General features: G+C 59.4%; 215 protein-coding genes, 2 tRNA genes, 1 other RNA gene, 1 pseudogene and 1 riboswitch (1 of these 220 running past the window's edge). Of the genes and pseudogenes, 122 read left to right on the top strand and 97 right to left on the bottom strand.

All coding sequences use genetic code 11. The features are described from left to right. From QF010_RS16820 to QF010_RS16805, 4 genes are all read right to left on the bottom strand, one after another. Positions 1–435 carry the 5' portion of an SET domain-containing protein-lysine N-methyltransferase gene (locus tag QF010_RS16820; protein ID WP_429511901.1) on the bottom strand. The gene continues 90 nt to the left of window position 1, outside the view, so 435 of the gene's 525 nt are visible here — the first part of the coding sequence; the start codon lies at positions 433–435; its stop codon lies off the left edge, out of view. 144 nt (positions 436–579) lie between these two features. Next, positions 580–1,752 (bottom strand): hypothetical protein, encoded by a 1,173-nt coding sequence (locus tag QF010_RS16815; RefSeq protein ID WP_429533547.1) that lies wholly within the window; start codon positions 1,750–1,752, stop codon positions 580–582. Between the two features lie 185 nt (positions 1,753–1,937). Then, on the bottom strand, positions 1,938–2,258 hold the full coding sequence (locus QF010_RS16810; RefSeq protein WP_033061217.1) for a hypothetical protein: 321 nt from the start codon (positions 2,256–2,258) through the stop codon (positions 1,938–1,940). Between the two features lie 214 nt (positions 2,259–2,472). Beyond that, positions 2,473–3,891, bottom strand: a complete 1,419-nt coding sequence (locus QF010_RS16805) for a short-chain fatty acid transporter (protein ID WP_429533546.1) — start codon at positions 3,889–3,891, stop codon at positions 2,473–2,475. Between the two features lie 201 nt (positions 3,892–4,092). On the opposite strand from QF010_RS16805, the gene QF010_RS16800 reads away from it, so the two are divergent. Then, the gene (locus tag QF010_RS16800) at positions 4,093–5,436 is read left to right on the top strand and encodes an MFS transporter (RefSeq protein WP_429533545.1); all 1,344 of its coding nucleotides are present in this window, start codon (positions 4,093–4,095) and stop codon (positions 5,434–5,436) included. 89 nt (positions 5,437–5,525) lie between these two features. Here QF010_RS16800 and QF010_RS16795 read toward each other — a convergent pair whose 3' ends face one another. After that, positions 5,526–5,921, bottom strand: coding sequence for a DUF6124 family protein (locus tag QF010_RS16795; RefSeq protein ID WP_429533544.1), 396 nt, complete (start codon positions 5,919–5,921; stop codon positions 5,526–5,528). A 509-nt stretch (positions 5,922–6,430) separates the two neighbouring features. Between QF010_RS16795 and QF010_RS16790 the strand changes: the two are divergent. The 3 genes and pseudogenes from QF010_RS16790 to QF010_RS16780 form a co-directional block, all read left to right on the top strand. Then, a pseudogene (locus QF010_RS16790) lies at positions 6,431–7,195 on the top strand (PAS domain-containing protein); the annotation flags it as partial. Next, positions 7,175–7,783, top strand: a complete 609-nt coding sequence (locus tag QF010_RS16785) for a methyl-accepting chemotaxis protein (protein WP_429533551.1) — start codon at positions 7,175–7,177, stop codon at positions 7,781–7,783. The pseudogene QF010_RS16790 and the gene QF010_RS16785, both read left to right, overlap by 21 nt. Before the next feature lie 57 nt (positions 7,784–7,840). Continuing rightward, positions 7,841–8,440, top strand: coding sequence for a flavin reductase family protein (locus QF010_RS16780; RefSeq protein WP_429533543.1), 600 nt, complete (start codon positions 7,841–7,843; stop codon positions 8,438–8,440). Between the two features lie 12 nt (positions 8,441–8,452). Here QF010_RS16780 and QF010_RS16775 read toward each other — a convergent pair whose 3' ends face one another. Together QF010_RS16775 and QF010_RS16770 are read right to left on the bottom strand one after the other, a co-directional pair. After that, entirely contained in the window at positions 8,453–8,821 is a 369-nt protein-coding gene (locus QF010_RS16775; protein WP_033061227.1) for a cupin domain-containing protein, read from the bottom strand. Positions 8,822–8,897: 76 nt separating this feature from the next. Continuing rightward, positions 8,898–9,707: an AraC family transcriptional regulator gene (locus tag QF010_RS16770; protein ID WP_033061229.1), complete on the bottom strand. Its 810-nt coding sequence runs from the start codon at positions 9,705–9,707 to the stop codon at positions 8,898–8,900. 150 nt (positions 9,708–9,857) lie between these two features. On the opposite strand from QF010_RS16770, the gene QF010_RS16765 reads away from it, so the two are divergent. From QF010_RS16765 to QF010_RS16755, 3 genes are read left to right on the top strand one after another with little or no spacing between them, the layout of a single operon-like run. Continuing rightward, on the top strand, positions 9,858–10,499 hold the full coding sequence (locus QF010_RS16765; RefSeq protein WP_429533542.1) for a LysE family translocator: 642 nt from the start codon (positions 9,858–9,860) through the stop codon (positions 10,497–10,499). A 10-nt stretch (positions 10,500–10,509) separates the two neighbouring features. Beyond that, the gene (gene ddlA / locus QF010_RS16760) at positions 10,510–11,604 is read left to right on the top strand and encodes a D-alanine--D-alanine ligase (protein ID WP_033061232.1); all 1,095 of its coding nucleotides are present in this window, start codon (positions 10,510–10,512) and stop codon (positions 11,602–11,604) included. A 36-nt stretch (positions 11,605–11,640) separates the two neighbouring features. Beyond that, complete coding sequence (locus tag QF010_RS16755) at positions 11,641–12,069, top strand: TOBE domain-containing protein (protein WP_033061233.1); 429 nt, start codon at positions 11,641–11,643, stop codon at positions 12,067–12,069. 24 nt (positions 12,070–12,093) lie between these two features. On the opposite strand, the gene QF010_RS16750 is transcribed toward QF010_RS16755, so the two are convergent. The 3 genes from QF010_RS16750 to ggt all read right to left on the bottom strand — a co-directional run bounded on the left by QF010_RS16750 (position 12,094) and on the right by ggt (position 14,880). After that, a complete protein-coding gene (locus QF010_RS16750; protein WP_429533541.1) occupies positions 12,094–12,465 on the bottom strand; it encodes a helix-turn-helix domain-containing protein in 372 nt (123 codons plus the stop codon). Between the two features lie 3 nt (positions 12,466–12,468). Continuing rightward, on the bottom strand, positions 12,469–12,771 hold the full coding sequence (locus QF010_RS16745) for a type II toxin-antitoxin system HigB family toxin (RefSeq protein ID WP_033061237.1): 303 nt from the start codon (positions 12,769–12,771) through the stop codon (positions 12,469–12,471). Positions 12,772–13,047: 276 nt separating this feature from the next. Beyond that, positions 13,048–14,880: a gamma-glutamyltransferase gene (ggt, locus tag QF010_RS16740; protein WP_429533540.1), complete on the bottom strand. Its 1,833-nt coding sequence runs from the start codon at positions 14,878–14,880 to the stop codon at positions 13,048–13,050. Between the two features lie 165 nt (positions 14,881–15,045). On the opposite strand from ggt, the gene QF010_RS16735 reads away from it, so the two are divergent. Beyond that, positions 15,046–16,155 (top strand): DUF2817 domain-containing protein, encoded by a 1,110-nt coding sequence (locus tag QF010_RS16735; RefSeq protein WP_429533539.1) that lies wholly within the window; start codon positions 15,046–15,048, stop codon positions 16,153–16,155. Here the strand turns inward: QF010_RS16735 and QF010_RS16730 are convergent. The 3 genes from QF010_RS16730 to QF010_RS16720 all read right to left on the bottom strand — a co-directional run bounded on the left by QF010_RS16730 (position 16,059) and on the right by QF010_RS16720 (position 19,362). After that, positions 16,059–16,967 carry a bestrophin-like domain gene (locus tag QF010_RS16730; RefSeq protein ID WP_429533538.1) on the bottom strand — a complete coding sequence of 303 codons (909 nt, stop codon included), beginning with the start codon at positions 16,965–16,967 and terminating at the stop codon, positions 16,059–16,061. The two genes, QF010_RS16735 and QF010_RS16730, sit on opposite strands and share 97 nt — an antisense overlap. A 144-nt stretch (positions 16,968–17,111) precedes the next feature. Further along, a tRNA-Met gene (locus QF010_RS16725) sits at positions 17,112–17,188 on the bottom strand. A gap of 116 nt (positions 17,189–17,304) precedes the next feature. Next, on the bottom strand, positions 17,305–19,362 hold the full coding sequence (locus QF010_RS16720; RefSeq protein WP_429533537.1) for a methyl-accepting chemotaxis protein: 2,058 nt from the start codon (positions 19,360–19,362) through the stop codon (positions 17,305–17,307). A gap of 329 nt (positions 19,363–19,691) precedes the next feature. Here QF010_RS16720 and QF010_RS16715 point away from each other — a divergent pair, with 329 nt between their 5' ends. After that, entirely contained in the window at positions 19,692–20,909 is a 1,218-nt protein-coding gene (locus QF010_RS16715) for an MFS transporter (protein ID WP_123365631.1), read from the top strand. Between the two features lie 201 nt (positions 20,910–21,110). Here the strand turns inward: QF010_RS16715 and ychF are convergent, their stop codons facing one another. The 8 genes from ychF to QF010_RS16675 form a co-directional block, all read right to left on the bottom strand. After that, a complete protein-coding gene (gene ychF, locus QF010_RS16710; protein WP_008153431.1) occupies positions 21,111–22,211 on the bottom strand; it encodes a redox-regulated ATPase YchF in 1,101 nt (366 codons plus the stop codon). 22 nt (positions 22,212–22,233) lie between these two features. After that, entirely contained in the window at positions 22,234–22,818 is a 585-nt protein-coding gene (pth, locus tag QF010_RS16705; RefSeq protein ID WP_008037207.1) for an aminoacyl-tRNA hydrolase, read from the bottom strand. A 169-nt stretch (positions 22,819–22,987) separates the two neighbouring features. Beyond that, positions 22,988–23,593, bottom strand: a complete 606-nt coding sequence (locus QF010_RS16700) for a 50S ribosomal protein L25/general stress protein Ctc (protein ID WP_033061244.1) — start codon at positions 23,591–23,593, stop codon at positions 22,988–22,990. 141 nt (positions 23,594–23,734) lie between these two features. Beyond that, positions 23,735–24,676, bottom strand: a complete 942-nt coding sequence (locus QF010_RS16695) for a ribose-phosphate pyrophosphokinase (protein ID WP_003208392.1) — start codon at positions 24,674–24,676, stop codon at positions 23,735–23,737. A gap of 45 nt (positions 24,677–24,721) precedes the next feature. Further along, positions 24,722–24,796 (bottom strand) — tRNA-Gln (locus QF010_RS16690). Between the two features lie 37 nt (positions 24,797–24,833). Continuing rightward, positions 24,834–25,685, bottom strand: coding sequence for a 4-(cytidine 5'-diphospho)-2-C-methyl-D-erythritol kinase (ispE, locus tag QF010_RS16685; protein ID WP_429533550.1), 852 nt, complete (start codon positions 25,683–25,685; stop codon positions 24,834–24,836). Between the two features lie 2 nt (positions 25,686–25,687). Further along, positions 25,688–26,305, bottom strand: coding sequence for a lipoprotein insertase outer membrane protein LolB (lolB, locus tag QF010_RS16680; protein ID WP_033061248.1), 618 nt, complete (start codon positions 26,303–26,305; stop codon positions 25,688–25,690). 4 nt (positions 26,306–26,309) lie between these two features. Next, positions 26,310–28,034 (bottom strand): tetratricopeptide repeat protein, encoded by a 1,725-nt coding sequence (locus tag QF010_RS16675; protein WP_033061249.1) that lies wholly within the window; start codon positions 28,032–28,034, stop codon positions 26,310–26,312. A 182-nt stretch (positions 28,035–28,216) separates the two neighbouring features. Between QF010_RS16675 and hemA the strand changes: the two genes are divergently transcribed. From hemA to QF010_RS16645, 6 genes are all read left to right on the top strand, one after another. After that, complete coding sequence (gene hemA / locus QF010_RS16670; RefSeq protein WP_033061251.1) at positions 28,217–29,506, top strand: glutamyl-tRNA reductase; 1,290 nt, start codon at positions 28,217–28,219, stop codon at positions 29,504–29,506. After that, positions 29,503–30,585, top strand: coding sequence for a peptide chain release factor 1 (gene prfA / locus QF010_RS16665; RefSeq protein ID WP_033061252.1), 1,083 nt, complete (start codon positions 29,503–29,505; stop codon positions 30,583–30,585). Before hemA ends, prfA begins: the two co-directional genes overlap by 4 nt. After that, a complete protein-coding gene (prmC, locus tag QF010_RS16660; RefSeq protein WP_429533536.1) occupies positions 30,586–31,416 on the top strand; it encodes a peptide chain release factor N(5)-glutamine methyltransferase in 831 nt (276 codons plus the stop codon). Beyond that, the gene (locus QF010_RS16655) at positions 31,410–32,165 is read left to right on the top strand and encodes a molybdopterin-synthase adenylyltransferase MoeB (RefSeq protein ID WP_033061256.1); all 756 of its coding nucleotides are present in this window, start codon (positions 31,410–31,412) and stop codon (positions 32,163–32,165) included. The genes prmC and QF010_RS16655 overlap by 7 nt, the downstream gene beginning before the upstream one ends. Continuing rightward, positions 32,158–32,949, top strand: coding sequence for a glutamate racemase (gene murI, locus QF010_RS16650; RefSeq protein WP_429533535.1), 792 nt, complete (start codon positions 32,158–32,160; stop codon positions 32,947–32,949). Before QF010_RS16655 ends, murI begins: the two co-directional genes overlap by 8 nt. A gap of 112 nt (positions 32,950–33,061) precedes the next feature. Further along, positions 33,062–33,580: an acyloxyacyl hydrolase gene (locus QF010_RS16645; RefSeq protein WP_429511910.1), complete on the top strand. Its 519-nt coding sequence runs from the start codon at positions 33,062–33,064 to the stop codon at positions 33,578–33,580. Positions 33,581–33,648: 68 nt separating this feature from the next. Here QF010_RS16645 and QF010_RS16640 read toward each other — a convergent pair whose 3' ends face one another. The 6 genes from QF010_RS16640 to QF010_RS16615 form a co-directional block, all read right to left on the bottom strand. Further along, entirely contained in the window at positions 33,649–33,954 is a 306-nt protein-coding gene (locus tag QF010_RS16640; protein ID WP_008153413.1) for a YkgJ family cysteine cluster protein, read from the bottom strand. An 81-nt stretch (positions 33,955–34,035) separates the two neighbouring features. Beyond that, positions 34,036–34,815 carry an SDR family NAD(P)-dependent oxidoreductase gene (locus tag QF010_RS16635; protein WP_033061260.1) on the bottom strand — a complete coding sequence of 260 codons (780 nt, stop codon included), beginning with the start codon at positions 34,813–34,815 and terminating at the stop codon, positions 34,036–34,038. A 13-nt stretch (positions 34,816–34,828) separates the two neighbouring features. Further along, entirely contained in the window at positions 34,829–36,274 is a 1,446-nt protein-coding gene (phrB, locus tag QF010_RS16630) for a deoxyribodipyrimidine photo-lyase (protein WP_429513159.1), read from the bottom strand. Between the two features lie 35 nt (positions 36,275–36,309). Next, positions 36,310–37,251 (bottom strand): MerR family transcriptional regulator, encoded by a 942-nt coding sequence (locus tag QF010_RS16625; protein WP_429511911.1) that lies wholly within the window; start codon positions 37,249–37,251, stop codon positions 36,310–36,312. A 10-nt stretch (positions 37,252–37,261) separates the two neighbouring features. Beyond that, on the bottom strand, positions 37,262–38,221 hold the full coding sequence (locus tag QF010_RS16620; RefSeq protein ID WP_429533534.1) for a YbgA family protein: 960 nt from the start codon (positions 38,219–38,221) through the stop codon (positions 37,262–37,264). 133 nt (positions 38,222–38,354) lie between these two features. Continuing rightward, positions 38,355–39,341, bottom strand: coding sequence for an NAD(P)/FAD-dependent oxidoreductase (locus QF010_RS16615; protein WP_033061266.1), 987 nt, complete (start codon positions 39,339–39,341; stop codon positions 38,355–38,357). A gap of 196 nt (positions 39,342–39,537) precedes the next feature. On the opposite strand from QF010_RS16615, the gene QF010_RS16610 reads away from it, so the two are divergent. Next, positions 39,538–40,440 carry a TIGR01777 family oxidoreductase gene (locus tag QF010_RS16610; RefSeq protein WP_429511913.1) on the top strand — a complete coding sequence of 301 codons (903 nt, stop codon included), beginning with the start codon at positions 39,538–39,540 and terminating at the stop codon, positions 40,438–40,440. Positions 40,441–40,453: 13 nt separating this feature from the next. After that, complete coding sequence (gene hemH / locus QF010_RS16605) at positions 40,454–41,476, top strand: ferrochelatase (RefSeq protein WP_033061270.1); 1,023 nt, start codon at positions 40,454–40,456, stop codon at positions 41,474–41,476. 105 nt (positions 41,477–41,581) lie between these two features. On the opposite strand, the gene QF010_RS16600 is transcribed toward hemH, so the two are convergent. Both QF010_RS16600 and upp read right to left on the bottom strand, forming a co-directional pair. Beyond that, positions 41,582–42,856, bottom strand: a complete 1,275-nt coding sequence (locus QF010_RS16600; RefSeq protein ID WP_033061271.1) for a uracil-xanthine permease family protein — start codon at positions 42,854–42,856, stop codon at positions 41,582–41,584. Between the two features lie 2 nt (positions 42,857–42,858). Then, positions 42,859–43,497, bottom strand: a complete 639-nt coding sequence (gene upp, locus QF010_RS16595; protein WP_033061273.1) for a uracil phosphoribosyltransferase — start codon at positions 43,495–43,497, stop codon at positions 42,859–42,861. Positions 43,498–43,663: 166 nt separating this feature from the next. Between upp and QF010_RS16590 the strand changes: the two genes are divergently transcribed. The 4 genes from QF010_RS16590 to QF010_RS16575 all read left to right on the top strand — a co-directional run bounded on the left by QF010_RS16590 (position 43,664) and on the right by QF010_RS16575 (position 45,690). Then, complete coding sequence (locus QF010_RS16590) at positions 43,664–44,221, top strand: hypoxanthine-guanine phosphoribosyltransferase (RefSeq protein WP_033061274.1); 558 nt, start codon at positions 43,664–43,666, stop codon at positions 44,219–44,221. Positions 44,222–44,225: 4 nt separating this feature from the next. After that, the gene (locus tag QF010_RS16585) at positions 44,226–44,699 is read left to right on the top strand and encodes a WbuC family cupin fold metalloprotein (protein WP_429533533.1); all 474 of its coding nucleotides are present in this window, start codon (positions 44,226–44,228) and stop codon (positions 44,697–44,699) included. 154 nt (positions 44,700–44,853) lie between these two features. After that, positions 44,854–45,339 carry a hypothetical protein gene (locus tag QF010_RS16580; RefSeq protein ID WP_429533532.1) on the top strand — a complete coding sequence of 162 codons (486 nt, stop codon included), beginning with the start codon at positions 44,854–44,856 and terminating at the stop codon, positions 45,337–45,339. Between the two features lie 63 nt (positions 45,340–45,402). Then, on the top strand, positions 45,403–45,690 hold the full coding sequence (locus QF010_RS16575) for a PA4642 family protein (RefSeq protein ID WP_033061276.1): 288 nt from the start codon (positions 45,403–45,405) through the stop codon (positions 45,688–45,690). A gap of 217 nt (positions 45,691–45,907) precedes the next feature. Here QF010_RS16575 and mqo read toward each other — a convergent pair whose 3' ends face one another. Together mqo and QF010_RS16565 are read right to left on the bottom strand one after the other, a co-directional pair. Next, positions 45,908–47,416 (bottom strand): malate dehydrogenase (quinone), encoded by a 1,509-nt coding sequence (mqo, locus tag QF010_RS16570; RefSeq protein ID WP_429533531.1) that lies wholly within the window; start codon positions 47,414–47,416, stop codon positions 45,908–45,910. Between the two features lie 740 nt (positions 47,417–48,156). Beyond that, the gene (locus QF010_RS16565) at positions 48,157–48,390 is read right to left on the bottom strand and encodes a hypothetical protein (protein ID WP_033061279.1); all 234 of its coding nucleotides are present in this window, start codon (positions 48,388–48,390) and stop codon (positions 48,157–48,159) included. 205 nt (positions 48,391–48,595) lie between these two features. On the opposite strand from QF010_RS16565, the gene QF010_RS16560 reads away from it, so the two are divergent. Together QF010_RS16560 and QF010_RS16555 are read left to right on the top strand one after the other, a co-directional pair. Continuing rightward, on the top strand, positions 48,596–49,180 hold the full coding sequence (locus tag QF010_RS16560; protein ID WP_033061281.1) for a YajG family lipoprotein: 585 nt from the start codon (positions 48,596–48,598) through the stop codon (positions 49,178–49,180). Positions 49,181–49,428: 248 nt separating this feature from the next. After that, positions 49,429–49,710 (top strand): hypothetical protein, encoded by a 282-nt coding sequence (locus QF010_RS16555; RefSeq protein WP_033061282.1) that lies wholly within the window; start codon positions 49,429–49,431, stop codon positions 49,708–49,710. 139 nt (positions 49,711–49,849) lie between these two features. On the opposite strand, the gene QF010_RS16550 is transcribed toward QF010_RS16555, so the two are convergent. Then, positions 49,850–51,013, bottom strand: a complete 1,164-nt coding sequence (locus tag QF010_RS16550) for a 1-acyl-sn-glycerol-3-phosphate acyltransferase (protein ID WP_197281783.1) — start codon at positions 51,011–51,013, stop codon at positions 49,850–49,852. A gap of 142 nt (positions 51,014–51,155) precedes the next feature. On the opposite strand from QF010_RS16550, the gene QF010_RS16545 reads away from it, so the two are divergent. Genes QF010_RS16545 through QF010_RS16535 form a run of 3 tightly spaced genes read left to right on the top strand, consistent with a single transcriptional unit; the run spans position 51,156 to position 52,270 of the window. Next, positions 51,156–51,338: a CPXCG motif-containing cysteine-rich protein gene (locus QF010_RS16545; RefSeq protein WP_008153387.1), complete on the top strand. Its 183-nt coding sequence runs from the start codon at positions 51,156–51,158 to the stop codon at positions 51,336–51,338. 12 nt (positions 51,339–51,350) lie between these two features. Next, positions 51,351–51,611: a putative signal transducing protein gene (locus tag QF010_RS16540; protein WP_046053423.1), complete on the top strand. Its 261-nt coding sequence runs from the start codon at positions 51,351–51,353 to the stop codon at positions 51,609–51,611. A 35-nt stretch (positions 51,612–51,646) separates the two neighbouring features. Continuing rightward, on the top strand, positions 51,647–52,270 hold the full coding sequence (locus QF010_RS16535; RefSeq protein WP_033061288.1) for an SOS response-associated peptidase: 624 nt from the start codon (positions 51,647–51,649) through the stop codon (positions 52,268–52,270). Positions 52,271–52,477: 207 nt separating this feature from the next. Here the strand turns inward: QF010_RS16535 and QF010_RS16530 are convergent, their stop codons facing one another. Next, positions 52,478–54,619, bottom strand: coding sequence for a methyl-accepting chemotaxis protein (locus QF010_RS16530; protein WP_429533530.1), 2,142 nt, complete (start codon positions 54,617–54,619; stop codon positions 52,478–52,480). Positions 54,620–54,892: 273 nt separating this feature from the next. Between QF010_RS16530 and QF010_RS16525 the strand changes: the two genes are divergently transcribed. Continuing rightward, positions 54,893–55,711, top strand: coding sequence for a M48 family metallopeptidase (locus QF010_RS16525; RefSeq protein ID WP_033061292.1), 819 nt, complete (start codon positions 54,893–54,895; stop codon positions 55,709–55,711). Positions 55,712–55,759: 48 nt separating this feature from the next. Here the strand turns inward: QF010_RS16525 and QF010_RS16520 are convergent, their stop codons facing one another. The 3 genes from QF010_RS16520 to QF010_RS16510 all read right to left on the bottom strand — a co-directional run bounded on the left by QF010_RS16520 (position 55,760) and on the right by QF010_RS16510 (position 58,605). Beyond that, positions 55,760–56,344: a TMEM165/GDT1 family protein gene (locus QF010_RS16520; RefSeq protein ID WP_008155932.1), complete on the bottom strand. Its 585-nt coding sequence runs from the start codon at positions 56,342–56,344 to the stop codon at positions 55,760–55,762. Positions 56,345–56,432: 88 nt separating this feature from the next. Continuing rightward, a riboswitch (yybP-ykoY riboswitch) is annotated at positions 56,433–56,557 on the bottom strand. 50 nt (positions 56,558–56,607) lie between these two features. Further along, positions 56,608–57,606 carry a methyltransferase gene (locus QF010_RS16515; protein ID WP_429533529.1) on the bottom strand — a complete coding sequence of 333 codons (999 nt, stop codon included), beginning with the start codon at positions 57,604–57,606 and terminating at the stop codon, positions 56,608–56,610. Positions 57,607–57,639: 33 nt separating this feature from the next. Continuing rightward, on the bottom strand, positions 57,640–58,605 hold the full coding sequence (locus QF010_RS16510; protein WP_429533528.1) for a 2-hydroxyacid dehydrogenase: 966 nt from the start codon (positions 58,603–58,605) through the stop codon (positions 57,640–57,642). A gap of 250 nt (positions 58,606–58,855) precedes the next feature. On the opposite strand from QF010_RS16510, the gene QF010_RS16505 reads away from it, so the two are divergent. From QF010_RS16505 to QF010_RS16485, 5 genes are all read left to right on the top strand, one after another. Next, on the top strand, positions 58,856–59,485 hold the full coding sequence (locus tag QF010_RS16505; protein ID WP_033061299.1) for a LysE family translocator: 630 nt from the start codon (positions 58,856–58,858) through the stop codon (positions 59,483–59,485). Positions 59,486–59,698: 213 nt separating this feature from the next. Continuing rightward, the gene (locus QF010_RS16500) at positions 59,699–61,381 is read left to right on the top strand and encodes a fatty acid--CoA ligase (protein WP_033061300.1); all 1,683 of its coding nucleotides are present in this window, start codon (positions 59,699–59,701) and stop codon (positions 61,379–61,381) included. Positions 61,382–61,717: 336 nt separating this feature from the next. Continuing rightward, a complete protein-coding gene (locus QF010_RS16495; RefSeq protein ID WP_429533527.1) occupies positions 61,718–63,655 on the top strand; it encodes a DUF1302 domain-containing protein in 1,938 nt (645 codons plus the stop codon). A 28-nt stretch (positions 63,656–63,683) separates the two neighbouring features. Continuing rightward, positions 63,684–65,048, top strand: a complete 1,365-nt coding sequence (locus QF010_RS16490; RefSeq protein WP_033061304.1) for a DUF1329 domain-containing protein — start codon at positions 63,684–63,686, stop codon at positions 65,046–65,048. 376 nt (positions 65,049–65,424) lie between these two features. Beyond that, entirely contained in the window at positions 65,425–68,163 is a 2,739-nt protein-coding gene (locus QF010_RS16485) for a winged helix-turn-helix domain-containing protein (protein ID WP_429533526.1), read from the top strand. Between the two features lie 54 nt (positions 68,164–68,217). On the opposite strand, the gene QF010_RS16480 is transcribed toward QF010_RS16485, so the two are convergent. Further along, complete coding sequence (locus QF010_RS16480; protein ID WP_429533525.1) at positions 68,218–69,027, bottom strand: PP2C family serine/threonine-protein phosphatase; 810 nt, start codon at positions 69,025–69,027, stop codon at positions 68,218–68,220. A gap of 273 nt (positions 69,028–69,300) precedes the next feature. On the opposite strand from QF010_RS16480, the gene QF010_RS16475 reads away from it, so the two are divergent. Together QF010_RS16475 and QF010_RS16470 are read left to right on the top strand one after the other, a co-directional pair. Beyond that, positions 69,301–69,945: an MBL fold metallo-hydrolase gene (locus tag QF010_RS16475; RefSeq protein WP_046048274.1), complete on the top strand. Its 645-nt coding sequence runs from the start codon at positions 69,301–69,303 to the stop codon at positions 69,943–69,945. Positions 69,946–70,060: 115 nt separating this feature from the next. Then, on the top strand, positions 70,061–70,762 hold the full coding sequence (locus QF010_RS16470) for a YiaD family glycine zipper/OmpA-like lipoprotein (RefSeq protein WP_429511921.1): 702 nt from the start codon (positions 70,061–70,063) through the stop codon (positions 70,760–70,762). 178 nt (positions 70,763–70,940) lie between these two features. On the opposite strand, the gene QF010_RS16465 is transcribed toward QF010_RS16470, so the two are convergent. After that, positions 70,941–71,375 carry a Z-ring associated ZapG family protein gene (locus QF010_RS16465; protein ID WP_008025941.1) on the bottom strand — a complete coding sequence of 145 codons (435 nt, stop codon included), beginning with the start codon at positions 71,373–71,375 and terminating at the stop codon, positions 70,941–70,943. Positions 71,376–71,519: 144 nt separating this feature from the next. Between QF010_RS16465 and QF010_RS16460 the strand changes: the two genes are divergently transcribed. From QF010_RS16460 to zapE, 3 genes are all read left to right on the top strand, one after another. Further along, a complete protein-coding gene (locus QF010_RS16460; protein ID WP_033061312.1) occupies positions 71,520–72,149 on the top strand; it encodes an alpha/beta hydrolase in 630 nt (209 codons plus the stop codon). Positions 72,150–72,173: 24 nt separating this feature from the next. Next, a complete protein-coding gene (locus QF010_RS16455; protein ID WP_429533524.1) occupies positions 72,174–73,529 on the top strand; it encodes a tryptophan--tRNA ligase in 1,356 nt (451 codons plus the stop codon). Between the two features lie 91 nt (positions 73,530–73,620). Then, the gene (gene zapE, locus QF010_RS16450) at positions 73,621–74,715 is read left to right on the top strand and encodes a cell division protein ZapE (RefSeq protein ID WP_008155962.1); all 1,095 of its coding nucleotides are present in this window, start codon (positions 73,621–73,623) and stop codon (positions 74,713–74,715) included. A gap of 183 nt (positions 74,716–74,898) precedes the next feature. Here the strand turns inward: zapE and QF010_RS16445 are convergent, their stop codons facing one another. Further along, positions 74,899–75,795, bottom strand: a complete 897-nt coding sequence (locus QF010_RS16445) for a GlxA family transcriptional regulator (RefSeq protein ID WP_173860460.1) — start codon at positions 75,793–75,795, stop codon at positions 74,899–74,901. Positions 75,796–76,039: 244 nt separating this feature from the next. Here QF010_RS16445 and QF010_RS16440 point away from each other — a divergent pair, with 244 nt between their 5' ends. Beyond that, positions 76,040–77,176: an acyl-CoA dehydrogenase family protein gene (locus QF010_RS16440; RefSeq protein WP_429533523.1), complete on the top strand. Its 1,137-nt coding sequence runs from the start codon at positions 76,040–76,042 to the stop codon at positions 77,174–77,176. Positions 77,177–77,280: 104 nt separating this feature from the next. Here QF010_RS16440 and QF010_RS16435 read toward each other — a convergent pair whose 3' ends face one another. After that, on the bottom strand, positions 77,281–78,321 hold the full coding sequence (locus QF010_RS16435; protein WP_429533522.1) for an NADP(H)-dependent aldo-keto reductase: 1,041 nt from the start codon (positions 78,319–78,321) through the stop codon (positions 77,281–77,283). Positions 78,322–78,566: 245 nt separating this feature from the next. Here QF010_RS16435 and rplM point away from each other — a divergent pair, with 245 nt between their 5' ends. The 7 genes from rplM to QF010_RS16400 all read left to right on the top strand — a co-directional run bounded on the left by rplM (position 78,567) and on the right by QF010_RS16400 (position 83,452). Next, the gene (rplM, locus tag QF010_RS16430; protein WP_007905295.1) at positions 78,567–78,995 is read left to right on the top strand and encodes a 50S ribosomal protein L13; all 429 of its coding nucleotides are present in this window, start codon (positions 78,567–78,569) and stop codon (positions 78,993–78,995) included. A gap of 14 nt (positions 78,996–79,009) precedes the next feature. Next, entirely contained in the window at positions 79,010–79,402 is a 393-nt protein-coding gene (gene rpsI / locus QF010_RS16425) for a 30S ribosomal protein S9 (protein WP_003216038.1), read from the top strand. 267 nt (positions 79,403–79,669) lie between these two features. Next, complete coding sequence (petA, locus tag QF010_RS16420; protein ID WP_033061319.1) at positions 79,670–80,263, top strand: ubiquinol-cytochrome c reductase iron-sulfur subunit; 594 nt, start codon at positions 79,670–79,672, stop codon at positions 80,261–80,263. Next, complete coding sequence (locus QF010_RS16415) at positions 80,263–81,474, top strand: cytochrome b (RefSeq protein WP_429533521.1); 1,212 nt, start codon at positions 80,263–80,265, stop codon at positions 81,472–81,474. The genes petA and QF010_RS16415 overlap by 1 nt, the downstream gene beginning before the upstream one ends. Beyond that, complete coding sequence (locus QF010_RS16410) at positions 81,474–82,256, top strand: cytochrome c1 (protein ID WP_033061320.1); 783 nt, start codon at positions 81,474–81,476, stop codon at positions 82,254–82,256. Before QF010_RS16415 ends, QF010_RS16410 begins: the two co-directional genes overlap by 1 nt. 148 nt (positions 82,257–82,404) lie before the next feature. Then, positions 82,405–83,022 carry a glutathione S-transferase N-terminal domain-containing protein gene (locus tag QF010_RS16405; RefSeq protein WP_027922678.1) on the top strand — a complete coding sequence of 206 codons (618 nt, stop codon included), beginning with the start codon at positions 82,405–82,407 and terminating at the stop codon, positions 83,020–83,022. A 16-nt stretch (positions 83,023–83,038) separates the two neighbouring features. Next, on the top strand, positions 83,039–83,452 hold the full coding sequence (locus QF010_RS16400; RefSeq protein ID WP_008155980.1) for a ClpXP protease specificity-enhancing factor: 414 nt from the start codon (positions 83,039–83,041) through the stop codon (positions 83,450–83,452). A 104-nt stretch (positions 83,453–83,556) separates the two neighbouring features. On the opposite strand, the gene QF010_RS16395 is transcribed toward QF010_RS16400, so the two are convergent. The 4 genes from QF010_RS16395 to QF010_RS16380 all read right to left on the bottom strand — a co-directional run bounded on the left by QF010_RS16395 (position 83,557) and on the right by QF010_RS16380 (position 87,003). Then, positions 83,557–84,135, bottom strand: a complete 579-nt coding sequence (locus QF010_RS16395) for a BON domain-containing protein (RefSeq protein ID WP_008147477.1) — start codon at positions 84,133–84,135, stop codon at positions 83,557–83,559. After that, on the bottom strand, positions 84,132–84,725 hold the full coding sequence (locus tag QF010_RS16390) for a phosphoheptose isomerase (RefSeq protein ID WP_008025961.1): 594 nt from the start codon (positions 84,723–84,725) through the stop codon (positions 84,132–84,134). The genes QF010_RS16395 and QF010_RS16390 overlap by 4 nt, the downstream gene beginning before the upstream one ends. A gap of 104 nt (positions 84,726–84,829) precedes the next feature. Beyond that, entirely contained in the window at positions 84,830–85,192 is a 363-nt protein-coding gene (locus QF010_RS16385) for a YraN family protein (protein WP_019582357.1), read from the bottom strand. Then, on the bottom strand, positions 85,192–87,003 hold the full coding sequence (locus tag QF010_RS16380; protein ID WP_033061324.1) for a penicillin-binding protein activator: 1,812 nt from the start codon (positions 87,001–87,003) through the stop codon (positions 85,192–85,194). Before QF010_RS16380 ends, QF010_RS16385 begins: the two co-directional genes overlap by 1 nt. A gap of 175 nt (positions 87,004–87,178) precedes the next feature. Here QF010_RS16380 and rsmI point away from each other — a divergent pair, with 175 nt between their 5' ends. The 18 genes from rsmI (at position 87,179) to lpxC (ending at position 106,671) form a co-directional block, all read left to right on the top strand. Beyond that, positions 87,179–88,084: a 16S rRNA (cytidine(1402)-2'-O)-methyltransferase gene (gene rsmI, locus QF010_RS16375; protein WP_165353260.1), complete on the top strand. Its 906-nt coding sequence runs from the start codon at positions 87,179–87,181 to the stop codon at positions 88,082–88,084. 75 nt (positions 88,085–88,159) lie between these two features. Continuing rightward, positions 88,160–88,513, top strand: an RNA gene (gene rnpB, locus QF010_RS16370) — RNase P RNA component class A. A gap of 355 nt (positions 88,514–88,868) precedes the next feature. After that, positions 88,869–89,324 carry a division/cell wall cluster transcriptional repressor MraZ gene (mraZ, locus tag QF010_RS16365; RefSeq protein WP_033061326.1) on the top strand — a complete coding sequence of 152 codons (456 nt, stop codon included), beginning with the start codon at positions 88,869–88,871 and terminating at the stop codon, positions 89,322–89,324. Beyond that, on the top strand, positions 89,321–90,268 hold the full coding sequence (gene rsmH / locus QF010_RS16360; RefSeq protein WP_008147489.1) for a 16S rRNA (cytosine(1402)-N(4))-methyltransferase RsmH: 948 nt from the start codon (positions 89,321–89,323) through the stop codon (positions 90,266–90,268). Before mraZ ends, rsmH begins: the two co-directional genes overlap by 4 nt. After that, positions 90,265–90,558 (top strand): cell division protein FtsL, encoded by a 294-nt coding sequence (gene ftsL, locus QF010_RS16355; RefSeq protein ID WP_003205353.1) that lies wholly within the window; start codon positions 90,265–90,267, stop codon positions 90,556–90,558. The genes rsmH and ftsL overlap by 4 nt, the downstream gene beginning before the upstream one ends. Continuing rightward, positions 90,558–92,297: a peptidoglycan D,D-transpeptidase FtsI family protein gene (locus tag QF010_RS16350; protein WP_185753120.1), complete on the top strand. Its 1,740-nt coding sequence runs from the start codon at positions 90,558–90,560 to the stop codon at positions 92,295–92,297. The genes ftsL and QF010_RS16350 overlap by 1 nt, the downstream gene beginning before the upstream one ends. Beyond that, entirely contained in the window at positions 92,297–93,760 is a 1,464-nt protein-coding gene (locus tag QF010_RS16345) for a UDP-N-acetylmuramoyl-L-alanyl-D-glutamate--2,6-diaminopimelate ligase (RefSeq protein WP_429533520.1), read from the top strand. Before QF010_RS16350 ends, QF010_RS16345 begins: the two co-directional genes overlap by 1 nt. Next, a complete protein-coding gene (locus QF010_RS16340; protein ID WP_429533519.1) occupies positions 93,753–95,120 on the top strand; it encodes a UDP-N-acetylmuramoyl-tripeptide--D-alanyl-D-alanine ligase in 1,368 nt (455 codons plus the stop codon). The genes QF010_RS16345 and QF010_RS16340 overlap by 8 nt, the downstream gene beginning before the upstream one ends. Continuing rightward, a complete protein-coding gene (gene mraY, locus QF010_RS16335) occupies positions 95,120–96,202 on the top strand; it encodes a phospho-N-acetylmuramoyl-pentapeptide-transferase (protein ID WP_033061333.1) in 1,083 nt (360 codons plus the stop codon). Before QF010_RS16340 ends, mraY begins: the two co-directional genes overlap by 1 nt. Positions 96,203–96,207: 5 nt before the next feature. Further along, the gene (gene murD, locus QF010_RS16330) at positions 96,208–97,554 is read left to right on the top strand and encodes a UDP-N-acetylmuramoyl-L-alanine--D-glutamate ligase (RefSeq protein ID WP_429533518.1); all 1,347 of its coding nucleotides are present in this window, start codon (positions 96,208–96,210) and stop codon (positions 97,552–97,554) included. Next, entirely contained in the window at positions 97,551–98,768 is a 1,218-nt protein-coding gene (gene ftsW / locus QF010_RS16325; RefSeq protein WP_033061335.1) for a putative lipid II flippase FtsW, read from the top strand. The genes murD and ftsW overlap by 4 nt, the downstream gene beginning before the upstream one ends. Next, complete coding sequence (murG, locus tag QF010_RS16320) at positions 98,758–99,828, top strand: undecaprenyldiphospho-muramoylpentapeptide beta-N-acetylglucosaminyltransferase (RefSeq protein ID WP_429511926.1); 1,071 nt, start codon at positions 98,758–98,760, stop codon at positions 99,826–99,828. The genes ftsW and murG overlap by 11 nt, the downstream gene beginning before the upstream one ends. Then, complete coding sequence (murC, locus tag QF010_RS16315; protein WP_046053394.1) at positions 99,821–101,281, top strand: UDP-N-acetylmuramate--L-alanine ligase; 1,461 nt, start codon at positions 99,821–99,823, stop codon at positions 101,279–101,281. The genes murG and murC overlap by 8 nt, the downstream gene beginning before the upstream one ends. Continuing rightward, positions 101,278–102,234, top strand: coding sequence for a D-alanine--D-alanine ligase (locus QF010_RS16310; protein WP_429533517.1), 957 nt, complete (start codon positions 101,278–101,280; stop codon positions 102,232–102,234). The genes murC and QF010_RS16310 overlap by 4 nt, the downstream gene beginning before the upstream one ends. Before the next feature lie 4 nt (positions 102,235–102,238). Then, positions 102,239–103,108 (top strand): cell division protein FtsQ/DivIB, encoded by an 870-nt coding sequence (locus tag QF010_RS16305; RefSeq protein ID WP_046053392.1) that lies wholly within the window; start codon positions 102,239–102,241, stop codon positions 103,106–103,108. A 14-nt stretch (positions 103,109–103,122) separates the two neighbouring features. Beyond that, positions 103,123–104,382, top strand: a complete 1,260-nt coding sequence (ftsA, locus tag QF010_RS16300; RefSeq protein ID WP_128873758.1) for a cell division protein FtsA — start codon at positions 103,123–103,125, stop codon at positions 104,380–104,382. Between the two features lie 71 nt (positions 104,383–104,453). Then, positions 104,454–105,647: a cell division protein FtsZ gene (gene ftsZ, locus QF010_RS16295; RefSeq protein ID WP_033061342.1), complete on the top strand. Its 1,194-nt coding sequence runs from the start codon at positions 104,454–104,456 to the stop codon at positions 105,645–105,647. Between the two features lie 112 nt (positions 105,648–105,759). Then, on the top strand, positions 105,760–106,671 hold the full coding sequence (gene lpxC, locus QF010_RS16290) for a UDP-3-O-acyl-N-acetylglucosamine deacetylase (RefSeq protein ID WP_008147525.1): 912 nt from the start codon (positions 105,760–105,762) through the stop codon (positions 106,669–106,671). Positions 106,672–106,740: 69 nt separating this feature from the next. Here lpxC and QF010_RS16285 read toward each other — a convergent pair whose 3' ends face one another. The 7 genes from QF010_RS16285 to QF010_RS16255 form a co-directional block, all read right to left on the bottom strand. Next, positions 106,741–108,237 (bottom strand): sensor domain-containing diguanylate cyclase, encoded by a 1,497-nt coding sequence (locus tag QF010_RS16285; RefSeq protein WP_033061344.1) that lies wholly within the window; start codon positions 108,235–108,237, stop codon positions 106,741–106,743. A gap of 147 nt (positions 108,238–108,384) precedes the next feature. Continuing rightward, positions 108,385–109,704 (bottom strand): OprD family porin, encoded by a 1,320-nt coding sequence (locus QF010_RS16280; protein ID WP_429511928.1) that lies wholly within the window; start codon positions 109,702–109,704, stop codon positions 108,385–108,387. 195 nt (positions 109,705–109,899) lie between these two features. Beyond that, a complete protein-coding gene (locus tag QF010_RS16275) occupies positions 109,900–110,124 on the bottom strand; it encodes a hypothetical protein (RefSeq protein ID WP_033061346.1) in 225 nt (74 codons plus the stop codon). A 297-nt stretch (positions 110,125–110,421) separates the two neighbouring features. Next, positions 110,422–111,786, bottom strand: coding sequence for a heavy metal sensor histidine kinase (locus QF010_RS16270; protein WP_429533516.1), 1,365 nt, complete (start codon positions 111,784–111,786; stop codon positions 110,422–110,424). After that, the gene (locus QF010_RS16265) at positions 111,776–112,453 is read right to left on the bottom strand and encodes a heavy metal response regulator transcription factor (RefSeq protein ID WP_033056445.1); all 678 of its coding nucleotides are present in this window, start codon (positions 112,451–112,453) and stop codon (positions 111,776–111,778) included. Before QF010_RS16265 ends, QF010_RS16270 begins: the two co-directional genes overlap by 11 nt. Before the next feature lie 9 nt (positions 112,454–112,462). Then, positions 112,463–115,564, bottom strand: coding sequence for a multidrug efflux RND transporter permease subunit (locus QF010_RS16260; RefSeq protein ID WP_429533515.1), 3,102 nt, complete (start codon positions 115,562–115,564; stop codon positions 112,463–112,465). Then, on the bottom strand, positions 115,561–116,721 hold the full coding sequence (locus QF010_RS16255; RefSeq protein ID WP_429533514.1) for an efflux RND transporter periplasmic adaptor subunit: 1,161 nt from the start codon (positions 116,719–116,721) through the stop codon (positions 115,561–115,563). The genes QF010_RS16260 and QF010_RS16255 overlap by 4 nt, the downstream gene beginning before the upstream one ends. Before the next feature lie 334 nt (positions 116,722–117,055). Between QF010_RS16255 and QF010_RS16250 the strand changes: the two genes are divergently transcribed. Then, complete coding sequence (locus QF010_RS16250; RefSeq protein ID WP_033056441.1) at positions 117,056–117,313, top strand: hypothetical protein; 258 nt, start codon at positions 117,056–117,058, stop codon at positions 117,311–117,313. Between the two features lie 82 nt (positions 117,314–117,395). Here QF010_RS16250 and QF010_RS16245 read toward each other — a convergent pair whose 3' ends face one another. The 5 genes from QF010_RS16245 to norR all read right to left on the bottom strand — a co-directional run bounded on the left by QF010_RS16245 (position 117,396) and on the right by norR (position 121,791). After that, positions 117,396–118,145 carry a YkgJ family cysteine cluster protein gene (locus QF010_RS16245; protein WP_429533513.1) on the bottom strand — a complete coding sequence of 250 codons (750 nt, stop codon included), beginning with the start codon at positions 118,143–118,145 and terminating at the stop codon, positions 117,396–117,398. Between the two features lie 81 nt (positions 118,146–118,226). Further along, entirely contained in the window at positions 118,227–118,553 is a 327-nt protein-coding gene (locus tag QF010_RS16240) for a hypothetical protein (RefSeq protein WP_429533512.1), read from the bottom strand. Between the two features lie 42 nt (positions 118,554–118,595). Continuing rightward, positions 118,596–119,054: a GNAT family N-acetyltransferase gene (locus QF010_RS16235; protein WP_429533511.1), complete on the bottom strand. Its 459-nt coding sequence runs from the start codon at positions 119,052–119,054 to the stop codon at positions 118,596–118,598. 27 nt (positions 119,055–119,081) lie between these two features. Next, a complete protein-coding gene (locus QF010_RS16230; protein ID WP_008147551.1) occupies positions 119,082–119,984 on the bottom strand; it encodes a chemotaxis protein CheV in 903 nt (300 codons plus the stop codon). A 256-nt stretch (positions 119,985–120,240) separates the two neighbouring features. Continuing rightward, on the bottom strand, positions 120,241–121,791 hold the full coding sequence (gene norR / locus QF010_RS16225; RefSeq protein WP_429533510.1) for a nitric oxide reductase transcriptional regulator NorR: 1,551 nt from the start codon (positions 121,789–121,791) through the stop codon (positions 120,241–120,243). Between the two features lie 156 nt (positions 121,792–121,947). On the opposite strand from norR, the gene hmpA reads away from it, so the two are divergent. Then, on the top strand, positions 121,948–123,129 hold the full coding sequence (gene hmpA / locus QF010_RS16220) for an NO-inducible flavohemoprotein (RefSeq protein WP_429533509.1): 1,182 nt from the start codon (positions 121,948–121,950) through the stop codon (positions 123,127–123,129). A 94-nt stretch (positions 123,130–123,223) separates the two neighbouring features. Here hmpA and QF010_RS16215 read toward each other — a convergent pair whose 3' ends face one another. The 5 genes from QF010_RS16215 to QF010_RS16195 all read right to left on the bottom strand — a co-directional run bounded on the left by QF010_RS16215 (position 123,224) and on the right by QF010_RS16195 (position 128,458). Further along, on the bottom strand, positions 123,224–123,880 hold the full coding sequence (locus QF010_RS16215) for a helix-turn-helix transcriptional regulator (RefSeq protein ID WP_429533508.1): 657 nt from the start codon (positions 123,878–123,880) through the stop codon (positions 123,224–123,226). A 92-nt stretch (positions 123,881–123,972) separates the two neighbouring features. Beyond that, positions 123,973–125,100, bottom strand: coding sequence for an NAD(P)/FAD-dependent oxidoreductase (locus QF010_RS16210; protein WP_429511936.1), 1,128 nt, complete (start codon positions 125,098–125,100; stop codon positions 123,973–123,975). 41 nt (positions 125,101–125,141) lie between these two features. Further along, a complete protein-coding gene (locus QF010_RS16205) occupies positions 125,142–126,089 on the bottom strand; it encodes an ornithine cyclodeaminase family protein (protein ID WP_429533507.1) in 948 nt (315 codons plus the stop codon). A gap of 126 nt (positions 126,090–126,215) precedes the next feature. Continuing rightward, positions 126,216–127,703 carry an ATP-dependent RNA helicase RhlB gene (gene rhlB, locus QF010_RS16200; RefSeq protein WP_033056432.1) on the bottom strand — a complete coding sequence of 496 codons (1,488 nt, stop codon included), beginning with the start codon at positions 127,701–127,703 and terminating at the stop codon, positions 126,216–126,218. A 98-nt stretch (positions 127,704–127,801) separates the two neighbouring features. Beyond that, positions 127,802–128,458: an alpha/beta hydrolase gene (locus QF010_RS16195; RefSeq protein ID WP_033056431.1), complete on the bottom strand. Its 657-nt coding sequence runs from the start codon at positions 128,456–128,458 to the stop codon at positions 127,802–127,804. 467 nt (positions 128,459–128,925) lie between these two features. Between QF010_RS16195 and QF010_RS16190 the strand changes: the two genes are divergently transcribed. The 4 genes from QF010_RS16190 (at position 128,926) to QF010_RS16175 (ending at position 133,084) form a co-directional block, all read left to right on the top strand. Beyond that, positions 128,926–129,954 carry an amino acid ABC transporter substrate-binding protein gene (locus QF010_RS16190; protein WP_033056430.1) on the top strand — a complete coding sequence of 343 codons (1,029 nt, stop codon included), beginning with the start codon at positions 128,926–128,928 and terminating at the stop codon, positions 129,952–129,954. A 65-nt stretch (positions 129,955–130,019) separates the two neighbouring features. Further along, the gene (locus QF010_RS16185) at positions 130,020–131,201 is read left to right on the top strand and encodes an amino acid ABC transporter permease (protein WP_033056429.1); all 1,182 of its coding nucleotides are present in this window, start codon (positions 130,020–130,022) and stop codon (positions 131,199–131,201) included. 10 nt (positions 131,202–131,211) lie between these two features. Beyond that, on the top strand, positions 131,212–132,309 hold the full coding sequence (locus QF010_RS16180) for an amino acid ABC transporter permease (RefSeq protein ID WP_429533506.1): 1,098 nt from the start codon (positions 131,212–131,214) through the stop codon (positions 132,307–132,309). 10 nt (positions 132,310–132,319) lie between these two features. Continuing rightward, complete coding sequence (locus tag QF010_RS16175; RefSeq protein ID WP_008147575.1) at positions 132,320–133,084, top strand: amino acid ABC transporter ATP-binding protein; 765 nt, start codon at positions 132,320–132,322, stop codon at positions 133,082–133,084. 65 nt (positions 133,085–133,149) lie between these two features. Here QF010_RS16175 and QF010_RS16170 read toward each other — a convergent pair whose 3' ends face one another. Together QF010_RS16170 and QF010_RS16165 are read right to left on the bottom strand one after the other, a co-directional pair. Next, positions 133,150–133,638 carry a type II toxin-antitoxin system MqsA family antitoxin gene (locus QF010_RS16170; protein ID WP_033056427.1) on the bottom strand — a complete coding sequence of 163 codons (489 nt, stop codon included), beginning with the start codon at positions 133,636–133,638 and terminating at the stop codon, positions 133,150–133,152. Beyond that, entirely contained in the window at positions 133,635–133,946 is a 312-nt protein-coding gene (locus QF010_RS16165) for a type II toxin-antitoxin system MqsR family toxin (protein ID WP_033056426.1), read from the bottom strand. The genes QF010_RS16170 and QF010_RS16165 overlap by 4 nt, the downstream gene beginning before the upstream one ends. Positions 133,947–134,113: 167 nt before the next feature. Between QF010_RS16165 and QF010_RS16160 the strand changes: the two genes are divergently transcribed. From QF010_RS16160 to QF010_RS16140, 5 genes are all read left to right on the top strand, one after another. Then, a complete protein-coding gene (locus tag QF010_RS16160) occupies positions 134,114–134,773 on the top strand; it encodes a FadR/GntR family transcriptional regulator (RefSeq protein WP_033056425.1) in 660 nt (219 codons plus the stop codon). Then, the gene (locus QF010_RS16155) at positions 134,763–136,070 is read left to right on the top strand and encodes a CynX/NimT family MFS transporter (protein ID WP_429511939.1); all 1,308 of its coding nucleotides are present in this window, start codon (positions 134,763–134,765) and stop codon (positions 136,068–136,070) included. The genes QF010_RS16160 and QF010_RS16155 overlap by 11 nt, the downstream gene beginning before the upstream one ends. Positions 136,071–136,170: 100 nt before the next feature. After that, positions 136,171–136,641 carry a nuclear transport factor 2 family protein gene (locus QF010_RS16150; RefSeq protein ID WP_429533505.1) on the top strand — a complete coding sequence of 157 codons (471 nt, stop codon included), beginning with the start codon at positions 136,171–136,173 and terminating at the stop codon, positions 136,639–136,641. A gap of 39 nt (positions 136,642–136,680) precedes the next feature. After that, positions 136,681–137,001 carry a GIY-YIG nuclease family protein gene (locus QF010_RS16145; RefSeq protein WP_429511940.1) on the top strand — a complete coding sequence of 107 codons (321 nt, stop codon included), beginning with the start codon at positions 136,681–136,683 and terminating at the stop codon, positions 136,999–137,001. A gap of 88 nt (positions 137,002–137,089) precedes the next feature. Beyond that, complete coding sequence (locus QF010_RS16140; RefSeq protein WP_429533504.1) at positions 137,090–138,025, top strand: glutathione S-transferase family protein; 936 nt, start codon at positions 137,090–137,092, stop codon at positions 138,023–138,025. Positions 138,026–138,187: 162 nt separating this feature from the next. On the opposite strand, the gene QF010_RS16135 is transcribed toward QF010_RS16140, so the two are convergent. Next, positions 138,188–138,538 carry a glutaredoxin family protein gene (locus QF010_RS16135; protein WP_201185824.1) on the bottom strand — a complete coding sequence of 117 codons (351 nt, stop codon included), beginning with the start codon at positions 138,536–138,538 and terminating at the stop codon, positions 138,188–138,190. Continuing rightward, the gene (gene yejK / locus QF010_RS16130) at positions 138,538–139,542 is read right to left on the bottom strand and encodes a nucleoid-associated protein YejK (protein WP_008147593.1); all 1,005 of its coding nucleotides are present in this window, start codon (positions 139,540–139,542) and stop codon (positions 138,538–138,540) included. The genes QF010_RS16135 and yejK overlap by 1 nt, the downstream gene beginning before the upstream one ends. 394 nt (positions 139,543–139,936) lie before the next feature. On the opposite strand from yejK, the gene QF010_RS16125 reads away from it, so the two are divergent. Then, the gene (locus QF010_RS16125; protein WP_007905514.1) at positions 139,937–140,218 is read left to right on the top strand and encodes an HU family DNA-binding protein; all 282 of its coding nucleotides are present in this window, start codon (positions 139,937–139,939) and stop codon (positions 140,216–140,218) included. Positions 140,219–140,320: 102 nt separating this feature from the next. Here the strand turns inward: QF010_RS16125 and rlmF are convergent, their stop codons facing one another. The 5 genes from rlmF to QF010_RS16100 all read right to left on the bottom strand — a co-directional run bounded on the left by rlmF (position 140,321) and on the right by QF010_RS16100 (position 147,072). Beyond that, complete coding sequence (rlmF, locus tag QF010_RS16120; RefSeq protein ID WP_033056419.1) at positions 140,321–141,343, bottom strand: 23S rRNA (adenine(1618)-N(6))-methyltransferase RlmF; 1,023 nt, start codon at positions 141,341–141,343, stop codon at positions 140,321–140,323. A 232-nt stretch (positions 141,344–141,575) separates the two neighbouring features. Further along, positions 141,576–144,422 (bottom strand): valine--tRNA ligase, encoded by a 2,847-nt coding sequence (locus tag QF010_RS16115; protein ID WP_429511942.1) that lies wholly within the window; start codon positions 144,420–144,422, stop codon positions 141,576–141,578. Positions 144,423–144,688: 266 nt separating this feature from the next. Then, complete coding sequence (locus tag QF010_RS16110) at positions 144,689–145,084, bottom strand: DNA polymerase III subunit chi (protein WP_429533503.1); 396 nt, start codon at positions 145,082–145,084, stop codon at positions 144,689–144,691. Between the two features lie 8 nt (positions 145,085–145,092). Then, positions 145,093–145,521, bottom strand: coding sequence for a DNA polymerase III subunit chi (locus QF010_RS16105; protein ID WP_033056416.1), 429 nt, complete (start codon positions 145,519–145,521; stop codon positions 145,093–145,095). 60 nt (positions 145,522–145,581) lie between these two features. Beyond that, positions 145,582–147,072, bottom strand: a complete 1,491-nt coding sequence (locus QF010_RS16100) for a leucyl aminopeptidase (RefSeq protein WP_429533502.1) — start codon at positions 147,070–147,072, stop codon at positions 145,582–145,584. Between the two features lie 305 nt (positions 147,073–147,377). Between QF010_RS16100 and lptF (QF010_RS16095) the strand changes: the two genes are divergently transcribed. The 8 genes from lptF (QF010_RS16095) (at position 147,378) to pdxJ (ending at position 155,849) form a co-directional block, all read left to right on the top strand. Further along, positions 147,378–148,496 (top strand): LPS export ABC transporter permease LptF, encoded by a 1,119-nt coding sequence (gene lptF / locus QF010_RS16095; RefSeq protein ID WP_033056414.1) that lies wholly within the window; start codon positions 147,378–147,380, stop codon positions 148,494–148,496. Further along, the gene (gene lptG / locus QF010_RS16090) at positions 148,489–149,550 is read left to right on the top strand and encodes an LPS export ABC transporter permease LptG (RefSeq protein WP_033056413.1); all 1,062 of its coding nucleotides are present in this window, start codon (positions 148,489–148,491) and stop codon (positions 149,548–149,550) included. The genes lptF (QF010_RS16095) and lptG overlap by 8 nt, the downstream gene beginning before the upstream one ends. 171 nt (positions 149,551–149,721) lie before the next feature. Continuing rightward, positions 149,722–151,521, top strand: a complete 1,800-nt coding sequence (gene lepA / locus QF010_RS16085) for a translation elongation factor 4 (protein ID WP_008151572.1) — start codon at positions 149,722–149,724, stop codon at positions 151,519–151,521. Positions 151,522–151,526: 5 nt separating this feature from the next. After that, a complete protein-coding gene (gene lepB, locus QF010_RS16080; RefSeq protein WP_033056412.1) occupies positions 151,527–152,381 on the top strand; it encodes a signal peptidase I in 855 nt (284 codons plus the stop codon). A gap of 184 nt (positions 152,382–152,565) precedes the next feature. Continuing rightward, positions 152,566–153,255 (top strand): ribonuclease III, encoded by a 690-nt coding sequence (gene rnc / locus QF010_RS16075; RefSeq protein ID WP_010463056.1) that lies wholly within the window; start codon positions 152,566–152,568, stop codon positions 153,253–153,255. Further along, entirely contained in the window at positions 153,248–154,150 is a 903-nt protein-coding gene (era, locus tag QF010_RS16070; RefSeq protein ID WP_008151577.1) for a GTPase Era, read from the top strand. The genes rnc and era overlap by 8 nt, the downstream gene beginning before the upstream one ends. A gap of 172 nt (positions 154,151–154,322) precedes the next feature. Further along, complete coding sequence (gene recO / locus QF010_RS16065; RefSeq protein WP_429533501.1) at positions 154,323–155,012, top strand: DNA repair protein RecO; 690 nt, start codon at positions 154,323–154,325, stop codon at positions 155,010–155,012. A gap of 90 nt (positions 155,013–155,102) precedes the next feature. Beyond that, the gene (pdxJ, locus tag QF010_RS16060; RefSeq protein WP_008151581.1) at positions 155,103–155,849 is read left to right on the top strand and encodes a pyridoxine 5'-phosphate synthase; all 747 of its coding nucleotides are present in this window, start codon (positions 155,103–155,105) and stop codon (positions 155,847–155,849) included. Positions 155,850–155,976: 127 nt separating this feature from the next. On the opposite strand, the gene mltF is transcribed toward pdxJ, so the two are convergent. Then, entirely contained in the window at positions 155,977–157,437 is a 1,461-nt protein-coding gene (mltF, locus tag QF010_RS16055) for a membrane-bound lytic murein transglycosylase MltF (RefSeq protein WP_429533500.1), read from the bottom strand. A 274-nt stretch (positions 157,438–157,711) separates the two neighbouring features. Between mltF and purL the strand changes: the two genes are divergently transcribed. Next, positions 157,712–161,608: a phosphoribosylformylglycinamidine synthase gene (gene purL, locus QF010_RS16050; RefSeq protein ID WP_429533499.1), complete on the top strand. Its 3,897-nt coding sequence runs from the start codon at positions 157,712–157,714 to the stop codon at positions 161,606–161,608. Positions 161,609–161,628: 20 nt separating this feature from the next. Further along, positions 161,629–161,940, top strand: coding sequence for a YqfO family protein (locus tag QF010_RS16045; RefSeq protein ID WP_429533498.1), 312 nt, complete (start codon positions 161,629–161,631; stop codon positions 161,938–161,940). 389 nt (positions 161,941–162,329) lie between these two features. Here QF010_RS16045 and nagE read toward each other — a convergent pair whose 3' ends face one another. From nagE to QF010_RS16010, 7 genes are all read right to left on the bottom strand, one after another. Continuing rightward, the gene (gene nagE, locus QF010_RS16040) at positions 162,330–164,045 is read right to left on the bottom strand and encodes an N-acetylglucosamine-specific PTS transporter subunit IIBC (protein WP_429533497.1); all 1,716 of its coding nucleotides are present in this window, start codon (positions 164,043–164,045) and stop codon (positions 162,330–162,332) included. A gap of 29 nt (positions 164,046–164,074) precedes the next feature. Further along, positions 164,075–166,591 carry a phosphoenolpyruvate--protein phosphotransferase gene (ptsP, locus tag QF010_RS16035; protein WP_429533496.1) on the bottom strand — a complete coding sequence of 839 codons (2,517 nt, stop codon included), beginning with the start codon at positions 166,589–166,591 and terminating at the stop codon, positions 164,075–164,077. Between the two features lie 43 nt (positions 166,592–166,634). Next, the gene (locus QF010_RS16030) at positions 166,635–167,657 is read right to left on the bottom strand and encodes an SIS domain-containing protein (protein ID WP_429533495.1); all 1,023 of its coding nucleotides are present in this window, start codon (positions 167,655–167,657) and stop codon (positions 166,635–166,637) included. After that, the gene (gene nagA / locus QF010_RS16025; RefSeq protein WP_429533494.1) at positions 167,638–168,744 is read right to left on the bottom strand and encodes an N-acetylglucosamine-6-phosphate deacetylase; all 1,107 of its coding nucleotides are present in this window, start codon (positions 168,742–168,744) and stop codon (positions 167,638–167,640) included. The genes QF010_RS16030 and nagA overlap by 20 nt, the downstream gene beginning before the upstream one ends. A 33-nt stretch (positions 168,745–168,777) precedes the next feature. Continuing rightward, positions 168,778–169,509 carry a GntR family transcriptional regulator gene (locus tag QF010_RS16020; RefSeq protein ID WP_033056403.1) on the bottom strand — a complete coding sequence of 244 codons (732 nt, stop codon included), beginning with the start codon at positions 169,507–169,509 and terminating at the stop codon, positions 168,778–168,780. A gap of 362 nt (positions 169,510–169,871) precedes the next feature. Beyond that, entirely contained in the window at positions 169,872–170,375 is a 504-nt protein-coding gene (locus QF010_RS16015) for a L,D-transpeptidase family protein (RefSeq protein ID WP_033056402.1), read from the bottom strand. A gap of 92 nt (positions 170,376–170,467) precedes the next feature. Continuing rightward, positions 170,468–171,019 carry an NUDIX hydrolase gene (locus QF010_RS16010; protein WP_033056401.1) on the bottom strand — a complete coding sequence of 184 codons (552 nt, stop codon included), beginning with the start codon at positions 171,017–171,019 and terminating at the stop codon, positions 170,468–170,470. A 146-nt stretch (positions 171,020–171,165) separates the two neighbouring features. Between QF010_RS16010 and QF010_RS16005 the strand changes: the two genes are divergently transcribed. The 5 genes from QF010_RS16005 to purT all read left to right on the top strand — a co-directional run bounded on the left by QF010_RS16005 (position 171,166) and on the right by purT (position 174,574). After that, entirely contained in the window at positions 171,166–171,765 is a 600-nt protein-coding gene (locus QF010_RS16005; RefSeq protein ID WP_033056400.1) for a CoA pyrophosphatase, read from the top strand. 66 nt (positions 171,766–171,831) lie between these two features. After that, a complete protein-coding gene (locus QF010_RS16000) occupies positions 171,832–172,356 on the top strand; it encodes a gamma carbonic anhydrase family protein (protein WP_007954617.1) in 525 nt (174 codons plus the stop codon). Continuing rightward, entirely contained in the window at positions 172,353–172,574 is a 222-nt protein-coding gene (locus tag QF010_RS15995) for a DUF1289 domain-containing protein (RefSeq protein WP_082459060.1), read from the top strand. The genes QF010_RS16000 and QF010_RS15995 overlap by 4 nt, the downstream gene beginning before the upstream one ends. A 251-nt stretch (positions 172,575–172,825) precedes the next feature. After that, on the top strand, positions 172,826–173,293 hold the full coding sequence (locus QF010_RS15990) for a 7-cyano-7-deazaguanine/7-aminomethyl-7-deazaguanine transporter (RefSeq protein ID WP_033056399.1): 468 nt from the start codon (positions 172,826–172,828) through the stop codon (positions 173,291–173,293). A 99-nt stretch (positions 173,294–173,392) separates the two neighbouring features. Beyond that, positions 173,393–174,574, top strand: coding sequence for a formate-dependent phosphoribosylglycinamide formyltransferase (gene purT / locus QF010_RS15985; protein ID WP_429533493.1), 1,182 nt, complete (start codon positions 173,393–173,395; stop codon positions 174,572–174,574). A 122-nt stretch (positions 174,575–174,696) separates the two neighbouring features. On the opposite strand, the gene QF010_RS15980 is transcribed toward purT, so the two are convergent. The 3 genes from QF010_RS15980 to QF010_RS15970 form a co-directional block, all read right to left on the bottom strand. Further along, on the bottom strand, positions 174,697–176,013 hold the full coding sequence (locus QF010_RS15980) for an MFS transporter (RefSeq protein WP_033056397.1): 1,317 nt from the start codon (positions 176,011–176,013) through the stop codon (positions 174,697–174,699). A 270-nt stretch (positions 176,014–176,283) separates the two neighbouring features. Further along, positions 176,284–177,528: a transporter associated domain-containing protein gene (locus QF010_RS15975; protein ID WP_033056396.1), complete on the bottom strand. Its 1,245-nt coding sequence runs from the start codon at positions 177,526–177,528 to the stop codon at positions 176,284–176,286. Positions 177,529–177,540: 12 nt separating this feature from the next. Beyond that, the gene (locus QF010_RS15970; protein ID WP_429533492.1) at positions 177,541–178,353 is read right to left on the bottom strand and encodes a cytochrome C assembly family protein; all 813 of its coding nucleotides are present in this window, start codon (positions 178,351–178,353) and stop codon (positions 177,541–177,543) included. Between the two features lie 210 nt (positions 178,354–178,563). On the opposite strand from QF010_RS15970, the gene ffh reads away from it, so the two are divergent. The 11 genes from ffh to QF010_RS15915 all read left to right on the top strand — a co-directional run bounded on the left by ffh (position 178,564) and on the right by QF010_RS15915 (position 188,972). After that, the gene (gene ffh, locus QF010_RS15965) at positions 178,564–179,940 is read left to right on the top strand and encodes a signal recognition particle protein (RefSeq protein WP_033056394.1); all 1,377 of its coding nucleotides are present in this window, start codon (positions 178,564–178,566) and stop codon (positions 179,938–179,940) included. A 249-nt stretch (positions 179,941–180,189) separates the two neighbouring features. After that, a complete protein-coding gene (rpsP, locus tag QF010_RS15960) occupies positions 180,190–180,441 on the top strand; it encodes a 30S ribosomal protein S16 (RefSeq protein ID WP_007944872.1) in 252 nt (83 codons plus the stop codon). A 5-nt stretch (positions 180,442–180,446) separates the two neighbouring features. Beyond that, positions 180,447–180,983, top strand: coding sequence for a ribosome maturation factor RimM (gene rimM, locus QF010_RS15955; protein ID WP_008014731.1), 537 nt, complete (start codon positions 180,447–180,449; stop codon positions 180,981–180,983). Continuing rightward, the gene (trmD, locus tag QF010_RS15950; protein WP_154503229.1) at positions 180,965–181,738 is read left to right on the top strand and encodes a tRNA (guanosine(37)-N1)-methyltransferase TrmD; all 774 of its coding nucleotides are present in this window, start codon (positions 180,965–180,967) and stop codon (positions 181,736–181,738) included. The genes rimM and trmD overlap by 19 nt, the downstream gene beginning before the upstream one ends. A gap of 45 nt (positions 181,739–181,783) precedes the next feature. Continuing rightward, the gene (rplS, locus tag QF010_RS15945) at positions 181,784–182,134 is read left to right on the top strand and encodes a 50S ribosomal protein L19 (RefSeq protein ID WP_003175895.1); all 351 of its coding nucleotides are present in this window, start codon (positions 181,784–181,786) and stop codon (positions 182,132–182,134) included. A 99-nt stretch (positions 182,135–182,233) separates the two neighbouring features. Next, on the top strand, positions 182,234–183,130 hold the full coding sequence (xerD, locus tag QF010_RS15940) for a site-specific tyrosine recombinase XerD (RefSeq protein WP_429533491.1): 897 nt from the start codon (positions 182,234–182,236) through the stop codon (positions 183,128–183,130). A 253-nt stretch (positions 183,131–183,383) separates the two neighbouring features. Next, entirely contained in the window at positions 183,384–184,115 is a 732-nt protein-coding gene (gene dsbC / locus QF010_RS15935) for a bifunctional protein-disulfide isomerase/oxidoreductase DsbC (RefSeq protein WP_017340265.1), read from the top strand. A 134-nt stretch (positions 184,116–184,249) separates the two neighbouring features. Further along, positions 184,250–185,554, top strand: a complete 1,305-nt coding sequence (locus tag QF010_RS15930) for a homoserine dehydrogenase (RefSeq protein ID WP_033056454.1) — start codon at positions 184,250–184,252, stop codon at positions 185,552–185,554. Between the two features lie 66 nt (positions 185,555–185,620). After that, the gene (gene thrC, locus QF010_RS15925; protein ID WP_033056392.1) at positions 185,621–187,030 is read left to right on the top strand and encodes a threonine synthase; all 1,410 of its coding nucleotides are present in this window, start codon (positions 185,621–185,623) and stop codon (positions 187,028–187,030) included. Between the two features lie 133 nt (positions 187,031–187,163). Next, a complete protein-coding gene (locus QF010_RS15920) occupies positions 187,164–188,522 on the top strand; it encodes a transporter substrate-binding domain-containing protein (protein WP_429533490.1) in 1,359 nt (452 codons plus the stop codon). Between the two features lie 162 nt (positions 188,523–188,684). Then, positions 188,685–188,972 carry a DUF3509 domain-containing protein gene (locus tag QF010_RS15915; RefSeq protein ID WP_033056390.1) on the top strand — a complete coding sequence of 96 codons (288 nt, stop codon included), beginning with the start codon at positions 188,685–188,687 and terminating at the stop codon, positions 188,970–188,972. Between the two features lie 170 nt (positions 188,973–189,142). On the opposite strand, the gene QF010_RS15910 is transcribed toward QF010_RS15915, so the two are convergent. Beyond that, positions 189,143–190,138 carry a TIGR02285 family protein gene (locus QF010_RS15910; protein WP_429533489.1) on the bottom strand — a complete coding sequence of 332 codons (996 nt, stop codon included), beginning with the start codon at positions 190,136–190,138 and terminating at the stop codon, positions 189,143–189,145. After that, a complete protein-coding gene (locus QF010_RS15905; protein WP_429533488.1) occupies positions 190,065–191,264 on the bottom strand; it encodes a CaiB/BaiF CoA transferase family protein in 1,200 nt (399 codons plus the stop codon). Before QF010_RS15905 ends, QF010_RS15910 begins: the two co-directional genes overlap by 74 nt. A 147-nt stretch (positions 191,265–191,411) precedes the next feature. Here QF010_RS15905 and QF010_RS15900 point away from each other — a divergent pair, with 147 nt between their 5' ends. From QF010_RS15900 to QF010_RS15890, 3 genes are all read left to right on the top strand, one after another. Then, positions 191,412–191,954 (top strand): YaeQ family protein, encoded by a 543-nt coding sequence (locus QF010_RS15900; RefSeq protein WP_007897614.1) that lies wholly within the window; start codon positions 191,412–191,414, stop codon positions 191,952–191,954. Between the two features lie 66 nt (positions 191,955–192,020). Further along, positions 192,021–193,730 carry a single-stranded-DNA-specific exonuclease RecJ gene (gene recJ, locus QF010_RS15895; protein WP_033056388.1) on the top strand — a complete coding sequence of 570 codons (1,710 nt, stop codon included), beginning with the start codon at positions 192,021–192,023 and terminating at the stop codon, positions 193,728–193,730. Positions 193,731–193,929: 199 nt separating this feature from the next. Then, positions 193,930–195,036, top strand: coding sequence for an NADH:flavin oxidoreductase/NADH oxidase (locus tag QF010_RS15890; RefSeq protein WP_033056387.1), 1,107 nt, complete (start codon positions 193,930–193,932; stop codon positions 195,034–195,036). A gap of 63 nt (positions 195,037–195,099) precedes the next feature. On the opposite strand, the gene QF010_RS15885 is transcribed toward QF010_RS15890, so the two are convergent. Further along, positions 195,100–196,725: a glucan biosynthesis protein D gene (locus QF010_RS15885; protein ID WP_429533487.1), complete on the bottom strand. Its 1,626-nt coding sequence runs from the start codon at positions 196,723–196,725 to the stop codon at positions 195,100–195,102. Between the two features lie 391 nt (positions 196,726–197,116). Here QF010_RS15885 and QF010_RS15880 point away from each other — a divergent pair, with 391 nt between their 5' ends. Next, the gene (locus QF010_RS15880; protein ID WP_033056451.1) at positions 197,117–197,302 is read left to right on the top strand and encodes a hypothetical protein; all 186 of its coding nucleotides are present in this window, start codon (positions 197,117–197,119) and stop codon (positions 197,300–197,302) included. A gap of 10 nt (positions 197,303–197,312) precedes the next feature. On the opposite strand, the gene QF010_RS15875 is transcribed toward QF010_RS15880, so the two are convergent. Further along, on the bottom strand, positions 197,313–197,516 hold the full coding sequence (locus QF010_RS15875) for a hypothetical protein (protein WP_033056385.1): 204 nt from the start codon (positions 197,514–197,516) through the stop codon (positions 197,313–197,315). A 96-nt stretch (positions 197,517–197,612) separates the two neighbouring features. Beyond that, positions 197,613–198,125: a BRO-N domain-containing protein gene (locus QF010_RS15870; protein WP_033056384.1), complete on the bottom strand. Its 513-nt coding sequence runs from the start codon at positions 198,123–198,125 to the stop codon at positions 197,613–197,615. A gap of 471 nt (positions 198,126–198,596) precedes the next feature. Between QF010_RS15870 and QF010_RS15865 the strand changes: the two genes are divergently transcribed. Together QF010_RS15865 and QF010_RS15860 are read left to right on the top strand one after the other, a co-directional pair. Beyond that, on the top strand, positions 198,597–199,178 hold the full coding sequence (locus tag QF010_RS15865; protein WP_429533486.1) for a ComF family protein: 582 nt from the start codon (positions 198,597–198,599) through the stop codon (positions 199,176–199,178). 5 nt (positions 199,179–199,183) lie between these two features. Further along, positions 199,184–199,741, top strand: coding sequence for a hypothetical protein (locus tag QF010_RS15860; protein WP_033056383.1), 558 nt, complete (start codon positions 199,184–199,186; stop codon positions 199,739–199,741). Positions 199,742–199,851: 110 nt separating this feature from the next. Here the strand turns inward: QF010_RS15860 and QF010_RS15855 are convergent, their stop codons facing one another. From QF010_RS15855 to QF010_RS15820, 8 genes are all read right to left on the bottom strand, one after another. Beyond that, positions 199,852–201,336, bottom strand: coding sequence for an APC family permease (locus QF010_RS15855; protein ID WP_429533485.1), 1,485 nt, complete (start codon positions 201,334–201,336; stop codon positions 199,852–199,854). A gap of 210 nt (positions 201,337–201,546) precedes the next feature. Beyond that, complete coding sequence (locus tag QF010_RS15850) at positions 201,547–202,971, bottom strand: gamma-aminobutyraldehyde dehydrogenase (protein WP_033056381.1); 1,425 nt, start codon at positions 202,969–202,971, stop codon at positions 201,547–201,549. A 50-nt stretch (positions 202,972–203,021) separates the two neighbouring features. Beyond that, positions 203,022–203,864, bottom strand: a complete 843-nt coding sequence (locus QF010_RS15845; RefSeq protein ID WP_050482798.1) for an ABC transporter permease — start codon at positions 203,862–203,864, stop codon at positions 203,022–203,024. Then, complete coding sequence (locus QF010_RS15840) at positions 203,854–204,801, bottom strand: ABC transporter permease (RefSeq protein WP_429511960.1); 948 nt, start codon at positions 204,799–204,801, stop codon at positions 203,854–203,856. The genes QF010_RS15845 and QF010_RS15840 overlap by 11 nt, the downstream gene beginning before the upstream one ends. A gap of 1 nt (position 204,802) precedes the next feature. Further along, positions 204,803–205,840 carry an ABC transporter ATP-binding protein gene (locus tag QF010_RS15835; protein WP_429533484.1) on the bottom strand — a complete coding sequence of 346 codons (1,038 nt, stop codon included), beginning with the start codon at positions 205,838–205,840 and terminating at the stop codon, positions 204,803–204,805. Positions 205,841–206,100: 260 nt separating this feature from the next. Beyond that, positions 206,101–207,252: a putative ABC transporter substrate-binding protein YdcS gene (gene ydcS, locus QF010_RS15830; protein WP_429511962.1), complete on the bottom strand. Its 1,152-nt coding sequence runs from the start codon at positions 207,250–207,252 to the stop codon at positions 206,101–206,103. Between the two features lie 82 nt (positions 207,253–207,334). Next, positions 207,335–208,822: a gamma-aminobutyraldehyde dehydrogenase gene (locus QF010_RS15825; protein ID WP_429533483.1), complete on the bottom strand. Its 1,488-nt coding sequence runs from the start codon at positions 208,820–208,822 to the stop codon at positions 207,335–207,337. A gap of 100 nt (positions 208,823–208,922) precedes the next feature. Continuing rightward, positions 208,923–209,837, bottom strand: a complete 915-nt coding sequence (locus QF010_RS15820) for a LysR family transcriptional regulator (RefSeq protein WP_008151654.1) — start codon at positions 209,835–209,837, stop codon at positions 208,923–208,925. A gap of 187 nt (positions 209,838–210,024) precedes the next feature. Between QF010_RS15820 and QF010_RS15815 the strand changes: the two genes are divergently transcribed. The 15 genes from QF010_RS15815 to QF010_RS15745 all read left to right on the top strand — a co-directional run bounded on the left by QF010_RS15815 (position 210,025) and on the right by QF010_RS15745 (position 226,739). Beyond that, positions 210,025–210,747, top strand: a complete 723-nt coding sequence (locus QF010_RS15815; RefSeq protein WP_429533482.1) for a tellurite resistance TerB family protein — start codon at positions 210,025–210,027, stop codon at positions 210,745–210,747. A 312-nt stretch (positions 210,748–211,059) separates the two neighbouring features. Further along, on the top strand, positions 211,060–212,682 hold the full coding sequence (locus tag QF010_RS15810; protein WP_429533481.1) for a methyl-accepting chemotaxis protein: 1,623 nt from the start codon (positions 211,060–211,062) through the stop codon (positions 212,680–212,682). Further along, positions 212,682–213,218 carry a chemotaxis protein CheW gene (locus QF010_RS15805; RefSeq protein ID WP_429533480.1) on the top strand — a complete coding sequence of 179 codons (537 nt, stop codon included), beginning with the start codon at positions 212,682–212,684 and terminating at the stop codon, positions 213,216–213,218. Before QF010_RS15810 ends, QF010_RS15805 begins: the two co-directional genes overlap by 1 nt. Then, entirely contained in the window at positions 213,215–214,489 is a 1,275-nt protein-coding gene (locus QF010_RS15800) for a CheR family methyltransferase (protein WP_429533479.1), read from the top strand. Before QF010_RS15805 ends, QF010_RS15800 begins: the two co-directional genes overlap by 4 nt. Beyond that, the gene (locus QF010_RS15795) at positions 214,486–215,169 is read left to right on the top strand and encodes a chemotaxis protein CheW (protein WP_429533478.1); all 684 of its coding nucleotides are present in this window, start codon (positions 214,486–214,488) and stop codon (positions 215,167–215,169) included. Before QF010_RS15800 ends, QF010_RS15795 begins: the two co-directional genes overlap by 4 nt. Further along, a complete protein-coding gene (locus QF010_RS15790; RefSeq protein ID WP_429533477.1) occupies positions 215,166–217,451 on the top strand; it encodes a hybrid sensor histidine kinase/response regulator in 2,286 nt (761 codons plus the stop codon). The genes QF010_RS15795 and QF010_RS15790 overlap by 4 nt, the downstream gene beginning before the upstream one ends. Beyond that, on the top strand, positions 217,448–218,458 hold the full coding sequence (cheB, locus tag QF010_RS15785) for a chemotaxis response regulator protein-glutamate methylesterase (RefSeq protein WP_429533476.1): 1,011 nt from the start codon (positions 217,448–217,450) through the stop codon (positions 218,456–218,458). Before QF010_RS15790 ends, cheB begins: the two co-directional genes overlap by 4 nt. 47 nt (positions 218,459–218,505) lie before the next feature. Beyond that, positions 218,506–219,507: a diguanylate cyclase domain-containing protein gene (locus tag QF010_RS15780; protein WP_429533475.1), complete on the top strand. Its 1,002-nt coding sequence runs from the start codon at positions 218,506–218,508 to the stop codon at positions 219,505–219,507. Positions 219,508–219,831: 324 nt separating this feature from the next. Next, positions 219,832–220,927 (top strand): peptide chain release factor 2 gene (gene prfB / locus QF010_RS15775; RefSeq protein WP_095920368.1). Its coding sequence is split into 2 segments (ribosomal slippage): positions 219,832–219,903 and positions 219,905–220,927, totalling 1,095 coding nucleotides; the frame shifts between segments, so codons are not numbered across the junction. Between the two features lie 71 nt (positions 220,928–220,998). Further along, complete coding sequence (gene lysS, locus QF010_RS15770; protein ID WP_033056355.1) at positions 220,999–222,501, top strand: lysine--tRNA ligase; 1,503 nt, start codon at positions 220,999–221,001, stop codon at positions 222,499–222,501. Between the two features lie 102 nt (positions 222,502–222,603). Further along, positions 222,604–223,320, top strand: coding sequence for a TetR/AcrR family transcriptional regulator (locus QF010_RS15765; protein ID WP_046053314.1), 717 nt, complete (start codon positions 222,604–222,606; stop codon positions 223,318–223,320). Between the two features lie 162 nt (positions 223,321–223,482). Beyond that, on the top strand, positions 223,483–224,037 hold the full coding sequence (locus tag QF010_RS15760) for a hypothetical protein (RefSeq protein WP_429533474.1): 555 nt from the start codon (positions 223,483–223,485) through the stop codon (positions 224,035–224,037). Positions 224,038–224,073: 36 nt separating this feature from the next. After that, the gene (locus QF010_RS15755) at positions 224,074–225,351 is read left to right on the top strand and encodes a flavohemoglobin expression-modulating QEGLA motif protein (protein ID WP_129441557.1); all 1,278 of its coding nucleotides are present in this window, start codon (positions 224,074–224,076) and stop codon (positions 225,349–225,351) included. A 147-nt stretch (positions 225,352–225,498) separates the two neighbouring features. After that, on the top strand, positions 225,499–226,413 hold the full coding sequence (locus QF010_RS15750; RefSeq protein WP_033056346.1) for an alpha/beta hydrolase: 915 nt from the start codon (positions 225,499–225,501) through the stop codon (positions 226,411–226,413). Next, positions 226,410–226,739 carry a PA3694 family proteiin gene (locus tag QF010_RS15745; protein WP_033056344.1) on the top strand — a complete coding sequence of 110 codons (330 nt, stop codon included), beginning with the start codon at positions 226,410–226,412 and terminating at the stop codon, positions 226,737–226,739. Before QF010_RS15750 ends, QF010_RS15745 begins: the two co-directional genes overlap by 4 nt. A gap of 71 nt (positions 226,740–226,810) precedes the next feature. Here the strand turns inward: QF010_RS15745 and lptF (QF010_RS15740) are convergent, their stop codons facing one another. From lptF (QF010_RS15740) to QF010_RS15730, 3 genes are all read right to left on the bottom strand, one after another. After that, the gene (gene lptF, locus QF010_RS15740; RefSeq protein WP_033056342.1) at positions 226,811–227,599 is read right to left on the bottom strand and encodes a lipotoxin F family OmpA-related lipoprotein LptF; all 789 of its coding nucleotides are present in this window, start codon (positions 227,597–227,599) and stop codon (positions 226,811–226,813) included. A 48-nt stretch (positions 227,600–227,647) separates the two neighbouring features. Then, positions 227,648–228,061 carry a DUF4398 domain-containing protein gene (locus QF010_RS15735; RefSeq protein WP_033056340.1) on the bottom strand — a complete coding sequence of 138 codons (414 nt, stop codon included), beginning with the start codon at positions 228,059–228,061 and terminating at the stop codon, positions 227,648–227,650. Between the two features lie 273 nt (positions 228,062–228,334). Further along, positions 228,335–228,679: a pilin assembly protein gene (locus QF010_RS15730; RefSeq protein WP_429513166.1), complete on the bottom strand. Its 345-nt coding sequence runs from the start codon at positions 228,677–228,679 to the stop codon at positions 228,335–228,337. Positions 228,680–229,055 lie beyond the last annotated feature (376 nt).

The following is a 229,055-nucleotide window of genomic DNA, read 5'->3' as shown; positions in this document are numbered from 1 at the left end:
GTCGAACGAGCCGCACTGGCAGGCGAACTGACGCAGGAGTTTGTCTTCGGTGGAAGCGTAGTCCATCGTCAGTCGGTCGCCTTTTTTGATGTCCTTCAGCGCCCACAACCACAGCTCGCTCATGTCGAGAAATACGTTTGGGTCGCAGGAGTGTCGCAGCAGCCCGCAGAAGCGCGGGTCGTAGACATGGATGCCACGGGCCAGTTGCCGGGTATGCCGGCACCGATAAGGCAGCAGATGCCCCGAAGCCCGACAAATTCGGCTGATGCGTGGAAATTCCCGCAGTACTGCGACGGCGGCCGCCGATCCGTTGGTGTTGTCGATAATCTCGAAGTCGGCCCTGGAGGGGAATCCAAGGCGAACGGGCAGCTCCGCAAATGGATAAATCCCGTCGGGAGGTTTTACGAGCGTCTCGTGCAGGGCGTGGGTTTTCATAACGATCCTTGTTGGCTGGGTGCTGCGACCTCCATCAGCTGACGATCCTGTCAGCTCTGCAGCACATGGGTGCGATTCAAGCCTCTCGCAAATGAAACGGCGGGTCTACTGTCAGTTATGACAGTAGACCCGCCGTTCATCGTTTTACAGGGGCGGGACAGGAATCGCAGTCTCGGGTACCGGAGCTTTCAGCTGTTTGAGCTGAGTTTTGATCGGTGCCGTCGCGCACTTGGCCACGGCTTTTTCAGGCGTCAGGTTGCGGATCGAGGTATAGAACAGCTCGCAGGTTTTATCTGCCTGGGCCACTTGCCAGTTTTGGGTGCAGCTTCTCAGTTCAATGTCGGGATTACTGTCCGGTTGGCGGCCCATGGCGGCCTGCCAGCACGCGGCACTCAAATCCTGACCCATGACTTTTAAGCCTGCCGCATCGGCCTTGGCCTGGGCATCTTTGCCGGTATAGCTTTCCGGGTTGGCGGCGTACCAAATGTAGCTTGGGTGGTTGGAACCCAGTACTGGCACTTTCACCCCGTCGCTTGGACTGATGCTGACCAGGCCCAGCACGTTCACGGTCGGCCCATATTGCTGCTTGATCCAGTTACGCACCGGCGCGCCGAAGGCGACCATCGGCAACGCCTCACCACTGGCGTTCTGGCTGAGTTGCTTGACCATCGTGGTCTGGTAGTCCTTGAAGTAGTCGTAGACGCCCTCCAGATCCTTGCCGGCGTTGGACGGTGCGGCAATCGGTGCGATGTCGATGATGGTCTGGTAGCCCGGAGTCTGCTCGGCCGCAATTCCGTTGACAGTCAGCAGTGTGGCCCAGCGATCGGTGGTGGCGGATCGCAGGTAATCCTGGGCCTGGGTCAACGAATAGTCGGGTGGGAAGTGCAACAGTTCAACGCTTTTGCGGTTTTCCAGAGCCATGCCCAGTGGCAGGAACAGATACCAGCTGTAAGCCCACTTGCCATCGGCATTCAGCTTGCTGGCGCCGGTATAGGCCAGATCACCGGCATCGAGTAACGCCGCCAACGGTTTTTCATAGCCTTTGGGTACGCCGGTGATTTCGGCGTAGAGCTGATGATTATCGGTTTTGACCAGCACTTTCGCCGCGCTGTAACCATCGCGCTGCACGCTTTGGGTCAGGTAATGCTCGACCGTTTGCTCCAGCGTCCAGTTGCGAAAGCAGATCACGTTGCAGTTGTTGGGATAAGCGAACAGGCGGGTGACGCGTTCGGTACTGCCCAGCTTCAGGTCGACATCGGCATGGGCGGCGGCACTCAGGGTGAGGGCCGCGAGGGTGAATGCTGCGAATTTGAACATGCTCAGATCCTTTTCAGCGTGGTCCCGTTGATTGGGGTTCGCTTCATACTGGATCAGCGGCGTTACACAGAACAGTGTGTGCGTGTAGTTTTTTTGCGTAGAGCCTGCGGTATGTATGCCAGGAACGCTCGATTATGGAGTCCGGCCCGGGCTTATTGTCTATGGGCCGGACGGAGGTTGAAGCGTTACAACAGCTTTAGTGCCAGATGAGTACCGGCGCGCAAGTACTCGACCTGTGCCGATACGGCATCCTTGACGATGGCCTCTCCTGTATCGGTCAGTTTGGCTTTTTTGGCATCGATGATGGACGTTTGCGTTAATTGCATCACTACATCCATCGCTTTTTGAAGGGCGGTCAAATTGTTGTGCTGGCCGAACTCACGGACGACGGCGTCCATACGACGATCAGCATCATCACGCAGCTTTTTATACTCAACGACTGAAACCCTACCGTCCTGGTAAATCTCGTTAATCATCTCTTCCAGCGTTTTCGATATTAAAGACATGTGCTTGTTCATCCTTGGTCAGTGCGGTCTTGCTTTAAAAAGTTTGTGAGCTGTCGGAGTTTACTCAGCGATTTATAGGTTGGAGATAAGACCTCTCCGGGTTTCATGTCAGGCGCAATCGAGCCTGTATGTAGGATAAATCCAGGCGTTTGTTTCAGGCTCAAGCTGGGTGAACGGATTGCACCTGCCTGCAGCAGGTGCAATCAGTTACGTGTTACGGCATGACCGGTGCCGTATACGTCAGCGTCGTCCCCAGCGCCCACAGCAGAAACAGCACCAGCGGCGTGTGCACCAGCAGTTGCACGAACGAAAACCCGATCAAGTCCCGCGCCTTCAACCCGAGCACGCCCAGCAGCGGCAGCATGTAGAACGGGTTGATCAGGTTCGGCAGGGCTTCGGCGGCGTTGTAGATCTGTACGGCCCAGCCCAGGTGGAAGTTCAGGTCAGTGGCCACTTGCATGACGTACGGCGCTTCGATGATCCACTTGCCCCCGCCGGACGGGATGAAGAAACCAAGGATCGCCGAGTACACGCCCATCAGCAGCGCGTAGGTATCGTGGGACGCGATTTGTACGAAAAAGGTCGAGATGTGGTGAGCCAGCGTCTGAGCGTCAGTGCCTTTGACGGTGGTCATCAGCGCCGCGATCGAGCCGTACAGCGGGAACTGAATCAGTACGCCCGTGGTGGTCGGTACCGCGCGGGACACCGCGTCAAGGAAGCTGCGCGGGCGCCAGTGCAGCAGGGCACCGAGCATGATGAACAGGAAGTTGTAGGTGTTCAGCCCGGAAATCGCGCTGATCGCCGGTTTGGTCGAAAACTCATGGAACAGCCATCCGGCCGCCAGCAGCACCAGCAAAATCGTCAGCAGCGGGCTGTGCTCCAGCCATTCGCCGGGGCGCGTGCGCGGTTGCAATGGCGGCAGGTTAAAGCTCGGATCGATGCCGCAAGCTTTGGCATCACGGGCCGAGTTCTGGCCGGGGGCGGTGGCGTAGGCAATGATCAGCGAGATCACGATCAGCGCCAGCAACATCACGCCGGACTGCCAGAGAAAGATGGTTTGCGTGAAAGGAATCACCCCGGTGATCGACAGAATCGACGGCGGCAGGCTGGCCGGGTTGGCCTGCAATTGTGCGGCGGACGAGGACAGACCCAAGGCCCACACTGCGCCAAGGCCGAGATAGGCGGCGGCACCGGCAGCGCGGTAGTCCATTTTCAGATCGGTACGGCGGGCGAGGGCGCGCACCAGCAAACCGCCAAACACCAGCGACAGCCCCCAGTTCAGCAGCGAAGCGACCATGGAGATCAACGCCACCCAGGCCACGGCTGAGCGGCCGTTTTTCGGGATCCGCGCCAGCCTGTCGATCAGTTTCACCGCCGGTGGCGAGCTGGCAACTACATAACCGCCGATCACCACGAAAGCCATCTGCATGGTGAACGGGATCAGGCTCCAGAAGCCGTCACCGAAGGCCATGGCGGCGTCGGTGGGTTTGGCGCCCATGAACAGGGTGGCCACGGCAACGATAATCACCGCCAGTGCGGCAAACACCCAGGAGTCGGGGAACCAGCGTTCGGCAAAACTTGAGCAGCGCAGGGCAAAGCGGGCGGAGCGGGTATCTTCGATATCAGCAGCCACGGGTATACCTCGAATTTTTATGTTTATTGTGGTCTTCAGGACCGCAAGGGCCCGTCTAGACAGGTGGCAACAGTAAAACAATCGGTTCTATTTTGTGACGAAGTTTTACGCGTCTAGGACTTTGGTCTAACGGGTTGTCCGTTGGCGCGTTTGCGTAGACCATGGGCGCCTTGGTTTTTTGCCTATGCCAGAGTGCTTTTCATGACTGCCAACACCCACTCGCGCCCGGTGCCGTTCACTCGCTCGGATTACAAGACCCTCGGCCTTGCGGCCCTTGGCGGCGCGCTGGAAATCTACGATTTCATCATTTTCGTATTTTTCGCCCTGACCCTCAGCCAGCTGTTTTTCCCGCCGGAAATGCCTGAGTGGTTGCGACTGCTGCAAAGCTTCGGGATCTTCGCTACCGGTTATTTGGCGCGGCCGTTGGGCGGGATTCTGATGGCGCATTTCGCCGACCGATTGGGCCGCAAGAAGGTCTTCAGCCTGAGCATCCTGATGATGGCGCTGCCGTGCCTGTTGATCGGCATCATGCCGACCTACGCCCAAATCGGTTATTTCGCACCGCTGTTGCTGTTGGCCCTGCGAATCCTCCAGGGCGCGGCGGTGGGCGGCGAAGTGCCGAGCGCCTGGGTATTCGTCGCCGAGCATGCACCCGTCGGGCATCGCGGTTATGCCCTGGGTTTCCTGCAGGCCGGGCTGACGTTTGGTTACCTGATCGGCGCACTGACGGCGACGTTTCTGGCTCAGGCGTTCACCCCGGCAGAAATCCTTGATTACGCCTGGCGTTACCCGTTCCTGCTGGGCGGCGTGTTCGGCGTCATCGGCGTCTGGTTACGCCGCTGGCTCAGCGAAACCCCGGTGTTCATGGCCATGCAGGCCCAACGTGATGCGGCCGTCGAATTGCCGCTGCGCACGGTTTTGCGTGAACACCGTCTGGCCATGTTGCCGGCGATGATCCTCACCTGCGTACTGACCTCGGCGGTGGTGGTGTTTGTGGTGATCACCCCGACCATGATGCAGAAAACCTTCGGTATGACCGCTAGTCACACCTTCGCCCTGAGTGCCTTGGGCATTGTTTTTCTGAATATCGGCTGCGTACTCGCCGGGCTGCTGGTCGACCGCATTGGCGCCTGGCGCACGGTGATGCTCTATAGCCTGTTGCTGCCATTGGGCATCGGCGTGCTCTATACCTGCCTGATCATCGGTGGCAGCTGGATCGGCCTAGCGTACGCGGTGGCCGGCCTTGGTTGTGGGGTGGTCGGCGCGGTGCCGTCGGTGATGGTCAGCCTGTTCCCGGCGCGGATTCGTGTCTCGGGGATTTCCTTCACCTACAACATTGCCTACGCCGTCTGGGCGAGTATCACACCGTTGTTGCTGATCGGTCTGATGCCGTGGAGCCCATGGATCTGCGTGATCTTCTGCGCGGTGATGGGGGCTGTGGGTGTTAGCTGTGCCGCGTATTTTGGAGCGCGGATGCCTAATGTCGGGAGCCGCAGCGTGGCTTCAAGCCAGGGCAAATCGTTGAAAGACTGCGTTAATCCGTAACAGGGATCCATATCCCGCGTAGCGGGGAGCGGAAAAAAGAATGGGCACGCCAACCAGGTTGGGTGCCCATTTTTTTATGGGGTGGCGGATTAGATGACGCTGCTTTGTTGCTTGGCGAAAATCGCCGCTATCTCGGGTTCATCCAGATGATCCAGCATTCGCTCCACCATCAAATGCACCCCGTCAGCCATGCGGCTGAGCGCCAAAGCTACGGAGCGGCGTGAGCCGTCTACATCGTCGGCGAGGTTGGCGGCGATGGCGCTGATGAACAGCAAATCTTCCGAGGCATTGGCGAGAAGGGTTTCAGGGTTGATACCCGGGCAGACGCTGAAGAGCTGGCCGTTGCGTTTCGGTGGTTTGGGGTCGGCTGGCGGGAAGTGATGGTCGAGGGCGCGCTCGGCGGCTTCGTTGAGTTTGTTTGAGTCGGGGCTTTCGTAGGGAGAGACCGGATCGGTGTCGGGTGGGTTGGGTGTGACCTTGAACATGATCTTCAATTCCTTGAATGATGCTGACAACACTTCGCCGACTAAACGAAGGGGTGGCAGCTGTACGCAGGTTAGTCGGACCGGGGAATTGAAGAAGCCGGCGCACCCGAAGGTGCCCTACGCACAGCCACCATCAAATGCAGGTAGGAAATACCTGTCTGACAGAAGCTTGTGCCACTTCAATTACCAGCGAGCGACTAAACCCGATCACTGATGGGCAGTGACAGGAACCAAGTTACCGACCGCCCCCAAGGCGCACAAGCCGGCAGATTCTGGCGTAGCCGTAGGCAACGACGCAAGGTGTTGTAGCTTGCAGGAAGTAACTTTGAGCCGTTTTCAACACGTGCTGTCGAGCGGTGTTTAATTTCCGGAAATGTTGGGAAGAAACGATGTTTCGACAACCATTCGGCTTCTGGCGACAAGACGCGTATCAAGATGCCTAACTATTTTTGTAGGACAACCCTGAAACACTCTTCAGAAATTATCCCCAAAGCCGATGGTTAGGCTACATGCCGCTTTCTATCACTGTCCATCGGTGCATCCCCATGTTCAACAAACGCTTGAAGCAAGAGCTGTCGGCTCTTCGCGAAGAACTCTCCAGCCTCCAGCAAGTGAAGGAGCGTCTGGAAAGCGAGATGCTGGTCCTGACCCTCGAAGCCGATGGGCGCATTCAGTCGGTCAACCAGATCTTCCTCGGCGAGATGCACTACAAAAGCAACGACCTGATGGGGCGACACATCGAAGACATCGTCCCGGCTCATGTGAAGTCGGACCAATTTCACCAGCGCTTCAAGGTCGCGTTGACCCGTGGCGAGCACTTTGCCGGCACGGTGCGTTTGTTGCGCGGCAATGGCCAGGAAGCCTGGCTGCGCTCGATTGTGCAGCCGGTTCGGTCCGCGGACGGCCGGATCAAATACTTCTCGATTTACTCCAGTGACCTGACCCGCACCATCGAGGCGTCTCGTGAACATGAGAACCTGATCGGCGCGCTCGTACGCTCCACGGCTGTGATCGAGTTCGACCTCAATGGCAATGTGCTGACTGCCAACGAGCGGTTCCTCAGTGGCATGGGTTACAGCCTGGCGCAGATCAAGGGCAAACATCACCGCACCTTTTGCGAGCCGGAGGAATACAACAGCACCCAGTACCAGGACTTCTGGCGCCGTTTGAATGCAGGCGAGTTCGTCGCCGGCCGTTTCAAACGCATCGACAGCCACGGCCGCATGGTCTGGCTGGAAGCGTCCTACAACCCGGTGGTCGATGCCAACAACAAGCTCTACAAAGTGGTGAAGTTCGCCACGGTGATCACCGATCAAGTCAATCAGGAGCAAGCCGTCGCCGAAGCGGCCAACATTGCCTATAGCACCTCGCAGCAAACCGACAGCAGCGCTCAGCGCGGTAACGCGGTGGTGACTCAGGCGGTCAACGTGATGCGTGACCTTGCCAAGCACATGCAGACCGCCAGCGAAGGCATCGAAGCGCTGAACGAGCAGTCGCTGGTGATCGGCACCATCGTTAAAACCATCAGCGGGATTGCCGAACAGACCAACCTGCTGGCGCTCAACGCGGCCATCGAGGCGGCTCGGGCTGGGGAACAGGGGCGTGGTTTCGCGGTGGTGGCGGATGAGGTCCGGCAATTGGCGTCGCGTACCAGCCAGGCAACCGATGAGATTGTCGGCGTAGTGCGTCAGAACCAGGACATGGCGCGCAACGCCGTGGCCCTGATGACCGAGGGCAAATTCCAGGCTGAACAGGGGCTGGCGCTGGCGGCAGAGGCGGGGACGGTGATTGTCGAGATTCAGGACGGCGCACAGAAAGTGGTGAACGCGGTCGGGCAGTTTGCCAATCAGTTGACGACTTGATGCCTGCCATCCCGGTGGAAATCGCTACAATCGGCGTTTTCCCCAGGAGCAGCCAACATGAGCGTTTCTCACCGCCGTCCGGTTCCCTTGGCCAAGGCTTATCGTCTGCTCAATCACGGCCCGACCGTGTTGGTCAGCGCGGCCCATGACGGTCAGCGCAACATCATGGCGGCGGCCTGGGCGATGCCGCTGGATTTCGAGCCGCCGAAAATTGCCGTGGTGCTGGACAAGTCCACCTGGACACGGCAATTGCTGGAGGCTTCGGGCACGTTTGTGCTGAATGTTCCCTGCGCCGCCCAGGCCGATATCGTCCAGACCGTGGGTTCGACGTCCGGCCTGGAATTGACCCGGGACCAAGGCCGGGACAAGTTCCAGGTCTATGGCTTGCCGACCTTCAACGCTGAACTGATCGATGCGCCGATGCTCGAAGGCTGCGTCGCCTGGCTGGAGTGCCGACTGCTGCCGGAACCCGGCAATCACCAGCAGTACGATCTGTTCCTGGCCGAAGTGATTGCCGCTCAGGCAGACGAGCGGGTGTTCAGTGACGGTCGCTGGCACTTCGAAGGGCAAGACGCGTTGCGCACCTTGCACCATGTGGCTGGCGGGCATTTCCTGAAAATCGGCGATCCAGTGGACGGCAAGACCTTGCAGCCGTAAGCCGCCAGCCGTTCACACCCAGACGTCATTCTGCGCCGTGCGCTCGCCACCTTCGTTACCCGTGTTCAACACACCCTTGGGTTCGATCAGCAGGAGTTTCACCTCCTGCTCGGCGAACGGTTTGTGCTCGACACCTTTTGACACCACATACATTTCGCCGGCGTTCACCAGCACGTGGCCATCGCGAAAGTCGATGCGCAGTTGCCCTTCGAGGACGATGAACGTTTCGTCGGTATCAGGATGATCGTGCCAAATGAAATCCCCCAGCAGCTTCACCACCTTGAACTGGTAGTCGTTCATTTCAGCGATGACCCGAGGCGTCCAGTACGGGTCGATCCTGGCGATTTTTTCAGCGAAGTTCAGGCTTTCGTAAGCTTTCATGAAGCAGCTCTCGTGGTTGATCGTGCCTCCACGATAGCGGGCGCATCGGCGTGCTTCTTGAACGATTGTGCGTGGCTCAGCGGCGGTGCATTTTCATCCAGCGCGCTGGCGACAAGCCGTAGGTTTTACTGAACTGGCGGGTCATGTGGCTCTGATCGGTGAAGCCGGCGATCAGCGCAGCGCTGACCAATGACTGGCCCTGAATCAGCAGCGAGCGGACCAGGTCGAGGCGGCGCATGGTCAGGTATCGATAAGGGCTGGTGCCGAACAACAGGCGAAAATCCCGCGACAGACTCCAGCGGTCGCGACCGCTGTGTTGCGCCAGTTCTTCCAGCGTCACGGTACGATCCAGTGCGCTGTGGATGAATTCCCGCGCGCGTTCGGCGGCCACGTAGTCGAAGCTCTGGCGGGTGGCAGGCACGCCGGAAACGTTGTTCAAGGCTTGCGCCAGATCGAACAGTGCGTCCTGCTCTTCAAGAGGCTCGAGGGGGCAATCGAGGCTTCGCAGCAGCACGGCGGTGGCGGCGAACAAACGAGGGTCGTTCGACAGGCCGGTCTTTATAAACGGCAACGGCTGGCCGCCGAGCATCTGCTGGATCAGTGCCGGTTCGATGTACATCATTCGGTACTGGAAACCGGTCTCGGTGCCGGCTTCGCCATCGTGAACTTCGTCCGGGTGCAGCACCATGGTCCCGCCCGGCAGACTGTGGCGCCAGCCACCGCGGTACTGAAAACTCTGCACCCCGGCCAGGGTATGGCCGATGGCGTAGGTGTCGTGGCGGTGAAGGTCGTAGCCGTGGCCTGCAAAAAACGCCTCGAAACGCTGAAGCCCGCCGACGTCGGGCGCGCGGTGGAACCAGTCGATGGGGGGCGTGTGCTTGGCCATGGTGTGTTGCCTTGAACTCGATGCTGAACACGTTACCCCACTGACCAACCGCCTGTCTGCTGCCGTTCGAATCACCCGGCTGGTAGAAAATCCCAGACTAATGTTGCAAGGTGTTGCATATTTTTTAAGCCAAGAAGGCGCCCCCACATCATGGAAATATCCCACCTGAGCTATGCCGCTCCGTTGTTGTCGTTGGCGCTGTTGTGGACGGTTGCGGTGGTGACGCCGGGGCCGAACTTCTTCAACACCGCACAACTGGCTGCCAGTTGCTCCCGGCGCCACGGTGTCGTCGCCGCACTCGGCGTGGCCACGGGTACGGTGCTTTGGGGGTTGGCGGGTGGCTTGGGCATCAAATCGCTGTTCAGCGCTGCGCCGACGCTCTACCTGAGCTTCAAGATTGCCGGTGGTTGTTACCTGATCTATCTGGGATTGAAGCAGTTCAAGCGCAAACCACCGAGTGTGCCGGGCGATAGCGGCTCGCTGAATGGGGCCGGTCGCACGCTGCTATCGGCTTATGGCCGGGGCTTTGTGGGCAACATGACCAATCCCAAGGCCGCGCTATTTGTCGCGACGATTTTCGCCACGGCCATGCCGGCTTCACCGCCACCGATGTTGCTGGCACTGGCCGTGCTGACCATGGCGACCTTGTCCTTCAGTTGGTATTGCAGCGTGGCGCTGCTGTTTGCCAGCCGGCGGGTCGCGGGTGCTTATGATCGTTCGCGTAAATGGCTGGATCGCTTCGCCGGCAGTTGCTACCTGCTGTTCGGCGCACATCTGGTGGCCAATCGTTGAGGAGTTCTGAATGAGCAAACTGCGGATAGGCATTATTTTTGGCGGTCGTTCGGCTGAACATGAAGTGTCGTTGCAATCGGCGAAAAACATCGTCGATGCGCTGGATCGTTCGCGCTTTGAACCGGTGCTGATCGGCATCGATAAACAAGGCCACTGGCATCTGAACGACCCTTCGAACTTCCTGCTCAACCAGGAAAACCCGGCACTGATTGCCCTAAACCAGTCCAACCGTGAACTGGCCGTCGTGCCGGGCAAGGTCAGTCAGCAATTGGTGGAAACCTCCAGTCAGGAAATGCTGGGGCACGTCGATGTGATCTTCCCGATCGTCCACGGCACCCTGGGTGAGGACGGTTGCCTGCAAGGCTTGCTGCGCATGGCTGATCTGCCGTTTGTCGGTTCCGACGTGCTCGGTTCGGCCGTCTGCATGGACAAGGACATCAGCAAGCGGTTGCTGCGGGACGCCGGGTTGGCGGTCACGCCGTTCGTCACCCTGACCCGCGCCACCGCGGCGCGCACCGGGTTCGCCGAAGTGCAAGGCAAACTCGGTCTGCCACTGTTCGTCAAACCGGCTAACCAGGGATCTTCCGTGGGCGTCAGCAAGGTAAATGACGAAGCCGAGTACGCGGCGGCGGTGGAGCTGGCCTTGGGTTTCGATGAAAAAGTCCTGGTCGAGTCCGCCGTCAGCGGCCGCGAGATTGAATGCGCGGTGCTCGGCAACGAAGATGCCATCGCCAGCGGTTGCGGCGAGATCGTGGTGCGCAGCGGGTTCTATTCCTACGACAGCAAATACATCGACGCACAAGCAGCGGAAGTGGTGGTGCCGGCTAACATCAGCCTCGAGGTCAGCGAACGCATCCGTGCCCTGGCCGTCGAGGCATTTCAGGTGCTGGGCTGTTCCGGGCTGGCGCGGGTCGACGTGTTCCTGACCGAAAGTGGCGAAGTGCTGATCAATGAGATCAACTCGTTGCCCGGTTTTACCCGCATCAGCATGTACCCCAAGTTATGGCAGGCCACCGGTATGACCTACAGCGAGCTGGTCAGCCGTTTGATCGAGCTGGCGCTGGAGAAGCATCAGGCGCGACAGGCGCTGAAGATCTCTCGCTAGGTTCAATACAACAATAATTATTCGAGGAGGCACGTCATGAAAGTCAGCGCACGTAACGTCTTCAAAGGCACCATCAGTCAATTACAGCCCGGTGCGGTCAACGCCGAAGTCTCACTGAAACTGTCGGGCGGCAATGAACTGGTGGCCGTGGTGACCATGGAAAGTGTGAAGAACCTCGGCCTGGCGGTCGGCAAGGAAGCGGTCGCGCTGGTGAAGGCGCCGTGGGTCATGTTGATGACCGAATCCAGCGACATTCGCCTGTCGGCACGTAACTGCCTGGAAGGCAAAGTCACCAGTGTCATCGACGGTGCGGTGAACTCCGAAGTGGTCATCCAGCTCGACGGCGGCACCGAGGTCTATTCGATCGTGACACGCCAGGCTGTGGCAGAACTGGGCCTGGCGCCGGGCGTGAGCGCGACGGCGGTGATCAAGGCGTCGCATATCATTTTGGGTGTGCCGGCCTGATTTCAGGAGTCTACTGACACCTGATCAAGCTCGTTTTATCGGCTTGATCAGGCTTTGTGCGGGTATCCCGAACAATTCGTGAAGTTTCCAGATCATCGGAAGCGTCAACGCACGTTTGCCATTGAGCACTTCATACACTCGGTTTGTGCGCCCAATCGCGGGTGCGAGGTCAGCAGCAGACAGCCCGGACTGCTCCATACGAAACTTGATTGCATCGATCGGATTGGGTAGGTCCACGGGAAACTGCTTCGATTCATAGGCTTCGATCAGCGTGATCATAATGTCGAAGTAATCACCCTCAGGAGTGCCAGGCTCTGGTTCGTTGTCGAACAACGCTGACACGTTTTTGAGGGCTGCGCGGTAGTCCTCGTCGGTGTGAATGGGGCGAATGTTCATGGGTTACTCCATCTCGACGGTATTAGCGTCGATCGCGTCGTACTGCTTGTGAGTGCCGACAAATTTTATGTATACGGCGCCGAAGCGATAGGCCACAGCGACTACCAGCCGAAAGTCATTGCCCTTGATGTTGAACACGACCCTACGGCTTTTGAGAATACTGGCGGTAGCAAAGTGCGCCTTTATGTCCGTTGGTGCTTTCCACTCAGCATTCTTTGCCTCATCAATCCAGGCCAGAAAGGATTGCTCCGAATCCGGGTGTTTCTCCCAAAATCTTTTCAGCTGACTGATAGCGATGATTCTCATGGAGTGATCCTAGTCCCGTGGTGGGACTGATGCAAGTCTGTGGAGGCGCATCCGATGTGCGGAGGGGCAAGTTCGACTTCTGTAATCAAGCACTGCCGACAGCTGATTTGATGAGCTGGGGCTGACGCGGAATTGGGAAAAACTGATCTTCAAACTTTATCCAAGAAGCAGTCATTTGCGGGTAGGAAAAGGCTGCGTGAAGCGAGCGATCAGGATTAGTCAGGCATAAAAAAGGGCCTACCTCCCGGTAAACCCTTGCTCATTCCCACGTACGACTCAATCCCCCAACGCTGCCCCCTCACGCCGCGGATCGGCCCCGCCCGCCAACGACGTTTTCCCCTGTGCATCCTTGACCCGGACAATTGCCTGAGTCCCGCTGGTCATATCGATCTCGTTCACGCTGTGCCCTTTGTCCTTCAGCGCCTGAATCAGTCCCGAGCTGAACTGCCCCTGTTCCAGTTCGGTCGGGCCGTTGCGGCTGCCGAAGTTGGGCAGGCTGATGGCGGCTTGTGGGTCGAGGTTCCAGTCGAGCAGGCCGATGGTGGATTTGGCGACGTACTCGATGATTTGCGAGCCGCCGGGGGAACCGATGGTGGCGAGGAATTCGCCGCTCTGGCGGTCGAAGATCAGGGTCGGTGCCATGGACGAGCGTGGGCGTTTGCCGGGTTCGACGCGGTTGGCAACCTTCTGGCCGTTTTCTTCCGGGATGAACGAGAAGTCGGTCATCTGGTTGTTGAGCAGGAAACCCTGAACCATCAGGTGTGAGCCAAACGCGGACTCCACGGTGGTGGTCATCGACACGGCGCCGCCTTCGTCATCCACCGCCACCACTTGCGAGGTGGAGATGCGCAGCGGCGAGCGGTCCGGTGCGTAGGCGACCTGGATGCCTGGCGGGGTGCCGGGTTTGGCCGTGCCCATGCTGCGATCGCCGATCAGCGCCGCGCGGTCGGCCAGATAAGCAGGGTCCACCAGACCTTTGACGGGAACGGGCACGAAATCTGCGTCGGCCACATACAGCGCGCGGTCGGCGTAGGCCAGGCGTTCGGCCTCGGAGATCAGGTGCACGGCTTCAGGCGCTGGTTCGATGCCCGCAGGTTTGTTTGTCTTGACCGGTTTTAGCGGTACCAGGGCAAAACGCGGGTCACGGGTTTCCAAGGCCTGCAAGGTGCCGAGGATCTGCGCCACGGCGATCCCGCCTGATGACGGTGGCGGCATGCCGCAGACCTGCCAGCGTTTGTAGTTGGTGCACAGCGGCGCGCGCTCCTTGGCGCTGTAGCCTTTGAGGTCGTTCAGCGACAGGCTGCCGGGGTTGGCGTGGCCCTGAACCTTGGCGACGATCTCTTGTGCGACGGGGCCTTTGTACAACGCATCCGGTCCTTCCTTGGCGATGCGTTTGAACACGGCGGCCAGTGCCGGGTTTTTCAGTGGCGTGCCTGCGGCTTTCGGGCTGCCATCGGCATTCAGGAAGTAGGCCGCCATGTCCGGCGAGCGTCGAATGGACGAGTCCGAGGCGATCAACTGGTGAAGGCGTGGCGAGATGGCGAAGCCTTGCTCCGCGAGTTTGATCGCCGGTTCGAACAGTTGCGCCCACGGCAGACGACCGTGTTTCTGATGGGCCAATTCAAGCGCTCGTAACACGCCCGGTGTCCCCACCGAACGACCGCCAATCTGCGCCTGGGTGAACGGCATCGGTTTGCCGTCGGCTTGCAGGAAAAGTTTCTCGGTGGCGCCGGCTGGAGCGGTTTCGCGACCGTCATAAGTGCGTACCGCCTTACCATCCCAGAGCACGATCAACGCACCACCACCAATGCCCGAGGATTGCGGCTCGACCAGGGTCAGTACGGCCTGCATCGCAATCGCGGCATCGATTGCCGAACCGCCCTGGCGCAACATCTCCCGCCCGGCCTCGGACGCCAGCGGATTGGCCGCGGCCGCCATGTGTTTTGAGGCGTATTGGGTCTGCAGGTCGGCGCGATAACCGGACGCGACTTCTGGCGCGACAGGCAGCGTGGAAGTGGTCGGGGCGCTACAGGCTGCGAGGGTTAAAGCAGCGGCGATCAGCGAAAGGGCTGACAGGCGATAGCGGCTCAAGTGGAAGGCTGAGAACACGTGGGGGGCACTCCGTCCGTGGGAAAGATCAGGGGACTTTATCGGCCGAAACGAAGTGACGCAAACCAAGGCCTACAGCAAAGATGCTTTTGCCCTTCATGACTCCACGGATTTTCTGTAGGGTCGAGGGCAACAGACTGGCCATAAGATCAACAAGAGGCAGACATGCAGACCGAGTTCCCCACCCAGCCAAGTTACCGCACCCAGCGTGATCAATTCCTGGCCGCCGCGACCGCGGCCGGTGCGACGTTGACCGAGTACCCCCATCCACTCAAAGGGCCGTTCGGTGAGCCGTTGAGCACCGATGTGGCCGTGCTGGGTGATCCGGGCGCCAAGCGCTTGCTGATTGCGCTGAGTGGCACTCATGGCGTCGAAGGCTTCTATGGTTCGGGATGTCAGATCAAATGGTTGCAGGAGTTGGGCAAGCGTACGCTGCCGGCCGATGTCGCGGTGGTGATGATCCATCTGATCAATCCCTGGGGCACTGCGTGGCTGCGTCGGGTCAACGAAGACAACATCGACCTGAACCGCAATCACCTGAACTTCGACCACGCATTGCCAGATAATCAGGCCTACACAGCGCTGCATGAAATCTATGCCTGCACGCAGTTGCACGGCCCGGAGCGTGATCGCGCCGACGCCTTGCTCGACGAACAGATCACCGAACACGGTTGGCCAGCGGTGATGTCGATTGTCGAGGGCGGCCAGCACCGGCATCCCGATGGTTTGTTTTATGGCGGACTGGCACCGAGCTGGTCGAACCGCACGTTGCATCAGATCCTTCAAAAACATGTTTCCCATGCAGAAGTGGCGATGTGTTTCGACTTGCACACCGGCGCCGGGGAGTACGGGCATCCGATGTTGCTGACCATTACCGAGTCTGCGTATCCCGCACTTGCAGATGCGCAGGCGATTTATGGTCCCTGGCTCTATACCTTGCACACGGGCGCCGACACGCTGAGCGAAACCGGCGTTGCCGCCACGGCCACCGGCTACACCTCGCAGGCGTTGATCAACGCGCTGCCGCACGTGTGGTTGATGCCGTTTGTGATCGAGTGCGGGACGTATCCCGGCGCCGAGGTTCATCGTCACCTGCGCGATGATCACTGGCTGCATCTGTTTGGCAATCCGAGTGATGCCGTGGGGCGCGGGATCAAACTGAATCTGGTTGAGCAGTTCTATCCCGCCGACAGCGACTGGCAGGCGATGGTCTGGCTGCGCACCTGGCAGATTTGGGAGCGTGCGTTGTCAGCATTGCTGGCAATTCGCTCCTGACGTGATTGACGGGGACGTGGCCTCTCGTTGCCCGAACTCATGCGGTTCAAATCTTCCTGCAACCGCAGCATGCTTTCTTCGCCGACGCGGATGAAGCCGCTGCGGGGTTGATCCAGGTCGAGGATGAGGGTGAAGACCATGGCAATCAGGATCGCGAAGAGGGTCGTCGAACCGTGCCGTCGACGGTGGCCCAGACCATAGCTGTAAGCGATAAAACCCAACGCGCCGATGGCCACGACAAACAGCAGATTGATCACGGTTGCCGGGACATGATTGTCCAGGGCCGCGCGACGTTTTTCATTGACGTTGTAGACGTCGGTCAACGACTGGATCACCAGGTTCATGGTTGTTGTCGTTTCGCTCTGGGCCTCGGCGGCGGCAGCCAGACTCCATAACTGGTCTTCAATCGTCCGGGACGATTCGCTGGCCAACTTCAGCAGTTTCTCGTCCGTGCCGGCGCGCATGAATTCAATCCGCGCCGAGACATAATCCTTGAGCAGCGCCGACATCTTCCCGCGCAGATCGGACGGCAACAACTTCGTTCGAAGATAGGTTGCTCCGATCACCGTGACTTCCTCTTGAATCAGTGTTTTGCGCGCTTCGAAACGTGAGGTGGCCATGGCGAAGTTGAAACCCAGCAACAGCGCGAGCAGACCGAGGAGGGCGGTTTGCAAAACGGTGAGGTGGGATCGGGTCGAATCGTTGCTGTGGGCCCGGTGATGACGGCCGAGACGAAAAGCGAGCTCCAGCACCACGCAGAAGATGGCGACCACGATGAAAAACAGAATGATTTCGTCCAGGCCCCAGTGCATAGGGTGGTCTCTCTGCGTTAAAGCGTTGGCATTAACTGTAGGAGAGAACCGCAAAGAGTGGGCAGTAACCTCCCTGTGGGCCGGGAGCACTTTTCTCGAGGCATAAAAAAACGGCCTACCTTTCGGTAAGCCGTTTTTAGTACTTGGTGGCTACACAGGGACTTGAACCCCGGACCCCAGCATTATGAATGCTATGCTCTAACCAACTGAGCTATGTAGCCAAGTGGCGCGCATTATTGGCTCGTAACAGAGATGTGTCAAGCGTAAATCTAAAATATTTCTCTACGCTTTCAACCGCTTATCCGCCTGACCCAAAAAAACGGGCCAGGGGAGGGTGTCAACTGAGCTGAAATCTCCCGGTATTGGCGCTCAAGGCCTTGCTGCCCTGGCTCAAGGTGTCCGCTGCCAGGTTCACCGCCCGCGCGCCTTCGAGCAAGCGTACCGCCGCCTGATCGACTTGCTGGATATTGCCGCTGACCTCGTCGGCGGTGGTCGCTTGCTCGTCGACCGCTGTGGCGATCTGCGCCAGGGTGTCGGTGACGCCCTGCACGGCACTGGCAATTTCCCCCAGGCGTTCGCCGAGGCCAGTGACGGCCAGGGCGTCGGACTGAGCCTGGCCGCAAGCGGCTTCCATCAGGCTCACCGCTTCGTTTACGGTGCTGCGCAGGCTGTCGACAGTGCCGGCAATCTGCGCGGTGGAGGACTGGGTGCGTTGCGACAGGCTGCGCACTTCATCGGCCACCACTGCAAAGCCACGACCTTGTTCACCCGCGCGCGCGGCCTCGATGGCGGCGTTAAGTGCCAATAGATTCGTCTGCTCGGCAACCCCGCGAATGGTGTCCACCACCAATTGAATCTGCTGCCCTTGCTCACTGACCCGGCCCAGTGCTGCAGCGGTGTCGTTCAAGCGCTGATTGAGTTGCTGAATGCTCGCCGTCGTACGCTGGCTGTCACGGCTGCTGTCGGCAGCGATGCGCTGGGTGTGCTGAGCGCTGCCAGAGGCCTGTTCGCAACTCTGGGCGACCCCTTGAGAGGTCGCGGCCAATTGCGTGGCTGCCGCGGCGATCTGGCTGATCTGCAACTGCTGGGCTTCGACTTCCCCAAGGGCACCGCTGGAGTGATGGTTGAGGGTGCGCACCGCGTTGCTCAGCTGCAAGGTTTCATGATCGACCCCCAGCAGGCTGTTGCGCAGTTGCACCACCGCGACGTTGAGGGAGGTGCTGATGGCGGCCAGTTCGTCGCGGCCATGCACCGGTACTTGCAGACTCAGATTGCCGTCGCGCAAGGCTTCGGCCAGTAGGGTAATGCCGCTGGCGCTGCGATGGATCGAGGCCTGCAAGCAGATGAACAGGTACAGCGCGGCCAGCAGCAGGCAGCCAAAAATGGTCGCTACCAGGATGAACTGACGGATGGCAGAGCCGTGGTAATAGTCCAGACGCTGATCCAGCGACACCAACGACTGCTGACGCAGCGAAGAGAGGTCGGTGAGCAGGGCGTCGAGGCTGCGTTCGAACTCTTCCGGCTTGAGCTTGATGCTGCCGCCGAACACGCCGTCATCGAGGACTTTCAGCTCGGCGTCCAGGTGCTTGAGGCTGTCATGGTATTGCCCGGCCCAGGCTTGCAACGCGCTGGGCAGTCGCGCTTCCAGCAGGCTTGCGGTTTTGACCAGTTGCTCCCGGGCATCGCCGATGCGGCTGCGCAAGTCGCGCAATTGCAGACGGCTTTGCAGGGTGAACTGTCCGGATACCACTGATGCCTGGCCGACGCTGGCGAGACGGCCGACTCGTTCAATCAGGTCTGGTGCGTGCTGCGTGGAGATCTGGGTCAGCAGATAGGTTTCCAGCCACGGCGCCAGCGTCAGGCGATTGTCCATGGCGATCTGCTCGCGCAAGGCTTGCAGGGCACTCAAGGCATTGGTGAAACGATCGTAACCGTCCGGCCACCAACCGACGCTGCTCAGGCTTTTCGAGTCCAGGCCGTTGAGGGCGGTTTGCAGGGCTTGATAACGGGCCAGGGTTTCGCTCTCGGCGCCTTCGGTTTGCAGTGCGTTGCCGAGGTCCGAGGTGGCTTGGGCGACGGCTGGCTGAACCGTATCGAAAGCAGCCATCGCCGCGATCGTCGCGGGGGTCGGCTGACGATTGGTTTCCGTGGCGCGCCAGCGAGCCGCGCGGTCACGCTGGGCGGCGAGCAGGTTATCCAGAGCATCCAGGGCGAGCAGTTGCCGAACCCCGGCCCGTTCGCCGGAGATCAGGTTCAGTTTGTCGCGATAGTCCTGACCGATCATCCACAGACTGCCCGTCAGCGGCAGGATAAACAGCAGAAACAACAGCTGAAATTTGCGTGCGAAGCCAAACCGCCCCAGCAACCCGATCCCCGGTGATAAAAAAGCCTGCATGCCCCACTCCTCTGGACACCACGCGCCATTGGCGTGCGTCGCAACCGTTGCGGCCGCGACCTGTGCCCTTTTAAAAGGCCTCGAAAGTTCACCCTCGCCAGCTCTGTAGGCCGGCTCTGTAGCGAAACTTCCCATTCTCGGTCCCCTTTGTAAGGGGCCGCGTTGAAGCGGATTACCAAGGCAAGATTCAGACCATGGCGTTGCGCTATCACCTTTTCAGCGATGAAAACCGAGGTCGTTAGCAGGCTAAGGGGATGGCGCTGCTGCACCGAAAAATGGCACATTGACGCACCTGCCCGTGTGCACCCATCTGTTGTACGGAAACTCTTATGGCTATCAGCAATGTCCAGACCGGCGCGCAGCCGGCATCCGCGACTTCACAAAGCAGCCCTTTGGTCATGCGCATCATCGGCGCCGTGGCGCTGGCGCATTTGATCAACGACTTGATCCAGTCGGTGCTGCCGTCGATCTATCCGATGCTCAAGGCCAACTATGGCCTGACCTTCACCCAAGTTGGCCTGATCACGTTGACGTTCCAGCTGACGGCGTCGCTGTTGCAGCCTTGGGTCGGTTACTACACCGATCGGCACCCCAAACCCTGGCTGCTACCCGCCGGGACGGTTTGCACATTGATCGGCATTTTGATGATGTCGGTGGTCGGCAGTTTTCCGATGATTTTGCTGGCGGCAGGGTTGATCGGTATCGGCTCCTCGACCTTTCACCCGGAAGCTTCTCGCGTGGCGCGGCTGGCCTCGGGCGGGCGATTCGGCCTGGCGCAATCCACCTTTCAGGTCGGCGGTAATGCCGGGTCGGCCTTCGGTCCGTTGCTGGCTGCGGCGATCATTATTCCTTTCGGCCAGGGCCATGTGGCCTGGTTCGGATTGTTCGCGGTGTTTGCGCTGTTCGTTCTCTATCGGATCAGCCGCTGGTACGCCAACCACCTGAGTCTGTTCAAACTCAAGCAAGGCCAGGCGGCGACGCATGGCTTGTCAAAGAACCGCGTGATCAGTGCACTGGTGGTCCTCGGGCTGCTGGTGTTCTCCAAGTATTTCTACATGGCCAGCTTCACCAGTTACTTCACGTTCTATCTGATCGAGAAGTTCGACCTGTCGGTGGCGAGTTCACAGTTGCACCTGTTCCTGTTTCTCGGAGCGGTAGCGGCGGGGACCTTCTTCGGTGGGCCGATCGGCGACAAGATCGGGCGTAAGGCGGTGATCTGGTTCTCGATCCTTGGCGTCGCGCCGTTCACCCTGATCCTGCCTCACGTTGATCTGTTCTGGACCAGCATCCTCAGCGTCGTGATCGGCTTCATCCTGGCGTCAGCATTCTCGGCGATCGTGGTGTATGCGCAGGAACTGGTGCCGGGCAATGTCGGAATGATTGCCGGGGTGTTCTTCGGATTGATGTTCGGCTTTGGCGGGATTGGTGCGGCGTTGCTTGGGCATCTGGCGGATATACACGGCATCGAGTACGTGTACTTGCTGTGTTCGTTCCTGCCGCTGTTCGGTGTGCTGGCGATCTTCCTGCCAAGAACCAAAAAGGCCTGAGCCCACATCAATCCCCCTGTAGGAGTGAGCCTGCTCGCGATGGCAGTCTAACCTTCAGCGAAGGTGGTGACTGATACACCGCTATCGCGAGCAGGCTCACTCCTACAGTAGATTGTTGGTGTAGCGAGAGATTATTTCAGGCACAAAAAAGCCGCGTATCAAACGCGGCTTTTTTGTGTGTGGCTGCTTCGTCTTGAAAACTTAGACGTTGAAACGGAAGTGCATCACGTCGCCGTCTTTAACGATGTAGTCCTTGCCTTCCAGACGCCATTTACCGGCTTCTTTAGTGCCGGCTTCGCCCTTGTACTGGATGAAGTCGTCGTAGGCGATGACTTCGGCGCGGATGAAGCCTTTTTCGAAGTCGGTGTGGATCACGCCAGCGGCTTGTGGCGCAGTAGCACCCACGCGGACGGTCCAGGCGCGGACTTCTTCGACACCGGCGGTGAAGTAGGTCTGCAGGTGCAGCATTTCGTAGCCGGCGCGGATTACGCGGTTCAGGCCAGGTTCTTCGAGGCCCAGGGCTTCGAGGAACATGTCTTTCTCTTCACCGTCTTCCAGCTCGGCGATTTCGGCTTCGATCTTGTTGCAGACCGGAACCACCATGGCGCCTTCTTCTTCGGCGATGGCTTTGACGATGTCCAGCAGCGGGTTGTTCTCGAAACCGTCTTCAGCGACGTTGGCGATGTACATGACCGGCTTGGTGGTCAGCAGGTGGAAACCACGAATCACCGCTTTGTCGTCGGCGCCCATGGTCTTCATCAGCGTACGCGCAGGCTTGCCGAGGGTGAAGTGAGCGATCAATTGCTCCAGCAGGCCTTTCTGGACCACGGCGTCCTTGTCACCACCCTTGGCGTTTCGGGCGACTTTCTGCAGTTGCTTCTCGCAGCTGTCGAGGTCGGCGAAGATCAGTTCCAGGTCGATGATTTCGATGTCGCGTTTCGGGTCGACGCTGTTGGAGACGTGAATCACGTTCTCGTCTTCGAAGCAGCGGACTACGTGGGCGATGGCATCGGTTTCACGGATGTTGGCGAGGAACTTGTTGCCCAGGCCTTCACCTTTAGAGGCACCGGCTACCAGGCCTGCGATGTCGACGAATTCCATGGTGGTCGGCAGGATGCGCTTGGGATTGACGATGGCTGCCAGGGCTTCCAGACGCGGATCCGGCATCGGCACGATACCGGTGTTCGGTTCGATGGTGCAGAAGGGGAAGTTCTCGGCCGCGATCCCGGATTTGGTCAAGGCGTTGAATAGGGTGGACTTGCCGACGTTAGGCAGGCCGACGATGCCGCAATTGAATCCCATGGTGTTTTCCCCGAGGAGTGAGTCAGGCCTTCTGGCTGTGCAGGTTTTTCATCGCGCGGTTCCATTCACCGGCGAGGATATCCGGCAGCACGCCGAGGGCAAAGTCGATGCTGGCATCGAGTTTTTCCTGTTCGGCGCGTGGCGCACGACCCAGGACGAAATTTGAAACCATACTGGCAACGCCCGGGTGGCCAATGCCAAGCCGCAAGCGGTAAAAGGTATTCTGATTGCCCAGTTGCGCAATGATGTCGCGCAACCCGTTGTGACCGCCGTGGCCGCCGCCCTGTTTGAGTTTGGCAACGCCCGGTGGCAGGTCGAGTTCGTCGTGCGCCACCAGAATCTCTTCCGGCTTTATCCGAAAGAAGCCGGCAAGTGCCGCGACGGCCTGGCCGCTGCGGTTCATGTAGGTGGTGGGAATCAGCAGACGAACATCCTGACCCTGATGCGAATAGCGCCCGGTCAGGCCGAAATATTTGCGATCGGCCACAAGGTTTACGCCTTGTGCGTTCGCGATGCGCTCAACAAAAAGGGCCCCTGCGTTATGCCGGGTCTGTTCGTATTCAGCGCCTGGATTTCCCAGGCCAACGATCAGTTTGATGGCAGTCACGATAGGGGCCCTTCCTTGGAGTGGTGGATAACATCGCCGCGACAGGTGCGTGCGGCGAAAGTGGACGACAAGTGCTCATTTACCATTATGTAAACTCCGCGTTCTCGCCCGCTTTCTCGCTACGCTCTAGTCCGCGATGTTTCCGGTCACTCCGACGAACAGAGTGAAATTACTCTGCTGCGCCTTCTTCAGTAGTAGCTTCTGGAGCAACACGTGGAGCGTGGACGTTGGCAACAGCCTTGTCATCGCCGTGTGCCAGAGCAACAAACTCAACGCCTTTAGGGGCTTTGAGGTCAGACAGGTGAATGATCGAACCGATTTCGGCGTTAGCCAGGTCGACTTCGATGAATTCAGGCAGGTCTTTTGGCAGGCACGAAACTTCGATTTCAGCAACAACGTGCGAAACTTCGCCGCCTTTCTTGATCGGAGCTTCTTCACCAACAAAGTGTACAGGCACGATAGCGGTCAGTTTCTGGCCAGCTACAACGCGTACGAAGTCAGCGTGCATCACGTGGCCTTTGGCCGGGTGACGCTGCAGAGCTTTGATGATTACGTTTTGCTTGGTGCCGCCAACGTTCAGCTCGATGATGTGGCTGTAAGCCGCTTCGTTTTCGAGCAGTTTGGCAACTTCTTTAGCCAGCATGCTGATGGATTCAGGGGCTTTTTCGCCACCGTAAACTACAGCTGGTACCAGGCTTGCGAGACGACGCAGGCGGCGGCTCGCACCTTTCCCCAGGTCGGAACGCACTTCAGCATTCAGAGTAAAATCGTTCATGTTGTATCTCCAAAATAACCACATTCGCCCCAGCGTTTGCGACCAGCGCTAAAGGCGATATGGGCAAAAAAGCCCCGCCCCGACAGGAATGCCGGGGCGGGGCGCTTTTCGTCAACGAGATAGTCGAGAAGGGCAGGGCCCTTAACGGAACATCGCGCTGATCGATTCTTCGTTGCTGATGCGGCGAACCGCTTCGGCAACTACCGGCGCGATATCCAGTTGACGGATACGCGAGCAGGCTTGAGCAGCAGCGGACAACGGGATGGTGTTAGTCACCACCAGTTCGTCCAGCATTGAATTTTCGATGTTTTCGATCGCCCGACCGGACAGCACAGGGTGTGTGCAGTAGGCGAAAACCTTGGCAGCGCCATGCTCTTTCAGGGCCTTGGCCGCGTGGCACAGAGTGCCGGCGGTATCGACCATGTCATCGACCAGAATACAGGTACGCCCTTCGACATCACCGATGATATGCATCACTTCAGAGTGATTGGCTTTCTCACGGCGTTTGTCGATGATCCCGAGATCCACGCCCAGGGATTTGGCAACAGCACGTGCACGCACGACGCCACCAATGTCCGGGGACACGATCATCAGGTTTTCGAAGCGCTGATCTTCAATGTCATCCACCAATACCGGGGAGCCGTAGATGTTATCTACTGGAATATCGAAGAAACCCTGGATTTGGTCAGCATGCAGATCAACCGTGAGAACACGGTCGATGCCGACTACGGTAAGCATGTCAGCAACGACTTTCGCGCTGATAGCCACACGTGCGGAACGCGGACGGCGATCCTGACGGGCATAACCAAAGTAAGGAATAACAGCAGTGATACGAGTAGCCGAGGAGCGGCGGAAGGCATCAGCCATCACTACCAGTTCCATCAGGTTATCGTTTGTCGGAGCGCAAGTCGGCTGAATAATGAAGACATCTTTACCGCGGACGTTTTCATTGATCTCGGCAGTAATTTCACCGTCGGAGAACTTACCGACAGAGATGTCACCGAGAGGGATATGCAGCTGACGTACAACACGCCGAGCCAGATCGGGGTTAGCGTTCCCCGTAAAGACCATCATCTTGGACACGCGCAGTACCTAGAGGCTGAGGGTAACCTGGATGAGTATAGAAAATGGCAGGGGCGGCTGGATTCGAACCAACGCATGGCAGGATCAAAACCTGCTGCCTTACCGCTTGGCGACGCCCCTGTATCTGTTGCAACGAGTACCCAGTACTCGGTTCCTTTTAGAGCAGACTTTGCAGCTTGCGATGCAACATCGAAACGTTGCTTCCCTTTGCTACAAACCCTGTAAGGGTCTCTGTAAGAAGGGCCGAGACTTTATCAGCTTCAGCTTTGCTTGGGAAGCCCCCAAACACACAACTTCCAGTTCCGGTGAGTTTTGCTTCGGTAAATTTACCTAACAAATTCAATGCGTTACGTACATCTGGGTAACGCCTTGCTACCACCGGTAAGCAGTCATTTCGACTGTTTCCCTTGGGAACGGGGCGCACTTTAATGGGAGAAGAGTTACGTGTCAACAACGGATCTGAAAAAATTTCTGCTGTACTTACAGAGACTTGCGGCACAAGCACGAGATACCACGGTTCTTCGGGGTCTACAGGGGTCAGTTTCTCCCCCACGCCTTCGGCAAAAGCCGCGTGTCCACGCACGAAAACCGGGACGTCGGCGCCAAGCGTCAGGCCCAGCACGGCCAGTCGATCCTCATCCCAGCCCAATTGCCAAAGATGATTGAGGCCGAGCAAAGTCGTCGCTGCATTTGAACTGCCGCCACCGATTCCACCGCCCATGGGCAGAATTTTTTCGATCCAGATGTCGATGCCGAGCGAACAACCGGATTGCTCCTGAAGTTTTTTTGCAGCTCGAACAATCAGATTGCTGTCGTGAGGAACGCCTTCGAATTCGGTGTGCAGTCGAATCACACCGTCGTCACGCACGGCGAACGTGATTTCATCGCCGTAATCGAGAAACTGAAAAATAGTCTGCAACTCGTGATAACCGTCTTCACGGCGACCGAGGATGTGCAGCATCAGATTGAGTTTGGCCGGGGAGGGCAGCGTCAAGCGCGGAGCGGTCATGTTCACTGCCCCAATTTGCGAGGTTGCCATTCCTTGATCACTAGCGTGATATCAAGGTCGGTGCCGTGCAGTTTGATCCGCTCGGGCAGCCAATAACCGTTTTGCTCGGCGTAACTCAGGTATTCGACCTGCCAGCCGTCCTGTTCGAGATTGGCCAAGCGGCTATCGGCATCCAGCGTCAGACGGCTTTTGCTGTCCGGCGCCGGGAGCCCGCGAACCCACCAGGCCAGGTTGGAAACGGGTAACTTCCAGCCGAGCTGTTCTTCGACCAGCGCCTCTGGCGTCGTTGCGTCATAACGGCCCTGGTTGGCCACTTCCAGTGAGACTTTGCCCGGATGACCCGTCAAGCGAGCTGCGCCGCGCCCCAAGGGGCCGGAAAGCCGGATGTCGTAGTAATCCTGTCGCTGCAACCAGAACAGCGTGCCGCTGCCTGAATCTTTTGGCGCGCGGATGCCGATCTTGCCGTTGATCTGCCAGCCGTCGAGGCTGGTCAGTTGCTGTTTGTAGTCCCGCCATTGGGCCGCGTTGCCTTGACCCTGGACCGATTCGCGGGCACCGAAGCCCGCGCAACCGGCGAGCAGGGCGATGAAGCTGAAAACAATGAGGTGGCGCAAAAACATAATTTTAAAGAGTCTCTGATCCGGTCAGGCGCTTGATGGTGCCGCGCAGGGTGGGGCTGTCGGGCTGCTCCTTGAGGAACTTGCTCCAGATTTGTTTGGCTTCCCGCTGTTTGCCATTGGCCCACAGGACTTCGCCAAGGTGCGCGGCGACTTCCTGATCGGGGAAGCGTTCCAGCGCCTGGCGCAGCAGGCGTTCGGCTTCGTCGAGATTGCCCATGCGGAAGTTCACCCAGCCGAGACTGTCGAGTACCGCCGGGTCTTCCGGATTGATCTTGTGCGCCTGTTCGATCAAGGCCTTGGCTTCGGCGTAGCGCGTCGTACGGTCGGACAGGGTGTAACCGAGGGCGTTCAGCGCCATCGCATTGTCCGGGTCGCGTTTGATGATCAGGCGCAGGTCTTTTTCCATCTGCGCCAGGTCATTGCGTTTTTCCGCCTGCATGGCGCGGGTGTACAGCAGGTTCAGATCGTCCGGGTATTGCTGCAAGGCTTGCTTCAATACATTCCAGGCCTTGTCGGGCTGTTTATTGGCGGACAAGGTTTCGGCTTCGATCAAATACAACTGAATCGCGTAATCGGGCTGCTCATCGCGCTCCGCAGCCAGGCGTTTTTGGGCTTCAGCGGTGTTGCCGTTACTCATCAGGATATCGGCCTGACGCAATTGCGCCGGCAGGTAATCGTTGCCCGGGCCGACCTGGGCGTACTCGATCAGCGCGCCTTGAGGGTCGTTGCGCTCTTCAGCGATACGACCGAGGTTTAAGTGCGCCGAATCGACGTGGCTTTCCCGGGCAATCAGGTCTTCCAGATAGCCCTTGGCCTCATTCCAGGCCTTGGCTTCCAGGCAGACCAGCGCCAGGGAATAACGCAGTTCGTCGTCTTCGGGGTACTGCTGAACCAGGCTCGAGAACTCGGCTTTGGCGTCGTCCATGCGGTCCTGTTCAACCAGCATGCGCGCGTAAGTCAGGCGCAGGCGTTTATCGTCCGGGTATTTCTTGATGCTTTTTTGCAGCAGCGGCAAGGCTTCATCGCCACGACTAAGGGTCTGCAGCAGGCGTGCGCGCAGCAGGATTGGCGCTATTTCGCCTTCATCCGGCGGATTGTCTTCCAGCAGGCCCAGCGCACCCTTGGCGTCACCGTCCTGTTGCAGCAGCAAGGCTTTGCCGAAAATCAGCTGACTGTTGTTCGGGTGGCGCTGCAATAAACGGTCAAAACTTTTCATCAGGCCGTTGCGCGTGTCCTGGTCGGTATCGGCCGCAGACAGGGCGAGGAAGTCGAAATGCGTGTCGCCCTTGCCCTGCAGGACTTTCTCCATATAGACCATGGAGTCGTCATAACGCCCGGCACGAGCCAGTTGCACGGCAGCGGCCCGTTGCGCCTCAAGGTCTTGCGGGGCGTTTTTCGCCCAGATCAACGCGGTGTCCAGGGCAGCCTGATCGGCGCCCAGGTACTCGGCGATACGGAATGCCCGCTCGGAGATGCCCGGATCCTGAGTATTGATTGCCTGGGTCACGTAGTTGTCCAGGGCAATGTCGAAACGATTGCGCTGGCCAGCCAGTTCGGCGCTCAACAGACTGAAGATGGTTTCTTCACTGAATGAGCTGTAAACCTTGGGCTTTTCAGGGGCCGGAGTGCTGTCTTCGACCGGCGGCGTACCGTCCGACGAAACGGGTGCCAAGGCCTGGCAGCCGCTGAGGAAGACAAAAGCGAGGAGCAACGCGGAAGATCTATTCATATAGGAAGAGGACGACTAACCTGCGGTCGGATCATCATGACACAAGCCTTCAGCCAAACATAACCGAGACTCAATTGGCGCCTTTATAGAGGCAGGTCATTGGGACAATAGTCAGCGGTAGTTGTTCTGGCTCTGTCGAAGTAGGACAATTGCCGGCTTCACGTCACCATCAGCGACCTTGAATGGCCTTCCTTGCACTCGGTATTAACCACAAGACTGCTTCAGTAGACGTCCGCGAGCGCGTGGCCTTTACCCCTGAGCAGCTGGTGGAGGCTTTGCAGCAGCTCTGCCGACTCACCGACAGCCGCGAAGCTGCGATCCTCTCCACCTGCAATCGCAGTGAACTCTATATAGAACAGGATCACCTTTCGGCTGACATCATATTGCGCTGGCTGGCCGATTATCACCATTTGAGCCTCGAAGAGCTGCGCGCGAGTGCTTATGTGCATGAAGATGATGCGGCAGTTCGTCACATGATGCGGGTGGCCTCCGGGCTTGATTCGCTGGTGTTGGGCGAACCGCAGATTCTCGGTCAGATGAAATCGGCCTACGCCGTGGCCCGCGAGGCCGGCACCATCGGTCCGTTGCTCGGGCGGCTGTTCCAGGCCACGTTCAATGCGGCCAAACAGGTGCGCACCGACACTGCCATCGGCGAGAACCCGGTGTCCGTGGCGTTTGCCGCGGTCAGTCTGGCGAAACAGATTTTCAGTGACCTGCAACGCAGCCAGGCCTTGCTGATCGGCGCCGGCGAGACCATTACCCTGGTCGCCCGTCATCTGCACGAACTGGGTGTAAAGCGCATCGTCGTCGCCAACCGAACCCTGGAGCGCGCGAGCATTCTGGCCGAGCAGTTCGGCGCCCACGCGGTATTGCTCTCGGACATCCCGGCGGAATTGGTGCGCAGCGACATCGTCATCAGTTCCACCGCCAGCCAGTTGCCGATCTTGGGCAAAGGCGCGGTGGAAAGCGCCTTGAAACTGCGCAAGCACAAGCCGATCTTCATGGTAGATATCGCCGTCCCCCGGGATATCGAGCCTGAAGTCGGCGAACTGGACGACGTTTACCTCTATAGCGTCGACGATCTCCACGAAGTGGTCGCCGAGAACCTCAAGAGTCGCCAGGGCGCAGCCCAGGCGGCGGAAGAGATGGTCTCGATCGGTGCCGAAGATTTCATGGTCCGCCTGCGTGAACTGGCGGCGGTGGATGTGCTCAAGGCCTATCGCCAACAAAGCGAGCGCATGCGCGACGAAGAATTGCAGAAGGCCCAGCGAATGCTGGCCAACGGCAGCAGCGCCGAAGACGTGCTGGTGCAACTGGCGAGGGGCCTGACCAACAAACTCTTGCACGCACCGAGCGTGCAGTTGAAAAAGCTCTCTGCCGAAGGCCGCCTCGATGCGCTGGCCATGGCCCAGGAACTCTTTGCCCTGAATGAGGGCTCATCGGATAGCTTTTCGGATAAAAAACCGCAATGAAAGCGTCACTGCTCAATAAGCTGGACATCCTCCAGGACCGTTTCGAGGAATTGACCGCCTTGCTTGGCGACGGCGAAGTCATTTCCGATCAGAACAAATTCCGCACCTATTCCAAGGAATACGCGGAAGTCGAACCGATTGTCGAAACCTATAAACAGTTGCTCAAGGTACAAAGCGATCTCGAGGGCGCTCAGGCGCTGCTCAAGGACAGCGACCCGGACATGCGCGAAATGGCCGTGGAAGAAGTCCGCGAAGCCAAAGAGCAACTGATCGACATCGAAGCCAGCCTGCAACGCATGCTGCTGCCCAAGGACCCGAACGATGGGCGTAACGTGTTCCTCGAAATCCGTGCCGGCACCGGCGGTGACGAAGCGGCGATTTTCTCCGGCGACCTGTTCCGCATGTATTCGCGTTACGCCGAGCGTCGCGGCTGGCGGGTGGAAATCCTCTCGGAGAACATTGGTGAGCACGGCGGCTTTAAAGAAGTCATCGCCCGCGTCGAAGGCGATAACGTCTATGGCAAGCTGAAATTCGAATCCGGTGCGCACCGCGTACAACGGGTTCCGGCCACTGAATCCCAGGGCCGCATCCACACCTCGGCCTGCACCGTAGCGGTGTTGCCCGAGCCGGACGAACAGGAAGCGATCGAGATCAATCCCTCGGATTTGCGCATCGATACCTACAAATCCTCCGGGGCCGGTGGTCAGCACGTCAACAAGACGGACTCGGCGATCCGCATCACTCACCTGCCGTCCGGTATCGTCGTTGAGTGCCAGGAAGAACGTTCCCAGCACAAGAACCGCGCCCGGGCGATGTCCTGGCTGTCGGCCAAGCTCAACGATGTGCAGACCAGCGCCGCCGCGAACGCTATCGCTAGCGAGCGTAAATTGCTGGTCGGGTCGGGCGATCGTTCGGAGCGGATCCGCACGTATAACTTTGCCCAGGGGCGGGTCACCGACCACCGGGTCAACCTGACGCTGTATTCCCTCGACGAAATCCTCGCGGGTGGCGTCGATGCGGTGATCGAGCCGTTGCTCGCCGAATACCAGGCCGACCAATTGGCAGCGATAGGTGAGTAAATGACGATCATTGCCAGTTTGTTGCGCGCAGCCGACCTGCCAGATTCGCCCTCCGCGCGCCTGGATGCCGAACTGTTGCTAGCCGCTGCGTTGGGCAAGTCCCGCAGTTTTCTGCACACCTGGCCCGAGCGCATCGTTCCAAGCGAAGCGGCGCTTAAATTTTCCGAGTATTTGCAACGTCGCCGTGGCGGTGAGCCAGTGGCTTACATCCTCGGTCAGCAAGGTTTCTGGAAGCTTGATCTGGAAGTGGCGCCGCATACGCTGATCCCACGCCCGGACACCGAGCTGCTGGTGGAGACTGCGCTGGAACTGCTGCCGGCCACACCCGCCTCGGTGCTCGACCTCGGTACCGGCAGCGGCGCCATTGCGTTGGCCCTGGCCAGCGAGCGTCCGGCCTGGAAGGTGACCGCCGTGGATCGCGTGCTCGAAGCCGTGGCCCTGGCCGAGCGCAATCGCCAGCGCTTGCACCTGAACAACGCCACCGTGCTAAGCAGTCATTGGTTCAGTGCGCTGGAAGGTCAACGTTTTCAGCTGATCATCAGCAATCCACCTTACATCGCCTCCGCCGACCCGCATCTGGTAGAAGGTGATGTGCGCTTCGAGCCGGCCAGTGCCTTGGTGGCCGGCATCGATGGGCTCGACGATCTGCGTCTGATCGTCGCCCAGTCGCCGGATTATCTGGAGGCGGGCGGTTGGCTGATGCTTGAACACGGTTACGATCAAGCCACTGCGGTTCGCGATTTACTGCTGACCCGCGGCTTTGAAGAAGTCCACAGCCGCACCGATCTGGGCGGTCACGAACGTATCAGCCTGGGGCGCCTGCCGTGCTGAATGATCAGGAATTGTTGCGCTACAGTCGGCAGATTCTGTTGCAACACGTCGACATCGACGGCCAGTTGCGACTGAAAGAAAGCCGCGTGTTGATCGTCGGTCTCGGCGGCCTCGGCTCGCCGGTTGCGCTGTATCTGGCCGCCGCCGGCGTCGGCGAGTTGCATCTGGCGGATTTCGACACTGTCGACCTGACCAACCTGCAACGCCAGATCGTTCACGACACTGATAGCGTCGGCCTGAGCAAGGTCGATTCGGCTATTCGCCGACTGACTGCAATCAATCCCGAGATTCAGTTGATCGCCCATCGCACCGCGCTGGACGAAGATTCCCTGGCCGCCGCTGTGGCTGCGGTGGATCTGGTGCTGGACTGTTCCGACAATTTCTCCACCCGCGAAGCGGTCAACGCTGCGTGTGTCTCCGCCTGCAAACCGCTGGTCAGTGGCGCTGCGATTCGGCTCGAAGGTCAGTTGTCGGTGTTCGACCCGCGTCGCCCGGAGAGTCCGTGCTACCACTGTTTATATGGTCACGGCAGCGAAGCCGAACTGACCTGCAGCGAAGCCGGTGTCGTCGGGCCATTGGTTGGCCTGGTTGGCAGCCTCCAGGCGCTGGAAGCCATGAAGATGCTGGTGGGTTTCGGCGAGCCGCTGGTGGGGCGTCTGTTGTTGATCGATGCCTTGGGCTCGCGCTTTCGTGAATTGCGGGTCAAGCGTGATCCGGGCTGCAGCGTCTGTGGTTCGAAGCATGCGTGAAGCGCCGATTGGCGTGTTCGACTCCGGTGTCGGTGGGCTTTCGGTGCTGGCCGAGATTCAGCGTTTGCTGCCCAACGAATCACTGCTGTACGTCGCCGATTGCGGGAATATTCCCTATGGCGAGAAAACCCCTGAATTCATCCGTCATCGCTGCAGCGTGATGGCCGGTTTTTTTCAGCAGCAGGGCGCCAAGGCCTTGGTGCTGGCCTGCAACACGGCAACGGTCGCTGGCGTTGCGGACTTGCGGCGCGATTATCCCGAGTGGCCCATCGTCGGCATGGAGCCAGCGGTCAAACCGGCCGCGGCTGCCACCCGTAGCGGTGTGGTCGGTGTGCTCGCCACCACCGGCACTTTGCAAAGTGCCAAGTTCGCCGCGTTGCTCGACCGATTCGCCACCGATGTGCGAGTCATTACCCAGCCGTGCCCCGGCCTGGTGGAACTGATTGAAAACGGCGATCTGCACAGCGAGGCCTTGCGCCAATTGCTGGCCAGGTATGTCGAACCGCTGCTCGGCGCCGGGTGCGACACGATAATTCTTGGCTGTACGCATTACCCTTTCCTAAAGCCGTTGCTTAAGCAGATGATCCCCGATGACATCAGTTTGATCGACACCGGCGCCGCTGTAGCGCGGCAACTTCAGCGATTATTGGCCGAGCGGGAATTGCTCGCCGAGGAGCCTGCACGTGCGGCGCAGTTCTGGACGAGTGCCGATCCGGAGCATTTCAGAAATATCTTGCCGATACTGTGGAATACCGCTGGCATTGTGCGAAGCTTCAAGGAGTAAACAAAGCTCGGGGCAAGCGAGTAATTGGGGTGAACTTCTGATTAAACGTCGACTTCTATAGCGTCAAGCAACAAAAAAACCATACGAAATCGTTCGGAAAAGGATGTTTCTAATGAAGCGACTATTCTGCTTGGCCGCGATTGCGGCCGCACTGATGGGGCACAGTTTTACCGCACAGGCGGCAGGCGTGGAGTTCGCGGTCGGCGAGACCAGCGACTCGACCATGACCTATAGACTGGGCATGCAATTCGATTGGGACAAGAGCTGGTTGCAGAGTGATGTCGGTCGGGTGACCGGTTACTGGAGCGGTGCCTACACCTATTGGGAAGGCGACAAGACCTCCAGCAACCACAGCCTGTCGTTCTCGCCAGTGTTTGTTTACGAGTTTGCCGGTCAGAACGTCAAGCCGTACCTGGAGCTCGGGATTGGCGTGGCGTTGTTCTCTCATAGCGAACTTGAAAGCAACAACCTGGGTGGTGCTTTTCAGTTCGAAGACCGATTCGGTTTTGGTCTGCGCTTTGCGGGCGGACATGAAGTCGGGATTCGTGCGACGCACTACTCCAATGCCGGTCTTAACAGTTACAACGACGGCGTAGAAAGCTACTCGCTGCACTACACGATGCCGTTGTAAGCCTGGACTCGGTCAATGTGGGATCACCGCACCGCCGCCCCCACATTTGATTTTGGGTGCCTTCTTGTTCACCGATACGCCGTGGTAATCCCTTGGCGTTCGTCGATGCATTCCGGTGCGCCCATCTCGAACTCCCGGCAGATCAGCGGGCGTTTTTCGTAGATGGTGCACATCATCGTGTTGCGATCCAGCGCGGCGCACCAGCCGTCATCCAGACGCAGCATGACTTCCCCGCCCCAGTCATCGGTATCGATAAATCGTTCGGGCACGCCCGTGTCCGTGATCAGCATGACTTCGAGCTGACAGCAGCAAGCTGCGCAGGTCGAGCAGGTGACCGCAGGCTCGGCGATTTGAGTATGGGGAATGGTTTTCATGGCGCCCAGTGTAAGGCAGTGGGCTGGTGCTGTGTGAAAGGCCTGACGGACGCTTGGTCGCCGGGTTCGAACGGGGTGAGCTCACGGCTGGTCCTTGACCGGTGGATTGCTGCGCACCATGCGTTTGCCGATCGTCAGTTTCCCTCGGTTGGGTATTCTCGATAATGGCCAGAGGTCGGCCATGAACAACGCCGGAAAGGCTATCTCCAGCGAACGACTCTTGAGTTCGGCAAAGATGTAGCGCGCGGACTTGTCCACCGGCCAGCTGAGTGGCATGGAGACGTTTTGTGCCGTTAGCGGCGTCTCGACAAACCCCGGGCTGACCACGGTGACTTCGATGCCTTCAGGTGCAAGCTCAATTCGCGACGATTCAAACAGGTAACGCAGCCCGGGCTTTGAGGCGCCATGAGCCTCGGATCGCGGCAGCGGCAGGTAGGTGACCGAGCTGGCGACGCCCACCAGATGCGGCGCGTTGCCGGCGCGCAAGAGCGGCAGGGCAGCCTGGATGCAATAGCTGCTGGCAAGCAGGTTGGTGCGCACTACGTGCTCGACGATCGACGAATCGAACTGCTGAACGTCGACATATTCGCAAGTACCGGCGTTGAGGATCACCGTGTCCAGAGCTCCCCACTCCTCGGCAATCTGCTCGCCGATTTCTCGCACGGTCTGGCTGTTGGTCAGGTCGCCGGCCACCACCAGCACTTGCCCCGGATAACGCTGGGACAAAACTTTGAGTGGCGCCACCGAGCGAGAACTCACCGCAAGATGAGCACCGGTTTTCAGTATTTCTTCGGCCAGCGAGGCGCCAATGCCGTTGCTTGCACCAGTCAACCAGTATCGCCGTGGAGGTGTAAGTCTCATCCCATTCTCCTTTTCAGTCAGGCAATTGCCCGGCTGGTTGTCGTGATGGCAGGTTCTTGAACGCCGCCAGCGCCCGTTGGCGAGAGCTGCTCAGATTGACGATCGGCGACGGGTAATCCGCCACGCCGAACAGGCCGCTGAGGTTCGCCGGGTTGTGCACTTCTTTCTTGTTCAGCTTGGCCAGCTCCGGCAGCCAGTGCTTGATAAACAACCCTTCGCTGTCGAATTTCTCCGACTGGCTCAGCGGGTTGAAAATCCGGAAGTAGGGCGCCGAATCGGTGCCAGTGGAAGAGCTCCACTGCCAGCCACCATTGTTCGCCGCCAGGTCGCCATCGATCAAATGACGCATGAAAAAACGCTCGCCTTCACGCCAGTCGATCAGCAGGTTCTTGGTCAGGAACATCGCCACCACCATGCGCAGGCGATTATGCATCCAGCCGGTTTCAAGCAATTGGCGCATAGCCGCGTCGATAATCGGCAGGCCGGTTCGGGCCTCTTGCCAGGCCAGGAGTTCATCTGGGGCATCGCGCCAGGCGAGGGCTTCGGTTTCCGGGCGGAAGGCGCGATGACGCGAGACCCGTGGGTAGCCCACCAGAATGTGTTTGTAGAACTCGCGCCACAGCAATTCGTTGATCCAGGTGACGGCGCCGACCTTGCCGCTTTCGAACTCGCCCTGATTGCTTTGCAGCGCGGCGTGCAGACACTGACGGGGGGAAATCACCCCGGCGGCGAGATAGGCCGACAGCTGACTGGTGCCCGGTTTGGCCGGAAAATCGCGTTCGTTTTTGTAGTCGTCGATCTGGGCATCGACGAAGGTGTCGAGGCGGCGCTGGGCTTCGGCTTCACCGGCAGGCCAAAGACTGCGCAAGCTGTCGCTGGGCGTTGCGAAGCCTTCAACGCTTGATGGGATTCTGTCGTTGCTGATCGCCAGCGGCACCTGTACGGCGGGTGCTGGGACCCGTGTCGGTAACGACCTGCGCAGGCGGTCGTAACACACCTTGCGGAACTGGCTGAAAACCTGAAAGTAAGTGCCCGTCTTGGTCAGTACGGTGCCCGGTTTTAACAGCAGTTGATCAAGGTAACTGTAAAAGTCGATGGCATTGGCGTTCAGTATTTTGGCCACGGCTGCGTCACGACGGCTTTCATGGATGCCGTACTCCTCGTTGACGTGCACCGCGTCAATCTTCAACTGTTGGCAAAGATCGAGCAGCACCTTGGGGGCCTCATCCCAACGAGATGCCTTGCGGATCAACAAGGGAATGTTCAGCTCCCCCAGCGCGCTGCTTAACTCGCTCAGGTTGCGCAACCAGAAATCCACTTTGCACGGCGCGTCATCGTGCTCCAGCCATTGCTCCGGGCTCAGCAGATACACGGCCACAGTCGGACCGCGGGCTGCGGCGGCCGAGAGGGCGGTGTTGTCATGTAAGCGCAAGTCGCTGCGCAACCAGATCAATTGCAGAGAGGAGTCCGCACGATTCATTAAAAAATTCGCCATTAAATGAGCCCACGCTGAACCAGGCCCTGATGCGCTGCTAACGGATCTTCAGCCAGGAACAAATCAGTAATCTTGAACGTTCGTGCGGACAACTCGGCGTGGTGGATGCAAACCGTGGGGCCGGCAATCATTTTTGGGCAACTGACACCATTCAAAAGTTTCGGCAGCTGTGAAAGGTTGATGGTTTTGCTGGAGTACAGCAGTACGCCGCGGGCTTGCAGATGATCGACCGCCAGCGCGAGTTCGCCGGCGGGGAGTGGCCAGTCGAACACCTCCACCGGGCAATCGGCGCTGCTGATCAACCAGGCGGTCAGCCACAGGTGAGGTTCCAGAGGCAGGTCCGATTGATTGATCAACAACAGTGGCGCGGTGCGCAACTGACGGTTGTTATGGTAGATGCGTGCGCCAAATTTGCTGCGTAACCAGGAGAAAAAAAACACTCGCTCCATCTGCGCGCCGAACTGGCCTTGCCAGCGTTGCTCCAGTTCAGCCAGCAACGGCATCAGCAGTTGTGCGCACAAGGTCCGTGGTGGGTACAACGCCATGGCCTGATTGACGGTGTCATCAAGGGTGCGTTCGTTCAGTTGAGTGACTGCTTGCAGCAGCGTATGGCGCATCACTTGCCAATCGTTTTCGACGGATTCGGTAAAGGCCTGCGGGGTGTCGAGCAGTTGCTTGACCTGGCTGACGGCCACGCCACGGTTGAGCCAGGTGAGGATCGTCAGGATGCGTTGAACGTGTTCGGCAGAGAACAGCCGATGACCCTTGGGCGTGCGTTGCGGCACGATCAAGCCATAACGCCGCTCCCAGGCCCGCAGGGTGACGGCGTTGACGCCGGTCTGCCGCGCGACCTCACGGATCGGCAGCCAGCCTTCGTCGAGGGCTTTCTTGAAGTCGTCGCCGAGGTCTTCGCTGGCGCTGGTGTCGAGTGGGCTTTTCATTGGATTGTCATTAGATCGCGTTTCGCAGACTGAGGTTTTCCGGGTGCGGTTGCAGGTAAACCTGTTGCGCAATGTAGGGATCCGGGTGTTGACGGAAGTAGTGTTTGAGCAGCGTCAGCGGCACCACCAATGGCACGATGCCGTGGCGGTACTGACCGATGACGTGCTGCACTTCCTGTTTGTCTTCAGGGCTGATCGTCTGTTTGAGATAGCCACTGATGTGTTGCAGGACGTTGGTGTGGGTGCGGCGTGTGGCGCATTTTTTCAAGGCCGCCATCAGCTCGCTGAAATAGCGTGGACCGAGTTCGTTCGGGTCGGTCTGACCCATGTTGCCCAGCAGGTTGCCCAGGGTTTTGTATTGCACCGGGTTGTGGGCCATCAGCAGGTATTTGTAGCGCGAGTGAAAGTCCGTGAGGCCACGGCGAGTCAGGCCTTCGCGCAGCAACTGCTGCCAGGCACTGTAGGCGAATACGCGGGTGAGGAAGTTTTCTCGCAGCACCGGGTCGTTGAGTCGGCCGTCTTCTTCCACCGGTAAATCCGGATGCCGCGCGCAGAACGCCTGGGCATAGATGCCACGGCCACCACCGTCCACCGGCGCCCCGTTGGCGTGGTAGACCTTGACCCGATCCAGGCCGCATGACGGGGATTTCTGCATGAAGATGTAGCCGCAGATGTCACCCAGTTCCGCGGCCATTTTCTGACCGTACTCGGCCAGCGGCCGGGTGACATTGAGTGTCGGGTTAACGGTACCGATAGCTTCTGGATGTTCGGGATCGCCAACCAGACGGATCGGTTCACGGGGAATACCGAGGCCAATGGCAACTTCGGGGCAAACCGGGATGAAATCGAAATAGTCCGTGAGGGTGCGACTGCACAGCCGCGACGCCTTGTGCCCGCCGTTGTAACGCACTTCTGCGCCCATCAGGCAGGCGCTGATGGCGATCTTCGGTTTCACGGTCACGTGGAGCATCGGAGCACCTCGAATCTAAACCTGTACAGACTGTCCGGTCTGTACAACATAACTTCATCATAGATTCAAAGGTGTACAAGTCAAATTGTTTGTATAGGTTTTGCCGTCGGGCCTCCTCCCGGATCGATGCGGTTCACTGCAGATGCGCGTGCAAGCGGCGGGCGGCTTCCTGGCCGCTGAGCCAGGCGCCTTCGACACGACCGGACAAGCACCAGTCGCCACACACATACAAGCCCAGATCGGCATCGGCCAGGGCGCCCCATTCATGGCTGTTGGCGGGGCGGGCGTAAAGCCAGCGGTGGGCGAGGCTGAAGGTCGGGGCGGGCATGGAGTCGTGCAGCAACTCGGCAAATGCGCCGTGCAATTGCTCGATCACCGCTTCCTTGGACAGGTCGATATGTTGCCGGCTCCAGGCGCTGGTCGCATGCAGCACCCACGTATCGAGGGTGTTATCGCGCCCGGGTTTGCTGCGGTTGCGAGCCAGCCAGTCGAGCGGGCTGTCCTGTACGAAGCAGCCTTCCATGGGCGTATCCAGCGGTGTCTCGAACGCCAGCGCGACAGCCCAGGTCGGGTCCATTTTCACCCCGGCGGCGGCACCGGCGAGTTTCGGCGCGGAGGCCAGCAGTGCAGTCGCCTGAGGTGCCGGCGTGGCGATAATCACATGGCTGAACGGGCCGTGGGTGAAGCCTTCGGCGTCCTGCAGATGCCAGTGCTCTTCGCCGCGATAGACCTCGGTAATGCGGCAGGCGAAATGCACTTCCAGGTCGCCGAGCAGACCGCGGGTAATGGCGCTCATGCGCGGCGTGCCGACCCAGCGCGTCTGTTCGTCCGGCGACAGGTTGAGCTGGCCGCCATGGTAGGTGTAGAGCTGCGGCATCCATTCAGCAACCCAGCCGTTGCCTTGCCAGCGCTGGACTTCAGTGACGAAGCGGCGATCGCGGGCGGTGAAATATTGCGCGCCCAAGTCCAGAGCACCCGCATCACTGCGCTTGCTTGACATGCGTCCGCCACTGCCGCGGCTTTTATCGAAAAGTTGAACGACATGCCCGACCTCTGTCAGGGCCTGGGCGGCGGAGAGCCCGGCGATGCCGGTGCCGATGATTGCGATAGGTACAGTCATAGGGGCCTCGTTTACCTTTCTGTACAGACTACGCCGTGGTTTAAACCTGTACAATATTGTTTTTTGGTATAACTTTTAGCGTTCTCGTTCTGACAGCTTGGCCTATTGTTAATCACAGAGCCTGCCCGATACCAAAGATCCCTGCTTATAAAAATAGACTAGTGATCAGGGTAAAACGCTACGCGAGGAAGTAGTCATGCACATATTGCTGACCGGCGGTACTGGTTTGATAGGACGTCAACTCTGCCGCCTCTGGTTGAGTCAGGGTCATCGCCTGACGGTCTGGAGTCGCAAACCTGAAAAAGTCGCGAAAATCTGCGGTGCCCAAGTGCATGGAGTGGCCCGCCTCGAGGACATCGGTCAGGAGCCAGTGGATGCGATTATCAACCTCGCGGGTGCACCGATTGCCGATCGCCCCTGGACAACCAGACGCAAAGCGCTGTTGTGGAGCAGTCGCATCACCCTGACTGAAACCCTGCTGGCCTGGCTCGAAACCCGTGAACAAAAACCGCAGGTGTTGATTTCGGGGTCTGCGGTCGGTTGGTACGGTGACGGGGGCGAGCGGGAATTGACCGAGAAGTCTCCACCGGTGATCGATGATTTCGCCAGCCAGTTGTGCATCGCCTGGGAAGAAACCGCCCAGCGTGCCGAAGGCTTGGGCATTCGCGTGATCTTCATTCGTACCGGGCTGGTGTTGTCGGCCGAGGGCGGCTTTTTGTCGCGGCTGTTGCTGCCGTTCAAAATGGGGCTGGGCGGGCCTATCGGCAGTGGCCGGCAGTGGATGCCGTGGATCCATATCAACGATCAAATCGGCCTGATTGATTTTCTTCTGCATCAGGAAGACACCAGTGGTCCTTATAATGCCTGCGCGCCCAAGCCGGTGCGCAACCGCGAGTTTGCCAAGACGTTGGGCAGCGTGCTGCACCGCCCGACGTTCATGCCCATGCCGGCCCTGGCGTTGAAGGTGTGTCTGGGCGAATTGTCATTGCTGTTGCTGGGCGGCCAGAAGGCCGTACCGGCTCGCTTGCTGGAAGCGGGTTTCACTTTCCGGTTCACTGATTTGCGCGCGGCTCTGGACGACCTTTCCAGCCGCCTTTGAAATAGGACGTTGCATGACCGATCACGCATTGCTTCTGGTCAATCTGGGCTCACCGGCCTCCACCTCGGTGGCGGATGTGCGCAGTTACCTCAATCAATTTCTGATGGACCCGTATGTGATCGACCTGCCCTGGCCGGTTCGACGTTTGCTGGTGTCGCTGATCCTGTTCAAGCGCCCGGAGCAGTCTGCCCATGCCTACGCCTCGATCTGGTGGGAGGAGGGCTCGCCGTTGGTGGTGCTCAGCCGTCGCCTGCAACAGGCCATGACGGCCCAGTGGACCCACGGTCCGGTGGAGCTGGCGATGCGTTACGGTGAGCCGTCTATTGAATCGACGCTGGTGAGCCTGGCGGCTCAGGGTCACAAGAGGATCACGATCGCGCCGCTCTATCCACAGTTCGCCGACAGCACCGTGACCACGGTGATCGAAGAAGCCAAGCGGGTCGTGCGGGAAAAGAATCTTGATGTGCAGTTTTCGATTCTCCAGCCGTTCTACGATCAACCGGAATACCTCGATGCGCTGGTGGCCAGTGCCAAACCGCATCTGCAGCAGGATTACGATCACCTCCTGCTCAGCTTTCACGGCTTGCCGGAGCGGCACCTGAAGAAGCTCAATCCTGGCCACAGTTTTGAGGGTGGCGGCGATTGCTGCGCGGGTGCACCACCGGAAGTGGTCGCGACCTGTTATCGCGGGCAATGCTTGCGTACGGCGGCAGAGTTTGCCAAACGCATGGGTTTGCCGGACGGCAAGTGGTCGGTGTCATTCCAGTCGCGTCTGGGACGAGCCAAATGGATCGAACCCTACACCGAAGCGCGCCTTGATGAGTTGGCTGGAATGGGCGTGAAGAAAGTACTGGTGATGTGCCCGGCGTTCGTCGCCGATTGCATCGAGACGCTGGAAGAGATCGGTGATCGCGGTAAAGAGCTGTTCCTCGAGGCGGGGGGAGAGGAGTTGGTGTTGGTGCCGTGCCTCAACGACGATCCGCAGTGGGCGCGGGCGTTGAGCACCTTGTGTGAAAGAGCCCCGTTGGCCCTCTAAAAGCTTCGCGGGCAAGCCTCGCTCCTACAGGATTGCGTCGTTTGAATAGTCGACATAAAACCTGTAGGAGCGAGGCTTGCCCGCGAAGACAATCTAAAGGCTGGCTTACAACAACGATTCACTCGCCTTTTTGTGCTTCCAGCTGTCATTACCCGGCAGCAACAGGTTCAGCGCAATCGCCGTCACCGCACACAGCGCGATGCCTTTGAGGCCGAAGTCGTCTGGCCCTGTGCCGGTGCCGACCAGGACGCCGCCAATCCCGAACACCAGGGTCACCGAGACAATCACCAGATTGCGCGCTTCGCTCAGGTCGATCTTGTGGCGAATCAGCGTGTTCATGCCCACCGCCGCTATCGAACCGAACAACAGGCACAGAATCCCGCCCATCACCGGCACCGGAATGCTTTGCAGCAGCGCGCCGAACTTGCCGATGAACGCCAGGCTGATGGCGAAAATCGCCGCCCAGGTCATGATCTTCGGGTTGTAGTTCTTGGTCAGCATCACCGCGCCCGTCACTTCGGCGTAAGTTGTGTTGGGTGGACCGCCGAACAGGCCGGCTGCGGTGGTGGCAATGCCATCGCCGAGCAGGGTGCGGTGCAGGCCGGGTTTCTTCAGGTAATCGCGACCGGTCACGCTACCGACTGCGATCACGCCGCCGATGTGCTCGATGGCCGGGGCCAGGGCCACCGGAACGATGAACAGAATCGCCTGCCAGTTGAATTCCGGCGCGGTGAAGTGCGGGATTGCAAACCACGGTGCAGCGGCAATTTTCGCGGTATCAACGACGCCGAAGTAGAACGCCATCGCAAAACCCACCAGCACACCGGAGATGATCGGTACCAGGCGGAAAATGCCTTTGCCGAACACCGCGACGATCAGGGTGGTCAGCAGTGCTGGCATCGAGATCAGCATCGCCGTCTGATAATGAATCAGCTCAGTGCCATCGCCAGCCTTGCCCATCGCCATGTTGGCGGCGATCGGCGCCATGGCCAGGCCGATGGAGATGATCACCGGGCCAATCACCACCGGTGGCAGCAGACGGTCAATGAAACCGGTGCCTTTGATCTTCACCGCAAGGCCGAGGAAGGTGTAGACGAAACCGGCCGCCATCACGCCGCCCATGGTCGCCGCGAGACCGAACTGGCCCTTGGCGAGAATGATCGGAGTGATGAAGGCAAAGCTCGACGCCAGGAACACCGGCACCTGACGCCCGGTGACGATCTGGAACAGAATCGTCCCCAGGCCAGCGGTGAACAGCGCGACGTTCGGGTCGAGGCCGGTAATCAGCGGCATCAACACCAGAGCGCCGAAGGCCACGAACAGCATCTGCGCACCCGACAGCACCGTGCGCCAGAGCGGATCGTTGAACTCTTGCTGCATGCTCAAGCGTCCTTCTGCTTGGTGCCGAAGATCTTGTCACCGGCGTCGCCCAGGCCTGGGATGATGTAACCGTGTTCGTTGAGTTTCTCGTCAATGGAAGCGGTGTAGATGGTCACGTCCGGGTGAGCTTTCTCTACGGCGGCGATGCCTTCAGGGGCAGCCACCAGCACCATCGCGCGGATATCCCGGCAACCGGCCTTTTTCAGCAGGTCGATGGTCGCGACCATGGAGCTGCCGGTGGCGAGCATCGGGTCGATGATCATCGCCAGGCGTTCGTTGATTTCCGGAACCAGTTTTTCCAGATAGGTGTGGGCTTGCAGTGTTTGTTCGTTGCGGGCTACGCCGACGGCGCTGACTTTGGCGCCCGGGATCAGGCTCAGCACGCCTTCAAGCATGCCGATACCGGCGCGCAGGATCGGTACTACAGTAATTTTCTTGCCGGCGATTTTCTCGACCGACACAGTGCCGGCCCAGCCTTGGATATCGTAGGTTTCCAGCGGCAGGTCTTTGGTGGCTTCATAGGTCAGCAGGGCACCGACTTCCTGAGCGAGCTCACGGAAATTCTTCGTGCTGATGTCGGCGCGGCGCATAAGGCCGAGTTTATGGCGGATCAGCGGATGGCGGATCTCGAGGATGGGCATGGGAAAGGCTCCGGCGGCGGGCAAAAAAACCGGCCTAGATTAATCTATCCGAGGGTGTTGTCCTATAGACATACAGTACGTTAGTCCACAAACGCTTGATCTGGCCTCGCTTGATGCGTACCTTTGCCCGCTTTTCCGAATCCGCCACCCCCCCCTGGAGAGCGCCATGTCCGCTGATCTCGAGCATATCCGTCAAATCATGCGAGAGGCTGACTGCCTGTACACCGAAGCTGAAGTCGAGGCAGCCATCGCCCGCGTCGGTGCACAAATCAACGACCAGCTGGCTGAAAGCAATCCGGTGGTGTTCTGCGTGATGAACGGCGGGCTGATTTTCTCCGGCAAGCTGCTGACTTATCTGAACTTCCCGCTGGAAGCGTCCTACCTGCACGCTACCCGTTATCGCAACGAAACCAGCGGCGGCGACCTGTTCTGGAAAGCCAAGCCGGAAGTGTCGTTCATCGACCGTGACGTGCTGATCATCGACGACATCCTCGACGAAGGTCACACGCTGGGCGCGATCATCGACTTCTGCAAACACGCCGGTGCCCGCGCTGTGCACACTGCCGTGCTGATCGACAAGGACCACGACCGCAAGGCTCGCCCGGACCTGAAAGCCGATTTCGTCGGCCTGCCATGCATCGACCGTTACATCTTCGGTTACGGCATGGACTACAAAGGCTACTGGCGTAACGCCAACGGGATTTTTGCTGTTAAAGGGATGTAAGAACATGACCACGCCGAGCTTTCTTGATCAAAAATTGTTCGCTGAATTGGCCGAGAAAGCTGCGGCGAATCCTCGCGGGCGTCAGCATCACAACTTCCATCAGATGGAAGAGGCTTGCCATCGCATGGTAGTGGGTTTGCAGCCGTCCACGTACATCCCGCCTCATCGGCATCTGGGGGACAACAAGGCTGAAACCCTGTTGGTCCTCAAAGGGCGGCTTGGTGTGCTGATCTTCGATGAGGCCGGCGTGGTGGTGCGCAAACAAATTCTGCAGGCCGGTGGCGACTGTGTGGGTGTTGACCTGCCAACTGGTGTGTTCCATGGCCTGGTGGTACTGGAAGCCGACAGCCTGATGTTCGAGTGTAAGGCCGGCCCTTATCGCCCTGTCGGTGAGGGAGAGCTTGCTCACTGGGCGCCGCGTGAAGGCGAACCGGGTGTCGCCGAGTATCACGCGTGGATGCGCGCGCAGTTCGATTGAACCCATTCTCTGTGGGGGCGAGCCTGCTCGTGAATGCGGTCTGACTGACACATTTATGCTGGATGTGCTGACGTAATCGCGAGCAGGCTCGTTCCACAGAAGTATTTGCAAATACCCATGATAAAGTGCTCGGCCCCGCCCTCCGGAGCCTGTCATGAGCCTTTTGATCCGCAGCTGCGCCGCCCTGTTGTTGACCATCAGCCTGCCTCTGGCGGCCGCCCCGGCGCCGATGCACGCGCAGTTCCTGCCCCCCGATGACCTGACCCTGCGTGACGCGGATCCCGAGCAGCAACAACTGTTGCAGGTTACCGAGTATTCAGTGGTGGTCGGCAGCCAGCGCCAGTCCAACCAGCAGCCAATTCCGGTGACCTCACCGTTGCTGATCCGTCTCAAGGGCAAATCCTTGAACAAAGGCGCGACCATCAACCAGGTGCTGGTCAATTTCGATGGCGAAAGCAAAAGCCTGAAAAAGCCGATCTACGACGATAAAAGCAAAACACTGACGCTGTTTTACCCGATGGCCCAGTACCGGGTGGTGATCGACTTGTTGCGCAATGACACGGTGTATTGCCAGTTCCTCAGCTACGCCAACGGCCATGTCTGGGCTGATCTGCACACGGGTGCTGTTCGTCCGCGTTGAGCCCGGTGGCAAGGGAGGGGTAAACTGCCCGCCCCGTGAAATGTCTGCGAGCTGGAGTCGGCAATGCGTAAAGATAAGAAGCAAGTGATTGGTGACGAGATCGGCGATGAGCAGATCAAGCTGTTCCTCGATTTCGAACCGGTCGACGCCACGTCGCCGTCGTTGCACAAACTGATCAAGGCCTACCGTGGCCTGCGCATCGATGACTTCGAACGTTTTCTGACGTTCTTCGTCGCAGCCGGTCTGGATCTGGACGGCAAGGATGAGCACGGCAATGACTTCGTCGCCCTGATCAAGGATCAGCGCAACGCGGCCGAATACATCGAACTGATCAACAAGGCCCGCGGTTAACCCCAGACCTACTGGTATTTGTGGCGAGGGAGCTTGCTCCCGCTGGACTGCGAAGCGGCCCCAAAATTCTGCGAACGACGGAAATTTTGTGAGCGCTGCGCACTCAAGCGGGACGGTGCGGCGATCCGACAAGCTCCCTCGCCACAAAGATTGTTTCACCGGCCATAAAAAAACGCCCCGCTCTCAATGAGAACGGGGCGTTTTTTATGCGGCCGAATCAAGCGTAGCTTTCGGTCTCGTTGCTGGCTTCAACCAGTTCCAGCGCGACGTTGTTCTGCACATTGATCTTGCGATACAGCGCAGCGTCGGTTTCCAGAACCTTTTCGCGGGCCGGGAAGATTTCCGCCAGTTTGGCAGCCCACTCACCGGATGCTTTGTTCGGGAAGCATTTCTCGATCAGCTCCAGCATGATCGAAACGGTCACCGACGCGCCTGGCGAAGCGCCGAGCAGGGCAGCAAGGGTACCGTCCTTGGCCGCGACCAGTTCGGTACCGAACTGCAGAACGCCGCCTTTTTTCGGGTCTTTCTTGATGATCTGTACCCGTTGACCGGCCACTTCCAGGCGCCAGTCTTCGGCTTTCGCTTCAGGGTAGAAACGACGCAGGGAATCCAGGCGCTGCTCCATCGACTGCATCACTTCGCTGACCAGGTATTTGGTCAGGTCCATGTTGTTTTTCGCCACGGCTAGCATCGGGCCGATGTTGCCGGCGCGAACCGACATCGGCAGGTCCATGAAGGAACCGTGCTTGAGGAACTTGGTAGTGAAGCCGGCGTAAGGTCCGAACAACAGTGACTTCTTGCCATCGACGACGCGGGTGTCCAGGTGCGGCACCGACATCGGGGGAGAGCCCACCGCCGCCTGGCTGTACACCTTGGCCTGGTGGTGTTTGACCACTTCAGGGTTGTCGCAGCGCAGCCACTGGCCACTGATCGGGAAGCCGCCGAAGCCTTTGCTTTCTTCGATGCCCGAAGCTTGCAGCAGCGGCAGTGCCGCGCCGCCAGCGCCGAGGAACACGAATTTCGCGTCGACGTCACGGGAATTGCCGCTGTTGACGTCCTTGATGCTGACGGTCCAGCCGCTGCCGTTACGCTTGAGGCCGGTCACGCGCTTGCAGTACTTGACCTGGGCATCGGGTGCGCTGGTCAGGTGCTTGAGCAGTTGATTGGTCAGGGCGCCGAAGTTGACGTCGGTGCCGTTCATGACGCGGGTGGCGGCGACGACTTCGTCGGCCGGCCGGCCAGGCATCATCAGCGGCATCCATTCAGCCATTTTTGCCTTGTCTTCGGTGTATTCCATGTCCGAGAAGGCGTGGTGCTTGCTCAGCGTCTTGAAGCGTTCCTTGAGGAAGGAAACGCCATCGTTGCCCTGGACGAAGCTCAGGTGCGGCACCGGGCTGATGAACGTCTTGCACGAGCCGAAGGTGCTTTTCCTGGTCAGGTAGGACCAGAACTGCTTCGACACCTCGAACTGGGTGTTGATGTGCACGGCTTTCTTGATGTCGACGGTGCCGTCGGCGGCCTGCGGCGTGTAGTTGAGCTCACACAGCCCGGCGTGACCGGTACCGGCGTTGTTCCACGGGTTCGAACTCTCCGCGGCACCGGAATCCATCAGCTCGACGACTTCCAGCTTGATCGCGGGGTCGAGCTCTTTGAGCAGTACAGCGAGGGTGGCACTCATGATGCCGGCCCCAACCAGTACTACGTCGACTGCTTCGTTATGCGCCATTTAACGCGTCTCCAAAATCTGCAGCACCAAATTGTCGGCATGGCTGCCAGGTGTTCAGGGGCGTGTCAGTGATGCCCCAGGTACTCATGGCAGTATCGCCATGTCCGAATCTTCGCAATTTTTCGCAACTTCGACGGACGCTACCGGCCGGGTCTAAAAGAGTTACATGAACTCACTTCAACGCGCGGCTGGCAATTCGACTTATGGTCGATACATCCGTTTGTGCAACCAAATCCGTAGAGGACAGGCTTCAGGCTCCGGTATTCGAGGCGTACTCGGTCCTGTGTCGTTGGGCTGTTTCAGACGCTAATGGTGCATATTCAGACGCAAAACTATTCATTTGCTCGCCACACTCTTGTGAAGTTGTGAAAACCCGTTTTTTTCACGCTCTTTTGAAGACGTGAACCTCAAAAAGGGCTGCCCCAGCCTGGCACCGTGCCCGGATGGATTGCCGCCATGGGATACATGACAAGCAAAACGGGCAAACAGCTCAGTGACCGAGCGTAATGACAGCTCTGCAGATTCGCGAAAAGTGGGGGTTTTGCTCAAGGAACAGCAAGCGCGCCAGCTTCACTCGATCTGTGTGGGCGGCTCTCTGTGGGCGGTGCGGGGGTTGTCAATACAAGCGCATTGACGATGCTGCGAGGCCCGATCAGGAGACGTCCTTATAATCGGGGGGAGATTGTAGCGAAGAAACGCAGGGAAATGGTCGTGTTTAATGACTTTTATTAGGTGTTCGGTCAGGTGGTCAACGGGTGTTGAGCCCGCGCACGTGGCTGGCGCTGGCTGACACGGGCGCTAGGGGGCAGGGGATGGTGCAGCCAATTGAGACGGATTTCTTCGATTTCGACCCAGCCATCGCCCATCGGCTGAAGGCTGCACTGTTTGAATGCCTGGCAGTGGCCGTTGTGGTCGAGCAGGGCGAAGCAGCGATGCAGAGGACGTGGGTTGAACAGCGAGATCAGGTAGCGCATGGCGAAGTACCTTGTGGGGTGACTGCTGTAAAGGTTGCCAGCGAGCCGTGACGAGCAAGTGTATGGGCGGTGACATATCTGTGACAGGAACCGCGGTCTGAAGGGTTTGTCAGAGATTTCAGTATTCACTGTGAGGTGCTAGTTACCCACAGTGGCCCACCGCTATACTGCGGGCCTGTTTGTGCCTGATTCTGGAGAGAAGAGCATGTTGCAACGCCTGTTGTTCGGTTTGATCACTGTGACCAGTTTGACCCTGGTTGGCTGCGCCCACAGCCCGCAACAACTGAATCCGGAACCCAAGCTGACGACTCAGCTGGCACCGGTCGGCCATGGTCAGCCGGTGGTGGTGCGTGTGGTGGACGGTCGTCCGTCGCCGACGTTGGGCACCCGTGGTGGCCTGTACCCTGAGACCAGCGCGATCACCGTGCAGGGCGCGCAGATTCTGCCGAAGTTGCAGGCTCAGGCCGAAGCGGCCGTGCGGTTGTTGGGCTTCACCCCAACCTCCAATGCGCTGAATGCTCCGCAGTTGACCGTGACCCTGGCCGAACTGAAATATCAGTCGCCTAAAGAAGGCATGTATGTGACTGAGGCCACCATTGGCGCGACGTTCCGCTCCGATGTGCAGAATGCCAATCGTCGTTACAGCGGTCGTTATGGTGCGTCCCTGGATCAGCGTTTTGGTATGGCGCCGAATCAGGAAACCAATACCAAGCTGGTCAGCGATGTGTTGAGCGATGCGTTGACGCGTCTGTTCAAGGATCCGACGATTGGTCAGATTCTCGGCGAATAACCTTTCGGCGAATTGAAAAAAGCCCGGTGCCAGTGATGGCTCCGGGCTTTTTCATGTCTGCTGGTTTCAAGGGGGGTAGCGATCCAGGTTTTCGGTGTGCAACATGACGGCGCCGTGACACAGGGCAGGAATCAGTCAAATGGTTCGTTATTTGTCGGAAAGCAAGGGCACAAGGTGAGGCTTTCGGTAGAATCCGCGCCGCGGCCGCCGGTTCGGCGTCTGCCACACCTGTTCTGCTGAGGTTCGTGATGTCGTTGCATTTGATTTCGCTGTTTACCAACCATCCCGCCAAGTTGATCAACCTGCTGGCCTTGTTGTTGGCCTTCCCGGGTGGTTGGTTGTTACACGCCACTCGTCGCCGCGAACAGCGTGCGAGGGCCATTCTCGAACAAAGCCAGGGTCGTCGTATCGATGAACCGACGTTGATGCTGGATGGGGCGACCCAGCGCATGAACCGGTTTTTCTATCGTTTCGGTTTTGCCTGCCTGGGGTTGGCGTTGCTGGTGTCGTGGATCAGCACACGATTCTAAAGCGCTGACGCAAAACTTGTGGCGAGGGAGCTTGCTCCCGTTGGACTGCGCAGCAGTCCTTTCTTGGGGCCGCTTCGCAGCCCAGCGGGAGCAAGCTCCCTCGCCACAGGGCGCCGTTGTCGTATCCAGCCAAAAAACCTTACAGCGGCAATCCCGCTTTCACACGGTACTGATTGCGCACCGGCGTCGCGTATTGCAGGACCATGAACGGACGATGCTCCTCAGGGCACGCGTCCAGACGCTGTTGCCATTGCTCCTGAGCCTTGGCCAGTTCGTCGGCCGCGAACACTTCAGAGGCTTTCGGCACCTGCAATTGCGGGTCGGCGTCTTTCCACTGGGCGTAGGCCAGGTAGTGCACCGGGAACAGGCGGTAGCCGCCGAGGATCTGCCGGTCCATCTCGATCGCCAATTGCTTGGTGTCGTCGAACAGCTCGGTGATCGGCGAGGCGAAGTTCACATGCACCCGGCCCTTGTAGCCGGTGATGCCCTTGGCGATGCTCACATCGTCCTCGCCCGGCACTTTGGTGTAGCTGCCGGTGGTGGCGCGGATGAACAGTTCGCGCGCCTTGGCTTGATCGCACGGGTCGTATTCGTAGCTGATCGACACCGGGGTGAGGTTCAGCGAGCGAATGACTTCGCCGAACGGCTCGTCCTTGCGGCTCATGTGGAACATCTTGAGGATGGCCGACTCGGTGCGGTCGTCGCCGTCTTTGGCCCGTCCTTCAGCCTGGGCGATCCAGATTGAGGCGCAATCGTTGCGGATCGAGTGGTTGATGTAGGCCGACAGCAGCTGATACGCCGCCATCTTCTCGCGTCGACCGGTGATCGAACGGTGCACGATAAAGCTCTTGTTCAGGCGCATCAGATCGCTGACGAAGGGCTTTTGCAGCAGGTTGTCGCCGATCGCGATGCGCGGTGTCGGCAGGCCTGCGTGGTACACGGCGTAGTTGACGAAGGCCGGGTCCATTACGATATCGCGGTGGTTGGCAATGAACAGGTAGGCACTGCCGGACCTGAACTGCTCGACGCCGGTGTACGTCACACCGTCGGTGGCTCGCTCGATGGTGTGGTCGACGTACATCTCGACTTTATCCTGCAGCGTGGCCACGGAGGTTACGCCGGCGAACTCACGGCGCAGCCGATGAGCTATAAGAGGTTTGAGCGCCCAGCCGAAAGCACCGGCAAAGCGCGGGAAGCGGAAGTGGATGAGGATGTCTAGAAACGCCTTGTCACCGAGCAGCCTGTCCAGCACCGCTGGGACTTCGCTATCGTCGTACGGTCGGATGGCATCGAATTCGCCCATCATGCTCTCTTGTTAGAAACGGCTAGGGTAAGTAAAGGTTTTGATCGAAAACCAACGGGGCACGGTCTGAAAAGTTAGCCAGACAAAAATAGCCCTGCAAATAGACCGGCGATTATACGCACAAGTCACTTGGGAGACCGCGATGCTGGAAACCGAGCGCTACGAATGTCCGTATTGTGGTGAAGAGGCTGAGGCCGTGCTGGACTTGTCCGGTGGCGATCAGACCTATATCGAAGACTGTCCGGTGTGTTGCCGTCCGATCACGTTTGTTCTGCAGACTGACGGTCAGGAATGGTTGCTCGAAGTTCACAGCGAAAACGAATGAAAGGGGCACCCCATGCAGCGAATCTACGAGCCGGAAAACCTCATGGAAGGTGAGTTGCTGCAAAGCATGTTGGCCAGCGAGGGCATCGAAGCGCATCTGGTGGGGCGCGATTTGCTCGGTGGCAGCGGCGAATTGCCGATCTTTGGCCTGCTGGGATTATCGGTTGATAACGACCAGGCGGAATACGCCCGCGAGTTAATCAGCGCCTACAATGCCGCGCTGCCGATGCCCGGTGATGAACCGGAAAGTTTTCCTGGCACGCTGGTCTGTTAGGCTGACGTTCGTTTTATCAAGAGTCGTGTTGCCCCATGTGTGGACGTTATGCCCTGTTTCGCTGGAACCCCGCCTTCGCGGCCCTGCCTGGCTTCCCCGCCGATCAGCAGGCCCAGTGGAATATTTCTCCCAACGATTCGGTGTTGATGCTGCGCGCCGGCGTTGACGGTCAGCGTGAGTTGGCCCGAGCGCGCTGGGGTTTGACGCCGCCGTGGCTGACCGATTTGTCCCGTACGCCAGCCCATGCCCGGGCTGAGACCGTTGCCGAACAACCGATGTTTCGCCAGGCCCTGCGCGAGCGCCGTTGCCTGCTGCCCGCCAACGGTTTTTACGAATGGCGCGGCACGACCCGCAAGCGTCCTTACTGGCTGACACCGGGGGAGGGCTCGACGCTGTTTTTTGCGGCGATTTGGGAGGCGTATCCGGTGCAGGAACAGGTGTGGCTGAGCACGGCGGTGATCACGCAGCCGGCGGCAAGTCAGCGCCGGCCGTTGATTCTCGATGCGGCGGGGCAGGAGGCGTGGCTCAATCCAGAGACTCCGTTGCATGCGTTGCAGGCGTTACTCGCCAGTGAACCCGCGGCGTTGCGCGAGCGGGTGTTGGCGAACATGGTGAATGATCCGAAGCTGAACGGGCCGGAGTGTCTGACGCCGGGTTGATGAACCGTGAGTGTCTTCAAATATTTGTCAGGTTCAAAATCGACCCCTCACCCCAGCCCTCTCCCCACGGGGGAGAGGGGGAAAGGGAGCCGATCTCGGTTGCTTTCAGTACCTGAGTTCGGCTCGGTAATTCAGGTCGATGTAGCTCTAAGAGCACCTCGGTCAGTCCCCTCTCCCCCCGGGAGAGGGTTAGGGTGAGGGTGTTCTTCAGACCTTGAACTGATTGATCAACCGCCGCTGCTGCTCAGCCAGCTTGGTCAGGTCCGCACTCGCCGCACTCGACTCATCCGCGCCACCCGCCACTTCATTGGCCACTTGCCCGATGTTGATCACGTTACGGTTGATGTCGTCAGCCACCGCACTCTGTTCCTCGGCCGCACTGGCAATCTGGGTGTTCATGTCGTTGATCACCGACACCGCCTGAGTAATCGTTTCCAGCGCCTCGGCCGCTTTCGCCGCGTGCTGCACGCTTTCATCGGTGCGGTTCTGACTGTCTTCCATCACTCGCACCACATCGCGGGTGCCTTGTTGCAACTGCTGGATCATGGTCTGAATTTCTTCAGTGGCTTTCTGAGTCTTCTGCGCCAGGTTGCGCACTTCATCGGCCACCACCGCAAAACCGCGTCCCTGTTCGCCGGCTCGCGCCGCTTCGATGGCGGCGTTCAAGGCCAGCAGGTTGGTCTGTTCGGCAATCCCGCGAATCGCCGTCAGGATCGCATTGATGTTCTCGCTGTCCTTGGCCAAGGTCTGCACCACGCCAACGGCCTTGCCGATTTCTATCGCCAGCACGCCAATCGAATTCGACGTGTCCCGCACGATTTGCATGCCCTGCGCCGCGGCCTGATCGGCATGGCTGGCGGCTTGTGCCGCCTGAGTCGCGTTGCGCGCCACGTCCTGAGCGGTCGCTGTCATTTCATGCACCGCCGTGGCGACTTGATCAATCTCGGCCATTTGCTTGTGCACGCCGATGTTGGTGCGGATGGCGATGTCGGCGGTGTGTTCCGACGAATCACTGACGCTCTGCACCGAAGTCACCACTTGGGTGATCATCACCTGCAATTTGGCCAGGAAGGTGTTGAAGCCTTTGGCGATCGAGCCCAATTCGTCGGCGCGGTCGCTGGTCAGGCGTCGAGTCAGGTCACCTTCGCCCTGAGCGATGTCGTCGAGCATGGCAACCATCTGCTTCAGCGGCCGGGCAATGCCGTGGCCCACCAGCCAGATCACCAGCAAACCGATACCGGCAATCAACAAGCCGACCATGGCCATGCCGAAGGTGTCGGACTTGCGCTGGGCATCCAGATCGCCCTGAAGCTTTTGCAGGTCGGCCATCACCGCGTTCAGTGGCAATTGCAGCATGAGGGTCCAGCGAGCGTCGGTCTGGCCGATGCCGAACGGCAGGTACAACTCGATCCGGCCCTGGGCCTTGTCCACGGTATAGGTAACTTCGCCGCGCTTGAGATTGGCCATGTTGGCGATCTGCTGGCGGTCGAGGATGTCGCTGACCTTCTCGCCGAATTTGCTTGGGTCCTTGGTGTAGGCAACGATCCGGTTGTTGCCGCCAATTAGGGCCATTTCACCCGCGCCGCTGTACAACTTCTGATTCGCGCCGAGAAGCATTTCCTGGATGAAGTTCACCGACAGGTCGGCGCCGACGATGCCCTGGAAGGCACCGTTGAGCATGATCGGTTCTATAAAGGAGGCGAGCATGACGATCTTGTCGCCAACCTTGTAGGGCGCAGGATCAATCACGCAGGATTTTTTGGTTTCTTTCGAGCACAGGTAGTACTCGCTGGCGCGTACGCCGGTGGACAGGGTTTTCTGGTCGTCGACGTCCACCAGTTTGTCCAGGCCCAGGCTGCCGTCTTCGTTGCGGAACCACCACGGCAGGAAGCGGCCGTTGCTGGCGTCGATGCCAACCACCTGGGTATCGACGTAGGCCGCGTCGTTGTGATCGAGGACGTTTTTTTCCCAACCGATGTAGGTGCCGAGAATTTTCGGGTTCTTGACGACGTTTTCCTTGATCAGGCTGATCAATTGCCCACGGCTCAGGTTCAACTGCGGCTGGCCATCGGCGCCCGGTGTGCCGATCAATGCGTTGACTCGCACCAGTCCGCCGGCAATCAGCAGTGGCGCTTCGAGCTCGCGCTGGATCTGGCTGACCTGGGTTTGCGCCAGTGACGTCAGGCGTTGTTCGATGACTTGCTCGAATTGGGCCTGGGTCCGCTGCTGGACCATGTCTTGTGTCCGTGCGCCGGAAAACAACGCGTACAGGACCAGGGCTGCCACGACACTAAGAACGATGGCGCCGGCGAGGGCCGCCACGGAAAACTGGATCGACTTGAATTTCATGGGTGCTCCGCACGCAAGAGGACGTCTGCGGTGCTGTATCGGCAGGGGTGTCGATGGCCATGAGTGGAGGTTGGCGAATTGGCTGTTTTGGAGGGGTTGATGTCGCAAACGAATCATTGCGGGCCGTTATCGACCGCGGTGGGCAGCGTTATGTGAATTTTTCTCTACGCCCATGAGAGGTTTGTCTGAAATGTGCGTCTACACCTCTGTTGTATCTGGCGTCGATACAATTCCACGCCTAGGATACGCGGCATGTTTTCAGGGAATTTTTTGATGAACAAGACATTGGTTGTGTGTGCTCTGAGCGCAAGTCTGCTGCTCGCCGGTTGTCAGTCGGTCAATACCACCAGCGGTGGCGCGGTGGGCGTTGAGCGTAAACAGTACATGTTCAGCATGCTGTCGACCGACGAGGTCAACCAGATGTACGCCCAGTCTTATCAAAAGACTGTCGGTGAGGCGAACACCAAAGGCGTGCTGGACAAGACCAGTAACGAGGCCAAACGTGTCCAGGCGATTGCCGACCGGCTGATTGCCCAGGCGCCGGTTTTTCGTCCGGATTCGGCCCAATGGAAATGGGAAGTCAACCTGATCAAGAGCGACGAACTCAATGCCAACTGCGGGCCTGGCGGCAAGATCATTTTCTACACGGGGCTGATCGACAGCCTGCAACTGACCGACGATGAGATCGCCGCGATCATGGGCCACGAAATCGCCCACGCCCTGCGCGAGCATGGTCGTGAAGCGATGTCCAAGGCTTACGGTATCGAAATGGCCAAGCAGGGCGCCGGTGCCTTGTTCGGTCTGGGTCAGGACAGCCTGGCGCTGGCGGATACCGTGGCCAACTACGGCATGACCTTGCCCAACAGTCGCGCCAACGAAAACGAGGCGGACCTGATCGGCCTGGAACTGGCCGCTCGCGCCGGTTACAACCCGAACGCCGCGATCACCCTGTGGAACAAGATGACCAAGGCCTCGGAAGGTTCGCCGCCGGAGTTCATGAGCACTCACCCGGCGTCGTCGAGTCGTATTGCTTCGTTGCAGGCGGCGATCCCGAAAGTCATGCCGCTGTACGAGAAAGCCAGGAAATCTTGAGTCTTTGATCGTTCCCACGCGAGCGTGGGAACGATCAAAGAGGTCAGCTCAAACCCAACCGCTGCTCTGCATCGCCTTGTACACCGCGACAATGGCGAGGATGAAGAATGCCGACGCCGCCAGGCGACGGATTAACGTCAACGGCAATTTATCCGCGGCAAAGTTACCCGCCAAAACCACTGGCACGTTGGCAATCAACATCCCAGCGGTGGTGCCGATGATCACCAGCCACAGTTCCGGGTATTGCGCCGCGAGCATCACCGTGGCGACTTGAGTCTTGTCACCCATCTCCGCAAGGAAAAACGCGATCAACGTGGTCAGGAACGGTCCGAACTTGCGGGCGGTGCTGGCTTCGTCGTCATCCATCTTGTCCGGCACCAGGGTCCACAATGCGGTCGCGGTGAAGCTTGCGGCGAGGATCCAGTGCAGCGTCGCATTCGAGAAGAAACTACCGACCCAGGCGCCTACCGCACCGGCTGCAGCGTGGTTGGCCAGGGTTGCGGCGACGATCCCGGCGATGATCGGCCAGGGTTTGCGAAAGCGAGCGGCGAGAATGAGCGCGAGCAGTTGCGTCTTGTCGCCGATTTCGGCCAAGGCAACGATTGCGGTGGGAACGAGAAGTGAATCCAGCATCAGGGTTTTCCTAAGGGGCGGGTCGACACGGCTATGACACGTACAGCCTTCCCGCCCCGGGTAAGGTGTTCGTGTCATAGGTCTTGTCAAACCCTGCGATCCGTCTGATGCGGACGCTTGGGTCGCATACGCCATGGTCTGTTGACCAAGTATGTTGACGTATGCCGGACGAGCATGGCGCTCGTGGGAGACTACTCCCCTAGGACGGAGCGGATTCTGCCTAGGCAAAACCGATTGGGCAAGCCTCTTTTTTAAAAGAGGTTCTAGCCGCGTTTGGCCCGATAGATTCTGAAACCCTGTCCTTCAGCCTTGATTGCGCACACCCCGAGATGCTCCTCGATCAGCGGCTGATACTTCAGGAAGCTGTTCGCCACCAAGCGCAGTTCGCCACCATTTTTCAGATGTTTGGCCGCTTTTCGCAGCAAGTTCTCGGTGGCGAAGTAATCGGTGTGAACCCCGACATGGAACGGCGGGTTGCTCAAAATCGCACTCAGACCCATCGGTGCTGCGTCGATACCGTCACCGGTAATCACGTCAGCTTCCAGACCGTTGGCAGCCAATGTCAGGCGACTGCTGGCGGCGGCAAAGGCATCCACATCAAGCAAGGTGACCTGGTTGTGTGGATAGCGACGTTTCACCGCTGCTCCCAACACACCGGCACCGCAACCGAAGTCCAGCAAGTGGCCGCTCGGCAATTTGTCCAAATGTTCCAGCAACAGCGCGCTGCCGCGATCCAGTCGACCATGGCTGAACACGCCCGGCAGGCTGATGACTTTTAGCGGGCCTTCGGCCAGCGGCAATTCATAAGTCTGGGCCAGGCTTTCCAGCGACTTGGCTTCTGGCGCGTTGGCCACAGTGACCAGCCACAGCTGGCAATGCCGCGCGCTGTCGAGCTTGCGCGGTTTGCCGAAGGGGTTCAGTTGCTTGGCCGCGCCTTCGATGCCGCTGCGTTTTTCACCCACCAGAAACAGCTCACGACCGGCCAGCCTGGAGGCGAGGGCGTTGAGGATGTAGTCGGTCAGGTCCTTGGACTTGGGCAGAAACACCACGGCGGTGTCGAACGCGCGCTCCGGTGCATTCACACCGAAATGGCTGCGCTCAGAAAAGCGGGCATCCAGCGCTGCTTGATCGCCGGCATGCCAGCACCAGCCATGAGCATCGGGTAGACGGCCCAACAGGTCATCGGCGGGCAAACCGGCGAGCAGCACCGAACCCTGGAATAACTCGGCCTGACGAAGCAGTACTTCACTGCGCGGATCCATACTCTGCTCCTGTAAAAAAAGTGCCGCAGTCTATCAACTGACGACCCGCAGTGCTTTACCGCTGAAGTATCCCTGTGCGTTTTCGGTCAACTGGCCCACGATCCGCTGACGTGCCTCGCGACTGCCCCAGGCGTTGTGCGGGGTGACAATCAACCGTGGAATGTCGTGGGCCAGCAGCGGATTGCCGGCGGTCGGTGGCTCAACGCTCAACACATCGGTGGCCGCGCCACCCAAGTGGCCGTTGCGCAAGGCATCGGCAAGGGCCTGTTCGTCGATCAGGCCACCGCGTGCGGTGTTGACCACGAACGCACCGGGTTTCATCGAGGCCAGTTCACGGGCTCCGATGAAGTGGCGGGTGTGTTCATTGAGCGGACAGTGCAGGGTCAGCGCGTCGATCTGCGGCAGCAGCTCATTCAGTGGCAAGCGATCCGGCCGGGCAGGGCGCCCGGGAATCTGACCGAGCAGTACACGCATGCCAAAGGCTTCGGCCAGTCGTGCGACCGCGCCACCCAGTTCGCCGTGACCGAGCAGGCCGAGGGTTTTGCCTTCCAGTTCGACAATCGGGTAATCCAGCAGGCAGAACTGTTTCGCCTGCTGCCAGCGACCTTCGCCGACAGCCTTTTGATAATCGGCCAGGCGCGTCGCCAGATTGAGCAGCAACATGATCGTGTGCTGCGCGACCGACGGCGTGCCGTAACCCTGGCAGTTGCAGACGGTAATCCCGTGGGCGCGGGCGGCGGCGAGGTCAACGTTGTTGGTGCCGGTGGCGGTGATCAGGATCAGCTTCAGCTCGGGGCTGGCAGCGATGGCGGCGGCGTCGATCAGGATCTTGTTGCTGATGGCAACGGTGGCGCCCTTGAGGCGTTCGATCACCTGGTCCGGCGTGGTCTGGGCGAAAAGCTGTAACTCACTGAAACACTCTTGCAGCGGGCTGAGGTCGAGGTCGCCCAGGTCCAGGGACGGGTGGTCAAGGAAAACGGCGCGGTGAGTGTTCGTCATCAACTGTACCTTTTGTGCAATGAACTGAAGGCGTAATCTGCCGAGCCTATCAGATGAAACACCTGTGGCGAGGGAGCTTGCTCCCGCTGGGCTGCGCAGCAGCCCCAATCCAGGCGACCGAGTTTTGTCGGGAATACCGCGTTATCCGGTTTCACGACTGCTTCGCCGCCGAGCGGGAGCAAGCTCCCTCGCCACAGAGATTGATTTCGCTCGAGTGTTTTTATTGACCCAATTGCCCCAGAGGAACCCCATGTACTGGACAGAGTTTTTGACCGTTGCCCTGATTCACTTGCTGGCCGTGGCCAGCCCAGGCCCGGACTTTGCGGTGGTGGTGCGTGAGAGCGTGACCCATGGTCGTCGCGCTGGCACCTGGACGGCGCTGGGTGTCGGCACGGCGATTTTCCTGCACGTCGGCTATTCGTTGCTCGGCATTGGCCTGATCGTGTCCCAGTCCATCGTGTTGTTTAATGCCCTGAAATGGGCCGCCGCCGCGTACCTGCTGTACATCGGCTTCAAGGCCTTGCGAGCACAGCCAGCCCAACCTGCGGCTGACGATCTGCACAAGGAAGCGGGCGAGCGCACTGCTCGCGGCGCTTTCACTTCGGGTTTCGTGACCAACGGCTTGAACCCGAAAGCGACACTGTTCTTCCTTTCGCTGTTCACCGTGGTGATCAATCCGCAGACGCCGCTGACGGTACAGGCGGGCTACGGCATCTACCTCGCGGTGGCCACCGCTGTGTGGTTCTGCCTGGTGGCGATGCTGTTCAGCCAGCAGCGCGTGCGCGCAGGTTTTGCCCGGATGGGCCACTGGTTCGATCGGACCATGGGCGCGGTACTGATCGCCATTGGTGTGAAACTCGCGTTTACCGAGATGCATTGATTGAGGTAGGAGCTGCCGCAGGCTGCGATCTTTTGGGGTTTTCAGAGAGCCAGGATCAAAAGATCACAGCCTGCGGCAGCGCCTACGAATGCTGGCGCAACGCTAGCATTTGCTGAATGTTGCAAATCATTCCTTCGGCTGATTTGGTTGTCATGGAAGGGCACTAAAGTGCTTACTTTCAGCCACGACCGTGCAGTCAGAAAAGGGACTCTTATGTTGCAGACTCGCGTTATCCCCCCAGCCGAAGGCGCTTACCAGTATCCGCTGCTGATCAAACGGCTGCTGATGTCCGGCGCTCGTTATGAAAAAACCCGCGAGATCATTTACCGCGACCAGTTGCGCTACAGCTACCCGACCCTGATCGAACGGGTCGCACGGCTGGCCAACGTGCTGACGGCGGCCGGCGTCAAGGCCGGGGATACCGTGGCGGTGATGGACTGGGACAGCCATCGCTATCTGGAATGCATGTTCGCCATCCCGATGATCGGCGCGGTGATCCACACCATTAACGTGCGCCTGTCGCCGGAACAGATCCTCTACACCATGAACCACGCCGAGGACCGCTTTGTGCTGGTCAACAGCGAGTTCGTCGGGTTGTACCAGGCCATTGCCGGGCACCTGACCACGGTAGAGAAAACCCTGCTGCTGACTGACTTGCCGGAGAAAACCGCCGATTTGCCGAACCTCATTGGCGAGTACGAGCAGTTGCTGGCGGCGGCGAGCACGCAGTACGACTTCCAGGACTTCGACGAAAACTCGGTCGCGACCACGTTCTACACCACCGGCACCACCGGTAATCCCAAAGGCGTGTACTTCACCCATCGGCAGCTGGTGCTGCACACCATGGGCGTGTCGACGATCATGGGCGCCATCGACAGCGTTCGGTTGCTGGGCACCAACGACGTCTACATGCCAATCACCCCGATGTTCCATGTGCACGCCTGGGGTCTGCCTTATGTGGCGACCATGCTCGGGCTCAAGCAGGTCTATCCCGGTCGCTATGACCCTGAGTACCTGGTCGAGCTATGGCGCAAGGAGAAGGTCACCTTTTCCCATTGCGTGCCGACCATCCTGCAAATGGTCCTCAATTCCAAAGCGGCGCAAGGCACGGATTTCGGTGGCTGGAAAATCGTCATCGGCGGCAGTGCGCTGAACCGTGCGCTGTACGACGCGGCCAAGGCCAAGGGCATTCAACTGACCGCCGCTTACGGCATGTCGGAAACCGGGCCGTTGGTGTCGTGTGCACACCTCAACGATGAGCTGATGGCCGGCACCGAAGACGAACGCACCACGTACCGGATCAAGGCCGGTGTGCCGGGGCCGTTGGTGGAGGCGGCGATCGTCGACACCGACGGCAACTTCCTGCCCGCCGATGGCGAGACCCAGGGCGAACTGGTACTGCGTGCGCCGTGGCTCACCGAGGGCTATTTCAACGAACCGCAAAAGGGCGCCGAGCTCTGGGCCGGGGGCTGGCTGCACACCGGTGACGTGGCGACCCTGGACAGCATGGGTGTGATCGACATTCGCGACCGGATCAAAGACGTGATCAAGACCGGCGGCGAGTGGATCTCCTCCCTGGACCTTGAAGACTTGATCAGCCGCCACCCTGCGGTACGCGAAGTAGCAGTTGTGGGCATCGCTGATCCGCAGTGGGGCGAACGTCCATTCGCGCTGCTGGTAGTCCGCGAAGGCCATGTGATCGGGGCCAAGGAACTGAAGGAACACCTCAAGCCGTTCGTGGAACTGGGGCACCTGAGCAAGTGGGCCATCCCGAGCCAGATCGCCCTTGTTACTGAAATTCCCAAGACCAGTGTCGGCAAACTCGACAAGAAGCGTATTCGCGTCGACATCACCGAATGGCAAGCCAACAACAGCACCTTCCTCTCGACGCTTTAAGTGTCACTTGGCGTGCCCAAAAGGGCACGCCAGCCCCACCAAGCAAGCGCTTGGCTTGTCAAATCCGAAATTTCAGCCATTCTTGCCGTGCCGACGGGTGTCGGCTTGGCAAAGGACTGTTCCAGAGTGGCTGGCAGCTGCAAATCACACTTTAGAGGGATCAAGCAGTACTACCTGCTGGCTATAGTCCGCTCAAGGATTTTTAAGAACGGAGCAAACGCACAAACGGGGGCGATGCAACTTTGGAATGACTTAGGGACTCTTTGGCTCCCCGTCATCCACAGCGTTTTTAGAAGTGCTCACTGCCATAACAATAATGCACATGGAGTAGCGTCGATGACATCAGTAAACCAGTTCTGGCGCCGGGCAAAACTGCCCCTGGCGGTCAGTCTTGCCTCTACGCTCGCCGGGCCAGCATTCGGCGTCAGTTTCAACGTTGGTGAAATCGAAGGTCAGTTCGACTCGTCCCTGTCGATCGGTGCCAGTTGGTCTACTGAAAATGCCAACAAGAACCTCATCGGCGTCAACAACGGCGGCCGCGGCCTGTCCCAGACTTCCGACGACGGTCACCTGAACTTCAAGAGCGGCGAAACGTTCTCCAAGATCTTCAAGGGCATCCATGACCTCGAATTGAAATATGGCGACACCGGCGTTTTCGTCCGTGGCAAATACTGGTACGACTTCGAACTCAAGGACGAAAGCCGTCCGTTCAAGGACATTAGCGACAGCAACCGCAAGGAGGGCGCCAAGTCCTCCGGCGGCCAGATCCTCGACGCCTTCGTCTACCACAACTACTCCGTTGCCGATCAGCCGGGCTCCGTGCGTCTGGGCAAGCAAGTAGTGAGTTGGGGTGAAAGTACTTTCATCGGCGGCGGTATCAACTCGATCAACCCGATCGACGTGTCCGCGTTCCGTCGCCCCGGTGCCGAGATCAAGGAAGGCCTGATCCCGGTCAACATGTTCTACGTGTCCCAGAGCCTCACCGAAAACCTCTCGACCGAAGCCTTCTACCAGCTCGAATGGGATCAGACCGTTGTCGACAACTGCGGCACCTTCTTCTCGCAACCGGACGTGATTGCGGATGGCTGCGACAACAACCTGGCCGTACTGCGCACCCGTAACGGGCTCAACAGCGCACTGACGTCTGCAGGGCTGCCGGCTTCGCTGCGCAATGCCACCATCAACACCCTGGCTGCCAGGGGCGTGACCTGGGGTGACCCGGATGAAGGCGTCATCGTTCGTCGCGGTCCGGATCGCGATGCCCGTGACAGCGGTCAGTTTGGCGTGTCCTTCAAATACATGTTCGATCCGCTGGACACCGAGTTCGGCGCCTACTTCATGAACTACCACAGCCGTGCGCCGATTTTCAGCGGCAAAGGTGCTCCGGCGAGCGCTTACAGCGCGGCGGGCCTGGTGGGCTCGCTGGTGGCCAGGGGTGTTCCTCTCGCTGTCGCGCGTAACCTGGCACCGACCTTGTTGCCATTGAATGTGGCCGGTAACTCCAGCTACTACGTCGAGTACCCTGAAGATATTCGCTTGTATGGCTTGAGCTTCTCTACCACGTTACCGACAGGTACTGCGTGGAGTGGTGAAGTCAGCTACCGGCCGAATGCTCCGGTCCAGCTCAACACCACCGACATTCTCTTTTCCGGTCTGACACCGCTGAACCCTAACGTTTCCGTACTCCAGGGTACGCCAGGGGCGGATCAAAAAGGCTATCGCCGCAAGGAAGTGACCCAGCTCCAGACGACCCTTACTCACTTCTTCGACCAGGTGATGGGCGCTGAGCGACTGACCCTGGTGGGCGAGGTCGGCTTTACTCACGTTGGTGGTCTGGAAAGCACTAACAAAGCGCGTTACGGCCGTGACCCGAGCTATGGCCCTGGTCCATTGCCAAGTGGTCAGTGCGTGGCATTGAACACCTCTACCCTGGCAGGCGGACCGCAAAACAACGTGAGTCGCTACTGCGAGAACGACGGGTTCACCACCGCAAACTCCTGGGGCTACCGCGGTCGTGCCATCTGGGAATACAACGACGTATTCGCCGGTGTGAACCTCAAGCCGAACGTGGCCTGGTCTCATGACGTGGAAGGCTACTCGCCTGGCCCTGGCGGCAACTTCGAGGAAGGTCGCAAAGCGGTGAGCCTGGGCGTCGATGCCGAGTACCAGAACACCTACACCGCGAGCCTGGCTTACACCAACTTCTTTGATGGCAAGTACACCACCGTCGATGACCGCGATTTCGTTGCGCTCAGCTTCGGCGTGAACTTCTAAGCACTGCATTATCAGGACGAACACACCTATGAAAATAACAAAGAGTCTGTTCCACGTCGGTGTTCTGGGGCTTTCGCTGCTGGCGACCGGTGTCATGGCGGCGGTCCCCGCGGCCGAAGCGGACAAACTGGGCAAGAGCCTGACCCCGATGGGCGCCGAGATGGCAGGCAACGCTGACGGATCGATCCCGGCCTGGAAGCCGATGGCGAAAAACGCCGGTACTGCCGACAGCAAAGGTTTTCTGTCCGACCCGTACGCCAGTGAAAAACCGCTGTTCACCATCACGGCGCAGAACGTTGACCAGTACAAGGACAAGCTCGCACCGGGCCAGTACGCGATGTTCAAGCGCTACCCGGAAACCTTCAAGATGCCGGTCTACCCGTCGCATCGCGGCGCGACCGTGCCGGATGCCGTGTTTGCCTCCATCAAGAAAAACGCCACCGCCACTAACCTGGTGTCCGGCGGCAACGGACTGGAGAACTTCGAAACCGCAGTGCCATTCCCGATTCCGAAGACCGGCGTCGAAGTCATCTGGAACCACATCACCCGCTATCGCGGTGGCAGCGTGACCCGTCTGGTGACCCAGGCCACGCCGCAGCCGAACGGCTCGTACAGCCTGGTGTACTTCCAGGACCAGTTCGTGTTCCGCGACAAGATGAAGGATTACGATCCGGCAAACCCGGGCAACATCCTGTTCTACTTCAAGCAGAAAGTGACCGCGCCGGCACGTCTGGCCGGTGGTGTGCTGCTGGTGCACGAAACCCTTGACCAGGTGAAAGAGCCACGTTCGGCGTGGGTCTACAACGCCGGTCAACGTCGTGTGCGTCGCGCACCACAAGTGTCCTATGACGGGCCGGGTACCGCAGCCGATGGCCTGCGCACCTCCGACAACCTGGACATGTACAACGGTGCACCAGATCGTTACGACTGGAAACTCGAAGGCAAGAAAGAGATGTACATCGCCTCCGACAGCTACAAGCTCGACTCGCCGCAACTCAAGTACGACGACATCATCAAGGCCGGTCACATCAACCAGGACCTGGCTCGTTACGAGTTGCGTCGGGTCTGGCATGTGGTGGCAACCTTGAAGGAAGGTCAGCGTCACATCTACGCCAAGCGTGACTTCTACATCGACGAAGACACCTGGCAAGCGGCCGTGATCGACCACTACGACGGTCGTAATCAACTGTGGCGTGTGGCGGAAGCTCACTCTCAGAACTACTACAACGTTCAAGTGCCGTGGTACACCCTGGAAACCTTGTACGACCTGCAATCGGGCCGCTACCTGGCGCTGGGCATGAAGAACGAAGAGAAATCGGCGTATGACTTCGGCTTCACCGCCACCACCAGCGACTTCACTCCGGCCGCTCTGCGCCAGGATGGTGTTCGCTAAGCTGTCGTGAACAGAGGCCGCATCCTCGAGAAACGCCCCGACTGGTTCGGGGCGTTTTTTTTGAACTTCATAACGATCGTTGTAGCAGCTGTCGAGCTTGCGAGGCTGCGTTCGGCTGCGAAGCAGTCGTAAAACCATGCAACGCGGTCTGTCAGACAAACCGCGTGCACCGAATTTGCGAGGACTTCGTCCTCGAACGCAGCCTCGCAGGCTCGACAGCTGCTACGAGGACGGTGTGACTGTCGGGTTTGCTCGACACTTCTGCTTGTATTCTTTTTGTAGCCATTTGTAGCAATAACCTTCATTCCCTCTTCGTTTACCGCTAGGCTGCGGACATCTGCAACGCCGCCAACCGCCATTCAAACAAGAGCCGGCCATGACTGATCTGTCCCCATACCCGGGCCCTGAAAAAATTGCCGTCGCGGCACTGGACGGGCGTTTTTTTCGGCCTCCGTTGCCCGACGGCCATGTGCTGCGGCCTCGTCTGTGCGAGCGCCTGAGTGCGGGCCTCGGTGGCAGGTTGTTGCTGGTCAGCGCACCGGCGGGGTTTGGCAAGAGTTCGTTGGCGGTGGAGTTCTGTCAGGGCTTGCCGGCTCACTGGCAAAGTCTGTGGCTGGGGTTGAGTCCGCGAGACAACGATCCCGGACGTTTTCTTGAGCGATTGCTCGAAGGCCTGCAGGACTTTTTTCCTCAACTCGGCAGTCAGTCCCTGGGGCTGCTGAAAATGCGCCAGCGCCACCAGCCGTTTGCCTTTGAAGAATGGCTGGACGGTTTGCTCGATGAGTTGGCCGTGCACCTGTCTACGAGTACGCCGCTGCTGTTGGTGCTTGATGACTACCATCTGGCGCAGGGCCCGGTTCTCGATCGCTGCCTGCAATTTTTCCTCAATCACCTGCCTGACGGCTTGCTGGTCATGGTTACCAGTCGGCAGCGGCCGGACTGGCATCTGGCGCGCCTGCGGTTGTCGCGGCAACTGCTCGAGTTGAATGAGCAGGACTTGCGCCTGACTCACGATGAAGCCCTGACCCTGCTTGATCGGCACAGCAGCTCCTTGCGCGGCGAAGCGCTGGAGAGCCTGATCCAGCGCAGCGAAGGTTGGGTCGCCGGGCTGCGTTTCTGGCTGCTGGCGGCGTCGGAAGCGGGCTCCCAGGGTGCTTTGCCGCAGGCCTTGCATGGCGGGGAAGGGCTGATCCGCGATTATCTGCTCGAAGAAGTCATCGATTGTCTGCCCGCCGAGGTGCAGTCATTCCTTTACGACACAGCACCTCAGGAACGCTTTTGCAGCGAACTGTGCGACGCCGTTCGCGAAGCCCATGACAGTGCCGAGATCCTGCGTTTTCTGTTGGCCCACCAGGTGTTCCTGGTGCCACTGGATGAGAACGGTCACTGGTATCGCTACCACCATTTGTTTTCCGATCTGTTGCGCACCCGGCCTACCGCGCAAGCGATGGTGCCGGCGGCCAGCCTGCACCTGCGCGCCTGTCGCTGGTTCAATGCCCAGGGGCTGCTCGATGAAGCAGTTGAGCAGGCGTTGCGCGCCGGGCACCTGGACGTTGCGGCGAACCTGGTGCAGAACCTCTCCGAAGAACAACTGCTGGCCGAACAGAACGTCGGCATGTTGCTGCGCTGGAAAATGGACTTGCCCGACAGCCTGCTGATCAGCACGCCACGGCTGATCGTGCTGTACAGCTGGGCGTTGGGGCTGGCGTGTCAGCTGGACGCCGCCGAGGAACTGGCCAGTCATTTGAGCCGCTTCCTGCCGGCCCCGTCGGCCACTGCGCAGAAATCCATGCTGGCGCAATGGCTGGCCCTGAGCGGGATCATTGCCCGCGGGCGCGGCAATCGTGAGCTGACGCTGCTCTATTGCACCGAAGCGCAGGAGAGCCTGCCCGCCAAACGCTACGGGCAGCGCCTGATGTGCCTCTCGACCCTGTCCAACCTGGCCATTGCCGACGGCGATTTGTGGCGTGCACGCGGGTTGAACCGTGAATCTCTGGAGTTGGCGCAACGGGTCGGCAACCCGCTGTTCGAAGCGCTGGCCCATTACGACCGCGCTCGTGTGCTGCAAGCGCGAGGGGAAATCCTTCGTTCGCTGGATGAGGTGCGTCAGGGGTTGCAACGCCTGCAACGGTTATCCTCGCAACGGCTGTATGCCGTACGCGCCCGACTAACCTTGTACGAAGGCTTTTTGTTAGCCCTTCGCTTGCAGCCCCAAGCCGCGCGGGCACGTTTGCAAGCCGGTTTGAATGAAGCGCGCGCCTGTCGTGATATCAGCGTATTGATCGGTCATTGCGTGATCGCCAGGCTTGAGGGCAGCAGCGGCGAATTCGCCAAAGCCTTCGCCGAACTCGCTGAAGCCGAGCGCCTGATGCACATCTGGGACGTGCCACCGATCTACTACCTGGCGATGATCACCTTGGTCAAATGCGAACTCTGGCTGGCTCAGGGGCGTACCGATCTGGCCGAAGCCTGGCTCGCTCGCTTGGGCCAGACCTACAACGGCGAACACGCGGCAGCCCCTCCGGAGTTCCATCCGCAACTGCCACTGCATATCGAGTTGCAGCAGGCCTTGCTGGAGGTCATTCAGGGGCAGCCGATGCTGGCCGAAGGACGATTGAATGCGTTGCTGGAGAATGGGCAGCAAACGGGCAGGCAGCTGCTCAGCGTGATGGCACTGACTCAGAAAGTGACGTTATTGCTGGGGGGCGGACGCGAACCCGAAGCCCGCAAGGCCCTGAGTCAGGCCCTGGACGCGGCGGCCGGTGGAGTGCTGCAACCGTTTGACAGGTTGTTGGCTGAGCATCCGGACTGGCTGCGTGGACAACTTCAACTCGGTGCGCCGACGCCCGTTTCACAGAGCCTTTCAGAACTACTTCCGTCAGTGGCCGCCCGTCCCGCAGTAGAGTCATCCACCGCGGCGGAACAACTCAGTACGCGGGAAATGGCGGTCCTGCGACTGATCGCCCAAGGCTGTTCGAATCAGGAGATCAGCGATCAGCTGTTTATTTCGCTGCACACGGTGAAAACCCATGCCAGCCATATCAACAGCAAGCTTGGGGTTGAGCGGCGAACGCAGGCGGTCGCCAGGGCGAAAGAGTTGGGTGTATTGCAGTAATCGCCGTTTGAAGACCTCCGAAACAAGTTGGGCCTTGCGATCAGAGGTTTTCGGTCATTTTTCCTCTGAGACAGTCACTCCGGATGTCTGCCCCACGTCGATGGAGTGCTTGCGGATCGACAGTAAGCCGATGGAGCAGTCATCTTCGGTTTTACTGGCAATGGACTGTTGCAAGTTGTCACCCAACACGTCCCTCATTTTTTTTCTGGGCAGCGTTGCATTCCACTCCAGCAGCTCTTGGATCGCGGGGGCGGGGACTCCGCTGGATTTGTCATAGAGGCTTTCTGCGGTGCCGTCGCTCATGATCGCGAAGCCAGTCGTGGCTTCGATTTGCCCACGGTACAACTTGAGCTGCGACGCCGCTTTATGGTCAGTCAGAAACAGGGGGGTATTGGCGAGCTCGCCATTTTCTGGATAAGAAAGGGCCTGAAGTTGTCCGTCCGCATCAACGCTTGCGATGACGCCATCGCCCAATTGGCCTGCCAGGTAGCGGCCTCGTGAGTAAGCGACGAAGGACAAGGTGCAAGCCAGGTCATTGATATCGCCGCCGAGCTTTGCAGATTTGCGTCTGAACGCGTCCAGGCAGCGATTAACCAGTCGCTGAGCTGCCTTCGCGTTGTGTTTGTCCATGTTTTGCCAGAGGCTTTCAAAGTTTTTGCAGACAAAGGCCAGGGTAGCGGTGACCGCTACTTGGGCGCCGATGTCGGATCTGGCTCGGGAGTCAGCCCCGTCGGCCAATGAAATGCACGTCACTTCGTTGGACTCTCTGGCCGCGACGTAGTCCTGGCCAGGCGTTTGAGTCTTGAGGTGCGAGCGTCCTGCCACAAACGCGCAGGCCGTTTTACAGCTGAGGTCTTCTGGCATGGGATTATCCTTGTTGGGAATAGGTGGTTTGCCTGGCAGTCCTGTGGTCTCGTTGTTCGCTTGAGCACGAGGATCGGACTGGGCGATAAAGGGCAGACCGTTCTTGCCGCGAATGCGGTTGATAATGTCCGGGTTCAGAAAAAGGACGCTTTTATCGACGAGGGGGGCGTTGGCTTCCTTCCGTCTTGGTTCAAAATAGGCGCGGCGCGAGGATAACTATCAATTTTGCGCATCACAACCGCAGTACCCAGCCTTGGCACCAGGATTAAACCCATGCAAACCCCGAATACAGCCCTCATCCGCGAAACCTTCCCCGTCGGCCCGTTGCAGTGCAACTGCACGATCATCGGCGATCCGATCACCAAAAAGGCCATCGTGGTCGATCCGGGTGGTAACCACGAGCTGATCCTCGCGCGGCTCGACGCACTGGGCCTGAAGGTGGTCAGCATCATTCATACCCATGCGCACCTCGATCACTTCCTGGCGTCCGGTCAGTTGAAAGAGAAAACCGGCGCAACCCTGCATTTGCACAAAGAAGATCAATTTCTGTGGGACAACCTGGAGATGCAGTGCCAGATGTTCGGTGTGCCCTATACTCCGGTGCCACCGCCGGATCGCTGGTTGGCCGATGATGAAGAACTGGCCTGCGGTTGCGGCGTGGCATTGCACACGCCGGGTCATACGCCGGGGTCCATGAGCTTTTGGTTTTCAGAGGCTAAGCTGCTGATTGCCGGTGACACGTTGTTTCGTCGCGGGGTAGGGCGCACGGATTTATGGGGTGGCGATCAGGCGACCATCGTGCGGTCGATCAAGCAGCGGCTGTACACCCTCGACGAAGAAGCGACAGTGGTTACCGGGCATGGTCCGGACACACGTCTAGGCGATGAAATGCGCGAGAACCCTTTTGTGCGGGCGTGATTTCTAACGTTGGGGGGGGCATGGCGGAATTATTTTTATCCGCAATGATCCAACGCCCGCAAAGGTTAATGCCTTAGTCCGTTGCACCACAGAATGAAAAAAGTAGGAGCTCTACATGTTCACCAAGCAGCGTTTGATTATTGTCGCTACGGCTGTGGCCTTGCTGTCTGGCTGCGCCACGCCTAACCCTTACGACAGCCAGGGCCAGGCCGACGGTGGTTCCACGGGCATGAGCAAAACCGCTAAATACGGTGGCCTCGGCGCTCTGGCCGGTGCTCTGGCCGGTGCCGCCATCAGTCACGATAACCGTGGCAAGGGCGCGCTGATTGGCGCTGCGGTGGTGGGTGCTTCCGCTGCCGGTTACGGTTATTACGCCGACCAGCAAGAGAAAAAGCTGCGCGCCAGCATGGCCAACACCGGGGTGGAAGTGCAGCGCCAGGGTGACCAGATCAAACTGATCATGCCGGGTAACATCACCTTCGCCACCGATTCGGCGAACATCGCGTCGGGTTTCTATCAGCCGCTGAACAATCTGGCGGGCTCGCTCAAGGAGTTCAACCAGAACCAGATCGAGATCGTCGGCTACACCGACAGCACCGGCAGCCGCCAGCACAACATGGACCTGTCCCAGCGCCGCGCCCAGAGCGTGGCGACTTACCTGACGTCTCAGGGCGTGAGCGGCACCAACCTGTCGGCTCGCGGTGCCGGTCCGGATAACCCGATTGCCAGCAACGGTGACGCCAATGGTCGGGCGCAGAACCGCCGGGTCGAGGTCAACCTGAAGGCGATTCCGGGGCAGGAGTATCCGCAGCAGTAAGCGCGTTACCTTTACTTACCTGACTGAACCCCAGGCGTAAAAAAAAGCCCGCCCGATCCTCAACAGATCGGGCGGGCTTTTTTGTATCGACAGTTCAGGCAACAATAAACCAACGGCAATTAAAAAAGCCCCCGGACAATCACTCATCCGGAGGCTTTTTGTGTCGCGCGAAACCTGATTACTTCTTCAGGCCGTAATGCTCATCGAGCATGCCCGGCGCGTTCGGGGCTTTGGGGGCGTAGTCGCGAGGCGGCTCCTGATTGCGCGGCGGCGTCAGGCGTTCACGTGGGGCGGCTGCCGCATCGGCGTGCAGGGAGGCCAGCAGGCGTTGGCGGGTTTGCTCGTCCAGGGCCAGGCGGTTGGCACCCTCGGCGAGATGATCCTGCACTTCCTGATAGCTCTGAGTCAGTTTCTTGACCAGGTTTGCAGTGCTGTTGAAGTGGGTGACCACCTCGTTCTGATAACTGTCGAAACGTTCCTGAATGTCATCCAGCTGACGTTGTGTGCTGCTCGGAGCGGCATTCGGCACCAGGCGAGCGATCAGGAATCCAATGGCGACACCCACAACCAGGGCAAGAGTCGGCAACAACCAAACTAAGAGCGAGTGTTCCACGAGTCCTTCCTCTATAAACGGCTTTGCTTTACGTTAACGGCTCGAACCTGCGCTGTATACCGCGATTCACTCGCAATAGATTGGCACAGACAATTTGCTAGACGAGTCGACCCGATTCGAGGTCACGGAGTTCCTTCCTTGCTTATGCGCGAAACCCCTGTAGTGATTGATGGCCCGGTGGGTCAGTTGGAAGCCCTCTACCTGGATAACGAGCAGCCGCGCGGCATTGCGCTGATCTGCCATCCGAACCCGGTGCAGGGCGGCACCATGCTCAACAAAGTGGTCTCGACCTTGCAGCGCACCGCGCGTGACGCCGGTTTGATTACTTTGCGTTTCAACTACCGTGGCGTCGGGGCCAGTGAAGGCGCCCACGATATGGGCACCGGTGAAGTCGACGATGCTCAAGCGGTCGCCGAATGGCTGCGGGCCAAACACCCGGACTTGCCGCTGACCCTGTTCGGTTTCTCCTTCGGCGGTTTTGTTGCAGCAAGTCTCGGCGGGCGCCTGGAAGCCAAGGGCGAACAGCTGAAACATTTGTTCATGGTCGCGCCCGCTGTCATGCGTCTCGGCGATCAGGATCAACTGCCGCAGCAAGGCGAACTGACGCTGATTCAGCCAGAAACCGACGAAGTCATTGATCCGCAGCTCGTTTACGAATGGTCCGACAAGCTCGAGCGCCCCCATGAGCTGCTGAAAGTGGCAGAATGCGGACACTTTTTTCATGGCAAGCTGACTGATCTCAAGGATCTGATCCTGCCGCGTCTTTCGAATTGATTGCAGTCTGACAAGCGATTACCCATGACGACTCGTACCCGTATCCTCACCGGCATCACCACCACCGGCACGCCGCACCTGGGCAACTACGCCGGCGCCATCCGCCCGGCGATCCTGGCCAGCCGTGACAGCAATGCCGATTCGTTCTACTTCCTGGCCGACTACCACGCCCTGATCAAATGCGATGACCCGCTACGCATCCAGCGCTCGCGTCTGGAAATCGCCGCTACCTGGCTGGCCGGTGGCCTGGATGTGGACCGCGTGACCTTCTACCGTCAGTCCGACATCCCGGAAATCCCCGAGCTGACCTGGCTGCTGACCTGCGTCGCCGCCAAGGGCCTGCTCAACCGCGCCCATGCCTACAAGGCCTCGGTGGACAAGAACGTCGAAACCGGCGAAGACCCGGACGCCGGCATCACCATGGGCTTGTACAGCTACCCGGTGCTGATGGCCGCGGACATTCTGATGTTCAACGCCCATAAGGTGCCGGTCGGCCGTGACCAGATTCAGCACGTGGAAATGGCCCGTGACATCGGCCAGCGCTTCAACCATCTGTTCGGTCAGGGCAAAGAATTCTTCACCATGCCCGAGGCGCTGATCGAAGAAAGCGTCGCCACGCTGCCAGGCCTCGACGGTCGCAAGATGTCGAAGAGCTACGACAACACCATTCCGTTGTTCAGCAGCGCCAAGGAAATGAAGGACGCGATTTCGCGGATCGTCACTGACTCCCGTGCACCGGGCGAAGCGAAAGATCCAGACAACTCGCACCTGTTCACCTTGTACCAGGCGTTCGCCACCCCGGCGCAGGCCGACGAGTTCCGCAGCGAACTGCTGCAAGGCCTGGGTTGGGGCGAGGCGAAGAATCGTCTGTTCCAGCTGCTGGACAACGAATTGGGCGAGTCCCGCGAGCGCTATCACCAACTGATCGAACGCCCGGCAGACCTGGAAGACATCCTGCAGATCGGCGCCAAAAAGGCCCGTTCGGTGGCGACACCGTTCCTTCACGAACTGCGTGAAGCGGTTGGGCTGCGCTCTTTCGTCGCTCAGACCCAGGTCGCGACCACCACCAAGAAGAAAGCCACGAAAGCCGCGCGTTTCGTCAGTTTTCGCGAAGAAGACAGCAGCTTCCGTTTCCGTCTGCTGGCGGCCGATGGCGAGCAACTGCTGTTGTCGCGCAACTTCGCCGACGGCAAAACCGCAGGACAAGTGACCAAGCAGTTGCAATCGGGTCAACCGTTGGATGTGCGTAGTGAAGACCGCAGTTTCAGCGTCTGGCTGGAAGGCGAGTGCGTGGGCGACAGCCCGACATTTGCTGACAACGCCGCTCGCGACGTCGCCATCGACACCTTGCGGGTTGCTCTGACGCCGGTTCAGGAATAAATCAGCGGCTCGGCCCGACCAAGGGCCGATTGCCATTCCCACGGGCCGTCGCTACAGTGTCGGCCCGTTTTTGTTGCCTTGCTAACGAATTATGACGCCCCTAGAACGATATCAAGCTGATCTGAAACGCCCGGAATTCTTCCATGACGCCGCGCAGGAAACTGCGGTGCGCCACTTGCAGCGCCTGTACGACGATCTGGTCGCGGCCTCGCACAGCAAACCGGGTCTGTTCGGCAAACTGTTTGGCAAGAAAGACGCGGCACCGGTCAAGGGTCTGTACTTCTGGGGCGGCGTCGGCCGTGGCAAGACCTATCTGGTCGACACCTTCTTCGAAGCGCTGCCGTTCAAGGAAAAGGTCCGCACTCACTTCCACCGCTTCATGAAGCGCGTGCACGAAGAGATGAAGACCCTCGGCGGCGAGAAAAACCCGCTGACCATCATCGCCAAGCGCTTCTCCGACGAAGCCCGGGTGATTTGTTTCGATGAATTCTTCGTGTCCGACATCACCGACGCGATGATCCTCGGCACGCTGATGGAAGAGCTGTTCAAGAACGGCGTGACCCTGGTCGCGACTTCGAACATCGTGCCGGACGGTCTGTACAAGGACGGCCTGCAACGTGCGCGCTTCCTGCCGGCCATTGCGCTGATCAAGCAGAACACCGAGATCGTCAACGTCGACAGCGGCGTCGATTATCGTCTGCGTCACCTTGAGCAAGCGGAGCTGTTCCACTTTCCGCTGGATGACGCGTCCCACGAAAGCCTGCGCAAGAGCTTCCGCGCCCTGACGCCGGAATGCACAGCAGCCATCGAAAACGACGTGCTGATGATCGAGAACCGCGAAATCCGTGCCTTGCGCACCTGCGATGACGTGGCCTGGTTCGACTTCCGCGAACTCTGTGATGGCCCGCGCAGCCAGAACGATTACATCGAGCTGGGCAAGATTTTCCACGCCGTGTTGCTCAGCGGTGTCGAGCAGATGAGCGTCACCACCGACGACATCGCCCGACGCTTTATCAACATGGTCGACGAGTTCTACGACCGCAACGTGAAGCTGATCATTTCAGCTGAAGTCGAGCTCAAAGACCTCTACACCGGCGGTCGCCTGAACTTCGAGTTCCAGCGCACCCTTAGCCGTTTGCTGGAAATGCAGTCCCACGAATTCCTGTCCCGGGCGCACAAGCCGTAGGATATTTCGGAAATGAAAAAGGGCCTGCATTTGCAGGCCCTTTTTTATATCCAGAATTCACCGCAAACCCTTTAGGAGTGAGCCTGCTCGCGATAGCGTCCGTCCATACAGCATTGATGTGGCTGACACACCGCTATCGCGAGCAGGCTCACTCCTACATGGGTTTTGTGTGTGGATAGAGAACTACGCCGCTTGCTGGAACTGCTGTCGATACTGGTTCGGCGACAGTTCAGTGTGCTGGCGGAACAGCCGAGCGAAGAAACTCGCATCGTCGTAACCGACTTCATAACTGATGGTCTTGATGCTCTTGCGGCTGCCGGACAGCAGGCCCTTGGCCGTCTCGATGCGCAGGCGTTGCAAGTAATGCAGCGGCTTGTCGCCGGTGGCGGTCTGGAAGCGTCGCATGAAATTACGGATGCTCATGCCGTGTTCGCGAGCCACGTCTTCGAAGCGGAATTTGTCGGCGAAGTGTTCTTCGAGCCAGTGCTGGATCTGCAGGATGATCACATCCTGGTGCAGCTTCTGACCGCCGAAACCGATTCGGCCCGGCGAGTAGCTGCGCTGCACTTCATAAAGAATGTCCCGCGCCACGGCCTGAGATACGTTGGCGCCGCAGAAGCGTTCGATCAGATAAATGTAAAGGTCGCAGGCCGATGTGGTGCCGCCCGCGCAATACAGGTTGTCGGCATCGGTCAGGTGTTTGTCCTGATTGAGCTGCACCCGTGGGAAGCGTTCGGCAAACGCATTGAAGAAGCGCCAGTAAGTGGTCGCTTCCTTGCCATCGAGCAGCCCGGCCTCGGCCAGCCAGAACACCCCGGTGGCTTCGCCGCAGAGCACTGCGCCGCGAGCATGTTGCTGACGCAGCCAGGGCAGGACCTGTGGATAACGTTGGCAAAGGGTGTCGAAGTCGTCCCAGAAGGCTGGAAGGACAATGATGTCGGCGTTTTCCAGGCCGCCGTCCACCGGCATGATCACGTCACTGAAGCTGTTTACCGGTTTGCCGTCGGGGCTGACCAGGCGGGTTTCGAACGCCGGAGTCAGGCCTTGGCCCAGTTGTTTGCCGTAACGCAGGCTGGCCAGGTGGAAGAAATCTTTGGCTTGCATGAGGGTGGAAGCGAAAACCCGGTCGATAGCCAGGATGCTGACGCGCCGCAGGGGCGTGGAGACTTGGTTAGACATAATTCAACTTTATTCTTATAGGGGAAAGTGGTCACCAGACGGCTGGATCGTCTTATTTTTTGTCGGATGTGTCCAGTGTCCTGTATCGGATGCGAGGCATAGTCTCTGAAGGTCAATTCCGGCTAACAACAACGACAGGTGCCGCATGATCCCCAGAACCTTGTTCAGTTCCGAGCACGAACTTTTTCGCGACAGCGTGCGAACGTTCCTCGAAAAAGAGGCCGTGCCGTTCCATGGTCAGTGGGAAAAACAAGGCTATATCGACCGCAAACTCTGGAACAAGGCAGGGGAGGCGGGGATGCTCTGTTCGCATCTGCCGGAAGAGTACGGCGGCCTGGGGGCGGACTTTCTCTACAGCGCGGTGGTGATCGAAGAGATCGGTCGTCTCGGTCTGACCGGTATCGGTTTTTCCCTGCATTCGGACATCGTCGCGCCGTACATCCTGCATTACGGCAGTGAAGCGCTGAAACACAAATACCTGCCGAAGCTGGTGTCCGGTGAGATGGTTACGGCGATTGCCATGACCGAGCCGGGTGCCGGTTCCGACCTGCAAGGGGTGAAAACCACGGCGGTGCTCGATGGCGACGAGTATGTGATCAACGGTTCGAAGACATTCATTACCAACGGCTATTTGGCGGACCTGGTGATTGTCGTGGCCAAGACCGATCCGAAGGCCGGCGCGAAAGGCACCAGCCTGTTTCTGGTGGAGGCCGACACCCCAGGCTTCGCCAAGGGCAAGCGTCTGGAAAAAGTCGGCATGAAGGCTCAGGACACTTCGGAACTGTTCTTCCAGGACGTTCGGGTGCCCAAGGAAAACCTGTTGGGGCAGGCCGGGATGGGCTTTGCGTACCTGATGCAGGAATTGCCTCAAGAGCGTCTTACCGTTGCTATCGGCGGGCTGGCTTCGGCTGAAGCTGCGTTGCAATGGACGCTGGAGTACACCCGTGAGCGCAAGGCATTCGGCAAGGCGATCGCCGACTTCCAGAACACCCGCTTCAAACTGGCGGAGATGGCGACCGAAATTCAGATCGGTCGGGTCTTTGTCGATCGCTGTCTGGAACTGCACCTGCAAGGCAAGCTCGACGTGCCGACCGCGGCGATGGCCAAGTATTGGGGCACCGACCTGCAATGCAAGGTACTCGACGAGTGCGTGCAGTTGCATGGCGGCTACGGTTTCATGTGGGAATACCCGATCGCCCGGGCGTGGGCGGATGCGCGGGTGCAGCGGATTTATGCGGGGACCAATGAAATCATGAAGGAGATTATTGCGCGGTCGCTTTGACCTTGCGGTGACTGTTAGGCCGCCATCGCGAACAGGCTCACTCCCACAGGGATTGCGCAAAACCTGTGGGAGCGAGCCTGCTCGCGAATGGGTCTATGAGTCAATCAAGGAGCCGGGTTCGGGTGATCCTTGTGAATCGCCTCGATTCCTTCCAGTACTTCATCCGACAGCTTCAACTCGAAGCTCGCTAAATTGCTTTCAAGCTGCTCCATCGTCGTCGCGCCAATGATATTGCTGGTCACAAATGGCTGCTGAGTGACAAACGCCAACGCCATTTGCGCCGGGTCCAGGCCGTGTTCGCGCGCCAGTGCCACATAACGGCCGCACGCTGCTTCCGACTGCGGGTTGAAATAGCGGCTGAAGCGGCTGTAGAGACTCAGGCGGCCTTTAGGCGGACGCGCGCCACCTTCGTACTTGCCCGACAGGAAACCGAACGCCAGCGGCGAATAGGCGAGCAGGCCGCATTGTTCACGGATGGCGATTTCCGCCAGGCCGACTTCGAAGCTGCGGTTGAGCAGGTTGTACGGGTTCTGGATCGACACCGCGCGCGGCCAGCCACGGGCTTCCGCCAGGGCGAGGAAGCGCATGGTGCCCCATGGTGTTTCATTGGACAGGCCAATGTGGCGGATCTTGCCGGCCTTGACCTGTTCGTCCAGCGCTTCGAGGGTGTCTTCCAGTGGCGTGAGGTTGGCCTCAGTTATGTGTTTGTAGCCGAGCTGACCGAAGAAATTGGTGCTGCGCTCCGGCCAATGCAACTGGTAGAGGTCGATGTAGTCGGTCTGCAAGCGCTTGAGGCTGGCGTCCACGGCTTCGGTGATGTGCTGGCGGTTGTGCCGCAGGTTTTTGTCGCGGATGTAGTCGATGGTGTTGCCGGGGCCGGCGATCTTGCTGGCCAGGATCCAGTCGGCACGATCACCGCGGCTTTTGAAGTAATTGCCGATGTAGCGCTCGGTGGTGGCGTAGGTTTCGGCCTTGGGCGGCACCGGGTACATCTCGGCGGTATCGATGAAATTGATCCCGGCACTCTTGGCCCGCTCAATCTGGGCGAAGGCTTCAGCCTCGCTGTTTTGCTCGCCCCAGGTCATGGTTCCGAGGCAGATGGCACTCACGTTCAGATTGGTTCGGCCTAGCTGTCGATAGTCCATCGGGTGCTCCTTGGGCAAAACAATCATAAAAGCAGGTTGAATTATTTTTCGCAATCTGCATAATTGCGCACCTCTTTCTGCAGTGGAAGTGATGCGCCGCCGCCGAAGAATCTTGCCGTTGAACGGACGCGCCGACCCGAGCCCCCGAAAGCGTCTGTATCCGGCTGCCTTTGACTTGTCAAAGTACGCACTATTCAGTAAGATCCGCCGTCTAATTTACAGGGCGGCCCCTGAGGCTATAAAGAATGAAAACTTTTACTGCTAAACCGGAAACAGTACAGCGCGACTGGTTTGTCGTCGACGCTGCAGGTCAGACCCTGGGTCGTCTGGCCACCGAAATCGCGAGCCGTCTGCGTGGCAAGCATAAAGCTGAGTACACTCCTCACGTTGACACCGGCGATTACATCGTCGTTATCAATGCCGAGCAGATTCGTGTAACCGGTGCTAAAACCACCGACAAAATCTACTACTCCCACTCCGGTTTCCCGGGCGGCATCAAGTCGATCAACTTTGAAAAGCTGATCGCTAAAGCCCCTGAGCGCGTGATCGAGACCGCGGTCAAAGGCATGCTGCCTAAGAACCCGCTGGGTCGCGACATGTATCGTAAGCTGAAAGTCTATGCGGGCGCTGTACACCCTCATACTGCTCAGCAGCCCCAAGAACTGAAGTTTTAACGGAATAGTTCATTATGTCGGCGACTCAAAATTACGGCACTGGCCGTCGCAAGACCGCAACCGCACGCGTTTTCCTGCGTCCGGGTACTGGTAACATCTCCATCAACAACCGCACCCTGGAAAATTTCTTCGGCCGCGAAACTGCCCGCATGGTAGTTCGTCAGCCGCTGGAACTGACTGAGACTGTCGAGAAATTCGACATCTACGTCACCGTGATCGGTGGTGGTGTAAGTGGTCAAGCTGGCGCAATCCGCCACGGTATCACTCGCGCACTGATGCAGTACGACGAAACCCTGCGTGGCGCTCTGCGCAAAGCTGGCTTCGTTACTCGCGATGCACGTGAAGTTGAACGTAAGAAAGTTGGTCTGCGTAAAGCGCGTAAGCGTCCGCAGTACTCGAAGCGTTAATTCGCTTTTACGTTCAAGAAGAACGCCCAGTTTCCTCGCGAAGCTGGGCGTTTTTTTATGGGCGCGATTTATTAAAGAATTGCTCTGTGACAACTTGCCACAGCCGTAGAAGCCCTATACTGCAAGGCTTGGCAGTGGAGCCCCTCGGTAATTACCTTGTCAGAATTGGGGCTTTTCATTACCATTCGGCAAAATTTTTATAAGTTCAGATTTTTACTTAGTAGACGCCTGATTTAACAGGCCACAAAGCTGATGGGAGAGGACTGAATGAGCAATGACGGCGTGAATGCAGGCCGGCGTCGCTTCTTGGTAGCAGCCACATCCGTGGTGGGTGCTGCAGGAGCGGTGGGGGCTGCGGTCCCGTTCGTGGGGTCATGGTTTCCCAGTGCCAAGGCGAAAGCCGCAGGTGCACCGGTGAAGGTGAATGTCAGCAAAATCGAGCCAGGCCAGCAGATGATTGCTGAGTGGCGCGGTCAGCCGGTGTTCATTGTCCGCCGAACCGCGGAAATCCTGGGGAATCTGAAAAAGATCGAGGGCCAGCTGTCTGACCCGACCTCCAAGAACTCGACACAACCGACCTACGTTGATCCAGAAACGCGTTCGATCAAGCCAGAGGTTCTGCTGCTGATCGGTATCTGCACGCACCTGGGTTGCTCGCCGACCTTCCGTCCAGAAGTGGCACCTGCGGATCTGGGCAAGGACTGGGTAGGTGGTTATTTCTGCCCTTGCCACGGTTCCCACTACGATCTGGCTGGCCGCGTCTACAAGTCGCAACCTGCGCCTTTGAACCTGCCAGTTCCCCCGCATTCCTATGAGACCGATGACATCATTGTCATTGGCGTCGATACGGAGAAAGCGTGATGAGCAAGTTCATGGATTGGGTTGATGCGCGCTTTCCCGCGACGAAAATGTGGGAAGACCATCTCAGCAAGTACTACGCCCCGAAGAACTTCAACTTCTTCTATTTCTTTGGCTCCCTGGCACTGCTCGTTCTGGTCAACCAGATCGTTACCGGTGTCTGGCTGACCATGAGCTACACCCCGTCGGCGGAAGAAGCGTTTGCTTCTGTCGAATACATCATGCGCGACGTCGAGTACGGCTCGATCCTGCGTCTGCTCCACTCCACTGGCGCTTCGGCGTTCTTCATCGTGGTCTATCTGCACATGTTCCGTGGCTTGCTCTACGGTTCGTACCAGAAGCCGCGTGAGCTGGTGTGGGTCTTCGGCATGCTGATCTACCTGGCGCTGATGGCTGAAGCCTTCATGGGTTACCTGCTGCCGTGGGGTCAGATGTCCTACTGGGGCGCCCAGGTGATCATCTCGCTGTTCGGTGCGATCCCTGTCATCGGCAACGACCTGACTCAGTGGATCCGTGGTGACTACCTGATTTCCGGTATCACCCTGAACCGCTTCTTCGCCCTGCACGTTGTGGCCTTGCCGATCGTGATCCTCGGTCTGGTGGTGCTGCACGTTCTGGCGCTGCACGAAGTCGGTTCGAACAACCCGGACGGCGTGGACATCAAGAAATTCAAAGACGAAAACGGCGTACCGCTGGACGGCATTGCCTTCCACCCGTACTACACCGTGAAAGATATCGTCGGCGTGGTGGTGTTCCTGTTCATCTTCTGTTCGATCGTGTTCTTCTTCCCGGAAATGGGTGGTTATTTCCTCGAGAAGCCGAACTTTGAAGTGGCGAACGCCTTCAAGACGCCAGAACACATTGCTCCGGTCTGGTACTTCACCCCGTTCTACGCGATTCTGCGGGCGATTCCGGACAAGCTCCTGGGCGTTATCGCCATGGGCGCGGCCATCGCTGTGCTGTTCGTCCTGCCATGGCTCGATCGTAGCCCGGTCAAGTCGATGCGTTACAAAGGCTGGCTGAGCAAGATCTGGCTCTGGGTGTTCTGCATCTCGTTCGTGATCCTGGGCGTGCTGGGCGTACTGGCCCCAACCCCTGAGCGGACGTTGCTGTCGCAGGTATGTACCTTACTGTACTTCGCCTACTTCATTCTGATGCCGTTCTACACCAGGCTCGAGAAGACCAAACCGGTTCCGGAAAGGGTGACTGGCTGATGAAAAAGCTATTTGCTGTACTGATTCTTGCTGCTTTGCCTGTGCTGTCCTTCGCAGCCGAACACGGTGGTCCTGAGCTGGAAAAGGTCGATATCGACGTTTCCGACAAGGCTGCCATGCAGGATGGCGCACGTACATTCGCCAACTACTGCATGGGCTGTCACAGCGCCAAGTTCCAGCGTTACGAGCGTGTCGCCGATGACTTGGGCATTCCGCACGACCTGATGCTCTCGAAGCTGGTGTTCACCGGCGCCAAGATCGGCGACCACATGAGCATCGGCATGCAGCCGGCTGACGCCAAGACCTGGTTCGGTGCGGCTCCGCCCGACCTGACCCTGGTCGCTCGCGTTCGTGGCACTGACTGGCTCTACGGTTACCTGAAATCTTTCTACGAAGACCCATCGCGTCCTTGGGGCGTGAACAACAAGGTGTTCCCGAACGTCGGGATGCCTAACGTTCTGGTCGGCCTGCAGGGTCGTCAGGTGGTAGGCTGTAAACAAGTTCAAATCGTCGAAGACGGCAAGAAGCAATACGATCCGCTGACCGGCACGGCTTTGACGCATGAAGCCTGCGACCAGCTGACCATACTGCCAAAAACCGGCACGCTGAACGAAGAGCAGTTCGACGAGAAGGTCAAGAACCTGGTGACCTTCCTGGCCTACTCGGCCAACCCGGTGAAGCTGCAGCATCAGCGCATCGGTACCTATGTGTTGCTGTACCTGGCGTTCTTCTTCGTATTCGCATACTTGCTCAAGCGTGAATACTGGAAAGACGTCCATTGATATTGCTGTAAAATTGCTGTCAATCGCGCGCGCCCAAGGGCGTCTCTGAAGGTGTAACGAGCCTGGTGATCCAGGCGTTACGAGAGGCGCCCTCTGGGCGCGCGCGTTTTTCCGTTTCCGATAATTTCAACAAGCGAGGAGGACCGCCATGGGCGTGACCAATCGGTTGGCCTGTTACTCCGACCCCGCCGACCACTATTCCCACCGAGTGCGTATCGTACTTGCAGAGAAGGGTGTCAGCGCCGAGATCATTTACGTGGAAGCTGGTCGCCAGCCGCCTAAACTGATTGAAGTGAACCCTTACGGCAGCTTGCCCACCCTGGTCGATCGTGACCTGGCGTTGTGGGAGTCGACCGTGGTGATGGAATATCTGGATGAGCGTTACCCGCACCCGCCTTTGCTGCCGGTTTATCCAGTGGCGCGTGCCAACAGCCGTCTGCTGATTCATCGTATTCAGCGTGACTGGTGTGGTCTGGTGGATCTGATCCTGGATTCGAAGACCAAGGAAGCAGCCCGTGTTGTGGCTCGTAAAGAGCTGCGCGAAAGCCTGACTGGTGTGTCGCCGTTGTTCGCCGACAAGCCGTTTTTCCTCAGTGAGGAACAAAGCCTGGTGGATTGCTGCCTACTACCAATACTCTGGCGATTGCCGATCCTGGGTATAGAACTGCCGCGGCCTGCCAAGCCGCTGCTTGATTACATGGAGCGCTCGTTTGCGCGTGAGGCTTTCCAGGCGAGTCTGTCTGGTGTCGAACGCGATATGCGCTAAGGCTTAAGGAGCCGCTATGAACTCCAGTCGACCTTATCTGGTCCGCGCGCTCTACGAGTGGATTGTGGACAACGATTGCACCCCGCACATGCTGGTCAATTCCGAGTATCCGTCGGTGCAGGTGCCTCAGGGTTTTGCCAGTGACGGACAGATTGTCCTGAACGTATCGCCGGCAGCCGTGCGTCATCTGCACATGGACAACGAAGCGGTCAGCTTCGAAGGGCGCTTCGGTGGCGTACCGCACACCCTGTACGTGCCTATCGCGTCGATCCTGGGCATTTACGCCCGGGAGAACGGTCAGGGCATGGTGTTCGATCTGGAATCGCCTATGGAAGACGAGGAAGAGATCGAGCCGGATGACGATATTCCGCCACCCGACAGCGAGCCGCCGCGTCCCAGCGGTCGACCGAGTTTGAAGGTGGTGAAGTAATAAAAAAGGCGATCCGAAAGGATCGCCTTTTTTATTACTGTAGGAGTGAGCCTGCTCGCGATGGCGGTCTCAAGGACACCATCGCAAGCAGTGCTCCTGCAGGATCAGTCAATGTACTCAAACAACTTCACAATCTTCTGCACACCGGAAACGCCTTGCACCAGGTTGGTCGCTTGGGCAGCTTCCTGTTTTGTCAGCAGACCCAGCAGGTAGACGATGCCGTTCTCGGTGACAACCTTGATGCGCGAGCCCGGAATGTTCGGGTCGGTGAGCATCTGGGTCTTGATCTTGGAGGTCAGCCAGGTGTCGTTCTGCCGGGCAAGGAAGCCGGAAGGTGGCAGGACTTGCAGTTCGTTGTGGACTGTCTTCACCCGCTGAACAGCTGCAGCGGCCTGTTCGGCTTTGGCCTTGAGGTCTGCGCGCGGGGTTTGCCCGGCAAGCAGCACGACGCCATTGAAGCTGGTGACGACGATGTGCGAGTCGTTATCCAGCGCTGGATCGGCCTTGGCGATGTTCACGCCGACCTTGGTGTCGATCAGAGAGTCGTCGATCTTGCTGCCGAAGGTGCGGGTGCCGCGGTCATCTTCAATCGGTGCTTCACGGCTGGCGTTAACCACTGAGGTGCAGCCGCTGATGCCGAGGCACAGGGTCAAGGCCAGAAGGCCTAGGCGATTAGGGGTCATTCTTCACTCCCGAACAGTTGGCTGTCGATCAAATCGCAAAGGCAATGGATCGCCAGCAGGTGGACTTCCTGAATACGTGCGGTGACGTTGGCCGGTACGCGAATCTCGACGTCCTCAGGCAATAGCAGCGACGCCATGCCGCCGCCATCGCGACCGGTCAATGCTACGACAATCATTTCGCGGTCATGTGCGGCCTGGATCGCTTGAATAATGTTTGCCGAGTTGCCGCTGGTGGAAATCGCCAGCAATACGTCCCCCGGCTGGCCGAGGGCGCGGATCTGTTTGGAGAAGATTTCGTTGTAGCTGTAGTCGTTGGCGATCGAGGTGATCGTCGAGCTGTCGGTGGTCAGCGCGATGGCTGGCAGGCTCGGACGCTCGCGTTCGAAACGGTTGAGCAGCTCGGACGAGAAGTGCTGGGCATCACCGGCAGAGCCGCCGTTGCCACAGGACAGCATTTTGCCTTCGTTGAGCAGGGCGTTGACCATCACCTGGCTGGCTTGCTCGATGTGCGGTGCAAGTACGTCCATCGCCATTTGCTTGGTATCGATACTGGCCTGAAAAAGCTGGCGAATTCGGGATTGCATGTCCATCTGTGTGACCTTAATTAGCGCGGCTACTCGGCACATGAATGTGCAGCCCGCAAAGCAAAGAGCAAAAGTGTTGGGTGAAAGTGTCCGGTTCGAGGTGCTCGCGATCAGCTGTCGAAGGCATTTTGCAACCAATTCAACTGATCGAGGTTGCTGTCGATGGCAACCACGTCGAAACGGCAAGGGGAATTGGCCCAGCGCGACTCGCGCTGAAGAAAATACTGCGCGGCAAATATCAGCTTCTGCCGTTTGCGCTCATCAATGCTATCGAGCGCGCCACCCCATTGAGTGTTTTTTCTGTAGCGGACTTCAACGAATACTACTGTATCGCCATCAAGCATGACCAGATCAAGCTCGCCGCGTTTACACAACCAGTTCTGCGCCAGCAGGCGCAGACCCTGTTGTTGTAGATGCTCGAGCGCATGTCGCTCGGCATCTTTACCGCTTTGTTGGCGTGACCTGTCGGGCATCAGCGTGCGGTGTCCGGCAGGCGTTGAACCTGGCCGCTCACGAACTGTGCCCACGGCAACTGACGCACGACACGCTGGTTTGCAGTCATGCCCAGGCTGCCCGATTGACCTTCGATGCGGCTGTCCGGCAAGGCCTTGAGTTGACCCAGGCGTGGTGCCAGGCGATAGGCATCAACACCCATCGCGTATAGACGACCCAGGCTGCCGGCAGCTTGTGGCCATTGAGCGGTGACCTGTTTGCGCAGTGGGTCGTTGGCCTCCAGCAACCATGGGGTTTCGCAGAAGCGAATGCCGTTCATGTCGTTGTACTGATTCACATCACCGCTGGCGCTGAACACGTGGGAGGTCGCGTAAACCGGCACGTCGCCGGCGTACTGGAAGTTCAGGGTTGGCTTGATCTGCTGGGCTTGCTGAGGCGTTGCAGCCAGGAAGATGAACTCGATGTCCTGGCGACGCGAAGGCTGGGCAGCTACCTGCCCGCCAACGGTGCTTTGCAGGCTCTTGGCACGACCTTCGCTCTGACGCAGCTGGAACATGTCGGCAATCTGCTGGGCCAGTTGAACCGGTTGGTCGACACGTTCGGTAGCGACGATGCTGCCACCGTTAGCCTGCCAATCCTGGCTGAACGCTCTCAGCACGCGATCGCCCCATTCGCCTTTCGGCACCATGATGGCTGCGCGATGCAGGCCATCGGCGCGAGCGCGACGCGAGACTTCACGAGCTTCGTCTTCAGCAGCCAGACCAAACTGGAACAGTTGGGCCGGGCCCTGTTCGCCTTCGCTGTAATTCAGCGCCAGGGTGGTGATCGGCAGTTGCGGGCGAGCGCTGAGCTGTTTGACCAGCGGTTTCTCCAGCGGGCCTACGACCAGTTGCACGCCATCGGCCTGAGCCTTGCGGTAGAACTCGTCCATCGAAGTGAGTTTCGAGCTGTCATAGAACTCGATGGCTGGCGGCTTCTGCCCGGCTTGTTGGGCCTGGTAGTGAGCAGCCATGAAACCTTCGCGCAGTGCTTTGCCGACCGACGCCAGCGGGCCGTCTTGTGGCAGCAGCAGGGCGATTTTGCTCAGGGGCTGGCTGGCCAGGTCCTTGAGCTTGGTCAGTGGCAACGGCAATTGAATGGCGGCCGGGTGCTTTGGATTCTGTGCGCGCCAGTTGTCGATCGCGGCTTGCTGCTGTTCCAGGGTGCCGGCAGTTTTCACCGCCAGCGCCAGGCCCATCCAGCCGCCGAGGTCGTCGGTGGCGCTCGGCTGCAATTGATCGGTCGGCAGCGAGGCGATCAGGGTCCAGATCGCTTCGTGGTTTTTGCTTGCCGCTTCACCTTCGAGCATTGGCGCAATAAAGATGCGTTCCCGTGCGGCAGCCAGCGTCTGGCCATCGGCTTCAAGGGCGCGGGCATGGACGGTGCCGGTGCGAACCTGTTGCTCGACCGGCAGTTCGCTCAGGCGTTGCAGGCTCGGATGACTCAAGGCAGTCAGCGCCGCTTTGGGCTGATTGCGAACCATGGCCAGTTCAGCCGCCAGGGTGCTGGCGAAAACCTGTTGGCCAGGCTTGAGTGTTTCGACGGGGACTTGTTGCAGGATTTGCGCGGACTGGCCGGCATTCCCTTGACGATAGGCCAGGTCTGCCGCGCTCAGGCGCAACAGGGAGGCTTTTTCCGGGTCTTTGCTTTGAGCGGCCTGTGCGAGCAACTGCTCGATACTGGCGTCCGGGGTCCGTGGAAGTTCGCCAAGGCTGGAGGAGGGCGAGCTGGCGCAAGCCGCCAGCAAGGCAGCGAGGCAGAGGGCAGTGAACAGCCGCAGGCAAGCGATCATGTAGTGTTCCTGATACTCGATCAAATTAGCGTGGAATTGTACCCAAGCACTGGCCGGGGCGCGATGTTACTGGTGTGAATCGATCAATTTAGCTCGTGCAAATGTTGCGGCACTGCACAAAAGGGCGCAAAACCGTGGGTTGCTTGCACGATCGCGAACGTCTCGACGCGCTACAATGGCGGCTTTTACCGATCATGAGGTGTGCGCTTTGACTGCTCCAGGTGCTTTGAATTCCGCTGCTGGCTCGCTTTATGTGGTGGCGACGCCCATCGGCAACCTGGACGACATCAGTGCGCGTGCACTGAAAATCCTGCGCGAGGTCGCCTTGATCGCTGCCGAAGATACCCGTCACTCTCAGCGATTGATGCAACATTTCGGCATTCCTACGCCGCTGGCAGCCTGTCATGAACACAATGAGCGGGATGAAGGTAGCCGCTTTATCACTCGCTTGCTCGCCGGTGACGATGTGGCGCTGATTTCCGATGCCGGCACGCCGTTGATTTCCGATCCGGGTTATCACCTCGTGCGTCAGGCTCGTGCTGCGGGTATCAATGTGGTGCCGGTTCCGGGTGCCTGCGCATTGATCGCGGCGTTGTCGGCGGCGGGGTTGCCGTCGGACCGTTTCATCTTCGAAGGCTTCCTGCCGGCCAAGGCTGTCGGTCGGCGCGCCCGTCTTGAGTTGGTAAAGGAAGAACCGCGCACGCTGATTTTTTATGAGGCGCCACACCGCATCCTTGAATGTCTGCAAGACATGGAGCTGGTATTCGGTGGGGAGCGCCCGGCTTTGCTGGCCCGTGAAATCACTAAAACCTTTGAAACCCTTAAGGGCTTGCCACTGGCCGAGTTGCGCGAGTTCGTCGAGTCAGACAGCAATCAGCAGCGCGGTGAATGCGTGGTGTTGGTGGCGGGTTGGTCTGCCCCCGAGACCGAGGACGCCGTCAGCAGTGAGGCCATGCGCATTCTGAATCTGTTGCTTGAAGAAATGCCGCTCAAGCGAGCCGCAGCGTTGGCGGCGCAAATTACCGGCGAGCGCAAGAATGTGCTTTATCAGGTCGCGCTGGATAAACAGAAGGGCGAGTGAAAACCGACGTACAGGCGCAGCCCAAGGCGTTTAGCGCTTGTCCTTCGGCCGCTCTGCCGTTAATCTTCGCGGCGGAGAGTCGATCGGACAGTCGCTGCCCTCTATGAGAATTAGGGGGGGGAGGAAAGTCCGGGCTCCATAGGGCGAAGTGCCAGGTAATGCCTGGGAGGCGTGAGCCTACGGAAAGTGCCACAGAAAATAACCGCCTAAGCGCTTCGGCGCCGGTAAGGGTGAAAAGGTGCGGTAAGAGCGCACCGCGCGACTGGCAACAGTTCGTGGCTAGGTAAACCCCACTTGGAGCAAGACCAAATAGGGTCCCAAGGCGTGGCCCGCGCTGGGACCGGGTAGGTTGCTAAAGATGTCCAGTGATGGCCATCGTAGACGAATGACTGTTCAAGACAGAACCCGGCTTACAGATCGACTCTCCACCTTTTTTCTACCCTCTGCTTAAATCATTGAGCAGGGCGCTGGTGATGGCAATTCCCCTCCTTACACAATCGTCGCAGAAGCACTTTCGTAATACCGAAAAAATCTTACTCTTAATAAATTACTTTAACTTTCGAGCGCAGCCATCAGTGCTGGTTCAAGTTATTGAGCTGGATGACACGTCTGATTCTCCTTACCCCTCCTAATACGCTCCTAAATCTCAGTTCTGTAAGGGTTTTCCTTTAATCCGCGCCTTGACGGTGCGGTGGCCGCATTCCTATAGTGTGCACAAGTGGCGGAAAGTGGCATGAAGTGGGTTTTTTGAACTCAAAACGCTAATATTTGGAGAAACGCTGTCGTGTTTCGCGGAGCTAACGCTATCAGTCTCGACGCAAAGGGCCGTCTCGCTATGCCGAGCCGGTACCGTGACGAGCTCGTTTCGCGTAGTTCCGGGCAGTTAATCGTCACCATTGATGCCGTTGATCCGTGTTTGTGTGTTTACCCCCTCGATGAGTGGGAAATTATTGAAACCAAACTGCGCACACTCCCTTCGTTTAGCGAAGAGAGCCGCCGCCTGCAACGTTTACTGATCGGTAATGCCGTCGACCTCGAGCTCGATGGCAGTGGTCGTTTTCTGGTTCCGCCGCGTCTTCGTGAATATGCCAAGTTGGATAAGCGCGCGATGTTGGTAGGCCAACTGAACAAGTTCCAATTGTGGGACGAGGATGCCTGGGATGCGGTTTCTGCCGCTGACCTGGCTGCCATTCAACAACCGGGCGCCCTGCCTGATGAACTGCGTGATTTGATCCTGTGACTATTGATAGCGGCTTTAACCACATCACCGTACTGCTTGACGAAGCCGTGGAGGCTCTCGCCGTACGTCCTGATGGCTGCTATCTGGACGGTACGTTCGGGCGTGGCGGACACAGTCGATTGATCCTCAGCCAGCTCGGCCCCGATGGTCGGGTACTCGGATTCGACAAGGATCCTCAAGCGATTGCCACCGGGCAAACGCTAGCGGCCGAAGACGGCCGCTTTGTCGTTGTGCAGCGCAGCTTTGCCGAGCTCGGTTCGGAAGTCGCCGAACGGGGTCTGGCCGGCAAGGTCAGCGGCGTTTTGCTCGACCTCGGCGTGTCCTCGCCGCAGCTCGACGACCCTGAACGCGGCTTCAGTTTTCTCAATGATGGCCCGCTGGACATGCGCATGGATCCGTCCCGCGGGATCAGCGCTGCCGAATTCGTCAACACCGCCCCTGTGGAAGAAATCGCCCGGGTGTTCAAGCAATACGGCGAAGAACGTTTCTCCGGCCGCATGGCCCGTGCCGTGGCCGAGCGTCGCGACATCAAGCCGTTCGAGCGCACCGCCGATCTGGCTGAAGTCCTGAAAGTCGCCAACCCTGCATGGGAAAAGGGCAAAAACCCGGCAACCCGTGCGTTCCAGGGCTTGCGCATTCACGTCAACAACGAACTGGGTGATCTGGAAGCCGGCCTCGAAGCCGCGCTGGAATGCCTGGAAGTCGGCGGCCGTCTGGTCGTCATCAGCTTCCACTCGCTGGAAGACCGCATCGTCAAACTGTTCATGCGCAAACTGGTGAAAGGCGAAGCCGACAACCTGCCGCGCAACCTGCCGGTCCGTCACGTCGCCTTCGAACCCATTATCAAAATCCATGGCAAAGCGCAGTCCGCCTCCGAGGCCGAACTCAAAGCCAACCCACGCTCCCGTAGCGCCGTCATGCGCGTCGCGGAGAAGCTGCGGTGAGCAAGCTTTTCGCCAAGCCACTTCCCGGCGGAAGCTTTTTCATGCTGCTGCTGTTTATTGGCGTGCTCGTGTCGGCCATCGGCGTTTCCTACAGCGCCCACTGGAACCGTCAACTGTTGAACTCGTTGTACAACGAGCTGAGCGTGCGCGACAAGGCGCAAGCGGAATGGGGCCGTTTGATTCTCGAACAGAGCACCTGGACTGCCCACAGCCGTATCGAAGTCCTGGCGACCGAGCAACTGAAGATGCGCATTCCTGGCGCCGCTGAAGTGCAGATGGTGGCGCCATGATGAAACTCGAGGGCGCACTCTTTCCATGGCGGTTCCGCCTGGTGCTGGGTTTGCTCGGCGTCATGGTCGTGGCGATTGCCTGGCGCATTATCGATCTGCAGGTCGTCGACCGTGCCTTTCTTAAAGGTCAGGGCGATGCGCGCAGTGTCCGTCATATTCCGATTCCGGCTCACCGTGGTCTGATCACCGACCGTAACGGCGAGCCTTTGGCTGTGAGTACCCCAGTCACCACTCTTTGGGCCAATGCCAAGGAAATGCAAACGGCCAAAGAGAAGTGGCCTGCACTGGCGGCTGCCCTGGGGCAGGACCCGAAAGCCCTGGCCGAACGTCTTGAAGCCCAGGCCAACAAAGAATTCATTTACCTGGTGCGCGGGCTGACCCCCGAGCAGGGCCAGTCCGTGCTCGATCTGAAAGTGCCGGGCGTTTATGGCATCGAAGAATTTCGTCGTTTCTACCCGGCCGGTGAAGTCACTGCCCATATGGTCGGTTTTACCGACATCGATGACCACGGTCGTGAAGGCGTCGAGCTGGCCTACGACGAATGGCTGGCTGGGGTCCCCGGCAAGCGACAGGTGATCAAGGATCGGCGTGGCCGACTTATCAAGGATGTTCAGGTCACCAAAAACGCCAAGGCCGGAAAGCCCTTGGCGTTGTCCATTGATCTGCGTCTGCAATACCTGGCCAACCGTGAACTGCGTAACGCGATCATCGAGAACGGCGCCAAGGCCGGCAGCCTGGTGATCATGGACGTGAAGAGCGGCGAGATCCTCGCCATGGTCAATCAGCCGACCTACAACCCGAACAACCGTCGCAACCTGCAACCGGCGATGATGCGTAACCGCGCGATGATCGACGTGTTCGAACCGGGTTCGACCATGAAAGCGATTTCCATGAGCGCCGCGATTGAAACCGGGCGCTGGAAGCCGACCGATACCGTCGAGGTTTATCCGGGCACCTTGCAGATTGGTAAATACACCATCAAGGACGTCTCCAAGAGCGAAGGTCCGGTGCTCGACCTGACTGGCATCCTGATCAACTCCAGTAACGTCGGCATGAGTAAGGTCGCCTTCGATATCGGCGGCGAAACTATTTTCCGTCTGGCGCAAAAAGTCGGCCTCGGCCAGGACACCGGCCTGGGCTTCCCGGGCGAGCGCGTCGGCAACCTGCCGAACTACCGCGAATGGCGCAAGGCTGAAACCGCCACGCTGTCGTACGGCTACGGTATCTCGGTGACCGCGATCCAGTTGGTCCACGCCTTCTCGGCCCTGGCCAACAATGGTCGCCTCGCGCCGCTGACCCTGATCAAAACCGACAAGGCGCCGCAAACCACACAGGTATTGCCGGAAGCTGTCGCGAAAACCATGCAAACCATGCTGCAACAAGTGATCGAAGCGCCGCGCGGTGTATTCCGTGCGCAAGTGCCGGCGTATCACGTGGGCGGCAAGTCCGGTACCGCGCGTAAAACGTCGGTCGGCACCAAAGGCTATGCCGAGAATTCCTACCGCTCGCTGTTCGCCGGTTTCGGCCCGATGAACGATCCGCGCTACGCCATCGTGGTGGTGATCGATGAGCCGACCAAAGCCGGTTACTTCGGTGGTCTGGTATCGGCGCCGGTGTTCAGCAAAGTGATGTCCGGGACCTTGCGCCTGATGAACATCACTCCGGACAACCTGCCACCTACTCAACAAGCGAACGCAGCACCGGTCGTTCCGCTGAAAGCCAATGGAGGGCGAGGCTGATGTCTCTGAGTCTGAACAAGATTTTCGCCCACGCCGGCCGCGATCTGTTGATCCGCGAACTGACCCTGGACAGCCGCAACGTGCGGGCTGGCGATCTGTTTCTCGCCGTTCCTGGCGGCAAGTTCGACGGCCGCGCGCACATCGCCGACGCCCTGCAACGCGGCGCTGCCGCTGTGGCGTATGAAGTCGAAGGCGCGACCGTATTGCCGATTACCGATGTGCCGCTGATTCCGGTCAAAGGCCTGGCAGCGCAGCTGTCGGACATCGCCGGGCGTTTTTACGGTGACCCTAGTCGTCACCTGAACCTGATCGGCGTGACCGGCACCAACGGCAAAACCAGTGTGACGCAGTTGGTTGCGCAAGCCTTGGATTTGCTCGGCCAGCACTGCGGCATCGTCGGCACGTTGGGCACCGGTTTCTACGGCGCGCTCGAAAGCGGCTTGCACACCACGCCGAACCCGATCGCCGTGCAAGCGACCCTCGCTGACCTGAAAAAGGCCGGCGCCAAAGCGGTCGCCATGGAGGTTTCTTCCCACGGTCTGGATCAAGGCCGCGTGACCGCGCTGGCGTTCGATGTGGCGGTGATGACCAACCTGTCCCGCGATCACCTGGATTACCACGGCACCATGCAAGCCTACGGCGAAGCCAAGGCCAAGCTGTTTGCCTGGAATGATTTGAAATGCCGGGTGGTCAACCTCGACGACGAGTTCGGCCGCCAACTGGCTGCGGACAAACTCGAATCGCGCCTGATCACCTACAGCCTGGAAGATGCCAGCGCCTACCTCTATTGCCGTGAAGCGCAGTTCGATGACGAAGGTGTGCGCGCCACGTTGGTCACGCCGCAGGGTGAGCATCACTTGCGCAGCACCTTGCTCGGTCGTTTCAACCTGAGCAACGTGCTGGCCGCGGTCGGCGCCTTGCTGGGGCTGGACTACGCGCTGGACGAAATTCTCAAGGTCCTGCCGAAACTCGAAGGCCCGGCCGGACGCATGCAGCGCCTCGGCGGCGGTACTCAGCCGCTGGTGGTGGTCGATTACGCCCACACCCCGGATGCGCTGGAAAAAGTCTTGATGGCCCTGCGTCCTCACGCCAAAGGCCGTTTGCTGTGCCTGTTCGGTTGCGGTGGTGATCGCGATCGCGGCAAACGTCCGCTCATGGCTGAAGTGGTCGAGCGTTTGGCTGACGGCGTGCTGGTGACCGATGACAACCCGCGCACCGAAGATCCGGCAGTGATCTTCGACGACATCCGCGCCGGTTTTACCGCTGTGGATAAAGTTACCTTCGTCGCTGGCCGTGGCCAGGCGATTGCCCAATTGATCGCCAGCGCTTCGGCGGATGACGTGATTGTCCTGGCCGGTAAAGGTCACGAGGACTATCAGGAAATCAACGGCCAGCGTCACGCGTTCTCCGATCTGGTCGAGGCCGATCACGCCTTGACCGCGTGGGAGGTGGCCCATGCTTAAAGCCTTGAAACTGAGCGAACTGACCGGCGCGCTGAATGCCCGTTTGGTCACTGCCGATGCCAGCTTCGACGGCGTCAGCATCGACAGCCGCGCGATCAAGCCAGGCCAGCTCTTTATTGCCCTGACCGGCCCGCGCTTCGATGGTCATGACTACCTCAATGACGTCGCCGCAAAAGGCGCCGTAGCCGCGTTGGTCGAGCGCGAAGTCGCCGACAGCACTCTGCCGCAATTGCTGGTGAAAGATACTCGTCAGGCTCTCGGTCAATTGGGCGCGCTGAACCGTGCTGCTTATACCCACCCGGTTGCGGCCATCACCGGTTCCAGCGGCAAGACCACGGTCAAGGAAATGCTCGCCAGCATCCTGCGCACGCGCGGTCCGGTGTTGGCGACCCGTGGCAACCTGAACAATGATCTCGGCGTTCCGCTGACCCTGCTCGAACTCGCACCGGAACATACCGCTGCGGTGATTGAACTGGGTGCTTCGCGTCTCGGCGAAATTGCCTACACCGTCGGCATGACCAAGCCTCATGTGGCCGTGCTCAACAACGCCGGGACCGCCCACGTCGGCGAGTTCGGCGGGCCGGAAAAAATCGTCGAAGCCAAGGGCGAGATTATTGAAGGGCTGGATGCCGATGGCGTCGCCGTTCTCAATCTTGACGACAAGGCGTTTGACATCTGGAAGACCCGCGCTGCCGGCCGCAAAGTGCTGACCTTCGCCTTGAGCAATGTCAGCGCCGATTTCTACGCCAGCGATCTGGACCGTGACGCTCGCGGTTGCCCGGCCTTCAACCTGCACACTCCTGAAGGTATGGAGCGCGTTCAACTGAACCTGCTCGGCACCCATAACGTTGCCAATGCGATGGCCGCCGCCGCTGCTGCCCATGCGCTGGGCGTGTCGCTGTTCGGCATCGCCACCGGTCTCGGCGCAGTACAACCGGTCAAGGGCCGCACAGTCGCGCAACTGGCCAGCAATGGCATGCGCGTCATCGATGACACCTACAACGCGAACCCCACCTCCATGTGCGCTGCCGTTGATATACTCGCCGGCTTTTCCGGCCGCACCGTTCTGGTGCTCGGGGATATCGGCGAATTGGGCGATTGGGCGGAGCAGGGGCACCGCGATGTGGGCGCGTACGCCCGCGGCAAGGTTTCCGCGCTTTACGCTGTCGGGCCAATGATGACTCACGCCGTGAACGCTTTCGGCGAGCAGGCCTATCACTTCACCACTCAGGCTGAACTGATCAAGGCCCTCGGCGCCGAGCAAGACACAAACACCACCATTTTGATCAAGGGCTCGCGCAGCGCTGCGATGGAAAACATCGTCGCCGCTTTGTGCGGGACCAGCCTGGAGAAACATTAATGCTGCTGCTGCTAGCGGAGTATCTGCAACAGTTCTACAAAGGCTTCGCGGTCTTTCAGTACCTGACCCTGCGTGGGATTCTCGGTGTGCTGACCGCGTTGGTTTTGTCGCTGTGCTATGGCCCGTGGATGATCCGCACTTTACAGAACCGTCAGATCGGTCAATCCGTTCGTAACGACGGTCCGCAATCGCACCTGTCCAAGTCGGGCACCCCGACCATGGGCGGCGCGCTGATCCTGTCGTCCATTGGCGTCAGCACATTGCTTTGGGCTGACCTGACCAACCGTTATGTCTGGACCGTTCTGCTGGTGACCTTGTTGTTTGGCGCGATCGGCTGGGTCGACGATTACCGTAAAGTGATCGAGAAGAACTCCCGTGGCTTGCCGAGTCGCTGGAAGTACTTCTGGCAATCGGTGTTCGGCCTGGGCGCGGCGATCTTCCTTTATATGACCGCAGCGACACCGGTGGAAACCACCCTGATCCTGCCGATGCTCAAGGACCACAGCATTCCGCTGGGTATAGGCTTCGTCGTCCTGACCTACTTCGTGATCGTTGGCTCGAGCAACGCGGTCAACCTGACCGACGGCCTCGACGGTCTGGCGATCATGCCCACCGTAATGGTTGGTGGCGGGTTGGGGATCTTCTGCTACCTGTCGGGTAACGTGAAATTCGCTGAATACCTGCTGATCCCGTATGTGCCGGGCGCAGGCGAGTTGATTGTGTTCTGCGGTGCCTTGATCGGCGCGGGCCTGGGGTTCCTCTGGTTCAACACGTACCCGGCCCAGGTGTTCATGGGCGACGTCGGCGCACTGGCGCTGGGCGCGGCACTGGGCACCATCGCGGTGATCGTCCGTCAGGAAATCGTCCTGTTCATCATGGGCGGTGTGTTCGTGATGGAAACCCTGTCAGTCGTCATTCAGGTTGCGTCCTTTAAGCTCACCGGTCGCCGTGTGTTCCGCATGGCACCGATTCACCACCACTTTGAACTCAAGGGCTGGCCCGAGCCACGCGTGATCGTCCGTTTCTGGATCATCACCGTGATTCTCGTGCTGGTTGGCCTTGCCACCCTGAAGCTGAGGTAGAACGAGTGTCTCTGATCGCTTCTGACCACTTCCGCATCGTTGTCGGCCTCGGCAAGAGCGGCATGTCCCTGGTTCGCTTCCTGGCGAACCGAGGCACGTCGTTTGCTGTCGCCGATACGCGGGAAAATCCACCGGAACTGGCCACGCTCAAGCGTGACTATCCGCACGTGGAAGTGCGTTGTGGCGAGCTGGACGTCGAATTCCTGTGCCGCGCCGACGAGCTCTACGTGAGCCCCGGCCTGGCGCTGGCGACCCCGGCCCTGCAGGCTGCCGCCGCCCGTGGCGTGAAATTGTCCGGCGACATCGAGCTGTTCGCGCGTAACGCGAAGGCGCCGATTGTCGCCATCAGCGGTTCCAACGCGAAAAGCACCGTCACCACACTGGTCGGCGAGATGGCTGCGGTGGCCGGCAAGCGCGTCGCCGTTGGCGGCAACCTCGGCACGCCGGCGCTGGACCTGCTCAGCGACGACGTCGAGCTGTACGTGATGGAACTGTCGAGCTTCCAGCTCGAAACCACCGATCAACTCAACGCCGAAGTGGCGACCGTGCTCAATGTCAGCGAAGACCACATGGACCGCTACAGCGGTCTGCCGGCCTATCACCTGGCCAAGCACCGGATCTTCCGGGGTGCCAGGCAGTTTGTGGTCAACCGTCAGGATGCCCTGAGCCGTCCGCTGATTGGTGAAGGCCAGCCGTGCTGGACCTTCGGTTTGAGCAAGCCTGATTTCAAGGCATTTGGTATCCGCGAAGAAGACGGCGAGAAGTACCTGGCCTTCGAATTCCAGAACCTGATGCCGGTGCGCGAGTTGAAAATTCGCGGCGCCCACAACCAGTCCAACGCCTTGGCGGCATTGGCGCTGGGCCACGCGGTCGGCTTGCCGTTCGATGCCATGCTCTCGAGCCTGCGTACCTTCGCGGGGCTTGAGCATCGCTGCCAGTGGGTCCGTGACCTGGATGGCGTGGGTTACTACAACGATTCCAAAGCCACCAACGTTGGCGCCGCACTGGCAGCCATCGAAGGCCTGGGCGCAGACATCGACGGCAAAGTCGTGTTGATCGCTGGCGGCGACGGCAAGGGTGCCGAGTTCAAGGACCTGCGTGATCCGGTAGCCGCCAACTGCCGCGCCGTCATTTTGATGGGCCGCGACTCCGACAAGATCGGCGAAGCCATCGGCGATGCGGTGCCGTTGATCCGGGTCGGTTCGCTGGTTGAAGCGGTAGAGCAATGTCGCGCCGCTGCGCAACCGGGAGATGTGGTGCTGCTGTCGCCGGCCTGCGCCAGTTTCGACATGTTCAAGAATTACGAAGACCGTGGTCACCAGTTCGTCCGCGCTGTGGAGGATCTGGCATGAGCCTGATGAACATCATCAAGCCGTATCCGTCGCCGTTGATCACCGGGCGCGGTATCGACCTCGACTTCCCGATGCTCGCCGGTTGCCTGGCCTTGATCGGTCTGGGCCTGGTCATGATTGCATCGGCCTCGACCGAAGTGGGGGCCGTGCAGTCGGGCAGCGCCCTGTATTACATGATTCGCCACCTTATCTACATCGTGCTGGGCCTGGGTGCCTGCATCGTCACCATGATGATTCCGATCGCCACCTGGCAACGCCTGGGCTGGCTGATGTTGATTGGTGCGTTCGGTTTGCTGGTGATGGTGATCATTCCGGGGATCGGCCGGGAAGTGAACGGTTCGATGCGCTGGATCGGTTTCAGCTTCTTTAACGTCCAGCCTTCCGAAATCGCCAAGGTGTTCGTGGTGATTTACCTCGCCGGTTATCTGGTGCGTCGTCAGAAAGAAGTGCGTGAAAGCTGGATGGGCTTCTTCAAGCCGTTCATCGTTCTGCTGCCAATGGCAGGCCTGTTGCTGATGGAACCGGACTTCGGCGCCACCGTCGTGATGATGGGCGCCGCTGCGGCGATGCTGTTCCTCGGCGGCGTCGGGCTGTTCCGGTTTTCCTTGATGGTGGTGCTGGCGGTCGCAGCGGTGGTGTTGCTGATTCAAGTGCAGCCCTATCGAATGGCGCGTCTGACCAACTTTGCGGATCCGTGGGCCGACCAGTTCGGTGCCGGCTACCAGTTGTCGCAAGCCTTGATTGCTTTTGGTCGCGGCGAATGGCTCGGCGTCGGCCTGGGCAACAGCGTGCAGAAACAGTTCTACTTGCCGGAAGCCCACACTGACTTCGTGTTCTCGGTGCTTGCCGAAGAGCTGGGGGCCGTGGGCTCCTTGTGTACGGTCGCGCTGTTCGTGTTCGTTTGCGTTCGTGGCATGTACATCGGTTATTGGGCCGAGAAGGCCAAGCAATTCTTCGCCGCCTACATCGCGTACGGCTTGTCGTTCCTGTGGATCGGCCAGTTCCTGATCAACATCGGGGTGAACGTCGGCCTGTTGCCGACCAAAGGCCTGACCCTACCGTTCCTCAGTTACGGCGGCAGTTCGTTGGTGATCTGCGGTGGGTGTCTGGGCTTGTTGCTGCGCATCGAATGGGAGAGTCGAACCCACTTGGGCAGCGAAGAGATGGAGTTCCATGAGAGCGACTTCGCCGAGGAGCCGACCCATGGGCGCTAACGTATTGATCATGGCGGGCGGCACCGGTGGCCACGTGTTCCCGGCGCTGGCGTGTGCTCGCGAATTCCAGGCCCGCGGTTACACCGTGCATTGGCTCGGAACGCCGCGAGGCATCGAGAACGACCTGGTGCCGATGGCCGGCATTGAACTGCATCGGATCAATGCCAGCGGATTGCGTGGCAAGGGCAAATTGTCCCTGCTCAAGGCGCCGTTCATGTTGCTCAAGTCGATCTGGCAGGCGCGGGCGATCATTCGTCAGCTGCGGCCGGTGTGTGTCGTCGGCTTTGGTGGTTATGTGACCGGTCCTGGTGGCGTTGCAGCCAAACTGGCCGGTGTGCCGGTGATCGTTCACGAACAGAACGCCGTGGCGGGTACCGCCAATCGGTTGCTGGTGCCGTTGGCCGCCCGAGTCTGTGAAGCGTTCCCCGACACCTTTACCCTGTCGGGCAGCCGTCGGACCACCGGTAACCCGGTGCGCACCGAGCTGTTCCTCGAAACACCGCGACAGGCTCTGGCCGGTCGCAAGGCGCGTTTGCTGATCCTGGGTGGAAGCCTGGGCGCAGAACCGTTGAACAAGTTGCTGCCTGAAGCCCTGTCGCAAGTCGCCCCCGACCTGCGCCCGGAAGTGTTTCATCAGGCCGGCAAAAACCACGATGAAGTGACTGCAGAGCGCTATCGCGCGGCTGGCGTCGAGGCGCAAGTGCAGCCTTTCATCAAAGACATGGCCCAAGCCTATGGCTGGGCCGACCTGGTGGTGTGCCGCGCAGGCGCGTTGACCATCAGTGAACTGGCCGCCGCCGGTCTGCCCTCGATGCTGGTGCCTTTGCCCCACGCGATCGACGATCACCAGACCCGCAACGCCGATTATTTGGCCCGTGAAGGCGCTGCCTTCCTGTTGCCGCAAAGAACGACTGGCGCAGCGGATCTTGCCGCACGCCTGACAGAGGTCCTGATGCAACCACAACGACTCACCGACATGGCTACCGCGGCACGCCGCCTGGCCAAACCCGATGCAACCCGTAACGTGGTCGATACCTGCCTGGAGGTGGCCCATGGTTGAGAATCAGAAAGCCATGCCGCAACCGGAAATGCGCCGCATCCGTCGCATCCACTTCGTCGGAATCGGCGGCGTGGGCATGTGCGGTATTGCCGAAGTGTTGTTGAACCTGGGCTATGAAGTGTCCGGTTCCGACCTGAAAGCTTCGCCGGTGACCGAGCGTCTCGAGTCCTTCGGCGCCCAGATCTTTATCGGCCACCGCGCCGAGAACGCCGCGACCGCCGATGTACTGGTCACCTCCAGTGCCGTGAACACGTCCAACCCGGAAGTCGCCACTGCCCTGGAACGCCGAATTCCGGTGGTGCCTCGCGCTGAAATGCTGGCTGAGCTGATGCGCTACCGCCACGGCATTGCCGTCGCCGGTACCCATGGCAAAACCACCACCACCAGCCTGATCGCTTCGGTGTTTGCCGCCGGTGGCCTGGACCCGACATTCGTGATCGGTGGCCGTCTGAATGCCGCGGGCACCAATGCCCAGCTTGGCACCAGCCGTTACCTGATCGCTGAAGCTGACGAAAGCGACGCCAGTTTCCTGCACTTGCAGCCGCTGGTGGCTGTGGTCACCAACATCGACGCCGACCACATGGCGACCTACGACGGTGACTTCAATAAACTGAAGAAAACCTTCGTCGAGTTCCTGCACAACCTGCCGTTCTACGGTCTGGCGGTGGTGTGCCTGGACGATCCGGTAGTGCGTGAAATCCTGCCGCAGGTGAAACGCCCGGCCGTCACTTATGGCTTCGGCGACGACTGCGACGTGCGCGCAATCAATGTGCGTCAGCAGGGCATGCAGACCTTCTTCACCGTGCTGCGTCCTGATCGCGATCCGCTGGATGTTTCGGTGAACATGCCGGGCAATCACAACGTGTTGAACGCGCTGGCCACCATCTGCATCGCCACTGACGAGGGCGTCAGCGATGAAGCCATCGTCCAGGGCCTGTCCGGGTTCCAGGGTGTCGGCCGACGCTTCCAGGTCTACGGCGAACTGCCGGTAGAAGGCGGCAACGTGATGCTGGTCGACGATTACGGTCACCACCCGACCGAAGTCGCCGCGGTGATCAAAGCCGTGCGCGGTGGCTGGCCGGAACGCCGTCTTGTGATGGTCTACCAGCCGCATCGTTACAGCCGCACCCGCGACCTGTACGACGATTTCGTCAATGTATTGGCCGACGCCAACGTCCTGCTGCTGATGGAAGTCTACCCGGCCGGTGAAGAACCGATCCCGGGCGCCGACAGCCGCAAGCTGTGCAACAGCATCCGTCAGCGCGGCCAGCTCGACCCGATCTACATCGAGCGCGGTGTTGACCTCGCGCCCATCGTCAAGCCGCTGCTGCGTGCTGGCGACATCCTGCTGTGCCAGGGCGCCGGTGACATCGGCGGTCTCGCACCGAAACTGTTGAAAAGTCCGTTGTTCGCAGGCGCCGTTGCTGCGCCGAGTGTGGGGAAGTTGAAATGACCGCTGCTTACGCCAACCTCGTCTCCACTATCGCGCCGAAAGATTTCGGCCGCGTCGCCGTGCTCTTCGGCGGCAAGAGTGCCGAGCGTGAGGTTTCCCTGAAGTCGGGTAACGCGGTTCTCGACGCGCTGCTAAGCGCCGGTGTGGACGCGTTTGGTCTCGACGTGGGCGATGATCTTTTGCAGCGTCTGCTGAACGAAAAAATCGATCGCGCCTTCATCATTCTCCACGGTCGTGGCGGTGAAGACGGCAGCATGCAGGGCCTGCTGGAATGCCTGGGTATTCCGTACACCGGCAGCGGCATTCTTGCTTCCGCGCTGGCCATGGACAAGCTGCGAACCAAACAGGTCTGGCACAGCCTCGGTATTCCGACGCCACGCCATGCCGTGCTGAGCTCCGAGGCCGATTGTATTTGCGCGGCGACGGAACTGGGCTTCCCTTTGATCGTCAAACCGGCCCATGAAGGTTCAAGTATCGGGATGGCCAAAGTGACCTCCGCGTCGGAGTTGATCGACGCGTGGAAAGCGGCCAGTACCTACGATTCGCAAGTGTTGGTCGAGCAATGGATTCAAGGTCCGGAGTTCACCATCGCCACCCTGCGTGACCAGGTGTTGCCACCAATCGCCCTGGGCACGACGCACAGTTTCTACGACTACGACGCCAAGTACGTGGCTTCCGATACCCAGTACCGGATTCCGTGTGGCCTGGACAGCAGCAAAGAAAAAGAACTGATGGACCTCACGGCGAAAGCCTGTGAGGCGCTGGGTATCGCCGGTTGGGGCAGGGCTGACGTGATGCAGGACGCCGACGGGCAGTTCTGGTTCCTGGAAGTCAATACCGCACCGGGCATGACCGATCACAGTCTGGTGCCGATGGCAGCTCGTGCTGCCGGTCTGGATTTCCAGCAACTGGTTCTGGCGATTCTGGCCGCAAGTATCGAGCCGCGAGGTTAAGACCATGCAAGGCGCACAGCTGAGACATCAGCCCTCCGCACCACCCGGCCGCAAGCCGGTACCGCGGGGTGCCAGCCGAATGGTGGCCAAAGAGCCGATGTCTGCGCGCCTGCCGAAAGCCAATTTTGGTTTTCTGAAAAGCCTGTTCTGGCCGGTGCTGTTGGTCGCACTGGGTTTCGGTACTTACGAAGGCGCACAGCGTTTGCTGCCGTACGCCGACCGGCCGATCACCAAGATCAACGTGCAGGGCGACTTGAGTTACATCAGCCAGCAAGCGGTGCAGCAGCGGATCGCCCCATACGTGGCGTCGAGCTTCTTCACCATCGACCTGGAGAGCATGCGCACCGAGCTTGAAACGATGCCATGGATTGCCCACGCCGAAGTGCGTCGGGTGTGGCCGGATCAAGTGGTGATCCGCCTGGAAGAACAACTGCCGGTGGCCCGTTGGGGCGATGAGTCGCTGTTGAACAACCAGGGTCAGGCGTTCACCCCGAGAGAGCTGGCGAACTACGAACACTTGCCACAGCTGTTCGGCCCACAACGGGCCCAACAACAAGTGATGCAGCAATACCAGGTGCTGAGCCAGATGCTCAGGCCGTTGGGCTTCTCGATTGCGCGCCTGGAGTTGCGTGAACGAGGCAGCTGGTTCCTGACCACCGGCGCCGGCAGCGCAGGCCCGGGAATCGAACTGTTGCTGGGACGCGGCAACCTGCTGGAAAAGATGCGCCGCTTCATTGCCATCTATGACAAGACGCTTAAAGAACAGATTACGAACATTGCGCGCATCGATCTGCGCTATGCCAACGGCCTCGCTGTTGGCTGGCGGGAACCTGTAGCGCCCACGGCAGCCCAACCCGCTGTCGCGAAGAATTGAGAAGAGGCAGGACCATGGCAAACGTGCAAAGCGGCAAAATGATCGTCGGTCTCGATATCGGCACCTCCAAGGTGGTGGCGCTGGTCGGCGAGGTCTCGGACGACGGCACGCTGGAAATCGTCGGGATCGGTACCCATCCGTCCCGTGGCCTGAAGAAAGGCGTGGTGGTGAACATTGAGTCCACCGTGCAATCGATCCAGCGCGCGATCGAAGAGGCGCAGCTGATGGCTGGTTGCCGCATTCACTCGGCGTTCGTCGGCGTGGCTGGCAATCATATCCGCAGCCTGAACTCTCACGGCATCGTGGCGATTCGTGATCGCGAAGTCAGCGCCGCCGACCTCGAGCGTGTGCTCGACGCCGCCCAGGCTGTAGCGATCCCGGCGGACCAGCGCGTGCTGCACACCCTGCCGCAGGATTACGTGATCGATAACCAGGAAGGCGTTCGCGAGCCTCTGGGCATGTCGGGCGTACGTCTGGAAGCCAAGGTTCACGTGGTCACCTGCGCCGTCAACGCCGCACAGAACATTGAAAAATGCGTGCGTCGCTGCGGCCTGGAAATCGACGACATCATTCTCGAGCAACTGGCTTCGGCCTACTCGGTCCTGACCGACGACGAGAAAGAGCTGGGCGTGTGCCTGGTGGACATCGGTGGCGGCACCACCGACATCGCGATCTTCACCGAAGGCGCGATCCGTCACACCGCAGTGATCCCGATTGCGGGCGATCAGGTGACCAACGACATCGCGATGGCGTTGCGCACTCCGACCCAGTACGCCGAAGAAATCAAGATTCGCTATGCCTGCGCCCTGGCCAAACTGGCCGGTGCCGGTGAAACCATCAAGGTCCCAAGCGTTGGCGACCGTCCACCGCGCGAGCTGTCCCGTCAGGCCCTGGCCGAAGTGGTCGAGCCGCGTTACGACGAGCTGTTCACGCTGATCCAGGCCGAACTGCGTCGCAGTGGCTACGAAGACCTGATCCCGGCCGGCATCGTGCTGACCGGTGGTACGTCGAAGATGGAAGGCGCGGTCGAACTGGCCGAAGAAATCTTCCACATGCCGGTCCGCCTGGGCGTGCCGCATGGCGTCAAGGGCCTGGACGACGTGGTCCGTAACCCGATTTATTCCACTGGCGTTGGCCTGTTGATGTACGGCCTGCAAAAGCAGTCCGACGGGATTTCGTTCTCGGGCATCAGCAGCCGCGACAGCTACAGCAATGAAGAACCGAAAGTCGCCTTGCTCGATCGCTTCAAGAGCTGGGTACAAGGCAACTTCTAAAGATTTACCGCAGCACCGTTGTAGATACAGGCAGTAGGCGAAAAAACTAGAGAATGTAAAGGAGAGGGAAAATGTTCGAACTCGTAGACAACATCCCCGCAAGCCCGGTTATTAAAGTTATCGGTGTTGGCGGAGGCGGCGGCAACGCCGTCAACCACATGGTCAAGAGCAACATTGAAGGCGTTGAATTCATCTGCGCCAACACTGATGCCCAAGCGCTGAAAAGCATCGGCGCGCGGACCATCCTGCAACTGGGCACCGGCGTGACCAAAGGTCTCGGCGCTGGCGCCAACCCTGAAGTAGGTCGTCAGGCCGCTCTCGAAGATCGTGAGCGCATTGCCGAAGTCCTGCAGGGCACCAATATGGTGTTCATCACCACTGGCATGGGCGGTGGTACCGGTACCGGTGCTGCGCCGATCATTGCTGAAGTGGCCAAGGAAATGGGGATTCTCACCGTTGCGGTGGTGACTCGTCCGTTCCCGTTCGAAGGCCGCAAGCGCATGCAGATCGCCGACGAAGGTATCCGTCTGCTGTCTGAAAGCGTCGACTCGTTGATCACCATTCCCAACGAGAAGCTGCTGACCATCCTTGGCAAGGACGCAAGCCTGCTGTCCGCATTCGCCAAGGCCGACGATGTACTGGCCGGTGCCGTTCGCGGTATCTCCGACATCATCAAGCGTCCGGGCATGATCAACGTCGACTTTGCCGACGTACGGACCGTGATGAGCGAAATGGGCATGGCGATGATGGGCACTGGCTGCGCCAGCGGTCCGAACCGTGCACGTGAGGCTACTGAAGCGGCCATTCGCAACCCATTGCTGGAAGACGTGAACCTGCAAGGTGCACGCGGCATCCTGGTGAACATCACCGCCGGTCCTGACCTGTCCCTGGGTGAGTACTCCGACGTGGGTAGCATCATCGAAGCCTTCGCTTCCGAGCACGCGATGGTCAAGGTCGGTACCGTTATCGATCCGGACATGCGCGACGAACTGCACGTGACCGTGGTTGCCACCGGTCTGGGCGCGAAAATCGAGAAGCCTGTGAAGGTTATCGACAACACCATGCACACGTCCGTGGCATCGCAGCCGCAGCAGCAAGCGCCTTCGCGTCAGGAAGCGCCTGCAGTAAACTACCGTGACCTGGACCGTCCGACCGTCATGCGCAACCAGGCTCAGGCCGGTGCTGCGACTGCCGCGAAGATGAATCCGCAAGATGATCTGGATTACCTGGACATCCCGGCTTTCCTGCGTCGTCAGGCCGATTAATGGAATGTATCAGGGCTATGAAGGTGATTGGTGTTCAGCAAAGGTCTGGTCTGCTATCATCGCCAGCCTTTGTTGATACCAGTTCGCAATTTGCGCTGAAGCGGCCCAAGCCATGATTAAACAACGCACACTGAAAAATATTATCCGTGCTACAGGTGTAGGCCTGCACTCCGGGGAAAAGGTATACCTGACCCTCAAGCCCGCACCTATCGACACCGGCATTGTGTTTGTTCGTGCCGATCTCGACCCTGTGGTGCAGATTCCTGCCCGCGCGGAAAACGTTGGTGAAACCACGATGTCGACCACATTGGTCAGTGGTGACACCAAAGTGGATACGGTGGAGCACTTGCTCTCGGCCATGGCTGGCCTGGGCATCGATAACGCCTACGTCGAGCTCTCCGCGTCTGAAGTTCCGATCATGGATGGTAGCGCTGGACCTTTCGTATTCCTGATTCAATCGGCCGGCCTGGAAGAACAGGACGCACCGAAGAAGTTCATCCGGATCCTGCGGGAAGTGACAGTGGAAGACGGCGACAAGCGCGCCACTTTCGTCCCTTTCGAAGGCTTCAAGGTGAGTTTCGAGATCGATTTCGATCACCCGGTTTTCCGTAATCGCACACAAAGTGCAAGCGTGGATTTTTCCAGCACTTCTTTTGTAAAAGAAGTCAGCCGCGCCCGTACCTTTGGTTTCATGAGTGATATCGAGTACCTGCGCAAGCACAACCTCGCACTCGGCGGCAGCGTTGAAAACGCTATTGTGGTCGACGCGGATGGTGTACTGAACGAAGACGGCCTTCGCTATGAAGACGAATTCGTGAAGCACAAGATCCTCGATGCAATTGGTGACCTCTACCTGCTGGGCAATAGCCTGATTGGTGAGTTCAAGGGCTTCAAGTCCGGACATGCATTGAACAACCAGCTGCTGCGCAAGTTGATTGAGCAGACAGATGCTTGGGAAGTCGTGACTTTCGAAGACGCCAGCACTGCACCGATCTCTTACATGCGTCCTGTTGCGGCCGTGTAAGTAAAAAACCTCTCTAGTTTTTTAAAGGCTACCTTCGGGTGGCCTTTTTTTATGCCTGCGGGAAAGGCCTCAATCCGCAGCGACCACCCGATTACGCCCACTTTCCTTGGCCTGATACAGCGCCTTGTCCGCTGCAAACAATAGCTGTTCCAGACTGATCTCGGCGGAGGTGGTCCAGGTACTGATACCGATACTGACAGTAATCGGCGACTCGGCACCTGCCACCCTCGGCAATTGCTCCACTGTCGCGCGGATGCGTTCGGCAATCTGTTGCGCACCCTGGCTGTCGGTTTCCGCGAGAATCACCGAAAACTCCTCGCCGCCGTAACGGGCGACCAGATCAGCGGGTCGCCTCACATTGTCGGAGATCACCTTGGCCAGCGAGCGCAACGCATCATCGCCAGCCTGATGCCCATGACGATCGTTGAACGCCTTGAAATGGTCGGCATCAATCATCAGCAGCGACAATGGCTGGCCAGAACGTTGAGCGCGGAACCACTCATGACGCAGGACCTGATCCAGCGTTCGGCGGTTGGCCAGGCCGGTCAAGGCATCGGTGGCCGCCAGTTGCGCCAGCTCCTGTTCGGCGTTGTGGCGCAGGCGCAGTTCCCGGCTGAGTAGCCACGTCAGCCAGAGCAAGCCGATACACAGCGCCGTAGTCGCAACGCTAACCACTACCGCCGTGCGCTTCCACGAGGCAAACACTTCATCACTGGACAGTGCAACGATGACGATCAACGGCAAGTTGCCCACCTTGGAGAACGTGTACAGGCGTTTGTCCTTATAGCGGCTTGAAACACCGGTGAAGCTGCCGTTGCCTTCTTTGACGATGCGCTGGAAGTTGGGACGGTCGCTGAAGTCCTTGCCTATCAGCTCTTCGGCCAGGCGGGGTTCCTGAGCCAGAAGAATCCCGTCCGTGCTGATCAGGTTGACCGAGCTGTCACGACCGATGCTCAAGCTGTTGAACAGTTGATCGAAATAACTCAGGCGCATGGCGGCTTCGGCCACGCCGAGGAATTCGCCCTGTGAGCCGCTGACCCGGCGACTGAAGCTGATTCGCCATTCATGTTCAGCCTGTCTGGAGCGGAAGGGACGGCTGATGAGCATGCTCGGATCACGATTGGTCACGTGCGACTGAAAATACTCGCGGTCAGCATAATTGCCCTTTCTGGGCTCTACCGAGGCCGAGTCGGCGATCACGTCGCCCTTGTTGTCCAGCAACAAAATGTCGCCCTTGTACGGCGCGGCAGTGGCACGGTCAAACAAGGCCAGATGGCGGATAGTCGGGGAGACGTACTTGAGGTCTTCTCGCTGCGAGGCCGCGATCAAGCCGAGCAGGGAAAGGTCATAGAGCTCGACATTGCGCAGCACGTCGGCGTCGATCAATTGCACGATATTGGTTGCTGCACGAGTGGCAGACTGTTCAGCATTGGCGCGTTCGCGAATGAGCAGGAATGCCACGATGCTCAATATCGCAATCACCAGTACCAAACTGCCGAGAACCAGAAGCCGCTCCGATCGCGTCGACCGGATCGGATGGTGAGATGTCGCGCTGCTCACACTCATGGTTCTGACTTCTGCTAATGAGGCGTTATGAAAGTGTTTTGCAAGACTCAGGCAGAATCCCGGAAGCCGTTTGCGTTTGGAGCGCCTGTATAAATCCCGGATAAAAAAAAGGCCAGCAAAACATGCTGGCCTTTTGCTTATTGAAGCTTAGAAGACATTGAGCGGGTAGTCGACGATCACCCGGTATTCATCGGTGTCCTGATCCAGCACGCCGTAGCCGTTGCCGCCACGGTTGGTCGCCCATTGCAGACGCAGCGCCAGGTCTTTGGCCTTGCCGCCCTGAACCACATACTTGAGATCAATGTCGCGTTCCCAGTGCTTGGCGTTTTTGCCGTCAGCGCTGAACCACGAGGCATAACCGGGGCTTTCCGGATCGACTTTGGTCAGGTCCAGCTCACCTCGGGAGTAAGACACCGCCGAAGTCAGGCCGGGCAGGCCGAGCCCGACAAAATCGTAGGCGTACTTGAGTTTCCATGAGCGTTCGTTCGGGCCGTTGAAGTCCGAATACTGCTGTGAATTGTCGAGGTAGACGCTGTCGCCCTGGCTGATGTAGTCGAACGGCGTGTTGCCATTGACCCGCTGATAGGCGGCGGTAACGCTGTGATTACCCACGCCGACGGTGAAATGCAGGCTGTAGGTGTTGTTGTCGATGTTGCCCAGCAGCGCATTGCCGGTGTCTTGCGTGTGATAGAAGTGCAGCCCCGGGTTGAAGCTGACCAGGTCGTTCAGCGCGTAGGTGTAGTCCAGATCGTAGTAATACTGGTTCCAGATGTCCTTGAGCTCGGAAGCATAGAGGCTGCTGGTCAGCCCCGGCAGACCGCTCCAGGCGACACCGGCCCAGTTCAGGTGCCGGCTTTCGTCACCGTCGGCCAGGCTGCCGTAGGATGTGCCGATTCGGGTGTGTCCGCTCTGGTTGTAAGGCTTGGTGAAACTCGCCTGGCCACCTTCAATCATCCAGCCGTCGAAACTGTGGTTGGTCAGGCTGACGCCGCGAAAGGTCTGGGGCAGCATGCGTGTTTCACCGCCGGCGATCACCGGGTTGGCGAGAAACAAGTCACCGGCCTTCAGTTCGGTATCGAAGACACGCATTTTCAGCGTACCGCCCGCCGTCGAGAACGAGCCCGGCGCTTTGCCGTTGCCATCGCTGATCGGCAGGATGCTCGACCCGTCGGTACCGCCACCGCCGTCGAGCTTGAGCCCGAGCATGGCGTGGGCATCAACGCCGAAACCGACGATGCCTTGGGTGTAACCCGATTCGAAGAGGCCGAGGAAACCCTGGCCCCATTCAATGTTGTCGTCCGTCTGCTGCAGGCGGTTGCGGTTCATGTAGTAGTTGCGGGCGTTGAAGTTGAGGCTTGAGCCTTCGACAAAACCTTCGGCGTTCGAGGCGTCTGCGGCGTGAGCCGCAGGCGCCACCGTTGCAGTGATTGCAATGAATAACGGGCTGAATCTAAGAGGGAAACGCACTAGCGGTAAAGCTCCTTGGGTCAACTGAGAGCCTCATTGTTTTAAGACTCCGGATGTTTCTTGTTAGGGAAGACGAACTGAAGCTGTTTAAAACCACAACGAAAAAAAGCCGCTGATAGCAGCGGCTTTGAAGACAACTATTCAAAGGGAAGAGCCGATGAAAAGTGTCGAGGGAAACAGAGCGATACTTAATAATCAGCTGTCTTTCTCAACCCGTGGCTGGGCCTGAGTGCTCGACGCTTGAGGGGTTTGCGCAGCTTCCTGAGCCTTGGCCGTCATTTCGCTCTGATACTGTTCGAATGCAGCAGCGCGTGCGGAATTGTGCGCAACGAATGACTGCGACTCTTCAGCGTTGGCGAACGGAGACAGAAACAAAGAAGACAAAACGAAAGCGCTGGCAATACCCATAGTGTTGGACATCTTTAAAACCTTCTTGCTTGGCAAGTGCTGTTTGGTGCGGCAAAGATAAGGGGGATTGGAGAGGGGAAAAAGAGCGGATTCATGAAAGGACTGTTGCGCTTAAGGCAACAGTTGTGAGGCCGGCGCCCGAACCTGTAGCAGCTGGCGAAGCCTGCGTCCGGCTGCGAAGCAGTCGCGAGATCAGGCGCTGCGGTCTGTCAGATAGACCGCGTGTGTAGGGTTTACGACTGCTTCGCAGCCGGACGCAGGCTTCGCCAGCTGCTACAGGACCGGTGCGGCCCGGGCATCGCGTTGGGGTTAAACCGGAAGATGAATCCCAAACGTATTCATCCCATGATCACTGCGCACAAACACATCCCCCCCATGCATCAACGCAATCGCCTTGACGATCGCCAACCCCAGCCCATGGTTGTTACCACTGTTGCTGCGCGACGCATCGACCCGATAAAAACGCTCAAACAGCCGCGACAAATGCTCATTGGCAATCGGCGACCCCGGGTTCGCAACCCCGATGCTGACCTGATGTTCCTCAACTTCGATCCGCACCTGAATCACCTGCCCGGGTTCAGTGTGTTGCACTGCGTTACTGAGCAAGTTGATCAACGCCCGGCGCAGATGAGCGATCTCGATCCGCACCTGCGCGTCACCACTGACCTGCACCTGAACCTGCGCGTCTTCAAGGATGAAATCCAGATACTCCAGGGTCGTCGCCACTTCATCCGCCAGCGAGGTGGAGGTCAGTTTGGTCGCTTTGCTGCCCTGATCCGCGCTGGCGAGGAACAGCATGTCGTTGATGATCGAGCGCAGCCGCTCAAGCTCTTCAAGGTTCGATTGCAGCACTTCAAAGTAGTGTTCGGCGGATCGCCCGCGAGTCAGCGCGACTTGGGTCTGGCCGATCAGGTTGGTCAGCGGCGAGCGCAGTTCGTGGGCGACGTCAGCGTTGAACGACTCAAGGCGCGAGTAAGCCTGTTCGACCCGCTCCAGTGTCGAGTTGAACGAATTCACGAACTGATTCAGTTCTGGCGGCAGCGGCGACAATTGCAGGCGGCCGGACAACAGCGGCGGGGCCAGTCGCTGGGCTTCCTGGGACAACTTGATCAGCGGCTTGAGGCCGATCCGCGCCACCCAATAACCGAGGGCCGACGCCAGCAAGACGCCGATGATCGCCAGGCTGATCAGCGCGATCAGCAAATGGTGCTGAGTCTGCAAAAACGTCTCGGTGTCGATGCCGATCATGAAGCGCAACGGCGGGCGTTGATCCTTGGCCGGGAACTGGCTGACCAGCACTTTCAACGGAGAAGGGTGATCCGGCAGATTCAAGTCGCGCATGCCCAGCGGCCCTTCGGCAAAGGCGCGGATCTGCGGCGTCAGGTTGCCGTATTCGTAGTTCGGATCGCCGCTGATGATCCAGAAACTGATGCGCTTGTCTTCTTCGCCGAGCAGCTTGAGCTTGTTGTTGATCTTCACCCAATGCTCGGGTGTGCCGTAACGCCCGACCGTGGATTCGAGCACGCTGTAGCGCGCGTCCAGCTCGGCCTCGGGCAGCAAACCCAGGCCTTTGTCGACCTGCTGATACAGCGCCCAGCCGATCAACAAAAACACTAAAAGCGCCACCAGCGTGAACATTCCACTGAGGCGCAGGGCAATCGAGTTACTGGACACCACGGCTCTCCAGCACATAACCCATGCCCCGGATCGTGTGCAGCAGTTTTTCTTCGAACGGTCCGTCGAGCTTCGCTCGCAAGCGTTTGATCGCGACTTCGACAACGTTGGCGTCGCTGTCGAAATTGATGTCCCAGACCATTTCGGCGATGGCGGTTTTCGAAAGGATTTCACCTTGCCGGCGGGCCAGCACGCTGAGCAGCGAGAACTCCTTGGCGGTCAGGTCCAGGCGCGTGCCGGCGCGGGTGGCTTTGCGGCTGATCAAATCTATCCACAGGTCGGCGATGCTCACTTGCACCGGCTCATGACCGCCGCTGCGACGGGTCAGCGCTTGCAGGCGCGCCACCAGTTCCAGAAAGGAAAACGGTTTGCCGAGGTAATCGTCGGCACCGTCGCGCAGGCCTTTGATCCGGTCCTCCACACGCTCGCGGGCGGTGAGCATGATCACCGGGGTTTGCTTGCGCGCACGTAATGCGCGCAGTACGCCGAAGCCGTCGAGGCCCGGCAGCATGACGTCGAGGACGATCACCGCGTAGTCGCTTTCCAGCGCCAGGTGCAGGCCTTCGACGCCATCGCGCGCCAGGTCCACGGTGTAACCCTGTTCCGTCAGGCCGCGGTGCAGATAATCCGCGGTTTTTTCCTCGTCTTCGATAATCAGAACGCGCATGACCCCGCCTCAGTCTGTGGTTGCCAGCGCCGGCATCGGTGCGGGTTTGGGCTTATGGAAAAGCCGCTCCAGCCACAAGTATATGACCGGAGTGGTGAACAGCGTCAGCGCCTGGCTCACCAGCAAGCCGCCGACAACCGCGATCCCCAAGGGCTGGCGCAGTTCGGCGCCGGTGCCGTAACCGAGCATCAAGGGCAGCGCGCCGAGCAGGGCGGCGAGGGTGGTCATGATGATTGGCCGGAACCGGGTGATACAGGCCTGGTAGATCGCTTCTTCCGGCGGCAGCCCGCCCTTGCGCTGGGCTTCGAGGGCGAAGTCGATCATCAGGATGCCGTTCTTCTTCACGATCCCGATCAGCAGCACCAGCCCGATCAGCGCCATGATCGAAAAGTCCTGCCCGCAAATCCACAGCATGATCACCGCGCCGAGCCCCGCCGACGGCAGCGTCGAGATGATCGTCAGCGGATGCACGAAGCTCTCGTACAGCACGCCAAGAATGATGTACACCGCCACCAGCGCCGCCAGGATCAGCCATGGCTGGCTGGCCAGCGAACTCTGGAACGCCTGGGCCGCGCCCTGGAAGTTGCCGCTCATGGCGGCCGGCATGCCGATTTCGGCCTTGGCCTGGTTGAGCATGATCACCGCATCGCCCAGCGCCACACCGGGCGCGAGGTTGAACGACAGGTTGGCCGCCGGGAACATGCCGTCATGGGCGATGGACAGCGGGCCAACCGTTGGCGCGTCGAATTTGGCCAGGGCCGACAGCGGCACCATTTCCCCGCTCAGCGGCGAGCGCAGGTAGAAATAGTTGAGGCTTTCGGCTTTGCCGCGCTGCTTGGTGTCCAGTTCCAGAATCACGTTGTACTGGTTGATCTGCGTCTGGAATTCGTTGATTTGCCGCTGACCAAAGGCGTCGTACAACGCTTCATCGACATCACTGGCGGTCAGGCCAAAACGCGCGGCGGCGCTGCGGTCGATGCTGATGTGGGTGATGCTGCCGCCCAGTTGCAGGTCGTTGGAAATGTCGCGGAACGCCGGGTTGGCGCGCAGTTTTTCCGTGAGGCGCTGGGTCCAGGTGCTGAGGGTCGCGCCGTCGTTGCTCTTGAGCACGTATTGGTACTGCGCGCGGCTCGGGCCGGAGCTGAGGTTGATGTCCTGCCCGGCGCGCAGGTACAGCACAATGCCCGGGACTTTCATCAGTTGCGGACGAATCCGGTCGATGAACTGGCTGGCAGAGACGTCGCGGTCGCCGCGTTTTTTCAGGGAGATCCAGAAGCGACCGTTGGCGATGGTCTGGTTACTGCCGGAGACGCCCACGGAGTGGGAAAACGCTTGAACCGCCGGATCCGCCGCGACGATTTCGGCCATCGCCAGGTGTTTTTTCACCATGTCGCCGTAGGAAATATCAGCGGCGGCTTCAGTGGTGCCGAGGACAAAACCGGTGTCTTGCACCGGGAAGAAGCCTTTGGGGATAAAGATGTAACCGGCGATGGCCAGACCGAGGGACAGGCCGAACACGCCGATCATCAGCTTCTGGTGGGCGAGGGCGCGGCGCAGAAGTTTTTCATAGCCTGCCAGCAAGCGTTCGCCAAAGGTTTTTTTGCCGTGGGCGTGATGCACTGGCGCACGCATGAACAGCGCGGCGAGCGTCGGCGCCAAGGTTAGCGAGACCACCACCGAAATCATGATGGTCGAAGTGGCGGTCAGGGCGAATTCCTTGAACAGCCGTCCGACCACACCGCCCATGAACAGCAGCGGAATGAACGCCGCCACCAGCGAGAAACTGATCGAGACCACGGTGAAACCAATCTCGCCGGCACCCTTGATCGCCGCCTCGCGCATGCCGTCGCCAGCCTCCAGGTGACGGTGAATGTTCTCCACCACCACAATCGCATCGTCGACCACAAACCCCACGGCCACCACGATCGCCACCAGTGTCAGGTTGTTCAGGCTGAAACCCATGATGTACATCAGGGCGAAACTGGCGATCAGCGAAACACCCAACACGGCAGACACGATCAGGGTCGCCGACCACTGGCGCAGGAACAGCGCCATCACCGCCACCACCAGCATGATCGCGATCAGCAGGGTGACTTCCACTTCGTGCAGGGAGGCGCGGATGGTTTGGGTGCGATCGACCAGCACCTTGACCTGCACCGAGGCGGGTAGCATGGCTTCGAGACCGGGCAAGGCGGCCTGGATGCGATCCACGGTTTCGACGATGTTGGCGCCCGGTTGCCGGGAAATGACCAGGTTCACCCCAGGCTTATCACCGGCCCAGGCTTGCACGTAGGCATCTTCCGAACCGTTGACGACTTTCGCCACATCCTTAAGATGAACCGGGGCGCCGTCCTTGTAGGAAACGATGAGCTGGCTGTATTCCTCGGGGTGGAACAACTGGTCGTTGGTCGACAGCGTCGAAATGCTCGACTCGCCGTACAACGCACCTTTGGCCAGGTTGAGGCTGGTGTTTTGGATTGCCAGACGAATGTCGGCCAGTGTCAGGCCGATGGCTGCGAGTTTGTCCGCCGAGGCTTGTACGCGGATTGCCGGACGTTGCTGACCGGTGATGTTGATTTGGCCTACACCGTCGATCTGGCTGATCTGACGCGAGAGCAGGGTTTCCACCAAGTCGCTGAGTTCGGTGCCGGGCATTTGCGTCGAGTTGACGCTGAGGATCAGCACCGGGCTGTCGGCCGGGTTGACCTTGCGCCACGTCGGCAGAGTCGGCATATCTTTGGGCAGTTTGCCGGCGGCGGTGTTGATCGCGGCCTGGACCTCCTGAGCGGCGGTGTCAATGCTTTTGTCGAGGGTGAATTGCAGGGTCAGGTTGGTCGAGCCCAGCGCGCTGCTCGAGGTCATCTGGGTCACGCCCGGGATGGCGCTGAATTGCACTTCAAGCGGCGTGGCCACCGACGAAGCCATGGTCTCCGGGCTGGCGCCGGGCAATTGCGCGGCCACCTGGATGGTAGGGAATTCGGCTTCCGGCAACGGCGCGATGGGCAGGCGCGGGAAGGCGATGACACCGAGCAGCACCAGCGCAAAGGTCAGCAGGATGGTGGCGACCGGATGGTCGATGCACCAGGCAGAGATCGAGCCATGGCCCTTCATGGTTTCGGCTCCGACTGGACCACTTGCGGTGGATCACTCAGGACCTGGACCGTCGAACCGGGCTTGAGCCGCGACTGGCCGTCGCTGACCAGCACGTCGCCCGGTTTGACGCCTTTGATGATGTCCTGGCCGCTGCCTTGGTGGACCATCTGCACTTGCACGGTCTCGACTTTGTCACCGTTGACCCGGTAGACGAAATGTTGATCGAGGCCGCGTTGTACGACAGTGGGTGGCACCACCAGCGCATCTTTGTCGAGGGCTGTCTGAATTTTTACCGTCACCAGCAAGCCCGGCCAGAGTTTCTGCCCGGCATTGTTGAATTCAGCCTTGGCGCGGATGGTCCCGGTGTTGGCGTTGATCTGGTTGTCGATCAGGGTCAAATGACCCTCGCCCAGCAGATTGCCGGTTTCGCCGTCGGTGTCGGCGCCGATGTAGGCCTTCACCTGAGCATGTTCCGGATCGTTGATCAGACCCTGCAGGGTCGGCAGCATTTGCTGTGGCAGGGAGAACTCCACGGCGATCGGGTCGATCTGGGTCACCGTGAACAGGCCTTGAGCGTCGGTCATGCGCAGGAAGTTGCCTTCATCCACCGTGCGAATACCGACGCGACCGGTCACCGGGGAGCGAATCTGTGTGTAGGAGAGCTGCACTTGAGCGGCGTCGATCGAGGCCTGGTTACCTTGGGCGGTAGCTTTGAGTTGGTTGACCAACGCCTGTTGCTGGTCATAAGTCTGTTTGGAGACGCCGTCGTCCACGCTCAGTAGCTTGTAGCGTTTGAGGTTGACCAGCGCGACTTGCAGCTGCGCCTGGCTTTCGCCGAGTTGTGCCCGAGCCTGATCGAGGCTGGCGCGGATCGAACGGTCGTCGATGGTGGCGAGCAGGTCGCCTTTGTTCACCAGTTGGCCTTCCTTGACCAGGATTTTTGTGAGGATACCGTCGATTTGCGGGCGCACCACCACGCTGTGCAGGGACAGCACCGAGCCGATGCCGCTGACGTAGCGGGGGACGTCTTTTTCGACGACGTTCACTACCCGAACGGGGATCGCAGAGGGCGCGGTCAGTTTGGTGGTAGTGGGCTTGATGGCGTACCACAGCCCCAGCGCTGCCAGAACGATCAGAAGTGCGGCGAGCAGGACGGGTTTTTTCTGAATTCGCATGCGAGTGGGGCGCCGGGGCTGGGTGGTCGGAGTTTTTTCCGGTTTATACCTCCCTTTATAAACCTGTTCGCCCGTCAGGAAGGTGACTGCTAACTGACGGCGCTGTCAGTTTGGGCCTCTGCGGGTCGACGCCGATCCCCCCGAGCGTCCGGCCCCTCGCTTAGGCTTGGCGTTCCTTCCTTCCGGTATCCATTTGCGAAGACGTCAGCGCCGTCAACGCAAAACCCGACGGACTCGCTTGCTGCTTGAAGCTTGCGGCTCCCGAGACAGGTATACTGCCGCCTTTCGCGGCTCGCTGACCGGGCCCGACTCTATTGCATCACCCGGAGCTTTCATGACTTCCCCGACACAACCGCCGGTTGCCGACGCTTTGAGCGACGACCAGGCAGACCTGCCAGACAGCGTCGACTCCAGCGCAGACAGCGAAACCAAAGCCGGGATCCCGGCGTTCAAGTTCCCGTTCAAGCCGGGCGACCTGGCCGCAGCGAAGAACGCCAGCCAGCCCTGGTACAAGAACGGCGCCAAGAACGGCCATACCAAAACCCCGGGCGCAGCGCCTCCCGGTACGCGTCGTTCGATGGGTAAGCGCTGAGTTTTAAACGCTGCGGTGCCTGATCTACCGTCTTCGCGAGCTTGCTCGCGAAGAGGCCATCAAAGCCAATACACCTTCTGGATCAAGCCGCCCGCAACGAAATAAACGCATAGTTCACTGGCGTATCCGTCGCCACTTGCGCACCCGCCGCTTGCACTTGCCCGGCAATGTCTTCGCCCGACACATGAAACAACCAGTCAGCGCCTGACTCAGCCAATGGCTGCGCCGCAACTTGATCGATGGCCATCGCAAACGCCGTCATGTCCGGCAGATAAGCAGTAAAGCCATCGCCCTTCAGCGCTGTAGTGCGAATCCCCAGCAGCGCGCAAATCGCATCCTTGGTCCGAATGTCATCGCGATCCGCCTGACGGGAGCGCTGGATTAATCCGACCAGTTCCTGATCCACCAATTCGCCCCCCACAATCAGATCCGGTCCCTTTTCCCACGACTCGGGCGGACATTCCTTAACGGCAGTGTTCAGGGGAATGTGCGGATTGATTTCCATCGGGTAGATGCGGCACACCAGCGGCCGGCGTTCGTAGATGCGGCAGAGGTTGTCTTCGTCAAGATTCCGGCAAGGACCGACGTTGTAGGCAGCAAAAGTGATGGCTATGAACGCCTCGGATGCGCCGCTTCGAACCCGCACAGAACGGCGTTCGGCGTGTTCGCGTTGCTGCATGGGCAGGCCCAGGCCATTGCCCAGGAAACCTTCCACCAGCACGATCACCTGACCGCCATCGGCCGCCCACATCCGGGCTTCGGGCAGGGTCAGGGGCACGTGGTGGTCGTTGCAGCATTTGCCACAACCTACGCAGGAAAACGTCGTATTCATTGAACGACCAGTCGCATAAAAGGACATGAAGCGGTGACAGAATGCCGCCGTAAAGGCCTATCGAAGCAAGTTATGCGCCAGTCACTGCGCCTTGGCGGTGGGGCGGATGGAGTCCCATTCGGTGACGTAAGCGGTTTTGCTTTTCTTGTTGTAGAGACACAGTTCGGTGCCTTGCTGGCCTTTCATGTGTTTTTGCGGGTATTGGCCTTGCAACAGAAGTGCGGTGTAGCCAACCCGGTCATCGAACTGTGCGGCGTTGCCGACGGGTTTGGCATTTTTCAAGCCACTGGCCTTGGTGCAACTGGCGAGCACCGCTTTGTCGTAAGCGGCCCAGGCGTCGGGGCTGGAGGCGTGGGCCTGGGTGGCGAGGGCGGCTAGGCAGAGGAGGGTCAGGGTCGAGACTTTCATGTTCGGCATCCTTGGGCGGGTATTGACCAAGGTCTGAGTATGTCAGGCCGGAACCGGTTCCCGGCGGATCACACGCATCCCGGCGTTTTCATACAAACGCTGCGCCCGAAGGTTGTCTTCCAGCACCTTCAAATCCACAAAACCTTCGCGCCGTTGCTGAAATATGTTGAAAGCATGTAGCAGCAGCGCGCGTCCTAATCCTTGCCCCTGAGCCCGTGGATGCACCACCAGGTTCTTGATATAGGCGCTGGTCCAGCACTGGCACACGCCGACAATGCCTTCGGAATCCAGAGCGATAAAGCACAGGCTCGGATCGTATTCAGGATCGGTTTCAAAACGCTGTTGCCAGACGTCGAGTGCCGGCACGCGACCGCCACCTTGCTGATAACCCAGTTCCATCAACCGATGAATGGCTTCTGCCAGTTCGGTGCGGTATTCGCTGAGGACAATTCCCTGAGGCCAAGTGATCGCAGGCACAACTTCAGCGAGGTTGCGCCGCATCAGAAAGCAGAAGTCCTTGCTCAAGCCTCAATGACCTTGTTCAGCGACAGCCTTGGCTGCTTCGATCAGGCACTTGGTCAGCTCTGGCGAGGAGAACTTGGTCAGCACCGCGTTCGCGCCGGCAAGACGGGCCTTTTCGCTGTTCATCGCGCTGTCCAAAGAAGTGTGCAGCAGCACATAGAGGTGCGAGAAGTCCGGGGTTTCGCGCAGGGTTCGGGTAAATGCGTAACCGTCCATCTCCGACATTTCGATGTCCGAGACGATCAGGTTGATCTGCTGGGCCGTGCCTTGCAGGTCCAGCAGGCAGTCGATGGCTTCCTTGGCACTGCGGGCGGTGTGGCATTGCAGGCCGAGGTTGCGCAGGGTGTGCACCGATTGCTGCAACGCCACCTGGCTGTCATCGACCACCAGAATCCGCGCGTTGCCGAGTACTTCGGCGTCTTCCATGCTCAGTTCGGTCGGGGCCGTTTCGATCTGTGCCGGGGCGATGCCATGGATCACTTTTTCGATGTCCAGCACCTGTACCAATGTGCCGTCGACTGAGGTCACGCCAGTGATGTACGAACGCACGCCGCCAGAGCCAAAGGGCGGCGGACGGATGTCGGTGGTCAGGCAGTGGACGATCTTGCTCACGGCTTGAACATGTAAACCCTGCTTGGAGCGGCTGACATCGGTGACGATCAGGCAGCCACCGTTCGGGTCTTCCAGCGGTCGTTCGCCGATGGCACGGCTGAGGTCGATCACCGACAACGAGGCACCGCGCAGGGTGGCGATGCCTTTGACGTGGGGATGCGACTCCGGCAGCTTGGTCAGCGGCGGGCAGGGAATGATTTCACTGACTTTCAGCAGGTTGATCGCCATCAGCTTGCCGCTGCGCAAGGTAAACAGCAGAAGCGAAAGTGAATCTGCGCGGGCTTTGTTTGAAGACATAAAAACCTTCTGTGGAAAAAGGTGATAAGCGACCGCGAGGATCGCCAACAGCTATCGATGCCGGGTTATCGACTTGTTGCGGGCAGGCTTTAGGCCAAATGCCCAAACGGTAACCCCCAGTGGCGAGGGAGCTTGCTCCCGCTCGGCTGCGCAGCAGTCGCAAAATCGGACGGCCTGATACAGGGCGGAGCCTGATTTGGGAGCGCTTCGCGCTCCAGCGGGAGCAAGCTCCCTCGCCACAAGGGTTAGGCGGCGCTCATTTCATGCCCAATCGTTTGGCCATTCTTCCAAGATTCGCCCGATCCAAGCCTAGCTCACGCGCTGCACTCGCCCAATTGTTATGGTGCCGTTCCAGACAGGCGTCGATCAGTCGACGCTGATAATCCTCGGTCGCCGCCCGCAAGTCTCCCGAGACCAAAGCAGCAGGGCTGACAGGGACTGGATCAGTTGCAAGCTCAACGCTGCCATTGGGCAAATCCAGATCCGCCGCGCTCAAACTGAGAATCTTCGGCCGCTCCTTGCAGTTACCCAGCGCCTTCAAGGCGCTGCGGCCAATCAAGTGCTCCAGCTCCCGCACATTGCCCGGCCATGCATACGCCAGCAATGCAGCCTGTGCATCGCTGTTCAGGCGCAGGCTATTGAGGCCCATGCGTGAACGGTTCTGCTCGAGGAAATAGCCGCTGAGCAGCAGCACATCCCGCCCACGATCGCGCAGAGCGGGCACCAGCAACGGATAAACGCTCAGACGGTGATAGAAGTCGGCACGGTAGCGGCCGCTGCGCACTTCCTCGGCCAGGTCGCGGTTGGTCGCGGCGATCAGACGTACGTCCACCTGATGTTCTTTGTCTGACCCCAATCGCTGCAATTGACCGCTTTGCAGGACGCGCAGCAATTTGGCCTGGACGGTCAGGGACAGTTCACCGACTTCATCGAGAAACAGCGTGCCGCCATTGGCCAGTTCAAACTTGCCGCGCCGATCGTTCATCGCGCCGGTGAAGGCGCCGCGGACGTGGCCGAACAATTCGCTTTCCACCAGCGTCTCCGGCAGCGCGGCACAGTTGAGGCTGATGATCGGCTTGTCGGCTCGGGGCGATGCGGCGTGGATGGCTTGGGCGACCAGTTCCTTGCCGACCCCGGTTTCGCCGGTGATCAGCACGGTAAGATCGCTGCCGCCCACCAGATTGATTTCTTCCACCAGCCGTTTGTGGGCCTTGCTCTGGCCAATCATCTCGCGGTTCTGCTGGCCGCTGGCTTGTCGGTAAACCTCGGCACGCTGATGTTCGTCTTCGACACGATTGGCCAGTCGTTCGATGCGCTCGGCGGCGTTGACCGTGGCGGCGGCGAGGCTGGCGAAGGCTTCCAGGGCGTCCAGTTCGATCGGTTTGAAGCGCTCCGGATCGAGTGCATCGAGGGTCAACAAACCCCATGGACGCTCGTCGATAAACAGCGGGCAACCCATGCAGTCGTGGACTTCCAGATGATCATCGAGGCCATCGATCAGGCCGTCGTAAGGGTCGGGCAAGTCGCTGTCGGCGGCGAAACGGGTCGGGCCGTGGCTGCTGAGCAGCGCTTCGAAGCGCGGGTGTTCGCTGACTTTGAAGCGTCGGCCGAGGGTGTCGGTGCTCAACCCGTCGACGGCCAGCGGCACCAGCCATTCGCCATCAAGGCGCAGCAGGGCAGCAGCATCGCACGGGAGCAAGGCGCGCATGGCTTCGAGCAAGCGCCGATAACGCTCGCCTTCGGGGAGTTCGCGGGACAGGTCGGCGACCAGTGGCAGCAGTGTGGTTAGCAAGGCTTTTGCAGTCATAGTGACTCCATGTAGTCGGTATGACTATAAGTCAGTGTGTGTCGATATGACTATAAAGAATTTAACTTGTTGATTTATAACGTTTTAATTACTGGCACGGAAACTGATAAGTACAAGGCAGTCAGTTAGCAATCCAAGTAGATCAGGAGTCGCCTTATGCTTAGCGTTCAAGACCGTGCAATCGTCAAATCCACCGTGCCCTTGCTGGAAAGCGGTGGCGAAGCATTGATCACTCATTTCTACCGCATGATGCTGTCCGAGTACCCGGAAGTCCGCCCGCTGTTTAACCAGGCCCACCAGGCCAGCGGTGATCAGCCGCGCGCTTTGGCCAACGGTGTCTTGATGTATGCGCGGCACATCGACCAGCTCGACCAGTTGGGCGACCTGGTGGCCAAGATCATCAACAAGCACGTGGCCCTGCAGATCCTTCCGGAACATTACCCGATTGTCGGCGCCTGCCTGCTGCGAGCCATCTCTGAAGTGCTGGGCGACGAGATCGCCACACCTGAAGTGATGGCCGCCTGGGGGGCTGCTTACGGCCAATTGGCCGACATCCTGATCGGCGCCGAAACCAGCATCTACGACCAGAAGGAACAGGCACCCGGCGGCTGGCGCGGGGCGCGGGAGTTCATCGTGGCGTCCAAGGTGGAGGAGAGCGCGGAAATCATCTCGTTCTACTTCGAACCGGCTGACAAAGGCCCGATTCTGGCGGCAGAACCCGGTCAGTACATCGGCATGAAACTGATCCTCGATGGCGAAGAGATTCGTCGTAACTATTCGCTGTCGGCCTTGGCCAACAAGGGCCAGTACCGGATCAGCGTCAAGCGTGAAACCGGTGGCCGCGCCTCCAACTATCTGCACGATCAACTGCATGTAGGCGCAAAAATTCAGCTGTTCCCGCCATCGGGCGAGTTCACCCTGACCGACAGCGTCAAACCGTTAGTGCTGATCAGCGGCGGTGTAGGCATCACTCCGACGCTGGCGATGCTCGAAGCGGCGCTGGCAACCGAGCGGCCGGTGCACTTTATCCACTGCGCGCGTAACGGTAGTGTTCACGCCTTCCGCGACTGGATCGATGGCTTGGCCGAGCGTCACCCGCAGCTCAAACGCTTCTATTGCTACGACGAAGATGATGGCGTGAGCCCGGCGGCGAACAAGGTTGGCCTGTTGAGCCAGGAGCAACTGGGCGAGTGGTTGCCGCAGCAGCGCGATCTGGATGCTTACTTCCTCGGACCTAAAGGCTTCATGGCGGCGGTCAAACGTCACCTCAAAGCGCTGGGTGTGCCGGAGAAGCAGAGCCGTTACGAATTCTTCGGGCCGGCTTCGGCGTTGGAGTAACCGCTTATCTTGTAGGAGCACGCCTTGCCGGCGAAGGCGATCTTGAGGACGCCTTCGCCGGCAAGCCGTGCTCCTACGAGTGTGTGTCGGTCTTTCAGCTCTTCAGTTCTTTCAAATGTTTGTACACCGTTGCCCGCCCCATGTTCAGCACGTTCGCCACATAGTTGGAGGCGCTTTTGCCTTTGAAGGCGCCCTCGGCGTGCAGTGCCAGCACCAGTTCGCGTTTATGGTCACGGGTCAGCAGGTTCAGGCTCAGCTGACGTTCGCGAAGCCAAGCGTGGAGGAAGGTGTTGATGCGCTCCTGCCAGTCATCGCGAAACAGTGAGTCCGGTTGCGGAATCAACTTGCTCGGCGACAGGAACAGGTCCAGCGCGGCTTTGGCGTTTTCGAACAACGAAATATTCAGATTGATGCACAGCACCGCCAGCGGATGACCTTCGCTGTCGCGCAGCACGCTGCTCAGGCTGCGAATCTTCTGACCATCCCAATTGAGCTTTTCGTACGGCCCGATGTTTCGTTCGCTGATCTCTTCGCTGAGCATGTCCTCCAGCGCCGAGTCGTCACCGACTTCGCGTTTGGACAGGTTGTTGGCGATGTAGTCGACCTTCTGGGTGCGCAGATCGTGCAGCACCACCTCGGCGTGAGGAAAGAACAACGTGGCGATGGCATCGGCGATCGCACGGAAGTTATCCAGTGGCGAGCGCTCCAATGGAGAGTCATCAAGGACCGGTTCTTGTTCTTGGGCGTTCATAAAGTGCAGCTCCAGACAGCATCAGCGCCCCGTCAAAAAAGGGCGCTGGAAGTTTGCCGCAATCGTGTCGATACGTCACTCGCGTCCGAAAGTCAGCCCAGTCGCGAAGGGGACAGCATCTGAGTGTTCAGACCGAAGCGAGTCAGTTGCTCGGGCAAGGCTTCGCCGCGTACCAGTGCAGCGCTCGCCTGGCCCATGGCCGGTGAGGTCTGGATGCCATAACCGCCTTGTGCCGCTACCCAGAATAACCCCGGCACCTGCGGATCGAAACCGGACAGCAAATCACCGTCGCTCACGAAACTGCGCAAGCCGGCCCAGGTGCGGGTCGGACGGCGGATGGTCAGGGTGGTGGCTTCTTCGATCTGGTAGATGCCCATCGCGATGTCCAGCTCTTCAGGCTGCACGTCGTGTGGTTCCACCGGGTCGGCGTTGGCTGGCGAGCCGAGGAACATTCCGGCGTCGGGCTTCATGTAGAAGGATTCGTCGAGGCTGACCAGCATTGGCCAATGGTGGATGTCCACGCCCTCGGGGCCGGCGAAGATGAACGCCGCACGGCGCTTGGGTTGCAGGCCCAGTGGTTTGGCACCGGCGAGCTCACCGATTTTGTCGGCCCAGGCACCTGCCGCGTTGATGATGATCGGAGCGCTGAAGGTTTGACCGTTGGTTTGTACGTGCCATACACCTTCGGCGTCACGGGTCAGGCTCAGGACTTCGCTGTCAGTATGAACTTCGCCCTTGTTGCGTCGGATACCGCGCAGGTAACCCTGGTGCAAGGCATCGGTGTCGATGTCGCTGGCGGTCGGGTCGTAAATCGCACCATGGACCTTTTCCCGACGCAGGATCGGCAGGCGCACGCAGGCTTCGTCGGCGCTGAGCATCTGCATTTCCGGCACCGTGGCTTTGGCGCTCAGGTATTGATTGTTCAACTCGTCCGGGTCGCCGGTGAAGTCCACGGTCATCTCGCCACGCGGAGTCAGCAGCGGGTGTTCGCAGAAACCGGCCGGCGGCGCGTCGAAGAAATCACGGCTGGCCTGGGTCAGCGCCCGAACCTGCGGTGTGCCGTAGGCGGCGGTGAACAGCGCCGCTGAACGTCCGGTGGAGTGGTAAGCCGGATGGGACTCGCGTTCGAGCACGATCACTCGGGCGTGCTGCGACAACCAGAAACCGGTGGAAGCACCGGCAATCCCGCCGCCGATGATGATGAAATCTGCCTGGCTCATGAACGTCTCCTGATGGGGCGTAAATGCCGAAATTTGTGGTGTTAGTGCTGTAGGCGGTAAAGGGCATTGGCCAGTGCAATGTCTTCCAGGCCCAGACCGATGGAGCGGAAGAACACATGGCGGTCATAACCAGGGCGCTGGACTTTTTCGCTGAGCAGATCGGGCAGGTCGCCGATGATCGCGTTTTTGTCCCAGCCATGTTGTTCACCGGCAATCAGCATCTCGCCGGCCGAGCCCGGGGTGGTCAGACGATAGTCACAGAACACCTGCATGTCATTGAGGCTCTGCGGCGGCACTTCATGGGCACGCGGTGCGTTGGTGCTGATCGAGGTGATCAGCGCCGGTTTGCTCAAGCTTGACGGGTCGATCACCGGGCCTGCGGACGAGGTGCAGAGCATGATCACGTCGGCGTCTTGCACGGCTGCTTCACGACTGTCGACGATGGTCAGGCGTGGATCGAGGCTCTTGAGTTGCGCCAATACTTCGGGATTCTTGTCACTCAGGCTCGGCGAGTAGAGGCTGATGCTCTGCCAGTCGCGCAGACCTTTGACGTAGTGCAAGTGCGCCTGGGCGACTTTGCCGCTGCCAATGATCGCCAGGCGTTTGGCTTTGAGCGGGGCGAGGGCGTCGACCGCCACGGCGGTTGTGGCAGCGGTGCGCGCCGTGGTCAGTTCGCCTGCATCGCAGAGCAGCAACGGCTGGCCGGTCTGCATCGACATCAGCAGCGTCCAGGCGGTCACCAGCGGGCCTTGTTCACGCACGATGTACGGCGAGGTCTTGACCCCGTACACGCCGTCTTCGGCCAATACGCCCAGATAGTTGATGAAGTCGCCAGCGCCCTGCGGGAATTCCACCAGTTGCTGCGCCGGTTGCACAGCTTGCCCGGCGGCCAGGTCGCGGAACAGCTTGCGCAGGATCTGCGGCACGTCGACCTGCGCCAGCAGCTCGCGGGCCTGAGGTTGGGTGATCACGTAAGGCGTACTGGACATGGTCGGCTCCGGGAGCTGGAAGTAAACTAATTTGTCCATTATGGACTTTTAGTTGTCTCGATCAATCTCCGGACGAAAAAAAAGCGCAGTCCGTTTCCGGCTGCGCCTCTTTTAGTGCGACCCGTGTTACGGGCGCTTGCGCTCAACCGCCCGCAGCAGATGCGTCGGTGGCGTTTCGCAACTGATCTTGCGACCCAGCAGCGCCTCGATGGACGGTAGCTGGTAGGAGTCGTCTTCACCGGCAAAGCTGATGGACACGCCATCGGCGCCGGCACGACCGGTACGACCGATGCGATGCACGTAGTCGTCCGGGACTTCCGGAAGGGTGAAGTTGATCACGTGGCTGATGCCGTCGATGTGGATGCCGCGACCGGCCACATCGGTGGCGACCAGGACGCGGATCTTGCCTTCGCGGAAACCTTCCAGGGTCTTGATGCGCTTGTGCTGCGGCACGTCGCCGGACAGTTGCGCGGCGTTGACGCCGTCACGCACCAGGCGTTCTTCGATGCGCCGCACTTCATCCTTGCGGTTGGCGAACACCATCACCCGCTCCCAACCATTGTCGTTGACCAGGTTGTAGAGCAGTTTGTATTTGTCGGCACCGGCCACGGCGTAGATGTGTTGCTCGACGTTTTCGCTGGCCACGTTCTGGGACTCGATCTCGACGATCGACGGGTCGGTGGTCCATTGCTTGGCCAGGTTCATCACATCTTCGGTGAAGGTCGCGGAAAACAGCAGCGTCTGACGCTCGTTTTTCGGCGGAGTCTGGCGAATGATCTGACGCACTTGTGGGATGAAACCCATGTCGAGCATCCGGTCGGCTTCGTCCAGGACCATGACTTCGACCATGTCCAGGTGCACGTCGCCGCGCTGGTTGAAGTCGAGCAGGCGGCCCGGGGTGGCCACGAGAATGTCGCAATGACGGGCTTCGAGGTGCTTGAGCTGCTTGTCGAAGTCCATGCCGCCAACAAACGTCATGACGTTGAGGCCGGTGTATTTGGTCAGGTCGGCTGCGTCCTTGGCGATCTGCACCACCAGTTCACGGGTCGGCGCGATGATCAGCGCCCGCGGCTCGCCCATGTAACGCTCTTTCGGCGGCGGGGTTTCCAGCAACTGGGTGATGATCGAAATCAGGAACGCTGCGGTTTTGCCGGTGCCGGTCTGGGCGCGGCCAATGGCATCTTTGCCGGCCAGGGTAAAGCCGAGGACTTGTGCCTGGATCGGCGTGCAATACGGGAAGCCCAGGTCCTGGATGGCGTGCATCAGTTCGGGGGCAAGTTTGAAATCGTGAAAACGGGTTTTGCCTTCCTGGGGTTCGACGGCGAAGTCTTCGAGTTTCCAGGGGATAACCGGTGCTTTCGGCTTCGGTTCGCGACGCGGTCGGGCAGGTTTCGCAGCTTCGCTGCTCGGTTCTTCAGAGGCTTGAGCCTCAACGGGTTGGACGGCCGGTGTGGCCATCGGCTCGTGCTTCGGTACCGCTACGGTTGCGGTCCGGCCAGACTGATTACCGTCGGTGCGGTGGCTGGGATGGTGAGAAGGAGCGCTGGAGACTGGCGCGAGCTGCTCAGTCTCGCTTTTACCGAACATTTTCTTGAGTGCTTTGAGCACGGTCATCTCATCAATTGATTAAGGAATATACGCCGGCCAGTGTAATGCAAGAATCGGGCGCGGCGTAGTGGGATGGATCAATGGGCTGCTTTTCACATAAACAGTTAACGCAAGCGCTCGGCGAGCCAGACACCAATGTCGCGAATCTCCTCGGGTAACACTTCGTGGCCCATTGGGTATTCCTGCCATGTCACGGTGACACCATGCTGCTTTAAATACTCGTAGGCGGTGCGGCCCATGGCGTTTTGAACGACGTCATCGTACTGGCCGTGTAAAGACAGCACGGGAATGCGCTGCTGGCTGGCGGAAAGCTCCAGTTCATCACTGAAGGTCGGTGCATAAGTCGAGAGGGCAAGTACGCCACCCAGCGGTCCCTGCCATTTCAAAAACGCGGCGTGTAACGCCACCGCACCACCTTGGGAGAAACCTGCCAAAAATATCCGCGAAGCGTCTATTCCGCTGGCGCGCTGCACGTCGATCAATTTAATGACCCTGTCTGCCGACTCTTCCAGCTGCTCGCGGTTGATCGCGCGCGCCGGGCTCATGGCCAATATGTCGTACCAGCTTGGCATCTCGTAACCACCATTGATGGTCACGGCGCAGGTCGGTGCCTGAGGCAGAACGAAGCGGGTGGTCAGCAGGCTTTCCTGTAACGCCTCGGCCACCGGCAGGAAGTCGTAGCGATCGGCGCCCAGGCCGTGCAGCCAGATAACGCAGGCATCTGCGGGCTTCACGGGCTGAAGAATCAAGGGCTCGGTCATGGTTGCTCCAATGTTGTGCAGGCGCTCTCATTGAGTGCGAGGTCTGAGGGCATGCCTGGTTGATCAGTTAATAAGATGTCGCAAGGCTACAAGTTTTGCTATTGACCTGTCGCACAATCGCTTCGGCGAGCGGTCTGGTACGGGCTTTGCTATGGGGAAACGGTGCAACCCATCTCGCGCCTTGCGGTAACACTATCAGTGTACTGCTGGCGGTGGGATAGCAAAGAATCCGGTGATGGATGTTCGCCAGTGGCCGCTACGGGCTTCGCGAACGTGAAAGGGCTACCGCCCGTTCGGCCGATTGGTGAGAAGTGAGTTGTCCATGATGTGGATTTTCTCCTACTAGACTCATAGCGCAGGTCTTACGTCGGTTGACCCCAAAAAAAGCCAACACGGGTCAACAACGCCTCATAAGGGTGCGACTGGACTCAAGCTCCGACACAACAAGAGCAAAACTGGAGGTTTGAATGAAGATGTTGAAATCCACCCTGGCGATCGTGACTGCAGCCGCAGTACTCGGTGTCAGTGGGTTCGCTCAGGCGGGTGCAACCCTGGATGCAGTGCAGAAGAAAGGTTTCGTACAGTGCGGCGTCAGTGACGGTCTGCCTGGCTTCTCGGTTCCGGACTCCACTGGCAAGATCATCGGCATCGATGCTGACGTCTGCCGCGCTGTGGCCGCTGCCGTATTCGGCGACGCGACCAAGGTCAAATTCAGCCAGTTGAACGCCAAAGAGCGCTTCACCGCGCTGCAGTCCGGCGAAATCGACGTGCTGTCGCGTAACACCACCTGGACCAGCTCCCGCGATTCGGGCATGGGCCTGGTGTTTGCTGGCGTGACGTACTACGACGGCATCGGCTTCCTGGTGAACAACAAGCTGGGCGTGAAGAGCGCGAAAGAGCTCGACGGCGCCACCATCTGCATTCAAGCCGGTACCACCACCGAGCTGAACGTTTCCGACTACTTCCGCGGTAACGGTCTGAAATACACCCCGATCACCTTCGACACCTCCGATGAAAGCGCCAAATCGCTGGAATCCGGTCGTTGCGACGTGCTGACCTCCGACAAATCCCAGCTCTACGCACAACGCAGCAAGCTGGCGACCCCGACCGACTACGTCGTTCTGCCGGAAACCATCTCCAAGGAGCCTCTGGGCCCGGTCGTGCGTAAAGGCGACGAAGAGTGGTTCAGCATCGTCAAGTGGACCCTGTTCGCGATGCTCAACGCTGAAGAAATGGGCATCACCCAGAAAAACGTTGAAGCTGAAGCCAAAGCCACCAAGAACCCGGACGTTGCTCGTCTGCTGGGCACTGACGGTGAATACGGCAAAGACCTGAAAGTGAAGAAAGACTGGGTCGTGCAGATCGTCAAGCAAGTGGGTAACTACGGTGAAGTGTTCGAGAAAAACCTCGGCAAAGGCACTCCACTGGCCATCGACCGCGGGCTGAACGCTCTGTGGAACAACGGCGGCATTCAATACGCACCACCAGTGCGCTGATGGTTCTATCACCCGGTGGGCCAACCACCGGGTGATGTTCTGTTCCATTATTTGCGGGGCACTTCATGCAAAATTCAATCGGCGCACCAAAGCAGAGGCTCAGCCTCAGCGATCCAAAAGTGCGTGCGTGGCTATTTCAGATCATCACCATTGTGGCGGTGGTCTCGATGGGCTGGTATCTGTTCGATAACACACAGACCAACCTTCAACACCGGGGCATTACCTCCGGCTTCAGCTTTTTGGAGCGCAGTGCCGGTTTCGGCATCGCTCAACACCTGATCGACTACACCGAATCGGACTCGTATGCCCGGGTGTTTGTCATCGGCCTGCTCAACACGCTGCTGGTGACCTTCATCGGCGTGATCCTGGCGACGATCCTCGGGTTCATCGTTGGTGTGTCACGGCTGTCGAAGAACTGGATCATTGCCAAGCTGGCGACGGTGTATGTGGAGGTGTTCCGTAACATTCCGCCGCTGCTGCAAATCCTGTTCTGGTACTTCGCGGTGTTCCTGACCATGCCGGGGCCACGCAACAGCCATAACTTCGGCGACACCTTCTTTGTCAGCAGCCGTGGCCTGAACATGCCGGCCGCATTGACGGCGGATGGTTTCTGGCCGTTTGTGGTCAGCATCGTCGTGGCCATTGTCGCCATCGTGCTGATGAGCCGCTGGGCGACCAAGCGCTTCGAAGAAACCGGCGTACCGTTCCACAAGTTCTGGGTGGGCCTGGCGCTGTTCTTTGCGATCCCTGCGCTGTGCGCATTGATCTTCGGCGCGCCATTGCACTGGGAAATGCCGAAGCTGCAAGGCTTCAACTTCGTCGGTGGCTGGGTACTGATCCCGGAACTGCTGGCGCTGACCCTGGCCCTGACGGTGTACACCGCGGCGTTCATCGCCGAGATCGTGCGTTCGGGCATCAAGTCGGTCAGCCACGGCCAGACGGAAGCGGCGCACTCGTTGGGATTGCGCAACGGTCCGACCCTGCGCAAGGTGATCATCCCGCAAGCCCTGCGCGTGATCATTCCGCCGCTGACCAGCCAATACCTGAACCTGGCGAAGAACTCCTCGCTGGCGGCCGGTATCGGTTATCCGGAAATGGTTTCGTTGTTTGCCGGTACGGTGCTGAACCAGACCGGGCAGGCGATCGAGGTGATTGCCATCACCATGAGCGTGTACCTGGCGATCAGTATCAGCATTTCCCTGCTGATGAACTGGTACAACAAGCGCATTGCGCTGATCGAGCGGTAAGGAAAAGCGCATGACGACTCATACTTTCAAACCTGACATGCCGCCACCGATCAAAGTCTTCGGGCCGGTGGCGTGGATGCGCGCCAACATGTTTTCCAGCTGGCTCAACACCTTGCTGACCCTGTTTGCGTTCTACCTGATCTACCTGGTGGTGCCGCCGATCCTGCATTGGGCGATCCTCGATGCCAACTGGGTCGGCACCAGCCAGGCCGACTGCACCAAGGAGGGCGCCTGCTGGGTGTTCATCCAGCAGCGCTTCGGTCAGTTCATGTACGGCTACTACCCGGTGGACTTGCGCTGGCGCGTGGACCTGACCGTGTGGCTGGCGGTCATCGGCGTGGCACCGTTGTTTATCTCGCGCGTTCACCATAAAGCGGTATACGGGCTGAGCTTCCTGGTGCTGTACCCGATCATTGCCTACTTCCTGCTGCATGGCGGCGTGTTCGGCCTGAGCACCGTGGCGACCAGTCAGTGGGGCGGGTTGATGCTGACCCTGGTGATCGCCACCGTCGGTATTGCCGGTGCATTGCCGCTGGGGATCATCCTGGCGCTGGGCCGTCGTTCGAACATGCCGGCGATTCGCGTGGTCTGCGTGACCTTCATCGAATTCTGGCGCGGCGTGCCGTTGATCACGGTGCTGTTCATGTCCTCGGTAATGCTGCCGTTGTTCCTGCCTGAAGGCATGAACTTCGACAAACTGTTGCGGGCGCTGATTGGCGTGATCCTGTTCCAGTCGGCTTACGTGGCCGAAGTGGTGCGCGGTGGTCTGCAAGCGATTCCAAAAGGTCAGTACGAAGCGGCTGCGGCGATGGGCCTCGGTTACTGGCGCAGCATGGGCCTGGTGATTTTGCCGCAAGCCCTGAAGCTGGTGATCCCTGGCATCGTCAACACCTTCATTGCGCTGTTCAAGGACACGAGCCTGGTGATCATCATCGGCCTGTTCGACTTGCTCAACAGCGTCAAACAAGCCGCCGCCGACCCGAAATGGTTGGGCATGGCCACCGAAGGCTATGTGTTCGCGGCCCTGGTGTTCTGGATTTTCTGTTTTGGTATGTCGCGCTATTCCATGCATCTGGAACGCAAGCTCGACACTGGCCACAAGCGTTAGGAGTTCTGTAATGAGCGAAGCAATCAAAAAGCCTGTGAGCCCTGAAGGCATTATTCAGATGCAGGGCGTGAACAAGTGGTACGGCCAGTTCCACGTGTTGAAAGACATCAACCTGAACGTTAAACAGGGCGAGCGTATCGTCCTGTGCGGCCCGTCGGGTTCCGGCAAATCCACCACCATCCGTTGCCTCAACCGTCTGGAAGAACACCAGCAGGGCCGCATCGTGGTCGATGGCGTGGAACTGACCAACGACCTCAAGCAGATCGAATCGGTCCGTCGTGAAGTCGGCATGGTGTTCCAGCACTTCAACCTGTTCCCGCACCTGACCATCCTGCAGAACTGCACGCTGGCGCCGATGTGGGTGCGCAAGATGCCCAAGCGCAAGGCCGAAGAAATCGCCATGCATTACCTGGAACGCGTCCGCATTCCAGAGCAGGCGCATAAATTCCCGGGGCAACTGTCCGGCGGTCAGCAACAGCGTGTGGCGATTGCCCGCGCCCTGTGCATGAAACCGAAAATCATGCTGTTCGACGAACCGACCTCGGCTCTCGACCCGGAAATGGTGAAAGAGGTGCTGGACACCATGATCGGCCTGGCCGAAGACGGCATGACCATGCTCTGCGTGACCCACGAAATGGGCTTCGCCCGCACCGTGGCCAACCGCGTGATCTTCATGGACAAGGGCGAAATCGTCGAACAGGCCGCGCCGAACGACTTCTTCGATAATCCGCAGAATGAACGGACCAAGCTGTTCCTGAGCCAGATTCTGCATTGATTGGCGCTTGGTAAAGCAATAAACCCGGACAGTGTTCCGGGTTTATTTTTGCCCGTTATTCAGGGTCAGGATGCCAGCACCGTCTCCTGTTCAGGGAAGCGTGCGGCCAGCAGCCGCTTCAACTCGGAGCCTTCGTTCATCGCTTGTATTTCAGCAAGCAGGTGAGGATGGCGATCCAGTAGACGCATCAGCGTGAACAATGCTTGAGGAGGTGGGAGCTCGCCGCGCTCGTATCGTGAAAACGCGTTGTGGCCAGCGCCGGAAAGCAGCTTCACCGCGACCTTCTGAGTGAGGTGCAGTTTGCGGCGGATACGCTTCATCTCGCTGCCCATGATTTGAAAGCAGTCTTCGAGCAGTTTATCGCCAGCGTCGGAGTAGCGCTCGGCGCTGTCAGTATCATTATCGAAAATGATTTCACCGCAGACCTTGCACTCCCAGCCGGCAATATCGTGCACCCAGCGTGAAACGTTCTTGTAGTCGACACTGAGGCTGCGACCTTCGAAATGTTGCATGGCATGTTGGGTGCCGCAACTCATGCATTGCCGCGTATTCATATGTTCTTCTCCTTGAAAGAGATCACCGGAGGGCCGCCGTTGGAGCAATAGGTCACTTTGATGTAGAGCTCCAAGTCATGAAATGTAGTGTGGTAAACGTCTTGCCAGTTTCGGTGATCGGTGTAGCAAGTCATCGACTTGTAGAGCATCCGGCGTTCCAGCGAGCAAATGATTGACTCCATACCTCGCAGGGACAATCCCATTCGCTTGCCGGAACTCAATGCAACTTGAGTAAATGCTTTGGCTCCTTGCCTCCTGACTTCATCCTTGATGACTAACAAGGCGTAGTGGGGTGTGTTCTTTTCCATAAGAAGCCGTGAACCCTATCCCTGAAATTACCCTTAAAGGGTAATTTTGACTAATCGAAAATCCCGCTCCATTTCCCTCTCCCTGACCGTAGGCGGTTGCCGTCCTACACGTAGCTGACTAACATGTCAGAAAATTCATCCTATGATTGGATGAAAGGGCGAATCCTATGTCAGACATTTCTCCGCTAGTTAAACGGTCCCTGGTCGACCAGGCACTGGACCAGTTACGCCTGCGCATCACTGAAGGCGTCTGGACGGTGGGCCAACGCTTGCCCACCGAACCTGAGCTGTCCGCCGAGCTGGGCATCAGTCGCAATACCGTGCGTGAAGCCATGCGCGTATTGGCGTTTTCCGGGTTGATCGAAATCCGTCAGGGCGACGGCAGCTATTTGCGGGCGGTGGTCGATCCACTGGACACCCTGAAGGCGTTGTCCCGCTGCTCCCATGAACAGGCCCGTGAAACCCGGCACATTCTGGAAGTCGAGGCCATCGGCCTGGCCGCATTACGGCGTACCGACGAAGACCTGGTGGCATTGCGCGAGGCGTTGGGCGTCAGTGGCAGCCACTATCACGGCGATCTCGACACGTATATCGCCTGCGATCTGGTGTTCCACCGACGTTTGGTGGATGCCGCGCATAACCCGACCCTCAGCGAGCTGTACCGCTATTTCTCCAGCGTTGTCGGCGCGCAATTACGCGAAACCCTGAACATTTCCCCCCGACGCCAAGAGGTGTTCGACCTGCATATCGAACTGCTTGATGCCGTCGAGCAACGCGACCCGGAACGGGCCAAAGCCCTGTCGAGGCAGTTGATCAATGAACCTTGAAACCGAGAACCCCATGTCCAGCCGCAACAGCCACATCACGCAGCCCAAGCGCACCGCAGAGCTCGAAGAGCTGTTGATCGACGCCGAGGCGGATGACGAACAGGTCCAGCAAAGTCACCCGATTCTGCGGCGGCCGTGGCTGTTATTGCTGGGCCTGATTCTGGTAGCGCTGAACCTGCGCCCGGCGCTGTCGAGCATGGCGCCGATGCTCAGCGAGGTGTCGAAAACCCTTGGTTTGTCGGCAGCCCAGGCCGGTTTGCTGACGACGTTGCCGGTGCTGTGCCTCGGTTTGTTTGCACCGCTGGCGCCCGTGCTGGCACGACGTTTTGGCGCCGAGCGAGTGGTGCTGGGCATTCTCTTGATGTTGGCCGGCGGGATCATCCTGCGCAGTTCGTTCGGCGAGATCGGCCTGTTTGCCGGCAGCGTGCTGGCCGGTGCGAGCATCGGTGTGATCGGTGTATTGCTGCCCGGCATCGTTAAACGCGACTTTGCGAAACACGCGGGCACCATGACCGGCGTCTACACCATGGCCCTGTGCCTGGGGGCGGCGATGGCTGCGGGTGCGACCGTGCCGTTGAGCGAGCATTTCGACAAGAGCTGGGCCTTGGGCCTCGGCTTCTGGGTGGTTCCGGCATTGGTCGCGGCGATTTTCTGGTTGCCACAAGTCGGGCAGAAACACGGTGCGCACAACGTCGCGTATCGGGTCCGCGGCCTGTTGCGTGATCCACTGGCCTGGCAAGTGACGCTCTATATGGGCCTGCAATCTTCTCTGGCCTACATCGTGTTCGGCTGGTTGCCGTCGATCCTGATCGGTCGCGGCCTGACGCCGACCCAGGCGGGTCTGGTGCTGTCAGGCTCGGTCATCGTTCAGTTGGCGAGTTCACTGGCGGCACCATGGCTGGCGACGCGTGGCAAGGATCAGCGTCTGGCGATCGTCATCGTCATGCTGCTGACCCTTAGCGGCCTGTTCGGTTGTCTTTACGCACCGATCGAAGGCCTGTGGGGCTGGGCGATCCTGCTGGGTCTGGGGCAGGGCGGTACGTTCAGTCTGGCGTTGACCCTGATCGTGCTGCGTTCACGGGACGCCCATGTCGCAGCGAATCTGTCGAGCATGGCCCAAGGCTTCGGTTACACCCTGGCGTCCATGGGGCCGTTCGCGGTCGGCATCGTGCATGACTGGACCGGCGGCTGGAACGCCTTGGGCTGGATTTTCGGCATCATCGGCCTCGGGGCGATCATCGCCGGCCTCGGCGCCGGACGTTCGCTGTACGTCCAGGTCGTAAGCGAAAAGGTCTGATACCCGCACACTGTCGGTATTCGGCTCACGAATGCCGATAGTGTTTCGCGCCTTTGTTGACTATCGTGCAGGCAATCTTGCAAACGTTCGGAGCCTGTCCATGAGTGATGCCCACAACGCATTGATCACCCAGTTCTACCAAGCCTTCCAGCGGCTGGATGCCGAGGCCATGAGCGCCTGCTATACCGACGACGTGGTGTTCAGTGATCCGGCGTTCGGCGAGTTGCACGGCCAAGAGGCCGGCGACATGTGGCGCATGCTCACTACCCGGGCCAAGGATTTTTCCCTGACGTTCGATAACGTGCGCAGCGATGAGCGCACGGGCGGCGCCCATTGGGTGGCGACGTACCTGTTCAGCCAGACCGGCAACACCGTGGTCAACGACATTCAGGCACGTTTTGTTTTTCGCGACGGTAAGATTTGCGAGCATCACGACAGCTTCGATATGTGGGGCTGGTCCCGACAGGCGCTGGGTTTCAAAGGGTTGTTGTGGGGCTGGACGCCAGCGGTGAGGAACGCGGTTCGCGCGCAGGCCTTGAAGGGGCTGAAGGCATTCCAAGCCAGTCGCTGATAAGATCGCGGCTTGTTTCCTACAAGCCTTGATCGTCACGTGAACACCGCCAGCGAATCTTCCGTCATTGCCGCCGAACCAACGCTGCCCGTCAGCAAACCCTGGTTCGTCTACCTCGTTCGCGCGGCCAATGGTTCGCTTTACTGCGGGATCAGCGATGATCCCGTGCGCCGCTTCGCCACCCACCAGAGCGGCAAGGGCGCGCGCTTTTTTCTCTCCAGCCCTGCTGTGGCATTGGTTTACACCGAAGCCTGCCGCGACAAAAGCGAAGCGCTGCGTCAGGAACGGCTGATCAAAAAACTCAAGAAAAGCGCCAAGGAATGCCTGGTGGCGAGTGCTGCTGCGGGCTTATCAATCTGACTGATAAGTGTCCATCAGGCAGATGGGTGGGCTGCACGTGGAATGCGCGCTAAGCTGCGGATACATTATTCGTGCGGCGGAGCCGAGCATGTCCGAGTTGATTCTTCATCATTACCCGACGTCCCTTTTTGCCGAAAAGGCTCGCCTGCTGCTGGGTTTCAAAGGCTTGTCCTGGCGCTCGGTGAAGATCCCGCCGATCATGCCGAAACCTGATCTGACCGCCCTGACCGGCGGCTACCGCAAGACGCCGGTGTTGCAGATTGGCGCGGATATCTATTGCGACACGTCGCTGATCGCCCGTCGTCTGGAACAGGAAAAAGCCTTGCCGGCGTTCTTCCCGGACGGTCAGGAAATGATCACCGCGACCTTTGCCGCATGGGCGGATTCGGTGGTGTTCCAGCACGCGGTCAGCCTGGTGTTTCAACCGGAATCGATCGCCGTGCGCTTCGCAAAGTTACCGCCGGAAGCGATCAAGGCGTTCATTGCCGATCGCGCGGAGTTGTTCAGCGGTGGTAGTGCCACACGGTTGTCGGCCGAACAAGCCCGGCATCAGTGGCCGACTATCATGGCGCGTCTGGAGCAACAGCTTCAGCGCGAGCAGGGCGACTTCCTGTTCGGCGAGCCGTCGATTGCCGACTTTGCCCTGGCCCATCCGTTGTGGTTCCTCAAGGCCACGCCCGTCACGTCACCGTTGGTCGATGCTTATCCGGCGGTTTCGGCATGGTTGGGACGCGTGTTTGGCTTCGGTCATGGCGCATTCAGCGAGATGAGTTCGGAGGAGGCGCTGGAGGTTGCGCGCAATGCTACACCGGCCGCATTGCCGGATGAGCAATTCGACGAACCGAATGGGTTTGAGGCTGGCCAGCAGGTGGCCATTGCCGCCGTCGATTACGGCGTTGACCCGGTGGTGGGTGAGTTGCTGTTTGCGGGCAGTGAAGAATTAATTCTGCGTCGTGAAGACGAGCGGGGCGGTGTGGTGCATGTGCACTTTCCGCGCTTTGGCTTCCGCATCGAAGCAAAGTAGGTTATTTCGCGAATGGTTGGACGGGTTCTGTGGCGAGGGAGCTTGCTCCCGCTTGAGTGCGCAGCACTCATGAAATAGGCATTCATTGCGGAGAGTTTGGGTCTGCTGCGCAGCCCAGCGGGAGCAAGCTCCCTCGCCACAGGGGGTTGAGTGAGGCTCGGGTTACTTCAACGCTGCAAGAATCGCATCCGGGTCATACCCGCGAATCAACGTCCCATTCACATCAATGATCGGAATCCCGCCGCCACCCAGCGCCTCGTAGGCTTTGCGCGCCTCGGCATCCTTCTCGATATCGAACTCCTTGTACGGAATGCCCTTCTGATCGAGAAAACGCCGGGTCAGTTTGCAGTAGCCACACCATTCAGTGGCGTAGAGCACGACGTTGGCCTTGGCTTGAGTCTGCTCCGACACCACCTGCGCCGGATGGAACACCCGCTCGATCTTGCCCCAGTTCTGGTAGACCACGACCACCAGCAGGATCAGCAGGAATTTCTTCAGTACGCCGCCGAGCATCAGTTACGTCGCTTGAGCTGATCGGTGAGTTGGGTCGGCAGACCTTTGATGATCAGCGTGCCCGCTTCTTCGTCGTATTCGATCTTCGAGCCCAGCAGGTGCGCTTCGAAGCTGATGGACAGGCCTTCGGCGCGACCGGTGAAGCGGCGGAACTGGTTGAGGGTACGTTTATCTGCGGGAATCTCCGGCGACAGGCCGTAGTCCTTGTTGCGGATGTGATCGTAGAAGGCCTTCGGACGCTCTTCGTCGATCAGCTCCGAGAGCTCTTCCAGGCCCATGGGTTCGCCCAGTTTTGCCTGGCTGCTGGCGTAATCCACCAGGGTTTTGGTTTTCTCGCGGGCGGATTCTTCCGGCAGGTCTTCGCTTTCGACGAAGTCACTGAAGGCCTTGAGCAGGGTGCGGGTCTCGCCGGGGCCGTCGACGCCTTCCTGGCAGCCGATGAAGTCGCGGAAATACTCTGAAACCTTTTTGCCGTTCTTGCCTTTGATGAACGAAATGTACTGCTTGGACTGCTTGTTGTTCTGCCACTCGGAAACGTTGATCCGTGCCGCCAGGTGAAGTTGGCCCAGGTCCAGGTGCCGGGACGGGGTCACGTCCAGCTGATCGGTCACTGCAACGCCTTCACTGTGGTGTAGCAGCGCGATCGCCAGGTAATCGGTCATGCCTTGCTGATAATGCGCAAACAGCACGTGGCCGCCCACAGAGAGGTTCGACTCTTCCATCAGCTTTTGCAGGTGTTCCACCGCCACACGGCTGAACGCTGTGAAATCCTTGCCGCCATCGAGGTATTCCTTCAGCCAGCCGCTGAACGGATGCGCCCCGGACTCGGCATGGAAGAAACCCCAGGCCTTGCCTTGTTTGGCGTTGTAGCTCTCATTGAGGTCGGCAAGCATGTACTCGATGGCACTCGACTCGGCCAGTTCGGAGTCGCGGGCGTGGAGAACTGCGGGTGTGCCGTCGGGTTTTTTGTCGATCAGGTGGACGATGCAATGGCGGATCGGCATGGGCTTCTCGGCTGATTGAAGAGAGGAGGGCGTGCTCCCCCAAAAAGTGCCAAGTGTACCGCAACCACTGGTTTTGGCGCGGCACGAAGGGCAATTCGCAGGTGTCTGATGGCGCTTATGCTGTTTTTTACAGTTTTAGAGCAATAAAGCTGACCAAATGGGTAGCTAGAGGCGGATATTTCCCCGTCTCTGTGCTAGTTTTGCCCGGTCTTACGCGAAGTCACTGCGTTAAGCGTGCATTCAGCATTTGTCAGGTCGAACCAAACCCTGATTTCGGTATCTATAACCCCGATCCCGTGGTTATTGGCCGAGGGTGCCAGATCCAGAAGATCGGGCTCGATGGCTGACACTGCACTCTGCAATCCATATGAATTTGATAGGGAAGGAACACTACATGGCTCTTACTAAAGACCAACTGATCGCCGACATCGCTGAAGCTATCGACGCGCCAAAAACCACCGCGCGTAACGCTCTGGACCAACTGGGCCAAATCGTTGCCGATCAGCTGGAAAACGGCGGCGAAATCACTTTGCCAGGTATCGGCAAACTGAAAGTGACTGAGCGTCCTGCCCGTACCGGCCGCAACCCTTCGACTGGCGCTGCCATCGAAATCGCTGCCAAGAAAGTTATCAAGCTGGTTGTGGCCAAAGGCCTGACCGACGCTGTTAACAAGTAAGACGCAGTAAAAAAAGCCGTGCTCCGGAGTGATCCGGGCACGGCTTTTTTGTGTCTGCGATTCAGCGACTGACTAAGGGCCAATCGCCGTTTCAGCTGCTACTCAGCTTTTTTTAACCCAACGTTCGCGCCAGACCTGCTGCTCGGATTTGGTCTGGAAGGTCCAGGCGACGAAGCGGCTTTGCTTCTGCCCCTGGGACATTTCCACGACCTGGCTTTCCAGTACGCCGGCCTTTTTCAGCGCCGTCTGGATCGCCGGCAGATTGGAGGCTTTCGAGACCAGGGTGCTGAACCAAAGCACTTTGTGCTGGAAATGCGCGCTCTCGGCGATCAGTTGCGTCACAAACCGTGCTTCGCCACCTTCGCACCACAATTCTGCCGATTGACCGCCAAAGTTCAGCACAGGCAGTTTGCGTTTTGGATCGGCGCGGCCCAGCGCGCGCCATTTACGCTCGCTGCCCTTGGTCGCTTCGTCCATCGAGGCGTGGAACGGCGGGTTGCACATCGTCAGGTCGAAGCGTTCGCCGGGTTCGAGCAGGCCCAGCAGAATGTGCTTGGGATTGCTTTGCTGGCGCAACTGGATGGCCTTGTTCAGCCCGTTGGACTGGACGATGGCTTTGGCGGCGGCCACGGCCGTCGGGTCGATTTCCGAGCCGAGGAAGTGCCAGCGGTAGTCGCTGTAGCCGATCAACGGATAAACGCAGTTGGCGCCCATGCCGATATCGAGCACCTTGACCGGCGCACCGCGCGGGATCTCACCGTCGTTGACGCTGGCCAGCAGGTCGGCCAGGAAGTGCACGTAATCGGCACGGCCCGGAACCGGTGGGCAGAGGTAATCGGCCGGGATGTCCCAATGGGCGACGCCGTAGAACGACTTGAGCAACGCACGGTTGAACACCCGCACCGCGTCCGGGCTGGCGAAGTCGATGCTTTCCTTGCCGTACGGGTTGATGATCACGAACTTCGCCAGTTCCGGCGTGGTTTTGATCAGCGCCGGGAAGTCGTAACGACCCTGGTGGCGGTTGCGCGGGTGCAGGCTGGCCTTCTCACGGGGCTCCACGGCTTTGGCCGGGGTCGCGGAATCAGGCTTTTTGCGCGCAGGTCTTGGTGTGCGGGGGGCGTTCATGGGCGTTGTCGATTCGGGTATGGCTAAAAGTGGCGGGTATTGTCCCACATCTATGAGGCAACACCGACCAATTGTAGGAGTGAGCCTGCTCGCGATTGCGGTGAAACAGTCACCGATGATGGTGTCTGGCACACCGCAATCGCGAGCAGGCTCACTCCTACAGGAGATTTGTGGTGATTTGAAATAAAAAAGGGAGGCCATTGTGGCCTCCCGTTTTCATTGCGATTTGCCGTTACAGGCTGGCAATCCGCGCATGCTGCTCGGCCAACTTGCCCAAAGCCTGTTCAGCTTCAGCCAGTTTGGCGCGTTCCTTGTCGATGACTTCGGCCGGGGCCTTGTCGACGAAACCGGCGTTGGACAGCTTGCCGCCAACCCGCTGAACTTCGCCCTGCAGACGCAGGATTTCCTTGTCCAGACGCGCCAGTTCAGCATCTTTGTCGATCAGACCGGCCATCGGCACCAGCACTTCCATCTCGCCGACCAATGCGGTGGCGGACAGCGGTGCTTCTTCGCCAGCAGCCAACACGGTGATCGATTCGAGGCGAGCCAGCTTCTTCAGCAGGGCTTCGTTCTCGGTGAGACGACGCTGATCTTCGGCGCTGACGTTTTTCAGGAACAGGTTCAGCGGCTTGCCTGGACCGATGTTCATTTCGCCACGGATGTTGCGCGTGCCGAGCATCAGGCCCTTGAGCCATTCGATGTCGTTCTCGGCGGCCGGATCGATGCGCTCTTCATTGGCCACTGGCCACGGTTGCAGCATGATCGTCTTGCCTTCGATACCGGCCAGCGGCGCGATGCGCTGCCAGATTTCTTCGGTGATGAACGGCATGAACGGATGGGCCAGACGCAGCGCAACTTCCAGCACCCGAACCAGCGTGCGGCGGGTGCCGCGCTGACGTTCGACCGGCGCGTTTTCGTCCCACAGCACAGGCTTGGACAGTTCCAGGTACCAGTCGCAATACTGGTTCCAGATGAACTCGTACAAGGCTTGTGCGGCCAGGTCGAAGCGGAACTGGTCGAGTTGACGGGTCACTTCGGCTTCGGTGCGTTGCAGCTGCGAAATGATCCAGCGATCCGCCAGCGACAGCTCGTAAGCTTCGCCGTTCTGGCCGCAGTCTTCGCCCTTGTCCAGCACGTAGCGCGCGGCGTTCCAGATCTTGTTGCAGAAGTTGCGATAGCCTTCGACGCGGCCCATGTCGAACTTGATGTCGCGACCGGTGGACGCCAGCGAGCAGAAGGTGAAGCGCAGGGCGTCGGTGCCGTAGCTGGCGATGCCGTCGGCGAACTCGTCGCGGGTCTGCTTCTCGATCTTCTTCGCCAGTTTCGGCTGCATCATGCCGGAGGTGCGTTTCTGCACCAGGTCTTCCAGCTCGATACCGTCGATGATGTCCAGCGGGTCCAGGACGTTGCCCTTGGACTTGGACATCTTCTGGCCTTGGCCATCACGCACCAGACCGTGAACGTAAACGGTCTTGAACGGAACCTGCGGCGTACCGTCTTCGTTCTTCACCAAGTGCATGGTGAGCATGATCATCCGGGCAACCCAGAAGAAAATGATGTCGAAGCCGGTCACCAGCACGTCGGTGGAGTGGAATTTCTTCAGGAATTCGGTCTGCTCAGGCCAGCCGAGCGTGGAGAACGTCCACAGACCCGAACTGAACCAGGTGTCGAGAACGTCGTTGTCCTGTTGCAGCGCCACGTCCGGGCCGAGGTTGTGCTTGGCACGTACTTCGGCTTCGTCGCGACCGACATAGACCTTGCCCGACTCGTCGTACCAGGCCGGAATCCGGTGGCCCCACCACAGCTGACGGCTGATGCACCAGTCCTGGATGTCGCGCATCCACGAAAAGTACATGTTTTCGTACTGTTTCGGCACGAAGGCGATGCGGCCGTCTTCAACAGCCGCGATGGCTGGCTCAGCCAAAGGCTTGGTCGATACGTACCACTGGTCGGTCAGCCACGGCTCGATGATGGTCCCGGAGCGGTCGCCTTTCGGCACTTTCAGCGCGTGGTCGTTGACGCTGACCAAGAGGCCGGCAGCATCAAACGCAGCAACGATCTGCTTGCGCGCTTCGAAGCGGTCAAGGCCGGCGTAGTCGGCCGGAATCTTGCCGTCGATGCTTTCGTTCAGCGTGCCGTCGAGGTTGAACACCTGACAGGCCGGCAGTACGGCGGCGTTCTTGTCGAAGATGTTCAGCAGCGGCAGGTTGTGGCGCTTGCCGACTTCGTAGTCGTTGAAATCGTGGGCCGGGGTGATTTTCACGCAGCCGGTGCCGAATTCTGGGTCGCAGTAATCGTCGGCGATGATCGGAATGCGGCGGCCGACCAGCGGCAGCTCGACGAATTTGCCGATCAGGGCTTGGTAGCGTTCATCGTTCGGGTTAACCGCTACGGCGGCGTCGCCGAGCATGGTTTCCGGGCGAGTGGTCGCGACGATCAGGTAATCCTGGCCTTCAGCGGTCTTGGCGCCATCGGCCAGTGGGTATTTCAGGTTCCACAGGAAGCCTTTCTCGTCGTGGTTTTCCACTTCGAGGTCGGAAATGGCCGTGTGCAACTTGGTGTCCCAGTTGACCAGGCGCTTGCCGCGGTAGATCAGGCCGTCTTCGTGCAGGCGCACAAAGGCTTCTTTAACGGCTTCCGAGAGGCCGTCGTCCATGGTGAAGCGCTCGCGGCCCCAGTCCACGGACGAGCCGAGACGGCGGATCTGACGGCTGATGTTGCCGCCGGACTGATCCTTCCATTCCCAGACTTTCTCGAGGAATTTCTCACGGCCCAGATCGTGACGATTCTGGCCCTGGGCTTCGAGTTGACGCTCCACCAGCATTTGCGTGGCGATACCGGCGTGGTCGGTACCCGGCTGCCACAGGGTGTTACGACCCTGCATGCGGCGGAAACGGATCAGGGCGTCCATGATCGCGTTGTTGAAGCCGTGACCCATGTGCAGGCTGCCGGTGACGTTCGGCGGCGGGATCATGATGGTGTAGGACTCGCCCGCGCCTTGCGGGGCGAAGTAATTCTCTGACTCCCAGGTGTTGTACCAGGAAGTTTCAATGGCGTGCGGCTGGTAGGTCTTATCCATGCGCGGCGGGACCCTATTGGCATTTATTCAGGAAAAGCCGGCAAGTATAGCGGGGCATGGGGCGTAGGGCGAGCAGGGGCAGACCGGGCGCAGATCAAACTGTGGAATGAACCTGTGGCGAGGGAGCTTGCTCCCGCCGGGTCGCGAAGCGGCCCCGACATGCGCAAGCTCGGTGTGTCAGGTACACCGCGTATTCCGGCTATGCGGCTGCTGCGCAACCGAGCGGGAGCAAGCTCCCTCGCCACAGAAGCCCACTGGGCTCAGGGTTATTCGTATTGACTGAGCAACCGTTCCATCCGCGCACTGAGGCGGCGTTTGATTTCGGTTTCGATGTGCGGGGCGAAGTCGTCGATCACGTCTTGCATGATCAATTGCGCGGCGGCGCGCAGTTCGTCATCCAGGTGCAGCAGGTCGTCGGGGCCCTTGCTGGCGGCGGGCGCCGGTTGAGCGACAGGGGCTGCAGGGGCGGGTGGCGCCGGTTCGATAATTGGCGGGCTGGCGCCGACCGTATCGAACAGCATCGGAATCTGTTCCTGATCACCTTCCTCGACCGTGTCGGTGAGCAAGGGCGGTTGCAGGTTGTCATCGCCGAGCAGTTGGCGGATCGACTCGAGGTCATCCAGCAAGTGCGCGGACTGTTGCTGCGGTTTTGGAGTGTCCATCGGAATGCTCAGAGTCGCTGTAAACGGTGATCTTGCAGAGGATAGCCCTGTTCGCGGTAGAAACGGAAACTCTCCCGCGCAGCCGCTCGAATCGTCGGATCTTCCACCACCACTTCCGCCACGCGGGCGAACTTGTTGGCGAAGGCCGGGACTTTCAGGTCGAGGTTGACCAACAGGTCCTGATGCGGGCCGCAGTCATCGCCAAGGCCCAGAACAATCAAACTGTCGGGCTCGTTTTCGGCGGGACCGTGGGGCACGAAGCTTTCGCCCTTGAAGGCCCACAAACGCGCATCGAGATCGTCACGCTGGGCAGCATCGCTGCAATGCAGGTAGATGCGGTGGCCCATGCGCCAGGCTTTTTCGGTGAGCTTGCAGGCAAAATCCAGCCGCGCCGAAGGATCGGCGCTGGGCAGGATATAGAAGTCGACTTTGGTCATTGCGGTTCCTGAGCCAAGGGCGGCGTCACCCGAAAGTGACGCTGCCCAGGGTCATCGGTTTCAGGCTTTGGCGCGGTCCAGCAGGTATTGGGTCAGCAATGGAACCGGACGGCCAGTGGCGCCCTTGTCCTTGCCACCGCTGGTCCAGGCTGTGCCGGCGATGTCCAGGTGCGCCCAGTTGAGGTTCTTGGTGAAGCGCGACAGGAAGCAGGCAGCGGTGATGGTGCCGGCTTTCGGGCCACCGATGTTGGCAATGTCGGCGAACGGGCTGTCCAGCTGTTCCTGGTACTCATCGAACAGCGGCAGTTGCCAGGCGCGATCGTCAGCCGATTGGCCGGCGCTCAGCAGTTGGCCGATCAGCTCGTCGTTGTTGCCCAGCAGGCCCGACGTGTGGGAACCCAGCGCAACGACGCAAGCGCCGGTCAGGGTCGCGATATCGATCACCGCTTGTGGCTTGAAGCGCTCGGAGTAGGTCAGGGCATCGCACAGCACCAGACGGCCTTCGGCGTCGGTGTTGAGGATTTCCACGGTCTGGCCGCTCATGGTGGTGACGATGTCGCCAGGACGCGAAGCGTTGCCGCTCGGCATGTTCTCGGCGCAGGCCAGGATGCACACCAGGTTGATCGGAAGTTTCAGTTCGAGCACGGCACGCAGGGTGCCGAATACGCTGGCAGCGCCGCCCATGTCGTACTTCATTTCGTCCATGCCGGCGCCCGGTTTCAGGCTGATACCGCCGGTGTCAAAGGTGATGCCTTTGCCGACCAGTGCGTACGGCTTCTCGGATTTCTTGCCGCCGTTGTATTGCATGACGATCAGGCGCGGTGGCTGGGCGCTGCCCTGGCCCACGGCGTAGAACGAGCCCATGCCCAGGTCCTTGATCTTCTTCTCATCAAGGACTTCGACTTTCAGGCTTTTGAATTCTTTGCCCAGGTTCTTCGCTTGCTCACCGAGGAACGTCGGGTGGCAGATGTTCGGCGGCAGGTTGCCCAGGTCGCGGGTGAACGCCATGCCGTTGGCGATAGCGGTGGCGTGGGCCACGGCGCGCTCGACTTCAGCCTGAGCAGCCTTGATGGTCACCAGTGTGACTTTCTTCAGGCTGCGAGGCTCGGCTTTCTGGCTTTTGAACTGGTCGAACGTGTATTCGCCGTCCACCAGGGTTTCGGCCAGCAGACGGGTCTTGCCGTAGCTGTCGCGGCCTTTGACCACGACTTCGTCCAGGGCCAGCACTGCATCGCTGCCGCCCAGGCCTTTAAGAGTGTTGAGGATGCCGGCAATGATCTTGCGGAACGGGCGGTCGCCCAGCTCTTCGTCTTTGCCAACGCCGACCAGCAGCACGCGCTCGGCCTTGAGGTTCGGCAGGCTGTGCAGCAACAGGCTCTGACCGACTTTGCCAGCCAGGTCGCCGCGCTTGAGCACAGCGCTGATGGCGCCACCGCTCAGTTCGTCGAGTTGTTTGGCGACGGCACCGAGCTTGCGGCCTTCGCCGACGGCGACCACCAGAGTGGCGGTTTTCAACGTTTCTGGGCTAACGCTTTTTACAACCAGTTCCATGTCCGGGTCCCTGAATTAATGGTCAACACGCAAGAGCTCGACGGCATGCGTTCGAGCTTGCTTATAAATAGAAAGACGCAGGTCACGGCCCGCGACAAAGGCCGCAGTTTGAACCTCGCTACCGGCGCCTGACAACCCTCGGTTGTACGATCTTCAACGCTTTAACCGCCTGCTTGAGCGTGCGCAGTGACAGGCGCACCCAATCACAGGATAATGCGCATCTTTTTCGGCGGCTCTGCCCTGCGAGCCGGCTGATGCGTTTGCTTGTTTGGCCGCCTTAGCCTGACAACCCTGGAGTGTCTGGTTTGATCGTCTTCCGTTATCTATCCCGCGAAGTCCTGTTGACCTTGAGCGCCGTCAGCGCTGTGCTGCTGGTCATCATCATGAGCGGTCGCTTCATCAAGTACCTCGCCCAGGCGGCCTCTGGCCTCCTGGATCCGGGCTCGCTGTTCCTGATCATGGGCTTTCGTCTGCCGGGTTTCCTGCAGTTGATTTTGCCTTTGGGCCTGTTTCTCGGAATCCTGCTGGCCTACGGTCGCCTGTACCTTGAAAGCGAAATGACGGTGCTGTCTGCCACCGGCATGAGCCAGCAGCGTCTGTTTGCCATGACCCTTTTTCCCGCCACCCTGGTCGCACTGGTGGTGGCATGGCTGAGCCTGAGCCTGGCGCCACAAGGCGCCAACCAGTTCCAGTTGCTCTTGAACAAGCAGGATGCCCTGACCGAGTTCGACACCCTCGAGCCGGGTCGCTTCCAGGCGTTGCGTGACGGGACACGGGTGACCTACACCGAAACGCTGTCGGATGACCGCATCAACCTCGGTGGCGTATTCATTTCGCAAAAAAACGTCTCGTCCGACACGAAGGATCGCGGGATTTCCGTGCTGGTGGCCGAGAAGGGTCGCCAGGAAATTCGCCCCGACGGTAATCGTTACCTGATTCTCGACAACGGCTATCGCTATGACGGCAATCCGGGTCAGGCCGACTACCGGGCGATCAAGTACGACGAATACGGCGTGTTGCTGCCCAAGCCGGACGTCAGCGACGAAGTGACCGACCGTGACGCAATGACCACCAGTTTCCTGATGGGCAGCGACGACATTCGCTCCCGCACCGAACTGCAATGGCGTCTATCCCTGCCGTTGCTGGTCTTCATCGTGACCCTGATGGCGGTGCCGCTGTCGCGGGTCAATCCGCGTCAGGGCCGTTTCCTCAAGCTGTTGCCGGCGATTCTTCTATATATGGCTTACCTGTCCATCCTGATTGCCGCCCGCGGTGCCCTTGAAAAAGGCAAGATTCCGCCTGTTCTGGGGTTGTGGTGGGTGCATGCAATCTTCCTGGCCATCGGCCTGGGCTTGCTCTATTGGGAAACCTTGCAGTTGAAGCTGGCGAGTCGCCGCAGCGCGCTGGAGGTGGCTCGTGGATAAGCTCGATCGCTACATTGGTAGCAGCGTATTCGTGGCAATTCTGGCGGTCCTGGGGATCATTCTCGGTCTGGCGACACTGTTCGCGTTCATCGATGAAATGAGTGAGGTCAGCGATACCTACACCCTGGTCGACGTGTTGAGTTATGTCCTGCTGACCGCGCCGCGCCGTCTTTACGACATGTTGCCGATGGCGGCATTGATCGGTTGCCTGATAGGCCTCGGCAGCCTGGCCAGTCACAGCGAGCTGACCATCATGCGCGCTGCTGGCGTGTCGATCGGGCGAATCGTCTGGGCGGTCATGAAGCCGATGCTGGTCCTGATGGTGGTGGGTGTGCTGATCGGCGAATACGTCGCGCCAGCCACCGAAGTCACCGCTCAGGCCAATCGCTCCCTGGCTCAGGGTGGCGGCGATGCGCAAAGCGCCAAGCATGGTTTGTGGCATCGCCAGGGTGATGAGTTTATTCACGTCAACTCGGTGCAACCCGACGGTCTGCTGTACGGCGTCACCCGTTATCGTTTCGATAATGAGCGTCACATGCTGTCTTCCAGCTTCGCCAAACGCGCGAAGTTCGATCAGGATCACTGGCAGTTGAGCGAAGTCACCACCACGCTGTTCCATGAAAAGAGCACTGAAGTGGTCACCACCCCGGTCGAGCGCTGGGACGTCGCCTTGAGTCCACAGCTGTTGAACACGGTCATCATGTCGCCTGAAACGCTGTCGATCAGCGGTCTGTGGGGTTACATCCACTACCTGGCTGACCAGGGCCTGAGCAATGGCCGTTACTGGCTGGCATTTTGGGTCAAGGTGTTGCAGCCGCTGGTCACCGCCGCTCTGGTACTGATGGCGATTTCCTTCATCTTCGGTCCATTGCGCTCGGTGACCCTTGGTCAGCGAGTGTTCACCGGCGTGCTGGTGGGTTTCACCTTCCGTATCGTTCAGGACTTGCTCGGTCCTTCGAGCCTGGTCTTCGGTTTCTCGCCACTGTTTGCGGTGCTGGTTCCGGCGGGTGTTTGTGCCTTGGCCGGGGTCTGGTTGTTGCGCCGGGCCGGTTGATCAAGGGTTTCTCCTGACCTTGCAGGTCACTCAAAACGCCCCTGTCGCAAGACCGGGGCGTTTTTGTAGGCGCCGTCTGACCTGCGAACGTGACGCTTGCGCCGTGGATCAGGTACAATTCCCGGCTATTTTTCGGCGGGCTATGCCTGCAGCCTTTTTGAGTGTTGATCCGTGAGTGATTTGAGTCATATCCGCAATTTCTCCATCATCGCCCACATTGACCATGGCAAGTCGACGCTGGCCGATCGCTTCATCCAGATGTGTGGCGGCCTTGCCGAGCGCGAAATGGAAGCCCAGGTTCTGGACTCCATGGACCTGGAACGTGAACGCGGGATCACCATCAAGGCCCACAGCGTCACCCTGTATTACACCGCTCGCGATGGCATCAAGTACCAGCTGAACTTCATTGACACCCCGGGCCACGTTGACTTCACCTATGAAGTCAGCCGGTCGCTGGCGGCCTGTGAAGGCGCGTTGCTGGTGGTCGATGCCGGTCAGGGCGTTGAAGCGCAGTCGGTAGCCAACTGCTACACCGCGATTGAGCAGGGCCTGGAAGTGATGCCGGTCCTGAACAAGATCGACCTGCCTCAGGCCGATCCGGACCGCGTGAAAGAAGAAATCGAAAAAATCATCGGCATCGATGCCACTGATGCGGTCGAGTGCAGTGCCAAGACCGGTCTGGGCGTCGACGAAGTGCTGGAGCGTCTGGTCAAGACCATTCCTGCGCCGACCGGCAACTATGAAGATCCGCTGCAAGCGTTGATCATCGACTCCTGGTTCGACAACTACCTGGGCGTTGTTTCCCTGGTTCGCGTGCGCCACGGTCGTGTGAAGAAGGGCGACAAGATCCTGGTCAAGTCCACCGGCAAGATCCACCTGGTGGACAGCGTCGGTGTCTTCAACCCGAAACACACCGCCACCGTTGACCTGAAGGCCGGCGAAGTGGGCTTCATCATCGCCGGCATCAAGGACATTCACGGTGCGCCGGTCGGTGACACCCTGACCTTGAGCTCCACGCCGGACGTCGACGTGCTGCCAGGCTTCAAACGCATTCAGCCGCAGGTATACGCCGGTCTGTTCCCGGTCAGCTCTGACGACTTCGAAGATTTCCGTGAAGCCCTGCAAAAGCTCACGCTCAACGACTCGTCCCTGCAATACACCCCGGAAAGCTCCGACGCACTGGGCTTCGGCTTCCGTTGCGGGTTCCTCGGCATGCTGCACATGGAAATCATCCAGGAGCGTCTGGAGCGCGAGTACGACCTGGACCTGATCACCACGGCGCCGACGGTAATTTTCGAGTTGCTGCTGAAAACCGGTGAAACGATTTACGTCGACAACCCATCGAAGCTGCCAGACCTGTCCTCGATCGAAGACATGCGCGAACCGATCGTGCGGGCCAATATTCTTGTGCCGCAAGAGCACCTGGGCAACGTCATTACCCTGTGCATCGAGAAGCGTGGCGTACAGCACGACATGCTGTTCCTCGGCACCCAGGTTCAAGTGACCTACGATTTGCCGATGAACGAAGTGGTCCTGGACTTCTTCGACCGTCTGAAATCCACCAGCCGTGGCTATGCTTCGCTGGATTACCATTTCGATCGTTATCAATCGGCTAATCTGGTGAAACTGGATGTGCTGATCAACGGTGACAAGGTCGACGCCCTGGCGTTGATCGTGCACAAAGATAACGCGCACTACAAAGGTCGCCAGTTGACCGAGAAGATGAAAGAACTGATTCCGCGCCAGATGTTCGACGTCGCGATCCAGGCCGCCATTGGCGGGCAGATCATTGCGCGAACCTCCGTCAAGGCACTCAGAAAGAACGTATTGGCCAAATGCTACGGCGGTGACGTTAGCCGTAAGAAGAAACTGCTTGAAAAGCAGAAGGCCGGTAAGAAACGCATGAAGCAAGTCGGCAACGTGGAAATTCCACAAGAAGCCTTCCTTGCAGTGCTCAGGTTGGATAGTTAGGTCCTATGTCACTAAATTTCCCGCTGTTGCTGGTCATCGCCGTGTTCGTCTGCGGCCTGTTGGCGTTGCTCGATCTGGTTTTCCTGGCGCCGCGTCGGCGTGCCGCCATTGCCTCCTATCAGGGCAGCGTCAGCCAGCCTGACGGGATGGTGGTCGAGAAACTGAACAAAGAGCCGCTGCTGGTCGAATACGGCAAGTCGTTCTTCCCGGTGTTGTTCATCGTGCTGGTACTGCGTTCGTTCCTGGTGGAACCGTTCCAGATTCCTTCCGGCTCGATGAAACCGACCCTGGACGTTGGCGACTTCATTCTGGTGAACAAGTTTTCTTACGGGATCCGCTTGCCGGTGATCGACAAGAAAGTCATCGAAGTCGGTGATCCACAGCGCGGCGATGTGATGGTGTTCCGCTACCCGAGCGATCCTAACGTCAACTACATTAAACGTGTGGTGGGCCTGCCGGGTGACCAGATTCGTTACACCGCTGACAAGCGTCTGTTCGTCAACGGTGAGTCGATTGCCGAACAACTGGTCGGCTCCGAGCCGGGCACGTTGGGCAGCGCTGAGCTCTACAAGGAAAAACTCGGCGTCGCCGAGCACTTGATCCGCAAGGAAATGAGCCGCTACCGCGCAACGCCGGACCATTCGTGGACCGTGCCTGCCGGGCACTACTTCATGATGGGCGACAACCGCGACAACTCGAACGACAGTCGCTACTGGGATGATCCGAGCATTCCAAAGGATCTGCTGGGCATGGTTCCCGACAAGAATATCGTCGGCAAGGCCTTCGCAGTCTGGATGAGCTGGCCGGAACCTAAACTCAGTCACCTGCCGAATTTCTCGCGGGTTGGCCTGATCAAGTAATCACACACGGCGCTGTTGAACACAGCGCCGAATGCATTTCTGGAGTCGGCATAATCGACGACAGAAGCATGAAAACAACGATATTCAGGACGTTATTTTTGAACACAGCGTTAATTGTCCCAAGCCTGCGCCGTATCACGGCGATGGCGGTGGAATCCAACCACGAACTCAGCGTGGGTAAACCGTGAGCGTCTCCTTAAGCCGTCTCGAGCGTCAGCTCGGCTACACCTTCAAGGATCAGGAGCTGATGGTCCTGGCCCTGACTCACCGCAGCTTTGCCGGGCGTAACAACGAACGCCTGGAATTCCTCGGTGATGCCATCCTCAACTTCGTTGCTGGCGAGGCGCTGTTCGATCGCTTCCCGCTGGCCCGCGAAGGTCAGTTGTCGCGCTTACGCGCACGCCTGGTGAAAGGCGAGACCCTGGCCGTACTGGCTCGCGGTTTCGATCTGGGCGAATACCTGCGCCTGGGTTCCGGTGAATTGAAAAGCGGCGGGTTCCGTCGCGAGTCGATTCTGGCCGATGCCCTGGAAGCGCTGATTGGTGCGATCTACCTGGATGCCGGCATGGACATGGCGCGCGAGCGTGTGTTGGCCTGGCTGGCCGGTGAGTTCGAAGGCCTGACACTGGTCGACACCAACAAAGATCCAAAGACCCGCCTGCAGGAATTCCTGCAGTCGCGGGGCTGTGAGCTGCCACGTTACGAAGTGGTGGATATCCAGGGTGAGCCACATTGCCGGACGTTCTTCGTCGAATGTGAAATCACCTTACTGAATGAAAAAAGCCGAGGTCAGGGTGTGAGTCGTCGTATTGCCGAACAGGTAGCGGCCGCCGCAGCACTGATTGCCCTGGGTGTGGAGAATGGCAATGACTGATTCAACTGCAACTCGCTGTGGCTATGTTGCCATCGTCGGCCGTCCCAACGTGGGCAAGTCCACGCTGCTGAACCACATCCTGGGTCAGAAGCTGGCGATCACCTCGCGCAAGCCTCAGACCACTCGCCACAACATGCTCGGTATCAAGACTGAAGGCGCCGTGCAGGCGATCTACGTCGACACCCCCGGCATGCACAAAGGTGGCGAGAAAGCCCTGAACCGCTACATGAACAAGACCGCTTCGGCGGCGTTGAAAGACGTCGACGTGGTGATCTTCGTGGTTGACCGCACCAAGTGGACCGACGAAGACCAGATGGTCCTCGAGCGCGTTCAATACGTGACGGGCCCGCTGATCGTGGCGCTGAACAAGACTGACCGCATCGAAGATAAAGCCGAGCTGATGCCGCACCTGACCTGGTTGCAGGAACAGTTGCCGAACGCGCAGATCATGCCGATCTCGGCCCAGCACGGGCACAACCTCGAAACGCTGGAGCGCGTGATTGCCGGTTACCTGCCGGAAAACGATCACTTCTTCCCGGAAGACCAGATCACCGACCGCAGCAGCCGCTTCCTCGCCGCTGAACTGGTACGTGAGAAAATCATGCGCCAGATGGGCGCCGAGCTGCCGTACCAGATCACCGTCGAAATCGAAGAGTTCAAGCAGCAGGGCAAAACCCTGCACATCCATGCCTTGATCCTCGTCGAGCGCGACGGCCAGAAGAAAATCATTATTGGCGACAAGGGCGAGCGGATCAAACGCATCGGCACCGAGGCGCGCAAGGACATGGAGTTGCTGTTCGACTCCAAGATCATGCTCAACCTCTGGGTGAAAGTGAAAGGCGGCTGGTCCGATGACGAGCGCGCTCTGCGTTCGCTGGGTTACGGCGACCTGTAACACCCGGTTCCAGATACACCGAGAAACCTGTGGGAGCGAGCTTGCTCGCGATGAGGGCCTGAAATTCAACATCCATGTTGACTGACAGACTGCAATCGCGAGCAAGCTCGCTCCCGCATTGGTTTTGGGTGGTTTATAAATCTCTGCTGACTCATTGAGAACGCTGACTTCCATGTCCCAAACCCCGCCCCCCGGCCAACCCGCCTTCGTGCTCCACAGTCGCGCCTACCGCGAAAACAGCGCGCTGGTGGATTTCCTCACGCCGCAAGGTCGGCTGCGGGCGGTGTTGCGCAGTGCTCGGGGCAAGGCCGGAACGCTGGCGCGGCCATTCGTGCCGCTGGAAGTCGAGTTCCGTGGGCGTGGTGAGTTGAAGAACGTCGGTCGCATGGAAAGCGCTGGCGTCTCCACCTGGCTCAATGGTGAGGCGCTGTTCAGCGGTCTCTACCTCAATGAGCTGTTGATTCGGCTGTTGCCGTCCGAAGACCCGCATCCCGCCGTCTTCGATCACTACGCCGCGACCCTGCTTGCGCTGGCTGAAGGTCGTCCGCTGGAACCGTTGTTGCGTTCCTTCGAGTGGCGGCTGCTCGATGATCTCGGTTACGGTTTCGCCCTGACCACCGACATCCATGGCGACCCCATCGCGCCGGACGGTCTCTACCGTCTGCAAGTGGATGCGGGGCTCGAACGGGTCTACCTGCTGCAACCCGGTCTGTTCAACGGCACCGAACTGTTGGCCATGGCCGATGCAGATTGGTCAGCCCCTGGCGCGCTATCGGCAGCCAAGCGATTGATGCGCCAGGCACTGGCCGTTCATCTGGGCGGTCGTCCCTTGGTGAGTCGCGAGTTGTTTCGCAAGCCATAGGGCTGTTGATGCTTGGCTGCCAAACATCAACAGACCCTATCTCCCCGTGTATGCTGTGCGCCGAACTTTTCCATTTTCAGGAGCGCTTCCGTGACCACCAGCAATCGCATTCTTCTTGGCGTGAACATCGACCATGTTGCCACCCTGCGTCAGGCCCGGGGCACGCGCTATCCGGATCCGGTCAAGGCAGCACTGGACGCGGAAGAGGCGGGCGCTGACGGCATCACTGTGCACCTGCGCGAAGACCGTCGGCACATTCAGGAGCGCGACGTGTTGCTGCTCAAGGATGTGCTGCAAACCCGCATGAACTTCGAAATGGGCGTCACCGAAGAGATGATGGCGTTCGCCGAACGCATTCGTCCGGCGCACATTTGCCTGGTGCCGGAAACCCGTCAGGAGCTGACGACCGAAGGTGGTCTGGACGTGGCGGGGCAGGAAGCGCGGATCAAGGCTGCGGTGGATCGCCTGGCGAAAATCGGCTGTGAAGTGTCGCTGTTCATCGACGCTGACGAGCGGCAGATCGAAGCGTCCCGTCGTGTAGGTGCGCCGGCTATTGAGTTGCATACCGGTCGTTATGCTGATGCCGAGACGCCGACCGATGTGGCTGAAGAGCTCAAGCGTGTGGCGGATGGCGTGGCGTTTGGCCTGGCTCAAGGGTTGATCGTCAACGCTGGCCACGGTCTGCATTACCACAACGTTGAAGCGGTCGCGGCGATCAAAGGCATCAACGAACTGAACATCGGCCACGCGCTGGTGGCTCATGCGTTGTTCGTCGGGTTCAAGTCGGCTGTTTCGGAGATGAAGGCGCTGATTCTGGCCGCTGCGTTGAAAGGCTAGATCGGCGGCGCTGCCATCGCGGGCAAGCCACGCTCCCACAGGTCCGTGTCGAGCACACAATTGTCGTTCACGCGGACCTGTGGGAGCGTGGCTTGCCCGCGATGGCGTCTTTGAAGGCCGCGAAGATTTAGAGCTGTGGGGTTTCCGGATTCGGTTTGGTCTTGTCGACCCCCGGCACATGCAGGTTGCCCTCGGCGACCTGATTGCCTTCAAGCTGCGGCTGCGTCACCCACGTCAGGATGTCGTAGTAGCGGCGGATGTTCGCCACGAAGTGAACGGGTTCGCCGCCACGGGCATAGCCGTAGCGGGTTTTGCTGAACCACTTCTTCTCGGACAGGCGCGGCAGGATCTTTTTCACGTCCAGCCACTTGTCCGGGTTCAGTCCTTCCTTGGCCGCCAGTTTGCGTGCGTCATCCAGATGACCGCTGCCAACGTTGTAGGCCGCCAGTGCAAACCATGTGCGATCCGGCTCCTGGATCGACTCATCCAGCTGATCTTTCATGTAGGCCAGGTACTTGGCGCCACCCATGATGCTTTGTTTGGGGTCCAGGCGATTGGACACACCCATGGCCTGCGCAGTGTTCTGGGTCAGCATCATCAGGCCGCGCACGCCGGTCTTCGATGTGACGGCCGGTTGCCACAGGGATTCCTGATAACCGATCGCTGCCAGCAGACGCCAGTCGACCTTCTCATCCTTGGCATAAGCCTTGAAGTGCTTCTCGTACTTGGGCAACCGTTGCTGCAGGTGCTGGGCGAAGGTATAGGCGCCCATGTAGCCGAGCACATCGACGTGTCCGTAATAGCGGTCTTTCAGACGCTGCAGGGTGCCGTTTTGCTTAACCTTGTCGAGGTAGTCGTTGATCTCGTTGAGCAAGCTGTTGTCGTCGCCGGCGGCCACTGCCCAGCTCTGGTTGCTGGCGTCACCGAGGTCGAAGGCTACCCGTACGTTGGGGAAGTAGACCTGGTTCATCGCGACTTCGTTTGAGTCGACCAGGGTCAGGTCTATCTGATCTTCATCGACCATCCGCAGCAAGTCGACGACTTCAACCGCGTCGGACTCTTCGTATTCAATGCCGGGATATTTCTTTTTCAGCTCCGCCAATTGCTCGGCGTGGGTGCTGCCCTTGAGCACCATGATCTTCTTGCCCACCAGATCCTTCGCGTCGGTCGGCCGCGATTGGCCGTTGCGATAGATGACCTGCGGGGTGACTTCGAGGTAGGAGTGGGAAAACCGCACCTGCTGTTTGCGTTTCTCGCTGCTGACCAGGCCGGCAGCAGCGATCACCGGGCCGTTGGGTTTGCCCACCTGATTAAACAGGTCGTCGAGGTTGTCGGCGGTTTCGATTTTGAGTTCCACCCCCAGATCGTCGGCGAAGCGCTTCACCAGCTCGTATTCGAAGCCGGTTTCACCGTTGCGATCCTGAAAGTAGGTGGCGGGGCTGTTACGGGTAACCACCCGCAGCACGCCATCCTCCTTTACGCGCTCCAGCGTGTTGGGTTTATCAACACAGCCACTGAGCAGCAGGAAGAGTCCGGTTGCGATCAGCCATTTGGCGAACCGCGGACGCAAAGCCGTTGGGGAAAACATCTGCGCAGTATACGCAAAGGACCACGAGCGCCATATCTCGACAGCGAAGGGCTTGTCTGCTAGGCAATTGAAAACCGCTACGGAGCCCGCAGGAATGGGCCCGAGCAGCATTTTGTGACAGAAAAAATATCGCTCGGCGCGCACCGGTTTGAGGTCCGAACACCCGGCCCGACGCCCGGGTGCAGCCGCCCGTACCGTTTCGGGTGATGTCGCGGCCTGTTTAGGCTAGAATGCACGGCCTCAAAGCACACCCCTTCCCGAGGCTGTCCCGAAGATGTTGATCCTGCGCGGCGCTCCTGCCCTTTCTGCCTTTCGCCACAGCAAACTCCTTGAGCAACTGAGCCAGAAGGTCCCGGCTGTCAGCGGCTTGTATGCTGAATTCGCTCACTTCGCCGAAGTTACCGGCGTCCTGACCGGCGACGAACAGCAGGTGCTCGCGCGCCTTCTGAAGTACGGCCCAAGTGTTCCGGTACAAGAGCCGACCGGTCGTCTGTTCCTGGTGTTGCCGCGTTTCGGCACCATCTCGCCATGGTCCAGTAAAGCCAGCGATATCGCTCGCAACTGCGGCCTGACGAAAATCCAGCGCCTGGAACGCGGCATCGCGTTCTACGTCGCCGGCCAGTTCAGCGACGCCGAAGCGCAGCTGATCTCCGATGCGCTGCACGACCGCATGACCCAGATCGTCCTCGGCAACCTTGAACAAGCCGCCGGCCTGTTCAGCCATGCCGAGCCGAAACCGCTGACCGCGATCGACGTGTTGGGTGGCGGCCGCGCCGCGCTGGAAAAAGCCAACACCGAGCTGGGCCTTGCTCTGGCTGAAGACGAAATCGACTACCTGGTCAACGCCTTCGTCGGCTTGAAGCGCAACCCGCACGACATCGAACTGATGATGTTCGCCCAGGCGAACTCCGAGCACTGCCGTCACAAGATCTTCAACGCCAGTTGGGACATCGACGGTCAGAGCCAGGAAAAAAGCCTGTTCGGCATGATCAAGAACACCTACGTGATGCACAGCGAAGGCGTTCTGTCGGCTTATAAGGACAACGCTTCGGTCATCGTCGGCAACGTCGCCGGCCGTTTCTTCCCGGACCCTGAAACCCGCCAGTACGGTGCGGTGCAGGAACCGGTGCACATCCTGATGAAAGTCGAAACGCACAACCACCCGACCGCGATTGCCCCGTTCCCGGGCGCGTCCACTGGTAGCGGTGGCGAGATCCGCGACGAAGGCGCAACCGGTCGCGGTGCCAAGCCAAAGGCTGGCCTGACCGGTTTCACCGTGTCCAACCTGCAAATCCCGGGCTTCGAACAGCCGTGGGAAGTGCCGTACGGCAAGCCTGAGCGCATCGTTACCGCGCTGGACATCATGATCGAAGGCCCACTGGGTGGCGCCGCGTTCAACAACGAATTCGGTCGTCCGGCCCTGACCGGTTATTTCCGTACCTTTGAACAGTCGATCACCACCCCGCGTGGCGACGAAGTTCGCGGTTACCACAAGCCGATCATGCTGGCCGGCGGTATGGGTAACATCCGTGCCGAACACGTGCAGAAAGGCGAGATCACCGTTGGCTCCAAGCTGATCGTGCTCGGCGGTCCAGCCATGTTGATCGGTCTGGGCGGCGGCGCAGCTTCCTCCATGGCTACCGGCACCAGCTCGGCAGACCTGGACTTCGCTTCCGTACAGCGCGAAAACCCTGAGATGGAACGTCGCTGCCAGGAAGTCATCGACCGTTGCTGGCAGTTGGGTGACAAGAACCCGATCAGCTTCATCCACGACGTCGGCGCAGGCGGTCTGTCCAACGCCTTCCCGGAACTGGTCAACGATGGCAACCGTGGCGGTCGCTTCGAACTGCGCAACATTCCAAACGACGAGCCGGGCATGGCCCCGCACGAAATCTGGAGTAACGAATCCCAGGAACGTTACGTTCTGGCAGTCGGCCCGGCTGACTTCGATCGCTTCCAGGCGATCTGCGAACGCGAGCGTTGCCCGTTTGCCGTGGTCGGCGAAGCCACTGCCGAGCCGCAACTGACCGTCACCGACAGTCACTTCGGCAACAGCCCGGTAGACATGCCACTCGAAGTGCTGCTGGGCAAAGCCCCGCGCATGCACCGTTCGGCCGTTCGCGAAAACGAACTGGGCGACGATTTCGATCCGTCGACCCTGGAGATCGCAGACTGCGTCGAACGGGTTCTGCATCACCCGGCCGTGGCGAGCAAAAGCTTCCTGATCACCATCGGCGACCGCACCATCACCGGCCTCGTGGCCCGTGACCAAATGGTCGGCCCGTGGCAGGTTCCGGTAGCCGACGTTGCCGTCACCGCCACCAGCTTCGACGTTTACACCGGTGAAGCCATGGCCATGGGCGAGCGTACTCCGCTGGCGCTGCTGGACGCTCCGGCGTCGGGCCGCATGGCCATCGGCGAAACCCTGACCAACATCGCAGCTTCGCGCATCAACAAGATCTCCGACATCAAACTGTCGGCCAACTGGATGTCCGCTGCCGGTCACCCAGGCGAAGACGCGCGTCTGTACGACACCGTGAAAGCGGTCGGCATGGAATTGTGCCCAGATTTGGGCATTACCATTCCGGTGGGCAAGGACTCCATGTCCATGGCCACTCGCTGGAACGACAATGGCGAAGACAAAACCGTGACCTCGCCGATGTCCCTGATCGTGACCGGTTTCGCGCCCGTGGCTGACATCCGTCAGACCCTGACGCCGGAACTGCGCATGGACAAGGGCACCACCGACCTGATCCTGATCGATCTGGGCCGTGGCCAGAACCGCATGGGCGCCTCGATCCTGGCCCAGGTTCACGGCAAGCTCGGTTCGCAAGCGCCGGACGTCGACGATGCCGAAGACCTGAAAGCCTTCTTCGCCGTGATCCAGGGCCTCAACGCCGACGGTCACCTGCTGGCTTACCACGACCGTTCCGACGGTGGTCTGCTGACCAGCACTGTGGAAATGGCCTTCGCCGGCCACTGCGGTCTGAGCCTGAACCTCGACGGTCTGGCAGAAACCTCCGCCGACATCGCCGCGATCCTGTTCAACGAAGAACTGGGCGCTGTGATCCAGGTTCGCCAGGACGCTACCCCGGACATCCTCGCGCAGTTCAGCGCTGCCGGCCTGGGCGAGTGCGTGTCGGTGATTGGTCAGCCGATGAACAACGGCGAGATCAGCATCACCTTCAACGGCGAAACCGTGTTCGAAGGTAAGCGTCGTCTGCTGCAACGTCAGTGGGCTGAAACCAGCTACCAGATCCAGCGTCTGCGTGATAACGCCGATTGCGCCGAACAAGAGTTCGACGTGCTGCTGGAAGAAGACAACCCGGGTCTGAGCGTCAAGCTGAGCTACGATGTCAACCAGGACGTCGCCGCGCCTTACATCAAGAAAGGCATCCGCCCACAGGTTGCCGTGCTGCGTGAGCAGGGCGTCAACGGTCAGGTGGAAATGGCGGCCGCGTTCGACCGCGCCGGTTTCAACGCGATCGACGTGCACATGAGCGACATTCTGGCCGGCCGTGTCGACCTGAACGAGTTCAAGGGTCTGGTCGCTTGCGGCGGCTTCTCTTACGGCGACGTACTGGGTGCCGGCGAAGGCTGGGCCAAGTCCGCGCTGTTCAACAGCCGTGCTCGCGATGCGTTCCAGGGCTTCTTCGAACGTAGCGACAGCTTCACCCTCGGCGTGTGCAACGGTTGCCAGATGATGTCCAACCTGCACGAGCTGATCCCGGGCAGCGAGTTCTGGCCGCACTTTGTGCGTAACCGTTCCGAGCAGTTCGAAGCGCGCGTGGCGATGGTTCAGGTCCAGGAATCGAACTCGATCTTCCTGCAAGGCATGGCCGGTTCGCGTATGCCGATCGCTATTGCTCACGGTGAAGGTCATGCCGAGTTCGCCAGCGAAGAAGCGTTGCTGCAAGCCGATCTGTCGGGTTGCGTGGCGATGCGTTTCGTCGACAACCACGGCAAGGTCACCGAAAACTACCCGGCCAACCCGAACGGCTCGCCGCGCGGGATCACCGGTTTGACCAGCCGCGACGGTCGCGTAACGATCATGATGCCGCACCCGGAACGTGTGTTCCGCGCGGTGCAGAACTCGTGGCGTTCGGAAGACTGGAACGAAGACGCACCTTGGATGCGTATGTTCCGTAATGCGCGCGTCTGGGTAAACTAAGAGCGGGTGAACTAAGCGCTGTGTATAAGCTCTGCTTTTTTGTTCCTACCAGTCACGTCGAAGACGTGAAGAGTGCCGTATTCGCCGCCGGTGGCGGACGGATCGGCGCATACGACCATTGCGCCTGGCAAGTGCTCGGCTTCGGCCAGTTTCGCCCGTTGGATGGCAGTCAGCCGTTTATTGGTGAAGCGGGGCAGGTCGAGCAGGTTGAGGAATGGAAGGTTGAGCTTGTGGTCAGCGATGAGTTGATTCGTTCTGTGGTGTTGGCTCTGAAGCAGAGCCATCCCTACGAGACGCCGGCTTATGAGGTGTGGCGGTTGGAGGATTTTTGATCTTCCTACCGCTGAAATGAGAAACCCGTTGAAGTGCATTCAACGGGTTTTTTATTGCTCCGGATTTGAGGCGCTGCGGATCAACGTTGGTAGAGGCGCCGATGGAGGTAGTCACAGGTTGACGGACTGGCTCAGGGCGTGAAGGGGCGGGCAGATCAAGATCAAGAACTGCAGGCGAGCTAACGCTCGGCCTGTTGAATGGTGGGGGTTTGTTGTGCTTTAGCTTTTTATGCCTGAGTTCGACCCAAATCTTTCAGGTCGATGTACCTCTAAGTACAACTCGGTCAGTCCCCTCTCCCCCTTGGGGAGAGGGTTAGGGTGAGGGGTGGATTTAACTGACAAGTAGATAACGATCTAACACCGTCGGCCAATAGACAGGCGCCAACAATCTAAACCTTGGCACTCACCTCACTGCGATTCACCAACGCCTCCAGCGCATCACTCAACGTCGATGCCTTGTCGCCAATCAGCAGATGCCAAACCCCACCTTCCAACTGACTCACACCCTGGCAACCCAACGCCTTCAAATCACATTCCGACAACGCCTTGCCATCCGCCAGTTGCAAGCGAATCCGGGTCATGGCGATGCAGTCCATCTGCAATACATTCTCGCCACCGCCCAACGCCTTCAGCCATTGCTGTGCTTCTGAATTCGCCACCGCTGCAGGTTTCGGCGCATCGATAACAGCAGGAGGGGAGGAAACAAGTGCGCGCCCCAACGCGGGCATCGCCAAGCGAATCTCATCAGCGATGCTGTCTGCCATTGGCCCGACCACGACCTGCAAACTCCCGCCCTTGCCCGGCCGCACAACCGCCATTGCACCCAGTGCTTTCAATTCCGCGTCGTTTGCCTTGTTGCGATCCACCATGTCCAGCCGCAACCGAGTGGTGCACGCCCCCACGGTGATCAAATTCTGCGCACCACCCAGCGCCTTGATGTAAGCCCCGGCTCGCTCATTCTCGGCGACTACGACCTTGTCCCCCGCCGGCACTTCTTCACGCCCCGGCGTCTTGAGGTTGAAACGGCGAATGCAGAAATCAAACACCACGTAGTAGATCACCGCATACGCCAGGCCGACCGGTACCATCAACCAGCCGTTGGTGGATTTACCCCAGCCGAGGATCATGTCGATGAAACCACCGGAAAACGTAAAGCCGAGATGGATATTCAGCAGGTTGGTGATCGCCATCGACAGGCCAGTCAGCAACGCATGCACTAGATAGAGCAGCGGCGCGAGGAACATGAAGGCGAATTCGATCGGCTCGGTTACCCCCGTCAAAAATGAAGTCAGCGCCATCGACAGGAAAATCCCGCCCATGACCTTGCGGCGTTCCGGCAGGGCGTTGCGGTACATCGCCAGGCACGCGGCGGGGAGGCCGAAGATCATCATCGGGAACATGCCGGTCATGAACTGGCCGCCCTTCGGGTCGCCGGCGAAGTAGCGCGACAGGTCGCCGGTGACGATGGCGCCGGTAGTCGGATCAGTGAAGTTGCCGAAGACGAACCACGCCATGTTGTTGAGGATGTGGTGCAGCCCGGTGACGATCAGCAGGCGGTTGAACACGCCAAAGACAAACGCGCCGAAGCTGCCGCTTTCCATCATCAACGTGCCGAAGCTGTTGATACCGTGCTGGATGGGCGGCCAGATCAAGCCGAAGATCACGCCCAGGCCGACGGCGGCGAACCCGGTGACAATTGGCACGAAACGTCGGCCGCCGAAGAACGCCAGGTACTCCGGCAGTTTGATGTCCTTGAAACGGTTGTACAGCGCGCCCGCCATCAAGCCGCTGATGATCCCGGCAAGCATGCCCATGTTGATGCTCGCGTCGAGCACCTTGAGGGTGGAGATCATCACCAGATAGCCAATCACCCCGGCGAGGCCCGCGGTGCCGTTGTTGTCCTTGGCGAAACCGACCGCGATGCCGATGGCGAAGATCATCGCCAGGTTGGCGAAGATCACCTGGCCGGCGTCGTGGATGATCGCGATATTCAGCAGGTCAGTGTCGCCCAGGCGCAGCAACAGGCCGGCGATCGGCAGGATCGCGATCGGTAGCATCAGCGCGCGGCCGAGGCGTTGCAGGCCCTCGATGAAGTATTGGTACATGGCGAATCTCCCTGGATTTTTGTAATTTTTCAGCTCAGAGGCCATTGCTGGTGACAGGCGTGACGCACAGCAGCGGCGCTGCTCAACTTGAGCAAGTCGTGGCTGATGCGTCGGCATTCGCTCGCGTCCAGGTGGCGGACGCGGTCCTTGATTTCACCGATCTGCACCGGGCTGACCGACAACTCACTGACGCCCAAACCGATCAGTACTGGGGTCGCCAGCGGATCGGAGGCGAGCGCGCCGCAAACACCGACCCAACGGTTATGCACCGCAGCACCGGTGCAGGTCTGGGCGATGAGCCGCAGCAGCGCCGGGTGCATGGCGTCGACCCGCGAGGCGAGGCCGGCGTGGTCGCGGTCCATGGCCAGGGTGTATTGCGACAAGTCGTTGGTGCCGATGGACAGGAAGTCCGCATGTTCGGCCAGTTGCTCGGCCAACAATGCGGCGGCGGGGACTTCGATCATCACGCCCAGCTCCGGGCGCTCAGACACGCCGAGCTCAGTGCACAACGCGTCGAGACGCTGGCGGATGTGCAGCAACTCATCCACTTCGGTCACCATCGGCAACAGGATCCGGCAACGCGAAAGCGGATTGACGTGCAGCAGCGCGCGCAATTGCTGATCGAGGATTTCCGGACGGACCTGAGCCAGGCGAATGCCGCGCAGGCCAAGCACTGGATTGGCCTCGGCCGGCAGCGGCAGGTAGTCGAGTTGTTTGTCGCCGCCGACGTCGATGGTGCGAATGATCACCGACTTGTCGCCCATGGCATCGAGCACGGCTTGATAGGCGACGCGCTGTTCCTCTTCGTCTGGCGCGGTATTGCGATCCACAAACAGAAACTCGGTACGCAGCAAGCCGACGCCGTCGGCGCCATTGGCCAAGGCATCAGCCGCTTCAGCACTGGAAGCCACATTGGCGGCGACTTCAATCTGCAAACCGTCGAGCGTCAACGCCTGGGTGTGAGCCTGAGCCTGTTGCTCGGCGCGGCGCTGTTGATGATCCAGTTGTGCCTGATGCACCTCAGCCAAACGTTCGGCATTTGGCATCAGTTCGAGGCGACCGCCATCGGCATCCAGCACAACCGCTTGGCCTTGCTGCTGATCCAGCAGCGTAGAACCCAGCGCAACCATGCACGGCAAGCCTTTGCCACGCGCGAGAATCGCCACGTGGGAAGTTGCGCCACCCTCGGCCATGCACAACCCGGCGACACCTTGCTGACTGAGTTGCAGCAGATCGGACGGCGTCAATTCATGGGCGGCGACGATGGCGTCGGTCGGCACGTCGTAGTGCCAGGTTTCGCCGAGCAGGGCACGCAGCACGCGTTGTTTGAGGTCGCGCAGATCGTTGGCGCGTTCGGCCAACAACGGGCTGCCGAGTTGCTGGAGCACCTCGCACTGCACGTCGATCGATTGGCTCCAGGCGTGGGTTGCGGCCATGCCCTGATCGATGGAAGTGTTCGCCGCGTCGAGCAGCGCCGGGTCTTCGAGCAGGGCGAGGTGTGCGGCGAAGATCGCTTCTTCGTCGGTGTTTTTATGTTTCCTGGCTTGGATCAGCGTGTGGTCGATTTCACTGCGCACAACGGTCAGCGCGGTGTCGAGGGTTTGCAGTTGTTGCTCGGGATCATGGTTGCCGGCGTCCACCGGCAGGCTGATGGCGTTCAAGCGAAACAACGGCCCGGCAACCAGACCGGGCGCTGCACAAACACCGTGCAGCACGCCCGCTTCGGCAGCTCGAGTGCGTCGAGCAATCGGAGTCGGCGCTGCGGCGTGGCTGTCTTCGGCCAGCGCTGTGGATAACGCGATCAGCAACGCTTGCAAGGCGGCTTCGGCGTCCGGGCCCTGGCAGCTGACCTGAACCTCGTCCTGTTCGCCAACGGCCAAACCCATCAGTCCGATCAAGCTGTCACAGGTCGCCGATTTGCCAGCGAAGTGCAGCTGCGATTTGCTCTTGAAACCTTGCGCCGTCTGACGAATCAGCGCGGCCGGACGAGCATGCAAACCGCCACGATGGGCGATGCGAATGTGGCCGTAAATCTCTTCCCCGGATAGCTCCGCTTCAGCCTGCGCTCCAGCTCCGTGCCGACGAATGATATGCAGCAATGGCTCGCCAACTTTCACCGACTTCAGCGTGATTGGCCGCGCCTGAAAGTCCTGGCTGTTGGTCAGGATCATCAGGCTGACCAGGCTTTTGCACTGTTGTGCGACTTTGTCCAGGTCATAGCGCAACAGCGGCTGGCCGTTGCTGACCCGCGCCCCTTCCTTGACCAGCATGGAGAAGCCTTCGCCCTGCAACTCGACGGTGTCGAGGCCCAGGTGCAGCAGCAATTCGGCGCCGTTGTCAGCACGCAAGGTGACGGCGTGGCCGGTGCGCGCGACGTGCACCACCATGCCGGCGCACGGAGCGTGGAGGGTGTCGTTCAGCGGATCGATGGCGATCCCGTCGCCCATGGCGCCGCTGGCGAACACCGGGTCCGGGACTTTGGCGAGCGTGAGCACCGGGCCGCTGAGCGGGGCGTTGAGGGTCAGCTCTTTATTATTGTTGTGCATGGCTCGGTCTCATCAGTAAAAACGGTTCGGATCAACTCGCCACTCAATGCGTGCGCGTCACTTTGCTCAAATGCCGCGGCTGGTCCGGGTCCATGCCTCGGGCGACGGCCAAACCGGCGGCCATGACGTAGAAACTCTGGATCGCCAGAATCGGGTCGAGGGCCGGGTGCTCGGCGCGGGTCAGGGTGAGGTCGCGTTCGGCAATGTCATCCGGTGCGGCCAGCAATACGCGGGCACCGCGCTGGCGCATGTCGGCGGCGAGGCTCAGCAAACCGGCCTGCTCGGCACCGCGCGGGGCGAAGATCAGCAGTGGATAATTTTCATCGATCAACGCCATCGGGCCGTGACGGACCTCGGCGCTGCTGAAAGCCTCGGCCTGGATCGCCGAGGTTTCCTTGAATTTCAGTGCGGCTTCCTGGGCGATGGCGAAACCGGCGCCACGGCCAATCACCATCAGTCGCTGGCAATCACGCAGGGTGTCGATGGCCAGGCGCCAGTCCTGTTTCGCCGCCTCGCGCAACCCTTCCGGCAGTGCGAGGCCGGCCTCCAGCAATTCCGCGTCCTCTTTCCAGTGGGCGATCAGACGGGCGCTGGCGCTGAGGGTGGCGATAAAACTCTTGGTCGCCGCGACGCTGCTTTCAGTGCCGGCACACAGCGGGAGGCTGAACTCACACGCGGCCTCCAGCGGCGAACTCTCGGCGTTGACCATCGAGATGCTCAGGGCGCCGCGCTTGCGCAGCAGACGCATGCTGTTCACCAGATCGGGACTTTGCCCGGACTGCGAGAAAGCGAACGCCACTTGGCCGCTGACCTTCAACGGCGCTTGCAGCATGGTCACCACCGACATCGGCAACGACGCCACCGGGAAGCCCAATTGCTGCATGGTCAGGTAGGCGAAGTAACTGGCGGCATGATCGGAGCTCCCGCGAGCGACAGTCATCACCACTTGCGGCGGCTGACGACGCAGGCGCCCGGCGATTTCGATCATTTGCGAGTCGAGTTGCTGCAATTGGGCTTGCACGGCCTCGAACGAGGACAGCGCCTCTTCAAGCATTTTTGAAGTCAATGTCTTCTCCTTCGACCATGACGGCGGTCAGTGTGAGTGAGCGGTCGAGCCGCACGCAGTCAGCCCAGCTGCCGGGTTGCAGGCGCCCGCGTTCGTTGAGGCCGAGGTAGTCGGCCGGAAATTGCGAAAGACGTTGCGAGGCCTCGGCGATTGGCAAACCGATCTTCACCAGATTGCGCAGCGCCTGATCCATGGTCAGCGTGCTGCCGGCCAGCGTGCCGTCGGGCAAGCGCACACCGCCCAGGCATTTGGTCACGGTGTGGCTACCGAGCTTGTACTCACCGTCGGGCATGCCGGCAGCGGCGGTGGAGTCGGTGACGCAATACAGGCACGGGATTGAGCGCAGGGCCACGCGGATGGCGCCGGGGTGCACGTGCAGCAAGTCCGGAATCAGTTCGGCGTATTTGGCGTGAGCCAGTGCCGCGCCGACGATGCCTGGCTCGCGGTGATGCAGCGGGCTCATGGCGTTGTAAAGGTGGGTGAAACTGCTGGCGCCAGCGTTCAGCGCGGCAACGCCTTCCTCATAACTGCCGAGGGTGTGGCCGATTTGCATGCGCACGCCGCGAGCGCTGAGGTTGCGGATCAAGGCGTCGTGGCCGGCGATTTCCGGGGCGATGGTGATCACCCGGATCGGCGCCAGTGCCAGGTATTCTTCGACTTCGGCCATCAACGCGGTGTGGGCGAAATTCGGTTGGGCGCCGAGTTTGCCGGGGTTGATGTACGGGCCTTCCAGGTGCACGCCGAGGACTCGGGCGCTGCTTTTCGGGCGTTGTTCGCAATATTCGCCGAGGGCTTTAAGCACGCTGGAAATTTCTGCCGGCGGCGCGGTCATGGTGGTCGCCAGCATCGACGTCGTGCCGAAACGCACGTGGGTTTTGGTGATGGTCTCGAAGGCTGGTGCACCTTCCATGATGTCTTTGCCGCCGCCGCCATGAACGTGCAGGTCGATGAAACCCGGCAGCAGGTAAGGCAGATCGTTGTCGGCCGGATCGCACGGTTGGCCTTCGATCGACACGACCTTGCCGTGTTCGTGAGTCAGCCGGCCGCGAATCCAGCCGCGGGCGGTGAGGATGTTGTCTTCGGACATGATCGGTTCTCGGTTCTTTAGCGGCGAATCGGGTTATCGACGAAGTTCTGCGACAAAGTCGTAGTAGTCGTTGCGGCAATAGGTGTCGGTGACTTCGATCGGCGTGTTGTCTTCCAGGTACCCGACCCGGGTCATCAGCAGCATGGCGGTGCCGGGGGCGATGCCCACCAGGGCGGCAAATTCGTCCGAGGCGTTGATCGCCTGAATGTGCTGCAGGGCGCGGACGATCGGCTTGCCGATGCTGTCGAGGTATTCGTAGAGGGAGTCGCCCACGGCTTGCGGCTTGGGAATGATCGAGGCGGGCAGGGTGCTCATCTCGATCGCCATCACCGTGTCGTCGGCTTTACGCAGACGCTTGAGCCGCGCGACCTTGTCGTTCGGCGAGAGGCCCAGGCGGATCAGTTCTTCGTGGGTCGGCGGAGTGATTTCACGCTCCAGCCATTGCGAGCCGGGGACGAAGCCTTTCAGGCGTAGCATCTCGCTGAAACCCGAAAGGCGCGACAGCGGTTGTTCCAGGCGCGGGGTGATGAAAGTGCCGGAACCCTGGTTGCGGCGGATCAGGCCCTGCTCGAACAGAACTTCCAGCGCCTTGCGAGCGGTGACGCGGGAGATGCCCAGCATTTCGCTGAGGTTTCGCTCCGACGGCATGGCCTGTTCGGCTTTCCACTGGCCGGCATGGATCGCCGCTTCCAGATTGCGCGCCAGTTGCAAGTACAACGGCGTCGGCTGGGTGTCGTCAGGGCGTAGGGCCTGGAGGTCATTCATGTAGGTTTGGTCCGATGCGGATATAGGATTGTTGTCGCCCGGTGGTGGGACGAAAACTAATACCACTTGAATACCATGTCAATGAGACCACTTTGCTGTGGGCGAGCGAAAGCCTGCCCTGATTGATGGGTGATAGGGTTGCTGGTTTGAAGTGGTATTAGTGGTGGGTGTTTTGAAGGCAAAGATCGCAGCCTGCGACAGCTCTTGCCGATGGGAGTGGTATCTACCCGGTAGGAGTTGCTGCAGGCTGCGATTTTTTGAATTTATTTTTTGATGCGCGACCAAAGGTAGCGCTCGGAAGAGGGAGATCAGAAGCTACTAGGTGTTTTTGTGGCGAGGGAGCAAGCTCCCTCGCCACAGGATTACGGGCGGATTTCGATCATCGTGCCGTCCGGCACCAAACCCCAAACCTCGCGCATGTCCATGTTGCGCATGGCAATGCAGCCGTCGGTCCAGTCCAGTGTGTGGAACAGGTCTTCGGGGTTTTCTTCAGTGTCCGGGGTGCCGTGGATCATGATCATGCCACCGGGTTCGACGCCTTCACGCCGGGAGCGCACGGAGTCACTGATGTTCGGGTAGGAGATGTGCATCGCCAGATTGAAACGGTCGCTGACCTTGCGCCAGTCCAGCCAGTAAAAACCTTCAGGCGTGCGTTTGTCGCCTTCCATGAGTTTCGCGCCGATGGGTCGTTTTCCCAATGAGATGCGATAGGTCTTGATCGGCTTGCCGTCATTGATCAATTGCAATTGGTGGGCGGACTTGAGCACGAGAACTTTTTCGATGACTTTGCCGTCCAGCGTTTCCGCAACGGAAGCCTGGGAGACAGCGACGAACGACAAGCAAAACAGGGCAAGCAACCAGCGCATTGAAACGATATCCCTAAGAGGTGTCGCGACTATTTAATAGTTATAGGTGTTTTTGCAGGAGCTGCCGCAGGTGCAGCAGTTCCGAATTCAAATCAAGTAATGGCCGGCTGGGCAAGCGGCGGGATCGACTCGGACCGCACGGGGTAGACCTCGGTCCGCCGGTCAGCGAAGAAGCATTCTAAGGTACGGCCCACCGTGCGGAAAGCCAGCTCGGACCAAGGGATGTCGGCTTCTTCGAAAAGCGCCACTTCCAGGCTCTCGGGACCGGCGCAAAAGTCCAGGTCCACCAGCTCGGCGCGGAAGAACACATGCACCTGGCTGATGTGCGGCACGTCGATCAACGTATAGATGCTCAGGTTGCGCACCCGCGCGCAGGCTTCTTCGGCTGTCTCGCGAATGGCCGCCTGCTCGATGGTTTCACCGTTTTCCATGAAACCGGCGGGCAGGGTCCAATAACCGAGTCGAGGCTCGATGGCGCGGCGGCACAGCAAGACCTTGGAGCCCCAGGTCGCCACGCAACCGGCGACGATATTGGGGTTCTGATAGTGAATCGCCTGACAGCTGTCACAGACAAAACGCAGGCGCGAATCGCCCTCTGGAATGCGTTGGGTCACCGGGTTGCCGCACTGACTGCAAAATTTCATGCTTGGGTTCCTGAATGCTGCGCCTATCTTGGCGTGCGGCGGTGTCTGTCGGCAAGTTGTCGTTTAGCGACATGCAGCGGTTATGGGGTTGGGCGGCCGGTTCGATTGGTGCATGATGCGAGGTAGCGAACAAATCGAGAAGTCTCATGCTGGACGAGCTACTGCATCGAGTAAGCAACCACACCCCTCGAACACTGGAAACCGACAAACGTTTCCCTGAAGCCGCGGTATTGGTGCCCATCACTCGCAGTGACGAACCGGAACTGGTTCTGACCCTGCGCGCCAGCGGGCTCTCGACCCATGGCGGTGAAGTCGCCTTCCCCGGCGGGCGACGCGACCCCGAAGACCCGGACCTGATTTTCACCGCCCTGCGCGAAGCCCAAGAAGAAATCGGCCTGCCGCCGGGGCTGGTCGAAGTGATCGGCCCGCTGAGCCCGTTGATCTCCCTGCACGGCATCAAGGTCACCCCCTATGTCGGTGTGATTCCGGATTTTGTCGAATACCTGGCCAACGATGCCGAGATTGCCGCGGTGTTCAGCGTACCGCTGGAATTTTTCCGCAAGGATCCGCGCGAACATACCCATCGCATCGATTACCAGGGGCGCAGTTGGTACGTGCCGAGCTATCGCTATGGCGAGTACAAAATCTGGGGCCTGACGGCGATTATGATCGTCGAGTTGATCAACCTGCTCTATGACGCCAAAATCAGCCTGCACCAGCCACCCAAGACGTTTATCAATACCTGAAGCCATCGCCCGTATGGCGTGAACCCCGCTTTGCAAGTGAGCCAGCCTGGCCTTGAGGACAATAAGATGAAATATCGCCTGGGCGACGCCCGCGTGGAAACCCATCCGCAGAGCTGGGTCGCACCCAATGCCGTGCTGGTGGGCAAGGTCAAACTGGAAGAGGGCGCCAACGTCTGGTTCAACGCTGTGCTGCGTGGCGACAACGAATTGATCCTGATCGGCAAGAACAGCAACGTCCAGGACGGCACGGTGATGCACACCGACATGGGTTACCCGCTGACCATCGGCACCGGCGTGACCATCGGCCATAACGCCATGCTGCATGGCTGCACGGTGGGCGATTACAGCTTGATCGGGATTAACGCGGTGATCCTTAATGGCGCGAAAATCGGCAAGAATTGCATCATCGGCGCCAACTCACTGATTGGTGAGGGCAAGGAGATTCCAGACGGTTCGCTGGTCATGGGCTCCCCCGGCAAAGTGGTGCGTGAGCTGACCGAGCCGCAGAAAAAGATGCTGGAGGCCAGCGCTGCTCACTATGTGCATAACTCGCAACGGTATGCCCGCGACCTGGTTGAGCAGGAAGAATGAGCACGCCCGAGCGCCCGGTTCGATCGCCTTGCGTGAATATCTGCGCGCTGGACGAGGACGATATTTGCACCGGGTGTCAGCGCACGGTGGAAGAGATCACGCGCTGGAGCCGGATGGATAACGAGGAGCGGCGCAAGGTGTTGGGGTTGTGCCATGAGCGGGCCAAATCGAGTGGGTTGATATGGATGTTGCCCTCGAAATCCACCCCCTCACCCTAACCCTCTCCCCGAGGGGCGAGGGGACTGATCAGGCCGTTCTTTCGAGGTACATCGACCTGGAATATCGAGTCGAGCTCAGGTTTTGAAACGTCCCCGATCGGCTCCCTTTCCCCCTCTCCCTCGTTGGGAGAGGGCTGGGGTGAGGGGTGGCTCTTGAACTCACCGAAAATTTCACTGCCAACCCTCCCTTGGTCCAACCCTGCTCACTGAAGTACCCTGCACGTCAAAATTGACAGGTATCCCGTCGCCCCATGCTCTTCCTGATCGCTTACATCAGCAGCGTCGTGCTGATTAACTACGCCTTTTCCACCGCTCCGCACCTGGACATCATCTGGTCGGCCTGGGGTGGTTTGGTGTTCGTTTTGCGCGACATGGTGCAAATCCGTTTCGGCCATGGCGCGATCGCGGCGATGCTGGCAGCGCTGGTGTTGTCCTACGTGACGTCCGATCCGTCCATCGCGCTGGCCAGCGCCACAGCGTTCGCGGTGTCCGAATGCATCGATTGGCTGGTGTTCAGCATCACCAAGCGTCCCTTGCACGACCGCCTGTGGATAAGTTCAGCCCTGAGCATTCCTCTCGATACCTTCATCTTCTTCGGCCTGATCGGCGCGTTCACGCCAGGCGTGATCCTCACCGCCATGGGCTCGAAGTTCGCGGGCGTGACCATTGTCTGGATCGCAATGGCCTGGCGTCTGCGCAAGAACGCGATTCCCGGTTAAAGCCAAACCCTTCGGTTCATGTAAAATGCCGCGCTTTCTCCCCATGGGAAGCGCGCCAGGCGTTGCGACCCTCGATGATCCGCTTCTTGAGGACCTGAGATGACCCGTATCGGAACTCCATTGTCGCCAACCGCGACCCGCGTATTGCTGTGTGGCTGTGGCGAGTTGGGCAAGGAAGTGGTGATCGAGCTGCAACGCCTGGGCGTTGAAGTGATTGCCGTGGACCGCTACGCCAATGCGCCTGCCATGCAGGTCGCCCATCGCAGCCATGTAATCAACATGCTCGACGGCGCCGCCCTGCGTGCGGTGATCGAAGCCGAAAAGCCGCACTTCATCGTGCCGGAAATCGAAGCCATTGCCACCGCGACCCTCGTGGAACTGGAAGCCGAAGGCTTCACCGTGATCCCGACCGCTCGCGCCGCGCAGTTGACCATGAACCGCGAAGGCATCCGTCGCCTGGCCGCTGAAGAGCTGGACCTGCCGACCTCGCCGTACCACTTCGCCGACACCTTTGAGGATTACAGCAAGGCTGTCGAAGACCTCGGCTTCCCATGTGTGGTTAAACCGGTGATGAGCTCGTCGGGCAAAGGCCAGAGCCTGCTGCGTAGCGTCGATGACGTGCAGAAAGCCTGGGATTACGCGCAAGAAGGCGGCCGTGCCGGTAAAGGCCGCGTGATCATCGAAGGCTTTATCGACTTCGACTACGAAATCACCCTGTTGACCGTGCGTCACGTCGGCGGCACTACGTTCTGCGCGCCAGTCGGCCACCGTCAGGAGAAGGGCGACTATCAGGAATCCTGGCAGCCACAAGCCATGAGCCCGATTGCCCTGGCTGAATCCGAGCGCGTTGCCAAAGCCGTCACTGAAGCCTTGGGTGGCCGTGGTCTGTTTGGTGTTGAGCTGTTCATCAAAGGCGATCAAGTCTGGTTCAGCGAAGTCTCGCCGCGTCCACATGACACTGGTCTGGTGACGTTGATTTCCCAGGACCTGTCGCAGTTCGCGCTGCACGCACGGGCGATTCTGGGCCTGCCGATTCCATTGATCCGTCAGTTCGGTCCATCGGCTTCGGCGGTGATTCTGGTGGAAGGGCAGTCGACTCAGACGGCTTTCGCCAATCTTGGCGCTGCGTTGAGCGAGCCGGATACGGCGTTGCGTCTGTTCGGCAAGCCTGAGGTCAATGGTCAGCGTCGGATGGGGGTTGCGTTGGCGCGTGATGAGTCGATTGACTCGGCTCGCGCTAAAGCGACCCGCGCTTCTCAAGCTGTCGTAGTAGAGCTGTAACCCGAGTCGCGGCTATCGTCGGATCGCCGCCCGGAGCAAGCTCGCTCCCACAGGATTTAGGTTGTTCGCAGATGTTGCGTACACCCAAACCCATGTGGGAGCTTGCTCGCGATGGCGGCCTGTCAGGCGACCCGATTCAGATCGTTATTGCGCGTTTCCTTCAGGCACAGCACCGCAATCAAGCTCAGCACCGCCGCCCCCGACACATACCCGCCGACATAACTCAAGCCGCCCATCGCCACCAGCTTCTGTGCGAAGAACGGCGCCGCCGAGGCCCCGACAATGCCGCCCAGGTTGTAGGCCGCCGACGCGCCGGTATAACGCACGTGGGTTGGAAACAGCTCCGGCAGCAGTGCGCCCATCGGCGCAAACGTCACGCCCATCAGAAACAGCTCGATGCACAGGAACAGCGCCACGCCCCAGGTCGAACCTTGGGTCAGCAGCGGCTCCATCAGGAAACCGGACAGGATCGCCAGCACACCGCCGATGATCAGCACCGGTTTGCGCCCGTAACGATCACTGGCCCAGGCCGACAGCGGCGTAGCGGCGGCCATGAACAGCACGGCGAAGCACAACAGCGCGAGGAAGGTTTCGCGGGTGTAGCCGAGCGTCGACACGCCATAGCTCAGTGAAAACACCGTCGAGATATAGAACAGCGCGTAGCACACCACCATCGACCCGGCGCCTAGCAACATCGGCGCCCAATATTGGCTGAGCAGCTCGACCAGCGGAATTTTCACCCGCTCCTGGCGAGCCATTGCGTTGGCAAACACCGGGGTTTCGTGAAGCTTGAGGCGCACGTACAGACCGACCATCACCAGCGCGGCACTGAGCAGGAACGGAATCCGCCAGCCCCACGAGCGGAACTGCTCGTCGTTCAGGGTCATGGCCAGCGTCAGAAACAGGCCGTTGGCGGCGAGGAAGCCGATCGAGGGGCCAAGCTGCGGGAACATGCCGAACCAGGCGCGTTTGCCCTTGGGCGCATTCTCGGTGGCCAGCAGCGCCGCGCCGCCCCATTCGCCGCCGAGTCCCAGGCCCTGGCCGAAGCGCAGCACGCAAAGCAGGATCGGCGCCCAGGCCCCGATGCTGTCGTAACCCGGGAGTACGCCGATCAGCGTGGTGCAAACGCCCATCAGCAGCAGCGAGGCAACCAGTGTCGATTTGCGCCCGATGCGGTCACCGAAGTGGCCGAAAAGCGCCGATCCCAGCGGTCGAGCCAGGAAGGCGATGCCGAAGGTGAGGAACGCCGACAGCATCTGGGCCGTGCCGGAGGTCTGCGGAAAGAATACCGGACCGATCACCAGCGCAGCGGCAGTGGCATAAACGTAGAAGTCGTAGAACTCGATGGCGGTGCCGATGAAACTCGCAGTCGCCACGCGGGTGGCGGAGTTCGTCGGTTGCGCAGGCGCGGTGTCGTTGTAAGTCGTGCTGGTCGTCATGCAGTTATCCCTGACAGTCATGTGCCCCAGTGGAGCGAATTATTATGGTCGAACACCCAGGGATGTGGGCTTAACGCAGAGTGCGGGTAGCACTTGGGTATGGCGGGGCTTGGGTAAGCGGCTTGATTATAGGAAGGCGGCTAACGATCGAACAAGTGCATAGATATTGAAAAAGATCGCAGCCTCGCTTCGCTCGACAGCTGCTACAAGGGAACGCATTCCAAACTGTAGGCGCTGTCGAGCGAAGCGAGGCTGCGATCTTTTAACTATCTAACGGATAGAGGCAATCGCAGGCGTCGAACTGGTATGCCAGATCAACACCCGGGTAACGCGATTATCCTCGGTCTCCAGAATCTCCAGCCGATAACGCCCGATCTTCAGGCATACCGCACTTTCCGGAATCGTCTCCAGCGCCTCGGTCACCAAACCGTTGAGGGTTTTCGGACCGTCGCTCGGCAAGTGCCAGCCCAGGCTCTTGTTCAGTTCGCGAATCGACGCCGCACCTTCGATCACCAGGCGGCCATCGGCCTGTGGGTGGATGTGCGGGTTATGCAGGCTGTGCTGGCTTTCGAACTCGCCGACGATTTCTTCGAGAATGTCTTCCAGGGTCACGACACCGAGCACTTCGCCGTACTCGTCGACCACCATGCCCAGGCGCCGCTGTTGTTTGTGGAAATTCAACAGCTGCAGTTGCAACGGGGTGCTTTCCGGCACGAAGTAGGGGTCGTGACAGGCTGCCAGCAGTGCCTCTAGGGTCAGGCTGGCATCGGGCAGCAGATGGCGGATCTGCCGGGTATTGAGCACTGCCTCGACCTGATTGATGTCGCTGTGGAAAACCGGCAAGCGTGTGCGTTTATTGGCGCGGAGCTGCTCGATGATTTCCTCGAGGGAGTCGTCCAGATTGACCCCGTCGACGTCACTGCGCGGCACCAGAATGTCGTTGACCGTGATGTTGTCCAGCGCATGGATGCCTGACAGCGGGTGAGGGCGGCAGACGGCGTGTTCGTGATCGTCGTGCCGATCGTTCGGGGCCTCGTCTTCGCTCTGTTGCACCACTTTGACTTTGCGGGCGAACGGTCGCATCAGCAGCTGGCTTATGCCATTGAGCAACCAGGCGGCGGGATAGATGATTTTCAGTGGCGCGCCCAGCAAGGTGTTGCCCAGGGCCAGGACTGCATCCGGATAACGGACGGCGAGGGTGCGCGGCAGGTAGTCGGCGAACACCAGGAGCACGGCGCCAGCCCCCAGGCAGGCTATCCATGGACCGTTTTCCGCCCAAGTGAAAATCGCCAGCAGGGTGCTGATGACCACGACCAGTGCGCGGCACAGGGTGTTGCAGAGGATCAGGCTATTGAGCGAAAAGCTCAGCTTTGCCACCGGCTTGTCGCTCGAGCGCGAAGCGGTCCGCTGGGCGAGCAAGTACTGTTGTGCAGCTTCGATGGCGGTAAACAGCCCCGACCATAAAATCAGCAGGGCCACTACTGCGAGCATCGGCCCTATGGGCAAGTCGTCCATTAATGCCGCCCGTCAGATATGCAGGATGTATTCACGAACCAGCTTACTGCCGAAATACGCCAGCATCAGCAGGCAGAAACCGGCGAGGGTCCAGCGAATGGCCTTGTGTCCGCGCCAGCCGAGGCGATTACGGCCCCAGAGCAACACGCTGAAAACGATCCAGGCGAGGCATGCCAGCAGGGTTTTGTGCACCAGGTGCTGGGCGAACAGGTTCTCGACGAACAGCCAGCCGGAGATCAGCGACAGCGACAGCAGGGTCCAGCCGGCCCAGAGGAAACTGAACAGCAGGCTTTCCATGGTTTGCAGCGGCGGGAAGTTCTTGATCAGGCCGGACGGGTGTTTGTGCTTGAGCTGATGGTCTTGAACCAGCAGCAGCAATGCCTGGAATACTGCAATGGTGAACATGCCGTAGGCAAGGATCGACAGCAGGATGTGGGCGAGAATGCCCGGTTCTTCGTCGATGACCTGCACGGTGCCGGCGGGGGCGAACTGTGCGAGCAGCACGGTGGCGGCGCCGAGCGGGAACAGCAATATAAGCAGGTTCTCCACCGGGATCCGCGAGCAGGCCAACAGCGTCAGGGCAATCACCGCGGCGGCAATCAGGCTGGCGGCGCTGAAAAAATCCAGGCCCAGGCCAATCGGTGTCAGCAGGTGGGTGAACAGACTGGCGCTATGAGCCAGCACGGCGAGTACGCCGAGCGTGACCAGCAGGCGTTTGTTCGCCTTGGCGCCGGTGGCCAGACGAGTGCCTTGATAGAGGGTCGCAGCGGCATATAAGCAGGCGGCGGCGAGGGTAGCTAGCAAACTGGGTGACAAGGGGAGCATAAATCCTGTTAGGCAAGCCCGAAAGGCGCTGAGTTTGGCATAGAACCCCCGCAGCACGAAAGACCATGCAACCTGACGACGAGGTGTCCGCCAGACGCAGTCTTCGCTATAATCCGCGACCTGCCCACGCCGCAGGCTCGCCGAGCACACGTTTATTCCGGTCTGGGCCGCCATTATCCCGGTCTACACAGGGCCTGAAAGGATCGCGCAATGTTTGAAAACTTAACCGACCGTCTCTCGCAGACGCTGCGCCATGTCACCGGCAAGGCCAAGCTGACCGAAGACAACATCAAAGACACCCTGCGCGAAGTGCGCATGGCGTTGCTCGAAGCTGACGTCGCCTTGCCGGTCGTCAAGGACTTCGTCAATTCGGTCAAGGAACGCGCCGTCGGCACTGAGGTGTCGCGCAGCCTGACGCCGGGCCAGGCCTTCGTGAAGATCGTCCAGGCCGAACTCGAAAGCCTGATGGGCGCGGCCAACGAAGACTTGAACCTGAGCGCCGTTCCTCCTGCCGTCGTGCTGATGGCCGGTTTGCAGGGTGCGGGTAAAACCACCACCGCCGGCAAACTCGCGCGCTTCCTTAAAGAGCGCAAGAAGAAGTCGGTCATGGTCGTGTCTGCGGACGTTTACCGTCCGGCAGCGATCAAGCAGCTGGAAATGCTCGCAGGGGAAGTCGGCGTAACCTTCTTCCCGTCCGACCTGAGCCAGAAGCCGGTCGACATCGCGCAAGCGGCTATAAAAGAAGCAAAGCTTAAGTTTATTGATGTAGTCATCGTCGACACCGCCGGTCGCCTGCACATCGATGAAGAGATGATGGGCGAGATCAAGGCGCTGCATGCCGCGATCAACCCGGTCGAAACGCTGTTCGTGGTCGACGCCATGACCGGTCAGGACGCCGCCAACACGGCCAAGGCCTTCGGCGATGCGCTGCCGCTGACCGGTGTGATCCTGACCAAGGTCGACGGCGATGCGCGTGGCGGTGCCGCGCTGTCGGTGCGCGCCATCACCGGCAAGCCGATCAAGTTCATCGGTATGGGCGAGAAGAGCGACGCGCTCGAGCCGTTCCACCCGGAGCGTATTGCTTCGCGCATCCTCGGCATGGGTGACGTACTCAGCCTGATCGAGCAGGCCGAACAGACCCTCGACAAGGACAAGGCCGACAAACTGGCCAAGAAGCTGAAGAAGGGCAAGGGCTTCGACCTCGAAGACTTCCGCGATCAGCTGCAACAGATGAAAAACATGGGCGGCCTCGGCGGCCTCATGGACAAACTGCCAAACATGCCCGGTATGAACCTGGCGCAGATGGGCAACGCCCAGGGCGCGGCAGAGAAACAATTCAAGCAGATGGAAGCCATCATCAATTCCATGACCCCGGCCGAGCGCCGCGACCCTGAGATGATCAGCGGTTCGCGCAAACGCCGGATCGCCATGGGTTCCGGCACTCAGGTGCAGGACATCGGTCGCTTGATCAAGCAGCACAAGCAGATGCAGAAGATGATGAAGAAGTTCTCCGCGAAAGGCGGAATGGCCAAAATGATGCGCGGCATGGGCGGTATGTTGCCCGGCGGCGGCATGCCGAGAATGTAAAGAATTCGCGCAAGGGCTTGCTCTTGCGCAGCCCACACGGAAGTGGGATCTCCAGCAAACCCGCACTTGGCGGGAGCTGACTGGCCGTTTTCAACGACGGCTCTATAGCAAATCTTGATGGCGACTGAAAGGCTGCCGGAAAAAGTCATTTGCAAAAGTCCGGATATTCCTTAGAATATGCGGCCTTTCGGGCACCTATGCCCGCTGTGCCTTTAGATTTGCAGCACCGACTACAGGAACGATGTTCACATGCTAACAATCCGTCTTGCCCTTGGCGGCTCCAAAAAGCGCCCGTTTTACCACTTGACCGTAACCGACAGCCGCAACCCGCGCGACGGTTCGCACAAGGAACAGGTTGGTTTCTTCAACCCTGTTGCTCGTGGTCAAGAAGTCCGTCTGTCCGTGAACCAAGAGCGCGTAGCCTACTGGCTGAGCGTTGGTGCACAACCTTCTGAGCGCGTTGCTCAGTTGTTGAAGGACGCGGCTAAGGCTGCGGCCTGAGCAATATGAACGCGACGCCAGCTGTTGCTGATGATTTGATCGTTATCGGCAAAATTTATTCGGTTCATGGCGTTCGCGGCGAAGTGAAGGTGTATTCCTTTACTGATCCGACTGAAAACCTGTTGCAGTACAAAACCTGGACGCTCAAGCGCGAAGGTAATGTGAAACAGGTCGAGCTGGTCAGCGGACGTGGGAACGACAAGTTCCTGGTCGCAAAGCTCAAGGGTCTTGATGATCGTGAAGAAGCGCGTCTTCTGGCCGGTTATGAGATCTGCGTGCCGCGCAACCTGTTCCCTGAATTGACCGATGGCGAGTACTACTGGTACCAGCTGGAAGGTCTGAAGGTCATTGATCAACTCGGGCAATTGCTCGGGAAAATCGATCATCTTCTGGAAACCGGCGCCAATGATGTAATGGTGGTCAAGCCTTGCGCTGGCAGCCTGGATGATCGCGAACGCCTGTTGCCCTATACGGAGCAATGCGTGTTGGCCGTCGACCTTGCCGCAGGCGAGATGAAGGTGGAATGGGATGCGGACTTCTAAGCGTGGCTAACTTGCGCGTAGAAGTGATCAGTTTGTTTCCCGAGATGTTCTCCGCCATCAGCGAGTACGGCATCACCAGTCGTGCGGTGAAACAGGGGCTCTTGCAGCTCACCTGTTGGAATCCGCGAGACTACACGACGGATCGACATCACACTGTGGATGATCGCCCATTTGGCGGTGGTCCGGGCATGGTGATGAAGATCAAGCCCCTGGAAGATGCGTTGGTTCAGGCCAAGGCAGCAGCCGGGGAGGCGGCGAAGGTAATTTACCTGTCCCCCCAAGGCCGTCAACTGACTCAGTCGGCGGTACGCGAGTTGGCGAATCTGGATGCATTGATCCTGATTGCCGGCCGCTATGAAGGCATTGACGAGCGCTTTATAGAGGCTCATGTCGATGAAGAGTGGTCGATTGGCGACTATGTACTGTCTGGCGGCGAGCTGCCGGCGATGGTCCTGATCGATGCGGTTACACGGCTGCTGCCTGGAGCTTTAGGGCATGCGGACTCCGCCGAGGAAGATTCCTTTACGGATGGTTTGCTGGATTGCCCGCACTACACCCGACCGGAGGTGTATGCGGATCAGCGTGTTCCCGACGTGTTGCTAAGTGGCAATCACGCGCATATCCGGCGTTGGCGTTTACAGCAGTCCCTTGGTAGGACCTTTGAACGACGCGCCGATCTTCTGGAAAGCCGCTCGCTTTCTGGAGAAGAGAAGAAGCTGCTCGAGGAATACATCCGCGAGCGGGACGATAGTTAACAACGTATCGATGGTAAATCCGACGATTTACCTTAGGAGCACAGCATGACTAACAAAATCATCCTTGCACTCGAAGCAGAGCAGATGACCAAAGAGATCCCTACCTTTGCCCCGGGCGACACCATTGTCGTTCAGGTGAAAGTGAAGGAAGGCGACCGTTCGCGTCTGCAAGCGTTCGAAGGTGTTGTTATCGCCAAGCGTAACCGCGGCGTAAACAGTGCTTTCACCGTTCGTAAAATCTCCAACGGTGTTGGCGTAGAGCGTACTTTCCAGACCTACAGCCCGCAAATCGACAGCATGGCCGTTAAACGTCGCGGTGACGTACGTAAAGCCAAGCTGTACTACCTGCGTGACCTGTCCGGTAAAGCAGCTCGCATCAAGGAAAAACTGGCTTAAGTCCAGCTTCCGATGCAGAAAAAAGCAGCCTAAGGGCTGCTTTTTTGTTGCCTGCGATTTATCTTCCCTGACCGTACTGTCGGTCTTGCCTGAGCCTTTATGCCCGCCATCGATCATCCACTGATAGACCAATTCCTCGACGCTCTGTGGCTGGAGAAAGGTCTTTCCGATAACACCCGCGATGCCTATCGAAGTGATCTGGCCTTGTTCAACGGCTGGCTGCAGGACAAAGGCCTGGAGTTGATCAACGCCGGACGCGAATTGATCCTCGATCACTTGGCCTGGCGCCTGGAGCAAAACTACAAACCCCGTTCCACTGCGCGATTTCTCTCCGGAGTACGTGGGTTCTATCGTTATTTGCTGCGGGAAAAACTGATCGCCGTCGATCCGACGTTGCGCGTCGACATGCCTCAGCTCGGTAGGCCGCTGCCCAAATCCCTGTCGGAAGCGGACGTTGAGGCGCTGCTGAAAGCGCCCGACCTGAGCGAAGCCATCGGCCAGCGCGACCGCGCCATGCTTGAAGTGCTTTATGCCTGCGGCTTGCGTGTGACGGAGCTGATCAGCCTGACATTGGAGCAGGTCAATCTGCGCCAGGGCGTGCTGCGAGTGATGGGCAAGGGCAGCAAGGAGCGGCTTGTGCCGATGGGCGAGGAGGCGATTGTCTGGGTCGAGCGTTACCTGCGCGATGGCCGCCAGGAGCTGCTTGGCGGGCGTCCCAGCGATGTCATGTTCCCCAGCCAGCGCGGCGATCAGATGACTCGGCAGACTTTCTGGCATCGCATCAAGCACCAGGCCAAGGTTGCCGGGATCGGCAAATCGCTGTCGCCGCACACCTTGCGCCATGCCTTCGCCACGCACCTGCTCAACCACGGCGCCGACCTGCGGGTGGTGCAAATGCTGCTCGGTCACAGCGATCTGTCGACCACGCAGATCTACACCCACGTCGCCCGTGCACGCTTGCAGGACCTGCACGCCAAACACCACCCCAGAGGCTGAACAAAATCCCTGTAGGAGTGAGCCTGCTCGCGATGGCGATCTGTCAGTCACCGCTGTGTTGTCAGGACTACCGCTATCGCGAGCAGGCTCACTCCTACAGGGGATTGTGTTGTCCCAATGTCTTGCGTCAGGCGCATTCGGCCACAGGGGCCTTATGTGGTAGGCTTTGCCGGTTTGCACGATGGGCGTTTATGACCCGGTGTTTCGGCACGGGCGTTCTGATCGTCCCATTTGTCCGCCTTCAGGAGTTCTCATGCGTCTGACCCAGATTTTCGCCGCCGCAGCCATTGCGTTGGTCAGCACCTTTGCCGTCGCCGATGACGCGGCCGACAAAGCCATTCGTAAAAGCCTGGAAACCCTCCAGCTCGAAGTACCGGTAGAAAGCATTTCCGCCAGTCCGCTGCCGGGCCTGTATGAAGTCAAACTGCAGGGCAGTCGCGTGCTCTATGCCAGTGCCGACGGCCAATACGTGGTTCAGGGCTACATGTTCCAGCTCAAGGACGGCAAACCGGTCAACCTGACTGAAAAAACCGAACGCCTGGGCGTTTCCAAACTGGTCAACGCAATTCCAGTTGCGGAAACCGTGGTCTATCCGGCGATCGGCGAAACCAAATCGCACATCACCGTATTCACCGACACCACCTGCCCGTATTGCCACAAGCTGCACGCCGAAGTGCCTGAGCTGAACAAGCGCGGCATCGAAGTGCGTTACGTCGCGTTCCCGCGCCAGGGCCTTGGCTCGCCGGGTGACGAACAGCTGCAAGCGGTCTGGTGCTCGAAAGACAAGAAAGCTGCCATGGACAAGATGGTCGACGGCAAGGAAATCAAGGCCGCCAAGTGCGATAACCCGGTTTCCAAGCAGTTCGCCCTCGGTCAGTCGATCGGCGTGAACGGTACACCGGCCATCGTTTTGGCCGACGGCCAAGTCATTCCGGGCTACCAGCCTGCGCCACAAGTCGCCAAACTGGCACTGGGCGCGAAGTAAATTCGCATCGTCACGGTCAGCCATTGACGATCATGGTTCGGCGGCAGCATTCGCCGGGCCATTAATAGAGAACCGCGAGTATGCGGTTGTTTTCACGGCCGGCCTTGAGTCGGCCGTTTTATGGGGAGTTCACAGTGAAACCGGTCAAAGTAGGCATCTGTGGGTTAGGGACCGTCGGTGGCGGTACCTTCAACGTACTTCAGCGTAACGCCGAGGAAATTGCTCGTCGTGCCGGGCGTGGAATCGAAGTGGCACAAATTGCCACGCGCACGCCAAAGCCTCAGTTCCAGACGACCGGTATTGCGATTACCAACGATGTCTTCGAAGTGGCCACGAACCCTGAGATCGACATCGTCATAGAGTTGGTGGGCGGCTACACCGTTGCCCGCGAGCTGGTACTCAAAGCGATCGAGAACGGAAAACACGTAGTGACCGCGAACAAGGCGTTGATCGCCGTTCACGGTAATGAAATTTTCGCCAAGGCCCGGGAGAAGGGCGTGATTGTGGCGTTCGAAGCCGCCGTGGCCGGTGGCATTCCGGTGATCAAGGCGATCCGTGAAGGCCTGTCGGCCAACCGCATCAACTGGGTCGCCGGCATCATCAACGGCACCGGCAACTTCATCCTCACCGAAATGCGTGAGAAGGGCCGGACCTTCGAAGACGTACTCGCCGAGGCGCAAGCCTTGGGTTACGCCGAAGCCGATCCGACCTTCGACGTTGAAGGCATCGACGCGGCCCACAAGCTGACGATCCTGGCGTCCATCGCGTTCGGCATTCCGCTGCAGTTCGACAAGGCTTACACCGAAGGCATCACCAAGCTGACCACCGCTGACGTGAACTACGCCGAAGCGCTGGGCTATCGCATCAAGCACCTGGGCGTGGCGCGCAGCACGGCTGCCGGTATCGAATTGCGTGTGCACCCGACGTTGATCCCGGCTGATCGCCTGATCGCCAACGTCAACGGCGTGATGAACGCGGTGATGGTCAACGGTGATGCCGCCGGTTCGACGCTGTTCTACGGCGCTGGCGCCGGCATGGAGCCGACCGCTTCGTCGGTGATCGCCGACCTGGTGGACGTGGTTCGCGCCATGACTTCCGACCCGGAAAACCGCGTACCGCACCTGGCGTTCCAGCCGGATTCGCTGTCGGCCCACCCGATCCTGCCGATCGAAGCCTGCGAAAGCTCCTATTACCTGCGCATTCAGGCCAAGGACCACCCGGGCGTGTTGGCGCAGGTGGCGAGCATCCTGTCGGAGCGCGGCATCAACATCGAATCGATCATGCAGAAGGAAGTCGAAGAACACGACGGCCTGGTGCCGATGATCCTGCTGACTCACCGCGTGCTGGAACAGCACATGAACGACGCGATCGCCGCCCTCGAAGCCCTGGCTGGCGTGGTCGGTCCGGTCGTACGGATCCGCGTCGAGCACCTGAACTAAGCCGTTATCGTTCACCGGGCTCGCCTGCGGGCCCGGGTTTGCGAACACTGTCTATTGGAGCCAGTCATGCGTTATATCAGTACCCGCGGCCAGGCACCGGCCCTGAATTTCGAAGACGTCCTGCTGGCCGGTCTGGCCACGGACGGTGGTCTGTACGTCCCGGAAAACCTGCCACGTTTCACCCAGGAAGAAATCGCTTCCTGGGCCGGCCTGCCGTATCACGAGCTGGCCTTCCGGGTGATGCGCCCGTTCGTGACCGGCAGCATCCCTGATGCCGATTTCAAAAAGATTCTGGAAGAGACTTACGGCGTGTTTTCCCACAACGCCGTGGCACCGTTGCGTCAGCTGAACGGCAACGAATGGGTGTTGGAGCTGTTCCACGGCCCGACTCTCGCGTTCAAAGACTTCGCCTTGCAGCTGCTGGGTCGTCTGCTCGACTACGTGCTGGAAAAACGCGGTGAGCGCGTCGTGATTGTTGGTGCCACCTCCGGCGACACCGGTTCGGCCGCCATCGAAGGCTGCAAACACTGCGAAAACGTCGACATCTTCATCCTGCACCCGCACAACCGCGTGTCCGAAGTGCAGCGTCGCCAGATGACCACCATTTTCGGCGAGAACATCCACAACATCGCCATCGAAGGCAACTTCGATGACTGCCAGGAAATGGTCAAGGCCAGCTTCGCCGACCAGAGCTTCCTCAAAGGCACGCGTCTGGTGGCGGTGAACTCGATCAACTGGGCGCGAATCATGGCCCAGATCGTTTACTACTTCCATGCAGCCCTGCAGTTGGGCGGCCCGGCGCGTTCGGTGTCGTTCTCGGTGCCGACCGGCAACTTCGGCGACATCTTCGCCGGTTACCTGGCGCGCAATATGGGCCTGCCGATCAACCAGTTGATTGTCGCCACCAATCGCAACGACATCCTGCACCGCTTCATGAGCGGCAATCAGTACGTCAAGGACACCCTGCACGCCACGCTGTCGCCGTCGATGGACATCATGGTGTCGTCGAACTTCGAACGCCTGCTGTTCGACCTGCACGGTCGCAACGGCGCAGCGATTGCCGGGCTGATGGACACCTTCAAGCAAGGTGGCGGTTTCAGCGTCGAACAGGAACGTTGGACCGAAGCCCGCAAGCTGTTCGATTCGCTGTCCGTGGATGACGCTCAAACCTGCGAAACCATCGCCGAAGTTTATGAGCAAACTGGCGAACTGCTGGATCCGCACACCGCTATCGGCGTGAAGGCGGCGCGCGAGTGCCGTCGCAGTCTGGATATCCCGATGGTGATCCTCGGTACGGCCCATCCGGTCAAATTCCCGGACGCAGTGGAAAAAGCTGGCGTAGGAAAAGCGCTCGAACTACCTGCACATCTTTCTGATTTGTTTGAGCGAGATGAGCGCTGCACCGTGCTGCCAAATGACCTGAAAGCCGTGCAGGCCTTTGTCAGTCAGCATGGCAACCGCGGCAAGCCTCTGTAACCAATTAAAACTGTCACATTTTGAAGCCCGTCTCCTGACGGGCTTTCTCATTTCTGCATGCCACACTTGTCGGGTTTCGTAAATGAAGAGCCGCCTATGAAGGGCGGGCGAGACGATCACCAAGGAAGTGGCAATGCTGTTTTTCAGAGGGTTAAAACCAGCCGCGTGCTGGGTGTTTTTTTTAGTCGGCACCCTGGGCTTTGCTCAATGGGGGGGCGCGTCGCAATTGGCGGCAACCGATTCCAAAGGATCGGTTGCTGGCCCAATGATCGAGCTGGACGCTCAGGATTTGAAATGGATTGCCGAGCATTCGAACGTCATCGTCGCATCGGTGCAGTATCCGTTGTACCTGTTCAAGGATAAGCACGGCCAATGGAGCGGCTTGAACAATGATCTGCTCAACCGCATCAGCGCGATGACGGGATTGCAGTTTGTTCACGAAGAATCGTTTTCTACCGATCAGTTGCTCGGGCGACTGGAAAGTGGCGCAGCGGACATGAGCACGACGCTGGCGATGAATGACGAACGCAAGACGTTTCTGGATTTCAGTCATGCGTTCGGTGGTGCTGGCTGGGTGTTCGTCGGGCGGGCCGGGGCGCCAGAGGTGCAATCCCTGGAGCAGCTATCGGGAAAGGTTCTGGTGCTGCCGACCCGGCATGCACTGGAAGCCACGATTCGCCGCGACTATCCGGACATCGAACTGCGCTCGGTTAAAACCTACGCGGAGGCCCGGGCGCTGGTCGAGAGCGGTGAAGCCTATGCCACCATCGAAAACGAAACCGGAGCCCAACTCTATCCGTCCGGGCGGCTCAAGGTCGGGTATGCGGTCGAGGGCAAATGGGAGGCGGACCATCTGGCCGTACGTAAAGGTCAGCCTCAGCTGTCGAGCATCCTCAACAAGGCGCTTGAGGCGCTTGATCCTGCCGAATTGCGCGCCATTCGCTTGAAATGGCTCAGTGGGATTGCCCCCGTCAAGGTGCCCGGTGTCTGGCACCGACTCGCCGAGTGGGGCTGCTGGGGAATGTTTATCGTCAGTCTGTTCGGCCTGTTATCCCTGCTCTGGAATCGACGGCTCACGGTATTGATCCAGCAGCGCCTGGATGCCGAGAAAAGTCTGAGTGATCAGCTTGCCTTCCAGCATGCATTGATGGACGCCGTGCCTGACCCGATGTTTGTTCGTGATCTGGAAGGACGTTTGATCATGTGCAACAAAAGTTATGAGGAGGGCTTGTCGACCCGTTTCGACCAGGTTCAGGGGCGACAGCTGATTGAACTGGACGTCTTGCCCAAAGAGACCGCCGAACTGCTGCATGCAGAGTTCATGGCCCAGCTCGGTACGCGCAAGACGCGCTTCAGTGAACGTCAATTGATGTTCAACAACGGTGTCAGGCATGTCTATCAGTGGACGGTGCCTTTTTACGGTGCCGACGGACAATTGCGGGGCCTGCTGGGAGGATGGACCGATATCGGCAAGCGTAAGACGCAGGCGTGACGCGGCTGTTTTTTATCTGTCATCTTGGCCGTGCATGCTCTATTGACCCGCGGCGCAGGTTCACCAGCAGTCGGTATCCAGAACTTTCTTCTCGAGCCAGTGGTCATTTACTGTAGGCACGCCCCAGGCACTTTGTTTTCGGACTATTGAGTGGTGATCGAGATGGAAAGTATCAGCCTATTGCTCGGTGAAGCTCTGAGCCCGTACCAGGTAACGTTGACCCCGTCGGGGACCCATGGTGAATGCCTGGTGACACTGAAAAATGCGACCGGCGCGATCGTGGTCGAGCGGGCGTTCAATCAGGCTCAGTTGACCAGCAAACGTCTACTGACGGATGTCGTCGACGGTTTGCATCGCGACGTGCTGATCGCCGAAGGTCGGCTGGAGCCCTGCGTCATCGCGGCGTTACGTAATGCTGCCCAGGACAAGATCCTGGCCAACCGAAATTGAATTGTTTTTTGTGGGAACCTTCCTGCGCTTAGGTCAGTCAGACCTTGTAACAGCAGGATCAAGCATTGTGCTCCGGTGCTTGTAGCTTGCTGCCACTGGTCTTTATGTAGGCCACGTTTAACCCCGAGTCGTCTCCCCACTTCTCGGGGTTTCTTTTTGCCTGCGATTTGTCATTGCTCGGCCTGCTGCAGGAAAAATGCCCGGCTGGCTTCCAGGTAGTCGCGGCGACTCTCGGGGTCCAGCCAGGCGGCGTATGCCTCGCTCAAGTGATCGTGGGGCAGGGTGCGCAGCAGTTGGTTGATCTCGATGATCGCCTGCCGGCCCTGGGGGGTGTCGGTACAGCCGATGTAACCAGACAGGTATTTGCCCGTGCCGCGAATCGGGTAGAACTGCAATTCATCTTCCGCGATCCCTTGCTGCTGGGCCTGGTAGCGGATCTCCGAGCGGTACCCCAACAGCATCCGCAAGCGCCCCAGGCGTTGCATTTGCAACAGGCTGCCCAAAGCGTCGTTGCCGTAGTGGAGGGTCAGTGAGTTGGCTGGCGCTTGTTTGAGTAGCGCGTCGAGATATTCGCCGTAGTTGCGCTCGGCAATAATGCCCAGTTTCTCGCGGCCACTGGCCAGCAGGGCCGCCAGGTCCACTTCGCCATCCTCGATAAAGGGCGCCAGCAACTCCCGATCGATGCGCTGCACTGCCAGGCCATTACTCATGGCCCGAAAGACCGGGATGGAAAACGCGATCCAGTCATCGCGCTCCTTGCTCCAGTTCAGCGCTGCATCGCACGTGAGGGATGGCTCGTGGAGCATTTGCAAGCCGCGAGCGCGATTGACTCGCATCAGGGTGTGTTCGTATTGCGGCATGCGGGCGATCAGCAGCGGTAACAGTTGATCGATGACGCCCTGGCCCTTTTTCGATCCTTCGAAAATCATCAGCGGTGGAAGGTCGCGCAATAACCAGACCAGGGTTTCCTTCGGTTGCGCCAACGTTGGCTGAGCCTGGCCGGCGAGCACCAGGAAAAATGCGAACGCGCACAATGCTCGTCCGCCGCGCGTCAGGCAGTGGTTGATGGGCTGCTCGAGCAGGCGCCTCAGCTTAGATGGCCCCGTCTTCACGCAGCTTTGCGATCTGTTCCTTGTCGTAACCAAGATCGTTGAGTACCTGCGCATTGTGTTCGCCCAACTGCGGCCCGACCCATTCCGAAGTGCCGGGTGTCTCAGAGAGTTTCGGCACGATTCCCGGCATCTTGAAATCTTTGCCGTCCGGCAACTTGGCCTTCAGGAACATTTCCCGGGCCAGGTACTGTGGATCACTGAACATGTCTTCAGCACTGAAGATCCGGCTGGCCGGCACGTCGGCCTGATTCAACTGCTCGATGATGGTGTCCAGCGGCAGCGAGTTGACCCAGCGATCAATCACCCCATAAATCTCGTCGCGACGACTGTCGCGTCCGTCATTGCTGGCCAGCACCGGGTCGTTGGCCAGGTCCTCACGACCAATGATCAGCATGAAACGTTTGAAGATCGCGTCGCCATTGGCGCCGATTTGCACATGCTTGCCGTCGGCACTGGTGTGGATCGAGGAGGGCGTGATGCCCGGCATGATGTTGCCGGTGCGCTCGCGGATGAAGCCGAACACGTCGAACTCGGGGACCATGCTTTCCATCATGGCGAAGATCGCTTCATACAGCGCCACATCTACAACTTGGCCGAGGCCACCGTTAACCTCGCGATGACGCAACGCCATCAATGCGCCGATCACGCCCCAGAGCGCGGCAATAGAATCGCCGATGGAAATCCCGGTGCGCACCGGTGGTCGGTCTTCGAAGCCCGTGATGTAGCGCAGGCCGCCCATGGATTCACCAACGGCGCCAAAACCTGGTTGATCTTTCATCGGCCCGGTCTGACCAAAACCCGAGAGACGCACCATCACCAGTTTCGGGTTCAGAGCGTGCAAGACTTCCCAGCCCAGACCGAGTTTTTCCAACACGCCTGGGCGAAAATTCTCGATCAGAATGTCCGCTTCGCTGAGCAGTTTCTTCAGGATCGCCAGGCCGTCGGGGTGTTTGAGGTTCAGGGTCAGGGATTTCTTGTTGCGCGCCTGGACGAACCACCACAGCGAGGTCCCTTCATACAGTTTTCGCCATTTGCGCAACGGATCGCCGCCATCGGGGGACTCGATTTTGATCACCTCGGCACCGAACTCGCCGCAAATGCGCGAGGCAAACGGCCCGGCGATCAGCGTGCCCAATTCAATGACTTTCAGACCTGAGAGCGGTTTTTCGGTGAGCGGCATGCTGGTTCCTGTAGGACAAAGGTTGAGCGGATACAGGGTTTTAACATAGCCGAACGTCAGACGACCAAGGTTGATCGCCTTCAATTCGTGGATTGCCTACCGCATCGGTTAGACTTGCCGCCTTTCCCCGTATCAAGAAGCCCGTTCATGGCCCAGCCGTCCACGACCTACAAGTTTGAACTGAACCTTACCGACCTCGATCGCAGCGTGTACGAGAGCGTGAAGCAGACCATCGCCCGTCACCCTTCGGAGACCGAAGAGCGCATGACCGTGCGGCTGCTGGCCTACGCCTTCTGGTACAACGAGCAACTGTCGTTCGGTCGCGGTCTGTCAGACGTGGACGAACCTGCCTTGTGGGAAAAGAGCCTGGACGACCGTGTCCTGCACTGGATCGAAGTCGGCCAGCCAGACGCCGATCGACTGACCTGGTGCTCGCGTCGCACCGAGCGCACCAGCCTGCTGGCTTACGGCAGCCTGCGTGTCTGGGAGACCAAAGTCATCCCGGCGATCAAAAACCTGAAAAACGTACACATCGCTGCTGTTCCGCAGGAAGTACTGGAAACCCTGGCCAAGGACATGCCCCGCGTTATCAAGTGGGACGTGATGATCAGCGAAGGGACGATTTTCGTCACCGACGACCGTGGTCAGCACGAAGTCCAGTTGCAGTGGCTGAGCGGCGAACGCGGCTGATTATTCGCTGCTGGTCCGCGTTTCCCGTTTTTATCCTACGTATTCAAGAGAAGCACCTGTCACCCCATGCGCATCGAACCTCGCCTGTTGCCCGACACCCTGCCATTCCTCGGTGATCTGCCGCCGCTGCTGACCCGTCTGTACGCGGCGCGGGGCGTGCTGTCCGAGGCTGAACTGGACAAGAGCCTGGCGCGGCTGATTCCGTTCCAGCAGCTCAAAGGCATCGATGCAGCGGTGGATTTGCTGGTGACGGCGCTGGAGCAGCGTCAGCGGATTCTAATCGTCGGTGACTTCGACGCTGATGGCGCGACGGCCAGTACGGTGGGCATGTTGGGCTTGCGTCTGCTGGGCGCAGCTCACGTCGACTATTTGGTGCCGAACCGATTCGAGTACGGCTACGGCCTGACGCCGGAAATCGTTGAAGTGGCGTTGACCCGTACACCACAGTTGCTGATCACGGTGGACAACGGTATCTCCAGCGTTGAAGGCGTGGCGGCGGCGAAAAAGGCCGGGCTCCAGGTGCTGGTCACCGACCACCACTTGCCCGGTGATGAGTTGCCGTTGGCCGATGCCATCGTCAATCCGAACCAGCCAGGTTGCGAGTTTCCGAGCAAGGCGCTGGCCGGCGTCGGGGTGATTTTCTATGTGCTGATGGCTTTGCGTGCGCGTTTGCGCAGCCTCGGCTGGTACGAGAGCAAGCCGCAGCCGAACATCGGCGAGTTGCTGGACTTGGTGGCGCTGGGCAGCGTCGCCGACGTGGTACCGCTGGATGCCAACAACCGGATTCTGGTGCACCAGGGCCTGGAACGGATTCGCGCCGGGCGCGCGCGGCCGGGGATCAAGGCGATCCTCGAAGTCGCCAAGCGTGACCACACGCGCATCACCTCTACCGACCTGGGTTTCATTGTCGGCCCGCGTCTGAACGCGGCGGGGCGTCTGGATGACATGAGCCTGGGCATCGAATGCCTGCTCACCGAAGACGCCGGTCTGGCGCATGAAATGGCCGCTCAACTCGACGGCATGAACCAGGACCGTAAATCCATCGAGCAGGGCATGCAGCGTGAAGCGCTGGCTCAACTAAAGGATTTGCCGGTCGAGTCGATGCCGTTCGGCTTGTGCCTGTTCGATCCCGAGTGGCACCAGGGTGTCATCGGAATCCTCGCGTCGCGTATGAAAGATCGCTATTTCCGTCCGACCATTGCCTTTGCCGATGCCGGCGATGGCCTGCTCAAGGGCTCGGGGCGTTCGGTTCAGGGGTTTCATATTCGCGACGCGTTGAGCGTGGTGGCGGCGCAGCATCCGAATCTGATCAGTAAATATGGCGGCCATGCGATGGCCGCCGGCCTGACGCTGCCGGAAGCGAATTTTCCGTTGTTCGCCGAAGCCTTTGATGCGGAAGTGCGTAGGCAATTGCGCGAAGAAGACCTGACCGGACGTTTGCTGTCGGACGGCACGCTGGCGGTCGAGGAGTTCCACCTGGAGCTGGCCCGCGCCCTGCGCCATGCCGGTCCTTGGGGGCAACATTTCCCGGAGCCGTTGTTCCACGGCGTGTTCCAGCTGGTCGAGCAGCGGGTGGTCGGCGAGCGGCACCTCAAGGTGGTGCTGAAGAGTGAATGTGGTTCGGTGAAGCTGGATGGCATTGCCTTCGGAATCGACCGCGACATCTGGCCGAATCCGACCATCAAATGGGTGGAATTGGCCTACAAACTCGACCTCAACGAGTTCCGTGGCAACGAGACGGTGCAGTTGATGATTGCCCATATAGAACCGCGTTGAAGCGACCTTCTGACCACCCAATCCATCTGAACCCCCCACCTTCCCCCGATGTCGACTAGTCTCTAAGCACTGCTTGATTATCCTTGTGACGTCTTGTCGAATTTTTTGCCCGCGGGGGCGGGTGCTGCACCTTTTTCCTGTCACTCGTCGACTTTCAAACAGAACCCTGGAGCCTGCCCACTGATTCGAGAGGTGCCCCATGAGTCTGCTGCTTGAACCCTATACCCTTCGTCAATTGACCCTGCTCAACCGCATTGCGGTGTCGCCGATGTGCCAGTACTCCAGCGTCGATGGACTGGCCAATGACTGGCACCTGGTCCACCTCGGCAGCCGCGCTGTCGGCGGGGCCGGCCTGGTGTTTACCGAAGCCACGGCGGTGACCGCCGACGGACGCATCACCGCCGAGGACCTCGGCCTGTGGAACGATGAACAAATCGAACCGTTGCAACGCATCACGCGCTTCATTGCAGCTCAAGGCGCTGTGGCCGGCATTCAGTTGGCTCACGCCGGGCGCAAGGCCAGCACCCATCGGCCGTGGATCGGTAAACATGGCAGCGTCAAACCCGAAGACGGTGGCTGGATCCCGGTGGGCCCATCGCCGATCGCTTTCGACCCGCAGCACACCCACCCCAAGCAGCTCGATGATGGCGAGATCGCTGAGGTCATTCAGGCCTTTGTCGCTTCGGCCAAACGGGCGCTGACCGCCGGTTTCAAAGTGGTGGAAATTCACGCCGCCCACGGTTACCTGTTGCATCAGTTTCTTTCGCCCCTGAGCAATCAGCGGCGCGATCAATATGGTGGTTCGTTCGAGAATCGCATCCGGCTGGTACTGCAAGTCACCGAAGCGGTGCGTGCGGTGTGGCCTGAAGAGCTACCGCTGTTCGTGCGGGTGTCGGCCACCGATTGGGTGGAAGACGGCTGGAACCCCGATGAAACCGTGGAGCTGGCGCGACGCCTGCATGCGTTGGGCGTAGACCTGATTGACGTCTCGTCGGGCGGTACGGCGGCCAATGCTGAGATTCCTACAGGTCCCGGGTATCAGACCCGCTTCGCCGAACGTGTGCGCAAAGAGTCAGGTATTGCCACCGGCACGGTAGGAATGATCACCGAGCCGGCACAGGCCGAGCACATTCTGCGTACCTGCCAGGCTGACATCATCTTCCTGGCGCGTGAGCTGCTGCGTGATCCGTACTGGCCGCTGCATGCCGATGATGACCTGGGTGGGCGCAAGGCCATCTGGCCGGCGCAGTATCAGCGGGCCACCCATCGTGAACAGCCGATTCATGAGTCGGATTTGCGCGACTGATTGACGCTGTAAAACCAAAAAGCCCCGGTCGAGTTGACCGGGGCTTTTGCGTTTCTACCGCTGTCAGGTGTACTTGCGCTTCTCAGGCGCAGGCGGGAAGTACTGGTACAACCAGGTTTCACTCAACGTGCGGTCATTAGTACGAATGAACAACCGTAGCTCCACCGGCGCGACGCTGTCATTGGTCGGGTACCAGTCAAAGGTAATGCGGTAACCCTTGATGTCATCCAGCACCAGCACGTTGAAATCCTTCACTTGCCCATTCGAGCACGTCACCACCGGCTCGATCCCCGCGCCTTCCGGCAAGCGGTCCAGACCGCCACCGGTGAAGTCCACGGCAAACCGTCGAGCCCAAACCTCCGGGTAATGCTCGCCGGGGGCCCAGCCTTCGATGAAGCCGCCCATGCCCGAACGCGTGGCGTTGACCCGCGCCAACGGCGTGCCGACCGGAGGCAGTGCGCTCCAGTACAGCTTGTAGCCGTAGTTCAGGGAGTCGCCGGCCGCGACCGGTTTTTTCGGGGTCCAGAACGCGACGATGTTATCCAGGGTTTCGCCGGTCGTAGGAATTTCCAACAGATCGATAGAGCCTTCGCCCCACGCGGTCGTAGGTTCTACCCACAGGCTCGGACGCTTGCTGTACCAGTCGACCGTGTCTTGATAGCTGTCGAACTCATGATCGGTCTGCACCAGGCCGAAACCTTTGGGGTCGGTGTCGGCGAAGGCATTGAATTGCAGGGTGGCCGGGTTGTTCAGCGGGCGGCAGATCCACTCGCCGTTGCCGCGCCACATGGCCAGGCGATCAGAGTCGTGGATTTGCGGGTGAATCGTGTCGCACATGCGCCGTTCGTGGGTGCCGCAGCTGAACATGCTGGTCATTGGCGCAATGCCCAGTTGTTCGATGGCGGTACGCGCGTTGATGTGCGCATCGATGGCCATGACGACCTGGCTGGCCTGACAGTCGATGTCGAAACGGTAAGCGCCGGTGGCGCTCGGTGAATCCAGCAGGGCGTAGACCACGAACCGGGTACTGTCCTTGTCCGGGGTCTCGAACCAGAACTTGGTGAAGTCCGGGAATTCTTCACGCTTCTTGGCATAGGTATCGATCGCCAGGCCGCGTGCCGACAGACCGTACTGGCCTGAGGCATCGACTGCACGGAAATAGCTGGCGCCGAGGAAGGACAGCACGTCGTGCTGGTCCAGCTCCGGGGCCTTGAACAGCTTGAACCCGGAAAACCCCAAATCACCCGTGAGCTGTTTGGTGTCGACCGTGGTTTTTTCATAGTTGAACAGGGAAGGGCGGAAATGCACCTCTCGCGCCTGACGCGTCTTGGGATCGACGCTGTACATGCGCACCGGTTGTTTGAAACCCATGCCCACGTGGAAGAACTGCACATCCAGCTGACCATTGAGGTCATTCCACAGCGAGTGGTTGCCGTCGTAGCGGATCGCGTTGAAGTTCTGCGGCGTCATGGTCGCCAGGGTCGGCGGCAACACCTGCTTGGTGTCCTGATAGCGATTACCGGCAAGCTGCTTGGCCTGGATTTTCAGCGCTTCGAAGTCGAATGCCTGAGCCTCGCCATCCGCCGCGCCGGTACCGGCCCAGGCCCGGGTAGCCAACAGGCCAGACGCTGATAAACCGGTGTAGGCAGCGATGGCCATGGATGCTTTGAGCAAATTCCTGCGGTGCATAAGTTCAACCTGTCGTGAACAATCCCGCGCCGTTCCTGGCACGTGCTGGATCAAAAATAGAGGTTCGGACATGCCTTCGGCCAAACGCAACGGACATTAAACAGATAACAAATAGCTTAAACCGTTCGGTTGTGTAGAAAAAATGATTGGTGGCACTTTGGCTTCGCGGCAATGAAACAAGAAATGTCGGTTAAGTTTTCTGACAGTACTTTCTGATTTTTAGGGCGTTTCTGCTTTTTTCGACTAATTACTCTAAAAATCGCTTTTCACCGCCGTGATAGTTCCTATTCTGTGTTCATGACCGACCTCTGCCCTTCAGGCCGGCGACTACAAAAAGGAGAGGGCGATGCGGTTTTTGAAGTTTTCTCGGGCTTATAGAAGGACATCGTCCATGACGAAAGTACAAGGCATCACCCAGTTGCTGGGCATCCTTCCTTGCCTGACCACAGCGCGCCGAAGGCGTCGGGTCAGTTCGGACGAGATGAAGTTGTTGGAGCGCTATCGGGAACTGTCGGAAAGCGACCAGATTGCGATGCGGTATCTGGTGGATGCGATGAGGAGTGTTTCGCGGTTTTGACCGAGGATGGTTACCGTGAAAGCCATTTGGCTTTTACGGTGGCCAGTCGGGTCAGCTTGCCGGCATCGGCGTCGATGATGCCTTCGTGGATTGCTTGGCGACGAGCCGTGATATTTTTTTGCTCGACGGTTTGTTGCAGATACTTTTCTGAAAAGGCGCTATCACTTGGAATCACTTCAGTGACGCTTTGGCTGGTGATATGCGGTTTGCTCATGGCTGCGGATTGCTCTTGCGGGAGATTGAACAGGTGTATTCAAACCAAAGGGGCGGACTGTGAAGTCTGCCCCTTTTTCATTTTTTCATCCCGCCTTCAACTGCAAGTGCCCATGATCTTGAACGGCCGTTGTGCCTGCATCAGATCAGGCATGTCACGCCACTTGATCCATGCCTGATGCTGCCAATGCAACAGCGGCACCGAGATGCCTGCCCACTGCAATGAACTCAGGTTTGGAATGTTATCCACAGATGTCGCTTTCGACTCACGCAGCGTAGGTATGACTTCGTTGCTCAGCCACTGGCGCAGGTTTCGGTTTTCCGGGACGAAATGGTGCACCAGAAGGGCATACATCCCTGATTCGCTGACCATCAGTGATTCGACCGTTTTGCCGTTTTTGAGCAGCCACACATATCGACGTTGATCGGGATCGAGTTTCAGGGTGAGGCGTTGGTCCATCGGGCGGCCCATCAAGCGACCGAGATCCTGGACGCAGAACCAGGCTTGGTTGTCCTGCATGAAAGCATGGAGGAAGCGGTTGTGGCGGGTGAAGACGGTAGGGGTGAAATGCGGATGGATTTCAGACGGATTTGGTGTGTGCGTAAGCATTTTTCGACTCCATGTTGAAAAAGGAGCCGCCACTAATCCTTCGACAGATTTGGGTGGCGGACCATGTGGCGTTCGAAGTCGGAACATTCTCGATCAACACGGAAGCCGAGAGGCCCGCGCCACACGGCCCACCATAAAGCGAAGCTGAAAGGCAAAATTGCCCCAGTTCATATGGGGGCGCGGATGCGCCATGTTGATTGTGATCCGGCTTCGACCCCGGGTCGCTGATTTGGCAGCGACGAGGTAAAGCCTATCGTTCAGGCGCTCGCGGCGCCAAGTCTACCTTGGCGCCGCGTGCTGTAGGAATCGATGTCTATGCCCGAAGGTTCGATCTGTAGGAATTGCCTGTTTTTGCATGAGAGTCAGCGCCACGCGGCGTTTGACTGGAATCTCTGTTTTTCATTGCCTATGGTCAAAAAGCGCCAAGGAAATTTCGGTGCTTAACGGACAGGCCTAAAAATGGAGAATGCCTTGAAAGTATCCCTAAAACAGATAAGCGGCCCTTGGGACCAAGGATGGGTGCTGGACAAGCACATGATAAGTAGTACCTTTCTAGGGGATGATGAGCACGGAAACCCACGCTTTGATAATCTCCGTACAGAGGTAGGACAAGCGACCTACCAGCTCAAATACCAGAAGGATTGGAGTCAGGTGAGCCCTCTTGCTCAAGCTGTAGCGACGAATGTTTTACCTAAACTTGCTCAAGTAGGGTTCGTAATTCCTATGCCGGCCTCGAATATACGTGCACGACAGCCAGTTACTGAGGTTGCCGTAGAGTTAGGACGAATAATAGGAAAGCCTGTATTTTCGGATTTGCTTCGAAAGGCTACCACCGGGCAATCGCTTAAAGATTTGCATTCTAAAGCTGAAAAAGTTGCCGCTATAGGCGCTAGCTTCAGTGTGAATGATGAAATTACCAATACAGGCTGTTGGAATGTTTTGGTCGTTGATGATTTATTTGACAGTGGGGCGTCAATGGATGCCGCCTGTGCTGTTTTACGTAGATATCCCAAAGTGGGGAAAATCTACGTCGCGGCGTTAACTTGGAAGTGAGATAGATGACAACTGTATTTATTGCGGGCTCTATTAATATCAAACACCTTGATCCGAAGGTTAAAGAGCGTATCAATAATATCGTTGATTCAGAGTTTGACGTCGTGGTTGGCGACGCAGGCGGAGCCGATACATCTATACAAGAGTATTTATTGAGCCTGGCTCGATCTAAAACTACTATTTATTGCAGTGGCGTGACCCCTCGGAACAATCTTGGAGAATGGCCGGCTAGAACGGTAGAAACCAAACATTCCAAAGGGTCGAGAGCATTTTTCACCGCGAAAGATGTTGTTATGGCTGATGCCGCCGATTACGGCTTGATGATTTGGGATGCTAAAAGCACCGGAACACTGAGTAACGTGATTGAACTGTTGGCTCGAAAGAAGAAGTCGCTCGTTTTTGTTAATAAAGAAAAAGCCTTCAAGGTGGTTGGGAATGTGAGTCAGCTTGAGGAGCTTGTTGCGTTTATGTCGGATCACGCTAAACAAAAAGCAGATGAAAAAATCAAGCTTTTCGATCGCATATCTTTGCTGAAGCACGATCAAGCAGAACTGTTGCTTTGATGGTTTTTCTTTTCAGTCAATAGCTGTCATTAATTCCCCTTTCTCTAGGACTGTGAGAAAGGGGAATATTTCAGCGCTGGCACCAGTAATGGTACCCGGGTCAACAAACCTTACCGACTAACCTTCCAAGCATCCCCCGCAGGCGCAGTCCCATGGTCATACGGCTTGGCAAGCCACATATAAACCAGCCCCAACCCAATCACGATCGCAGTACTCAACACCATCGCGTAGTTGATGTACCACGCCGCATCCGGCGTGCGCGGCCAGGCCATGTTGATGATTGCGCCGATGCCATAGACCAGCGCGCCGATGTTCACCGCCCAGCCCCAGGCGCCGAGGGTGAATTTGCCGCTCGGTTTCCAGCCTTTCATGCGCGCATACAACGCGGCGAGCACGATCATCTGGAACGCCAGGTAGATACCAATCGCCGCAAAGCTGACGATGGTTGCCACTGCATCCTGCAGGAAGAAGCCCAGCACAATGATCAGCGCCGGCAGGACGCCGGACACGAACAGTGCCGCAACCGGAACCTGAGTCGTAGGGGAAATCTTCTTCAGCAGTGAGCTGCCGATGACCATTTCATCCCGAGCGTAGGAATACAGCAGACGACTCGCCGCCGCTTGCAGGCTGATGACGCAGGAGATGAAGGAAATCATGACCACGCCCATCACCACTTTCGAGCCGACCGGGCCGAAGGCGTTGTTGAGGATGGTGGTGACCGGGTCCTTGTCGGTGCCATTGATGACGGCTTGCATGTCTGGCACGGCGAGGATCAGCGCCAGGCAGGCGAACATCGCCGCGATGCCGCCGATGTAGATGGTCATGCGCATGGCCACCGGGATCTGTTTGCTCGGGTTCGGGGTTTCTTCGGCCACATCGCCGCAGGCTTCGAAGCCGTAGTACAGGAACATCCCCGCCAGCGAGGCGGTAAGGAACGCCGGCAGATACGAACCATCAATGCTGATATCGAAGGTGTTGAACAACACACTGATCGATTGATGACGCTCGAAGATCAGCAGGTAAACACCGACGATCACCGCACCGACCAGTTCGCAGAGGAAGCCGAACATGGCGATCCGCGCCAGCACTTTGGTGCCGCTGAGGTTGACCAGGGTGGCGAACAACGTCAGGAACAGTGCGATGACGATGTTGGTGTTGTTGCTCGGTTCAAAACCCATCATGGCGGCCAGGTACGGACCAGCGCCCACCGCAACGGCAGCGATGGTCACACACAGGGCGATGGAGTAGATCCAGCCGACCATCCACGCCCAGCGCTTGCCCACCAAACGACGAGCCCACGGGTACACACCGCCGGAAATCGGGAACTGCGAGACCACTTCACCGAAGATCAGGCACACCAGCAACTGGCCGCATCCGACCAGCAAATAAGCCCAGAACATCGGTGGCCCACCGGCGGCGAGGCACAGGCCGAACAGGGTATAAACCCCTACGACCGGAGATAGATAAGTGAAGCCCAGGGCGAAGTTTTCCCACAGGCTCATGCTGCGATTGAAGTTCGAGGTGTAGCCCAGCTTGCGCAGTTGCTCGGCGTCGCTGTCAGCGACGGGTACAGCGAGTTCGGGTGTTGAATCCATGGTGTTAGCTCCGGAAAATCGGCAGATTTCGGATGTCCGAAACCGTGGCAGGGCCATGACGACGCTGCCCGGATCGGTGGTTATTGTTTTGGCTTCTTTGGGGTGGAACCTGGTGGTGCTGGGTGCCGGTTTCTTCCTTGAAGTTGCGGTGAGGCCATCGCGAGCAGGCTCACTCCTACAGGGATTGCGGAGAACCTGCTCGCGATGCTTTTAGTGCTTGAACATCACATGCCGAACGACGGTGTAGTCCTCCAGCCCGTACATGGACATGTCCTTGCCATAACCGGACAGTTTCTGACCGCCGTGAGGCATTTCGCTGACCAGCATGAAGTGTGTATTCACCCAGGTGCAGCCGTACTGCAAGCGTGCGGACAAGCGATGCGCACGACCGACGTCCGAGGTCCAGACCGACGACGCCAGGCCGTAGTTCGAATCGTTGGCCCAGCCCAGCACCTGTGCTTCATCGGTGAATTTGGTCACCGACACCACCGGCCCGAACACTTCACGACGGACGATTTCGTCGTCCTGTTGCGCGTCGGCCAACACCGTTGGTTCGAAGAAGAAGCCATTGCCTTCAACAGCCTTGCCGCCGGTGATCAATCGGATATGCGGCTGAGCCAAAGCGCGCTCGACAAACCCGGCCACGCGGTCGCGATGTTGGGCGGTGATCAACGGGCCCAGTTCGGTCGACGGATCATCCTGCACACCGTACTTGATGCTGCTGACCGCCTCGCCGAGCTTCTCGACGAACCTGTCATAGATGCCTTCCTGCGCGTAGATGCGGCAGGCGGCGGTGCAATCCTGGCCGGCGTTGTAGAAGCCGAAGGTGCGGATGCCTTCCACGGCGGCGTCGATGTCGGCGTCGTCGAAGATGATCACCGGGGCCTTGCCGCCCAGTTCCATGTGCATGCGTTTGACGCTGTCGGCGGTGCTGGAAATGATGTTCGAGCCGGTGGCGATCGAACCGGTCAACGAGACCATGCGCACTTTTGGGTGTGTGACCAGTGGACTGCCGACCGTAGGACCACGACCGAATACCAGGTTAAGCACACCGGCCGGGAAAATCTCCGACGCCAATTCCGCCAGACGCAGCGCGGTCAGCGGGGTTTGTTCCGACGGCTTGAGCACCACGGTATTACCCGCCGCGAGGGCCGGGGCGATTTTCCAGGCGACCATCATCAGCGGGTAGTTCCACGGTGCGATGGAGGCGATCACGCCGACCGGGTCGCGGCGGATCATCGAGGTGTGGCCGTGCAGGTATTCACCGCCCGCCGAACCGCTCATGCAACGGCTGGCGCCGGCGAAGAAACGGAACACGTCGGCAATCGCCGGGATTTCGTCGTTCAGTGCAGCACTGTAGGGCTTGCCGCAGTTGTCCGACTCCAGTTTGGCCAGCTCTTCGCCGTGAACTTCGATGGCGTCGGCGAGTTTGAGCAGCAGCAGCGAACGTTCTTTCGGCGTGGTTTGCGACCAGCTTTCGAAGGCGCTGTCGGCGGCCCGCACGGCGGCATCGACCTGAGCTTCGCTGGCTTCGTTGATTTCCACCAACACACGACCGAGGGCCGGGTTGAACACCGGTTGGGCGGGGCCTTCGCCGTCGATCAGTTGGCCATTGATCAAGAGTTTGGTTTGCATGGCTTTGTCCTCTTTCTACCGCAAATTCATTATTGGAATTGTCAGGAAAATCACTTGCCGCCACTGCCCGCAACGCTTTCGCCGCCACGGGTCAGGTAATAGGCGCCGAGGATCGGCAACATGGTCACCATCATCACCAGCATCGCGACGACGTTGGTCACCGGCACGTCCCGTGGGCGGCTGAGCTGGTTGAGCAGCCACAGCGGCAGGGTGCGTTCATGGCCGGCGGTGAAGGTGGTGACGATGATTTCGTCGAACGACAGGGCAAACGCCAACATGCCGCCGGCCAGCAATGCCGAGCCTAGGTTCGGCAGGATGATGTAGCGGAAGGTCTGCCAGCCGTCGGCGCCGAGGTCCATCGAAGCCTCGATCAAACTGTGCGAAGTGCGCCGCAAGCGGGCGATGACGTTGTTGTAGACGATCACCACACAGAAGGTCGCGTGACCGACGATGATGGTGAACATCCCTGGCTCGATCCCCAACGTCTTGAAGGTCGCCAGCAAGGCGATACCGGTGATGATCCCCGGCAAGGCAATCGGCAGGATCAGCATCAGCGAAATGCCTTGCTTGCCGAAGAAATCCCGGCGGTACAACGCCGCTGACGCAAGCGTGCCGAGGATCAGCGCAATCAACGTCGCGACGGAGGCGATTTGCAGCGACAGCTTGATCGCTTCCAGTACGTCCGGCCGGGAGAACGCCACGCCGATCCACTTCAGGGTGAAGCCCTTGGGCGGAAAGCTGAACGCTGCGTCTTCGGTGTTGAAGGCGTACAGGAAGATGATCAGGATCGGAAAGTGCAGAAACACCAACCCGCCCCAGGCTGCGATGCGCAGGCCGAGCGAAGCTTTCTCCCCGTGCGTTTCCGGCGCTGGTTTTTTTGCATCAGAGCGCATCGAAGGCCCCCAGTCGTTTCACGATAGTCAGGTAAATGGCGATCAACACAATCGGCACCAACGTGAAGGCCGCGGCCATTGGCATGTTGCCGATCGCGCCTTGTTGGGCGTACACCATGCTGCCGACGAAGTAGCCCGGCGGGCCCACCAGTTGCGGCACGATGAAGTCGCCCAGGGTCAGCGAAAAGGTGAAGATCGAACCGGCCGCGATGCCCGGAATCGACAGCGGCAAAGTCACTTGCATGAAGGTCTGGCGAGGCTTGGCGCCGAGGTCGGCCGAGGCTTGCAGCAAGGACGGTGGCAGACGTTCCAGCGAGGCCTGGATCGGCAGGATCATGAACGGCAGCCAGATGTAGACGAACACCATGAAGCGCCCCAAGTGCGAGGTCGACAAGGTGCTGCCGCCGACGCCTGGAATGCCCAGAATGAACTGCAAAACCGGCTCAAGATTCAGGTGTTGAACGAACCACTGTGCCACGCCGCCCTTGGCCAGCAGCAAGGTCCAGGCATACGCCTTGACGATGTAACTGGCCCACATCGGCATCATCACCGCGATGTAGAAAAACGCCTTGGTTTTGCCGGTGGTGTAGCGCGCCATGTAATAGGCAATCGGGAACGCGACGATGGCGCTCGCGATCGACACGACGATGGCCATGCTTAAGGTGCGCAGGATGATGTCGAAGTTCGACGGCTGGAACAGGGCTGCAAAGTTCGCCAGGGTCAGGTCGGGCGTGACCGCCATGGTGAAGTCATCAAAGGTGTAGAAGCCTTGCCACAGCAGAACCAGCAGCGAGCCGAGGTAGATCGCGCCGAACCACAGCAGCGGCGGTACCAGCAGCATCGACAGGTACAGGTTCGGCCGGCGATACAGCAGGTTGGAAAACCTGCGCAACGGCGAGCCGCCGGTCGGGGTTTGAGGGAGAGCCACGCTGTTCATCTCACACCCCGCCGACAACGGTGTCGTGCAGCGGGATCATCGCTTCCCGTGCCCAGCGTGCGCTTATGCGTTGCCCGGTCTGATGTTGCGTGCTGACGTCCAGCCACTGCACGTTGGCCTGGCTGATGTTCAGGGTCTGGCCGTTTTCCAGTTTCAGTTCATAGCGTGTGGCGCTGCCCTGGTACTGAATGTCGTGGAGCAAACCGCTGACTTCAATTTCATGGCTGGCCAGCGGCCCTTCAGCGAAACGCACGTGTTCCGGGCGAATCGAAAACGGTTGTGGATTGCCGCTCAATTGTTTCGCCAGATCGCCGCGAATTACGTTGGAGGTGCCGACGAATTCGGCGACAAAGGTTGTAGCCGGTTTCATGTAGAGGTTGCGCGGGGTATCGACCTGCTCGATGCGCCCCTTGTTGAACACCGCCACGCGATCCGACATCGACAGCGCTTCGGTCTGGTCGTGGGTGACGAAGATGAAGGTGATGCCGAGCTGGCGTTGCAGCTTTTTCAGTTCACCCTGCATTTGCTCGCGCAGCTTCAAGTCGAGCGCGCCCAAGGGTTCATCGAGCAGCAGCACGCGCGGGCGATTGACCAGGGCGCGGGCCAGGGCCACACGCTGGCGCTGGCCGCCGGACAGCTGCACCGGTTTGCGCTCGCCGTAGCCGCCGAGGGCGACCATGTCGAGGGCTTCTTCGGCGCGTTTTTGGCGTTCGGTTTTACCGACGCCTTTGACTTTCAAACCGTAGGCGACGTTGTCGAGTACGTTCATGTGCGGGAACAGCGCGTAATCCTGGAACACGGTGTTCACGTCACGCTGATACGGCGGCAGCCCGGCGGCTTCTTCGCCGTGAATACGGATAGAGCCTGCACTCGGTTGTTCGAAACCGGCGATCAGGCGCAGACAGGTGGTTTTGCCCGAGCCTGAAGGGCCCAGCATGGAAAAGAACTCGCCGTCCTGGATATCGATGGAAACCCGGTCAACGGCCTTCACTTCGCCGAACTGACGGGAAACGTTGGTGAACTGGACTGCAAGCGTCATGGTGCGGTGCTCCAAAAAGGCGAAGGTCGTCACGGCGGCCCTGCCTGGACTTCTGAAAAATCTGAATCGTTGCGGTGTCGCGGTCGAATGAGCGCGGTCCGCTTTTAGCGCCCTCTCCCTCCGGGAGAGGGCGGGGGGTGAGGGCTGCGGTGTCGGTCATTCCCAATAGTCGAGGCGGAGTCAAAAACCACCCCTCACCCCAGCCCTCTCCCCATGGGGGAGAGGGGGGAAAGGGAGCTGACCGTGTCGCTCTTAAGAGCTCAGCGACCACCCATGATCGCGATGTAGTCCTGGGTCCAGCGGCTGTACGGCACGAACTTGCCGCCTTCAGCCTGCGGGGTTTTCCAGAAGGCCAGGTTGTCGAATTGGTCGTAACCGTTGGTTTTGCAGCCCTCGGCGCCTAGCAATTCACTCTCCTTGCAGCCCGCCGGAACCGCCGGCAACGAACCGAACCACGCCGCCAGGTCACCCTGGACTTTCGGTTGCAGCGACCAGTCCATCCACTTGTAGGCGCAGTTCGGGTGCTTGGCTTCGGCGTGCAACATTGTGGTGTCGGCCCAACCTGTTGCACCTTCTTTTGGAATGACCGAGGCAACCGGCTGCTTGTCCGCCACCAGGCCGTTGACCATGTAACCCCACGTGCTGGACGCCGCCACGCCTTCGTTCTTGACGTCACTCATCTGGACCGTTGCGTCATGCCAGTAGCGGTGGATCAAGGGCTGTTGCTTGCGAAGCAGTTCCAGCGCCGCTTTGTATTGCGCTTCGTTGAGCTGGTACGGGTCTTTGATGCCCAGTTCCGGCTGTTTCGATTTGAGATAAAGCGCCGCATCGGCGATATAGATCGGGCCGTCGTAGGCCTGGACCCGACCCTTGTTGGACTTGCCGTCCGGCAGGGTCTGCTCTTCGAACACCACGCTCCAGCTGTCCGGCGCTGTTTTGAAGATATTGGTGTTGTACATCAACACGTTCGGGCCCCATTGGTACGGGGTGCCGTAGGTTTGCTTGTTGACGACGTACCACTGGCCGTCCTTGAGGCGAGGGTCAATGTTCTTCCAGTTCGGGATCAACGCCGTATTGATCGGCTGCACACGCTTGCCGGCGATCAACCGCAGGGAGGCATCGCCGGATGCAGTCACCAGGTCATAACCACCCTTGGACATCAGGCTGACCATCTCATCGGAAGTGGCGGCAGTCTTGACGTTGATCTTGCAGCCGGTTTCCTTTTCGAAGCCGGTGACCCAGTCGTAGGCCTTGTCGCTTTCGCCACGTTCGATGTAGCCAGGCCAGGCCACAATATCCAGCTGACCTTCGCCGGCACCGACGGCTTTCAGCGGTTCGGCAGCCTGGATACTGGCACTGGCCAGCAGCGCGGTGGTAATTGCACTGAGCAGTGCGGTCTTGTGCACGAACATGGGGTTTCCCTCTTCTTTAATTATGGTCGGGGCAGTTTTGAACGTGGTGAAGCAGGCCGTTAGCGGCTTGTTATAAGCGTAGTCAGAGATGCTGGCCGTGGCGGGCCATGATGTGCCGCACCACGCTGTAGTCCTGGAGCGAATCGCTGGATAAGTCTTTGCCGTAGCCCGAACGCTTCAGGCCGCCGTGGGGCATTTCGCTGACCAGCATGAAATGGCTGTTGATCCAGGTGCAGCCGTACTGCAAGCGCGCCGCGACCTGCATCGCCTTGTCCAGGTTCTGGGTCCAGACCGAGGAGGCGAGGCCGTATTCCGAGTCGTTGGCCCAGTCCACGGCTTGTTCGAGCTGATCGAAACGGGTCACGGTGACCACCGGCCCGAACACTTCGCGCTGGACAATCTCATCGGTCTGCTTGCAGCCGGCCAGCAACGTCGGCTGGTAATAGAAGCCGGCACCGGAATGCACGGCCGCGCCGGTCACCCGTTCGATGTGCGGCTGGCCGAGGGCGCGCTCGACGAAACTGGCCACGCGATCGCGCTGGCGGGTGCTGATCAGCGGGCCGATCTCGTTGTCGGCGTCGCGTTTGCCGGCGAAGCGCAGGCTGCTGACCGCCGCGCCGAGCTCGGCCACCAAGCGATCATGAATCCCGGCCTGTGCATAAATTCGGCACGCTGCGGTGCAATCCTGGCCGGCGTTGTAATAACCGTAAGTGCGCACGCCTTCGACCACGGCTTGAATGTCCGCATCGTTGCAGACTATCACCGGGGCCTTGCCGCCGAGTTCGAGGTGAGTGCGTTTCAGGGTTTTTGCTGCGGCTTGCAGGATTTTTTGCCCGGTGACGATATCGCCGGTCAGCGACACCATGCGCACTTTAGGATGACTGACCAAGTGACTGCCGACACCTTCACCGCCGCCGCAAATGATGTTGATCACACCGCGCGGCAGGATCTCGGCCAGCGCTGGGGCCAGGGCCAGAATCGACAGAGGCGTGTGTTCGGAGGGTTTGAACACCAGCGTATTGCCGGCGGCCAGGGCCGGGGCGATTTTCCACGCAGCCATCATGATCGGGTAGTTCCACGGCGCAATCGACGCCACCACACCAATCGGATCGCGGCGGACCATGCTGGTATAGCCCGGCAGGTATTCGCCACTGAGCTGGCCGGTCTGGCAACGCACGGCGCCAGCGAAGAAGCGGAACACATCAACCGTCGCGCTCAAGTCATCCTGACGCGCCAGGTGCAACGGCTTGCCGCAGTTCAGGGATTCGAGACGGGCGAGGAGGTCGGCGTGTTTTTCGATGGTGTTGGCAATGTCCAACAGCAGGTTCGAGCGTTGTTGCGGCGTGGTCCGCGACCAACCGGCAAAGGCGCGGTGGGCGGCGAGAATGGCGGCTTCGACCTGCTCGGTGCTCGCTTCGGCAATGTGCGTCAGCACTTCTCCGGTGGCCGGGTTGAGGATCGGTTCGACAAACCCCTGGCCCGCGACCAATTCGCCATCGATCAACAACGCGGTGAACAACGGGGTCTGCGCGCCAGCCATTTTTCGGGTTCTCTTTTCTTGTGTGGCCATGCTGCTCCCTGTGACTGGGGCCCGGCCGTCTTATAGATGTAGCAAGACTAGTGCTCAGGCCCGAGGTCGACAAATTCTAAATACTGAAGGTGGCGTTCGATTAAATAGATGGCTTGCGCCCGCCGTGGGGTTGCTCGCGGGCGACGGTCAGGAACGGGTCCACCAACGCGGGGCGCGCGGTGCCACGACGCCAGGCCAGGCCGACGTCGAGGGTCTGGCTCAAGTCCGCGATCGGGCGCGCTTCGATGATGTCGCCCTCCAGTGACCACGGGCGGTAGGTCATGTCGGGCTGGATCGACACGCCCAATCCCGCGGCTACCAGGCTTCGCACCGCTTCCGTCGACGCCGTTCTCAAGGTGATGCGCGGTTGTAGGGAGGCCGCTGTCCACATGCGCTGGGCGTTGCGGTCCATTTCATCGACGTTCAGCTGAATCAGCGGCTCTCGGGCCACGTCGGCGAGGTTGATGCTGTCGTGTTCCAGCAGCGGATGCTGGGCCGGCAGCCATAACCGGTGGGGCGAGTGGGTCAGCACTTCGGTCTGCAAGGCGTGGCGGTCTTCGAGGTTGGAGAGGATCAACACGCCCACATCGATCTCGCCGCTGACCAGCAAATGCTCGATGTAAGGGCGCTCGTCCTCCATCACCCGGATCTCGACATTGGGGTAGGCGCGCTGGAAACGGGTGAGTAGATCCGCAAGGTAGTAACCGGCCACCAGGCTGGTCACGCCGATGATCAACTGCCCGGCGACTTGATCGGTGCTCTGTTGCAGGCTGCGTTTGGCGTTGTCCACCGTCGCCAGAATCAGGTGCGCCTGGCGTAGGAATTGGTGGCCCTGGTGGGTCAGCGTCATGCCCTTGGCGTGACGGTTGAACAGGCCGACGCCGATTTCCTGCTCCAGTTGCTGGATGGCCAGGGTCAGGGTGGACTGAGAAATGAACGCGGTTTGCGCGGCGGCGGAGATCGAGCCGGTCTCGGCCACGGCGATGAAGTGACGGATCTGACGCAGGGTCATCATGGAGAAAGTACCCGGTGGGCGGTTTTTATAGATTTGCTTGAGTGTATATCCATTTTTCTGAAGGGCCGTGGTCAGCTGAACGGCGCTGCGCAACATCTCGAAGCACTCTCGCCCCCGAATGCCGGGCACTTTCGATCTAGGCTGGTGGCCTTATTGATCCGGTTAACCCCTTTTTTGGAGGCGGCAAATGAACACGCGTGGATTGCTCGATCAGCTACTCAAGTCCGGTCAGGATATGTTGCAGAACAAGGCCGGCGGCTCACAAAACAAGGCTTCTGGCGGTGGCCTGGGCGGATTGTTCGGCGGCAGCGGCGGTTCGGGCGGCCTCGGCAGTTTGCTTTCGGGCGCAGGCGGCGGGGCGTTGGCGGCGGGTGCCATGGGCCTGTTGCTCGGCAGCAAAAAGGCCCGCAATGTCGGCGGCAAAGTCGCTATCTACGGCGGCCTCGCAGCGCTCGGCGTCATTGCCTACAAGGCCTACGGTAATTGGCAGGCCCAGCAGGGCTTCGCGCCGAAGTCTGAACCACAAACCCTTGATCGTTTGCCGGCAGAGCAAGTCGAGCTGCACAGCCAGGCGATTCTCAAAGCGCTAGTGGCCGCCGCTAAAGCTGATGGCCATGTCGATGAACGCGAACGTGCGCTGATCGAGGGCGAATTCACCAAACTCGACAACGATCAGGAATTGCAGCACTGGCTGCACGCCGAACTCAGCAAGCCGCTCGACCCAACAGAAGTCGCCCGCGCTGCCAGCACGCCGGAAATGGCTGCCGAGATGTACATCGCCAGTGTGATGCTGGTGGATGAGGAGAGCTTCATGGAGAAGTCCTACCTCGATGAACTGGCGCGTCAGCTCAAGCTTGAGCCTGGGTTGAAGGCTGAGCTGGAAAAGCAGGTTCGCCAGGCTTCTATCTAAGCGTTGTTAAAAAAAAACGCGTTCCGCGAGGGCTCTGGATAACCTCGATCCATCGGAGTCGGTGTTTAGCCAGTTAAACCGCGTCATCGTTCTTCGCGAGCAGGCTCGCTCCCACACAGATCGTGTCCGTTTGGACAATTTGGTCAAGTGTGGGAGCGAGCCTGCTCGCGATGGCATTTTCAGCAGCGCCACAGATTTCATTGCCATTCCACGGCCCGTTTCTTCCGATTCACCCCTCGCAACAGTCTTATAAATGAAACACCACCCTCAGCTATACTCCGCAGCATTTGAAATGCCTCCCGAGGACTGACTGTGAAGAACTGGACGTTGCGCCAACGCATCTTGGCGAGCTTTGCGGTGATTATCGCGATCATGTTGCTGATGGTCGTCGTGTCGTATTCCCGGCTGTTGAAGATCGAAGCCAGCGAAGCCAGCGTCCGTGAAGACGCGCTGCCCGGGTTGTATTACAGCTCGATGATACGCAGTGCCTGGGTCGACACTTACCTGCGAACCCAGGAAATGCTGGGCTTTAAGGAGGGGCAGGGCTTCAGCGCTGAAGAGGCTGAAAACTTCAAAAACTTCGCGGTGCGTCTGCAAGAGCAGATGAGTAACTACCAAACCACGATCACCACGGATGAAGACAAGGTCGAGTTCGCCGTTTTTGAAAAGCTCCATGACGATTACAACAAGGTTCTGGCTGCCGTGGTCGATTTGCATAAGCGCAATCAGGAAGCTGAAGCCATCAAGATGTTCAACGAGCAACTGACCCCGGCCTGGACCGCAGGTCGCGTGAAGCTCAATGACATCATTCGCGAAAACAAAGCGGTGGCCGACCAGGAAATCGCGAACATCGATGACTCCGTGGACACCGCGAAAGTCATTATGGGCATTTCCCTGCTGGTCGCGGTGCTGGCCGCCGGCCTCTGCGGGCTGCTGTTGATGCGCGCGATCATGGCGCCGATGAACCGCATTGTGCAGATCCTCGAAATAATGCGCACCGGTGATCTCAGCAACCGCTTGAACCTGGCGCGCAAGGACGAATTCGGCGCCGTGGAAACCGGCTTCAACGACATGATGACCGAGCTGACGTCCCTGGTGTCCCAGGCCCAGCGCTCCTCGGTGCAGGTCACCACCTCGGTGACCGAGATCGCTGCCACCTCCAAGCAACAGCAAGCGACCGCCACCGAAACCGCTGCCACCACCACCGAAATCGGCGCAACGTCCCGTGAGATTGCGGCCACTTCGCGGGATCTGGTGCGCACGATGATTGAAGTCTCCACCGCCGCCGATCAGGCCTCGGTGCTCGCCGGTTCCGGGCAGCAAGGCCTGGCGCGGATGGAAGAGACCATGCACTCGGTGATGGGCGCGGCCGATCTGGTCAACGCCAAACTGGCGATCCTCAATGAGAAGGCCGGCAACATCAATCAGGTGGTGGTGACCATCGTCAAGGTCGCCGACCAGACCAATCTCTTGTCCCTCAACGCCGCCATCGAAGCCGAAAAGGCCGGTGAATACGGCCGCGGTTTTGCCGTGGTCGCTACCGAAGTGCGGCGTCTGGCGGACCAGACCGCCGTCGCCACGTACGACATCGAGCAGATGGTGCGCGAGATCCAGTCGGCGGTGTCGGCCGGGGTGATGGGCATGGACAAGTTCTCTGAAGAAGTGCGCCGCGGCATGTCCGAAGTGCAGCAAATCGGCGAGCAGCTGTCGCAGATCATCCATCAGGTCCAGGCACTGGCACCGCGAGTGCTGATGGTCAACGAAGGCATGCAGGCCCAGGCCACGGGCGCGGAGCAGATCAACCATGCGCTGGTGCAGTTGGGCGATGCCAGCAGCCAGACCGTCGAGTCCCTGCGCCAGGCCAGTTTCGCCATCGACGAACTGAGCCAGGTGGCCGTAGGGCTGCGCAGTGGCGTTTCGCGATTCAAAGTCTGATGAGCGAACCCACGGCCAAGCGCACCGCCGTGAAGCCGGCGCTGCAATCATTGTTTCTGGTGTTCCGCATCGGCAGCGAGCGCTATGCCTTGCAGGCTATCGAGGTGGCGGAAGTGCTGCCGCGTCTGCCGTTGAAACCGATTCCTCGCGCGCCGGAATGGGTGGCCGGGGTGTTCGCTTACCGTGGCGCGGTGGTGCCGGTGATCGACCTCAGTGCGCTGACGTTCGGCCAACCGGCCCAGGCTCGCACCAGTACGCGCTTGGTGCTGGTCAATTACCGCCCGGATAAAACCGCTGAGGCGCAATTGCTCGGGCTGATTCTGGAACAAGCCAGCGACACCTTGCGCTGTAACCCGGCGGATTTTCAGCCCTATGGCCTGGACAATCGGCAGGCGCCGTACCTCGGGCCGGTGCGTGAAGATGCCCAGGGTTTGCTGCAATGGGTGCGGGTCGCCGACTTGCTCGACGATCAGGTTCGCGCGCTGCTGTTTCCGTCGCAGCCTCTGGACCTGGCGCTGCTTGAGGAGCGGCCATGAACAGCGATCAGCGGTTTTTCGATTTCCTCAAAGAGCGCATCGGCCTCGACGTGACATCGGTGGGCCCGGCGATCATCGAGCGTGCGGTGCGTCAACGCAGCACGGCATCCAACGCGCTGACGGCGGATGAGTACTGGCACATCTTGCAGGGTTCGCAGGACGAGCAGCAGGCGCTGATCGAAGCGGTGATCGTCCCCGAGACCTGGTTTTTCCGTTACCCGGAATCCTTCGCCACGTTGGCGAAACTGGCCGCCAAACGCCTGAGCGACATCAACAACATGCGCGCCCTTCGGATTCTCAGCCTGCCGTGTTCAACCGGTGAAGAACCGTATTCCATCGCCATGGCGTTGCTTGATGCCGGGCTCCAGCCGCACCAGTTCAAGGTCGAAGGCATGGACGTCAGCCCGTTGTCGGTGGAAAAAGCCCGGCGCGCGCTGTACGGCAAGAATTCGTTCCGTGGCCAGGACATTGCCTTTCGCGACCGGCATTTCACCGCTGAAGGCGAGGAGGGCTATCGCCTCAGCGGGCGAGTGCTCGAACAAGTGCGTTTGCAGGTCGGCAATCTGCTGGATCCGACGTTGCTGGCCAACGAGCCGCCTTATGACTTTGTGTTTTGCCGCAACCTGTTGATCTATTTCGATCAGCCGACCCAGCAGCAAGTGTTCGAAGTGCTCAAGCGTCTGACCCATTTCGACGGCGTGTTGTTTATCGGCCCGGCCGAGGGCAGCTTGCTCGGCCGTTTTGGCATGCGTTCGATCGGCATCCCGCAGTCCTTTGCGTTCAGTCGCCAGAGCGCACCAGAGCCCGCGCCCATTGCGACGTTCGTGCCGACGCCTCTGCCGGTGAGCCAACCGGTGCGCAGCGTGGCACCGCCGCCCGTTCGCAGCCGGCCCTTCGCAACGGTAGCGCCGCTGCCTGCCGTGACGAAAGTCGCCAACCCGGACTCCGCCGCACTGCTGGCGAATATCGCCGCGCTGGCCAACGAAGGCAAAAGTGCCGAGGCCCGCGCCGCGTGCGATAGCTATTTGCGCAGTCATGAACCGGTGGCCCAAGTGTTTTACTGGCTGGGCTTGCTCAGCGATGTCGCCGGCAGAGTCCTTGAGGCCCAGGGTTTTTATCGCAAGGCGTTGTACCTCGACCCGCAACATCCCGACGCGTTGATGCACCTGGCGGCGTTGCTGCAATCCCTGGGCGACACGGCGGGAGCCAGACGATTGCAGGACCGCGCCGCCCGCAGCGAGCGCGCCGCTGACAGTGAGCGTAAACGATGAACGCCGCCGACACCTTTAGTCTCACCCATGAAGATGCCCAGGCCATCGACGACTGTTGGAACCGCATCGGTATCCACGGCGACAAGTCCTGCCCGCTACTGAGCGATCACATTCACTGCCGCAATTGCGCGGTGTATTCGGCCGCGGCGACGCGCTTGCTCGACCGCTACGCGCTGCAGCAGGAGGACCGTGGGCAAGTCACCACGGCGGTCGAGAGCGAGGTCAAAACCCGTTCGCTGCTGATGTTCCGTCTGGGCGAAGAATGGCTGGCACTGGCCACTCGGAGTCTGGTGGAAGTCGCGCCGCTGCAAGCGATTCATTCCCTGCCGCACCAACGCTCCCGGGCCTTGCTCGGCGTGGCGAATGTGCGCGGCGCGTTGGTGGCGTGCCTGTCGCTGGTGGAATTGCTCGGGCTCGACGGTGCCAGCAGCGTGGCGTCTGGTGCGCGGGTCATGCCGCGCATGCTGATCATTGCGGCCCATGGCGGACCGGTGGTGGTACCGGTGGATGAAGTGGACGGGATTCACGCCATCGACGAACGCATCCTCGAGGCGGCGTCCCGCTCCGGCGCTCAGGCCAGCGCCAAATACACCCGTGGCGTGTTGCAATTCAAAGGTCGCAGCCTGCGGTGGCTGGATGAAGAACAGCTGTTGTCCGCCGTGACCCGGAGCCTCACATGACCCCCGAGCAAATGCGCGACGCCTCTTTGCTGGAACTGTTCAGTCTGGAAGCCGAGGCCCAGACGCTGGTGCTGAGTACAGGTCTTCTAGCGCTGGAACGCGATCCGACCCAGCCCGATTACCTCGAGTCGTGCATGCGCGCGGCGCATTCGCTTAAGGGTGCGGCGCGGATTGTCGGCGTCGATGCCGGGGTCGCCGTCGCCCATGTGATGGAAGATTACCTGGTCAGCGCCCAGGAAGGGCGCCTGTACCTGCGGCCCGAATACATTGATGCACTGTTGCAAGGCACTGATCTGCTGATGCGAATTGCGACGCCGGGCAACGCTCCGGCGCCTGCGGATATCGAAGCTTACGTCGTCTTGATGGGACGGCTGCTTGAACACATGGTGGCTACCCCCATCGCGCCGCCGATGGCAGAACTTCAGCTGGAACCGCCGACGCCCAAGGTTGAGCCGCCCATGCCGGCCGCCACCGAAGCCCCCCCGGCAGCGCCCGACGAGCCAGCGCCCCAGACTAGACGCACCATCGACAATGGCGAGCGCGTATTACGCGTCACGGCCGAACGCCTGAACAGCCTGCTGGATCTGTCTAGCAAATCCCTGGTGGAAACCTTGCGGCTCAAACCGCACCTGGCCACCATGCAACGCCTCAAGCGTATGCAGAACAACGGCCTGCGGGCACTGGAAAACCTCAACGTCCACCTCAAGGAACATGCCTTGAGTCTGGAAGCACAGGAAGCCCTCGAAGACGCTCGTCGGCTACTGGCTGAGTCTCAGCAATTGCTGGTGGAAAAGAACGCCGAACTGGATGAATTCGCCTGGCAGGCCAGTCAACGGGCGCAAGTCTTGTACGACACGGCGCTGGCCTGCCGCATGCGGCCGTTTGCCGATGTGTTGACCGGGCAAGTGCGCATGGTCCGCGACCTCGGTCGCAGCCTCGGCAAACAGGTGCGGCTGGAGATCGAGGGCGAGAAAACCCAGGTCGACCGCGACGTGTTGGAGAAACTTGAAGCGCCGCTGACTCACCTGCTGCGCAATGCCGTGGATCACGGCATTGAATCCCCGGAGCAACGGCTATTGGCGGGCAAACGCGCTGAAGGCCTGATCCGTTTGCGCGTCTCTCATCAGGCCGGTCTGTTGGTGCTGGAACTGAGCGATGACGGCAATGGCGTCGATCTGGAAAAGGTCCGCCGCAGCATCATCGAGCGCCAATTGTCCCCGGCCGAAACCGCTGCTCAATTGAGTGAAGAAGAGCTGCTGACCTTCCTGTTTCTACCGGGTTTCAGCTTGCGCGACACGGTCACCGAAGTCTCCGGGCGTGGCGTCGGCCTGGATGCGGTCCAGCACATGGTGCGCCAGGTGCGCGGCGCGGTCGTGCTGGAGCAGGTGGCGGGCGAGGGCAGTCGTTTCCATCTCGAAGTGCCGCTGACCCTGTCGGTGGTGCGCAGTCTGGTGGTGGAAGTCGGTGACGAGGCGTATGCCTTCCCGCTGGCCCACATCGAACGAATGTGCGATCTGGAGCCGGCGGACATTGTCCAGGTCGAAGGCCGTCAGCATTTCTGGCACGAAGGCCGGCATGTCGGGCTGGTCGCGGCCAGTCAGCTATTGCAACGTCCGGCGAGCCAGAACAGTCAGCAAACCCTCAAAGTGGTGGTGATTCGCGAACGCGAGGCGATTTACGGCGTGGCGGTCGAGCGTTTTATCGGCGAGCGGACGTTGGTCGTTTTGCCGCTGGACGAGCGTCTGGGCAAGGTGCAGGACATTTCCGCCGGGGCCTTGCTCGACGATGGTTCGGTGGTGCTGATCGTCGACGTTGAAGACATGCTGCGTTCGGTGGACAAACTGCTCAATACCGGGCGTCTTGAGCGCATTGCCCGTCAGGGCAGCCAGGCGGTTGAATCGGCTCGGAAACGGATTCTGGTGGTCGACGATTCGCTGACCGTGCGTGAGCTGCAGCGCAAGTTGCTACTCAATCGCGGCTACGACGTGGCGGTGGCGGTGGACGGTATGGACGGCTGGAACGCCTTGCGTTCGGAGGATTTCGATCTGCTGATCACCGACATCGATATGCCACGCATGGATGGCATTGAACTGGTGTCTTTATTGCGCCGGGACAGTCGCCTGCAATCCCTTCCGGTTATGGTGGTGTCGTACAAAGATCGTGAAGAGGACCGTCGCCGTGGACTGGACGCTGGAGCCGACTACTATCTAGCCAAAGCCAGTTTTCATGACGACGCCCTGCTTGACGCAGTGGTTGAGCTCATTGGAGGAGCACGTGGATGAAAATAGCGATCGTCAACGACATGGCCATGGCGGTGGAGGCCCTGCGCCGCGCCCTGGCATTTGATCCGGCGCACGAGGTGGTCTGGGTCGCCAGTAATGGGGCCGAGGCGGTGCGGCGTTGCGCTGAAAATACTCCGGATCTGATTCTGATGGACCTGATCATGCCCGTGATGGATGGCGTGGAGGCGACCCGGCGGATCATGGCTGAAACGCCGTGCGCGATTGTCATCGTGACGGTCGACCGCGAGCAGAACGTGCATCGGGTGTTTGAGGCCATGGGCCACGGAGCGCTGGATGTGGTCGATACGCCGGCCATCGGTGCCGGCAATGCCCAAGAGGCAGCGGCCCCGTTACTGCGCAAGATCATGAACATCGGCTGGCTGATCGGTGACCGGGGCAATCGGGAGCGAGCCGCCCCGAGCCCGCTGCGCAATTCGGCTTCGCGCCAGCGCCTGATCGCCATTGGCTCATCCGCCGGTGGGCCGGCCGCGCTGGAAGTATTGCTCAAGGGGTTGCCGCTGGATTTTTCGGCCGCCATCGTGCTGGTGCAGCATGTTGACCAGGTGTTCGCCGCCGGCATGGCCGAATGGCTCAGCAGTTCCAGCGGCCTGAACGTGCGCCTGGCCCAGGAAGGTGAGCCTCCGCAGGCCGGCGCGGTGTTGCTGGCGGGCACCAATCACCATATTCGCTTGTTGAAAAACGGCACGCTGGCCTACACCGCCGAACCGGTCAACGAGATCTACCGGCCCTCGATCGATGTGTTCTTCGAGAGCGTGGCCAATTACTGGAACGGCGATGCCGTGGGTGTTTTGCTCACCGGCATGGGACGCGATGGCGCTCAGGGGCTTAAACTCATGCGCCAACAGGGCTACCTGACCATCGCTCAGGATCAGAACAGCAGCGCGGTGTACGGAATGCCGAAGGCGGCAGCGGCCATCGACGCCGCTGTGGAGATTCGCCCACTGGAAAAGATAGCGCCACGATTGCTGGAGATTTTCCCCAAATGAAGACATTTCACAGCAATCTGGCCCAAGTAGTACTCAGGTGACTGCCCATGAATGATTTACAGCTCGACGACTTCAAAACCGACGAAAACGCCGCCATGGTGTTGTTGGTGGACGATCAGGCAATGATCGGCGAGGCGGTGCGCCGCGGGTTGTCGAACGAAGATAACATCGACTTCCACTTCTGCTCCGACCCGCACCAGGCCATCGCCCACGCGATCCGCATCAAACCGACGGTGATCCTCCAGGATCTGGTGATGCCCGGTCTTGACGGCTTGAGTCTGGTGCGCGAGTACCGCAATCATCCGGCCACCAAGGACATCCCGATCATTGTCCTGTCGACCAAGGAAGACCCGCTGATCAAGAGCGCGGCGTTTGCGGCCGGGGCCAATGATTACCTGGTGAAGTTGCCGGACAACATCGAACTGGTGGCGCGCATCCGCTATCACTCGCGCTCCTACATGACGTTGCTGCAGCGTGACGCAGCGTATCGCGCGTTGCGGGTCAGCCAGCAGCAGTTGCTCGACACCAACCTGGTGCTGCAGCGCCTGATGAACTCAGACGGCCTGACCGGGCTGTCGAACCGCCGGCATTTCGACGAATACCTGGAGCTTGAGTGGCGCCGTTCGCTGCGTGACCAGAGTCAACTGTCGCTGCTGATGATCGATGTCGACTACTTCAAGTCCTACAACGACAGCTTCGGCCACCTTGAAGGCGATGAAGCCCTGCGCAAAGTGGCCACGGCGATTCGTGATGCCAGCGCCCGGCCTTCGGACCTGCCGGCTCGTTACGGCGGCGAAGAATTCGCCATGGTGCTGCCCAATACGTCGCCGGGCGGCGCGCGAATGGTCGCGGAAAAACTTCGCCAGACCGTGGCGGCATTGAAGATTCCGCACATTTTTCCGGCCGAAGGTTCGAGCCTGACCATCAGCATCGGCCTGTCGACCATGACCCCGCAACCGGGCGGCGATTGCCGTCAATTGATCTTGGCGGCGGACAAGGGGCTGTACCTGGCGAAGAACAATGGGCGTAATCAGGTTGGGATTGAGTGAGGATTGGTTGGGATTTTGTGCTGTGGCTTGAATCCACCCCTCACCCCAGCCCTCTCCCCACGGGGGAGAGGGGGAAAGGGAGCCGATCTCCATGGTTTTCGAGTCCTGAGTTCGGCTCGGTAATTCAGGTCGATGTAGTACGAAGAACACCTCGGTCAGTCCCCTCTACCCTCTGGGGAGAGGGTTAGGGTGAGGGGAGCGATCTCAAGCCAGGCAAATAACCTCAATCCATTCGCCCCTAAAGCCGCCAGGCGGGCTGCCGTGACAGCCTGATTACGTTATACTCGCCGGCTTTCAAAAGTTCGCCAACGAGTGCTGCCCGCCATGGAAATCAACCCGATCCTTAACAGTATCAAGGACCTGTCCGAGCGCTCCGAAACTATTCGGGGGTATCTTTGACTACGATCAAAAGCATGAGCGTCTGACTGAAGTCAATCGCGAGCTTGAAGATCCGTCTGTCTGGAACAACCCGTCGTACGCTCAGGAACTGGGCCGCGAGCGATCCCTGCTGGCCCAGATCGTCGAAACCCTCGACGAAATGCATTCAGGCCTGGCCGACGCCAAAGACCTGCTGCTGATGTCCGCCGAAGAAGAAGACCAGGCCGCCGTCGATGACGTCGCTGCCGAAGTCGAGCGCCTGCGCGAGTCGCTGGAAAAACTCGAATTCCGTCGCATGTTCAGCGGTGAGATGGACGCCAACAACGCCTACCTGGACATCCAGGCCGGCTCCGGCGGCACCGAGGCCCAGGACTGGGCCAACATCCTGCTGCGCATGTACCTGCGCTGGGCCGACAAACGCGGTTTCGACGCGACCATCATGGAACTGTCGGCCGGTGAAGTCGCCGGGATCAAGGGCGCCACTGTCCACATCAAGGGCGAATATGCCTTTGGCTGGTTGCGGACCGAAATCGGCGTGCACCGTCTGGTGCGCAAGAGCCCGTTCGACTCCGGCAACCGTCGCCACACCTCGTTCTCGGCCGTGTTCGTGTCGCCGGAAATCGATGACAACATCGAAATCGACATCAACCCGTCGGACCTGCGCATCGACACCTACCGCTCCTCCGGTGCCGGTGGTCAGCACGTAAACACCACCGACTCGGCCGTACGGATTACTCACGTACCGACCAACACCGTGGTCAGCTGCCAGAACGAACGCTCCCAGCACGCCAACAAAGACACCGCGATGAAAATGTTGCGGGCGCGCTTGTACGAGCAGGAAGTGCAGAAACGCAACGCCGCCTCCCAGGCCCTGGAAGACACCAAGTCGGACATCGGCTGGGGTCATCAGATTCGCTCTTACGTGCTCGATGCGTCGCGAATCAAGGATTTGCGCACTAACATCGAACGCAGTGACTGCGACAAGGTGCTCGACGGCGACATCGACGAATACCTGGTGGCCAGCCTGAAGCAAGGCCTGTAAACCGCCAGTCAAGACCTTAAGTCCCCTGCCACCGGTGGGGGCAACGAACCTGTGATGGAATTTTTAAAGACATGAGCGACCTAGAACTCGACCCGCAAGCCCTGCAACAGGAAGAAAACTCCCTGATCGCCCTGCGCAAGGAAAAGCTGGCTGCCGAGCGCGCCAAGGGCAATGCCTTCCCGAACGACTTCCGCCGCGACAACTACTGCGAAGATTTGCAGAAACAGTACGCGGACAAGACCAAGGAAGAGCTGGCAGAGGCTGCAATCCCGGTCAAGGTTGCCGGTCGCATCATGCTCAACCGTGGCTCGTTCATGGTGATCCAGGACATGTCCGGTCGCATCCAGGTTTACGTCAACCGTAAAACCCTGTCCGAAGAAACCCTGGCCGCGGTGAAAACCTGGGACCTGGGCGACATCATCGCCGCCGAAGGCACCCTGGCGCGTTCCGGCAAGGGCGACCTGTACGTCGAAATGACCAGCGTGCGCCTGCTGACCAAATCCCTGCGCCCGCTGCCGGACAAGCACCACGGCCTGACCGACACCGAATCCCGTTATCGTCAGCGTTACGTTGACCTGATCGTCAATGACGACGTGCGCCAGACTTTCCGTGTTCGTTCGCAAGTCATCGCGCACATCCGCAGCTTCCTGATGAAACGAGACTTCCTGGAAGTCGAAACACCAATGCTGCAAACCATTCCAGGCGGTGCAGCGGCCAAGCCGTTCGAAACACACCACAACGCCCTGGACATGGACATGTACCTGCGCATCGCGCCGGAGCTGTACCTCAAGCGTCTGGTGGTCGGTGGTTTTGAAAAAGTGTTCGAGATCAACCGCAACTTCCGTAACGAAGGCGTTTCGACTCGTCACAACCCTGAATTCACCATGTTGGAGTTCTACCAGGCTTACGCCGACTACGAAGACAACATGGACCTGACCGAAGAGCTGTTCCGCGAACTGGCACAGCTGGTCCTGGGCAGCACCGACGTGCCTTACGGCGACAAAGTGTTCCACTTCGGCGAACCGTTCGTGCGTCTGTCGGTGTTCGACTCGATCCTCAAGTACAACCCTGAGCTGACCGCTGACGACCTGAACGACATCGACAAGGCCCGTGCCATCGCCAAGAAGGCCGGCGCCAAGGTGCTGGGCTTCGAAGGTCTGGGCAAATTGCAGGTGATGATTTTCGAAGAGCTGGTCGAGCATAAGCTGGAGCAGCCGCACTTCATCACTCAGTACCCGTTCGAAGTGTCGCCGCTGGCCCGTCGTAACGACGACAACCCGAACGTCACCGACCGTTTCGAACTGTTCATCGGTGGCCGCGAAATCGCCAACGCCTACTCCGAGTTGAACGACGCGGAAGACCAGGCCGAGCGCTTCATGGCGCAGGTGGCCGACAAGGACGCCGGCGACGATGAAGCCATGCATTACGACGCCGACTTCGTTCGCGCGCTGGAGTACGGCATGCCGCCAACGGCCGGTGAAGGTATCGGCATCGACCGTCTGGTGATGCTGCTGACCAACTCCCCGTCGATCCGCGACGTGATCCTGTTCCCGCACATGCGGCCACAAGCGTAAGTGTTTCAATAAAAAAGCCGCCTAAAACAGGCGGCTTTTTATTGCCTGTCTGGTACAAACGTATCAATTGGTTACTTTTGAAGTAAGAGAGGAATACCTGTCGTGAACCGTGCAATTGCTCAAGAGGGTGCAGCGGGCGTCGCCACTGCGGTCGCTGAAAGTGTTCAGTACCAGGGTCGCAAGGCCAGCCGACAGGGCAGTGAGCAGCGTCGACAGGATATTCTCGATGCGGCGATGCGCATTGTCGTGCGCGATGGCGTGCGGGCCGTGCGTCACCGCGCGGTGGCCGCCGAGGCGGGTGTGCCACTGTCGGCCACCACTTACTATTTCAAGGATATCGATGACCTGCTCACCGATACCTTTGCCCAATACGTGGAACGCAGCGCAGCGTTCATGGCCAAGTTGTGGGCCAGCAACGAAGGCCTGCTGCGCGAGATGGTTGCTTATGGCGATGGCGGTCCCGAGTCCCGTTCACAGCTGGCCGACGATATCGCACGCCTGACCGCCGATTACGTGCAGCGCCAGTTACACAACCGTCGCGAACACTTGATGGCCGAGCAGGCGTTCCGTCAGGAGGCCCTGTTGAACCCGCGCCTGGCGATGTTGGTGCGCTCGCATCAGCAAATTCTTCTGCAAGGCACCTGCCATTTTTTCGAGGTGTTGGGTTCCCGCGAGCCACAACAGGATGCCAAAGTGTTGACGGCGATTATCGGACGGATGGAATATCAGGGCCTGCTCAACGACGCCGAGCCTGTCGCCGAAGCCGAAATGCTCGGCATCCTGACCCGCTACATGCATTTGGTATTGGCGTCGGTGTAACCCTCGCGGCGCAGCTACACCCTGTAGGAGCGAGGCTTGCCCGCGAAAGCGATGTTTCAGTCAACGTAGTTGTTGAATGTTAAACCGCCTTCGCGGGCAAGCCTTGCTCCTACAGGGGGCGGTGTTCACATGAGGTTCGCGTGTATTCAAAGGGAGTGTTGAATGAAAGCCTGGCGTGTCGTTGTGATCGCCTTGTCGTTCCTGCTGCTCAGTGGCTGTCTGGTGACCTTCAAGGAGCCGCTGCCCTCGAGTGAGCCCGCACCTAAAGGGTTGCTCGGCAAATGGACCAGCACCAACGCCTGGGGCGAGCCGCTGAATCTGGAGCTGACACGCCTCGGCGACAATCACTATCAGGCCGTCAGCTACTTCAAGGCTAAACCCAAGGAGCGCGAAGCGTATCCCTTCACGGTGACCCGCCATGGCAGTCGCTGGTATCTGTCGGCCAAGGTGCCGGCGCAATTTGGTGGAAATTTCACTCTCTTGGGTTTTGAACTCAGCGATAAGCATGAACTGGTGGTCTATAACCTCGACCTCGAGCAGATCAACCAGGCCCTGAGGCAAAAAGTCCTCAGCGGCGAAGGCTTCCAGACCGACGACGGCGACGGTGTGTTGATCAACAACAATCTGGACCAGGTCTTCGCCTACCTTGACGACCCGGCCAATTCCGATGTGTTCGTCGAGGCCGTGCGCTATCAGCGCCTGGCCAAAGCCAAATAACCCAGCACGTAAACGGTTTTTCTACAGGAGTTTCGGGTGGACGATTACCAGCAGTCGATACGCATTTTGTCCGATCGCATTGTGCTGGCGCAGACGCCGATTCGCGTTCTCGATGCCGTCAAGTGGGACGACAACATTCGCAAGGGTTTCCTCAAGGCCAAGGGCAAGGAAATGCCGGCGGTGGACCGCGATTACTACCTGAACCGGCCGCTGGCGTTCGACTCCAGCAAGGTGAAGCTGGAATTCCAGAACATCGAACGCGACATCACCCGTCAGCTCGGTCAGTTCAACCCGGTCGGCCAGATCATGCGCCGCATGTGCAAGGAATACCGCATGGTGGTGCGCATGCTCGAAGCGCGCGGCACCGAGGATTTCGGGCTGATTTCACAGGAGCTTTACGGTGCCGCTTCCGACGCGTTCCACGCCGGCGATCCGACCCTTTCTGACCTGGGCCTGATGCTCTCGGATTACCTGAACAACATCGATGGCCGTGGCGACCTGAAGGACGAACCGAAAATCCTCACCGCCAAGGAAGCCGTCCACCTGCTGCAAACCCGCTTGAACAAGGTATTCGGCGAGGCTGAGGAAACCATTCGCGTATTCGAGTCCGACGGGATCGTCGCCGATGCCGCGGCTGGCGCCGACTACATCAAGATCCGCGCCGACGCGATGTTCAACGACCGTGACGTGCGCGCTCTGGAAGTCCACGAAGGGCTGGTGCATGTGGGCACCACGCTCAATGGTCTGAACCAGCCGATCTGCACCTTCCTCTCCAAAGGTCCGCCGTCATCGACAGTGACTCAGGAAGGCCTGGCGATCCTGATGGAAATCATCACGTTCGCCTCGTACCCGAGTCGCCTGCGCAAACTGACCAACCGCACCCGCGCCATTCACATGGTGGAAGAGGGTGCGGACTTCCTGCAGATCTTCGAGTTCTTCCGCGAGCAAGGCTTTGAAATGGCGGAAAGCTACGGCAACGCCAGTCGGGTTTTCCGTGGCTCGGTGCCGACAGGTCTGCCATTTACCAAAGACTTGTCCTACCTCAAGGGCTTTATCATGGTTTACAACTACATTCAGTTGGCCGTGCGTAAAGGCAAGCTTGAGCAGATACCGCTGCTGTTTTGCGGCAAGACCACGCTGGAAGACATGCGTACCTTGCGCCAGTTGGTGGACGAAGGGCTGGTGGTGCCACCGAAGTATCTGCCGGATCAGTTCCGTGACCTGAACGCGCTGTCGGCGTGGATGTGCTTCTCCAACTTCCTCAATCACCTGAGCCTGGACCGGATCGAAGCGGATTACTCCAATATCCTCTAACGATCACGAAATTCCCCTGTAGGAGTGAGCCTGCTCGCGATTGCGGTTCAACATTCAACATTGATGTTGACTGACACACCGCTATCGCGAGCAGGCTCACTCCTACAGGGATTTGTATTTCAATCCATTTTTGCGAGGTTTCAACGGATGAGATTCCTCGGCATTGTTTGCCTGCTCCTGACACTCGGCGGCTGCAGCTCGCTGTTGTTCTACCCCGAGCCCGGTCAGCTGTTTACCCCGGAAAAAGCCAAACTCGAATACCGCGACGTCACCCTGACCACCGCCGACGGCCTCAAGCTGCACGGCTGGTGGTTGCCGGCCAAACAAGGTGTCGAGGTCAAAGGCACGGTGCTGCATTTGCACGGTAACGGCGGCAACCTGCCCATGCACCTTGGGGGGAGCTGGTGGTTACCGAAAGAAGGGTATCAAGTGCTGTTGCTGGACTATCGCGGCTACGGTCTGTCCGAGGGGGAGCCGACGCTGCCAGAGATCTATCAGGACATCGACGCCGCGTTCAAATGGCTCGATCAGGCGCCGGAGGTCAAGGGCAAGCCGCTGATTCTCCTGGGCCAAAGCCTAGGCGGTTCGATGGCCGTGCACTATCTGGTTCAGCACCCCGAACGCCAGAAACAACTCAAGGCCATTGTCCTCGACGGCGTGCCCGCCAGTTACCGCAGTATCGGTCAATTTGCCCTGAGCCATTCCTGGCTGACCTGGATGTTTCAGGTGCCGCTGTCCTGGCTGGTGCCGGACGGCGACAGCGCGATCCATTCCATGGCGCAGCTCAATGGCATGCCGAAACTGATCTATCACAGCATCGACGATCCGATCGTGCCCCTTTCCAACGGCATCCGTCTGTATCAAGCTGCGCCGCCGCCGCGGGTGCTGCAACTGACCCGTGGCGGTCATGTGCAGACGTTCGCCGATCCGGTCTGGCGCAAAGTCATGCTGCGTTTTCTCGATGACCCACAGCATTTCAACGGTCTGCGCCGCCTGGGTGAAGTTCCGAACTACCCGGCGCCGAAAAATTCTGAAGATGAACCACCAGAGAGTCCGCAATGAGTGAAGAACGTAACGCCATCCCGCTGATCATCACCGGTATCTGCAGCATCCTCGGCACTGTCGGAGCCCTGTGGTTCTACGGCTACCTGCACTTCGCCAAACCCGAAGATGCGCTGCTGCTCAGCGACTTCACCATGCTCAAGACGGTGCCGGGCGAAGACTACAAAGTCTCGCTGGAGCCGGCCCCGCAAGTCGCGCAATGCATCGATGGCGTGCTGGTGATGTTCGACACCGAGCAGAAAGGCCTGAGCGGTGTGTTGGTCAACAACAAGAAAAAAGCCGTGCGCTGCATGGGTGAGGAAACCCCGCAGAAGTTGCAACCGTAGCGCCCGATCTTAAAAACAAAAGCCCCGCCTGATCGACTCAGGCGGGGCTTTTGTGTTTCAGCAGACGAAGCTTAGTTCGAGCTGACCGCCGAACGCGGGATCACCGGCTGGTTGTCGTTGGAAATGGTCACTTCCACCCGACGGTTCATCGCACGACCAGAGACGCTGTCGTTCTCGGCCACCGGGTATTCCTTGCCGTAACCCTGCGCCACGATACGCGCTGGATCAACGCCCATTTTCACTAGCGCCATGCGCACGGAACCGGCACGACGCTCGGACAGCGACTGGTTGTGGTTCGCAGTGCCCGTGCTGTCGGTGTAACCCTCGACGATCGCTTTGCGATCAGGGTTTTCCGAGAGGAACTGCGCCAGTTTGTTGATATTCACCAGACCGCTGGACTTCAGATCAGCCCTGTCAGTGGCAAACAACACATCACCAAACGTCACCAAGGTACCGCGATCGGTTTGCTTGGCGTTCAGGCTGTCCTGCAATTGCTTGATCTGCGCGTCGCGGGCATCCAGACGAGCCTGGGCACGCTGCGCGGAAGCATTTTTCAGATTGGCTTCAGCGTTGCGCAGGGCGATGGTCTGCTTCGCCACTTCAACACGTTGATTGGTCAGGTAAGCCAGTTGATCGACCTTGGCCTGGTCCTCTTTGTCCTGGTAAGCCTTGTCGGCCTTGTCCAGGTAATCGCTGGCTTCTTTGGTTTCCAGCGCCGCGACCTTGCTGGCTTGCGGGTTGGTTTGCAGGCCGGTGTAGTTGGTGCGAGCCTGTTCCAGGTTCGCGTTGGGCGGCGTGGAGCAGGCAGCCAGTGCAACGCTCGCGGCCAGCAGGGCAGGGATCATCAATTGTTTACGCATGGTGGTTTCGTCCTTTTAATCGAGTAAGAAGTACGTCTTGCCGGCCGCTTATTGCACGGTGCGCTGGCTTTCCTGACGCAGTTCTTGAACACCTTTCTGAGAGTCCTTCACAGCCTGTTCAGCCTTGATAGCCTGGGCCTTGCGCTCAGCCACGCGAGCGTCCCACTCGGCCTGTTCGGCCAGGACTTTGGCTTCGGCATACTTCTTGTCGTGCAGGGCGATTTCGGCTTGTTTGAGCTTGTCCTGGGCGGATTTCATTTCCACCGCCGCAAACTCGGTACCGCCGGCACTGACGGCGCTGTTGACCGCCGATTCCGTCACGGCGAATTGCTCGCTTGGCGGGTTACCGGCACAACCGGCCAGAACGAAGCTGCTGCCGATGGCCAGTGCAGCCAGTTTCAGGCTACGCAGAGGGGGGAACGAGGATTTGGCAGTTCGGGTCTTCATGGTCTTCAACTCCATTGGAAAAACTCCTGAAAAACTTAAAAATCCATCCTGGGCAAGGAGCCGCAACCTTCAATTTCCGGGGGTGTTTCAAAACGGCCGTCCCAGGCGTGGTTAATGGGTGTGACCCGAGAGGTTTTTCGAAAGTTCAGAGAATATGGCCCATTGCCCGAAATACTTTGACCGAGCGGACAAGTCTCTAAGCCGGGAATTCTTATCGCGAGCAGCAGTGTTCCCGGCCCTGTAGGGGCCAGGAATACGCATTTTGGGAGGGGGAAAGAAGTGCGGTAATCAGTGTTTCTGTTTGTCGTCGACGGCCGACAAGTCGTGCAAATGACGACGGGACAATGCGAGAAAACGTGGAGTCGGACCGATGTCTTCGTACAGCGGATCACCTTCTTCGTCGGTGGCCACGACGGTTGAGCCCTTCACGTACGGGAAGCTTTTTTCGAGCTCTTCCAGGGCGGCGCCGATCAGTTCGCCGAGCAGTTCTTCGGGCTGCCGTTTGGGGTACATATCGATAATGGCCGCCAGTCGTGCGGCGGCTTCCACATCCAGATGAATCGAGTATCCGGTGTCGGTCAGGCGACCCTTGGCGTTTTCTTCCCAGTGATGGGCAAGCTCGCGGATTTTCATAGTGACCTCAATGCGCACCTGCTCGTGGCAGGCAGTGTCAGTGTCCGGCAATCGCCGGCGGCAGCCGTTGTAAGGCTTACTCTTCAGACTAGCTTTAACGCTCAAGGTTTAAAGTCCCTTCGTCGTCTTATGGTGAACGCCTTGGTGCTTCAGGCGTTCACGCTCATTTGTGGCGGGGGGATTGGGTGTATATCCGTTTCTTCGGTAACGGCGACTATTGGTTTCGCTTTTACAGCGAGTCACTTTCGAAAAGCGCGAAAGTAACCAAAGCGCTCTTGCCACTTTCGTTCGGTGCCTCGCCTAGGCTCGGCATGCCCTCGCTCCGGTCCTGCTCCGTGGGCCCGCCGCCATCGGCCATCCATGGCCGGGGGCGGCT

Origin of the sequence: Pseudomonas silensiensis (assembly GCF_050434865.1) — a bacterium.
Taxonomy (GTDB): Bacteria; Pseudomonadota; Gammaproteobacteria; order Pseudomonadales; family Pseudomonadaceae; genus Aquipseudomonas; species Aquipseudomonas fluorescens_W.
This window is presented reverse-complemented; position numbering and strand designations above follow the sequence as displayed.

Coding starts and splice junctions, on each gene's coding strand:
- QF010_RS16815 (WP_429533547.1), bottom strand. CDS start 1,752: ATGTTCAAATTCGCAGCATTCACCCTCGCGGCCCTCACCCTGAGTGCC.
- QF010_RS16810 (WP_033061217.1), bottom strand. CDS start 2,258: ATGTCTTTAATATCGAAAACGCTGGAAGAGATGATTAACGAGATTTAC.
- QF010_RS16800 (WP_429533545.1), top strand. CDS start 4,093: ATGACTGCCAACACCCACTCGCGCCCGGTGCCGTTCACTCGCTCGGAT.
- QF010_RS16795 (WP_429533544.1), bottom strand. CDS start 5,921: ATGTTCAAGGTCACACCCAACCCACCCGACACCGATCCGGTCTCTCCC.
- QF010_RS16780 (WP_429533543.1), top strand. CDS start 7,841: ATGAGCGTTTCTCACCGCCGTCCGGTTCCCTTGGCCAAGGCTTATCGT.
- QF010_RS16775 (WP_033061227.1), bottom strand. CDS start 8,821: ATGAAAGCTTACGAAAGCCTGAACTTCGCTGAAAAAATCGCCAGGATC.
- QF010_RS16770 (WP_033061229.1), bottom strand. CDS start 9,707: ATGGCCAAGCACACGCCCCCCATCGACTGGTTCCACCGCGCGCCCGAC.
- QF010_RS16765 (WP_429533542.1), top strand. CDS start 9,858: ATGGAAATATCCCACCTGAGCTATGCCGCTCCGTTGTTGTCGTTGGCG.
- ddlA (WP_033061232.1), top strand. CDS start 10,510: ATGAGCAAACTGCGGATAGGCATTATTTTTGGCGGTCGTTCGGCTGAA.
- QF010_RS16755 (WP_033061233.1), top strand. CDS start 11,641: ATGAAAGTCAGCGCACGTAACGTCTTCAAAGGCACCATCAGTCAATTA.
- QF010_RS16750 (WP_429533541.1), bottom strand. CDS start 12,465: ATGAACATTCGCCCCATTCACACCGACGAGGACTACCGCGCAGCCCTC.
- QF010_RS16745 (WP_033061237.1), bottom strand. CDS start 12,771: ATGAGAATCATCGCTATCAGTCAGCTGAAAAGATTTTGGGAGAAACAC.
- QF010_RS16735 (WP_429533539.1), top strand. CDS start 15,046: ATGCAGACCGAGTTCCCCACCCAGCCAAGTTACCGCACCCAGCGTGAT.
- QF010_RS16730 (WP_429533538.1), bottom strand. CDS start 16,967: ATGCACTGGGGCCTGGACGAAATCATTCTGTTTTTCATCGTGGTCGCC.
- QF010_RS16720 (WP_429533537.1), bottom strand. CDS start 19,362: ATGCAGGCTTTTTTATCACCGGGGATCGGGTTGCTGGGGCGGTTTGGC.
- QF010_RS16715 (WP_123365631.1), top strand. CDS start 19,692: ATGGCTATCAGCAATGTCCAGACCGGCGCGCAGCCGGCATCCGCGACT.
- ychF (WP_008153431.1), bottom strand. CDS start 22,211: ATGGGATTCAATTGCGGCATCGTCGGCCTGCCTAACGTCGGCAAGTCC.
- QF010_RS16700 (WP_033061244.1), bottom strand. CDS start 23,593: ATGAACGATTTTACTCTGAATGCTGAAGTGCGTTCCGACCTGGGGAAA.
- ispE (WP_429533550.1), bottom strand. CDS start 25,685: ATGACCGCTCCGCGCTTGACGCTGCCCTCCCCGGCCAAACTCAATCTG.
- lolB (WP_033061248.1), bottom strand. CDS start 26,305: ATGTTTTTGCGCCACCTCATTGTTTTCAGCTTCATCGCCCTGCTCGCC.
- QF010_RS16675 (WP_033061249.1), bottom strand. CDS start 28,034: ATGAATAGATCTTCCGCGTTGCTCCTCGCTTTTGTCTTCCTCAGCGGC.
- hemA (WP_033061251.1), top strand. CDS start 28,217: ATGGCCTTCCTTGCACTCGGTATTAACCACAAGACTGCTTCAGTAGAC.
- prfA (WP_033061252.1), top strand. CDS start 29,503: ATGAAAGCGTCACTGCTCAATAAGCTGGACATCCTCCAGGACCGTTTC.
- prmC (WP_429533536.1), top strand. CDS start 30,586: ATGACGATCATTGCCAGTTTGTTGCGCGCAGCCGACCTGCCAGATTCG.
- murI (WP_429533535.1), top strand. CDS start 32,158: ATGCGTGAAGCGCCGATTGGCGTGTTCGACTCCGGTGTCGGTGGGCTT.
- QF010_RS16645 (WP_429511910.1), top strand. CDS start 33,062: ATGAAGCGACTATTCTGCTTGGCCGCGATTGCGGCCGCACTGATGGGG.
- QF010_RS16640 (WP_008153413.1), bottom strand. CDS start 33,954: ATGAAAACCATTCCCCATACTCAAATCGCCGAGCCTGCGGTCACCTGC.
- QF010_RS16635 (WP_033061260.1), bottom strand. CDS start 34,815: ATGAGACTTACACCTCCACGGCGATACTGGTTGACTGGTGCAAGCAAC.
- QF010_RS16625 (WP_429511911.1), bottom strand. CDS start 37,251: ATGAAAAGCCCACTCGACACCAGCGCCAGCGAAGACCTCGGCGACGAC.
- QF010_RS16620 (WP_429533534.1), bottom strand. CDS start 38,221: ATGCTCCACGTGACCGTGAAACCGAAGATCGCCATCAGCGCCTGCCTG.
- QF010_RS16615 (WP_033061266.1), bottom strand. CDS start 39,341: ATGACTGTACCTATCGCAATCATCGGCACCGGCATCGCCGGGCTCTCC.
- QF010_RS16610 (WP_429511913.1), top strand. CDS start 39,538: ATGCACATATTGCTGACCGGCGGTACTGGTTTGATAGGACGTCAACTC.
- hemH (WP_033061270.1), top strand. CDS start 40,454: ATGACCGATCACGCATTGCTTCTGGTCAATCTGGGCTCACCGGCCTCC.
- QF010_RS16600 (WP_033061271.1), bottom strand. CDS start 42,856: ATGCAGCAAGAGTTCAACGATCCGCTCTGGCGCACGGTGCTGTCGGGT.
- upp (WP_033061273.1), bottom strand. CDS start 43,497: ATGCCCATCCTCGAGATCCGCCATCCGCTGATCCGCCATAAACTCGGC.
- QF010_RS16590 (WP_033061274.1), top strand. CDS start 43,664: ATGTCCGCTGATCTCGAGCATATCCGTCAAATCATGCGAGAGGCTGAC.
- QF010_RS16585 (WP_429533533.1), top strand. CDS start 44,226: ATGACCACGCCGAGCTTTCTTGATCAAAAATTGTTCGCTGAATTGGCC.
- QF010_RS16580 (WP_429533532.1), top strand. CDS start 44,854: ATGAGCCTTTTGATCCGCAGCTGCGCCGCCCTGTTGTTGACCATCAGC.
- QF010_RS16575 (WP_033061276.1), top strand. CDS start 45,403: ATGCGTAAAGATAAGAAGCAAGTGATTGGTGACGAGATCGGCGATGAG.
- mqo (WP_429533531.1), bottom strand. CDS start 47,416: ATGGCGCATAACGAAGCAGTCGACGTAGTACTGGTTGGGGCCGGCATC.
- QF010_RS16565 (WP_033061279.1), bottom strand. CDS start 48,390: ATGCGCTACCTGATCTCGCTGTTCAACCCACGTCCTCTGCATCGCTGC.
- QF010_RS16560 (WP_033061281.1), top strand. CDS start 48,596: ATGTTGCAACGCCTGTTGTTCGGTTTGATCACTGTGACCAGTTTGACC.
- QF010_RS16555 (WP_033061282.1), top strand. CDS start 49,429: ATGTCGTTGCATTTGATTTCGCTGTTTACCAACCATCCCGCCAAGTTG.
- QF010_RS16550 (WP_197281783.1), bottom strand. CDS start 51,013: ATGGGCGAATTCGATGCCATCCGACCGTACGACGATAGCGAAGTCCCA.
- QF010_RS16545 (WP_008153387.1), top strand. CDS start 51,156: ATGCTGGAAACCGAGCGCTACGAATGTCCGTATTGTGGTGAAGAGGCT.
- QF010_RS16540 (WP_046053423.1), top strand. CDS start 51,351: ATGCAGCGAATCTACGAGCCGGAAAACCTCATGGAAGGTGAGTTGCTG.
- QF010_RS16535 (WP_033061288.1), top strand. CDS start 51,647: ATGTGTGGACGTTATGCCCTGTTTCGCTGGAACCCCGCCTTCGCGGCC.
- QF010_RS16530 (WP_429533530.1), bottom strand. CDS start 54,619: ATGAAATTCAAGTCGATCCAGTTTTCCGTGGCGGCCCTCGCCGGCGCC.
- QF010_RS16525 (WP_033061292.1), top strand. CDS start 54,893: ATGAACAAGACATTGGTTGTGTGTGCTCTGAGCGCAAGTCTGCTGCTC.
- QF010_RS16520 (WP_008155932.1), bottom strand. CDS start 56,344: ATGCTGGATTCACTTCTCGTTCCCACCGCAATCGTTGCCTTGGCCGAA.
- QF010_RS16515 (WP_429533529.1), bottom strand. CDS start 57,606: ATGGATCCGCGCAGTGAAGTACTGCTTCGTCAGGCCGAGTTATTCCAG.
- QF010_RS16510 (WP_429533528.1), bottom strand. CDS start 58,605: ATGACGAACACTCACCGCGCCGTTTTCCTTGACCACCCGTCCCTGGAC.
- QF010_RS16505 (WP_033061299.1), top strand. CDS start 58,856: ATGTACTGGACAGAGTTTTTGACCGTTGCCCTGATTCACTTGCTGGCC.
- QF010_RS16500 (WP_033061300.1), top strand. CDS start 59,699: ATGTTGCAGACTCGCGTTATCCCCCCAGCCGAAGGCGCTTACCAGTAT.
- QF010_RS16495 (WP_429533527.1), top strand. CDS start 61,718: ATGACATCAGTAAACCAGTTCTGGCGCCGGGCAAAACTGCCCCTGGCG.
- QF010_RS16490 (WP_033061304.1), top strand. CDS start 63,684: ATGAAAATAACAAAGAGTCTGTTCCACGTCGGTGTTCTGGGGCTTTCG.
- QF010_RS16485 (WP_429533526.1), top strand. CDS start 65,425: ATGACTGATCTGTCCCCATACCCGGGCCCTGAAAAAATTGCCGTCGCG.
- QF010_RS16480 (WP_429533525.1), bottom strand. CDS start 69,027: ATGCCAGAAGACCTCAGCTGTAAAACGGCCTGCGCGTTTGTGGCAGGA.
- QF010_RS16475 (WP_046048274.1), top strand. CDS start 69,301: ATGCAAACCCCGAATACAGCCCTCATCCGCGAAACCTTCCCCGTCGGC.
- QF010_RS16470 (WP_429511921.1), top strand. CDS start 70,061: ATGTTCACCAAGCAGCGTTTGATTATTGTCGCTACGGCTGTGGCCTTG.
- QF010_RS16460 (WP_033061312.1), top strand. CDS start 71,520: ATGCGCGAAACCCCTGTAGTGATTGATGGCCCGGTGGGTCAGTTGGAA.
- QF010_RS16455 (WP_429533524.1), top strand. CDS start 72,174: ATGACGACTCGTACCCGTATCCTCACCGGCATCACCACCACCGGCACG.
- zapE (WP_008155962.1), top strand. CDS start 73,621: ATGACGCCCCTAGAACGATATCAAGCTGATCTGAAACGCCCGGAATTC.
- QF010_RS16440 (WP_429533523.1), top strand. CDS start 76,040: ATGATCCCCAGAACCTTGTTCAGTTCCGAGCACGAACTTTTTCGCGAC.
- QF010_RS16435 (WP_429533522.1), bottom strand. CDS start 78,321: ATGGACTATCGACAGCTAGGCCGAACCAATCTGAACGTGAGTGCCATC.
- rplM (WP_007905295.1), top strand. CDS start 78,567: ATGAAAACTTTTACTGCTAAACCGGAAACAGTACAGCGCGACTGGTTT.
- rpsI (WP_003216038.1), top strand. CDS start 79,010: ATGTCGGCGACTCAAAATTACGGCACTGGCCGTCGCAAGACCGCAACC.
- petA (WP_033061319.1), top strand. CDS start 79,670: ATGAGCAATGACGGCGTGAATGCAGGCCGGCGTCGCTTCTTGGTAGCA.
- QF010_RS16415 (WP_429533521.1), top strand. CDS start 80,263: ATGAGCAAGTTCATGGATTGGGTTGATGCGCGCTTTCCCGCGACGAAA.
- QF010_RS16410 (WP_033061320.1), top strand. CDS start 81,474: ATGAAAAAGCTATTTGCTGTACTGATTCTTGCTGCTTTGCCTGTGCTG.
- QF010_RS16405 (WP_027922678.1), top strand. CDS start 82,405: ATGGGCGTGACCAATCGGTTGGCCTGTTACTCCGACCCCGCCGACCAC.
- QF010_RS16400 (WP_008155980.1), top strand. CDS start 83,039: ATGAACTCCAGTCGACCTTATCTGGTCCGCGCGCTCTACGAGTGGATT.
- QF010_RS16395 (WP_008147477.1), bottom strand. CDS start 84,135: ATGACCCCTAATCGCCTAGGCCTTCTGGCCTTGACCCTGTGCCTCGGC.
- QF010_RS16390 (WP_008025961.1), bottom strand. CDS start 84,725: ATGGACATGCAATCCCGAATTCGCCAGCTTTTTCAGGCCAGTATCGAT.
- QF010_RS16385 (WP_019582357.1), bottom strand. CDS start 85,192: ATGCCCGACAGGTCACGCCAACAAAGCGGTAAAGATGCCGAGCGACAT.
- QF010_RS16380 (WP_033061324.1), bottom strand. CDS start 87,003: ATGATCGCTTGCCTGCGGCTGTTCACTGCCCTCTGCCTCGCTGCCTTG.
- rsmI (WP_165353260.1), top strand. CDS start 87,179: ATGGCGGCTTTTACCGATCATGAGGTGTGCGCTTTGACTGCTCCAGGT.
- QF010_RS16350 (WP_185753120.1), top strand. CDS start 90,558: ATGAAACTCGAGGGCGCACTCTTTCCATGGCGGTTCCGCCTGGTGCTG.
- QF010_RS16345 (WP_429533520.1), top strand. CDS start 92,297: ATGTCTCTGAGTCTGAACAAGATTTTCGCCCACGCCGGCCGCGATCTG.
- QF010_RS16340 (WP_429533519.1), top strand. CDS start 93,753: ATGCTTAAAGCCTTGAAACTGAGCGAACTGACCGGCGCGCTGAATGCC.
- mraY (WP_033061333.1), top strand. CDS start 95,120: ATGCTGCTGCTGCTAGCGGAGTATCTGCAACAGTTCTACAAAGGCTTC.
- ftsW (WP_033061335.1), top strand. CDS start 97,551: ATGAGCCTGATGAACATCATCAAGCCGTATCCGTCGCCGTTGATCACC.
- murG (WP_429511926.1), top strand. CDS start 98,758: ATGGGCGCTAACGTATTGATCATGGCGGGCGGCACCGGTGGCCACGTG.
- murC (WP_046053394.1), top strand. CDS start 99,821: ATGGTTGAGAATCAGAAAGCCATGCCGCAACCGGAAATGCGCCGCATC.
- QF010_RS16310 (WP_429533517.1), top strand. CDS start 101,278: ATGACCGCTGCTTACGCCAACCTCGTCTCCACTATCGCGCCGAAAGAT.
- QF010_RS16305 (WP_046053392.1), top strand. CDS start 102,239: ATGCAAGGCGCACAGCTGAGACATCAGCCCTCCGCACCACCCGGCCGC.
- ftsA (WP_128873758.1), top strand. CDS start 103,123: ATGGCAAACGTGCAAAGCGGCAAAATGATCGTCGGTCTCGATATCGGC.
- ftsZ (WP_033061342.1), top strand. CDS start 104,454: ATGTTCGAACTCGTAGACAACATCCCCGCAAGCCCGGTTATTAAAGTT.
- lpxC (WP_008147525.1), top strand. CDS start 105,760: ATGATTAAACAACGCACACTGAAAAATATTATCCGTGCTACAGGTGTA.
- QF010_RS16285 (WP_033061344.1), bottom strand. CDS start 108,237: ATGAGTGTGAGCAGCGCGACATCTCACCATCCGATCCGGTCGACGCGA.
- QF010_RS16275 (WP_033061346.1), bottom strand. CDS start 110,124: ATGTCCAACACTATGGGTATTGCCAGCGCTTTCGTTTTGTCTTCTTTG.
- QF010_RS16265 (WP_033056445.1), bottom strand. CDS start 112,453: ATGCGCGTTCTGATTATCGAAGACGAGGAAAAAACCGCGGATTATCTG.
- QF010_RS16260 (WP_429533515.1), bottom strand. CDS start 115,564: ATGAAGGGCCATGGCTCGATCTCTGCCTGGTGCATCGACCATCCGGTC.
- QF010_RS16255 (WP_429533514.1), bottom strand. CDS start 116,721: ATGCGAATTCAGAAAAAACCCGTCCTGCTCGCCGCACTTCTGATCGTT.
- QF010_RS16250 (WP_033056441.1), top strand. CDS start 117,056: ATGACTTCCCCGACACAACCGCCGGTTGCCGACGCTTTGAGCGACGAC.
- QF010_RS16245 (WP_429533513.1), bottom strand. CDS start 118,145: ATGAATACGACGTTTTCCTGCGTAGGTTGTGGCAAATGCTGCAACGAC.
- QF010_RS16240 (WP_429533512.1), bottom strand. CDS start 118,553: ATGAAAGTCTCGACCCTGACCCTCCTCTGCCTAGCCGCCCTCGCCACC.
- QF010_RS16235 (WP_429533511.1), bottom strand. CDS start 119,054: ATGCGGCGCAACCTCGCTGAAGTTGTGCCTGCGATCACTTGGCCTCAG.
- QF010_RS16230 (WP_008147551.1), bottom strand. CDS start 119,984: ATGTCTTCAAACAAAGCCCGCGCAGATTCACTTTCGCTTCTGCTGTTT.
- norR (WP_429533510.1), bottom strand. CDS start 121,791: ATGACTGCAAAAGCCTTGCTAACCACACTGCTGCCACTGGTCGCCGAC.
- hmpA (WP_429533509.1), top strand. CDS start 121,948: ATGCTTAGCGTTCAAGACCGTGCAATCGTCAAATCCACCGTGCCCTTG.
- QF010_RS16215 (WP_429533508.1), bottom strand. CDS start 123,880: ATGAACGCCCAAGAACAAGAACCGGTCCTTGATGACTCTCCATTGGAG.
- QF010_RS16210 (WP_429511936.1), bottom strand. CDS start 125,100: ATGAGCCAGGCAGATTTCATCATCATCGGCGGCGGGATTGCCGGTGCT.
- QF010_RS16205 (WP_429533507.1), bottom strand. CDS start 126,089: ATGTCCAGTACGCCTTACGTGATCACCCAACCTCAGGCCCGCGAGCTG.
- rhlB (WP_033056432.1), bottom strand. CDS start 127,703: ATGACCGTGCTCAAAGCACTCAAGAAAATGTTCGGTAAAAGCGAGACT.
- QF010_RS16195 (WP_033056431.1), bottom strand. CDS start 128,458: ATGACCGAGCCCTTGATTCTTCAGCCCGTGAAGCCCGCAGATGCCTGC.
- QF010_RS16190 (WP_033056430.1), top strand. CDS start 128,926: ATGAAGATGTTGAAATCCACCCTGGCGATCGTGACTGCAGCCGCAGTA.
- QF010_RS16185 (WP_033056429.1), top strand. CDS start 130,020: ATGCAAAATTCAATCGGCGCACCAAAGCAGAGGCTCAGCCTCAGCGAT.
- QF010_RS16180 (WP_429533506.1), top strand. CDS start 131,212: ATGACGACTCATACTTTCAAACCTGACATGCCGCCACCGATCAAAGTC.
- QF010_RS16175 (WP_008147575.1), top strand. CDS start 132,320: ATGAGCGAAGCAATCAAAAAGCCTGTGAGCCCTGAAGGCATTATTCAG.
- QF010_RS16170 (WP_033056427.1), bottom strand. CDS start 133,638: ATGAATACGCGGCAATGCATGAGTTGCGGCACCCAACATGCCATGCAA.
- QF010_RS16165 (WP_033056426.1), bottom strand. CDS start 133,946: ATGGAAAAGAACACACCCCACTACGCCTTGTTAGTCATCAAGGATGAA.
- QF010_RS16160 (WP_033056425.1), top strand. CDS start 134,114: ATGTCAGACATTTCTCCGCTAGTTAAACGGTCCCTGGTCGACCAGGCA.
- QF010_RS16155 (WP_429511939.1), top strand. CDS start 134,763: ATGAACCTTGAAACCGAGAACCCCATGTCCAGCCGCAACAGCCACATC.
- QF010_RS16150 (WP_429533505.1), top strand. CDS start 136,171: ATGAGTGATGCCCACAACGCATTGATCACCCAGTTCTACCAAGCCTTC.
- QF010_RS16140 (WP_429533504.1), top strand. CDS start 137,090: ATGTCCGAGTTGATTCTTCATCATTACCCGACGTCCCTTTTTGCCGAA.
- QF010_RS16135 (WP_201185824.1), bottom strand. CDS start 138,538: ATGCTCGGCGGCGTACTGAAGAAATTCCTGCTGATCCTGCTGGTGGTC.
- yejK (WP_008147593.1), bottom strand. CDS start 139,542: ATGCCGATCCGCCATTGCATCGTCCACCTGATCGACAAAAAACCCGAC.
- QF010_RS16125 (WP_007905514.1), top strand. CDS start 139,937: ATGGCTCTTACTAAAGACCAACTGATCGCCGACATCGCTGAAGCTATC.
- rlmF (WP_033056419.1), bottom strand. CDS start 141,343: ATGAACGCCCCCCGCACACCAAGACCTGCGCGCAAAAAGCCTGATTCC.
- QF010_RS16115 (WP_429511942.1), bottom strand. CDS start 144,422: ATGGATAAGACCTACCAGCCGCACGCCATTGAAACTTCCTGGTACAAC.
- QF010_RS16110 (WP_429533503.1), bottom strand. CDS start 145,084: ATGGACACTCCAAAACCGCAGCAACAGTCCGCGCACTTGCTGGATGAC.
- QF010_RS16105 (WP_033056416.1), bottom strand. CDS start 145,521: ATGACCAAAGTCGACTTCTATATCCTGCCCAGCGCCGATCCTTCGGCG.
- QF010_RS16100 (WP_429533502.1), bottom strand. CDS start 147,072: ATGGAACTGGTTGTAAAAAGCGTTAGCCCAGAAACGTTGAAAACCGCC.
- lepB (WP_033056412.1), top strand. CDS start 151,527: ATGTCACTAAATTTCCCGCTGTTGCTGGTCATCGCCGTGTTCGTCTGC.
- era (WP_008151577.1), top strand. CDS start 153,248: ATGACTGATTCAACTGCAACTCGCTGTGGCTATGTTGCCATCGTCGGC.
- recO (WP_429533501.1), top strand. CDS start 154,323: ATGTCCCAAACCCCGCCCCCCGGCCAACCCGCCTTCGTGCTCCACAGT.
- mltF (WP_429533500.1), bottom strand. CDS start 157,437: ATGTTTTCCCCAACGGCTTTGCGTCCGCGGTTCGCCAAATGGCTGATC.
- purL (WP_429533499.1), top strand. CDS start 157,712: ATGTTGATCCTGCGCGGCGCTCCTGCCCTTTCTGCCTTTCGCCACAGC.
- nagE (WP_429533497.1), bottom strand. CDS start 164,045: ATGTACCAATACTTCATCGAGGGCCTGCAACGCCTCGGCCGCGCGCTG.
- ptsP (WP_429533496.1), bottom strand. CDS start 166,591: ATGCACAACAATAATAAAGAGCTGACCCTCAACGCCCCGCTCAGCGGC.
- nagA (WP_429533494.1), bottom strand. CDS start 168,744: ATGTCCGAAGACAACATCCTCACCGCCCGCGGCTGGATTCGCGGCCGG.
- QF010_RS16020 (WP_033056403.1), bottom strand. CDS start 169,509: ATGAATGACCTCCAGGCCCTACGCCCTGACGACACCCAGCCGACGCCG.
- QF010_RS16015 (WP_033056402.1), bottom strand. CDS start 170,375: ATGCGCTGGTTGCTTGCCCTGTTTTGCTTGTCGTTCGTCGCTGTCTCC.
- QF010_RS16010 (WP_033056401.1), bottom strand. CDS start 171,019: ATGAAATTTTGCAGTCAGTGCGGCAACCCGGTGACCCAACGCATTCCA.
- QF010_RS16005 (WP_033056400.1), top strand. CDS start 171,166: ATGCTGGACGAGCTACTGCATCGAGTAAGCAACCACACCCCTCGAACA.
- QF010_RS16000 (WP_007954617.1), top strand. CDS start 171,832: ATGAAATATCGCCTGGGCGACGCCCGCGTGGAAACCCATCCGCAGAGC.
- QF010_RS15995 (WP_082459060.1), top strand. CDS start 172,353: ATGAGCACGCCCGAGCGCCCGGTTCGATCGCCTTGCGTGAATATCTGC.
- QF010_RS15990 (WP_033056399.1), top strand. CDS start 172,826: ATGCTCTTCCTGATCGCTTACATCAGCAGCGTCGTGCTGATTAACTAC.
- purT (WP_429533493.1), top strand. CDS start 173,393: ATGACCCGTATCGGAACTCCATTGTCGCCAACCGCGACCCGCGTATTG.
- QF010_RS15980 (WP_033056397.1), bottom strand. CDS start 176,013: ATGACGACCAGCACGACTTACAACGACACCGCGCCTGCGCAACCGACG.
- QF010_RS15975 (WP_033056396.1), bottom strand. CDS start 177,528: ATGGACGACTTGCCCATAGGGCCGATGCTCGCAGTAGTGGCCCTGCTG.
- QF010_RS15970 (WP_429533492.1), bottom strand. CDS start 178,353: ATGCTCCCCTTGTCACCCAGTTTGCTAGCTACCCTCGCCGCCGCCTGC.
- ffh (WP_033056394.1), top strand. CDS start 178,564: ATGTTTGAAAACTTAACCGACCGTCTCTCGCAGACGCTGCGCCATGTC.
- rpsP (WP_007944872.1), top strand. CDS start 180,190: ATGCTAACAATCCGTCTTGCCCTTGGCGGCTCCAAAAAGCGCCCGTTT.
- rimM (WP_008014731.1), top strand. CDS start 180,447: ATGAACGCGACGCCAGCTGTTGCTGATGATTTGATCGTTATCGGCAAA.
- trmD (WP_154503229.1), top strand. CDS start 180,965: ATGGGATGCGGACTTCTAAGCGTGGCTAACTTGCGCGTAGAAGTGATC.
- rplS (WP_003175895.1), top strand. CDS start 181,784: ATGACTAACAAAATCATCCTTGCACTCGAAGCAGAGCAGATGACCAAA.
- xerD (WP_429533491.1), top strand. CDS start 182,234: ATGCCCGCCATCGATCATCCACTGATAGACCAATTCCTCGACGCTCTG.
- dsbC (WP_017340265.1), top strand. CDS start 183,384: ATGCGTCTGACCCAGATTTTCGCCGCCGCAGCCATTGCGTTGGTCAGC.
- thrC (WP_033056392.1), top strand. CDS start 185,621: ATGCGTTATATCAGTACCCGCGGCCAGGCACCGGCCCTGAATTTCGAA.
- QF010_RS15920 (WP_429533490.1), top strand. CDS start 187,164: ATGCTGTTTTTCAGAGGGTTAAAACCAGCCGCGTGCTGGGTGTTTTTT.
- QF010_RS15915 (WP_033056390.1), top strand. CDS start 188,685: ATGGAAAGTATCAGCCTATTGCTCGGTGAAGCTCTGAGCCCGTACCAG.
- QF010_RS15910 (WP_429533489.1), bottom strand. CDS start 190,138: ATGCGCAGGTACTCAACGATCTTGGTTACGACAAGGAACAGATCGCAA.
- QF010_RS15905 (WP_429533488.1), bottom strand. CDS start 191,264: ATGCCGCTCACCGAAAAACCGCTCTCAGGTCTGAAAGTCATTGAATTG.
- QF010_RS15900 (WP_007897614.1), top strand. CDS start 191,412: ATGGCCCAGCCGTCCACGACCTACAAGTTTGAACTGAACCTTACCGAC.
- recJ (WP_033056388.1), top strand. CDS start 192,021: ATGCGCATCGAACCTCGCCTGTTGCCCGACACCCTGCCATTCCTCGGT.
- QF010_RS15890 (WP_033056387.1), top strand. CDS start 193,930: ATGAGTCTGCTGCTTGAACCCTATACCCTTCGTCAATTGACCCTGCTC.
- QF010_RS15885 (WP_429533487.1), bottom strand. CDS start 196,725: ATGCACCGCAGGAATTTGCTCAAAGCATCCATGGCCATCGCTGCCTAC.
- QF010_RS15880 (WP_033056451.1), top strand. CDS start 197,117: ATGACGAAAGTACAAGGCATCACCCAGTTGCTGGGCATCCTTCCTTGC.
- QF010_RS15875 (WP_033056385.1), bottom strand. CDS start 197,516: ATGAGCAAACCGCATATCACCAGCCAAAGCGTCACTGAAGTGATTCCA.
- QF010_RS15870 (WP_033056384.1), bottom strand. CDS start 198,125: ATGCTTACGCACACACCAAATCCGTCTGAAATCCATCCGCATTTCACC.
- QF010_RS15860 (WP_033056383.1), top strand. CDS start 199,184: ATGACAACTGTATTTATTGCGGGCTCTATTAATATCAAACACCTTGAT.
- QF010_RS15855 (WP_429533485.1), bottom strand. CDS start 201,336: ATGGATTCAACACCCGAACTCGCTGTACCCGTCGCTGACAGCGACGCC.
- QF010_RS15850 (WP_033056381.1), bottom strand. CDS start 202,971: ATGCAAACCAAACTCTTGATCAATGGCCAACTGATCGACGGCGAAGGC.
- QF010_RS15845 (WP_050482798.1), bottom strand. CDS start 203,864: ATGCGCTCTGATGCAAAAAAACCAGCGCCGGAAACGCACGGGGAGAAA.
- QF010_RS15840 (WP_429511960.1), bottom strand. CDS start 204,801: ATGAACAGCGTGGCTCTCCCTCAAACCCCGACCGGCGGCTCGCCGTTG.
- QF010_RS15835 (WP_429533484.1), bottom strand. CDS start 205,840: ATGACGCTTGCAGTCCAGTTCACCAACGTTTCCCGTCAGTTCGGCGAA.
- ydcS (WP_429511962.1), bottom strand. CDS start 207,252: ATGTTCGTGCACAAGACCGCACTGCTCAGTGCAATTACCACCGCGCTG.
- QF010_RS15825 (WP_429533483.1), bottom strand. CDS start 208,822: ATGGCCACACAAGAAAAGAGAACCCGAAAAATGGCTGGCGCGCAGACC.
- QF010_RS15820 (WP_008151654.1), bottom strand. CDS start 209,837: ATGATGACCCTGCGTCAGATCCGTCACTTCATCGCCGTGGCCGAGACC.
- QF010_RS15815 (WP_429533482.1), top strand. CDS start 210,025: ATGAACACGCGTGGATTGCTCGATCAGCTACTCAAGTCCGGTCAGGAT.
- QF010_RS15805 (WP_429533480.1), top strand. CDS start 212,682: ATGAGCGAACCCACGGCCAAGCGCACCGCCGTGAAGCCGGCGCTGCAA.
- QF010_RS15800 (WP_429533479.1), top strand. CDS start 213,215: ATGAACAGCGATCAGCGGTTTTTCGATTTCCTCAAAGAGCGCATCGGC.
- QF010_RS15795 (WP_429533478.1), top strand. CDS start 214,486: ATGAACGCCGCCGACACCTTTAGTCTCACCCATGAAGATGCCCAGGCC.
- QF010_RS15790 (WP_429533477.1), top strand. CDS start 215,166: ATGACCCCCGAGCAAATGCGCGACGCCTCTTTGCTGGAACTGTTCAGT.
- cheB (WP_429533476.1), top strand. CDS start 217,448: ATGAAAATAGCGATCGTCAACGACATGGCCATGGCGGTGGAGGCCCTG.
- QF010_RS15780 (WP_429533475.1), top strand. CDS start 218,506: ATGAATGATTTACAGCTCGACGACTTCAAAACCGACGAAAACGCCGCC.
- lysS (WP_033056355.1), top strand. CDS start 220,999: ATGAGCGACCTAGAACTCGACCCGCAAGCCCTGCAACAGGAAGAAAAC.
- QF010_RS15760 (WP_429533474.1), top strand. CDS start 223,483: ATGAAAGCCTGGCGTGTCGTTGTGATCGCCTTGTCGTTCCTGCTGCTC.
- QF010_RS15750 (WP_033056346.1), top strand. CDS start 225,499: ATGAGATTCCTCGGCATTGTTTGCCTGCTCCTGACACTCGGCGGCTGC.
- QF010_RS15745 (WP_033056344.1), top strand. CDS start 226,410: ATGAGTGAAGAACGTAACGCCATCCCGCTGATCATCACCGGTATCTGC.
- lptF (WP_033056342.1), bottom strand. CDS start 227,599: ATGCGTAAACAATTGATGATCCCTGCCCTGCTGGCCGCGAGCGTTGCA.
- QF010_RS15735 (WP_033056340.1), bottom strand. CDS start 228,061: ATGGAGTTGAAGACCATGAAGACCCGAACTGCCAAATCCTCGTTCCCC.
- QF010_RS15730 (WP_429513166.1), bottom strand. CDS start 228,679: ATGAAAATCCGCGAGCTTGCCCATCACTGGGAAGAAAACGCCAAGGGT.